The sequence below is a fragment of the Metasolibacillus sp. genome (assembly GCF_025291715.1).
GTDB classification, from domain to species: domain Bacteria; phylum Bacillota; class Bacilli; order Bacillales_A; family Planococcaceae; genus Metasolibacillus; species Metasolibacillus louembei.
Genome location: NZ_JAMBIZ010000004.1, coordinates 1 through 202,016 on the forward strand (window position 1 = coordinate 1; position 202,016 = coordinate 202,016).

Below are 202,016 nucleotides of genomic sequence, written 5' to 3' on the forward strand. Positions count from 1 at the left end.
CCTGCGTTATTTGCGGCTTCTCGAATTTATTTGCGCTTTTCCTGATTTATTTGCGGCTTCTCGAATTTATTTGCGCTTTTCCCAATTTATTTGCGGCTTCTCAAATTTTATTTGCGTTTTCCCTAATTCAGTCACAAATCTTCCTAAAAAAAATACTAGTTGCTTCATTCAAAAAGAAGCAACTAGTTAAAATTTTTAACGTACCTCTACCCAGCCGCTTTTAATGGCTGTCACAACTGCTTGTGTACGGTCGTTCACATTCATTTTTTGCAGAATGCTTGATACGTGGTTTTTTACTGTTTTCTCAGAAATATAAAGCGTTTCGCCGATTGTGCGGTTGCTTTGCCCATCCGTTAAAAGCTGTAATACTTCACATTCACGTTTTGTTAGTAAATGGAATGGACGACGAATTTCTGTTTGGTGGAAGTTACCGTTGTTTTCATGCTCAGATAAACGGCGGAATTCTGCAACTAAATTTTTCGTTACCTTCGGGTGTAAGTATGAACCACCGTTTGCTACTACCTTAATTGCCTCCACAATTTCATCTGCATCCATTTCTTTCAGCATATAGCCTAGCGCACCTGATTTTAAGGCATGCGTTACATATGATTCGTCATCATGAATCGATAGCATAATCACTTTTGCCTCTGGGAATTCCTCAAGTAGCTCGCTTGTCGCCTCTACGCCATTTTTTCCTGGCATATTAATATCCATTAATACAACATCTGGTGCACTTGTGCGGTATAAGTTTACTGCATCTGCGCCATCGTCACCTTCAGCAATTACATCAAAGGTATCCTCAAAATCTAAAATTCGCTTTACACCTTCACGGAAAAGTTGATGGTCATCTATAATTACAATCTTCGTCATAAATATGTCCCCCTAATTCATCGCCTATATACTATATTTCATTAGTCGGAAAAGGTATCTTAAATGTTACAAGTGTGCCTTTTCCCATTTCACTGCGAATATTCATTTCTCCATTTAAAATATCAATACGTTCCTTCATGCCGATAATACCGAATGATTGCTCCTTTATCAGCTCTTGGTCAAAACCTACACCATTATCTTTGACGCTAACGTTGATAGAACGTTTCAGCCATTCTAGCTTTACAGATATTTCTGTACAGCGTCCATGCTTAACTGCATTCGTCGTACATTCTTGTATTAAACGGAATATTGCTACTTCATAATTTGAATCCAATCTTTTTTCTTGATTAAAATTTTGAAAATGAATATAAACACCTTCATTATACTCCATAACCGTTGATAAATACTTTTTCAACGTTGGCACAATACCTAAATCATCCAATGCCATTGGACGTAAATCGTAAATAATACGACGTACCTCTGATAATGCCTCACGCACATTTAATTTTAAATGTGCTATTTCTTGTATAGCAGCGTCCATACCTTTTTCTCGATAAATTCGCTCGATTAAATCGGAGCGCATTAATACATTTGCCATCATTTGTGCAGGACCGTCATGAATTTCACGCGATAAACGCTTGCGCTCCTCTTCCTGTGCCGCTATGATTTTAATGCCAAAATCCTGCTTAATTTTGGCTTGCTCTAGCGCCTGCCCCACATCCTTTAAATCAGATGTCAAATAATTGACTACAACATTTACTTGATTGACAATTTGATCAGCTCGTTTTATCGTATCATAGAGTATTTTCATTCGTCGCTCTAAATCGTCACGGCGTTCACGCAATTGTTTTTCTTTTTCTTGAACGAGCAAATATTTAATTTGGAGGTTATTTGCTGTTTCATATGCTTCACGCACTTGCTCTTCAGTAAACGTATTGAACGACTTACTCACTACGACAAGACGCTGTTTTGCTTGTTGCGTAGCTTTTTCCAAATAATCTGCTTCATCGATTATAATTGCTATTTCTTCTCGAATAGCAGCTAACTCTTTTTGCATTTCTTCGAAGTTACGTTGACTTTGTTCACTTATAATAAATATATCGTTTTTAGAGCTCATAATTGTTTCAAGCATGCGATTAAAAATAACATCGAGTGAGGCGATATCAAATTTCTCATTTAAAAACACAAAATCTCCCCATTCTCACTAGACATCTATATGTACTGACTCAAACTTTACATATAGTCAATGAACATTGTCAAACAATAACGCTTTACTCGGTTAAATTAGAAATTTCCGCCTTTACATGTAAATAATACTTACATAGTAGCTTTCCGCACTAACTACTATGAAAATTATTTTATACTTAAAGGCATTTTATAGGAAGAGTTAAAAAAATAAATCTTACTTTTTATTTATCGTACTGTTTTATATTTTATTTAAATGCTTACTCAAAAATTTATTATTTTCTAGCACTACAAGGAGGAAAAGGAATGCGCAAAGATTATACAACTGTAAAAGGCTATGGAGAAAGAGAAATCGTCATTTCAAAGTCGCGCTTTATCGCTTATGTTGAGCGCGCTGAAACTGAGCAAGAGGCAATCGATTTTATTGATAAAATAAAAAAAATGCACCCTTCTGCTACGCATAATTGCTCTTGTTATTTAATCGGGGAGCACGATAATATTCAAAAAGCGAATGATGATGGGGAACCAAGTGGTACAGCAGGCGTTCCTATGTTAGAAGTATTAAAAAAACAAGGCTTAAAAGATACGGTTGTTGTTGTCACACGTTATTTCGGTGGAATTAAGCTTGGCGGTGGCGGATTAATTCGCGCCTACGGAAAAGCTACAACAGAAGGCATTGATGCTGCACAAGTTGTAGAACGCAAATTACACCATTTAATGCGAGTGTCAATTGACTATACATGGCTAGGTAAAGTAGAGAATGAAGTACGCAACTCACATTATACGTTACAGGAAATCCAATATGCAGATGCCGTTGAAGTATTTGTCCATGTTTTAAAGGATGAGGAAGCTACGTTTATCGAGTGGATAACTGAATTAACAAATGGGCAAGCAACGATCGATTGTATTGATAAGGGATTTATCGAATTTATCCAGGCTTAAACTTTTCCGTTTACTGTTATCTCGTAACATAGTATAATTAATAGTATTGTAAATTCACATATCAATTACGCTTTACTGTAATTGTATCTAGATTTCGCTTCACTGATACTCGTCGAACGAAGTATTTATCTACTAAAAGATAAGCATTTTCTACTGTATCAAAATAGGCAAATGATATATTCCTAATTAGAGGAGAATGATGATGAAACGCTCAAATAAAAAAGAGAAAAAGTCTTCCAAGCTTTCTCTCGCACTTAAAATAACTTTAATTTTAGCCGCCTCTCTCTTAATCTGTGTAACAACATATGGTATGTACTTAACAAAAAAAGTAGAGCATGCTGCTGACCAAGCATATGAGCCAATTGAAAAACGTGGCGAAACTTCGACAAAGCGACCTACAGAAGTGAAGGTTGAGCCGATACAAGATAATGTATCCGTCTTATTTATCGGAATTGACGATAGCGACAAGCGTGGACAAGGTGCAGAAGGCTCGCGTTCAGATGCGCTATTACTCGCTACATTAAATAGAACGACAAAAACAGTAAAGCTTTTAAGCATCCCTCGTGATTCTTATGTTTATATCCCTCATGTTGGCTATAAAGATAAAATTACACATGCGCATGCATTTGGTGGCACACTTGCAACAATTGAAACAGTAGAAGAATTATTTGATATCCCTGTTGATTATTATGTTCGCATGAACTTTAACGCATTTATCGATGTTGTGGATGCACTTGGTGGTATCGAGGCAGAGGTCCCATACGCAATGCTTGAAAAAGATGAATTTGATCGCAATACAGTTAATTTACAGCCTGGTTTACAGCATTTAAATGGGCGCGAAGCTTTAGCTTTAGCTCGTACACGTAAGCTTGATAGCGATATGGAACGAGGCAAACGCCAGCAAGAAATTTTAAAGGCAATTGCACAGCAAGCTGCTTCTGTATCCTCAATTACAAAATATGATGAGCTGATTGATGCTGTTGGCGCAAACATGAAAACAAATATGACATTTAAAGAAATGAAGGGCTTCTTTAGCTACTTAACACAAGGTGTCCCTCGCATCGACTCAATCACTGTAGAAGGCTATGATGATATGTCGACAGGTATTTATTACTATCAATTAGATGAACAATCTTTAAGCGAAACACAAGAGATTTTAAAAAGCCATCTTGGTTTAACTGAAGCAGGAATTAATGCTTCAAATGGCTCATCATTAGCTGGTAGCGGCTCAGAGCAAACGCACTCAGAAACGACAACAACGTCAGGTCAACAATAAAACACAAGGCTGTAAAGCACATTAACGTGCCTTACAGCCTTTTTTATGCCTCTGTCCAGAAGATTGGCTGAATATCTTCATCTAGGAAGGCGAGAGTTTTTGATACAAAAAGAGTTACTATAAATCGGCTAACATTTCAGCAAAATATAAAAGGTGTCCAAAAAGCGGTTTAATACACCGCTTTTCGGACACCTTTTTAAATTATTTATTAAAAATACGTACTAAATTCAACAATGGTTTGTAGTTCTTCCCTGCTAATCCGATAATTTCGACAAACAGCTCAATTGCCACTAAAATAACGGTTACTAATAAAATAGCTCCCCATACTGTGGACATTGAGAAAATAACTGCTGCTAAGCCGAACATGCTTGCAATACCGTAAATAATTAATACTGTTTGGCGATGCGAGAAGCCCATATCGATTAAGCGATGGTGTAAATGTGATTTGTCTGGATCAGACCATTTTTTCTTCATACGCGCGCGACGTACGATGGCGAAAAATGTATCAGAAATCGGTACACCTAACATAATAACAGGAATAATAAATGAAATTACTGTTACGTTTTTAAACCCTAATAGTGAGAAAACAGCAATCATAAAGCCTAAAAATAATGCGCCTGTGTCACCCATAAAAATTTTCGCTGGGTGGAAATTGTAAAATAAAAAACCAATTGTGCTTGCTGCTAAAATAGCTGCCATCACAAGTACAAACATATTTCCCATATTGAAGGCCATTCCTGCAAGCGTAATTAACGCAATTGTTGAAACACCTGCCGCTAAGCCATCAAGTCCATCAATTAAGTTAATGGCATTCGTAATACCCACAATCCAAATAATTGTAAGAGGAATACTTAAAAAGCCAAAATCTAAAATACCACCGAATGGTAAATTGATGAAATCAATATCAATACCGCCAACAAATACGATAACTGCTGCTGCTGCAATTTGCCCAAGCATTTTAGCTTTGGCAGAGATTTGATACATATCGTCTACAACACCTGTTGCAACAATAATAACTGCCCCTAAAATGATCGCTAGCGTATACTCACTTTCTGGTCTCAGCACAGCTACGCCGATTAAAAAAGCACCAAAAATGGCTAGTCCACCTAATCGTGGCATAATTTTCGCATGCACTTTACGGTAGTTTGGTGCATCGACAGCACCAATTCGAAAGGCTAAACGCTTCACAAGTGGAGTTAGTACAATAGCCGCAATAAATGCGACAATTAAAGACACGTAAATCATGTCTCTCCTCCTTAAATTTAATCGTCATCATTTGTTCAATTGCTCAGTTAATTTTAACTGAAACACGATAAACCACGATAATTATAACACGTTTAACAGACAAAATATAGCTTTTCTCTCTCAAATTACTGTATATTATCTGCAATTTGGTGAAAACTATACCTTTTCCTTCGCTTCGTAGTGATTGTTCATACAGCCATAAGTAGTAAAATAGCTGAATTTCTGATAGAATAGTCTAGTGTCTACTAGCTATTTTAAGGAGACAACTTTAAAGGAGCGTAATAAAATGTTCTCAATTTTTAAACGAACGAAAGAGCAAACAAGTGCTCGCGAATTAAAAAGATACTATAAAATTGTAGATCAAATTAATGCACTTGAAGCAACATATGCTGCAATGTCAAATGAAGAACTACAAAGTATGACTTTCAAATTTAAAGAACGCTTAGAAAATGGCGAAGAAATTACAGCAATTATCCCTGACGCATTTGCTGTTGTTCGTGAAGCGTCTAAACGTATTTTAAATATGCGCCACTTCGATGTGCAATTAATCGGTGGCTTAGTATTAACTGAAGGTAATATCGCAGAAATGCCTACAGGTGAAGGGAAAACGTTAGTTGCCTCTCTTCCTTCTTATGTAAGGGCACTAGAAGGAAAAGGTGTGCATGTTATTACAGTCAACGATTATTTAGCAAAGCGCGACTTTGAATTAATCGGACAAATTCACCGCTTCCTTGGTCTAACAGTTGGCTTAAATGTACCGATGATGGAGCAAGGTGCAAAGCAGGATGCCTACAATGCTGATATCACATACGGTGTTGGTACAGAGTTTGGCTTCGACTATTTACGTGATAATATGGCACATTCGATTGCCGCTAAAGTGCAACGTCCATATCATTTCGCAATTATCGATGAAGTGGACTCCGTATTAATTGATGAGGCAAAAACACCTTTAATTATTGCGGGTAAAATGTCTGCAAACGAAGAATTGCACCGTATCGCTGCGATGCTAGCAAAACGCTTTGTGAAAGATGAGGACTATGATTTCGATGATGAGACAAAGGCGACATCTTTAACAGAGCAAGGAATCGAAAAGGTCGAGGCAGCATTCGCTATCGACAACCTTTATGATTTAGAGCATCAAACACTTTACCACTATGTGATTCAAGCAGTGCGTGCACATGTGATGTTTGAGCGCGATGTTGATTACATCGTACGCGACAACAAAATTGAGCTTGTTGACATGTTTACTGGCCGCATTATGGAAGGTCGCACATTATCTGATGGTTTGCATCAAGCAATTGAGGCAAAAGAAGGCGTAGAAGTCACAGAAGAAAATAAAGCGCAGGCACAAATTACCATTCAAAACTATTTCCGTATGTATCCGAAGTTGTCAGGAATGACGGGTACAGCAAAAACACAGGAAAAAGAAATTTTAGAAGTATATGATATGCGTGTCATTCAAATTCCGACAAATCGACCACGTAAACGAGTTGACCAAACGGATATTGTCTTTGAAACAGCTGATGCAAAATATGAATACGTTGCACAGGAAACGCTGCGCCGTCATGAAAAAGGACAGCCTGTTTTAATCGGTACAACTTCTATTTTACAATCTGAAAAAGTATCTCAGTACTTAAAGAAATATAGCCTACCACATCAAGTGTTAAATGCCAAAACAGTGGAACAAGAGGTAGAGCTTATTTCACAGGCTGGTCAAAAAGGACGCATTACCGTTGCAACAAATATGGCGGGGCGCGGAACTGACATCGTTTTAGGTGAAGGTGTCGAGGAGCTTGGCGGACTCTGTGTGATTGGTACAGAAAAGCATGAAAGCCGCCGTGTCGATAATCAATTGCGCGGACGCTCTGGTCGTCAAGGTGACCCAGGTGAGAGCCAATTTATTTTATCTATTGAAGATGATATGTTTAAACGTTTCGCTAAAGAAGACGTGGAAAAATTCCGCAAAAAAATGGTAACAAACGAAATTCAACGTATCGAAAATAAAGACATAATTGAGTTAATCAATCGTACACAGCGCATCGTAGAAGGTGCTCATTTCTCCATGCGTGAATATAACTTAAAGCTGGATGATGTCATCAACGACCAGCGTAAAATTATTTATGATTTACGCAATCGTGTGTTAGCTGGTGAGGATTTACTGTCGATGATTACACGTATGATGTATGAAACAGTCGACTTTGCCGTTCGTGATAATGCGCCAGAGGAAGTTGATCCAATCGAATGGGACTTCGATAAAATGGAGCAAACAGTCAATTCTCTATTATTAACACCTGCTACACTTGACCGTACAGAAACAAAAGTAACAAAAATTTTAGATTCATTAAATACAAATGTATTTGAATTACGTGACTTTATTGAAAGCTTCCAAAGCAATGAGCAAGTGATGAACGTTATACCACAAGTCGTTTTAAGCTATATTGATGCAACATGGGTAAAACATTTAGAGCAAATGACACATTTAAAAGAAGGTATTGGCTTACGTCACTATCAACAGGAAGACCCGATGCGTATTTATCAACGTGAAGGCTTAGAGCTATTCGGTAAAAATTATCAAGAATTGCGTCGCAGTATTGTAGAAGAGCTTGTAGCATTTATGAAAAACATTTCAGCAATTGAAGAGCAGGAGGAACTATAAAATGGGCTTATTCGATTTTTTTAAAAAAGGCGATAAAGTAGGCGCAGACAGCGCTGTTGATTCAAAAGAATTGTTAACAGATACGAAGCAAACTGGCGAGGACCGAGATGTTGTGACAAAATTATCATTTCATCCACAATGGAATGTACCGTTAGAGCAACAATATATTTTTAATTTCTTAGCAAATGAATTGCAGCCATTAAAGCCAAATCAATTATCACTATCAGCGATCAACATTGAAGAAAATCCACGCAATGGTGCATGGAATGTCAAAGTATTTTTCCGTTCTTCATTACCAGAGCCAATAGAGCTTGGTGAAATCGAATTGCTTATTTTAGATAAAGATGACAAGCGTCTTGCGTCTCAAACATTCCATTTCCAAGACTTAGGTGTGATACCAGCTGAGAGTGCTCGCCCATGGGTATTTGAATTTGATAAATCGTCAATTGAAGCTGGCGTTGAAGAAGTACCAAAAGAGGATGGCTGGAAAATCGCCTTCAATTTAATTTCTTTACGTGGTCATCAGCTTGATTTAGATGAAACGTGGAAGCAGCAATTGCCTCAGGATCAGCAAGAGGCTTTAGAAAAAATTGTGAAAGACTTACCGAAGCTTGGCAAAACAGAAGTCAACTTCACAGGCTTACAGGCGAAGCTACAAAATGATAAAAGCTTACATGTATCTATCTTTATTCGTAACGGAAACGACAAAGCGATTAATTTAGAACAACTACCACTTGAAATTATTGATGCACGTGGCAAGCAAGTAGCGAAGGGATCATTCAAGCTAGAGCCTGTATTAACAGTACAACCTAATACAACAAAGCCATGGACATTCATTTTCCCTGCCCAGCTAGTAGATGTTAAAGGCATCGACCTCTCTCGCTGGACAGCGCGTGTACCACAGGAGTAATTGTAAAATGAATTGCCCCCTGTCAAGTAGACATTGTAAATAATAAAACTAATTAAGCGACTTGAGCATTATTATAGCTTAAGCCGCTTAATTAGTTTGTGATAATTTCCTTGCTGTAAGTTACATCAAGTGCTGGCTCTGCCACGTAAGCCTAGCGTACCTACTACTCTATGTAAAGTCACAACACCAAGTTTGATTGCAATACATCTTTGGAAATATCACCTCTTTTAAAAAAGGCATATGAACTGAAAAATTCATATGGTGGATGATTTAAGAAAAAATGGATATGACGAAAATAAAAAGAAGGATTAGAAGAGTCTAGTTTAATTACATGTAAAAAGGCTATTGAAACATTTAAGAACTGGTACTGAATAAGCACCTACTGTAGTAGGAAATACATTTGGTTCTTCATCAGGTGGTAAAGAAACTTAGAAAAAATAATAACAGTAATCGCATTTTGATAAACTTAGAGTACAAAGCGAAAACGTTTCTCGTGGTTTGTATCGACGATAATTAAGATACATGAGTTTCCGCTTTTCTTCTATAGTGAAATATAAAATTATTAAATAAATAGAAAGTCAACTACGAGTAATGGTGAAGAACCGACTTTTTGTAAATGTAGAAGTTTTTTAGTACCTTTTATGACGGATATATTGAAAAGCCTTTGCAACTTGTTAAAGTTACTATCCATATTTAGCAGGTGGGGCTTTCTTAAATTTTTTCAGTAAATTCATGCGTGTTTTTCTCTAGTAATTCAGCCGCTTGTGAAATAAATTGAAAATCACAAACATTTTTCTCAATTTGCTTTGTACTGTCTTTTACTCTTTCAGAGATTGTATCAATGTTAGCTGAGACGGAATTGATTTTATCAATAATGCGGTCAACATTCTCCTTTACTTCACCAATGGATTGCGAAACCTTTGTTGATAAATTGCGTACTTCCTGCGCAACCACATTAAAGCCCTTGCCATGTTCACCAGCGCGTGCGGCTTCAATTGCGGCGTTTAACGCTAATAAATTTGTTTGTGCAGCAATATCTCGAATTGTTTTGACAACATTCGTAATTAATTCTGTTTCTCGCTGCAATGCTTGCAAACTTTGTTGATTCAATGCTGATTCCTCTACAATGCGCTCAATATTATGTAGCAATATAACACTATCATTAAGACCGACTTTAGATTTGTCGTTTAACGCCTCAGACATTTCTTTTAATTGGTATGCTAGCGCATTAATAGTCGCCACTCTTTCAGTAATATTTAAAGCAATTTTACTAATACCTATCACCTCTCGTGTGTGTTCAGAGAAAATCGGCATATAAATCGCTTCTAGCCATACTTCGTCTCCAGAAGCATGGCGTCTTACAATTTTATCTTTATAAGAGTTACCTTGCTCAAGTTTATGCCAAAATTCTTTATATGCAATGCTTTGTGCAAATTCAGGAAAACAAAGTTTGCTATGATTAACACCAATTAATTCTTCAGCTTTGTAGCCTAGCGTATTAGCAAATTGCTCATTGACATATTCGATATCACGTTGTAAGTTAAAACGAATAATAGGTAGATTTTTTTCTAATGACTTGACAACATGTTTGTCTGTTACTAATTCACTTTTCATATTTATCATATAGAGTCCTCCATAATATTTACTCTTTAATGAGCTGGTTCTAAACAAAAATAAAAACTTGATTGTAAAACTAGCCCACCCAACACAACCAACGGGATGAACTAAAGCAAAAAGTCATCATAGGAACCCATCCGCATGGAGTGAAATGAGCCTATCATGTACTGATTACCGTGAATTACCTATAATTTAGTATAATAAATAAGTTTTCATATTACTATATATTTTTTATGTTTGTTTAGTAACTAAAATTTCATAAAAATCCTTTATCCGCTTCTTTTATTTGATGTTACAGGCGCTACAATGAATAATACAAATCGTCTAATAAATAAGGGCCATAATATTCAAACAAAATAGCATTGTATATTTTTAGCATACGCCACATACATTGGATAATGTGTTGTTCAGTAAAGAAAATTAAAAAAAGATTGATACGTGAGACATTTCTCACGTATCAATCTTTGTTAACTGTGTATTTTAGTATGTATAGAGTACGTATTATTCAAATGAAACATTTGCAACACGTTTAGCACCTACATAACGGCTTCCCCAATACCATTTATCGTTAATATCTGTAACACTTACACCGATATTTGTTTGAGAGTGGATGAACTTGCCGCCACCTAAGTAGATACCTACGTGAGAAATACCGCTTCCTGAAGTATTAAAGAATACTAAATCACCTGGGATTAAGTCATTTTGGCTAACTGCTGTCCCTACACCATACATAGATGATGAAGTGCGAGGTAATGATACACCAAGATCGCTAAATACAGTACGAACATAACCAGAGCAGTCAAATCCTCTTGTTGAAGTACCACCGTATGAATAAGGTACACCTAAATATTTTTGAGCTGTTGATTTAAAATTACTTGAAGTAAAGTCTGCAGCCGCTGCTTTCTCTTCTCCGATTGGTGATAAGAAAATAGCTAATGCCGCTAAAAATGTTAATAATGTATTACGTAAAATTTTGTTATAACTCATTAATGATAATCCTCCACACAGGCAATAATTTTCTGTTAATTTAACTGTTATTAGAGTATCATGAGTTACCACGCTGTAACATTACAGTTCTGTAACAATACAGTTACACTTACAAAACACTGTATTAAATAACGACTTTCACTTATACCCTATTATATCAACGTTTAAACATCTTTTTCATCAGCATTTCGCATTTTAATGTATCACGTTCGAGACATTTCACTCTATTACTCTTACACTTTTGTAACATTTGTAATATAAACTAGTCAAAATGAACTCATTTGCCATGTTATTTAAATGGTATTTTTAGGGTAATGAGTCTTTTCATCTATGTCTATATAAAAATAACTGTTCGAAATTTTGGCTTTTCGAACAGCTATCACCTTACTATTCAATTCCATTAAAACGCTTATACCCAACGAGGCGTTCCGCCCAATAGCTATGTGTTACTTTCGATATTTCCACACCTGTTGTACCAGCGTGAATAAATTGATCCTCTCCTATATAAATACCCATATGCGAAATATTAGGTATGTACGTATTTTTGAAAAATACCACATCTCCTGGCATCGGCTGCTCTACAGCTGTCGTATCTTGCAAGTAGTAATCAAGGCTACTCTTACGTGAAATATTTAAGCCTGCATTGCTGTAAACATATTTCACAAAGCCACTGCAATCAAAGCCTTCTATCGTATTACCCGCAAATACATAAGGTGTGCCAATTAATTCATGTGCAAGCGCTATTACTTGATTATAAACAGCTTGTCCATCTGCTTTTGGCGAAGTAGTAATTACTGGCGCTTCCACAGTTACTTCCTGTGGCTTCGATGGAGAAACTTTATTTATTTGTAGCTTCTGATTAATATAAATGACATCTGATTGTAGCTTATTTAATTCTTTTAGCTGCGCTACTGTCATATTATTTTTTTGTGCGATTGATGCCAATGTATCGCCCTTTTTCACTGTATGCGTTGCCATTTTTTCGACGACAGCTACTTTATTTGCTTTCACTGCTCCGTCTGTGACAACTAGCTTTTGATTGATAAAGATAGCATCTGCCTTTAAATTGTTCCATTGCTTTAATTGCTCCACTGTTACTTCATGTTCCTTTGCAATTTTTGTCAATGTATCGCCCTTTTGTACGGTATAAGATGCTGCCTCTGCTGCTGGCACTACAAGTGCTGACAATATGAGTGCACTTGCCACCGCAGCCTGCCATTTACTTGCCATTATCAAAACCCCGTCCCTTCTCTATTACTCTAGTTATTTTTATTGTAACGAATCTATGAAGTAATTCACAATAGCCTATTTTCCTCTATCGATAAACTTTTATCATATTGTGATGAATTTTTCTCCGTCAAAAGACATGCTAATTATGAAAGTACTGTAATAACATTTCCAATCCTTAAAAAAAAGTGTATGCTAAGAGTAATATACGTTAAGCACTAGTTTAAGGAGAGAATTACCATGAAGTTTTTTCGTGAAAACCTCGTTGTAGGTTTCATGCTATTCGCATTATTTTTAGGGGCAGGAAATATTATTTTCCCTCCATTATTAGGACAGCAAGCTGGAGAGCACATTATCATCGCCATGATTGGCTTCTTAATAACAGGCGTTGGATTGCCACTTATCGGTGTTATCACCGTGGCAAAAAGCGGAGGAGATTTGTATGAGCTATCGAGTAAAGTAAACCCGCTTTTCGGGCTTATTTTCACATCCATTATTTATTTATCAATTGGGCCATTTTTTGCGATTCCTCGAACAGCAGCTGTCTCCTATGAAATCGGCATTAAAGCACCGTTTCTATCACAGCAAATGGCAGGAAACCCACTTGCTCTATTCATCACAACATTAATATTTTTCGCAATCACGTTATATTTAGCATTCAATCCAACAAAAATAGTAGATCGTATCGGGAAAATTTTAACACCCGCTCTACTTTTGATTATTTTAGCACTTGCTTTAAAAAGTGTGATTACGCCGCTTGGCCCGATTGGGGAAGCACAAGGACACTATCAAACTTCACCGTTTTTTGAAAGCTTTATCCAAGGCTACTTAACAATGGATGTCCTTGCTGCTCTTGTATTCGGCATCGTTATTGTCCAAGCATTAAATGGTCGCGGTTTAACGGATAGAGCGGCACAAATTAAAATCGTTATATTCTCTGGCATCGTCGCAGCGCTTGGCTTAGCATTTGTTTACATCTCACTTGCTTATATTGGTGTGACAAGTACAAGTGTCATCGGCTTCCACAAAGATGGTGGTGTCATCATTGCTGAAGCAACGAAGGCCCTTTTTGGCAAGGCAGGTAGTGTCATTTTAGCTGCAACAATCATTTTAGCTTGCTTAACAACAGCTGTCGGGCTGCTATCAGCGAACGCGTCATTTTTCAACAAGCTATTCCCACGTGTTTCCTATCAAGTTTTTTTAATTGTATTTACATTACTTGGCTTAGGAATTGCTAATTTTGGCTTAGAATCAATTATTTCATACTCATTACCAGTTTTACTTGCTATTTATCCAATTGCCATCGTGCTGATGCTATTAGCGTTATTCGCAAATCGCTTTGAGCATAGCTCACTCGTTTACGGATTGCCTTTAGTTGTAACAGCTGCCATTAGTATTTATGATGGTTTAAAGACGATGGGCATTCAAATAAATATGTATGAGAGTATAATAAGTAAGCTTCCATTGTATGAGCAAAGCATCGGTTGGATTATTCCCGCCTGCATCGCAACATTGCTTGGCTTAATGATTTACAGTGTTCAAAAGAAATATCGCAATGCTTAATCTACTTATAAGGGTGTGAAGCACATGAAAAATTTATTAAAGGCAATGCTTTTTAGCTTCTTTTTATTACTACCAATCACAGCAAATGCAAATACGTTAGATGAAGTGAAGCACATTATTAACAAAGAATATGTTGGCAATATCAATGGAAATTTAAACAAAGCGACATCAATTGAAGAAGTAATGGATATGCTTGATGCATATTCAACTTTCTTCACTGCAAAAGAATTCGAACAATATATTAATTCCATTGAAATGACTTCTGTTGGTATCGGTGTTGTTGTGGAAAAGCATGATAAAGGTATTTTAATTCAAGAAGTGATCAAGGGAGGTAGCGCATATAAAGCTGGTGTGAAAAGTGGGCAAATTATCGTAAGCATCAATGGGCAGTCTACTGTTTCCATGTCGGTTCAAGAAGCGACATCTCTGATTATGGGTGAACAAAATACATCCGTACGCCTTGGTATACTGAGTAATGGGCAAACAAAAAATATAACGCTTGTGCGTCAGCCATTTAGTATACCGAATATAACAACAAAGCTGCTTTATGGAAATGTAGGCTTTATTCATTTAAGCTCTTTTTCAGAGGATGCAGCACAGCTTGTCAAAAAAGCATTTAATGAGCTAAAATCACAGGGCGCAACGACATTTATTATAGATGTCCAAGATAATGGCGGTGGCTACGTAACAGCTGCCGAGGAATTAATCGGCATGTTCCCAAAGTCGCCCTATGCTTATAAGCTCCAAACGACAGCTGGCACAATGACGTATAATTCCATTTATCAGCCAATCAAATTTCCAAAGGATACGCGTGTACTTGTCAATCGCTTTAGCGCAAGTGCCTCTGAAATGCTCGCTGCAGCATTAGTGGATCAAAAGTCCGCTGTTGTCTATGGTGAAAAAACATATGGTAAAGGCACAATGCAAGGATTTTTCGAGCTTTCCGATGGCAGCTACTTAAAGCTAACAATTGGGAAGTTTTCTGGTCCAACTGGCAGTAAAATTAATGAAGTAGGTGTAAGTCCACATATTGCAACGACTACACCCATTATGACAGCACATTTCGACGCACTTGTTAATAACAAATTCAAAAACTATGAGGCTTTAAAGGCTACAAAAGTAAAGGAAGGCAACTCCTTCACTTTAACTTACAGCAAGGCTGTGACAACAAACAAAGTGGAGCTTATTGCGCTTGGCGACAACACTGTGCCAATTAAAGTAACACAAAAAAACAAGCAGCTCATTATCACACCTACAAAGCCACTTGTTAAAAATACGCAATATATGCTCCTTATCCCGCCAACAGCTAAGGCAAAAGGGCAGTATATGCATATTACAGTCAATTAAAGAGGGCAGTAGAGAAAATCGGTGTTTTCTCTACTGCCTTTCGGATTTATTTGCGAGTTCTCTGATATATTTGTGTTTTTTCCATTTTATTCATAAATCTGTTTAAAAAATACTGATTGTCACATAAATAAGACAATCAGTTAAATTTGATAGCTATGAGATACTTTCTTCAGCTATTTTTTTACTTTTTTAATACTTTCTTTTTCACTTTAACAATCATTTGTTGTAGCTCTGAGAAACGCAAGGCTATTAATAATAACGCATAACCTAACATTGTGACAATAAATGTCACAATCGCATGTGCCCAAATAAAATCAATTTGGATATATGCTGTCACAAGCCATGTAATCGCAATATAGCCAACTGTTAAGCAAACCATTTTCATAAATTGTAGTAGATTGCCGTCCACAAGCTTCAGCTTATATTTCCACTGTAGCCATGCAACAAGCAATATGAAGTTTACTGCCGCACTAACAACTGTTCCCCATGCAATTGCATCTGCCCCATATTCCCCAATCATTAGCTGAATCACTGCAATATTTACACCAAACACGGTAATAAAGCTAAAAATAACAGGTGTCATGGAATTGCCTTTAGCATAGTAGAAGCGTGTCACATACATATTCGCTGCAAGGAAAAACATTGTTATACTAAAAATTACAAGCAGCTGTGATGTAATTGCTGTCGATGCCGCATCCCATTTGTCACCACGCTCAAAGACAATACGCACAATCGGCTCCGCTTGGAAATAAAAATAAACGGAAATCGGCATGACTAATATGTAAAGCAGGCGCAATCCACGTAAATATAGTCCTTTAACAGCCGCCATATCTCCCTCGCCCTCTTTTTTACTAAGCAATGGGAAAATAACCGTCGTTACAGCTGTCATTAAAATTGCCTGTGGAAACTGTGACATTTTTGTCGCATAGTTCACCGCAGATACTGCACTTACATCTAACATATTCGTAAAGAAGCGCTGAATTAAAATATACATTTGTGCCGTTGCGCCACCAAGCATAATCGGTAAGGCAACCTTCCAAAGCTCCTTCTGGTCTTCTGTATTAGGCAGCATTGGTCTGAATGACATATGCTCCGCTTTACGTACACCAAACACGAGGAAAAAGAACATACAGGCAGCTCCAAGCAATGCCCCCACACCATACCCAATTGGTCCGATAATAAATGATAGCCCAACTGAAATAATTAAAAAGGATAAATTGTAAATGAGCACAGAAAAGCTCGACAAATGGAACTTGCCTTGCACATTTAAAACACCACTTAGCCATGTCGACAATACAAGCATAATTGTTGATGGCATCATCCAATAATAAAGCGACTTCAAGCGCTCATATTCCTCACCTGCTGACACTTGGAAATACCGTTGTAAAATTGGTTCCGTAAAGACGATAAATAATAATGAAATAATCGCAATCGACACGAAAATGGTTGTAAATGTTCGTCTAATATATTCCGTCCGCGCTGCTGTTGTTTTATGATAAATCGAAATAAAGGCGGTCGTAAACGCTCCACCAATAACTAAATATAAAAAGTTTGGGATTGTGTAGGCATTAATAATGCTTGCAGCAAGCTCTGTCGTTCCATACTGCGTACCGATAATGACCTCACGCAAAAAACCAAACAGCCGAGCAAGTATATTAACAACCGCTACTGCTCCGACAATTTTTAAAATGCGGTTCACCCTTCATCAATCCTTATCTTTGGCATGTTTTTTAAATTTATTCCACGTTTTTGTGGGTTTATTCCACGTTTTTTATGATTTATTCCACGTTTTCAGGATTTTATTCCACGTTTTTCGAAGTTTATTCCACGTTCGCGTAAATTTCCTTTAATCGCTTCACAATATTTTGTGCATCATGCGTTATTAGTAGTTCCCGCACTTTTTGCTCGTTAATATCTAAGCCATTTAACGCTTGCTCCATCGCCTGCTGTAATGCAGCAGCATCTTTCGGTGGCACAAGCACACCCGCACCATCTGCTAGCATATACTTCAAGCCACCGACGCTTGATGCAATGACAGGTGTGCCACAGCTCATCGCCTCCAATGCAACTAGTCCCAGCCCTTCAATATAGGATGGCAGCACAAATACATCTGCAGCTTGGAAATAACGTGCTAGCTCCGCTTGTGGCATCGGCTCCATAAAATGAATATGCTCGCTCTTTACTAAGGCTTTCATCTTTGCCGTAAAGCTTGCATCCTTTGTCGAGCCAATGCAATAAAGCGTAGCTGTGCCCTCTTCCAACTGCTGAAACGCTGTAATCAGCTCTGACACTCCTTTTTCTTCAATAATATTGCCAACAAATAAGAAGTTTGTACGCTCACAATCCATACCAAGCTCTTGTTGCATTTGCTGCTTGTCCCCAAGCTTAAATATATTGCGGTCAATGCCCATGCTCATAACAGAAAGGCGTGTAGGCTCAATGCCATAATCTTGCTGTATTGTTTGTGCTAGCTCCTCACCTACTGCAATAACATGGTCTGCATGCTGCAATATTTTTGTCGTATAGCCTTGAATGCGGGCGCTTTTCTTCGCCATTTTATTAATATCGCCACCGTGTGCTGTCACAACATAGGGCACATTATAGCGTTTTTTTAAATAATAGCTAAACATGCCGCTTGGAAAAACGTAATGTGCATGCGTTAGGCTAATATCACGTTTATTTTTACGAAATGTAGCTAGCACATTCAACGCCCATTTCGCATATTTTTTCAGCACATTTTTTTTACCTGTTGCAGGGTTGTCATTTACTGCAAGCAATGTTTCAATGCCAGCCTCATTTAATTGCTGCACTTGATTTTTGACGAAAACACCATAAGCTAAATGCTCCTTTGTTGGGTACATATTGCTAATGATTAACGCTTTTTTCATCGCTTTGCACCTGCCTGTAAAAGCTTCAGACCAAGAGCAGATTTTTCCTTGAAGGCATCATTTGTTGCCTTTGCTAGCGCCTGTGCGCCTGACCAATCTTCCTGCAATTGATTGAATAATGTGCTGAAATAATCATCGCGCTCATGCAATGTATCAATTGCTAATGAATAATCGCCCAGCCCTGCCATTTGTAAAAAGTCATTGACCTTGACATGGTATGATACGCCAATAATCGGTGTTTTCGTATCCGTTGCTAAAATAAGTGAGTGAAGGCGTGTCCCAATTAACACATCAAATGAAGCTGTTAGCTCTAAAATACGCTGCGGCGGACAGTTTTCGTCAATGATTACAGTACGCTCACCATGCTTCATTAGCTTTTGAATATCCTTCGTTACATCGGCATCCTGTGGATATTTCGTTGCGAAAAATGTAATTTCAGCATTCTGCTCTTTAATGACACGGTCTAAGTTTTTTGCCATACCTGCAATGTAATGATGGTATTTTTCCTCATCCCCTGTTGGCCAGTATGATGCATTATAATATGGAACAGCTGTCACACCAATTTTTTTAGGCGCCTCACTATAATGTTCACGCTCTACCTCTAGGCTAAAAGCAGGGTCTCCAATAATATGAACATCGCTCTTTACACCGATAGATGCCAGCAATGATTTTGACTGTGGGTCACGCACTGAAATATTTTGTGCATGCTTTGCCATATAACGAATAAACCATTTACCAAGCCCTGTATTCAACGGTCCTGCACCACAGCCATAAACAACATATGGCACGCCTGCATTTTTAGCCATCATCGCATAAGAGCCATAAAGAGGTGCCTCACGTTTATATAAATCCATTAAAATACCGCCACCACCAATGACAACAAAATCCAATGTTTTGACGATTTTCGAGTTTTCGCGATATGTTTTAAAAAACGTTTTTGGTGCGTTACCATTTTTATGATAAAGCGGATAGCTTTGCACATTGTAGCGTTGTGCTGTTTGCTTTGGATTATTACTAAATACAACAATATTTTCAGTGGCTATTTGAAAGGCTTTTTCAAGCTGGCGAATAATGCTTAATAAAATCGCCTCATCCCCATTATTATCATTTCCGTAGTTACCGACAATTCCTATTTTCACGTGTACATTCATCCTTTTTATTTCAATCTATCTACATATCATGACGCTTTTTTCTTCAATTTGTTCTATCGTTTAGTATAGCATAAATGTCGTTTTGAATTGTGTGGAAATTGTGTGTGTGCCTGGCACCTAAAAAAGTGTTGGGAAAACTTTCATTTTCCCAACACTTTTTTATTTGTTCAATGTAAATCGTTGAATCGCCTCGCGCAGTTCCTTCGTTGTTCTTTCTACATCCATAACTACTTGAGAAACATTAAATAGCTCATTTTGCTGTGATTGTGCGGTTGCACTTACCTCTTCAGCAGATGCTGCTGTTTGCTCAGAAATAGCTGAAATGCTTTGAATCGCCATTGTTGCTTGGTTTTTATGCTCTAGCATATTTTCAAGCTGCTCCTTTAATTTAGCGATAGCAGTCGTAATTGCTAGTGTGAGCTCGCTATTATTTTTAAATGCTTGCTCTGTGCTTTGAACAGATTCATTTTGCATTTCTAACAATTGTGCATTGGAATCAATCACTTCAACAGTTTGTCTTGAGTTTTCTAGAATGCCTGCAACTGTTTGACGAATAATTTCCGTTTCCTTCTTTGATTGCTCTGCTAGATTGCGTACTTCCTCAGCTACGACAGCAAAGCCTTTGCCGTGCTCCCCTGCCCGTGCAGCCTCAATGCTGGCATTCAATGCAAGTAAGTTCGTTTGCTCTGTAATGCCTTGAATCGATGCGATAATATTATTAATATTTGAAATGTCAGCTGCTAAAGCATGCATTTGCTGCTGAATACGCTTGTTCATTTCATTCGTTTTTGTATTATGCTCACGTAAGCTCACTACTTCATTCATACCATTTGAAATAGTCTCTTGCGTTTGCTGTGACAGCTCGTCCATATTATTAGAAATACCTGATAGCGAATCAATTTCATCTGATAAATCCATCATACGATAGTTCGTTTCTTCTGTATCCTCGGATTGCTTCGATGTCCCTTGAGCAATTTCATCAATTGCTGTTGCTACCTCAACACTAGAGGCAGTAATTTCATTAAATGAATTCATCACATGCTCAGTTGCATTATTTAATGTCTGTGTTGAATTTTGCACCGTTTGAATAATTCCACTTGTTTGCTCAATCATATTGTTATAAGCCATCGTCACGGTACCAATTTCATCGTATTTAATATATTTCGGATCGATTGTTTGTGTTAAATCACCAGATGCAGCCGCCTCAATAGATGCTCGTAAATACTTCAATGGACGAAGCTGCTTATAAATATACCAAATGCTAATTAGTGCCATGACCATAATAATCACGATAGCAGAAATAATTGCTATCATTAATATTTGGTTATACTGTTCTAAAACTACAGACTCTGGCAATATTAATTGCACAGCCCATTTTTCATCAATGCCTTCTAATACCATCGGCTTATAAATTGTATAAGCATCATCCTCAAAGTATTCAGAGTATGTGTATAGACTCGCAGTATCACCATTTACAATTTGTTGCTTAATCGTATCCCATACGACATTGCTATACTCCTCGATATTGCCGCCACTGTCTCCAAAGCTATTTGTCACAAGCTCACCAGCATCTGAAATAATTGCTGCATAGCCACCTTTTGGCGTCTCCGCTACAATTAATTCATTTAAATATTCGATTGAAATATCAGCAGTTAATGCGCCGAATACATTGCCTCTTGCATCAATTAAAGGTACAGCAATCGTTGTCATAGCTATCGTTTGCCCGTTCACCTCATATGGATAGGGCTCAACTAATGTCATGCGCTTTTGCTCTTTTGGTATCCAATACCATGCAGAGGCTACTTTATCATCTAAATCGTTTAGCATTGTCGTTGTAATAGATTGACCTTCGTTTGCTAAATACGGGATAAAGCGCCCTTGTGAATCAACATAGCGCTGCTCTACCGATGAATCTACTTCAAACGCCCCACGCTCCAGCACAGCTCCAGCACCTATAATATCCACGTTATTTTGTAAATTAGAAGTAACCATCTCTAACACATCATCTGTGTAAAGGTCATTATTATTTTTTAAGTTTTCTATCATTGACTTTGTTGTTGCTAACACTGTATTGGTCTTTTTAAAACGTTCACCCATTTTTAACGTAGCTTGCTCTGCTGTAATTAATGTTAAATTTTCAGCATCGCTCGCATTTTGACCTTTAATAATTATTCCTGTGATTAATAAATAAGTAATAAACAATAAAATAAATACACCTATAATTAAAGAAGATAACTTTAATGGAATACTTTGCTTTCTTTTCATTATGTCCCTCCCTAGATTCATTATAAAAATATATATTGCTTTGACTATGTGCTCCTTTCAGTTTATAAAATCTGTGAGATATCCCGCAGAAGCTTAACTTGAATCAGCGGGAAGTTTGGCCCTCCCTATTAATTAAAGTAGTCTTTTGAACACCTATCAGCCCACCTTATCAAAGTGAGGGACTTCCTCTGAATCAAATTAAAATATACTACTACTATACTAAACATAGTAAGGTAAATTAATGGCTTTTTCAATTGGCTATCAATTATTTTTATATTGCATGTTTCAATTAAGCAAGAAAGGCTACCCGCAAAGCAGCAATAGCCTACTTTGCGAGTAACCTTCAATTTTTTATTTTGTTATTGTTCGATATAGGAACAAGCTAAAATGAACGCGTGACACTTCCACACCTGGCTTAAATGTATTATCCTCATAGCCTGTTGTAATCTTATTCGATGCCAATGTATGCACATAGTCATAAGACCAATGCTGCGGATTTACATCTTTGAATTTTGTTGTCGTTGTCCCTTTTAAATTATAAGCAACAACTAAAATTTTAGCCATTTGCGCACGTGTTAGCTTGGCATTTGGATCGAATGTAGTTTGACCCGTTCCATTCATTATACCGGCATTGACAATTGCTGCAATTTCCTTATAGTAAGGGTGGCTTGTCGCTACATCTTTAAAGCCGGGATTTGATACCGACTTCGTATCTAAGCCTAATGCACGTGTCAATAACACAGCAGCATGTGCACGTGTTAATGCTTGCTCTGGCTTAAATGAGCCATCACCATAGCCGTTAATTAAGCCGTTTTCCACTAAATATTGAATCTCTTTTTTATAGTTATGCTTCACACTAATATCTGTGAACGGTGCTTCTTCATAGTTTGATGAATAAATCGCTTGTAGCTTATCAAAGTATATTGTACCTGCTTTTTGCTTCGCTACAGTTGGCTGTGCAATATAAATCGATTCTAATGAAATTGGCTTCGGTACATCTTTCGGGATGCTTGCCTCAACATATTTCCAGCCTGTCCATGTTTGGCCATTTTCCTCTGTGAAGTCAATTGTATGCTTACCGCCTGCGATGTCACGAATTTGACCGCGTAGCCATGTGCCATTGCCATCACCATATACCCAGACACCAAGCTTAATTGGCTCTGCTGGTAATTGAATTAATGAATTTAAACGTAAATAAGCTGCTGCTGTTCCTTCTTGGTTACCAGTCATATCGTACGTTAATTTCATTGAATAGCTGCCTTGCTTACCGATTGTTTTTGCGTTTTCTAACGTCGCCTTCGCTGTTGTTAACGCTGTTTCTACACGCCATTCACCAGACTTCTCAAAGTTTGAAATCGCAAATACTTGTTGGTTAAATGATTGTTTTACATCAATTTCTTGCGTCACTGTTTTTGTGCCAAGCTTCGCATTAATCGCTACTTTGCCAAGCTTACCATTCGATTGGAATAAGCCTGTTGGTGAAATTGTACCATACGCACTATCAACAGACCACTCGATTTGCGATGGAGAATAAATTAAATTCTCATTGTTTTGTCCTGTTGCTGTCGCCTTTAATTGCAAGGATGCGCCAGGATCAATCGTTGTTGCAGGCGCAGAGATTTTTAAGCTTGTTGGTGCATCTAAAACATTAAATGTCATTGTTTGTGTTGCGCCACCATTTGTTACTGTTACACGCTCACTGCCTGCACTCACACCTGTAAAGCTAAGACCATTTACTGAAACATGACCATTTTGTGCTGTCACCGTAAAATTGCTTGCATTCACTGGTAGTGGATTGTAGTGCTCATCTAACACATATTCAGGTGTTAGCTTAACGCTTGCCCCTACTAATAAAGAGCCTACTTGGTCACGTGTTACCTTCATCGTTGCAGCAGTACCAGTTGTGCCAGTGCTAACTGCCTGTAAAATGCCTGATACGCGACGCTGTGAGCCGCCAGATGGAGCGTTTGCTAATACAACTGTGTTGCTACCATATTTACGAATACCCATCGCTGTCGAACCACCACCATCAAGATTAATGGCACGGTCCACCCCTAGCTGTACTAAATAATTGGCAAACTGCGTTAGCGTCATCCCTTTACTAGAGCCTTGGCGCCCATCTACTGTAATTAAATGAACGGTCTTTTTATCTTTACTAATCGCAACCGCTGTACGTGGTGCTATTTCTTTTGCACGCGAGCTATTCGCATCCATCGTTAAATTGACTTTGCCATCCATAACAAGTAATGGACCACTTGCCATCATAAATTGGGCATCCATCCAACGATCATCAATCGTGAAGGATACAGAAATATCATCGCCCACTTTAATGTCTCGGAATTTATCGCCCCATTTTGAACCGTTAAATGATAAAACAAAGCCGTTACGTGGAATTTTGGCCTTCTTTTCATCGCCATAGCCACGAATTGCAGTTACTTTTCCTGTCATTGTTTGACCAAAGCGAGTAGCACCAATTGTATTGCCTGTTTCCACGATAAACTCCATACCTTTACTACCATTTGGCGTTTGTGAGCTATGATGCTGTGGTGTATAAACGACCGCTTGATCTGTACCACGATTAACGTTTAAGCCGCTTACTTTAATATTTTCACCTTTATAGTTTACAACGATATTGCTATTGTAATAAGCAATTTCGCCATTGCCATCTGCTGTAATACCGAATGCAATTGGCTGATTTACATAATTTGAGCTTGATGAAGAAATAACACTCGGTGTAATAATCGCATTATTTTGCGATAATAAATAAAGAGGGTACCCGTCTCCCATATTGAAGAAGTTTGAGTTAATCGCACCAACTACGCGATTTCCTTCCTTAGAATTACGATTTGCTTGATCTGTTGTCGTCATTACCGAGTTAATCGGTGATGGTAAACCGACCGTTAATTTTGTATACGGATTTGATAAATCAACTTGCAAATGATTTACTTTTGACTGCGTATATGTATAATTCGAATATTTCACTCCTTGTGACACAGGATAAGAATCATTTGTCGTTTGGAATGCGTATCCGCTCGTTGCTCCCCCTAATACAATTGAAAACATCAACATTGCACTTAGTAGCCCTAAATATATGCGTTTCATTTTTCTGCTTCAATGAAAATCGAAGCACGTCACTTCCTCTCTTTTTATAAGTTTTCTACTCTATTACATTAACAAATTTTTCAATAATATTCTATTACAAACATATGACAGTATGATGACCAACGTTTTGCTTGCATAAAATAAAAGTAGCTGTCCTCAAAGTGATACACTAGGTCACTTTAAGAACAGCCCCTATTGTTATTCTCCGTCCTCGTTTAACTCAAGCATTGGATATAAATGACGGTTGCTTGCGAAAATGGCAAAGATCATAAAGAAGAACATCGTATACACTTTCAGCTCCCAAATATTATAGAAGAAGCCACAAACACCTGTTGCAAACCATAGCGCAAACATATACTGTCCGAATGCAGCGCTACGCTCCTTCCAGAACATCCAAACCATTAGCAATAGAAAACCTGCAAATAATAGCACACCAACTGCTCCTGTTTCAGCAATGACTTGAATGTATTGATTATCTGAATAGAAGTTTTTACCACCATAAATATCTGAACGAATATTATATTTCTCATATATTGGTGAATCATAGCTTAATGTTGCGGAACCACCGAACGTACCGAAGCCTGCTCCAGCAATTGGATAGTCCTTCAACACTTCAAAGCCTTTTTTAATATAGAACACACGACCACTTTCGTTCATTAATGCTAAGTTATCTTCATTAATTGTTTCAGCAAAGCGGTTGCTAATCCCACCGCCGATATCATCGGGAGCAACACTATTCTCTACACCAATGCTTTGTAAATATTGCACACCGAAGTTTGTCGGTAAATAAATAACTATAATTGCTAACACAGTTGTGATGACAATGTTTTTCAGCATTTTCCAATTGCGTGCAAGCAGCATAAAGAATATAACAAATGTAATAGAAGCAATCCATGCACCACGCGATAATGTCAGTAATAACATACCCGTAAATGCTACCTGCGATAGGAAGAATACATATTTATATTGTCCATCCTTGTAGACAAAGCGTAAAAAGACAGTCGCACAAATCGCAAAGAACATGACTAATGCCAGCGAGTTTGGATTATTTAATAAACCATAAATACGCACAAAATTTGTCGATGACAATACTTTTTGTGTCCACACTTCAGGCATCCATAGCATACGCATTGATAGCTTTTCCACAATTCCTTGGACAAATAGAATAATTCCTGAGAACAAAGTAATCCATGCTAATTTTACAAAGAAGTTGGCTGGTAATTTACTGCGGCTCAATACATAATACAGTAAATACATAATTAAAAATGTGCGCACTTGGAATACGATAGCACCTAAGCTAACACCATTAATATAGCCAATGATGGCACCTAAAATTAAAAATAGGAAAAATGCTATTTCAAACTTCTTAAAATAGAAAAATGCTTTGAAGTTTTTAATATTCACTAGTAGCAATCGAGCAAGTACAACAAATGTAATTAAATCTCCAATTAATTTCATTCCTGGGTTCAATTCAATAAAGAATGACCTAAAAATAACATATGGGATTAAAATAACTAAGCTTTGAAATGGCTTGAAGAAAGCAAATAACGCAAAAAATACTGCTGTACTAATTAATGCAATTTTGGAAGGGATAATCGTCGCTGCAATTAACACGGCAATTGCCAACGCTATTTCAAGCCACTCCTGCTTCCCAATCTTCACTGATACATCTTTCATTATAGATATGAACCCTCTCTTTCATTTTCTTTCCTGATTAATAAAACGTGCCTTCTATGTATATAGTTGCAATAACTAGCGATTATAATATAAGACGTTTTTAAGTATAATATGGTTACATGTCTATTACAACTGCTGATAGTGTTTTTTGAGGGAATTATCCATTACGTCTGGGCGTTTGGACTAACATGATGTTGGTCACTCATTCGTTGCCACAAGGATGTGGCGTATTTAGACTGAATCAGGGAAGACAAAATATAGCATTCCTCTCACCATCTATAGATGTGGAATTTTCTGCTGGATCAAGATAAAAGGACTATCTGAAAAGTATAAACTTCCTCAGACAGCCCTCATTTTTATAAATGCTCTATTTTTTTAACGTCTACCTTTACTTCAAGCGTATGTGCACCACCTTGATAAACACCTTCAACAGGGCTAACATCACGGTAATCGCGACCAACTGAAAGAATGACATGATTATCCAAGACCTCTACATTATTTGTTGGATCTAACCCAATCCAGCCAATGCCAGGCACCATAATCTCTACCCATGCATGTGTTGCTGTATCACCAATCAGATCGTCCCCTTCTCCTACATATAAATAGCCGCTAATATAGCGTGCAGGAATGCCACATTGACGTAAAAAGCCTAGCATAATATGTGTATAATCCTGACAAACACCTGCCTTTAGCTCAAATGCCTCTTTTGCTGTTGTGCTCACAATTGTTGCTGCTGGATCATAGCGAATAACGCTATGCAAATAGGTCATAACATGGCAGGCAAGCTCTAATGGATTGTCATTTTTGCCATCAATCGCTAACATAATTTCCTGTACTTGTGCAGGTGTTAATGTCGTGAGCTCTGCTGTTGTTAAAAAAGGCAAATAGTGATTTCTGAAAAGCTGTGAAGTAAAAATGTTGCGCATTTCATTTGAATAGTTAATTTGGTAAATATAAGGCGCTTTTTGCACACTCACTGTAGAAGTAGCTGTAATAATAAGCTCCTTATGCGGTCCGGCAATATAAAAGCTGCCAACATTATTTTGCCAAATATCAATATATTCCTTTATCATCGATTGTGGTGCCATATTTAAATCGTATGATAAAACGCGTTGACATTCACCAGATCTCGGCTTTAAACGGATTGTATTTAGCGATTGCTCAACTTCACTATCATAGCGAAAAATATTTGTGTGTGTAATCTGGTATTTCATTGGTTTGCTCCCTTTTGCATCGCTCGCTCGTTGACCTCTTATTTGGAAGAACTTCTACTAAGGCAAGTTAAACAACTAAAATAGGTGGTGTTAAATAATAAGCCTGCGCCATGATTGGACCAAAGTTCGTACAGCTTTGGCGAATATTGTTTACCCACTGCTTCTTCTCTTCAATTGTGAGCGTTGTCGCATCTACATTTGTTAAAGCAATTAGCTCGTCTAACGTACGATACATATTTTCTACATTGTGATTTGTTAATCCTTGCTCTATATCATACACTGTATGTTTAATTTTATGTAGTCCATATGCAACAGAGCGTGAGCATTTCGCATCGCTAATTAAAAAATTCAGAATGCTATCTATCGTTAAAACACTCGAACGATATGCATATTCATCTACTGTATTCGTATAACGAAGGCTTAGACGTAGAGCACGGTCCGCCTCTAAATGATCCGCAATTTCTAATAAACGATGTAAAATTAGCGCTGTTTTTTCTGAGCGCTCTAGCCATTTACCGTTTTTCAAAAATTGATAACCGACATCTCGTGTCATTAAGGAATCAATCGCTCCTGTTGACGTTAACGCAGTTTTGCGAATATGTGTTAAAAAATCTGTTGTATTTAATACAGAAATTTCATTTGAATATGCGCCATCTTGAATATCTAAATATAGGCTATTCCATTCCTCCCATAGCTCGTTCGGAATGCGATCACGCGTATGCCGTGCATTTGTCCGTATACTGTTAACCGTTGACATAAGCGAGTTTAAGTTGTTAGCATCATATACTAAATAACGCACCATTTCCTCCAATACACCAACCTTATAATGTGCCTCATATTCCTCAATATATCCACAAATCGTTAATACGGCTCGCCACTCTTTTTCATATGCTGCATCTTTATGACTGAGCTCAAGCATTTGCTCCAGTTGTGAAAATAAAATATGCGCATTTGTTTGCGTACGCTCTGCATAACGCCCAATCCAGTATAATGAATCTGCTACACGACTAAGCATGTGCATTCCCTCCCTTTACAATCCATGTGTCCTTACCACCGCCACCTTGCGAGGAATTGACAACTAACGAGCCCTCCTTCAAGGCAACACGTGATAAGCCACCAGGTAATACATATGTTTCATCACCGCTCATCACAAAAACACGTAAGTCAACATGACATGGATAAAAGCGGCCTTCTTGAAATGCTGGTGCACGTGATAGCTTAATCGTTGGCTGTGCAATATATTGATGCGGTGCTTCGAGAATTTTTTCACGGAAAACCTGGCGTTCCTCCTCTGTAGCATGCGGTCCAATTAGCATATCGTAACCACCAGATGCTCCTACATTTTTTACTACGAGCTCATCCAAACGCTCTAGTACCCACGCTCTTGTCTCTTCCTCCTCTAATAAATACGTATGCACATTATTAATGATTGGCTCCTCCTGTAAATAAAAGCGAATCATCTCTGGCACGTATTGATACATCGCCTTATCATCTGCCACACCATTGCCTCCAGCATTTAAAATGGCGACATTGCCTTTTTTATAAGCATCTAAAAGATTCGCAACACCAAGCATTGAATCCTCTCTAAAATGCACAGGGTCCAAGAAATCATCATCGATACGACGATAAATAATATCTACACGTTTTAAGCCTAAAATCGTTTTTAAATAGACGATATCGTCCTTCACCACAAGGTCGCGTCCCTCAACCAGCGGAATATTTAAGCTTTTCGCTAAAAAGACATGGTCATAATAAGCTGAATTGTAAATACCCGCTGTCAAGAGCACTGCATGCACCTCTTCATCTATAGGTAAATTTGCTGGGCGATGTGCTAACAAAGCCTTTCGCATATAAACGAGCTGCCCCTCTAGCTGCTCAATTGAATAATCACCGAAAAATTCAGGATAAATATTGCGCATCACATAGCGGTTTTGGTAAACATAGCTCATGCCAGAAGGGTTGCGTAAATTATCTTCCAATACGCAATAATTGCCATGCTCATCACGAATCAAATCAATGCCCGCAAGAAAAATATGGTTTTGTAATGGCACTGTCGTACCGATTACTTGTTTATAGTAATATGGATTATTGTCAATTAATGCTTTCGGTACAATGCCTGCCTCCACAATTTTCTGTTCATGATAAACATCATGCAAAAAAAGATTCAGTGCCTTCACCCGTTGTTTCATACCTCGTTCAATCATCTTCCATGTTTTCTCTGGGATGATAATTGGTACAAAATCAAAGGGCATCGTACGCTCTGTACCCCCTTCTGCTCCATAAACTGTAAAGGTGATCCCTTTTCTTAAAAAGCTAGATTGTGCAGCTTGGTGCTTATCTTGAAGCTGTTGCATAGAAAACGCTTGAATTGCTCATAAAATGTTTGATAGTGCGCTTTTGGCTTACTACCCTCTAGCATTTCATCGTAAAACATACTAGAATCATATAATTTCACCATTCAGATCGCCTCCTAATTAAATCAATAAAGTATAGATATATTCGACATTTTCTTAAAAAAAACCTCCTAAATACCTAAATTTTCAGACTATTATTTTTGAGGTTACAATATCATTACAAACCTAGTATCTTCTATTCATCTCTTAAAAATACTGTTAAACTATTATAGATTGAAAGGAGGATCTTTTTATGATCAAAAAAATAACAACCTTTGTCATCACCATAATTTTAATGCTTACGGTGGTCATGCCATCTTCATCTTATGCGAACGATATTCAAGGACATCAGATGGTAAATGAGCTGACACATTGGGCAAATTTAGGTGTCATTCTGCCTGATAGCAAAGGTAACTATCAGCCTAATCGCGCTGTAACACGCGGCGAATTTGCTGCCTATATTACACGTGCTTTTAACTTACCTGCATCGGACAAGTATCAATTTTCAGATTTAAAAGTCGGTGATCCTTTAACATTTGAAATTCAAGCAGCTGCGGGCTCAGGTATTTTAGGGGGCTATCCTGACGGAACATTCCGACCGAATGAAAAAATTACGCGCCAGCATATGGCGGCCATGCTTTATAAGGCTTTACGTTATTTAAATGTTCCAGCACAATCTGCGCCATTAACATTTGCGGATAATAAAAAGATTAGTAAACAATTCCATGAAGCTGTCTCTACGTCTGTTTATTACAATATTATTCGTGGCTCTCATGAGAAAAAAGGCGTGTTCTTTAACCCACAAGGCTCTGCAACAATCGCACATGCTGCGGCATTTTTATATCGTACAAACGTTGTCGCACAGCAATATGCGCAACAAGAGCCAGAAAACAATACACCACAGCCTACGCCACCACCTGTGGAAACGAACAACAACTATTATGTAGGTACAGTTTCTGGTATAACGGTAACAAAGCAGCCAACTGTTTATACTACATATGAACAAGCAGAAGCCGCTTACCAATCAACGAGCGGTGTTAATGTACTGTTCCAAGGTAATAAAATCATTAAAATGAACTCAGGTATCGCCTCAGCTGCTGATGTTGCAGCAAATACAGTAACGATTTATGGCAATCAGGATTTCACTAATGCCTTAACATATGTTGTTGAAGGCTCTGAGCTAAAATATTACGGTAGCAATAATAAGTATGCAATTGTACAAGCTGGTGATACAAAAGGCTATGCAAAAATGAATGAAATTACGCTAACACCTACTTCCCTTATTAAAGGGCGCGACTATTACTATGTTGCAAACGGCATGCTTTCTCATAAGCTCTATAATCATATTACACAAGCTTTCATTGGTGAATATGTAATGGGCGAGGCACCAAGCTTTATGGCAGCAGGCGTTCATTATTATGGAACAGATGGTGTACATTTCTACAATGCGAATAATCAGCTTGTAGGCAAGCATTATCAATATTTCCAATTTGCCTCATTACGCCAACCGACGAATTATACGGCAGAAGAGCTTGATTATATCATTCAAAAAATTCTTGAGGAACGTCGCCCAGTAGCATCACGCTATGCTAATATTTTAACGGAATCTCGTTTACTCGGATTAGGTCAATTTTTAAAAACAGTAGAACAAGAGCATCATGTCAATGCATTGTTTATTTTAGCAACAGCTATCCATGAAAGTGATTATGGTATAAGTACTAATGCGCTTCAAAAAAATAATATTTTCGGCATCCGCGTTTTCGATGCTAATGAAGCTGCTGGTTCAACTTATGCATCTGCCAATGACAGCATTCTTGCTTTCGTTAATCAATATGTCAATAAAAACTATGCCCCTCAAGCAGGTGGCTATGCAAAAGGCGCTGTACCTGGCAATAAAACGACAGGGATGAACGTCCATTACGCATCAGATCCATACTGGGGCAGCAAAATTGCAGGCCATATGTATCGTCTAGACAACCGCTTCGGTCGCAAAGACTTTAAGCAAGGTCGCCTAGCTATGGTGCTAAATAATGGCGAGTCAGTAAACGCACGTATGGAACCGTCCACTTCCTCACCAATCGCTTTCATCTACAAAGCGAAAACAACAGGTGAAACAGGCTTATTCGGTTACCCTGTAGCAATTGTAGAAGAAACAATGGGTAGCGATGGCTACATCTGGTACAAAGTGTACTCAGATAACAACCCACCCGCTGACTTTGCTTGGATTCGCTCAGACTTAGTAAAGCCATTACAATAAGTTAAAAACAGGCTATCGAGTAAAGATATTATCTTTCCCGACAGCCTGTTTTTTGATTTATTTGTGGGGGGCTATTGGCGGATTTCTTTGATTTATTGGCGCTTTTTCAATTTTATTTGCGACTTCTCTGATTTATTTGCGGATTTCTCGTTTTATTTGCGACTTCTCTGATTTATTTGCGAGTTGCCCAGTTTATTTGCGACTTCTCTGATTTATTTGCGGGTTTCTCATTTTTATTTGCGACTTCTCTGATTTATTTGCGAGTTGCCCAGTTTATTTGCGACTTCTCTGATTTATTTGCGGGTTTCTCATTTTATTTGCGACTTCTCGGATATATTTGCGCTTTTCTCATTTTATTTGCGGCTTCTTGGATATATTTGCGCTTTTCTCATTTTATTTGCGACTTCTCAGATATATTTGCGCTTTTCCCATTTTATTTGCGACTTCTCGGATATATTTGCGTTTTTCCCATTTTATTTGCGACTTCTCAGATATATTTGCGCTTTTCCCATTTTATTTGCGACTTCTCGGATATATTTGCGCTTTTCCCATTTTATTTGCGACTTCGCCAGATATATTTTCGACTTGCTCAATTTATTGGCGTTGCGCCTTCTCAAAAAAAGAAAAGACTACTAGAAATCTAGTAGCCTCTCCATTTATTTACTATAGTACTCTACAATTCCATCGTAGATTGCTTGAGCGAAAATTTCTGCGTATTTGTCGCTTGTTAGCTTATTGCGGTCTTCTTCATTTGATAGGAAGCCTAGCTCTACTAATATAGCAGGCACAACAAGACCTTTTACTACATAGTAATCGACGCGTTTTACACCACGATTATTCATGTTTGCTTGCTTAACAATTTGACTATTGATTGCTGTCGCTAAAGCGAAGTCTTCTTTTTCATTATCATTAGATGTTACACTGTAGTATGTTTCTGTGCCTTTAGCAGATGAACCAGCAGAGTTTACATGAATGCTGACGAAGATTTCTCCATAGTTATTTTTCGTGAAATCTACACGATCCTGTAATGATGGGTACGTATCGCCTGTGCGTGTCATTTTTACGATAGCACCACTTGCCTCAAGCTTTTTCTTCACTAAGTTTGATACTTTCAATGTGATTTCTTTTTCTTGCGCTGCTTTACCGTGTGTTGTGCCAGGATCTTTACCACCATGCCCTGGATCAATCACGATAATGCGATCAGCTATTTTGGAGCCTGTTTGATTAATAAGACGTAAGTAAGTTTTATGCACATAGCCTGTTACACCATTATGTGTAACATTTGCCCAGTTGCCTGAGATGGAATGCACTTCTACAAGCGTCCCACGATTCATTTTCCCTAATGAAGCAGAAGAGCCTGATGCCGATTGACGAATATGCAAGCCATCCACTGTTACGCTACCAATCGTTTTCGTATTCAATGTTGGTGGCGTCTCGGGTTGTATAGGCTGTTCTGGTTCCGGCTCCGGTTCTACAACTACTGGTGGTTGTTCTTCTCCCGAACCATTATCAGAGCCTTCTTGCCCACCGTTGTTATCCTTTGGTGGCTCCACAACAATATCCTTTGTTTGTGAAATACGGACATAGCCTGGAATACCATTTTGCTCTGTTAAATACCAGTTGCCTGTCGTTCCATATACTTTAATTGTTGCGTCATCTGTGAATTTTGCCATTGATTGACTATTCACATCACGCGTTTTATAAAGAGCGACTTCCCCAACTGCCTTCACTTCTTTGTTTACTTTACTTAATGCTTGACCATCTGCTGCTATAAGCTGCGCATAATCTTTATAAACATAAGCATAGCGCCCCTCATAGGCAATTTTTAGCCATCCATTTGCACTCACTTCATACAAATAAAGCGTTGTACCTGTGTTTACTTTACCTAAAACATTTGAATTGTTTGCTGAGCTAGCAGAAGAACGTATATTTAAATTATCTGTCGTTGCACGTACTTGTCCAATTGCATCTTCAGCACTTGGCATCGTAACTCCTTTGACAGGTAAATCTAAACGATATTTTTCGTTTTTAGCACGAGCAATAAATGAGGCGAACTGTGAACGCTTCACAACCTCTGTTGCATTATACTTTGTACCTGTTGTATCACCTTTTGTGATTCCACTATAATAAATCGCTGCAATATATTTATAATAAGCATGTGTTGGCTTAATATCTGTAAATGGCACTGTTAGCTTGCCAAATTCCTCTGCATCTAATTTGAAAGCACTAACAAGTACTTTACTCATTTCATCACGTGTTAGTGGTACATTTGGGCCAAACTTCCCTTGAGAGTATGCTGAGAAGTAGCCTAATTCGATGGCACGCTCAACGTAGCCAGATAGCTCCGTTCCTACTTGAACGTCAGAAAAAGATGATTTTTGAACAACTAGCGGCTTATTTCCTGTAGCCTCTACCACCATTTTCGCAACTTGTCCACGCGTTACTGGTGCGTTTGGCTTAAAGATAGTTTTGCCATTCTCCGTGTATCCTTTAATTACCCCTAAATCTACTAAGTAATTAATTTCTTCATACGATCCATGTGAAGTAGAAACATCGGCGAATCGCGCATTGGCATATACATTATGTATATTAAACATTGACATTATAACGACAATTAACATCAGGCTGACTTTTTTGAAAGACAATGCCTCTTTTCCTCCCTTCTACTTTACCAATTTTAATTGTAACAAAAATTTTCCTTTTGCGAAATCTAGTTTTCGACTTTCTTCCATCTTTTTTGTGAAAACCTCGTATCGCTATCTCATTTGACTTAGGAACATCGCAAAAAGTTACAAACTTTATTAGGGCTCCTTCTAAATCATGAAAAAATGAGCCGTCTAACAAATTATCGAAGACGGCCCAGTGTATCCTATTTTATTGCTGCTGTGCTCTGTTAATAAATGCCTCAAGATGTGTTAATGTAACATAATCATTTACAGCAAATGTGCCGTCACCTTTACCAACAGTAATACCTGTTGAAGCCAATGTTGCGATATACTCACTTGACCAGTGTGATGCAGGTACGTCTTTAAAGTTTGGTGCATCGCCTTCTTGCTGTAAATCAAATGCAACAACTAAAATTTTAGCTAGCTGTGCACGAGTGATAGGTGATGCAGGATTAAATTTTCCATGTTCATCTCCAGAGAAAACGCCAATTTTATTCAATGCTGTCGCAGCACCAGCATATTTTGCTGATGGCTTCACATCTGCAAATGGTGAGCTTGTATCAGATGTATCAAGATTTAATGCCTTTGCTAATTGAATGGCTACTTCACCGCGTGAAGCATATACTGAAAAATCAATTTGTGCATTTTTTACTTCTGCTTTTGCTAGTTCAGCAGTTGAAAAGCTTTTGACACGCTTTGCACCGATATAACGACTTGCCCAGTATGATGCATGGATGCTTGTCACGCTCACACCTTGATTCGTTTGTGAATGGATGAATTTTTGATCACCGATGTAAATCCCTACATGTGATACACCTGCGCCAGATGTATTGAAAAATAATAAATCGCCTGCTTGTAAATTACTTTTGGCAACTGCTTGACCTTGGCCATATTGTGCACCAGATGTACGCGGTAGTGAAATACCTAAATCACTAAATACTTGGCGTGTAAAGCCTGAGCAATCGAAGCCGCGTGTTGTTGTACCTCCGTATATGTATGGTGTTCCGATATATTTATAAGCCGATGACGTTAACTGATCTACTGATGCTGCTTCTGCCTCATGTGAATTTGCTCCTGCAAAAATCATAAATGCAGCAAATACAGGTAATAAAACTCGTTTCTTCAAAATGTTTTGTTCTCCTCTCAAATTTCCCTTGGCTGTAAGCCCAATTAAAAGACTACCATAGAAAAGCCCGCTATAACTTTTCACTTGTGTAACAGTTTAGAAAATAGCAAAAAAGCGCGAAATGACAGCGTTGAAGCTGTATTTCTGCGCTTTTTATCTAATTTTATCGTAATATACGTGGCGACTCCGTAACTACATTGTAATATTACACACCACTTTTTTACATACCCGCTTTTTATAAAAGCAAAACATTTTATTTACTGGAAAAAAGCTGTACCCAATAATATTGTCCATCTTTTGTACATTTAATGCCAATTCCAATATGTGTATAGCTCGCTTTTAAAATGTTTTCACGATGCTTAGTAGAGACCATCCATGCATCTGTCACTGCTTGTGCGCTATTAAAGTTTCGAGCAATATTTTCACCAAAGCTTGTATATGCATAATCAAATAACTCTGCCATATCCCATGGTGCGCCATAACGTGGCGATTGATGCTCAAAATAATTGTGTTGAATCATATCTTGTGCTTTAATAACTGCTAATTGTGTTAATTGCGGATCATATGTTAAAGGCTTCAAGCCATGTTGTTGACGTTGCTGATTTGTCATCGCAATCGCTTCTTTGGCAAAATCACCTTTATCACTTATTGTCTGTATATAGCCTTTGCCAAGATAATCATAGACGACTTCATGACGTGCTACCTTCTGTTGAAAGGCCATTCCCCTTGCTATAAATGCTGCTAAATGAGCACGTGTTACATAGGCTGTTGGCTCAAATTTACTTGCCGTTTTTCCTGTAACAATTTCAATATCTGCTAATGATTCAATATAGTTTTTTGCCCAATAGTTTTTAGGCAAATCTTTAAATGCTGCTTTATTGTACGCATCTGTTGTAATATGAAAGGCAAGCGCAATCATTTTGGCAAGATGTGCTCGCTGAAGTGGCTCATCTGGCTGAAAAAGCTCATTGTTTTGAATAATTCCTAGTTGTGCAAGCTTGCGAATTTCTGCATAGTGCGTATGTGTTGGTGGTACATCAGTTGCTTGTAAAAGAAAATCTTTGGCAGGCGCACCACCTATTGCCCGCGCAATAACTACAGCAGCTTCTTCCCTCGTAACTAACTCGTTTGGTCGAAATGTATTATCTTCAAAGCCTTCCATATATCCCGCATCTACTAATTGCATAATGGCAGGTGTCGCCCAATAAGCATTTGGTAAATCTTTAAAATGCACAGCTGCGTATGCAGGTGTTTGCCAAATACATGCAAGTGCTAACATCACGACAATCAATTTTTCTTTCATTAATGACACCCCAATACTAGGAATGAAGCCGTCTGCAAAGACAATTTCGTATAAAGGCTGTCTGAAAAGATATTACCTTTTCAAGACAGCCTCATTCCATTTTATAAACCTAATTCTAATTCATAACGTGTTAAAAATGTATAGTTTGTTACTAACATTTTTTCCTCTGGTGCTAATTTATCATAAGCCTTGCGTGCCGATTTCACTTTCGACTCGAAGCTGCGTACCGTTGGATCAATTTGATCAATCGTATTCATTACTTTTTGTGCATTTTTAATGCTTTTCTCAGCATTTTTTAAAATATCATAGTTATGCACTTGTTTTTTCAATGCAGAAGGTAACGCTTTATATAAATCTAGCGCTTTTTCAACATCTGCAAAATATGTGCTGGAGCTTGAAGATAGTCCTGCGATTGTATTAATAACGTTTTCTACACCTTCGACATTTGTAATTGCTTCTTGTAGTTTGTAGTAATTCGTTACACGCATTTTCTCTTCTGCCGATAGTTTACCATATGCTGTTTGGGCTGCTTGTAAATTCCCAAAATAATATTTATCCGATGGATTTAGCTTTTGAATTAATTCATATACATGAATAATGCTCGCTAAATCTGTGTAATCAGACATATTGGCAACGAATGACTGCTGCTCGCTATTCAATTTTGCTAACGCTTTTTGAATGCTTGTTACTTGCTTTGCCATATCATTGCGTGGGTTCGATAAGCCATCGATTAATTGCATGACAACCTCAACCGGCTTAATATATTTTTCTTCTTCTTTTAAATCATTAATTAAAGTAACACCCTTTTTATTTGCAGAGCTTAATGCATTATAGGCTTCTCGTGCTGCTTTGACATTGGCAACATATTCTTTCGGATTGCTGCCTTTAATTGCACGAATCATCTCATCAACGCGCGCACCACCTTGCACATTCAGCTCCTGCTCTAATAAACGGGCATAATTCGAAATTTGTGCTTGCTGACCAGCTGATAATGCATTGTAAGCAGCACGTGTTTTCGTTACATCCTCAACAAATGTTTTGCTTGATTCTTTAATAAGTGAAATTTGCTCCATCACTTTGAAGATTGGTGCTAATTCTGTCACTAAGCGTTGCTCATTTGTCACAAGTGCACGATCTGCAAAGCTTAATTTCTCATGTGCTTTCAAGGCAGATTTATACTGTGAAATAAATTTTGTTGCATTTGATGGATCAAGTGCTGCAATATCTTCCGTTAGCTTTAATACAGGCTTAACCGCTTTTTCACGCGTTGTTAAGTCTTTAATATTGCTTACCATGCGCTGTTCATCTTTTGATAGTCCATCATACGCTTGACGCGCATCGATTAGCTTTTGGATATAATCTGTCGCTGTTGGTATTGCGGCACGAATTAACGCCTCTACATCTTCAACAGATGCCTTCATTGCGTCACCATCTGTTAGTAAGCTAGCATTCACAACTTTCTTTTGATTATCCTCAGATAGTTCTGCATATTTCTTTTTTGCCTCGTCTAGCTTTGCTAAATAATCCTTGCTTGATGTTTTTAATTCAGCTATCAGTCCGATTACTCGTGCTGCTTCAATAACAGGCGACAAATCACTACTATAATTAGTTACATATTTTTGTTGAGCTTCCGTTAATTTATCATAAGCCTTTTTTGCCGCATCTACTTTTTTCGCATAGTTTTTCGCATCGGCTAGTGTAGCTTGCGGTAAATTAGTGATCAGTTTAATGACTTTGCTTGCTTTTTTATAATCTTTCTCAATTGCTTGGAAATCTTTATAGTTTGTTACAAGATTTTTTTGTTTTACTTTTTTATAAAGATTCTTAATCTCAGTAATGGTTTCGCCAACTTTAGTTTTATCTGTCAGTGCTTGTAGTTTTGCAATTTCCTCAACAACTTGCTTCGCAGCATCTAGATTATCTTTTGCTGTTTCCAGTTTGGAGTAATATTTATCTTTTAGCATATCAAGCATTGGCTTATAGGCATCGGCAGTAAATTGAGCTTCAAGATTTTCATAATCCGTTTTCAGCTTCGCTACCTGCTCCTCATAAGTGGACTCCTTAGGCTTTAATGCATTCACACCTAGCATAAAGTCAGCAACAGGCTTGAGCGCTGTTAGCTCATCCTGATTATATACATAACTCTTGTTATCGCCTAAGCTGTCATAAGATTTTTGAACAGCTTGTATACGGCTTAATAAAGACGTCTTATTGTAATAAGATGTTAACGCTTCAATATCCTTTGTCACTTTTAATACAGCAGTATATTGCTTTTCTAAAGCAACTAATGCGCTGTAATTATGAACTAGTTTTTTCGCATTAGCTGATGTAGCTAGCTTGTCATCATAAAGCTTTCTTGCCTCATTTAATTTCGATAATAAAATGGCTGGATCTGCACCTGTTAAACCTTCAATTGCTGCTACGATACCTTTAGCTCGTGAAATATCATCCTCAGCTGTTTGTAATCTTGTATTAGCTGCATTTAATGTATTTGTTAACAATGTTTGCAGCTCATTTGATAATGAGCTACTATCAATGCTTCTAGCTGCAGTATAGGCTGCTCTTGCTTCTGTTACCATTGTTTCATATTGCGTAACTTCCTCTTTTGTTGATTTAGGCAACTTCAATGTAACAACTTTTTCGATAACATCTTTAAATTGCTCAAGCTGTGTTAATGTGGCAATATTCGTTACATGCTTCTGACCTTCATCACTTAGTTTCTCGTACGAGGCGTGCGCTGCATTTAATCTCGATAAAAAAGTTGAATCTAAAGATGGCTTCAATCCATCAATCATTTTCATTACAGCTGCTGCACTTTTATTATTCTGTTGGAAGCTTTGTAAATCATCATAAATATCAGTCGGCACTAGCTTTCTCTGTGTTGTTGATAGGTTATTGTAGCTTTCAGTTGCTTTTTGTAATGTTGTTGCGTCATCAATAGTCAGTTCGCTAATTAACTGGATTACATCATCTGCTGCCTTTACATCATTAATAGCATCTACAAGCTTGTGATGATTAAAAACGCGAGGGGTATATGCTGAATCGATGTCTGCATAATCATCCTCAAGCTTTTTTAATGTCGTTACACCATTTTCCTCTTTGCGATAATTTTCCACTTTTAAGCTATCGATTGCTTCAACTAAATGATAGACCTTTTCTAATTGTGCAATAATGGCTGGATTGCCCTCAAGTAAATGCTCAAATTCTGTGCTAATGATCTTTAGAGCATTTTCTAAATCCTTCATTTTTGAGCGAAGCGAGCTAACAGAAGTGTAGTTTGTAGTTAAAATAGTTGTATAAAGCTGGTCCGCTTTTCCTACAGCTATCATTACATCCTCAGCCTTTTTAAACACTTCATATGCTGTTAAGTCAGTTTCTACTGGATATGCAGCAACAATTTTTTGCTGATTAGCATTTAAAGCTTTATAGGCAGTTTGAGCTTCCCCAATAACCGTTTTATACGTATCTTTCGTAAGGCTTTGAAGATTTGATATATGTGTCTCAATAAATTCTTTTGGTCGAATTATCTCTTGTTCTAACGTTTCTAATGTTTTGTAGTTAGTTACTGTTTTATTCACTACGACAATGTTTTCAGACTCGTTATTATGAATATATTGTAGTTGCCCTTTAATCTCCTCATTTGGATTCACATTTAAAGCGTCTCTAAATTCTTCTTGTATCGTAGCTAAATCTTCTATTACCTCATCATAATCTGCTCTTACATTTGGTACAGAGGCAAGTAAAGTAGGCGATGTTACAGTTAGTTGATTAATCGCTGCTTTGATGCCATTTAATTTTTGAACTAACGCCGCATGTGCCTCAATATAATCAAGCTTTGCTTCAAGTAAATCTAAGTCAGCATCCCCTATAATCGCTTTTTGTTCCTCTGTAAAATTATCAAATGCTACTCTCGCCTGATTCACAGCATTGATAATGGACTCTTCGTGTAGTGGTTTAAATGGTGTTAATAATATATCTCGCTCCGATACATTCGCTACCACATTAAATGGCTGAATGATAGGTGCTTGCTCGTTTGCATTAGCTAATGTGGCAGGGGCAAGTAACAGACTCGCTAGTATTCCTACACGCACTTTATTGTTCATTTAGTTCATCCTTTCGTGCATAAGTCGACTTACGCTATTTATCGGCAAAATGTACAGTTTTTGAAGCAAAAAATGGGGATTTTACCGTTGCTTGATAGTTATTCTACGTTTTCGAGGATTTATTCCATTTTTTTTGGATTTTATTCCACGTTTTCATAGATTTATTCCACGTTTTCTGGAGTTTATTCTACGTTCCAAAGAAAAAGCTTTCAGGTATACACCCGAAAGCTTCTATTTTATAATGCGTCTGTGTGCAATGGACCTTCTGGTAAATAGTGCAGCATGCCAATTGCTTCAAGACCGTTTTTAATTTTCATTGTGTAGCCTAGCTGATTAGCTGATAAATACCCCGCTTTTGAGGCAATCATTTCCTCAAGAACAGGCAATTTTGACGTATCGATATCTTTCCATAGACGATATGATTGGATTAAATCCTCTAATGTCAAATGCTGATAGTCTGTACCTGCAAATTGCCCCTCTTTATTTACACGATACCAAATATCACCGTTCGGACGAATCCATTTATTTTTCTCGATTGCTAATGCCGTTTGAATTGCTGTTGCTGTTTCAAGGTATTTAGCATCACCAAATTCATTATAAGCCATCAATAAAATGTTCATACCACCAAGCAAATGGTTCATCGACGTATGTGTTGTAACATTTTGCTTAAGTGGGAAGTAGTCTGGAATGTAATAGGCATCTTTAGTGACGCGAATAACATTATTATTTGTTCTTTGTGAAACGATTAAATCTGCATAGTTTTTTAATGGTGTACGATAGTTTGGAATTTCAAATTCCGCACCTGAATTGTAGTAGAACAATGCGATTTGCTCATTAAAGCGCGTATCAATAAATGGTGCATGAATACCATATAGCCCTTTTAAATACGTACTCGTTACTTCCGTTTCCCAATATGTCTTATTGCCTTTAAATTTTTGTAGGCTGACAAAGGAATTTTTCACTAAGTTAGCAAAATAACGGTCACCTTGCTCTTTAAATAGCACAAGTGCGCGATCTTCCTTTACTAACAGTAAATTGCGTCCAAAGCCTTGATAGTTTTTCGGCATTGGCTCTGTCGTTGTAGCCATTTTGTTAAATGGACCTTCCGCAGTATACCAATTGTTACGCTTTTTATAGTTCGCAGCCGTTTCCACCATCCAGCTATTCATATTCTCATCGTTGTTAAATAAACGTTCATTTGAATCCATATACCATGTATCTACAATATCCTGACCAGTTGACGCTAGTGTGTAAAATGACAATAAATCTGTTCCTAACCATGTGTATGACAACGCTTCGTACTCTGCACGTAAATCACGCATATAGCTCGTACCGCCATTATCATATTTTTGCGTTAGCTGCTTAGAACGATAGGCTTGTCCTACCATGCGATCACCAGCAAGCTTTTCATTCGACATAAAACGCATTAGCCCTGTCGGATAGCTTGATGAATCGTAGCCAAACACATCATTGACATTTTTAGAAATTGGGAAACGATCATAGCGGTAAAGGCGGAAATTCGTCACATTCGCTTGCTTTTGGAATAAATCCACACTTACCTTAGCATCGCTTGTGTTTGTTAATGTAGAAAAGACAAACTCATCACCATTTGTTAGGCGACGCACTGTCACTTTTAGTGTCGCATGTGAGCCAATTTTATATGTGTAAATTGTATCTGTTGCTACACCGAAATTTTCTGTTTTCGTTCCTGCTAATTTAATCGATGACTCTGAGCGCACAAATAGCGGCGTATCGCCTTGTGTGACTTGCACAAAATTCGCCTCTTTGCGGAACAATGTAAATTTCGACTGCTGTGCTGTCTCAATCGTGTAGTCTTTTGGTGTAATTTCATTATTCATGACAAGTGCACGATGAATCATCACCGCAAATGTCACACGGTTAACAACCGCATGTGGATCATAGCTTCCATCCTCACGCCCTGTGGTAATGCCATGCTGCGCTAGAATTTTCACATTTTCGCGATGCTCTGGGCTAATTTTATCCCAATCCTTAAATGTAATCGCTTCACCTGTGTCCTTTAAATGAAAGGCATTTACTAAGGCTGAAGCCATCATTTCACGTGTCAATGGGTCAGCAACACCAAAAGTGCCATCTTTCTTCCCTTTAAAAATCCCTGCTTTATATGTAGAAAATACACCAGCTGCAAAGCTCGATTTTTGACTTACATCTTTAAAAATCGGCTGATACGGTGCCTCTGGTAACTGTAGCGCGCCTTTCAAAAGACTTGTCGATTGCCCAACTGAAATCGTTAAGGCTGGACGAAACTCACCATCTGGATAACCGTTAATTGCGCCAATTTCCACGAGCTGCATTACTTCATTTTTCGCCCAAAAGCTGTTTGGGATATCCGCTAACTTTTGAGAAACTGTCACATACGCTGTTTCTGGTGTCGTTATCTCCTGTTTGACAGGTACTACTTCTTCAGATGGCTTTTTCTCAGTTTGTTCCGCTGTGTCCACCTGCTTTTCTTGCGTTACTTGTTCAGCTGTTGGTACTTGTTCTTCTACTGTTCCTACAACTGGTTCATTACTTTCCTGCTTCTCTGCTGCATAAATTGCTGCTGGCATCAGCGATGAGCTAACAAGCAATAGCACAAGTAATGCTGTTAGTAATTTCTTCATGTTGCGATAACTCCTTCTCTGACATGCTTAACTTATTTTTCACTTCAACTTTTTTATTATACATGAATTGCATCATGAAAATTAGAAAAGATGGTGCAGCAAGCTACACCATCTTTTATTTTATATGAAAATCTGCTGAGTTTTTATTACAGTTTGGTTACTTTCTAGTAATAGTAGTTTACAAGGCTAGTGTTTTATTGTAGTACTCCATATGTGTAGCTTTGTGAGCCATTAAAACTAAATTTTGTTGTATTAAAATTAAAAGCATTACCTGCTGCATCTGTAATTATGACATTTTGCTTTAATGCAATTGTCACTACGTCATTTTGCTGAATATCATTTTTGAGGCTAATATTCACAACTCGGTTGTCACCACTATAAGAAACTTGTTGTACTATATCTACATTATTAACCATAACAGAGAATGGGTTAGGAATTGTTGTTTGTATTGGTTCAGAAACTGTGAAAGAAATTGTTTTCCCTACTTTTAGCCCATTTGCAATATCCTCAGTCGATACCGCAACATTATTCCCAACTACATAGGGCTTATTGTTTTCACGTAATCTTAATGGTGCTGAATAAGCATCTACCATCACATTGCGTCCAGCTGCATATACATTATTAATTGTCACCGTTGTAAAGAATTCGTTTAACTGCGTTGTGTCATTTACTGATAAGCGCAAGTCAACTTGACGATTTGCAATACCACCTTGAGTCGGTAAAGCACTAATAACTTGTGTACCATCTACAATATAGTTTTGATTATTTGTTGCAGATGCAAAATCGATTGGGTGTGAGTAAGTCACACGAATATTTTGATATCTGTTATTCTCATTTGAAGGAACCGATTCCACACGTTCTACAATTACTCTATCCGCAATACTACCTAAATCGCCAGAGCGATCAAATTGAATTTGCTGTGGAGTTGTTGCTACTGGTAGGTTATATTCACTTACGACACCTGATAAATGTATCTGTCCTGCATATTTAGCACCCACAAAATCATAACCAACACCTAATAAATCACGCAATTTTACACGTAACGCTTTATCGTTTGTTGCTACTTTTTTCGGAATTGCTGAAACATTCAATTGCCCTTGTTGATTGTTAGCTTGTGCATACCAACCATTAAATGCAATATTAGCGTTTGGTAATACGTTGATATTGCGATCAAATAAAATTTCTAAATACTCTTCATTATTGTCTTTCACAACCGTTGTTGATACATAGCTTGGTACTGTCGTATCTCGGACAAAGTTATAGTACATGTAGAATGTATTAGACTCACCTGATAAGTCTGTAATATAACGACCAGAAGCATTCGCTACTGTTGCATAACCATTTAACTCTTGTGCTGTTTCAATAATATAAGCAGCTGGATTTTTCTTATCTTTTTCTACTCCAATTACACCTAAAGTTTGTGAGTTTTGGACTACACTAATGTCTGTACGTGTTAAATCACGAATTTCCTCAGAGAAAATTAGTTTAAATTTGCGTGCACCTACTTGTTCAATATTTAATAATGTTGGTGCTACACCATCACGCACACCAATTGTAGCTGTCGTTTTAACAGTATTTGCTGGTGCTACATTATTTGAAATATCTACCAATGCACCAAATGTAATATTCACAGAAGTACCTGGAGATAAAGCAACGCCATTTACTGTTGCTTTAGTAAAGTCATATGTAACCTCTGTTGCATTTCGCTCTAAAGTGCCTGTTACATTGGAAATAACTGAGCCGTTTGCTAATGTAAATTGCGTTGTACCTGTTGTATTTGTCACTGGTTCAGTAAACTTCACCTTCACGCGTGTTGCTCCAGCGTTTTCAGCAGAAGCGATTGCTGGTGCTACTTTGTCAGCTGTAAATGTTGGTACTTCATCATATTTAATAAGTGTTAAGCCTTTTTCTGTTTTCACGCCATCCACAACAACATTGTAGCGACCTTCAGTTAACGGTTTTACACCTTTAATTGTAACAGTTAAAGATTTTTTATCCGCGCTTAGCTCACCTTTTAATAAATCAATTTTACCTGGTGTTGCAATGCCTGCTACTTTTACAATTTTGTTGATATCTGCTTCATTTAGTATGTTTGCAAGTGCTACTGGTTGGTTGAAGTCAATTTTAATTTGCCCACCATTTGGATTTGTAACTGCTGTTACTTTTAAATCTGGTACTTCATATTTTACTTTTGCAGCATATTCTACTTCATCGATTTTGAATTTTACATCTGTCTCCACATTTTCAACAAGTGGCGTTGGTAATGTTACTGTATATGTTTTGTCATCAGATAATGTAACAGAAAGCTTATCAGCTGCTGTTACCTCGATTTTTTTCACTGTTAGTACAGGCTTTGTTTCAATTTGCAGCATATGGTATAGGAAGTAAGCGAATTGACCGCGCTTCGTCATATCTTTCGGGTTAAAGGAAGCACCTTTTACCATATCATAGTAATCTAATACAGCAATATTTGTTTGATGCTCTACTGTCGTTCTATTTAAATCTGAAATTGTGCTTGTGAAGCCTTGTTCCTTCACATGTGCTGCGTAATCAAAGTCATTGATTACATTGAATGCACGCACAAGCACTGTCGCCATTTGGTCGCGACGCATTTCATCACGGTGCATCAGCTGACCAGCGCTACCTTGGAATACCCCTACATCTTTAACAAGCGCAGCATATTGTAATAGCTCGTCCTGAGACTTTGCTGTTAAATCTGTAAAGCGCATTTTTGTTTTATAATCAGCTGGAACTTCATGACCTAACGACACTAAATATTTCCCTAAAAGCTTTACAACATCTGAGCGTGTTAATGAATTATTTGGAAGGAATGTGCCATCTGGATATCCATTAATAACGCCCGCATCGACTAATGCTAAAATTTCATTTTGATACATATGACCATTTAAATCTTTAAAGGATGCTGCACTCGCAACAGGAACAATTGCAGAAGCTACTACCGCTACTGCTGCCGTAGAGGCTAACATTTTTTTATATGATTTTTTCATTTACTATTCTTCCTCCTCTAATGCTAAAATCACTATCTACTACTATTTTAACATTTTTTTTGCTGTTTTGGTGCCTAGCTTAGTTTTTACATAAATTTAGACGTAGGTTTTTGGAAGAAGTTACAGTAATTAATTGATTTATTTGTGAGTTTCTCATTTTATTTGTGGCTTTTCAGAGGTTATTTGCGAGTTTCCCATTTTATTTGCGACTTCTCGGATTTATTTGCGAGTTTCCCATTTTATTTGCGGCTTCTCGGATTTATTTGCGAGTTTCCCATTTTATTTGCGACTTCTCGGATTTATTTGCGAGTTTCCCATTTTATTTGCGATTTCTCGGATTTATTTGCGGGTTTCCCATTTTATTTGCGACTTCTCGGATTTATTTGCGACTTCTCGGATTTATTTGCGAGTTTCCCATTTTATTTGCGAGTTTCTCATTTTATTTGCGGCTTCTCGGATTTATTTGCGAGTTTCCCATTTTATTTGCGACTTCTCGGATTTATTTGCGGGTTTCTCATTTTATTTGCGATTTCTCGGATTTATTTGCGAGTTTCCCATTTTATTTGCGACTTCTCAGATTTATTTGCGAGTTTCCCATTTTATTTGCGACTTCTTGGATTTATTTGCGAGTTTCCCATTTTATTTGTGACTTCTCAGATTTATTTGCGAGTTTCCCATTTTATTTGCGACCTCTCGGATTTATTTGCGAGTTTTCCGTTTTATTTGCGGCTTCTCAGATTTATTTGCGAGTTCCTTTTAAAAGAAATAAAATATTTTCTACCTTTTTTATCTCCCTTGTGTGAAAGGTTTAATTTTTTTAATAGGCGATTTGCTGCATAGATGGAGTTCACCCTCATAAACTTACGAAATTGTATATTTGTAATCCATTCATTAATTAACAGACTATAGTCTTCGATTGCTCGCTGTAGCATTGTGCCATCATCTTTTATTTGACATTTAGGGCATATGAATCGACCGTATTGAAATAGCATTTGTGTAGTGTAATCACATTGTTTGCAAAGCACACCTGTACGAACTTTGTCTTTATCAATATTTAATTTAGGGTTAGAAATTGTATGCATTTGAAGTAATTCATTTTGAAGTCGTTGAAGTTGCTCTGTTGATAATCGTGCCTTATGCATTGTAAGAAGCTTGCGAATATAAAACTCTAAACCACTGCAATGGATAATCGGCTCATTTTGAGGTATTTGACCAATAATTGTTTTGGGATGTGCTAGCACTATTACATAAATGACAGGTAAATCGGGGAATAATTGTCGTAGAAAACGTTGATGACGACGTACTTGGTCGAGTGGATTTCTGAAGCCTTGAACATTTCCATTTTCAAGAGTTCGAGTGAACTGGTGACATCTCTCATCAAAATCAATGCGTCCTGCAATGTTTTTTATTTCTACTATAAGAATAAATTTTTCGCAAACAAACAACGTATCTATTTGATGTGTATCTGTACTAAAGTCGTGGAGTAAATAAAATTCCTCATCTAACTGCATGTCTTGCCAGCTACGATCTACATATTGTTCTCCTGCCAACCCTTGTTGTATCCTTACCAATTCATCTTTCATTTCAGGAAATCCTCGGCGAATAGCCGCTTGTAATAAATATTCCTTTATAGGTCTTTCACGTGGTAAAATAACCATTTAATCCCTCCTTCTTTTTAAAAATATTCTACTTCACCTATAATAAACAGTAAATAAAAAATTCACTCACTCTAGATTGCCAGCAAACTAATCTCGTAACAACAAGTTATTATATGTCGGCATTTAATTTTAGTTTTCTATGTTCTAATATTTTTTTGAACCCTTTAGTTCAGAAAATCTAAAAAAATGATACTTATAGCTGTTACTTAAAAAATAATAGACAAAGTCGAAAAATCGACTTTGTCTATAGGCAGTTCTCTTAACCTATTGAGCCTCAATCACTTCCAAGAAATTAATAACCATTTTTGCCGTATGTGCGCGTGTCGCAGGGGCAGATGGTTTAAATTTGCCGTTGTCTCCTGTTGCAATGCTTAACTCCTCAAGCATCGCAATCGCCGACACGGTTTCTGCATTATACTTACCTAAATCAGTAAATGATGGCTTACCTTTTGCTACATATTTTTCTCCTGTCGCATACTCATATGCACGGTAGAGCATTAACGCTAGCTGTGCACGTGTCACTTCGCCAGATGGATTATATTTACCATCAACGCCTTTTGCAATACCTGCCTCGAAAACTGCTGCGATTTCAGCTTGTGTTGCTGGTGCATATTTACCGATATCACTAAATGGTGCTTTGCCACCTGCTGTTAAGCCAAGTGCTCGTGTTAAAATGGAAGCAAACTGTGCGCGTGTAACATTCGCATCTGGCTTCACTTCACCTTTTTCATTGCCTTTCAACAAACCTTTTGCAATCATTTTGTGGATATAGCTTGCTGCCCAATGATCCGCTGGCAGGTCGATTGGCATGAATGGTGTTTGTGGTTCTGCCGGCTCTGTTGTTTCTGGTTTTTCAGGCTCAGGCTTTTCTTCTGGCTTTGTCTCAGGAGTTGTTGCACCACCGCCACCGCCACCAGAGCTTCCGCCTCCACCTGGATTTGGATTACCTGGATTCGGATTTGGTTTAGACTCTGAAGTTACCGTTACTGGAATAACGACATTGTTATTTCCATAGTTCACAGTAATTGTTGTTGTACCAGCAGCCTTTGCTGATACTAAGCCTTCCGTTACCTCAACAATTCCTTCATCTGCAATCGTATATGTCGCTTGCTTCGTTACATCAGCAACTGTATTTGATGTAAACGTTGTTGGACGTGTTGGACCATCAGCCATGGCTGATACATGGTTTGATCCATACGGATTATCAAGCGTCACCGGAGCAATAAAGGATAATTTATTTGGAGCCGCTTCCGTTACATCTACCTCGTTCGAAATATCCCATTCACTTTGTAATTCATTTGCTGCTAATTTACCCATTACACTTTGTGATGTAATGATTGAAACTGGGTCGCCATAAACTGTCTGCTCACTTATATTGCCAGCAGCATCTAAAATAACCATCGTAACAGAATCTGTAGCTTCATTTAATGATGCTTCCACATCAAATGCAAATGTGCCATCCTGCTGTAAAGTAACAAGATCATCTTCAATAATTTCTCCGTTACGTGTTACTGCATACAATGTTGCTAATTTACTGTTGACATCATAATTTAAACCATACGATGCCAATAGCGCTTTGTAATCAATATATTTGTCTACTACTTTACCTTCTACAGCAATATTTGCAGTATCTCCAGATGTAATTGTTGCCGTATCACCCGACGTTACTGAAGTAGGTGTAATGCTTACATCTTGCAGCGTTGCTTTTGTTGATTTCATAAATACAGGCCCAACATAATCAGAAATAACACCTGTCTTTGCTTCAGCTGTAAAATCAATTGTATAAACACCATCAGGAATTGCTACCATGCCACTACCCCCCCATGGTGTGTAGCTTCCATTCACAGCCAAACGCCATGAGCCTGCACCTAAAGTTGTACCCGCATGTAAATAGCCAATGTAGCCATCACCATATTGACCTCCTTCTGGGTTTTGTAAATCCCAAAGCTCAATATAGTTTGCTCCTACATCGCCTGTTAATGTAAATGTTAACTCAGCGCTATCTTTAATACCATCTCCGTTAAATGACAAGTCTGTCTCGGAAATTGCCATATTTTCAATTGAAGTTGGTGCTTCCCCACCAAAATCTGCTGCAAAAGGTAATGAAATCATCGTATGCTTGTCAGGTGTTGTCGTTGTTGTTTCAACGGCATTTAGTTGAACCGATTCGCCTACCTTCATATTTAATTCAGCTGGATTCACTGATAACGCCGTTTCTGTCGTTACAGATTGCGTCGGTATAAGATGAATATAGCCGAAAATTTCATCGCCTAATTTTGCTGCTGTATTTTGCGATGCTGTTAATGTCACAGTTAAGTGCTCCTCACCATTTAAAGTAAATGATGACTTATCAACTGTTACTTGTGCATCGCCAAAGTTTTTTAACATATCAACAGCTACCGTATAGTTACTACCTGTACCATTGATATTTTTCACAACAATTTCTTTTGTTACTTGAATATTTTGCGCTTTAATTGGTTGTGGACCAAATGTCACAGCACCTTTTTCATGCTCAACAATTTCACCACTTGCATCACGCTTTGCCGAATCCTGTACATAGGCAAGCGCACTTGGGAATGCTGCCTCATACGCATTGACACGTCCAGCACCTTGATCAAATACATCGTACTTCGCTGTATTTAAAACATCGGCTGTATTCGCTAATGCAACCTTCACATCAAATGGCGTCCAGCTTGGATTTGCTTGTTTAATTAATGCCGCAATTCCTGCAATATGTGGTGTTGCCATTGACGTACCTGTTTTACGATCATATGCCTTTGTTGGATCAATCGCATTTCCTTCAGCAGTGCCAGTTTCATAAGTTGGTACTGTTGACATAATGTTTGTTCCTGGTGCTACGACATCCGGCTTAATATCAAAGTTTGGTGTCGATGGACCACGAGAGCTTGAATCGTTAATCTCATCGCCAATTGATGTCATTTGTCCATATTCATTAAAGCTAATTGTGCCAACAGATGTAGCTAGTGCATTGCGAATAGCTTGTCCATCCGTTACAGACATATCAAATGTCGGAATAAAATCAAAGGAATCGCCTAAAAACGTTTCAGATGGACCTGGTGCATTTGTACCTCCTGAGAAGTTGTGAATAATAGCACCGACTGCACCTGCATTTTTCGCATGCTCGATTTTTTCTACAAAGGCGATATCACCACGCGAAATAAGTGCGATTTTGCCATTCACATTAATGTTTGTATAATCCGTTGCCGCTCCTATTCCTGGTACAGCAACTAATTCAAACTCACCACTTAATTGCTGTGTTAAATTCCCACCAAACGTTGTCGCCATTAAATTCAATTGCTGCGACCACTCAAAATTACTAGCTGATATCGTAGCAACTGCATGATAAGCTGTTTCAGGGTTCGTTGAGTTCCCAACCGCAATACCTAATGGCGCTGTTGAAGGTGTACCCAATGTTCCACGGTTTGGGCCAGAATTTCCTGTAGCAATTACTGGAATAACCCCTGCCAATGCTGCATTGTTAATCGCAAATGAGCTCGCATCATTTTCAGAATTTGAGCCACCACCTAAAGATAGGTTAATAACATCTATTTCTTGCTCAACAGCGTATTCAATTGCTGCGATAATACCCGATGTTGCACCGCTTCCATATGCCCCCAATACACGGTAAGCATATAAATCTACTTTTGGCGCAATCCCTTTAATACCATATGGATTTGCCCCGATTGCAGCAATCGTACCTGCTACATGTGTGCCGTGCGAAGTAGCGTAAGAGCTACCACGTGCATTGACAAGTGGCTGATTGGAAGGACGCTCTGCTGGTTTTGTTTCCGTTGCATCATTATCTGCACGCGGTGATTTGTACATGTTTGAATCGTGTACAATAAAGTTTTTCCCGCCTTTATAAATGCCTGCAAACTCGGGATGTGTTGTATCAATCCCTGTATCTAAAACAGCCATTTTAATGCCTTGACCTTCTAAGCCCTTTGCCCATAGCTGTTCAATACCTAAAAACGAATTACTTGTGTTCATATATGCATCCACTTGATTCGTAGCTGAAGCTTCTTCATTCGCATATACTTCAGCATCCGGCTCAATAAGTGTAACGCCCTCGATTTCTAGCAATTTTTCTAAATCATCCGCTTTGATTTGTGCTGCAAAGCCATTTAATACAGTATTAAATGTATAGCCTTGCTTAAAGGAGATTTGTTCTCCTGTCATTTCTTTTAGCACTTCTGCTTGCTGTGCTTGTACAGCCTGTTTAATTATTTTTGCGTCTGTTGCGCTAAAGCTTTTTCCTTCTAAATCTCTAATCCCTTTTTCTAGTGCAACAGGCTTCTCAGATAGATGTACGATAACGGCAACTGGGCTGCTACCAGATACATCCTGTAAAGCTGGATGCAGCACTGCTGGTCCATTAGCTATGTTTAGTTGTTCGACTATTGCTGCTTTTGTTAGTAGCGTGGCTTCATCATTTGCTGGTTTTGATAAACTAAATTCGCTATCCGCCGATACTTGCAATGGCGAAAGCATGCTGAGGATCATCATCAATGCTACAAAAATAGCAAAAAGTCTAGTAATCCCTTTGTTTCTCAAAAACAATTCCTCCCTCAAATAATTTAATAGGCACCTCATACTACATAAAGCGAACTAATATTTATTAGCTCTCACCCTATCCCAGAGAAACGCTTGTCTACTTCGATAGGATACTTTAACAATATATGCGTGAAAATATCATTCTATGTAAATAATATTGTAAACAAGTTTAAAATATAGCAGAAAAAGAAAAACGTATAGAATCAAGCTTAAATTCTTGATTTCATACGTTTTATCTATTATTAACGGCTTTCAATAACCTCTAAGAAATTGATAACCATTTTTGCTGTATGTGCACGCGTTGCTGGTGCTGTTGGTTTAAATTTACCATTATCACCTGTCGCAATACCTAATTCTTGAATCATTGCAATCGCTGCACGTGTTTCTTCATTATATTGACCTAAATCGCTGAATGTTGCATCACCTTTTGGTGTATATTTTTCACCTGTTACATGCTCATATGCACGATATAGCATCAATGCAAATTGGGCACGTGTTGTTTCACCTGATGGGTTAAATTGACCGTCTACACCTTTTGCAATACCTGCCTCAAAGATTGCTGCAATTTCAGCCTGTGTTGCTGGCGCATATTTACTTACATCACTAAATGGTGCTTGACCATCTGCCTTTAAGCTTAATGCTCTTGCCAAAATGGATGCAAACTGGGCACGTGTTACATTAGCATCTGGCTTCACTTCACCTTTTTCATTTCCTTTTAGCAAGCCTTTTTCAATCATTTTTTCAATATAGCCTGCTGCCCAATGATTAGCTGGTACGTCGGTTGGCGTAAATGGTGCTGGTTTTTCTTGCTCCTCAGGCTGTGGAGTTTCAGGCTTCTCTGTTTCTGGTTTTTCTTCAGGCTTTGTTTCAGGTGCTGTTGTTCCACCGCCTGCGTTACCGCCACCAGAGTTATTGCCACCACCATTACCTGGGTTGCTACCTCCGTTGCCTGGATTGTTACCTCCATCTGGATTTGGCTCTGTATTAGCAGCCTTTACATCAATTTGCGCTAAAATTGGATCATGGTCACTCGCACGACCTGCCATATCTGTGAAATCTGCATTAATATGAATCGCATCAATTTCTGTAGCTTTCGCTAAATTATTTGATACTAAAATATGGTCAAGCACCTGTGAATTACCTTGGAACACATAAGAATAACGATCTTCCTCTGGTAAATGGTTAATCATATTTGTCATATGACGATTTTCTAAAATTTTCACAGAATCTGCGAATTGGAAATCATTAAAATCTCCTACTGCCACAATATTCGCTTTCGGGTTTTTCGTTTTCACATCATTGATAAAGCCCTCTACAATTGTTGCAATATTTTTACGCTGTACTTCACTTTTGTTCACTACCGGCTGTTTAGAGCCATATAGTGCGTCGTCACCATTTTTTGAATTCCAGTGGTTGACAATAATAATAACTTGCTCACCATTAAAATTAAATTGTGCTGCTAACGGTTTACGGCTGCTTTTGAAAGCATCGTTTTGTGGATCAATACGTCCTGGGTTAACAGTTAAATTGCCATTTTCATAGCCAACTGCTGTTGTTGCATCACCAGCTGTAATATCTGATAGCTGTACTCGCTCTGGATTATAAAGTACACCAACGCGAATATTTGCGCCTGGCGCACCACCATCAGTGTTGTTGATAGGGTCGATATTGGCATATTTATACTCTACGCCACCAGCTTTTACAATTTCATTAATTAAACGCTCGTAGCTTTCGTTTGCTGCCGCATTACCGTTATTTATATCGCCATCATTATCTTGTACTTCTGTTACCCCTACAATATCAGGGCTGTTTAAATCCTTCACGAAGGCACGTGCTAATTTTTGTGCTTTGTCATCAGATGTTTTGCTCTTATTATTTGAGAAGTTTTCAAGATTGTATGAGCCAACTGTTAATTTAGTTGGATCTTTGACAATATGTGTTTTCTCAAGCTCCACTGAGCCTTTGACAAAAGCAGCTTTCATATCAGTAAGCGGTGCATAAATTTTATAGTTTTGATAAGAGTAGCCGACAACCCCTACAATATCTCCTACAAATTTATCGCCTGTTGCTACCGCAAACTTGCGTGCATCACCATTTGGCTCTAAGCGAAATTGAATAATGTCTGGATTTTTATTATCTTTTTGTAAAAGCACACCACCATTTTTTGTATTCGTCGCTTTGCTTTCCAATACGGTTGTCAAGTCACCATTCGCCTGTGGTCCAACAGCTTTCACGTTTGATACTTGTACACGCATGCCTTCTAAGCTTTCCCAGAAATCAATTGCATCCGTTTCTGGATTGAATACTGTTAAGTTGTCGCTATCAATAGCACCTGTTGGTAGATTATTTTCATCGATGATAATTGGTGTTGGTAATGGTACATTTTTTTCTACTACAGTAACCTTGCCCCCTTGATCATCGCGCACACTAATTTGCGTTGTTAATAAGTCTGTTGTTTGACGCTCTGTATAGCCTTCAATTGCATATTCAGATACTTTCCCTGTTACAGAAACTAAATCCCCTACTTCAATTGGCCAATTTGTTTTACCAGCATATAGAACAATACCTTCAGATGTATATGGATTATTATCGATTTCTGCATCTGGTGTTTGGATTGTATAATACTTCGCTCCTGAAACTTCATAACTTGATGTTATAATGCCTTTTACACCTTCTACCATCTGATTATTAAACTTAGTTGTGTGAGCTGCACCTTGAATATCGTGAATGCGTAAAGCCTCAACGATTTTGTAATCTATTGTAATAACATCGCTGTACTCTGGTGATGATATATCGCCTCGCTTTACAACAGCTTTTAATGTTGTATCTTCTGTAATATTAATTGGACTTGCATACGTTGCGCCACCTATTTTAGGATCTACATCATCCAATGTATATAAAATTTCTGCATTTGCAGTTGTTGCTGTTAACTTAACTGTTGTTCCTCCAATAAATGTCCCACCTGCTGGAGTTGCGACTGGTGGTAATAAAACTGTAGGATCTACTGTAACATCCGCAACAGAACGAGGGATAATTTGATAGTCATTATTATATTGCTGAACGATCCCTACAATTGATGCATAATTAACATTCTCTAATAAACTTAATGAATTATTTTCATCACGCACAATAAAAGTATTACTGCCATCTGTTGCGGTGTAGTTACCATTTGCGCCACCACTCAACTTGATGTTTTGTACTTCAACTAGTTGCGACTCATAATCTTCACCTACTTCATTAGCTGCAATCACTTTCGGTAACAGGTCAATTTGCGCTGTATCTTTAGAAACTACTGAGGCTGAATCTAATTGACGTAATCCTAGATAAGTATTTAATTTCCCTGTGATTGTGACCAATTCACCCTCTTGCACATTAAGTGAAGTAGGTCGAACAGAAATGCCCGCTGTCTCATCTTGCATAACGATTGTATTTTTTAATTTTGCTGTTACTCTACCTTGAACCGTTACTATTGCTCCATCTGGTGATGTAAGTGCATTATTAATTGGGACAATTGTTGGTGTATCTGGTGGTGTAACTGTGGCACCAGTGAATGCGATAGCAGTTAATGATTTTATGCCTGCATGTGAACCAAAATACTTCTCTAAGCTACCTGTTAGTACAATTTCCTTACCTAATGCTGACGGATTTTGTAATATACTAAATGTTGGGCGATCACCTGTCGCTAATTGAATATACAGCATTTTTTGGGTATCTGTTTCATTTGGATCTGCTGCAATCGCAACATTTGTATCTTTTACATTTGGACCTGTTGTAATAACGTCCGTTTCCGAATTAACATAACCTACAATATAGCCACGGACAGTTGTATTACTAATTTTCTTCGTCGAATCATAGTTAGCAAGTACCTCTGTAACTGTCAACACCTGTTGTGTATCCGCTTTCACATTTACCGGCATTGCTGGTGCTACTGCACTAATCACAAGCGCTGAAGCTGCTAACATAGTAACTGACTTGCGTAGTTTTCCTCTTTTCATTCCCTTTGTTCTCCTTTTTCTCCCAAATAGTATTCCCTCTTAAAGGAAGGATGTCATACCTCATTTATTGTAGCAAATTTGCTATCTATTAAGATATAAGTTTTTGTAAATTTTGTTTAAAGGCAAAATTAATCATGAGACTTCAAAAAGATTTTCTATTACCTATTTTTAAAGAAAATTAAAACGCACAGACTTAAGTGAAAAATACTTAGTTCTGTGCGCCTTATTTATTTCAGTAACAATTAACGATTTTCAATAACCTCTAAGAAGTTGATCACCATTTTTGATGCATGTGCGCGAGTTGCTGGGTTTGTTGGGTTAAATTTGCCGTTGTCTCCTGATGCAATACCTAACTCTTGAACCATCGCAATTGCTGCTCGCGTTTCTGCATTATAGTTGCCTAAATCCTTAAACGTTGCGTCACCTTTTGGTGCATATTTTTCACCTGTCGCAACTTCATATGCACGGTATAACATTAATGCAAGCTGCGCACGTGAAATTTCGTTAGATGGCATATACTTACCATCAGTTCCTTTCGCAATACCCGCTTCGAAAATAGCTGCAATTTCAGCTTGTGTTTCTGATGCGTATTTGCTTACATCGCTAAATGGTGCATTGCTATTCGCCGTTAGACCTAGTGCTCGCGCTAAAATGGATGCAAACTGTGCACGTGTTACATTGGCATTTGGCTTTACTTCACCTTTTTCATTTCCTTTTAATAGACCTTTTTCAATCATTTTGCCAATATAGCTTGCTGCCCAGTGATTAGCTGGTAAGTCTGTTGGTACGAATGGAGCTGGCTTCTCTTGCTCGTCTGGCTTTGTTGTTTCTTCCTTAGGCTTTTCACCTTCTGGCTTTTCTTCTGGTTGAGCCTCAGGTGCTGTTGCTCCACCTCCGCCACCAGTGCCACCTGATCCGCCACCAGTGCCACCTGATCCACCACCAGAATTGTTAGCAAGTACTGTTACAGGAATCTCAATCGTATTTACGCCGTACTTAACTGTAATTGTTGTTGTGCCTGACGCCTTAGCTTTTACTAAACCTTTTGATACCTCAACAACATTGTTATTTGCAACTGTATATGTTGCTTTTGCAGTTACATCTAGAACTTTATCTGATGCAAATGTTTTCGGTCGAGCTGGACCATCTAATTTGTTAGAGTCATGCATTATTTTATTTTGCATATAAGAGTTTCCTGCACTCATTGATGCTAATAATTTTGGTGCATCTGAATTTATTACATTTTTTTGTTTTTGTGAAACAAATTGTGTTTGCAATAAAGCTTTCAATTGTTCTGTCATACCAATTGGCTTACTAGCAAGCCCATCATACTCCTCCAAAGTAAAGTTTCCTGCAGCATCCATTGCTACAAAAACTAAATCCTCTGTTGTTGCGTTAAATTCATCTACATTGAACACAAAAGTACCATCTGCATTTAATATCATTGGAACAAGGTCTTCAAATTCTATATTTGCACCTTTAGGTACTACTGCATAGAATGCCGCTAATTTATCATCTAATTTAATACCTAAGTCAAAAGAATTAGCCAGTGCAATTTGAGCAATATAATCATCAATGACTTTTCCTTCAACTGTTAGACTTGCGCTATCACCTGTTACAACAACACCGCCTGTATCGCCAGAAGTTACATTCACATCAAATTGTGTTTCTGTGGACTTAATAAAGATAGGTCCTACATCCTTGAATACCTCACCTGTCGCTGATAATCCCGTAAAGTCAATTGTGTAGACTCCATCTGGAATTTGTTCTTCTACTCCATTACCTGTGTGTGGATAATAACCGCCTGTAATTGGTAATCTCCATGCGCCTGCTGGAATGGCACCTCCATCTAAGTAACCAATGTAGCCATCTTCATAAAGACCACCATCTGGATTACTTAAATCCCATAGCTCAATAATACTATTTTGGACATCTCCAGTTAGCTTAAAGAATAATCCAGCATATGGGTCATTATTTTTAATGCCTTCTGCCAAGGATAAATCTTCAATAAGTACTTCTCCTGCTGTATCAGCTAGTAATAGGTATTCAAGTGCCACTGGTGCAACGCCACCTAAATCAGCTGAGAATGGTAATGAGATAACTGAATATGTTCCAGCTGGTACAGTTGTTTTCTCTACAACATTTAATTGAACAGAGCTACCTGCTGTCATGTTTAGAGAAGTTTGATCAACCGTTAATGATACTCCATCTGGGCCAATTGTAGTTGGCGTAATATGAATATAACCAAATAACTCATCACCGAACTTAGCAGCTACATTTTGAGAAGCAGTAAGTTTAACAGTTATGCGCTCTTCTCCATTTAAAGTAAATGATGTTTTATCAACAGTTACTTGAGCATCACCAAGACTTTTCAATGTATCAACAGTTACTAAGTAACTACCGCCTATACCGTTTATATCTTTCACAACAATTTCTTTTGTTACTTCAATATTTTGGTCTTTAATTGGCTGTGGACCGAATGTTACTGAGCCTTTTTCATGTGCTACGATTGCGCCACTAGCATCACGTTTCGCCGTATCTTGTACATACGCAAGTAAGCTTGGGAATGCTGCCTCATATGCATTAACACGTCCAGCACCTTGATCATATACATCATAGTTATCTGTATTTAAAACTGTTGCTGTATTAGCTAATGCAACTTTCACATCAAATGGCGTCCAATTTGGATTAGCTTGTTTAATTAATGCTGCAATTCCAGCAACATGAGGTGTCGCCATTGATGTTCCTGTTTTACGATCATATGCCTTGCTAGTTTCAACTGGTACTCTTTGTTCAACACTCGTTTTATATGTTGGAATTGTTGACATAATATTTGTACCAGGTGCCACTATATCAGGCTTAATATCATAGTTTGGTACAGACGGACCACGTGAGCTTGACTCGTTCATTTCGTCTCCAATAGATGTCATTGAACCATGAATATCAAAGCTTACTGTTCCATCAGTTGTAACTAATGCCTCACGAATAGCTAGTCCATCTGTAACAGACATATCGTATGTTGGAATAAAATCAAAAGAATCTCCTAAAAATGTTCCTGAAGGTCCTGGTGCATTTGTTCCTCCTACAAAATTGTGGATAATAGCACCGACTGCACCATTCTGTTTCGCATATGCCATCTTATCTACAAATGCAATATCCCCACGTGAGATAAGCGCAATTTTACCATCTACATCAACATCTGCTGTATAATCCTCTGCTTTCCCTAGCCCTGGTACTGCAACTAATTCAAATTCCCCTGCTAGTTGTGTTGATAAATTTTTACCAAATGTTGTTGCCATTAAATTTAATTGATTAGACCATTCAAAGTCACCTGCTTTTACAGACACTGTTGAATAATATGCTGCTTCTGGATTTGTTGAGTTACCTACAGCAATACCTAATGGCGCTGTTGAAGGTGTACCCATTGTTCCACGATTTGGACCCGAGTTCCCTGTTGCAACAACTGGGATAACACCGGCTAATGCTGCGTTATTAATTGCAAATGAGCTTGCATCATTTTCAGAGTTAGAGCCACCACCTAATGAAAGGTTAATAACATCCATCTGTTGCTCCACAGCATATTCAATTGCTTTAATAATATCAGTTGTTGAACCACTTCCATATGCGCCTAATACACGATAAGAGTATAAGTCCACTTTTGGCGCAATTCCTTTAATACCATATGGATTATTTCCAAGTGCTGCAATTGTCCCAGCGACATGGGTACCATGAGAAGTCGAGTATTCACTTCCCTTAGCATTTACAAGCGGTTGGTTCGCTGGCTTCTCTATAGGCTTTGTTTCCGTTGCATCATTCTCAGCGCGTTGGAAATTATAAAGTTTTGGATCATGTGTAACAAAGTTTCTTTCACCTACAACATTTAAATCTGGGTGAGTTTTATCAATCCCTGTATCTAATACCGCAACTTTAATTCCTTGCCCTTCAAATCCTTTATTCCAAAGCTTTTCAATACCTAAAAATGAATTGCTTGTATTCATATATGCGTCAAACTGTTGCTCATCTGGTTGAAGTTTAGATGCTATCATATCTTCTTCGAACGCGTACATTTCAGCATCAGGTTCGATTAATGTAATGCCATCAATCTCTAGTAGCTTCTCTAAATCATCAGCCTTTACTTCTGCCGCAAAGCCATTTAATACAGTATTATATGTATAGCCTTGCTCAAATGAAATATTTTCTTCAATCATTTCTTCAGCAACTTGCTCTTGCTGTGAAATAACACGTTGTTCTACTTTTTTCGCCTCATTAGCTGTAAAAGATTTCCCAGCTAATTCTTTAATTCCTTTTTCAAGTGCTACAGGTTTTTCTGATAAATGTACAATAACCTTTACACTTTGATTACCAGACACTCCTTGTAAGTCTGGATGTAGTCTAGCTGCACCATTTAATACTTCCAATTGCTCAGCAATCGCTGATTTCGCTTGTAATGTAGCTGCATCAAATGGTGATTTTAGCTTGCTAAAATCACTGTTCGCCGATGCTTGCATTGGCGAAAGCATGCTGAGAATCATAATGAATGCTATAAAAATAGCAAAAAATCGATTACTCCCCTTGTTTCCCAAAACTATTCCTCCCCTTAATAAGTTACTATCATTCCCATATTGCAAACTACTAGGTTCCTCTTAGTAAAAAGGAACCTAGTAGTTTATATTTCGTCTTAAATTGACAAAATACTTTTACAATATATTAATAAAGATACAATTCTACGAAATAAACGTCAACTAGATTTCTGATAAAATAGATTTTTTAATCAATTCAAACTATTCTTATTTGTTATATGGTAGTTCTAAAGAACTAAAACACCTTTTGATTACCTAAAAAAATAACAACCTTTCTTTGCTATTAATCTCACAAAGAAAGGCTGTTATTTATGTAAGCGTCAAATAATGCCCACCTAGTTTTTCAGGTGGGCATTAGTGTATTCTTTATTTAAGTTTAGCAGGGAGCCGACATTCATTTGGAATGTTTTTTGACCACGGAAGAAACTGATCAAGTGCTTCCTGATCCTCTAAATCTATTTGCGGTATATGTTCAAAGAGATACGTTAAATAACTTAATGGATTTAATTGATTCTCTTTGGCCGTTTCGACAATGCTGTAAATGATAGCACTGGCAGTTGCACCTTTCATCGATTGGGAAAATAGCCATGCTTTTCTTCCCATAACGAATGGTTTAATCGAACGTTCAGCTCGATTATTATCGAGTTCTAGTCGCCCGTCTTTCATAAAGACTATGAGTTTTGACCATTGGTTTAAACTATAATTAATGGCATCACCTAATTTACTTTTAGGTGGAACTTGAGGGCGTTTGGATTGTAGCCATGCCAAATAAGCGTCTAACACAGGTTGACTACGTTTTTGACGTTCTTCTTTTCGTTGTTCAGGGCTACAATTTTCAAATTCTTCTTCTATCTGTTTTTCAATTTTAAATAATTGCGTACAGAATTGAAGACCTTCAGCTGCGAGGCTCGTAGATTTATCTACACTTGCAGGCAAAGATTTGAGCGTTTCGTCGTATTTACGGCGTGCATGCGCCCAACAGCCAACTAACTCCACACCCTTCATATCGTGGTAGCCCGCATAACCATCGACATGAAGATAGCCCGCAAATCCTTTTAGAAATGCTTTCGGGTGTTTACTATGGCGAGAAGTTTGATAGTCATATAAGACAATCGGTGAAACATCCCGACTCGATCGATACAACCACATATAGGATTTGGAAGTTGCTGCTTTATCAGTTTCTGCTAAAACTTGAACGGTTGTTTCATCTGCGTGCAGACGGTCAAGATGAAGCAGTAACTCATGCAAGCGATTGTATAACGGTGAGAGCCATTTTGTTGCACCATATATTACCCAATTGGCAAGCGTTTGGCGTGATAGAAAGACACCCAGTCGTTCAAATTGTTTTTCAATTCGGTACAACGGCATTCCTTCTACGTATTTTTGATTCATGATATACGCCATTGAAGAAGGTGAAGCAAGACTTTTTGGAAAGACTGCCGCAGGCATTTTGGCAGTGACAATCGGTGTTTCAATTCCTTCACGTTCACATTGACGACAACTGTAAATATGTTGAACATGCTCCACGACTTTCACTTGAGCTGGGATAATTTTTAATTCTCGTCTTGTTTCCGTACTCATTTCATGCACAGTTTCACCGCAACACAAACAGACCTGCTCTTCTTCGGATAAACGATAATGGATCATTTCCGTAGGCAAGTTTTCAAGTTTCATATCTCGTTGTCCTACATACTTTTTTCGATTATAAGTAATCGTTTCAAGTGTAGGTTCTTCCATTTTTACATCCGCTGTGATTTCAGCTTCATTAAAAAGAGGAAGTTCAATTTGATCCGAATTTGTTTTTTCACTCGAAGCCCCAAATCTCTTTTGTTGGCTTAGTCGGAATTGCTCTTCCAACCATTTGATTTTTGCCTCTAGGACTTCTTTTTGTTTTTCTAAATCCGCATTTTTCGATGCGAGTTCTTCAATTGTATCTTGTAGTTCATTCGTAGTTTTTCTCATATAAATAGAATACCATATAGAGAGATGTCGTGAATGATCAATTCTCTCTATATGATAAATTTTGCACTCATTTTTGGATGGGCTTGTTTTGGTTCAAGTGGAAGTCCATCCAGCAACCAGTTGAATTGGCGAGGACTGATCGATAGCGGCTTAGTAGTTTGTTCATCTGGCCATTGAAAAACGCCTTTTTCCAGTCGGCGATAATATAACCAAAACCCATTATGATCCCAATGAAGGATCTTTAGTTTATCTCGTTTGCGATTACAGAACACAAATAGATTGGAAGAGAAAGGATCCAGTTGGAAACTCATTTGAACAATCGCTGCCAAACCATCAATCGACTTTCTAAGATCTGTTGCACCGTCGCTAAATAGACTCGTTGAATGGGTGTTTTACTTAACATGGGATTGAAGAACCTGAAGTACTTCATTTAAAAGTGAATGGCTGAAGCCTTCTTTAATTTCGATTGAAACATCGCCTACCTTAACTGTTAAAGTAGCTGTTTCTTCAATCGAGTTGGATGAATCAATGGCAACCCATTGTGTAAGAGGATAAGCGACGTGAGTCGGCTCAGTTTCCAATCTTTTCATCCAGCTATACATACTTTGAACACCTACTTGATTTTGTTTACACCAAGCTTTGACACTTAGCACTCCACTGGATCTGTAGGCATCGATGCGATCTTGCCACATTTGTTTACGTTCATCTACTGACATAAAAAACCCCCTAACAATTGATGTTAAGGTGATTATCACAAAACACGGTAATTATTAGAAGGTGTGGAGTATTTGACGCTTACTTATTTATATGATTACGATGCTTTCGGCAATGCTTTTTCTGTTTGCCAAATCAATTGTACCCATTGTGGGTTGTCAATGAATGGGTTGCGGTTGCCTTGAATTTCATAGATTTTTTCGTTGCGTGCACGCTCGATTTCATCTACTGGATCTTGTAAATGCCATTGCAATAATACAGACAGCTTACCATGATATGGTGCTGTGCCATTGTTCAATTTTTCATTTAGCTCAAGGTCAACACGATCGCCTTGCTCATAGCGAGTTGCCATGTAAAATAGCATACGGGCTACGTCGCCTTTGACGCGATTTGGTGGCTCAAATGATGTGCTCGTTTTAAAACAGCCATCACAGCCTTTCACACCGCTTCCACCATTATCGAAATCTAAATTGCCACGTGAGCTGTTCACTTGCATATCCGTAGCACATAAATGGTGAATATCCTGTTTCTAGCCCTAGAGATGTACCAAAATCACATCGCTTGGGTTATTTGGGTCTTCATCTATTTGCTTTAATGCATCCCATACTTGATCATATGTTAGCTTTTTATGATTTGAAATAATCGTATCTCTATTATGGAATAGAAGAATTAGAAAAACATACATAATCCTTCTAAACTCCACTAAAGAAAAATATGTCCTCTCTGTTTAAGCATACTTTTTCATATACTTCTATTACAGTGAATGCTTTATTAAACACAATTAAGTACAATATCAATCACTTTTTGTTGTTCATCTACTGTCATTTTACTATCTGATGGTAGGCAAATTCCATTAGCAAACAATTCCTCACTTACAATTTGCCCTTCGCCATGAGCATAGAATTTGCATTCTGAAAATAATGGTTGCATATGTAGAGGCTTCCATACTGGACGTGCTTCAATATTTGCTTCATTTAATAAATCAATTAATTTGTAAGGTGTTACTTTAATCTTTTTAGGGTCTAACGTCATCGTAGATAGCCATCTATTTGAAAATGTCCCCTCTAGTTCTGGCATCATCATAATACCATCTATGTTTGCCAAGGCTGTTTCATAACGTTTGAATATTTCTCGCTTTTTCGAAATACGCTCATCAAGCACTTCAAGTTGACCACGCCCGATACCCGCAACAACATTGCTCATTCTATAGTTATAACCAACCACACTATGCTGATAATGTTTGGCAGCATCTCGTGCCTGTGTTGCTAGGAAACGGGAGCGAGCTATTAATTGTTCATCATTTGATACGAGCATACCTCCACCAGATGTTGTAATTATTTTATTACCATTAAATGAATAGATACCTATCACACCGAAAGTACCGCTATGCTTTCCTTTATATAAAGAGCCTAGCGATTCCGCTGCATCCTCAATAATCGGCACATTATATTCGTTGCATAATGCCATTAACTCATCCATCCGAGCACTTTGACCATATAAATTGACAACAATAACTGCTTTAGGTAGCAAGCCATTTGCTTTTGCTTCACTTAATGCACGTTCTAATGCCTTTGGAGACATATTCCAAGTCGATTCTTCAGAATCAATAAAAACTGGTGTTGCTCCTAAATAGAGAATTGGGTTAGCACTCGCAATAAATGTTAAAGTCGAACAAAATACTGTGTCTCCGGCACGTACTCCTAATAAATCTAATGCAAGGTGGATAGCACCTGTACCTGAGCTTGTTGCTGATGCAGCTTTCACTTTTACATAAGAAGCTAACTCATGCTCAAAGCCATCTACATTCGCTCCAAGTGGTGCAATCCAGTTCGTATCAAATGCTTCTTGAATATACTTCTGCTCAGTTCCTCCCATGTGAGGAGAGGACAACAATATGCGTTTAGTCATTCAAACTCCTTCTTTCTTTAATTATCTTGGCAGGCACCCCTACAGCTGTTACGTTATCTGGAATATCATTGATAACAGCGCTTCCTGCTCCAATCATAGACCATTTTCCAATTTGCATCGTTGGATTAACAGATGATCGAGCTCCTATTTGTGTACCTTCTTGCACCAAAACTCCACCAGTTAAAACTGCACCTGGAGAAATATGCGCAAAATTTTGTATTGTACAGTCGTGTTCGATAACACAACCAGTATTTAAAATTACGTGATTTTCAATTACACTATCAGCATTTATGACTACATTAGGCATAATTACAGTACCATAACCAATTTTTGCAGTTGGACTAATTATAGCACTTGGATGAATAACCGTACCATAATATTCAATTGATAGTTGTAATCTATCCACTATTTTCTGACGGATAGCGTTATGACCAATTGAAATAATTACTTTTATATCTTCAGCTAGCAAACCTTTAATCATAGAAATAGGACCTTTCTTATAAGGACCTTCTTGGAAACTAGACAAATATTTATCATCTAACTTTGCAATAAGATGGTGACCACCTGCTTGAATGCAATCCGCTATCACCTTTCCATGACCACTATCACCAATCAAAACAAAGTTCATATATTATATGTCTCCTATCTTCTATTTAGAGCCTTTAAATTTCTCAATTGTCGCTTGACCTTCTTGAGAAATACCTTCGCTTATAAATACTTTTTTCACTGTTAGAAACAATATTTTTATATCTAACCAAAATGATTGATTTTCTACATACCATACGTCATACTCAAATTTCTGCTCCCACGAAATTGCATTACGCCCATTCACCTGAGCCCAACCAGTAATACCTGGACGTACCTTATGACGTTGTGCTTGGCGTTCATTGTATAAAGGTAAATATTCTACTAATAATGGACGTGGACCAACAAAGCTCATATCTCCCTTTAATACATTCCATAGCTGCGGTAGTTCATCTAAACTCAATTTTCTAAGTAACTTTCCAAACGGCGTTAAACGCTCTGCATCTGGTAGTAGTTCACCATTTACATCTCGTTTGTCAGTCATTGTACGAAATTTATAGACATTAAATATTTTATTATTTAGGCCTGGGCGAGGTTGTTTAAAAATAGCTGGAGAGCCTAATTTAAAACGTACAATAAGCCACGTAACAAGTATTACTAAGCTTAAAACAATAAGTAAATTAAAACTCACAAAAAAATCAAAACATCTTTTAATCATTTTCCAATCCTTTTTTCATTAAAATCAGTGGATTCTAATTCCTTCAAAAAATTTTGTGTTAACATTTTCCACGAAAATTTTTCAAAAGCTTTTATTTTTATTTTTTCTCGCTCTTCAGTATTGATATTTATAACTAATTCTCTTAAATTATCAATATCTGATGATTTATAAATCCCACCTGTACTTTCTACTTCACCTAAACTTTCTAAATCAGTGTAGGTAATAATAGGTAACCCTACAGAGAGATAATCATAAATCTTGTTCATACTCATCCCCCATTTGTATAAAGGTGAGTTTTTAATTGAAAGTAAGCCACAATGGGCTTGTTTCAAAATATATAAAACATCATTTTTAGGCACCGGGTCAAAAAATGTTATATTTTCAATATTTTTATCACGAATATCTTGTATTAGTTGCTCTTTTAAAGGACCATCACCAAAAAACAAAAAATGATAGTCCTTATCATATTTCATTTTTTCTGCCAATAAAACTAGTTTGTCAACATCGTTTGCAATCCCCATACTTCCCACATAAACACATAATTTTTTATTTAAATATTGGCTAAGTAATTCATTTAATTTTTCATTATAACCTTCGTTATCCACTCGTCTGCTGTCAAAGCCATTTGGTAAATAAATTATTTTATCCTTTTTCACATCAAATTGCTCAGCATATCTATATGCATTTTCAAAAAGGAATATAATTTTATCTGATTCCCTATAAAGCTTCTTTTCTATTGCTAGTAATATTCTAAATAAAATATTTTTCTTCGTCATTTTTCCAAAATCAACAAATGTTTGTGGCCATAAATCTCTTTCCTCAAAATAAAAGGGGATTGAATTCATTTTTGCAACTCTTAACCCTACTAAAGGAGTAAGCGGGTGCACACTAGAACCAATTATTAAATCTGGCTTTTCTGTTATCAATCTATGCTTTAAACAACTATTTAATTTAAATGAAAATGCAAGCATGTTTATAATGCGTTTTATCGAATTAAAATAGGCAGGTGTCTTAATCCAAACAAAATTAACCCCTTGTTCATTCACTACTTTAAAGTAACTATTCGTCTCATAGTTAATAGTTTCAGTTCTAGAAAAATGATTAAAAGAAGAAGCAAAGATAGTTACCTCATGTCCTTTATTAACAAGTTCTTTTGCAAAATCAAAGTGTCTAGTTCCTCCTGCAAAATTTGGAGATATTGCATAGTGATTCAAAATCCATATTTTCATTTTTAAAGTTCCTTTATTGATTCTTTAATAATTGACTCTCATCAACTGGCTTATACTTTTTCGCTGGGCTTCCCATTACTAAATTTTCACGTTCAACATCTTTCGATACCAAGCTCCCAGCTGCTACAGCGCCTTCCTCATTAATGATTTTACCTGGTAAAATTGTCGAATTGGCGCCAATTCTTCCACCTTTTTTTACAGTCACACCTTTAAATTTATCAAATCTTTCTTTATCACGAGCCATATAATTATCATTTGTAGTTACAACACAAGGCGCAATAAATACATAATCCTCTAATTCGGAATATGCAGTAATATAGCAGTTTGTTTCAAGCTTACAAAAACTCCCTACAGCACAATCGTTTTCAACAGCTACCCCACGCCCAATGATTGTTTTCTCTCCAATTGTTACACGTTCTCGAATCGTAGCTAAATCTGCCACGAAAACATCATCAGCAATCTTAGCATTGGCATAAATAATCGCTGACGTACTAATCGTTACACCACTTCCAATTTCCGTAGGTGGTAATTTTTCCACTTCTGGCAATATGGATGCCTTAGCACGAGTTGGCTGTTTACCAACTACTGCGTTATCCTGAATAATTACATTATTCCCAATGATCGTCCCTTCGTAAATCACCACATTATTTCCAATTACTACATTTTCTCCAAACGAAACATTATTACCAATAATCACATTACTACCTTTTTGTAACATTAAAAAAGCCCCTTCTCTCATCTATTTTATAAATTTATTTTTACTAGTGTTTAAGGCCATCGAGTCATCTTAGTTATGTTAGCTCTCTATATAAATCTATTAGTTTTTTTTCTTCAATGCTCCAATTGCAGATATTTTCAACTAACCACATTCCATTCTCCCCCATTTTCTTGGCTTCTTCAGGATTATTTAAAATGTAGTTGATTTTCTCTGCCATCTCATTAATATTTTCAGGATTTACGCAAATTCCAAATTTATATTTATCATTTAATTTTTTAGCAAAAGTAGTATCTGAAATAATTACTGGTTTCCCTAACGCCATATATTCATAAACTTTGGTTGGTAATGTATCAATTTGAGAATACTGCCCTTTATGAAGTAGCGTTGAAATTCCTATTTTACTATTTTTTATTGTTTTAATTACCTCTTCTTTAGATACTACACCTTTATATTCAACTGATTCAAATTCTTTTAAAGCTTTTAGCTCACTATAGTATTCATCTGAATTAAATGGTCCACATAAAATTAGCTTAGCATTTACTTTGTCAGCTGTTTTAACAAGATGAGTAATTCCCCTCATATGGTTTAATGCACCAACATAGACAATCCAATCTTCATTATTATCTAATATATCATCTTTACTTAAAAAATCATTGTCTGGAAGGTTCTCTAAAAAAATTGTTTTCTTTGTCCGATCTTTAAAATAGTCTTTCCCATTAACTGTACACACAGCTATTACTGCATCTATTCTTTTACATATAAATGTCTCATACTTCATATAAAGCTTAGCAATTATCTTTCTCAAGCGCACTGGTAGGTATGCTTTACTCTCTATTTGTAGACCATAAAATTCATGGCTATCAAAAATAACCCTTTTACCCCTTTTCACCAATTTCATTGCAAAACGTAGTAACTCTGGGTCATGTATCTGATAAACATCAGCATCAATTTTTAAAGCTTCTTTATATAATTTTTTACTTGTAAATATCATTCGATGCAATCTACTTTTTGCTGGGGAAACCCCAATATATGTTACCCCATTTTTTTCACAGCTTTCTCCAACACTGACTATAAAAGGTGTCATTTCCGCTCTCACAGCACTATTACTTTCCCTTAATAGACGTGGAATAGCATCTTGTCTAGTGCTAGTTATGTGACATATTTTCATTATTTACTCACCTAAAATCTTCCTAAATTTCCTTGCTATATCTTTATATTTGATTAAAGCTGACATTTTATATTCGCTATGACTTCGCCCTTTTTCATTCATTATCCTCTCAAACTCATCTCTATCCATCCCAACTTTATTTAAAATCAATTCTATATCCTTCTCCATTTGCCCTTCTTCAAATAGTGGCTTCTCCAATTCCTTTAATGCTTCTTCTCTAGTCATTTGATTCGACACAATCAAACTAGAATAATGTGAACTTCTTTTATCAACATTAAATTTCTTAGGAAGATAGTAAACTTGTACAAATTTTGTAAAAATTGATTCATAATGCTTACCACCATAATAATTAAAGCCAACATTTTCACTTAACTCTTGAATAGCTTGTTCTCGATTATATTCTATATAATCTAATGGTCTCAAAGTTTTAATTCCACTGATATATCTTTGGCCAATATATCGTTCAAATAATGTTATTAACGGGAGTGAAGTTAATGGTATTTCTCCGAATATTTTATGAATATCTTGTATGTGTACGTTATCAGCAGCAATATGGGCATTTCCACGCTGTAAAATTGATTCTAATGCAAAATTAGCTCCTGATAAAAAATATTTTATATTATATTTTTTGGCATATATATTTAAATACGCTTGCAATACATTATCTTGCGGAAGGGCTAATGATGGTACTCCTGCTCGTAAAAAGGATTTAAGAATATTCATATATTGTTTTTCATTAGGCTTTTCAATAATTAAATCTATATTATTATACTTATTGCATAGCTTCTCTATATTTTGAGAAGCTACTTCTGTATTAAAGCCATCATCAATATGGATTGCTAAAATTCTTAATCCCCATTGTTCCGCTCCTAAATATGCTAAGTATGCAGAATCCAGCCCTCCAGATATCCCCATTAAACAATCGTACTTCTTTCCTTTTCCTTCTGATTTTAGTAGATTAATCATTTCTTTCAATTTTTTATTACCTAGATCATTTGGAAAGTATACTTGCTCCTTTCTGCTTAATGCATAATTACAATAATTGCATGTACCATCCTTTTCGAATATTATTGTCTCATCCGATGTATTGTCCATTACACATCGTGTACATATCTGCTTTTTCATATTTTCTCTCCTAATTAATAAATTTCTTTGTTAGCTACTTATTTTATTTTTGACGCTAATAATGCCAATAGTTCTTTATAGCCATTATAATAAGATTCTGGATCAGCTATATAAATATTTCTATCTCTGGTAGTATTGGGTCCTATATAGAGTTTAACCGCTTGATCAGACAAAGGGAAACTATGATACATATTTGCATAGACCTTTTTCACTCTGTCTGAACCCAAAAACGTCCACCATCCTATGGCAAATGTGCCTGACAATTCATATGGGCCGTGCCCATCTCCTTTACTTGTAGAGTAATTCCATCTAAATAAACCATTGGTGCCATCCATATAATTTGTTAACTTATAAAATGGTTCACTCTTAGTAGGGACTACTAATACTTTCTCAAATAATTGTTTCTCTATACCCTTATTTATTTTAGAAAACATTTTTTTTTCTTTTGTATTTTCTAAGAAGGCATCTTCTAAGCTTTTAATCCATAAAGGAAAACGATGAAAATGTGAAGAATCCATTGCAGTGTCTGTTATTGGCTTTTCTTTTTTCACATTCTCTTTATCTAGATATCCTGCATAAGAATAATCCGGATGATCATCCCACACTCCAATTTGAAATAACCATCTATTGCTTTTATCAAAATGGCCTTCTGACTTAAATGTTTTGTAAGCTATATTCACAATATCCAATAACATTTTATCTTTACGATTTAATTGGTATAAATCTGCAGCTATCGCCATTGTAAAAAGTTCCTCATCAATTATAGCTCGATAATAACTATAATCAACTTCCTTATTTTTCAATTTCCATAGGACTCTTTCTCGCATTCCTTCTTTGAAATATGGTGAATCCCATTGCCAAGCAGGGATTTCATTCCAAATTCTATCGATTTCCTTTAATAAATATTGTGTCAATTCCTTGTTAACACGATTTACTTCATTATTTGAATTGATATTTTCAGATAATACTAAGTACCTACTTAATAAATAATAATAATGAAGTATCGATAATCTTTGTGAATCATCAGATATATCTATTTCATTTATTCCTTCGTTCAAAAATGCCTCAAAATGCTTTTGAAACACTGCAATCAATTCTTTATTTTCTGTTTGAAATGCATAATGCATTGGTACCATTAAAAAATGCCCTGCATCATATCTGTCTCTTTCATTCCAAAGGTTAGAATTTATATATTTTTTAACAGTTCGATTCCATAGTTCATCTTCACTATACTTAACATATTCACTTTTATATTCCGTCAAATCTTTTTTCTTATCGCTATTAGCTTCAACACAGCCTGAGATAAATATTACAAAAAAAGCAGCTAATAATATACTAATCTTTAATTTCATCTGACAATATCCTCTTTACTAATCTATTTTATTAATACTACTTAATTTTATCATAATTTTATTTGACATCTAGTTTATTATTAAGTATTAATGCTTTTTAAACATTTACAGTTTCTTCAAATTGTTAATTACATCAAAGCCATTTCAAAAAATACGTATATTGTATTTAAGTATAATATAATTCTTCATAATAAAATATTTTGATAAATACAAAAAGAACATACAGTACAAACAACTTTTATGTATGTTCTTTTTATAATTATTATCTCTGATAATATTCTATTAACTTTCCTAGAATGTAATCCTGTTGCTCTTTTTTTAATTCTGGGAACATTGGTAAGGAAAGGACTTCTCTTGCTGCTTTTTCAGTAATAGGTAAATCCCCTTCTACATAACCTAACTTTTCAAAAACTGGTTGTAAGTGTAACGGAACTGGATAATATACCATTGTTGATATTCCTTGCTCTTTTAAAAATTCCTGTAGTTCATCTCTATTCTCTACTTGAATTGTATACTGATGATACACATGATAATAACCATCAAGCTCTACAGGAGTTTTAATAACGTCCCCTAATTTTTCATTTATATTTACTGTATAATAAGCCGCATGATTTCTTCTTTGTTCAGTCCAATTACCTAAATTCGGTAATTTAACATTTAATACTGCAGCCTGCAACTCATCAAGTCGACTATTATACCCCATAATTTTATGATAATATTTTGGCTTGCTTCCATGTACACGTATTACTCGTGCATTCTCTGCTATTTGATCATCACTAGTTACAAGCATACCACCATCACCATAAGCACCTAAGTTTTTTGTAGGGAAAAAGCTGTATGTTGCAGCACTACTCAATTCGCCAACTGATTTGCCATTTTGTTTAGCGCCAATAGCTTGCGCAGCATCCTCGATTAAAACCAAATTATGTTTCTTTGCAATTTCACTAAGCTTTACAATATCCGCCATATGACCATATAAGTTAACAGCAATAATAGCCTTAGTCTTTTCAGTAATGGCCTCTTCTACTTTTGATGGATCGATATTATATGTTAAGGGATCAATATCGACAAATACTGGTGTAGCAGATGCACGTATAATTGAACCACCTGTAGCAAAAAAAGTAAATGCTGTCGTAATTACTTCATCACCACTTCCTATTCCCGCAGCTTGTAATGCGATATGAATAGCATCTGATCCATTAGCTACTCCCACTCCATGTTTAGTATTACTTAATTTTGCTATATCTTCTTCTATTTTTTTCACATTATTCCCCAAAATAAATTGTGAGGATGACATTACTTTATCTAACTCAGTTAATATATCTTCTTTAATAGCTTGATATTGTTCAGATAAATCTAACATAGGAATTTTCATAAATTGGTTTCATTCACTTTCTATTTTTATTTTAAATATTTTCATTTTCACTATAACATGTTTACTACTAATTCGAACCATGTACTGTCAACTTATTTTTCCGATATATCCCATTTACTATCCAAAGTAATAATATGCAGAATAAAATTCCATGGGTTAGTAATGAAGTAAAAAATGCTGAGTTAATTAAGCTCATTCCCGGAATAACTAAAATAGACATGGTTAAGAATAAGGGTATTTTATTTGACACACTATCAATAATTAAAAGTATTACTGCTAGTAAAATACTAAATATAAAAATACCGCTAAAACCGAAATTTACATAAGCGTCTCCCCAATACCCCACATTGGGAGCAAAATCTCGTTTAAAAAACTCCAAAGCCATATATGTTACTGGCGAAGTATTATAATAACTTGGAATAACATTTTCTAATATAGAATGTTCTAAATAAAATTTCCTTTTGAATTCAAAGAAATCGTAATATTGGTAATGTAACTGAGCTGGTACAAAGAACAATCTTCTAATAAAAATTGATGGCACTAGCATAAGATTATTTGAGATAGTAAATAAAACTAAGCTAACACTTACTAATAAAGTAGCCCCTGTTGACATAATTAATAAAAAATAATCTTTCCATTTCGTTTTTTGAAAAAAATAAAACATGAGTATTACAACAGGTGCAAAAAGATGGCTCTTAAAGTTAGTCATGGAAAATAAAAAAATCTGCATAGCTAGCGCTATTGTCGCTAGGAAATATTTCCTGTTATAAAGAGCTAAGGTTAATAGGAGCAAATTCACTACATGTGCCTGCCATGGTAGAAGATATCCTAAAATTCTCCCTTCATTTGAAGAGTAAGCCTCCCTTGTTTCATAAACATCCAATAAATTTAGATTTATTCGGCTTAATCCTCCAGTTAAAATAAGCAATCCATATACAATACCTGTTATCCCGATAAACAAAAATATTAGAAATACCTTAGATTCTTTTTTAGTCAGAGAGTAAATCTTTATTCTCGGAATAATGATAAGAATACAATTTATTATGAAATAGGATAAGAAAATTGCAATTGCAAACTTAGTAGGCTGATTCTGTAGCCAATACAATGACATGATAGGTATAAATAAAAAAATCAATAATATATACACAATGATTTGACTAGCTCTCTGTTGCTTAGCAATATAGAATATGATTAAAAAAGCAATTACTAAAGTTAAAAGGTTAGATAAAATAAACTTTCCAAAGGAATACTCTATGAAGAAATTTTCCTCTGCAAATATTGGACTAACAAAAATAATGTATCCTATTTCTAAAATTCCTTTAAAGACCATGAGCATAAAAATATTAATTAAATCTTTTTTTTTCATTCCTTCTCCTCAAAATTAATAAGATAAAATCTTTAAAACTATTAATTTATATTCATTTTGATAAATATTGTTTTTCCCAAACTGCTAAATTATATAATTTCCATACTTCTTTATCAGATATATTATTTAACTCCGGAAGTACAGTATAGATTTCTTTCAATAAAGAGGATTCATTTATATATTTATTCATTACTTCCATATGCTCTTTTAGCCAAATATCTGTAGGTGCTTCAAATCCCTTTTTATCTCTTCTCCAGCTTATTGTTTTTGGTACCATTGATTCTAGGTATTTCCTCAAACAGAATTTTGTATAGCCATTATTGATTTTATCCTTTAAAGGTAGCTTTAGAGCAGTCTCAATTACTTCATGGTCTACAAATGGTACTCGGGCCTCAATAGATGCAAGCATAGAATTTCTATCTTCATTTTTCAATAAAGTTGGTAAATTTGTTTTTGTTAATTCTAAAATTTGCAATTCCTCTAAACTTTTATTTTCATACCCTAATTTTTTGAAATTCGCAATAGCTAAATCGATATACACTTCTTTCATATTTGTATGCCTTTGTTTTAAATGATTTACTCTCAACTTAAAGTTATTAAAGTATACATACTGTTTAAATAAATCGATATATCCTAATTTTGAATTTTTAACTATTTTAGGAAATTCCGTAAAGAAATCTTTGATTTTTCTTTTTCTTATTAGGTCAGATAACATCCACGAATAATATCTCTCGTACCCTAATAAAGTCTCATCGCCACCTTGACCATCCATTAATACTTTAATTCCCTGCTTTTTTGCTTCTTGCATAACAGCGTATTGCATAAATATTGATGGGCCCCCAACAGGTTCTTCTTGATAATAAAGACATTCTTCGATATTTGTTTTAAAATATTCATAATTTGGTTCTACTACACACCAATCAATTTTTAAATGCTCTGCAACAATTTTGGCAAATTTCGATTCATCTGTTTCTTTAGAAATGGACTTAGCTGTAATTGATTTAATTTTATCTTTTTTTAGTAGAGAAGAAACCTTAGCAGTGACTGTAGACGAATCTACTCCACCAGATAAACATGTTCCTACTTGTACATCACTTTGAACATGGATTTCAAAAGATGTATCTAATACATTATTAAAATCGTTTGTTGTACTTTCACGTTTATTTTTTATACTTTCAGCCAAGTCATAATATCTATTAACCTCAAACTCTCCACTTGAAATATCAAATTTAAAAGAGGTACCTCCCTCTAGTTGATATATATCTTGGAAAAAAGTTTGATTATCAAAGTTCATTAGATTTGTCAATAGATAAGTTGATACAACATTCATATTGGCCTTAACATTTTCGTCTAATCCCAATAAAGGTTTTATTTCAGAGGCAAAAGAAAAGTAATCATCAGTCTTTTTAAAATATAATGGTTTTATCCCCATACGATCACGAGAACCGAAAAGTATATTGTTCTTTTTGTCATATATTACAAAAGCCCACATTCCTCTTAAAAAAGTTTGACACTTTTCTCCCCATTGTTCATATGCATGGAGGATAACTTCCGTATCTCCTTGAGTTTTAAATACATGACCTTCTTCTTGTAATTTTTCCCTTATTTCCTTGTAATTGTATATTTCGCCATTAAATACTATTGTATAATGTTCGTATTCCATTGGCTGATTACTTGAAGAATTCAAATCTATTATTGATAACCTTGCATGACCTAAATAGACATTGTTTTGTATACTAATACTTAAATTATCTGGTCCCCTATGTTGAATCTTATTTAGCATATCTAGTAAATCACTTTTTTTTAGATGGTCATTTTGATTGATAAAACCTACTATTCCACACATTTTATACTCCTTTTTTACCTCTATTTAATGCAACAAAAATCATTATTAAATACAAAATATAAATAAGCACTTCACTAATTGCGAAAGCTTTTAAATATAACATCATTCCTTGTGGTAAATATACTAAAGCCACGATTACACTTACAATCATATAAATAAATTGCCAAAGTCCACCCAATAGTATATTTTCAGGCTTTAAAAATACTACACTTAATGGGGAAATAACGAATCTTATTAAAAATGGAAAAATTAATATTTCTGAGTACTCTCCAACAACTCTCCATTCTTCTCCAAAAATAAATGCAAATAACGGTTCTCCCCCAAAAATAAAAATAGGAGCTATTACTATACTTATTAATACTAAGCCTCCCAAAATTATTAGGGTTAATTTCACATTTTTCTTATAATCATTTTCCTCAGTTATTTGTTTTAAATATACTTGAGAAACTGATGTAGAAATAAAAGTTAAAGGAAGAAAAATAGTTCTTCTTGCTAATTCATAGAAGCCAATTAAACTTGAATCTTGATATTTATTCATCATCAATATAGGAGATTCAGTTGCTATTTTATCCATTACTGCCGTATTAGCTGAGACTAATGGATATCTCTTGTACTTTTTTAAAATAAAAAAATAGTTCAATTTGTCCGGAGTTTTTCCTTCCTTCCTAAATATACCTTTACGTAATCTATATATAGGAAACAATATGCTGAAAACTACCCCTGCTATTAAGCCCAATACACCTGTTTTAAAAATACCTAAAATAATTTGTATAAAAGTCATACTAATATTTTTATCCACTTTACTTTTAGATATTAAGTGGTACTGACTTTCGTCATTGGCTATGTAAGTTGCAAGCTGCATTGTCCCAAAAAGTATAAAAAATAAAGGTCCAAAGAATAGAATAAAGTTATAATTTATTCCACTAAACATTTCTTTGAAAAAACTTGAAAATACTATCAATATCAAGGAAATCATTATTGTAAGTATTGTAGTAACTGCTAAACTAATATTCTTCAAGGGAGTTTTTTCATTCTCATGTGCTGACAGAATGGCTACATCTAGTCTCAAATTGGCAAAAACCGTTAAAATAGAGGTAATAGAAATAAACACTGCAAGCATACCAAATTCCTTAGGAGAATATAATCTAGTTAGAATTGGCGATAGCAAAATTGGTATCAACTGTGCCACTACTGTCCCAGTCATTAATATTGATATATTCTTTACTATTTTACTTATATTCATAATTATAATTTGAAGTAAGTTTCACTTTTATAAGGCATGTTATTAATATTTCTTGTATCAAGAACAGCCTTCGAAACTCCTAGAATCTTCTCATAATCAAACACACTATGATTTGTGGCTATTAATACTAACTCTGCATCCTCTAATAGTTGGTCTGATATTTCAATTGTTTTGATTTCTTTGTTCGCCAATTTAAATTGTGGAATATGTGGATCTACTACCTTCCACTCAGCCCCAAATTGTGAAAGCTTCTTTAAAATTGGAATTACTGGAGATTCACGATAATCATCAATATCTTTCTTGTAAGCAACCCCCATTACAACAACTTTTGAGCCTTTTAATGACTTACCTTGCTCATTTAAGATTTCCATACAACGTTGAACAACAAAGTCTGGCATACTATCATTAATCTCACCAGCTGTTTCTATTAATTTTGTATGATAGTTATATTCACGAGCCTTCCATGTTAAATACCACGGATCGATTGGAATACAGTGCCCTCCTAATCCAGGTCCCGGATAAAATGGCATAAACCCATATGGCTTTGAAGCTGCTGCATCTATTACCTCCCACACATCAATCCCCATTTTATTACATAAGATAGCCATTTCATTTGCTAGTGCAATATTAATATTTCTGAAAGTATTTTCAAGTAATTTTTCCATTTCAGCTACTGCTGGACTAGAAACCTCATGTACGTCACCATCTAACACGGTTCTATACATTGTCGCTGCTATTTTTGTACAGCTTTCTGTAACGCCACCGACTACCTTAGGTGTATTTTTTGTATTGAAATGTTTATTACCTGGATCCACACGCTCTGGAGAATATGCTAAAAATACATCTCTACCTACTTCAAATCCTTTTTCTTCCAATATTGGCTTGATTAGTTCTTCTGTAGTCCCTGGGTAAGTAGTACTCTCTAACACAATCAATGTACCACTTGTCATATGGTTAGCAACTGCTTGTGCTGAGCTTTTTACATAATCCATATTAGGCTGCTTATAAATATCTAAAGGTGTAGGAACACAAATTGCTACAGCATCCACTTCTTTAATAAATGAGTAATCTGCAGTTGCTGTAAGCTGACCAGATTTTACAAGTTGCTCTAAATCAGCAGGAATTACATCTCCAATATAGTTCTCGCCAGCATTCACTTTATCGACTTTATCTTTTTGTACATCAAAGCCAATTACTTTAAAGCCTGCTTTTGCTTTTTCTACCGCTAGTGGCAAACCAACATACCCTAAACCAACAACACCAATCGTAGCAATTTTATTTTCAAGCTTGCTTTGTAATTCTAATGCTCGTTGCTCCATTTTTTTCATTCCTTTTATTATAAAGTTAGTAATTTTTTTTCTTTTGCAGACTTATAGAAATTTAATACGACAGATAAAGCTGTTTTTCCATCTTCCCCTGTCACGATAGGTTGTCTATCTTGTTTTATTGCTTCCATTATATCTGAAAGTATAATTTGATGTCCTGGTGTTCCCCAAGGGTTTTTCTCAATTGACTCTTTAATTTCTAGTGCTTCAGCATCCGACATACCTTCTATTAGTATATCTTTAAAATATAAAGCATTTGTTCCGCCAATTTTCACTGTACCTTTTTCTCCAAAAATCGTTATCGATTCTTCATAATTTCTTGGGTATACTGTTGTAGATGCTTGAACCGTAGCAATTATGCCTGTTTCAAAGCGAATAACACCTGTTGAAACATCTTCTGCCTCAATATCTCTAAATCTAGTAGCATCCATACTCATTACCTCTACAGGCTTACCTAAATACCAAAGTAGCAAATCTAAATTATGAATAGCTTGATTCATTAAAACTCCACCATCAAAAGCCTTGGTACCTCTCCAAGGAGCTTGGTCATAATAATGCTGACCACGATTCCAGTTAACGATACATAAAGCATGACTAATTTTCCCTAGTTTCCCACTCTGTATAATTTCTTTTAACTTCAATGCCACTGGACGGAAACGATTCGGATGCACAACTGCTAGCTTTACATTATTTTCAGCAGCAGCATTAATTATTCTATCCGTTTCTTCCATTGTCATAGCAATTGGTTTTTCTACAATAATATGCTTCTTATATTTTGCAGCTAGCTCGGCTAGAATAGCATGACTACCGCTAGGTGTACATATATTAATAATATCAATATTAGGATTTTGAAGCATTGTTTCAAAGTCTGTATATGGTTCAGCCCCGTGCTCTTCTACATATGGTTGCATAAGCTCTGATACCTTATCACACACAGCCCAAAGTTTTGCTCCTTTTATATTCTTTATAGCTTCTGCATGCTTTTTGGCTATGAAGCCACACCCTACAATTGCAAAATTCATTGTCAAACCTTCTTTATTATTTATTAGTTTCAATTTTATTATTCGCTACGCTAATAAGCAATGATTTCATGTCTTCATTACTTAACTTTGTTACCGAGTCAAGTACCTCGTTTAACTCTATGTCGGTTAACGGTAGTGCTCTCCCAATATGGATTCCTGGGAAAACATGTTCTTGCTGAATTTCCTCTTCATTTAGTAACTCTTCATACATTTTTTCTCCTGGACGTAGCCCTGAGAACTCAATTGGAATTTCCTGCTCTGTAAAGCCAGACAGTTGTATTAAATTACGGGCTAAATCAACAATTTTCACAGGCTCTCCCATATCTAAAACAAAAATTTCCCCCTTTCCTCCAAGCGTCCCTGCTTGAAGTACTAACTTTGATGCTTCAGGAATTGTCATGAAATAACGGGTCATTTCTGGGTGTGTTACTGTCACCGGTCCACCTGCCTCAATCTGCTTTTTGAATAACGGGATGACTGAACCTCTTGAGCCTAATACATTACCAAACCGCACAGCTGCATATTTTGTCTCACTCGTTTTCGCTAAATTTTGTACAATCATTTCTGCGACACGCTTCGTAGCCCCCATTACGTTTGGAGGGTTGACTGCTTTGTCTGTAGAAATCATTACAAAATTCTTTACCTTGTAACAATCTGCGGCCTCTGCAATATTTTTTGTTCCAAATATATTGTTTTTAACTGCTTCTCGCGGATTGTATTCCATTAGTGGTACATGTTTATGTGCTGCTGCATGATAAATGACATCTGGCTTGTATTGCTCAACTACTTCAAAAATTCGTTTTCGATCTTGTACATCTGCTATAATAGGGACTAATCGCGTTTCTTGAGAGGTTCTAAGCTGTAATTCCATATGAATCGTATAAATTGAATTTTCACCATGTCCTAATAAAATCAGTTGCTTAGGTTGGAAATTCATCACTTGACGACAAATTTCAGATCCTATCGATCCACCAGCCCCAGTCACTAAAATGACTTTATCCGTTAATTTTTTCGAGATAGCAACCATATCAAGTTTCACTTCATCGCGACCTAATAAATCCTCTGTATGAACTTCCTTCATTTCATTCACAGATACTTTACCTGTCATAACATCTTCTATACTAGGCATTATTTTTACCGGTAAATTTGTTTCTATGCAGTCTTCATAGATGCTTTTGATTCCGACCTTACCTAAAGAAGGAATAGCTATAATAATCTCATCTATTCCATACTCGTTCACAAGTGAAGGAATATCTTTTGTAGTACCTAAAACTGTTACATTCATAATTTTCAATTGTTGTTTTGTTAAATCATCATCTACAAAAACAACGGGGACTCTATCTGGATTTGGAGCATGAATTAAATTACGTGCAAGCATAAAACCACCTTGCCCTGCACCAACAATTAACACTCTTTTTAAATTTGCTGTATTACGAAAAGATTCATAATCATTTAATACACGCAATACAAAACGTGAACCGCCAATCATAATAACATGTAGCATCCATGTAACTGCCATAATCCTAACGTAAACATCATCTTTAATTATATATTGAATGAAACTAGCCGTTGCGACTGAAATCGTAACGGCGTAGCCAATTGTTAATAATTCTCGTACTGATGCCACGCTCCACATACGGTTGTACAAATGAAAGAAGTATGCTGCAATATGATGACTAATTAATAGTGTAATTGCACTTAATATAATCATTTTATCAGAATACACTTTTAGAGTAGGGTGTAGTAACCAATAACTCATAAATATTGCTGATAGTACGATACATGAATCAATTATAAAAAACAGCATATAACGCATTCGATAATTCACATTAAGCAAACCTTTCTAATTTCAATTTACAGGAGCACTATTTTTCCAGTAAGCACGGAGAAATACTATTCCCAAACCTAGCATTAGACCAATAACTAACCCTAGTACTAAATTCAGCACTTTACTTGGTGCTAACGGATCATCAGCTAATGTTGGCTCAGTGATTACACGAATAAACGAATCAGATTTAAAGTTATTTAAGTTTGTTTTAATTGATTGATAATTGATTAGCACGTTTTTGTATTCATCTGATTTTGCTCGAATCTCGGTCTGAAGCTGTAATAATTGATTTTGTAACTCTCCATTAATATCAGATAAAGCCGATTTTTGTTGTTCTGAAGCATTTAAAATTATACCATTATTTGTATCTACTACAGTTTGCAAAATTAGAACCTCTGGCAAATTGTTATTACTAATTATAGCATTATATGATTTCACTACTTCTTCTAATTCGACTGATAAGTTACTCATTTCGTTTGTATATAAAGCTTCTACATCCTTCAATGATTTTTGGATAGCTTCGTTCATTAAGTTTTTTGTCGCTTCTATTAATACTTGTAGTTCTAATTGCGCCGATTGTGCATTATTGCTTGTGTACCTTAACTCAACATTATTATTTAGTGAATCCATTTCAACTTTTGTAACTAAATTCTCTAATAAAAATTCATTTTTTATATTAGCATCTGCAAATGCCTGCTGCATAAGTGATTTATTTTGAATGCGTTCCGCATAAATATTTGGCTTAAATTCAGCCGCAATATAATTGGCCATTGCTCCAGTGTCCTGTATACCACTCACTACTTGAATCATAGCCTTAGATTCATATTTTTCTTCTAATACAAACCAACTTAGAATTCCTGCAAATAGTATACATATAATTGTGCTTACTGCTATGATTGCTTTACCTTTCCAAATGATGTTAAATAACTGCCGTAATTCAATTGTTTCTTCCATTTTTTATCTCCTTATGAGTAAATGTCAATGCCATCATTATTCCTGCTAGAACCCACATAGGTGCTGAGATACTCGGAAGGCTATCATTAAATATTGCCTGAATTAAATAAGCTAGCCAAGCAATCCCTATTATCCACACAGCCTCGTTATTCACTTGAGTTATTGCCTTTAATGAGCGTATAAAAGAAATCCCTATAACCATAATCATAGCTATAAAACCAATCCAACCCGTACCATAAAGCATACCTATGTACATATTATGAGGTTTATCTACAATTACTGTTTCTGTGAGAATACCTGCACGTGCATCAATATTATTGTGTGGGAAATTATACAATAATGTATCCAGTCCATATCCTAAAAAGGGCCTTTCAGATATTAAATTAAAAGTTTTTTCCCATATATAAATCCGTCCAGACCCCTTTGATATGGTACCATGCTTTAGCAATGTTGGAATTTCAAAGTCATCAGAGGCGTATGCTCTATTCTCCCAATCAAAGTGGTAGCTACCACTTTCTTTTGATACTTCCTTTGGTGTTTCAATATATGGGTTTGAATCTATAATAAAACCAATTGATTCAGTCCAAATTCCAGCTTCTTTACTTGCTAAAATATGAAATATAGGAATGGTTGCTACTATAAATATAGCAATTATAGTAAGACTCTTAACTCTATTTACATTTTTTAAAGCTACAAATAATATCATTGGTAATAAAACAATAAATGTTAAAAAACCTGTTGTAGATAGTGACATGAATAAAACTGTTATAGACATAATGGCGAATATTAAATAACTATATGCATTTTTCTTCGTTTTCCCCAAGATAGCAGCCATTAAATACATCACTGTCATTATAGCAAACATGCCACTCATATAATTCCATTGGTTAAGTGTACCTAATAACTGAGATCCTTCGCCTATGCTAGCCCCTTCAGGTAATGTTGATGATACAAAACTCTTCACCCAATTGTTTTGTAATAAATCCTTCCCATAAAAATTCATTGTAATTATAAAAAGATTAATAACAACAAAAGGCATTAGTGTATATAGAATGTATTTCATTACATGTTTAGGATATTCAATATTCATTGCAATAAACATTAAGGCAATATAACATAACCAACTAATTGCACCATCTGAGCGATTGTACAGGCCACTTAAAGTAACTGATATATTAGGGGAGGCAATTGTCGCTATAACAACCATAATTGCTAAAACTGCTAAAGCATAATTTAAAGTTGTTTTACGAATAGTTCCTCCCATCAAAAAGACTTTTGCTAACAATAATGCTCCTGCAATAAATGTCACTATTAATACAAAGAATGCTTTAAAATAAGTAAAAAGTTCTCCTTTTGTTCCAGACATTAAAACATCTTGATTAGAAATTAGTGGACTAGTTACTTGCTCAACATGAGCAAACACAATAAGAGGCATTACACCTATTAATAGCAATAGTAATCTAAAAATCCATCTATCTACATTCACTCTTGACTGAGCATTCTCTTTTTCGTCACTCATCCTATCTGATTTGTGAAGTTCTTCATAAAACGAAGTCATATATAGCTACCTTCCTTATTTCATATTCTCAATCTCTGTTAACATTTCCTGCACTTGCTCTTGGTACTGCGGATAGTCTTCAGGCATCCAATTCCATTCTTTACAACGTTCTAACACAATTTTCGCATCATCGAATCTTTTAGCAGAAAACAATACTTCTCCAAATTGTAACATGAACATCGGTGCTTCTACATTATGTGGATTAATATCAAGTGCTTTTTGCATATAGACAGCAGCTGATGGGTACTCTCCTACACTTGCTGCAATCAATCCTGCTAAATAATTAACTTGTTCAGAATCTGCTTTTTCTACAACTAAATCAGCAATTAATTTCTGTGCTTCAGCATAATTTCCTGATTGATATTGCTGAACTGCCTGTTGATATATAAATTCTTCAGTTTCAAAAGTAGCATCTTGTTTATTTGCAAGTATATTTGCAGCAATTATGCCAACAAAAATAAAAGCAATAATTCCAAGTAATATGTATTTTCTAGTTTTATTTTTAAAGTGCATTTTCTCAATCCTTTTATATCACATTTTAAATAACATTCTTATTATACACTATTTCTTGACTGTTTTCCTTATTATATGTAAAAGCCACTATAACAATATTGTTACGATTAAATAACAAATTCCTTAATTAGATAATTTATAATTTGCTAGTTCTATATTAGGACTTACATGGCATTATATAACGCTTTCATTTTATATAAAAGAAAAACCAAGGGAATATTATCCCCTTGGTTTTTAAATTACAATTTACACTGCAGGTTGTAAAACAAGTTTACCGCCAGTATATTGGAAAGTATAGCCTTTACCTTTGTAGTAAACAGTGAATGTACCATTTTCTGATACTTTCGGTGTATTGAAGTACACAACTAACTGCTTATCATTTGAAGTAGTTCCAACAGTCGCATTAAGCGGAGCTGAAACATAAAGGTCATTACGGTTTACAGTTTCAGTAAATGTTAATGTTACTGAAGCAATATCTGCTGTAGCTGTATCAGCAACTTTAGAAGCAATTGTTACATCAAATGCTGAAGTAGTAGCACCAGAGATGAATTCAACTGATTTAGTAATAGATGTTAAACCAGATAAACCATTGCTAGTAGCTGTAGCAGTTACAGATACTTCAGAAGCTTTAGCAGCTGTTACAAGAAGAGAAGCATCTTTGCTACCTGCTGGTAACGTAACTTTAACTGTACGGTACTCATATGGAGCTAATTCTGTTGCTTCACCAGCAATTGTCACTGGTTGAGAACCAGCACGAACAGTGAATGTTACTTCTGTTGCAGCAGTGTATGAGCGTGCTTTACCATTTTGGTCAGATAATTGGTAAGTGAATTTAGCTGTTTTGCCTTCACCGATTTTGCTAGTTGCTTTATTATCAGCATCTGCATTATCTGAAATGTTTAACACGCTTGTGTAATCACTTGCGTATACAGTACGGAAGTATGTGATTTCACCTGATTTTTTAATACGATTGTCAGTTAAAGAGTTACCAATGAATGCAACTGGAGTAACGAACTCGTCTTTTGCACCAGTAACAGTGAATTTAGCCTTACCATCTTTATCAGTAGTTACTGTAACAAATGCACCATCACCAGTAACTTTTGTTGAAGTTTTACCTTCGATTACATATACATCATTAACTGGGTTAGCTGTACCAGTAGCTTTACTGAAGCCAATTTTCACTTCTGCGTTAGATAAAGCTTTACCAGCTTTGTCTTTAAGAGTTACTACATAGTCACGACCACCTGTTTCAGTCGTACCAGCATAATCAGCTGCTTCTTGTTTACCTTCAGCTGCAATTGTTAAATCATATAACGCTTCAGCAGTAAATTTAGAAGTTGTACCTTTTGCTTGTAATGCAGTAGCGCTATAAGAAGCTGCTTCAACTGGTTGAGTTGTAGAAGAACCAGCATCATATACAACTGGTGTTACAGTAGCGTTTTTACCAGTAATTGTTAGGTTCGCTTTACCATTTGCATCTAAACGAATTAAAGCAACTTGGCTACCACCTGTAGTATATTCATAAACTTTACCGCTAAATGATGTTGTATAAGCACCATTACCAGCGTATCCACCTAAACCTAATACTTGTGCATCTTGAGCTTTATCAGGAGATACATTTAAGTTTTCTTGGAAAGTTACAAATAGGTATCTATTTTTAGCACCTGAAATTTGGTAAACTTTTTGTTCGCCATCAGCTAATTCAACTTTTTCTGTCACATCTTTAATTTCAAGAGATTGACCCCAGTGAATTGCACCAGATGAACGAACTCCTGTTTTAGCACTTGCATAAGCAACTACAGTATCAGTGAATGATTGGTTTTTGTTGTCATAACGAGTGTAAGTATAAGTTGCTACACCTTCAGCATTCGTTAAAACTTCTTCTTTAATTTGCTCTTGTAATAATTGGTCAACTCCAGCAGGGTTGATAGCAAGTGTTACAGGAATGTTTGCTGCAGATTCGCCAGCTTTTGTAGTTACTTTAACTTGTACAGTAACGTTTTCGCCAAATTTACCTTGGATAGAACGTTCTACTACTTCTACCTTCTCAGGTACTACTTCAGAAGCTTCGTTCGTTGGAACTTTGCTGAAGTCAGTGCTTACAGTTTTGTATAAGAATGAAGCGAATTGACCACGAGTAGTGTTACCTTTTGGGTTGAATTCAGATACTGCTGGGTTAGTGATGTCATAAAAATCTAATACAGAGATAGCTGAACGAGCTTCTGCTTTAGCTGCGTTAAGATCTTTAACATCACCTTTGAAATCTTCGCCAGCTACGAATTCTTCTAAGCTAACATCTTCTAAAGTGTTGATCATACGTACTAAAGTGATTGCCATGTTTTCACGAGTGATTAGGTCAGATGGTAATAAGTTACCGTTAGAACCTACGAATACGCCTGCTTCTTTAACTACAGAAGCGTATTTTAATAATTCTTCGTTAGAAGTAGTTTTTAAATCTGCGAAAGCTGGGCTAGTTTTCCAGTTTGAAGCTGGCTCATAGCCTTCAGTTTCTAAGTATTTACCTAATAATTTAACTACGTCAGAACGAGTTAAAGCTTTGTTAGGCTTGAAAGTACCGTCTGGGTATCCAGAGATAACTTTAGCATCAACTAATGCGTTGATTGCTTCTTCGTGTGTGTTACCTGAGATGTCGCTTAAGTTTGCTGCTGAAGCAACTGGTACGATTGCTGATGCTACTAAAGTAGCTGTCGCAGCTGTTGCTACGAATTTTTTGTATTTCTTTGGTTGGTTAGCCATTGAAAAATTTCCTCCTCATATTTCAAATAATCTCTTAGTCTCTCACTACAAAAATAGTGTAGATAAACTAACTACACATAAATTCTAGTAGTATACAATTACAATGTCAATCCTTTTTTTAAACAAAAACATTATTGACATGTTTTGCTACATTTAAAAAATATAACAAACCTGTACTTGGAGTGACTTCGAATTTCTTATATTATGACATAAAACTACTTGATAAAACAACATTTTATTCTAAATTATATAAAGTACGTTATAAAAATATAGTAGAAAATCGTTTTTTATAGTATTTTTATGATTAATATTTCACTTTTCTATAGTTTATATCATATAAATACAACGAATAAATAATGTAGTAATTTTGAACTTTTACATTTTTTCTATTTTTAACGTACAGTGGCATTATATTTTTAGTGTTGTTGGATTATGCATTTATTTTTTATTTAATTTATAGACAAAGAAGAAGGTTTAAGCATTTGCTGCTTAAACCTTCTTCTTGGGCTACCAACCGTTTTTTTCCTTGCAGGGAAAATTTTAAACTCTTTATCATAAGAGGAAATCTTACTATGGATACAGTGTAACACTAACATTACAATTTAACAATCTATTATTACAAAGATTACACAATATTTTTTTCGACAGTGTTTATTTTTTCTTTCTATCCCTTGCTACTTCAAGCAAAAACAGCGGTAGCGAAATTTGTCGTTTTATGCGATGAGGTTCTTTCATTAGACGATAAAACCACTCCATCCCCACTTTTTGGAACGCTTCTGGGGCACGTTTTACATTTCCTGCAAGTACATCGAAGGAGCCGCCTACCCCTTGATAAATTGTTGGATGAAGCTGATCACGATTCGCATTAATCCAATTTTCCTGCTTTGGTGAGCCCATTGCGACGAATAACAAATCAGGCTTTGCTTCATTGATTTTTGCTACTACCTTGTCATTATCCTTTTCATAGCCGTCCTGTGTTCCTGCAATAAGGATGTTTGGGTATAGTTCTTGAAGCTTTTCAGCAGCTTTGTCTGCAACACCTGGCTTACCACCATATAAGAAAATGGGCTTGCTGCGCTTTGCTGCTTCTTCGCATAGGCGCATCATCATATCGACGCCTGTTACGCGTGATGTAATTTGCCCTTTTTGAATTTTTGAGGCTAGAATGACGCCGATGCCATCCGGGATTTGGAATTCTGCATTGTTCAGTAATGTCTTTAATGCAGGGTCTTCCTTAGCCTTAATAATTTTCTCTGGATTAATCGCTACGATTAATGATTTTTTCTTGTGCTCGATTTGTTCAAATACGATAGGTAACAGCTCATCATAGCCTTCTGTATTGACTTGAATGCCAAGTACGGTTTCTTTCATTTCACATTGTCCTTTCCTGTGTGCCTTCCCTCTATAATAGTACATGTTGTATGTGAATGGTAGTTGTTGATGATATGCATGGAAAAAGGAGAGATTCTTTCTCATCTCTCCTCCTATAGCTAGATACTAAAAATTATTTATTTCGCTTGTAGGTATCGCTCTACATCCGCCAGATTAGTAAAATCAAAACTATTTCTAATTAATAATTGTAAACTTTCAGCATTCAATTGACGAATACGTTCCTCTAGCTCCGTTGGGATTGCCACAAAACGGTCTTTCAGCAACTGTAACATGGTTTCCAAAAGAGCGTTTGTTGCTCCTTCTTGTATTCCTTCTTGTATTCCTTCTTGTATTCCTTCTCGTTTCCCTTCCTCCCTCGCTTCTTGTTCACGCAGCTTTGCTTCTTCTACTACCGCTTCTTCATCTAAAATACGTTTTAGGCGTCCTTCATAGGCATGGTATTGCGCCTCTGTTAAACTAAGCTCTCTCCACTGGGTTAATGCATCAAATAATTGTTCATCCTTCATTGCAATCGCCTCCAGCTCTTTGTAAATATCCTCGTAGATTTCCTTCTCTTTTCGATGATTGACAATGCCTAATAAAAGTAACCATCTCGCAAGTATATCGTTCCAAGGATTTAACTTTTGTTCTTTCCAATCTCTCAATAACTTTGGAATTTCGATAAAATGAAATTCCATCACATCTGTTAACAATGTTTTTTCGATATCTTCATATAAATGATACGTTGTATGGAATTGTTCAGTTTTACCAAATAAATCAAAATTCATAATATTAATGGCAATAACAGGCGTTAGGCGTTTGTATGTCATTCTTTTTTGTAATGGCTGTGTGTATATCTTCGACCAATAATAAATGGAACGCTTGACCATATCATATTGATTGGTAAATTGAATTTCAACGTTAATCCATTCATTCGTTTTCGTTTTTACTAATAAATCAAGTCGTGACTGCTTATCTTCCTCATACTCCCTCCAATTTCCATATTGTGAAAGGAAATGTCTGTTAGGATATCTCGTCCCGTCCGCTTTAAAATTGCATTCAAAAAGACAACAGTGATTTCTTTGTTTTTTTCATTTCCAAACAATTGCTTAAACGCATAGTCTACCTTCAAATCCATCAATTTTGCCAACGGAAGTTTCAAAAGTGCTCGTTTATTCACTGTTTACCTCCTATATTTTTTCATCATTATATCATAAAAAATGTTATGGAAGCAGGCTTGCACCAGCATTCCATAACACTTTTTGCACTCTTTAGTTTTTTGCATCTCCAAGTAAATGGAATTGATAGCCTGCTTGCTCCCAGCTTGCGCGGTCTAAACAATTCTTCGTATCGAATACGATTTTATTGCGTGACACAAATGCTTGTGGGTCTAATGCTTTGAATTCTTTATGGTCTGTTAAGCATAATAAAATATCTGCAACCGCAACCACTTCATCAAAATTTTGCGTTTGTGTCGCATGCTTGTTTTCTTTAATATGTGGATCGAATGATATAACGTTTAAGCCAAGCTTTTGTAATTCATCAATAACGATTGTTGATGGGCTTTCGCGCATATCATCTACGTTTCCTTTAAATGCTAAGCCTAGTACGCCGACAGTAGCGCCTGCAATTTTATTTTGATTTAAAATTGTTTGTGTTTTTTGCGCAGTGTAGCTTGGCATGCTGTCATTCGTATTGCGTGCTAAGTGGATGATTTCTGCCTGCCCACCACCGATTTCTACTAAAAACCATGGGTCTACTGCGATACAATGACCACCAACACCTGGTCCTGGGAAGTGGACGTTTACACGTGGGTGATAGTTCGCAAATTGAATTGCTTCCCAAATGTTCACATCTAGCTTGTCCGCCATTTTTGCTAGCTCGTTGGCAAATGCGATATTCACATCGCGGTAGGTATTTTCCATAACTTTCACAAGCTCTGCTGTTGTCGCATCTGTTAAATGGATTGTGCCTTCAACAAATGTTTCATATAATTCCTTCGTTAGCTCTGCCGATTTTTCGTTGATTCCACCAACGATGCGGTCGTTTTTCACGAGCTCTTCAAAAATACGCCCTGGAATAACGCGTTCTGGTGAGTGTGCAACATAAATTTGTGTGCCGATTTCTAGCCCTGATTTCACTAGCTCTGGTAACATAATGTGCTCTACTGTTTTAGGTGGCACTGTTGATTCTAAAATAACTAAATTTCCTTCTTTAATATACGGTACGATTGAAGTTGTTGCTTGACGTACATATTCTAAGTTAGCTGTATTATCCGGGTTAATTGGCGATGGTACAGCAACGATGAAAACATCTGCCTCTTGTGGCGTTGTCGATGCTGTTAAAAACCCTTCGTCTACCGCTTTATTTAGGCGTTCTTGTAGACCATCCTCTTCAATATGTAGTTTCTTTTCCTGAATGCTTTTAACAGCAGCAGGATTTAAATCTACTCCGTGTACCTTTACACCATGATTTGCAAACATTACGGCTGTTGGTAAACCGATATATCCTAAGCCAACAACACAAATTGATTTTGTCATGCTCGTTACTTCCTTTCATTTATCAAGAGCGAATGTATATTATAATAAACGCTTTTCTGGCAAAATGGTTCGAAAACCTACTGTTTAACAGTATACAACTTTTTCGTACATCATGTGAAATAATATTTATGGAAAAATGACAAAAAAGAAAAAGCTCAGTCTGAAAAGACATTTTGAGACCGAGCCTTTGCGACGAGGACGGTGATTGTCACCGCAGGAGCACACTTTTTAGCGAATATTCGATACAAAAGCAAAGGCTGTTTGAAAAGATGACATCTTTTCAAACAGCCTTCTCCTACTATCTACGTCCAGCATCTAGCAATGTTAGTACAGAATAAGCTTGCTGCATATGCAAGCGCATAATATACTGACTTGCTTGGAGCAAAATATTAGCCTTTACAAAGTTCATCATTTCCTTGGCAATGTCGGCATCACGAATACGTGACTCAGCAGCCGTTAAGTTTTCTGCCGTATTCATCACATTATTGTAGGCATGCTCCATACGGTTTTGGTAAGCGCCCAGACGTGAGCGCTCTTTTGATACCTTATTTAGCGCATCATCGAGCTCTCCAATTGCTTTATCTGCATTTTCACGTGTTAAAATGTCTGAGTTATCAAGACCAAGACTTGTCGAATTCATCCCACCAATATATAAATCAATGGTTTGCCCTGCATTGGCACCCGCCTGTATTTTTATTGGTGTATTTTCGTGGTCGCCGTTTAACAGCTTTTTCGTATTGAATTCCGTTTGTTGTGCAGAACGAGTAATTTCTTCCTTAAGCTGCTGGTACTCCTGATTAATAAGTTCTCTATCTTTATCTGTCAAAGTATCACTTGCTGCTTGCACAGCTAACTCGCGCATTCTTTGAATCATCGCATGTGTTTCATTCAATGCTCCTTCTGCTGTTTGCACAAGTCCAATACCATCTTGAATGTTTTTCCCTGCCATATTTAAGCCGCGAATTTGGGCACGCATTTTTTCAGAAATGGCTAGCCCTGCTGGGTCATCCGCTGCGCTATTAATCCGATAACCTGATGAAATGCGTAGTAAAGCTTTATTCGATGCCGCATAATGGCGATTCATATTGTTGAGTATAGAATAACCGAGCGAACTCCATTGACCTAGCATCATTTGTGCGTATCCCTCCCTCACCTCATTTTTTATTTATATCGGCGCTTTTAGTGGGAAGTTTATCCTATTTTATTTGAATTACAGTATATCAGAGATCATAATAAAGTGAACCTTCAATCAGTGGGGGGTTTCCTCATCCCCCACTGATTGAAGGTTCACCAATCGGGTTTTTACAGGCTGTTTGATCCCCCACTTCAACACCTTGATTTTATCTGTTGTTTTGAAGGGGGTCTCACAGCCTGTTAATACGGGATAAAAATACCTTTCAAACTTTCCCGAAAGGTGTTACAGCATATCACGTTGCTCTAAATGCCAAACTAAATTGTAAAACATGGCTTCATTGCGCTCTGTTAAGGCATAGTCGATTAGACGCTCAACATTTTTTCCTTCTAGCTCACGAATTATGGAAGAAGTCTCTGGCTCTGCTTCAAATGTATCTCCTACCGTTGTATTCGCTAATTTTTCCTCAATGATTGGCAATAAATAATCATAGACATTTGAAATTAGCAGGAGCTGGTAGAGAGGGATTCGTATAAATCGACTACCGTTTTGGAATACGAATACATCTGATACATTTTCAATTTTATACGTTTTTAAATTAACAACCATTTCCTTTCCATCTAAAGGAATAAAATGAAACAGCTCATCCTCCTTTATAATTGAAAGATGCTGATAAGCAAAAACAAGGCATAGCTTTGCCCCAGCCATTTTCGTATACAATGGCTTCATAAACTGGATGCGAATCACCTTCACCCTCCTCAAACCTTTTCGCTTTTATTACAGTTTATTTTCTCCATTAGACAGCGATTTCAAACATTATTTATTGGATGTTTTGAAATCGGATATTTTAGGTTATTGATGTTGCTTGCGTAGCTGTTCAACTTTTTCAAAGGATAAGCCTGTCACTTTTGTGATGAATTCATCACTTACACCTTCTTTTATCATATTAATAGCTGTCTGTTCTAATCCTTCCTTAACTCCTGCTGCATGCGCGTCTTTTTTGGCTGCTGCTGCATCTAAAATTGGCTTCTCCTGTGATATTTGAACAATGCTTTCTGCCACAATCGGATCTATTCCTTTCCAGTCATCAGAATTTTGTTGTGCATTTTTATTGCTCATTGCTACCTTCCTCCATTCATTAAAGGTGCCTATTGCGTAACTGTTGAACCTTTTCTAAAGATAAGCCTGTCACTTTTGTAATAAATTCATCACTTGCGCCTTCTTTTATCATGTTGACGGCTGTTTGTTCTAATCCCTGTTCTATTCCTTCTTTAACTCCTGCTGCATGTGCGTCTTTTTTACCAGCTTCTTCATCCAAAATATATTTCAAACGAGATTCATAGGCGATGCGAGATTCAGGGGTTTGGCTTAACTCCTCCCATGCTCCAAAAGCTTGGCGTAAGTTTTCATCTTTCATAGCTAGCTCCTCCAATTCTTTATATATTTGATCATAAATTTATTTAATGGCAAGCGGCGTAACAGTTTTTTGTTCATTTATATTCTCCCTTCTATTTTATCACAATTACACTTATGCATTCGGCTTACGTTTACTGCGGTTTCGGGGTATAATGGAAGGAACGACTTTTTTAGGGGAGAGACTATTATGGCTTTATCAATATCTGATGTAGCACGTCGCTATTCGGCGTTTATTCGTCAGCAACTTGAAGAAATGGAGCGCTTGTTGCAGCCATCATCCATAGAGGATGAGGAGCTTGTGCGTCGTGCTGTATTTTCTGTGCGAAATAAATCTGTGCTGTTTGAACGCTTTCTTCCACAAAAGGATGTGCTATTTACTGTTGTTCAAGATGTGCGTCCTGCTGAAGTAACTGTAGATTTTGGACAACAGCTTATTATATGTACATGTCCCCAGCAAAATTGCTGCCGTCATAAGCTCGGCGTTATTTTAGGACTTTATCAATATTTAGGTTCTGTGCAGGAATGGACGAGCAAGTGGCGTGCACAAAAAAATGTTCATTTAAAATCTTTAGCGACAGAGCGAAGTCCCGAGAGCTGGCAGCGCATGGTTGACGAAGTGATGCAGCACTCACTGCATGGCGCAAAGGCAATCGAAAGCTATTCTATTGCTGCCTTATTAACAACTACACATACAAAGCTGCAACGCTATACACCACTTGAACGTGAATGGCAGCCACTATTTAAATTATTTATGGAGCTCTCTGTATTGAATAAGCTTTGGATTCATTTAAATCACACTAATTCACCTATCGATAATTATTATTTTGAGGCAGCAATGAATCATCGTTTAGACATCGTGCATACAATTGTTTCTGAGCTAGGCTCAAAATCGCGCTTATTTGCAACAGATCCATTTTACGATGCGATACAGGATCTTGTACGTGAGCTTCTTTTTGAGCGTAGTGGAAGACCACAAATACGCTTTCAATTTTATTTAACGATTTGGACAGAAGTCTTTACTGAAAAAGCTCGCTATGAAAAAGAGTTATTTCTATTAGAGAAGTTGCATACAACAAGTGATTTCCCAATGACTGTTAACAGAACTCTTTTCTACGTTTTATTAAAAGATTGTGAAAAGCTTGATGAGCAACTATCTTATTTAGAGCAATCACAGCTCGCATTTTATTTGCCGATTGCTAAATTAGCATTGAAGCATTATATGGAAGGTCTCCAATTATTATTAAAGGTCATCCTACCATTTTTAGAAAACTTTATTCATACGACTCTTGCGCCACAGCAGCGCCCATTATTTATTAAAGACATTAATGCACTTTATTCCGCTATTGAGCTATCTGAGCAAGAAGCAGTAATACTTTATCAAGCTTTCGGTCGCTATGGCATTCAGCCTTATGCTGATTTTTTATTGCAGAAGGCACGTTATGAGGAGTGGGTAGCTCTTCAACAGTTATATCCTTCTTCTATTAGCCATTTGGAAGCGCGCGGTTTGAAAACTGTTATTCAAGAGGCACCTGCAGCTGTCTTACCGCTTTATCATTATTATGCGTTAGAGGAGCTGCGCCAAAAATCACGCATGAATTATAAGCAGGCGATTCGCATTTGGAAATCAATGAAAAGCGCTGCAAAAAAAGCTGGCAAAATGACCTATTGGACAAATTACATGCAAACGATGCAACAAAAATATAAACGATTGCGCGCATTGCAAGAAGAACTGGATAAAAGCAATCTCATTTAAGGAGTTTTTATATGACTGACATACTGATATCACCTTTTGTAAAGTCACTGCGCTTAAAAATTACAGCTCTTCAAAATGGCTTTTACTCCATCACGGCATTACATGAGGATGGTTTAATCGTGCCTCCAGAGAGTTGGATAACACAGCTTTTTTATAAATATGAAGCAAATTTTTATGGGCTTACTGTGCCTTTAGATGAACGTGACATTACCTTATCTGCCGCTGAACTGTTAGATGTGCTCTCACCTGCTTTTAAACATCCTTTATTGCATATCATTGGCGCAGATGCTAGCTCAAATACTTTGCTGGAAAAATTCCAACAGCTTGTTCCCCAGTGGACGAATAGTACGCTTTGGCAAAGCGCTTCCTTTCATGAGCAAATACTACAATTTGCTCATGATGAAGAGTGTATTTTAGCTACTGCTGCTACACAAAAGCTTGTAAGCAATGGCGTACAGCTTGATCAATTAGAGGAGCTTGTACCTTTTTTCATTAATGGCGGTTGGCCATTGCAAACTGAGCACAATGCTGATGGCTTAAAGGTAGCACTACGCTTAAGTGAACCCGATGAAACAAGCCAACAGTGGCTTTTAGAAACGATTTTAATTACCTCAACAGAAAGGCATTGGACACCCGCTATACGCAAACGTGAACTGGCAATTGAAGAAGCATTGCCTGATAAGTGGAAAGCTGCCGCTGCTGATATCGCTGCTATCCAACAACAAATGGCATCATTACTAACTGTAGATGATATAAATGGTGAAAGCTTTATTTATCATCCGCTCACAGATGAACAAGTAAAGGGCTTTTTGCGTAATGATATTGCCGTTTTACAGGCGCTCAGCTACGAAATTGTTTTACCTGCTTGGTTAAAGGAGCTGAAGCAATCGAAAATGCGAGTGCAAGTAAGTGCAGGTCAAGCATCTACTCGCTCTGTAGCAAGTCTTGATGATGTGTTAACATTCAAATGGCAATTTTCAATGAATGGTGAAAATATTTCTGCTGAACAGTTCCAAAAGCTTGTCGATGAAAAGCGCGAATTTATGCGAATTGGTACGGAATGGTTCCGCATTGATGCAGCTTGGATGCAAGAAATGCGTGAGCTTATGGATAAGGCGACTAATGAGCAATGGACAGTTAAAGAGTTGTTATTTAGAGAGCTACCAGAAACGTTAACTGCACCTGCTGAGGAATTGGATGAAGACGATGCAGAACGTGATGACCCTATACTAGCGTTCCAAATCCAACAATCTTTGCAAAACTATTTACAGCAGCTACAGGAGAAACAAGGCTTACCTACTATTCCTGTACCTAGCCAGCTAGAAGCTGAGCTGCGACCATATCAGCAGCAAGGTTTTGAGTGGCTCGTCTTTATGCGTGAGCAAAAATTCGGGGCTTGCTTGGCAGACGATATGGGTCTTGGAAAAACGATTCAAACGATTAGCTATCTTTTATATACGGTAAATACACTTGATGTCACAGAGCCTGCGATTATTATTTGCCCGACCTCGGTTTTAGGCAACTGGCAAAAAGAGCTTACACGCTTTGCACCTTCCTTAAATGTTTATACACATTATGGAGCAAATCGCTTAAAGGATGAGATGCTGCGTGATGAAATCCAGCGTGAGAAGCCTCATATTATCGTATCAACATATGGCACAGTTTCGCAGGATGTGGAATTTTTACAGTATTTCAATTGGTCAAGCATTATTTTAGATGAGGCACAAAATATTAAAAACATGCAAACCATCCAATCACGTGCAATTCGTAAGTTGCGTGGTGAGCATCATATCGCATTAACAGGTACACCTGTGGAAAACCGCTTGTCAGAGCTTTGGGCAATTTTTGATTTTATTCATAAAGGTTATCTCGGTAGCTTTAGCAAGTTTCAAGAGCAGTTTATTTTACCGATTGAACGCGATGATTCCGAGCAGCATAAGGAGCAGCTGCGTGCAAAAATTCAGCCATTTTTACTCCGTCGGACAAAGCGCGATTCAGACTTAATGCTCAATTTACCTGAAAAACAAGAAATGCCAGAATTTTGCCCATTAACTGCTGAGCAAGCTGCCTTATATGAAAGCTATATTGAGGATACCGCAGCACAGCTTGAGCAGTTAACAGGCTTTGAAAAAAGAGGCCGCATTTTAAAAATGCTTAATAAATTAAAGCAGCTATGTAATCACCCTGCGCTTTATTTAAAGGAGCCTTTTGATGATGCGGAGACGATGTTAAGCCGTTCTGTGAAGCTAAGACGTATTGTCGATTTAACGGCTGAAATCGTTCATAATGGAGAGCAATGTTTAATTTTCACGCAATATATTGGCATGGGCAATATTTTACAGCATTGCTTTGCTGAGCTGTACGATATTGATGTACCGTTTTTAACAGGTAGCATGCCAAAGCAACAGCGCGATCGCTTAGTGGAGGCATTTCAAGCTGGGGCATTTCCAATTTTTATTTTGTCCTTAAAAGCTGGGGGAACAGGGTTAAATTTAACAGCTGCAAACCATGTATTGCATGCGGATCGCTGGTGGAATCCTGCAGTGGAAAACCAAGCAACAGATCGCGCATATCGAATCGGACAAACACAATTTGTACAGGTCCATAAATTTATGACAATTGGTACAATTGAAGAAAAAATTGATAAAATGCTCACGATAAAATCAGCTTTGTCAGAGGAGCTTATCCAATCAAGTAAATGGATTACTGAGCTGCAAGATGATGAGCTACGCGAGCTTTTTGCGCTTGATTTAGTAAAATAAAACGAAAGCGTCCTATCTTTGCGCCAAAAGATAGGACGCTTTTAGGTTCTCTGTTATTCAGTTGTATTTTTTAATTGTGCTCCTGCGGTTACTCGTCGCAGAAAAGATTATTATGCGATTAAGAGGTAGGTTTTTGCACTCCTTTCTAATTGTTTTAAGATAGAGGTTAGTTAGTTTTGTGGAAGTTCTTTTTACAGATCAGTTGGCAGTGTATCTTCGGGTAAAACAAAGTGTTCCATGACGTGCTGCATTTCATCGCTGGACTCCTCAGGTGGATTGTTTGCAGGCACGCTCTGTTTCAGTGCATAAAATCGGACGCTTTCTGCTAAAACATCCATCGCAAAAACACGGTTATTTTCTTTGTTCACATAGGAGCGTGTATGTAAGCGCCCGTTTATCCCAATTAAAGAACCTTTCCCGCAATATTTCGCAATATGTTCTGCTAGCCTTCCCCATGCGACACACAAAACATAATCTGCATCTACACTGCCCTCGCTATTGCGGTAATTGCGATTAATGGCTAATACGAAGCTCGTTTGTACTTTCGTATCAGATAATTGCCTTAGCTGTGGATTTTTTGTTAAACGTCCAACAAGTCCGATTTGATTCATTTATTCACCTCCTTCGTTAGCACTACTATACATGATGATGATTTCATTTGGCAAAATCTGAAAAATCATATTTGCTAACATTTTAGGGGGTTAAACTTTAAATTTCGACATTGCAAAAATTTATTTTGACCTATTTTAGCTTGCTAATACATTGCTCTGACAAGCGATAGCCGCAATATATCGAAAAATTAAGTTTCGCATTTTTTGTATGCTATACTAAAAGTAGATTCATTTCCAGAACAAATATTGAGGCTTTAACTATTATGAAGGGAGGCTGCTCGTTTGAAGACATTTAAACTAATGGCATTTCATTTATTAAATGAAGAGGCTATTCAGCCCATTCACATTATTGATGGTTTAACAATTAACTTAGAGGATAGCCATCAAACTTGGGTGCTTGAGCTGTTTATTCCAAATGAGTACTATTCAATTTTTAAAACGTTAGAGGACAATCAAACTGTATTTGACGCACATGCTGTTATTTCCTTTCCAGATAATGAACCCGCACCATTTTCTTTAATAGTTAGTGCCATTACTGAAATCGGTGATCGCTTATCCGTATTATTAAAAGGCTCGATTAAAGCTCGACGCCAAAAATATGCAGAGCAATTATTGCAGCAGCTATTAGAGGAAGGTTTATCGAATGATGAACTATTGCAGCGTTTCCAGCATGATATGAAGGAGCGCCCAAAGTTAAATAAACAGCAATAGTCACAATTGACACTTTGATTAATGGAAAGAGTTGTCTGAAAGGCGTGTAGCTAATGCACATTTTTCAGGCAACGATATGCTTTTAGACGAAATAATTTTTTGTTCTAGAAATCGGGGCATTTGTTTGTGATTTTTTTGGTTTATTTGCGACTTCTCGGATTTATTTGCGACTTCTCGGATTTATTTGCGACTTCTCAGGTTTATTTGCGACTTCTCGGATTTATTTGCGACTTCTCGCATTTATTTGCGACTTCTCAAACTTATTTGCGATTTCTCGAATTTATTTGCGGCTTCTCAAACTTATTTGCGGCTTCTCGGATTTATTTGCGATTTCTCGAATTTATTTGCGACTTCTCAAATTTATTTGCGACTTCTCAGGTTTATTTGCGACTTCTCAGGTTTATTTGCGATTTCTCGAATTTATTTGCGACTTCTCAGGTTTATTTGCGACTTCTCGCATTTATTTGCGACTTCTCGCATTTATTTGCGACTTCTCAGGTTTATTTGCGACTTTACCCGCTTTATTAACTTAATAATACCCATTAGAAAAAACCAAAAGCGCTGTGAAGCACTTTTGGTTTTTCTTTAGCGGTTATCTACATTGTTGCGATCACGCATGTCTGCTGGGTCCTCGATAATGTCTTCTTCGTTGACACGACGTTCAATTACACGGCCATCGTTATCGACACCATCGTTAGGGGCAACGCGATCCACCTCGGCACCATTTCGTTCATCACGTAGGGCTGGAGGCACTGTGCTGTTAGGGGCACTATTGATTTCGTTATTGTAGCGTGGTGTATAGTTATCATCGATAACATCATCCACCCCTCGACGAATTTCCTTTGCTGGTGTGTCGTCATTCATCGCATTACGGTCCCCCGCGTTACAGCCAGCTAAAAATGATGTAGCAAGTAATGCTGCTGCTAAAAAGCCTTTCCACATAAAAAATTCCCTCCTTTCCATGGACTCAATATGATCAATACTTGATCATTCATTAGAGTGCCCTGGAACGAAGGGAACTATCCGAACATTTTATAGATCTATTTCAATTTTTCTTTTAACAATTGCTCAACATATGCGGCTTCTGCCTTACAGCCATATTTGTAATTTGTGCCTAATTTTTTTTGCAGTTTTTCAATGGAGTCAATTTGCTTCTTTGTCGGCGCTTCATCTAAAATTTTCGCCATCACTTCATCCACTTTTTTTGCTATTTCATTATGAAATTCTTCACTCACTAATACTTCGTGAGGTACTTTATCAAACCAAGCTGCATTTTCTGTGAAGTATTGCTGCCAGCTTGCCATAAAGTCTTCCATTGAAAATTTATCTTCATCCCAACCAATGCTCGCTAAATAAAGCTCAAATGATGTGGAAATTGATCGTGTAATACTTATCTTTACACCTGAAGACAGTTCTTTATACATAAAAATTTAAACCTCCTACGTTTAAAAAGCCAACCCCTCAAAACTCAACTTATATATCTTATAATTTTTTCTTCGTAAATGCAAATAGTACTAAAATATGTGAAAAAATTGTCTATACAACCATTGTTACTTATCCAACATCATTATTTCGGTTGCTCTGGACCAATTGCAAATAAAATATCCGTTTCACATACTAGCTCGCCATCAACAGTTGCAATAGCATGCCCTTTACCCATTTGGCCACGCAGTTTGACAAACTCCACTTCCATTTTCAATTGGTCACCTGGCACCACTTGACGTTTGAAGCGACAATTATCAATGCCTGTTAAAAAGACAATGCGGCCTTTAAAATCATCTGAGCTTAGCAGCGCTACGCCACCTACTTGTGCGAGAGCCTCAACAATAAGAACGCCTGGCATTACTGGATAGCCCGGAAAATGACCATTAAAGAAATCTTCATTAATCGTTACATTTTTAATGCCTACTGCGCGCTTGCCTACTTCAATTTCTAAAACGCGATCAACTAATAAAAATGGGTAACGATGTGGTAAAATCGCTTGAATTTGTTCTGCATTTAACATAAAAATTCCTCCACTCATGTTCACTATTATGTATATTGTGCTCATTTAGTGAGATGGAGCTGCCTTTTAAGACAACTCCAAACTAGAGCATTTATTCTTTTCCTTCAATAATATCAAATATATGTTGCCAAGTGCTCCATTTTAATGCATCGCTCGGTTCTCCGCTTCCAAGAAAGCCGTAGCCAAACATCACACCACCTGCTGCTGCACCAAGCAATAAAGCTAAAACAAGTACAATTCGCAACCAAATAGGGATTAAGCGTATTTGTACCCAGCGCGCTCTTCTCGCTCTTTCACTTGGCTCTGTTTCCTCGTTACGTCTGCTTCTCTTTTTAGGAGCTACATCTTGTTCATTGAATTCGTTCGTCATTTCTTATACTCCTCATGCTTATCGAATACCATTAATGAGCCCCAGCATTTGATCTGCAAGTGTTACTGCACGTGAATTAAATTGATATGAGCGCTGTGTCGCAATTAAATCTGTCATTTCTTTTGACATGTCTACATTCGACATTTCTAATTTTTGATTGCTCAAGCCAATGTCTCCACGATTTACTCCTTGTAAATCAGTCAAAATATCCGCTTCTGTATAACCGAGCCCTGCTAAATCTGTAGGTAGACCAATATATGTGCCACTTACATGCTCCATCACCTGAGGCTTTTGTAATTCTGATACAGCTAAATCTACTGCTATTACATCACCATCTGGATATTCTATATTCAAACGACCATTTGGTGATAGCGTAAAGCCTGTTGCGAAATCAGGGAAATAAATCGCCTCACCGTCACTATCTGCTACAGGATGTCCATCGCCATTGACAAGCATCATTTGTCCATTGCCCATCGGTGATACGTAAAAATCACCTTGACGTGTATATACTGTACGCTGCCCGTCACCATCAGGCATTAAAATGTTAAAATATTGGTTTTCCTTCGTAAACGCAAAATCAAGGTCGCGGTCTGTTTGCTGCAATGAGCCTTGCTTTTGATTTGCTTGAATTAATGATACATGTGCCCCAACACCATATCGAATGCCTACAGGTGATTGGCGCAATGTTTTATCTAATTTATCGTTATTATACTGCTGGTAAAGTAGCTCTGAAAATTGCGCATCCTTTGTTTTATAGCCATGCGTATTACTGTTTGCAAGGTTATCGCTAATTGTATCTAGCTTTGTTTGTAGCTGTGTTAATGTATTTGTTGCTGTCACCATTGTACGTAGCATACAATCACCCCTCCGTTACACTTTTCCAATTTCATTTACTGCTTTTTCCATACTGCGATCATATGCCTGTAAAACCTTTTGGTTTGCCTCGAACGCACGATATGCTGTTAATAAATCTGTCATTGAACGTGCTGAATCGACGTTAGATGCTTCTAAATTTTTGTGACTTGTTGTAAAAGTAACGCCTGCTTGTCCGTATGCTGACGGTAATATACCTTCATCAAGCATGCGATATAAGCCGTTATCCTGCTTCATTAAAACATCTGGATTTGCTGAGAATGCCACACCAATTGTTGCAACCTGTGCACCATTTTCATCTATAATTGCACCATTGCTTGTAATCGTTATATTATCATTTGCTAGCTGAATAGGTTGACCTGCTTCAGATAATACATAAAGACCTTGCCCATTCACTAGATTACCTTGTCCATCTAAAGTGAAGTTCCCGTTACGTGTGTAAGCTTCTCCGCCTTCTGGATGCTGTAATCGGAAATAAATTGCTCCTTGATTGCCAGATGCTTCATCGATTGGCAACGTAACATCTACTAATGCTACATCTGTTGGCATACCTGTTTGCAATAATGAGCCTTGTGCATTGTTCGCAATTGTTTCTTGTAAGTATACTCCTGTTGTCAGTGCACCGATTGGCTTCAGCTGCTTTAAAGCTAACCCTTTTTCCGTTGGTATGTTTGTTGCGCCTTTTGCTGAAAGCAACATATCTGGAAATGAGCGAATTGTTGATTGATCTGCTTTGAAGCCTGGCGTATTTGCATTTGCCATATTGTTTGTCAATATTTCTGTGCGGCGTTGCTGTGCAAGCATGCCTGAAGCTACTGTGTAAAAACCTTTAAACATAAAGCATACCTCATTTGCTAGTTATTTTCATTGCGTAAAACATGCTCCCTCTCACTTGCGAAGGTTGAATTAGTCTGCTGAAGTTCCTGCCGAGCGGTCAATATTATTTAACATAATACCTGTACCGATTGCTACACAATCCATCGGGTTTTCCGCTATAAATACAGGTACTTTTAATTCTTCAATTAACAATTGGTCAATTCCATGTAAAAGCGCGCCTCCGCCCGTTAAAATAACACCGCGATCAATAATATCTGCTGAGAGCTCTGGTGGCGTTTTTTCTAATACATTTTTCGCTGATTGTACAATCATTGATACAGATTCATGCAGCGCTCTTTCTATTTCAGACGAATGAATTGTAATTGTTTGCGGTAAACCTGTTACCATATCGCGTCCGCGAATTTCCATTGATTCGTTGCGATTGTTCGGAAATACTGTGCCGATTGTCATTTTGACAGCCTCTGCTGTACGTTCTCCAATTAATAGCTTGTATTCCTTTTTTATGTATTGCAAAATATCATTATCAAATACATCGCCTGCTACTTTAATCGATTCGCTTGTTACGATATCTCCCATTGATAATACAGCAATATCTGTCGTACCACCACCGATGTCAACGACCATGTTGCCGCTTGGTTGGAAAATGTCCATACCTGCGCCGATTGCTGCCACTTTTGGCTCTTCTTCTAAATATACTTTTTTGCCACCTGATTTTTCAGCTGCCTCACGAATTGCTTTTTGCTCTACACTTGTAATATTTGTAGGACAGCAAATTAAAATACGTGGCTTCGATAAAAACCCTCGTACATTTAATTTATTAATGAAATGTCGTAGCATTGCCTCTGTCACGTCAAAATCTGCAATTACCCCGTCCTTTAAAGGTCGAATTGCTACAATATTACCTGGCGTTCGTCCAACCATTTGTCTCGCCTCTTCACCGACTGCTAAAACTTTTCCCGTTTTTTTATCCATCGCTACAACAGAAGGCTCATTTAACACAATTCCTTTGCCTTTTACATGGATTAAAACATTTGCCGTCCCTAAATCAATCCCAATATCCTTTGAAAACATTCCTGTAGTTTCTCCTTCCACCACTTCAAGTCTTGACGTACATTTTTAGTTTAAAAGGCTGTGAATATCCGCTTTTTCACAAGTCCTTATTATACATTTAGTTATCTAGATTATTTTATCACAATGAACAATGAATTACACCCTCTTTTATAGTAAGATATTCCCTAAATATGTAATATCAATTACACCTTGGCTAACTCTCATCCAGATTTTTTTGAGCCCGCTTTTAGTAGAAGTTAACCTAAAAATCCGTTGATTCAAGAGAAATAGAGAAAAGCACCTAGATGTACATTCGTATCATCTAGGTGCTTTGTTCGTGTTGCTTCGATTGCCATTTTTTCTTTGTTGCCTCTCCGCCTCGCAAATGCCGGACGGATTTATGATAGGCTAAAACTTTCTTGACTTCCTGTGCAAGTGGCTCATTGATTAGAATAAGCCTTTCTGTTAAATCTTTGTGCACAGTACTTTTAGAATAGCCTGTCATTTTAGCTAAAGTGCGGACTGTTTCTTTAGTTTCGATAAGCAACTCCCCTAGCTGAACACAACGACGCCGAATATGTTCGTGCACGTTCCCTTCCTTTCTACTTAGGATGTAAGAATGTGCCGTAGCTTAGTAGTATGTTTCTTCACCTTATGAGTCGTCCGCACCTATTTAGAACTTAGAATGCAAGCAATTTTCTTGGATTTATTGCTTCACCATTTTCCAACACTTCAAAATGCAAATGAATTCCCGCTGTCGGGTTCCAATCATTTTCAGTTGTTGTCGCTAACGGTTGCCCTTGAACAACCTCATCGCCCTCTTTAACAACGATGTCTGTAACAGAGCTATAGCGCGTTTCTAAGCCGTTTGCATGCTCCACTGTAATCATATTACCTGTGAACGCATCCATTTTGACCTTTGTTACGACACCGCTCATGGCAGCAAGCACTTCAAATGGCTCACTGTTAATAGCAAGCGACATACCAGACGATGTCGAAAATGTTTGCTTAAAGACAAGCAGTGCATTTTCACGCGTTTTTGCATCTGCAGAGAAATCATAGAAATCTTGTAAAATTGTCAATTCCTCTAAGTATGCTTCATCGAATGGATATTTCAAATTTTCTTGCGTTGCATTTGTTTCAATAATCGGTTGTTGCTGCTCTGGAATTTCTTCCTTTGCCACTGTTTCTGTTAGAAGATTCTCTTCCTTTTTCGTAACTAGCACATTGTAACTAAACATAAGTGCAATTATCGCGAGTGCAATACCCGCATAAATAGCTGGCCAAAACCATGGCTTTTGTTGTAAATTTTTCGGAGAAGGTTTTAAATTTTTTTCCTCTCGCATGTTCATCACCTCTGAAGCTAGTGTGAACAATCTACACAATTTTTAAACACGCTTGCTTATTTTTTTGTACAAACATTGCCAATTGTCGTTTGTGGGTAGTAGTGCGTAAGTATTTGTTGTGCTGTAGCATCATTGTTAGCTAATTCATTTGCACCGTATTGACTCATTCCAACTCCGTGCCCATAGCCTTTCGTTGCAATGACAATGTCATTACCTTCCTCCATCATCATAAAATCGGTTGAACGCAATTGTAAAAGCTCTCTAAATTCACGTCCACTAAAATTTTTTTTACCTTTTACTGTTTGCACACGACCTGAGCTATTTCGCTCAAGCTGTAAATTTAAAAAATCCTCCTGTGTCCAATTTGTTTGCAGCTTGGCATTTAATTCATTTACCGTCAATTTAACTGTTTCGCTGTTTTCTTCAGGTGATGCTACAGATTGTAAATAAGGTATATCCTGTCCACCATAATTTTCTGCTGATTCTGTTACTCCATTTGATGAGGCATGAAACATTGCTGAAATTGGTTCTTCTTTATATAGTATAATTTGTCCTGTTGTCGTTTTTACAGCCTCTGTTATTTTACTTTCATACTGCGCAAAGGCAGTTAACCACTTTTGCTGCCGCGCTTTTTCATCGATAAATACTTGATGTGCTGTTGTTGGCTTAATTGCTTTTTTTCCGTAGTCTGTATTGCGTATTACATATGTGCGTGCGGCAATTGCTTGTGCTTGTAATGCAGCTGGATGAAAGCTAGCGGGCATTTCCGCAGCAACAACACCAATTAAATAGTGCTCTAGCGGTATGCTCTTAGCTACACCTTCAATGGTAATTAAAATTTCGCATGGCTCCGCTACTGGCTTTGGCTTTTTGTAATAAAGAAGCGGCACAGTAAACAACATACATATCACAATAATGATGAGTAGTAGGTTTTTTTTCATACGCCATCTTATGTAGCTGTTGACAATTTTATTTGCAAAAATAAAGGAGCAGTCTGAAAAGATATACTCTTTTCGGACAGCCCCTCTTTCTATTATTATGCAGTTACTTGTTCAGCATTATCTTCTTTGGCAATCTTTACTTCGCCCTCAGTTACACGTTCGATGTTTGCACCTAATGCTGCTAATTTTTCGTGGAATTTTACGTAGCCACGATCTAAATGGTGTAGCGCTGTTACGCGTGTAACACCTTCAGATACTAAGCCTGCTAAAATAAGCGATGCTGCCGCACGTAAATCTGTTGCAGCTACCTCCGCACCTTGTAATGCATTATTGCCTTCAATAAAGACAGAACGCCCCTCAATTTTAGCAATTGCATTCATTCGACGGAATTCCTCAACATGCATGAAGCGATTTTCAAATACCGTTTCAGTAATAATGCTTGTTCCTTCAGCAGATAACATCAATGCCATCATTTGTGACTGCATATCTGTTGGGAAGCCTGGATGTGGCATTGTTTTAATGTCTACAGCCTTTAATCCACCTGTCGCACGTACACGTAGCCCATTATCCTGCTCTGTAATTTCTACGCCCATTTCACGCATTTTGGCAATCAGCGCTGTCATATGCTCTGGAATGGCATTTTCAATCACAACATCGCCACGTGTAATTGCTGCCGCAACCATAAATGTGCCTGCTTCAATGCGATCTGGAATAACATAATGTGTAATACCTTTTAGCTTTTCTACACCTTCAATGCGAATTGTTGCTGTGCCAGCACCTGTTACACGACCGCCCATTGCATTAATAAAGTTCGCTAAATCGACAATTTCCGGCTCCTTTGCCGCATTTTCGATAATTGTCGTACCTTCTGCTAATGCTGCTGCTGTCATAATATTTTCTGTCGCACCAACGCTTGGGAAATCTAAATAAATTTCAGCACCTTTTAATTTTTCAGCACGTGCCTCTACATAGCCATGTCCAAAAGAAATTTCAGCACCCATCGCTTCAAAGCCTTTTAAATGAAGTTCAATCGGACGAGAGCCAATTGCACAACCACCTGGTAAGGCAACACGCGCAAAGCGATTGCGTGCCAGCAACGATCCCATCACTAAAATCGATGCACGCATTTTACTAACAAATTCAAATTGCGCTTCACTTGATAAATCCTGAGACGCATCAATAACAATTTCATTCCCGTCTACATAATATTGTACATCTGCATTTAAGCTTTTTAATACTTCACCAATTGTATATACATCAGCTAATGCTGGAACATCTTTAATAACATTTTTTCCTTCAGAAGCTAATAAAGCTGCTGCTAAAATAGGTAATACAGCGTTCTTTGCGCCTTCAACTCTCACGTTACCTCGTAAAGTCTGACCACCCATAACGATAATTTTCTCCACAATTCGTCCCTCCGAATCTCATTCTCGTAAACTTGCTATTTTATTTAAAAGTTCATTGATATTTTTTATCCAAACACTGCTAATAATACAGCTATAACCCAACTTTATCAAGCATCTAATTCACTATTTTGTGTCGAATTTTGGCTTTATTTTTCATACTATATATTACGCACGGTATGTATAGTTGGTGAATCTGATGTTGAATACTTTTCATGCGAGGTCAAGTTGGGCATGTTCTGTATTTTCCATGACATTTCGACACAATATAACGATTGTATACACTGTTCTTTTATACACCAAAATTCGATATGTTAAACATTTTTAGTCGATTACCCAGGAAATATATACTTTGTAGCGAAAAGCAAATGATTGTTGTCCCCTACAACCTATATAATGCATTTTATTGGAAAATATAAACTAAGCTTCTTGACCACTGCGAAAAGTTAATAAAAAAGTTAGAAACTGTCGAACCAATGACGATGCTAAATAAAATGTAAATGAGCTGAATTTGAAATGTTTTGCCTTTTTTAAACAATTGCTCAAAACGAAATGCTTGTAATGCATAGAATGCCACAGCAATGAAGAAAATATGCGAGGCAAGACCGAAAAGTGCCTGTTGACCTATTTCCGTATAAAAGTTCATTTTTACGTACACTCCTTATATGAAAAAAGTTGTTTTTTTGAAGGTAAACTTTTTGTTTATTGGCAGTTTTGCTCACTTTATTAGCGTTTTCATTTAAAAGAGCTGTTTGAAAAGCTAAGCTTTCCAAACAGCCCCATTTGAATTAGATGTTACCCTCATGAACGTTGATACGATTCAACGCACGTTTTAGCGCTAACTCAGCACGTTTGAAATCAATGTCATCTTTTTTGCCTTCTAAACGACCTTCTGCTCGTTTTAATGCTTCTTTAGCACGAGCAACATCAATTGAAGCTGCATCTTCTGCTGAAGGAGCTAAAATTGATACTTTTTCAGGGCGAATTTCGATGAAGCCGCCGCTAACAGCTACATAATCAGTTGAACCATCTTCTTTTTTTAGCTTTACAGCACCAATTGTAAGAGGCGCAACCATAGGAATATGGCCTGGAAGTACACCCATTTCCCCTGAAACTGTTTTAGCGACTACCATTGTTACTTCAGAATCGTATACTGGGCCGTCGGGAGTGACAATACTGACTGTTACTGTCTTCATATTATTTTCCTCCTCGCCGTTAGAATTAAACCTCTACGCCCATGCCTTTTGCTTTTTCTACTACTTCATCAATGCTGCCAACTAAACGGAAAGCATCCTCTGGTAAGTGATCCCATTTACCTTCAAGAATTTCCTTGAATGAGCGAACAGTTTCTTTAACAGGCACGTAAGAACCTTTTTGACCAGTGAATTGCTCCGCTACGTGGAAGTTTTGAGATAAGAAGAATTGAATGCGACGAGCGCGTTCTACTGTTTGCTTATCTTCATCAGATAACTCATCCATACCTAAGATGGCGATGATATCTTGTAACTCACGGTAACGTTGAATTGTACGTTGTACGCCAGTAGCAATTCCATAGTGCTCTTCTCCTACGATTTCTGGTGATAATGCACGAGAAGTTGATGCTAATGGGTCAACCGCTGGATAAATACCCATTTCAGATAATTTACGCTCTAAGTTTGTTGTTGCATCTAAGTGAGCGAAAGTTGTTGCTGGAGCTGGGTCAGTATAGTCATCGGCTGGTACGTAAATCGCTTGAATCGATGTTACAGAACCTTTTGTAGTCGATGTAATACGCTCTTGTAATTTACCCATTTCAGTAGCAAGTGTTGGTTGGTAACCTACCGCAGAAGGCATACGACCTAATAGGGCAGAAACCTCAGAACCTGCTTGTGTGAAACGGAAGATATTGTCGATGAATAAAAGTACGTCTTGACCTTGCTCATCACGGAAATATTCAGCCATTGTTAAACCAGTTAAAGCTACACGCATACGTGCACCAGGTGGCTCGTTCATTTGACCGAATACCATCGCTGTTTGATTAATAACGCCAGAGTCTGTCATTTCGTGGAATAAGTCGTTACCTTCACGTGTACGCTCACCTACACCTGCGAATACAGAAATACCGCTATGTTCTTGTGCGATGTTGTTGATTAGTTCTTGGATTAATACAGTTTTACCTACGCCGGCACCACCGAATAGACCGATTTTACCACCTTTAATATATGGTGCTAATAAGTCTACTACTTTGATACCTGTTTCTAGGATTTCAACTGAAGTAGATAATTCATCGAATTTTGGTGCTTCGCGGTGAATTGAGTCACGACGAGCTGATTCTGGAATTTCTTCACCTAAGTCGATTACTTCACCAAGTACGTTGAATACACGTCCTAGTGTTACTTCACCAACTGGTACTGAGATAGCTTTTCCTGAGTCAGTTACTTCTGCTCCGCGTTGTAAACCGTCAGTAGATGACATCGCAATTGTACGAACAACATCGTCACCTAAGTGGATTGCAACTTCAAGAGCTAAAGTAGTTGGCTCTTCATTTGGACGTTCAATCTTAACAGTTAAGTTGTTATAGATTGCTGGTAAATGGCCGTTTTCGAATTTAACGTCTACTACCGGACCCATTACTTGTAGAACTTGTCCTTTGTTCATGTTGTGTACCCTCCTATCGTATTCTTATACGAAGTCAGTGAAAGTGCAGCCTATTCTAGGGCTGCAGCTCCACCAACGATTTCTGTAATTTCTTGTGTAATAGCTGCTTGACGCGCACGGTTGTATTGCAAAGATAAGTTGTCGATTAAATCAGAAGCATTATCTGTTGCATTACGCATTGCCGTCATACGTGAAGCATGTTCACTTGCTTTTCCGTCTAATAAAGCACCATAAATTAAGCTTTCTGCATATTGTGGAAGTAATACTTCTAGAATTGCTTCACCAGATGGTTCGAATTCATATGCAGCGCTTGTTGTTGTAGTAGTAGCAATATCAGTTAACGGAAGAACCTTTTTCTCCGTTACTACTTGAGAAATAGCACTTTCGAAGTGGTTATAGTACATATAAAGTTCATCATATGCGCCATCAATGAACATACCAACAGCATTACGAGCGATTTCTTTAATATCAGCAAATGTCGGTTGGTCTGGAAGAGCCACAACACTACTAATAACATTGTGATTACGTTTAATAAAGTAATCACGTGCAACACGACCTAATGCAAAAACAACGTATTCATCTTTAGATTGATGACGCTCGTTAATTGTGCGTTGAACTTGACGTAAAATGCTTGAGTTATAAGCACCTGCCAAACCACGGTCAGAACCAATTACTAAGTAAGCTGTTTTCTTAACAGGACGAGCAGTTAACATCGGATGTCCACTGTCTTTTGTACCTGCTGCGATAGCGCCTACTACATCTTGAATCTTTTCCATATAAGGAACGTATGCTTTAGCGTTTTGCTCTGCACGGCGTAGTTTCGAAGAAGAAACCATTTGCATCGCCTTTGTTATTTTCTGTGTGCTCTTTGTAGAGTTAATACGACCTTTAATTTCGCGTAAGTTTACCACTGGTATTTCACCACCCTCTGTTATTTAATCACAATCCATTATTCTCACAGCATCCGCAAGCAGCTAGCTTGCGGATTTGCAAAGAACGATTTAACTAAGATTATTCTGATTTAGCAAAAGTCTTTTTGAAAGCATTGATTGCTTCAGCAAGATCTGCATCAGCTGGAATATCTTTTGTTGTACGGATATGATCTAATACGCTTGTGTGGTTTGTATCTAACCAGCTTAAGAACTCACCCTCGAAACGAGTGATATCAGCTACTGGAATATCATCTAAGAAGCCACGAGTTAATGCATATAAAATGACAACTTGTTTTTCAACTTTTAACGGTTTGTTTAAGTCTTGTTTTAATACTTCAACAGTACGTTTACCGCGCTCTAATTTAGCTAAAGTTGCTTTATCTAAGTCAGAACCGAACTGAGCGAAAGATTCTAACTCACGGAAAGCAGCTAAGTCAAGACGTAATGTACCAGCTACTTTTTTCATCGCTTTAATTTGTGCTGAACCACCTACACGTGATACAGATAAACCGGCGTTGATTGCTGGACGTACACCTGAGTTGAATAAGTCAGATTGTAAGAAAATTTGACCATCAGTAATCGAAATTACGTTTGTAGGAATGTAAGCTGAGATATCCCCTGCTTGTGTTTCTACGAATGGTAATGCAGTGATTGAACCATTTTGGTAAGTTTCGTTTAATTTTGCAGCACGCTCTAATAAACGGCTGTGTAAGTAGAACACGTCACCAGGGTAAGCTTCACGACCTGGAGGACGACGTAATAATAATGACAGCTCACGGTAAGCAGATGCTTGTTTTGATAGGTCATCATATACTACTAATACGTGTTTACCTTGTAACATGAATTCTTCTGCCATCGATACACCAGCAAATGGTGCTAAGTATAATAATGGTGATGGTTGAGAAGAAGAAGCTGTTACAACGATTGTGTAATCTAAAGCACCGTTTTTACGTAATGTTTCAACTACGCCACGTACTGTAGATTCTTTTTGACCGATTGCAACATAGATACAAATCATGTTTTCACCGTTTTGGTTTAAGATTGTATCGATTGCTACAGATGTTTTACCTGTTTGACGGTCACCGATGATTAACTCACGTTGACCACGGCCGATTGGTACTAATGCGTCAATCGCTTTAATACCAGTTTGTAATGGCTCATGTACTGATTTACGTGCCATTACACCGAAAGCTGGGCTTTCGATTGGACGAGTTTTTGTTGTGTTGATTGGACCTAAGCCATCCACTGGTTGACCTAATGGGTTTACAACACGACCAATTAGTTCTTCACCAACTGGAACGCTCATAATACGACCTGTACGACGAACTTCATCGCCTTCTTTAATGTCAAGGTACTCACCTAGAATAATAATACCAACGTTACCTTCTTCTAAGTTTTGAGCCATACCCATAACACCGTTAGAGAACTCTAAAAGCTCTCCAGCCATGACGTTGTCGAGGCCATGAGCAAGCGCGATACCGTCACCAACGCGGATAACTGTACCTACTTCGCTTACTTGTAATTCAGATTGATAATTTTCAATCTGTTGTTTAATCAGACTGCTGATTTCTTCAGCTTTGATGCCCATGTATGTTCACCTCTCACATTTCTTAAAGTTAAACAACTAATGTACGCTTTAAACCTTCTAGTTTAGAAGCAATTGTGCTGTCATAAATATAGTTGCCAATTTGTACACGAATACCACCAAGAATTGATGGCTCGATAATATTGTTAATTTCTAGCTTGCTTTTCCCTACTAGCTGTGCAAAGGCTACTGAAATCTCTGCACTTTCAGCCTCGGTTAAAGCGCGTGTTGAGTAAACTGTTGCTTTTGCGGCACCGCTCGCTGCAGTTGCAAGAGCTTGGAACTCTTCTGCTACAGCAACGACTTCGCTAATGCGTTGTTTATCAACTAATAATTGAACTGTGTTCACTACTGCTGAATTAGCATTTGCTAAAATTTCAGATAGCATTGCTTTTTTCTTTGCAGAAGAAATTTTAGGTGCTTTTAATAGCTCTAATAAAGCTGGTGTTGCTTCGATTGCGGCTGTTAATTCTTTTAAATCAGCACTTACTTCTACAAGATTTTGATTTTTGCTAGCTAATTGAAACAATGCTTCAGCGTAACGCTTCGCTACTTGACTCATTTCGCTTCGCCTGCCTTCGCAATCGTTTCTTTAATTAATGCGCTATTGTCCGCTTCAGAAATTTCTTTGCCAAGTACTTTAGATGCTGCAAGAACTGATAATGATACAACTTCTTCACGTACTGCTGCAATTGCTTTTTCTTTTTCGTTTTCAATTTCACGCACAGCTGCATCTTTTAAACGAGCTGCTTCTGCACGAGCTGCAGAAATAATTTCTTCACGCTGTGCATCGCCTTGTTTTTTAGCACCTTCTACGATCGCTTGTGCTTCTGTACGAGCTTCTTTTAGAAGGCTTTTTTGTTCTTCTAATAATTGGTGCGTTTCTTTGCGCGCTTTTTCAGCTGCATCGATTTCGCTTGCAACTAATTCTTCACGTTGTTGCATAATGCCCATTAATGGACCCCATGCGAACACTTTAAGAAGAATCATTAAAATAATGAACGTTAATAATGTTGCAATGATATCTCCACCATTAAAACCGCCACCTGCACCTAATACAAGATCATTTAATAACACGATTGGTTCACTCCCTTCAAGAGCTTGTTCAAAATCTATAACACATAAATCTTTAATTTCAAATTCATTGTTGCTTTCTTCACATAGTTGATATGTGAATTTCATGTATTACATAAAAGGAATGGCGAAGTAGTAAGTCTGGTGAACTTTTTCTTCGCCATTGACGTCGTAAGTAGTAATTATTGATTCATTACGATGAATGCTACTACTACACCGATGATTGGAAGGGCCTCAACTAATGCAACCCCGATGAACATTGTTGTTTGAAGAGCACCACGTAATTCTGGTTGACGAGCGATACCTTCTACTGTTTTTGATACGATAAGACCGTTACCGATACCTGCACCTAGTGCACCTAAACCGATTGCGATTGCTGCTGCTAATAAACCAATTGAACCTGTCATTGTTAAATTTCCTCCTTGGAATATGTGTTTTTTTATTGTGGTTCAAATACCGCAAAATTTGCGGAATTTATAATTAATGGTCGTGACTCACTTTGTGTGCCAAATAAACCATCGTTAACATTGTAAAAATGAAAGCTTGGATAAAGCCGATGAAGATCGAGAATCCTTGCCATGCGATAGCTGGAATAACCATTCCGAACCATCCTAAATAGCTTGCCCCTGCGACACCTGCGATTAAGCCAATTAAAATCTCACCTGCGAAAATGTTACCGTAAAGACGTAGACCAAGCGTTAACGTATTGGCAAACTCTTCAATAACTTTCAGCGGGAACATCCACCACATTGGCTTTAAGTACGTGTTCTTCGCATAACCGCCAGAACCGTGTGCTTTAATACCGTAGTAGTGCGCTAATAGCGTTACCATAACAGCTAATGTTAATGTTACTGTCGGGTCAGCTGTTGGCGATTTCCACCATAGGTAGTGATCATGGCTAATAGAGAATGGTAAACCTAGTAAGTTCGCTACAGCGATAAACATAATTAATGTAATCCCTAATACGTGGAACTGACCACCTGTTTTCCAGTCCATATTGCTTTTAATGATCCCTTTCACGAAGTCCATAATCCACTCCATGAAGTTTTGCATACCTGTTGGCTTAAGCTTTAGGTTGCGTGTGGAAATAAATGCGATTAAAAATACGATAACCGCCGTAACAATTAACATCAACACAGTTGATTTGTTAAAGATTAACGTGAAATCTCCAAATAGCTTTAGATGAAACTCTGGATTTTTATGATCCATTTTTGCATTCACCTCTCTTTCATTTTAGTGATGTTTGACAAGATGTACAATTCGCTCAACTACGAGAAAAATGTACGGAATCATTAGCCCAATAACGGTACTAACTAAATGAAATTTCTCTGGCAACGACATGGCGATTGCAACTGCGGCAACACCTGAGCCAAAGCGTAAGGCTGTACCTATTGATGATGCCTTTCTTCCTTCACTAATCGAACGGTCAAAGTTGTCCATTCGTCGAACTAAAATCCAAAAGTTGTATGTACCGAAGAATGCACCTAAACCGAGTCCTGCGAAGATGCTAGCATATGGCGTAAAAGCCCATCCTAGTACACAGAGGGCGAGCAAAAAAAATAACACTTTCTTTTGCTTAGCGAAAATGTAGTGCAAATCTTCCATTGGCAATAAGTCTCCTGAATTTTTTTCGAGTAAAGAATTGATGCTGACCAGTCAGTAAATTCAAAAACTATTGAATATACTGAAGTATGAGGTTAAATAAATATGTAGCAAGGTTTGTCTTGGAGTAAATTTCTACATACGAAAGCTTTAACCTTTATGGATGTGAATCCAGACGCATCAAACTGTTGTAAATTAACAATTGGAATCCAACTGTTAATTCAGTAGAAACTTGATATAATAAGTGATTCAAACTTTGAAACCCTTATCATTCTTACCCTTTGTTAGCATACAATAGGCGATATTTGATGTCAATTAGTAATGGTGAAAAACTTCACAATCCCTCTAATGTTGTCAAATTGTCGACAAATTTGTGAAGAGTGATTTTGTACGTGAAGTTTGTCCCATTTCCTTATATTGAAAAAGTTATTTTAGCATTACTGTTTCGCTAAAAACTCCACAAGTGCTTGCACAATTCGCTCCGATGCATGGCCATCACCATATGGATTAGATGCATGTGCCATCGCATGATAAGCTTCCTTGTCAACAAGCAATTCATTTGCTAAACGATAAATCATGTCTTCATCTGTACCAGCAAGCTTTAATGTACCTGCTGCAATCCCTTCAGGTCGCTCTGTTGTATCACGCAGCACAAGCACCGGTTTGCCTAATGAAGGTGCCTCCTCCTGCACACCACCAGAATCCGTCAAAATCATATATGAACGCGCTGCGATATTATGGAAATCAAATACTTCTAACGGTTCAATTAAATGAATGCGCTCATCATTACCTAGCACATCATTCGCAATTTCACGTACAACTGGATTCATATGAACAGGATAGACAACTTGAATATCGTTATGCTCCGCTAATAAACGTTTAATGGCACGGAACATATTGCGCATTGGCTCACCTAAATTTTCACGGCGATGCGCTGTTAATAAAATCATGCGATCTGCGCCAATTTTTTCGAGCACCGGGTGGCTATATGTTTCGCTAACAGTCGTTTTTAATGCATCAATCGCTGTATTACCTGTTACGAAAATAGCCTCAGCTGGCTTGTTTTCACGCAGTAAATTTTCCTCTGACTGCTTTGTTGGGGCAAAATGTAAATCTGCCATAACCCCCGTTAGCTGACGGTTCATTTCCTCAGGATATGGCGAATATTTTTGTCCTGTTCGAAGACCCGCCTCTACATGTCCAATCGCAATTTGATTGTAAAATGCAGCTAAGCTCCCGATAAACGTAGTCGCGGTATCACCATGCACCAACACGATATCAGGCTTTGCTTCTTTCATGACCGCGTCTAACCCTTGCAAAGCATTTGTCGCTACATCTACAAGCGTTTGGCGATCCTTCATAATGTTTAAATCGTAATCCGGCTTAATTTCAAATGTTTCCAACACTTGATCAAGCATTTGACGATGCTGTGCTGTCACGGTCACAATTGACTCAACTTGCTCATGCTTTTCTAGCTCTAATACAAGCGGTGCCATTTTAATTGCCTCCGGGCGCGTACCGAAAATCGTCATTACTTTAAATTTCGTCATTCCGAATTCTCCAGTCTATAAAAATTAATTTAGGGTGTCTCAAAATTTCTTTTCAGACAACCCCTTCAATTTTATTTTGTACCGAATAAACGGTCTCCCGCATCACCTAATCCAGGTACAATATAGCCATGATCATTTAATTTTTCATCCAATGCTGCAATATAAATATCTACATCGCCATGTACTTTTTGAATTGCCTCTACCCCTTCTGGAGCAGCAATTAAGCACATAAATTTAATATTTTTCGCACCGCGCTTTTTCAAAGAATTAATGGCTTCTACTGCAGAGCCACCAGTTGCTAGCATCGGGTCAACAATAATGAAATCACGCTCCTCAACATCTGCTGGTAGCTTCGCATAATATTCAATCGGCTTTAATGTTTCAGGGTCACGATATAGTCCAATATGCCCTACTTTTGCAGCTGGGATTAAATTTAAAACGCCATCTACCATGCCGATTCCTGCACGCAAAATTGGCACAATAGCTAGTTTTTTACCTGATAAAACTTTTGATTTTGCTGTTGTAACAGGTGTTTCTACTTCAATTTCTTCTAGTGGCATTTCACGCGTAATTTCAAATGCCATTAATGTCGCTACTTCGTCAACAAGCTCACGAAATTCCTTCGTTCCTGTGTTTTTGTCACGAATATACGTTAATTTGTGTTGAATTAATGGATGATCGAATACATATACTTTGCTCATGGCGGCTCTCTCCTAACTATTGTTTATCCTTCATTAGCTTATAATTAATGAAGTTTCACTTTTTCTAAATAAGTATAACAAAAAAAGCCTATGCTGTGTTGTAGAACATGATATCGGCGGGTTTGGATTGTTTATCGGCGATTTTTATAATATATCGGCGTTTCTTTTAAATATATCAGCGACTACCAAAAAGAGCAGCGACAATGATTGTCGTTGCTCTTCTTTCATTACGCATATAATGGGAATTTATCTGTTAACGCTTTTACACGCGCTTTAGCTTCCTCTTGTACAGCTGCATCTTCAACATTTTTTAAGACAGATGCAATGATTAGGCCTACTTCTTTCACGTCTTCCTCTTTGAAGCCACGTGATGTAACAGCAGGTGTACCGATACGAATACCTGATGTCACAAATGGTGATTCAGTGTCATAAGGAATTGTATTTTTATTTGTTGTGATACCAACTGCATCTAATGCATGCTCTGCTACTTTACCTGTTAAACCAAGAGATTTTACATTTAATAGTACGATATGGTTGTCCGTACCGTTAGAAACGATTTCTACACCTTCAGCGATTAATGTTTCTGCTAATACGCGTGCGTTTGCCTTCACTTGCTTTGCATATTCCTTGAATTCTGGTTGTAATGCTTCACCGAATGCTACTGCTTTCGCTGCGATAACATGCATTAATGGACCACCTTGAATTCCTGGGAATACCGACTTATTTAATTTTTGCTCCCACTCCTTTGAAGCTAAAATTAAACCACCGCGTGGACCACGTAATGTTTTGTGCGTTGTAGATGTTACGAAGTCAGCATATGGTACTGGTGATTGGTGCTCACCTGCTGCAACTAAGCCTGCAATATGCGCCATATCTACCATGAAGTATGCACCGATTTCGTCTGCAATTTCACGGAATTTTTTGAAGTCAATTTCGCGTGGATATGCAGATGCACCTGCAACGATTAATTTCGGTTTATGCTCTAAAGCCTTTTGACGAACATCTTCGTAATCGATTACGTGTGTATCTTTCGTTACACCGTACTCTACGAAATTATATAAAATACCAGAGAAGTTTACTGGTGAGCCATGCGTTAAGTGACCGCCATGTGAAAGATTCATACCAAGCACTGTATCGCCTGGCTCTAAAATTGTATGATACACAGCCATATTTGCTTGCGCACCAGAGTGTGGCTGTACGTTTGCGTATTCAGCACCGAATAGCTCTTTAATGCGATCGCGTGCGATATCTTCTACTACATCGACATGCTCACAGCCACCATAGTAGCGTTTGCCTGGGTAGCCTTCTGCATATTTATTCGTTAATACAGAGCCTTGAGCTTCCATTACAGCTTCTGATACGAAGTTTTCAGATGCGATTAGTTCGATGTTCGCTTGCTGACGCTTTTTCTCTGCTAAAATACCATCTAGTACTGCCTTGTCCTGTGCTGCTAACTTTTCAAATGCCATGTAAAATTCCTCCCAAAAGTAAATTATTCATATTGTGCACGCACGCCGCCAATTAGTTTCGGGCGTGTCGTTGCTACTGTTACGACTGCTTCACCTAGTGTTTTCACTGATGTGCGGATTGGAACTGCTACTGCTTTTAAGTGCATGCCTATTAATGTTTGGCCAATATCAATACCTGCATGTGCTTGTACATTTTCCACGACAACTGGCTTGTGCATTTGCGTGTAAGCGTAAGCTGACATCGAGCCACCTGCTGTTTTTACTGGAACAACGTGTACAGGCTCTAGCTGATATTTTTGTGCGGCTGCATATTCAAGTGTTAAAGCACGATTAATATGCTCACAGCCTTGGAAAGCTAAATATAATTGATGGCGTTCAGCAAACTTTTGTAGCTCGGCATAAATTGCTGTTGCTACATCCATCGCCCCTGCTGTTCCGATGGTCTCACCGATTACCTCAGATGTCGAGCAACCAACAACAAATAATTGCTCTGGCTGGAACACTACTTGCTGCTCTAAGTCACTTAACAATGTTGATAGCATTGTCTGTAAATTACTCACATTTGTCATTTATTACACTTCCAGCTCTGAAAGCTTTTCTACGCGGCGTGTATGGCGTCCACCTTCAAATTCAGTGCTTAGCCAAGTTGCTACGATTTCACGCGCTAAACCTGGTCCAATAACGCGTTCGCCCATTGCTAATACATTGGAATCATTATGACAGCGTGTCGCTTTTGCAGAAAATACGTCATGCACTAAAGCGCAACGAATTCCTTTTACTTTGTTTGCTGCGATTGACATGCCAATCCCTGTACCGCAAATTAAAATACCTCGTTCAAATTTTCCAGACGCAACACCTTCAGAAACAGGCTTTGCATAGTCTGGATAATCAACAGATTCATCAGATTGTGGACCGAAATCTTCATAGCTAATGCCTAAGTCATCTAACAGAGACATAATTTCACGGCGTAAATTATTACCGCCATGGTCAGAAGAAATTGCAATTTTCAACGAAGCTCCCTCTTTTCACGATATATTCACCAATAGTGTACCATTTATTCCAGCAGAAAAACATTCTTTTCAACTAGAATAATGAAAGTTTTTTAACAAAACACGAACATTGTATAATTATTATGCTTAAAAGTTCATTTTTTATTCTTTTTCTATACTGATTATCTTCTTGATATTCGTATTTAGAAAATTTACAGAAATTTCTTATGATTAAGCATATGCTTATAGTTATTAGAAATCTCTCTCAATTACGCCCTACAAAGAAAGGGCTCTTCTAAAAATAAATATTAAAAAGAAAACTCGAACAACTTAGTTAGGCTGTTTGAGTTTCCTCTCTGTAATGCTTTTTTATTGTGCGTTGTTTGAGCGATCAAATCGAGCAATTACTTTATATAATTCATTTGATTGTAGCTGAAGATTTTCACATAAGCTTTGCGTCTGTTCAATTTCCATTGCTTGCTCCTCTGTAATCACGCGAACTTCCTGTGCCCCAGCAGATGTTTCCTCTGCAATTGCGGCAACCTCTTGCGACTGCTGTGCCGTTAACTCAATGCTGCCTAGCTGCTGCTGTGTTAATGAAGAAATATCTACTACGGCATGTGCAACTTCCTCCACATTTTGTACCATACTATCAACTGTTGCTGTCGTTTCAGATACACGTGCTGATTCTTGTGTAGCGAATGCAACTTGCCCATTCATCTGCTTCACAACGAGCTCTACATTTTGCTGCATTGCTTGAATAATGCCTGTAATTCCTTGTACTGCCTTCGCACTTTCGTCTGCTAAAATACGAACTTCCTCTGCAACAACAGCAAAGCCTTTCCCATGCTCTCCAGCTCTCGCTGCTTCAATTGACGCATTTAATGCAAGTAAATTCGTTTGTGCTGCAATATCGCCAACTAGTCCGATTATTTGCTCAATTTGCTCCGCATTTTTTTCTAGCTCTTGAATATTACCTAGCGCTTCCTTATTTCCTTGTGCAATTTGTTGAATACTTGTTACAAGACTTTGAATGGCTCCTTTTGTTGCTTCTAAATTATTTAGCATTTGCTTGGAGCCATCTGCAGAATTTGTTGCATGTATATTCACATCAAGTGCCAATTGACGAACATCGACAAGTGCCTCTGCCATTTCCTGAACAGATACAGCTGAAGTTTGTGCCCCCTCTGAAATATGTCCCACTGTTTGTGTTACATCATTCGCTTTGCGTGAGGATGCAGTTGTCAGCTCAGATAGCTCGTTAATTGTGGAATTCGTAATATTGTAGTTATTTTCAATTCCATCTACCATGCCACGTAAATTAACTAGCATATGCTGAAACGCCTCTGCTACTGCACGAATCTCATCATTTGTCTTTGGCATTGTAACATCTTGCCCTATTTTCCCTTCAGCTACCCTTGATGCAGCCTGCTCCAATGATTGTAGCGGACGGACTAAAATAATGCTAAAAATTGCCGCTAAAATACAAGACCAAACGATCCCCGCTATGTATGTACTTATTTGGAAAATTTTACTGTTAATCGATTCGAAAAACATCGGATGGATAAACTCAATAAATACAAAACTAGTAGAATATGTAACAAAGGCCAAAATCCCTACAAATAACACTAACTTTTTGCGTAAATTAAAACGTTTTTCATTATTCACTATTTGTGCCCCCTTCTTGTTTTTGCACTAATTCTTCAATTAAATGCTGTAACTCATAAAATGTTTGCTTATACGTATGCAAGTCTCCGCCAAATGGGTCAGACACGTCTAGTGCTGTATATGGCGTAACATATTCCTTCAACGTATACGTTTTTTGTGCAGCAGCTTCAAAGCTATGAAGTAATAGCTCCTTATGCGCTGTGGTCATCGTTAAAATTACGTCTGCCCATTCAATATCCTCACTTGTTACTTGACGAGAAGTATGACTATGAGGAATATTTTCATCATTTAAAACGCGCTGTGCATTTACAGACATTTCGCCCCCTTCAAGCGCATAAATACCTGCTGAACGGACCGAAACGTTAGAGAGTTGCTTCGCCTTCAAAATTGCTTCCGCCATCGGACTTCTGCAAGTATTCCCTGTACAAACAAAATAAATATTCATCTTTCTCCCACTCTTCCAAAAATACTTAATTCAAAAGTATCACAACACTAATGATTAACAATAATATACCTGCTATCATTTTAAAAATTTGACTGTTGAAAATTGACGTCTTTGCAACAATTAGCGCTATATAGGATAGCAAAAAAGTACCAACTCCAGCACTCAATATAAATAAATACTTTTCTAAATTTAGCATACCAAAAGAAACGCTTGCTGAAAAGCTATCAATGCTCGCCATAATCGCTAAAATCGGCAAGGCAAGTTGCGGGACATGTTGATTTTTAGATGATAAAAGTAATTGAAGTGCTATGCAAAATAATAAAATTGCAGAAAGGTAGGATGCCCATTCTGCCATAAAAATACTAACCCAACTCCCTAATTTAAACCCTAAAAGCGGAAAAAGCATATGCCAAAAAGCCGTCCAAACAGATAGTAAAAAGCGTTGTGAAACAGCTGGCAATAAAATATACAATGCCACAACGTCTAGCGCTAAAATAATGCCGACAATTATTTCCTGCAACGCCATGCCTCCATCATTCATTAATCTTGAAAGCTACGCACGTTGCTTTCACTCTATTTGTATGTGGACAAATTGGTAGCAAGAACTTAATTAAAAGAAAAACCCAAGCCACCTCGATAGCTTGGGAATTGTCTTTAATTTTCAGAATTGTTTGTGTGCCAGGCACCGCCCGCTGCTTTTTCTAAGCGGTTCATGATCGCCACACCTACGCCAACATGTGCAGTTGTTGTTGCCAAAATAATCGTTGCATCCGTTTTATCACATGCACGTAATGCATCATAAAGCGCTACGCTCATTTCCTCAACGTTGCCGTCCTTACCGTATGTAAAGAAATAATTTGCCTTGCTCTCTGCAAAGCTTTCTGATGCTAGTAATGCAACACGATGGCCCTCTGCCTGTAGCTGCTCAATTGCTTGTTGTACTTTTTCAATTGTAGGCTCGATTAGTACAACAGGTGCTTCAGGTGCATAGTGTGTGTACTTCATACCAGGTGCTTTCGGTGCCTCTGTACTTCCCTGCTCATTGTTTGTCGGTTGAATAACTGTCCCGATTACTTTTTCTAGCATTTCCTTTGTAACTCCACCTGGACGTAGTATGACAGGTGGTGTGACAGTGACATCTAGCACTGTTGATTCTAAGCCAACGCCTGTTATTCCACCATCTAAAATACAGGCAATGCGATTTGTCATATCTTCTGCTACGTGCTCTGCCTTTGTGGGTGACGGTTTACCACTTCGATTCGCACTTGGTGCTGCTAACGGCTTTTTGATTTCTTGCAATAAACGTAATGCAACAGGATGGTTAGGTACGCGTAAACCAACTGTAGATAAGCCCGCTTGTACATTTGCGGCAAAAACATTTGGCTTCGCTTCTATAATAAGCGTAAGTGGACCTGGCCAAAATGCATCCATACATTTTTGTGCTACTTCAGATATAGCTGTTACATATTCCTTCGCTTGCTCCTTATTATGAAGATGGACTATTAACGGATTATCGGATGGGCGCCCTTTCGCAGTGAATATTTTTTGTACCGCTTCCTCATCTGTTGCAACAGCACCTAGCCCGTATACCGTTTCTGTTGGAAATGCTACAACTTCACCACTATTTAAAAAATCCACAGCTTGTGTATAAACGCTCGAACTATCCACATTTTTATCCACAATTAAATATTTCGTCTCCATACTGTCACCGCCTTTTATTTCGCTATTTTTATCATAGTTATACACATATTGTTGATAACTTATCGCTAATTGTGTATAAGTTATGCCGACCTGTGAGTAAATTTAGGATAATTTTCGTTTTAACCATTCATAAATGACAAATTTGCGCTTCTCTTCTTTTCGTTCCTCTGGTTTTTCACATGTTTTTGGAAAAGCTGAGCAAAACCAGTTATCTCCTCGTGCCTTCCCTATTGTTAACACAACAGATTGATAGAAATTTTGTGGATAAAAGCTAGCAAATTCATATTTAGGTGGAATTAAGTTATCCCCAATTGAGATATGCACATCGTATTGTGCATAGTTCTTCTCTAATACTTTCTGTAAATCTGCTACTATCAATTCTGTTTGCTGTGTCTCAGCCATTTGCTCAAAAATCGGCTGTACTGCTTGCACAATTTCTTGCTTCAATTGCTGATCCTCTTGTAAATTACTATTTGCCACAACTCTAAATAGCAATGGGCTCGCTTCTTTTTGCTCATGCCAGCCTTCACCAAAATCTACGAAATGCGGTACGGCTACAAATAGTATATAACTAATTAATGCATAGCAAACATAACGGAAAATCATAAAAACACGTGATGGCTTTCTAGCAATATTATAATCTTCTAACATATAAATCCCTCCTTGCCTGTTAGCATAGACAAGGAAAATTCATTTTATTCATCCATTACACAAAAAACCATTCGATCTTTTCCATTAATATCTTTAACGATTTCTACCATCGCCTGTGGAAAATATTGCTGGAAGAAGCTAGCTACTGCTTGTCCTTGTGTATAACCGATTTCCACACCAATTAAAGCTTTCGGGTTCATTAATTCTGGCAATTGCTCCGCTAGTTTACGATACAAAATAAGTCCATCCTCTTCCGCAAAAAGTGCTGTGTGGGGCTCATGCTCAAGCACAACGTCCGACATGTTCTCCGCTTCTTGAAAGGCGATATATGGCGGATTGCTTAATACGACATCCCATTTCTCACATGCGATTGGCTCAGTTAAATCCCCTAAGCGAAAATCAATTTCAGCATGTAATTGTGCTGCATTTTTCCTCGCTGTAGCTAGTGCCTCTGCTGAAATATCTGTTGCTGTTACAGCAAGCTTTGGACATTCAAGCTTCATCGTGACAGCGATGGCTCCGCTACCTGTGCCGATATCAGCTAGTTTAATAGATGCCTCTTTGCCAAACAGCTTATGAATATGCGCCATTGCACCGACAATTAATTCCTCTGTCTCTGGGCGTGGAATTAACACGGACTCATCCACTTGAAAGGTACGTCCATAAAATTCCTCGATACCTGTAATATATTGAATCGGCTTGCCTTCTACGTGCATTTGCAGCATTTCCTCAAATAGAGCTAGCTGCTCCTCCGTCATCTGCTCTTGCATTTGCAGCATTAGCCCCGAATAATTTGTTTGCAGTACATGCTGTAATAATAAGCGTGCTGCTGTTTCCTCTCGACCGTTAGCACTTAAAAAAGAAGAAGCCCGTTGCAGGACTTCAAATACTTTATTATGCATCTTCATTTAATCGAGCTAATTTTGATGCTTGCTCTTCTAAAATAAGCGCATCAATCACTTCATCTAATTTGCCTTCAATAATTTGGTCGAGTTTTTGAATCGTTAAGCCGATGCGGTGATCTGTTACACGATTTTGTGGATAGTTATACGTGCGAATTCGCTCTGAACGATCACCTGTACCTACAGCAGATTTACGAGTTGCATCTACTTCTGCCTGCGCTTCTTGCATATACATATCCGCTACACGTGCACGTAAAATTTTCATTGCCTTTTCACGGTTTTTAATTTGTGAACGCTCATCCTGCATCGATACAACAACACCTGTTGGAATATGTGTCATACGCACAGCAGACATCGTCGTATTAACGGACTGACCACCAGCACCAGACGATGCGAATGTATCAACACGAATATCTTTTTCATGAATTTCTACGTCTACTTCTTCTACCTCTGGTAAACACGCAACTGTTGCTGTTGATGTATGAATTCGTCCTTGTGATTCTGTGGCAGGAACACGTTGAACACGATGTGCACCATTTTCAAATTTAAATTTAGAATAGGCACCTTGACCGTTAATCATAAAGATAACCTCTTTATAACCACCCATCGCATTCGGTGTTGCTTCCATAATATCAATTTTCCAGCCTTGTGTTTCTGCATAGCGAGAATACATGCGGAATAAATCACCCGCAAAAATATTCGCTTCGTCTCCACCAGCGGCACCACGAATTTCCATAATAACGTTTTTAGAATCATTCGGATCTTTCGGAATTAATAAAATGCGAAGACGTTCTTCTAAATCAGGAATTTGATCGTTTAATTCATGGAATTCTTCCTTAACCATTTCTAGCATATCTGGGTCTTTTTCAATTTCTAACATTTCGCGTGCATCTGCAAGCTGCTCTTTGACAGCTTTATATTCACGATAAACATCGACCATTTCTTGAATGTCCGATTGTTCCTTTGAGTAATCACGTAGCTTTTTACTATCACTTACTACGTCTGGATCACTTAATAGTTCATTTAATCTTTCATAACGATCTTCAACTGCCTGTAGACGATCAAACATGATATTTTTCACCTCTGTAATTTTAGTCCTATTATTTATCCCGCATTAACGGACAGTAAGACGCCCACCTCAAAACTAGAGAAAAACAAAAAGGATAGGTGGGCGATAACTGTCCGTAAAAGCCCGATTGGTTCAACTAACAATCAGTGGGGGATGAGGAAAACCCACTGATTGAAGTTTCACTTTATCTTTACTAAGTATAAAGAAATTATGTGGCTCTTGCTACATTTTTAAAGTGGTGGGTTGCTATGGCATTTTCTGCATACTGGATAGTAGGAGTCATTGCCGCCAATTTGAATTTGGTCGCCTGTGTAAACAGGTTTGCCATTATCATCCACGCGCAAATTCATCGTCGCTTTTTTATGGCAGAACCAGCAAATTGTTTTCATTTCTTCAATTTTATCTGCATAAATCAGCATGTAACGGCTGCCTTCAAATAATTCGTTTTGAAAATCATTTTTTAAGCCAAAGCCCATAACAGGGATATTTAATTCATCAACAATTTGCGTTAACTGTAACACATGTTCCTTCGTTAAAAATTGCACTTCGTCGATTAATATACAATATGGCTTTACATCCTGTTTTTTTACGTGTTCATAAATGTTTGTGTCATTAAAAACAGCAATAGCAGGGCTTCGTAAACCGATACGGCTTGATACAACACCTACTTCGTCACGCGTATCAAGACCAGACGTAAAAATAAGCACCGGTTTATTTTGCTCCTCATAATTATGAGCCACTTTTAAAATCTCAATCGATTTTCCGCTGTTCATCGCACCATGTTTAAAAAATAATTGCGCCATTTTCTCCTCCACCTAATAATCATTTTATCTCTCAAAAAATGCCTGCCAGACAAAAACCTGGCAGGCATCTTCAAAATATTATTTGTTAAGACCGTATTTTTTGTTGAAACGATCAACACGTCCGTCAGCAGACGCGAATTTTTGACGACCTGTGTAGAATGGGTGACATTCGTTACAGAACTCGACAACGATTGATTCTTTTACAGAACCAGTTTGGAATGAGTTACCGCAAGAGCAAGTTACTGTTGCAGTTTTGTAATCTGGGTGAATTCCTTGTTTCATATTCGTTTTCTCCTCTCGCCCTGAACCATCTGGAACAGAGTATTATCGAACTGCACCTTACATAGCCCGAATATGTCGGCTACATATGTGCACGTTGCATACCTATGGATTATAGCATAGATTTTCGAGTAATTTCAAGTGAAAAATTTTAACTGCGCACCTCACGGTAGTCGTTATCCTCTAAACCAATACTTTTATTAAGCTCCTTAAAACGGATATTATGTGATGAAACATAGGCTGCTTTCGGCGCATCTGGCTCTATATATAGCTTCGCACTATTTAATGCTAAAATCGCATCAGCAAATGCGCCTGCTATATAGTGTACCTTGCTTGGATGACTAACAAAATCACCTGCTCCATATATGCCTTCAATATTTGTTGCGCGCTTCTCATCGACAATGGCATTGCTATCCTCAATATGTAAGCCCCATTTTTCAAGTGCTCCATAATCGCATTTCAAGCCATGGCTAACAACAACAGCATCGATCTCAAGTCGCTCAATTTCTCCTGTTTCCTTATGTGCAATCGAAACAGCTTGAATTAAATCGCCATCTCCATGAAGCTGCACAACTTCATATGGCGTTTTTACATTTGCTGTTTCACGCATCATCGCAACATTTCGTTCATGCCCACCGAACTCATCTCGTCGATGTACAACGGTCACACTTGAAGCAATCGGTGCTAATTCATTGGCCCAATCGACAGCCGAATTCCCTCCACCTGAAATGAGCACATGTTTATTTCGAAACACTTCAAGCTCCTGCACGGTATAATGTAAATTTGTTACCTCGTATTTATCTGCCCCTTCTATTTCAAGCTTTTGCAATGACAGTACACCATAGCCAACAGCTAAAATAACTGTCTTTGAGTAATGCTTTTCACCTGTGGCAGAAGTTAAAATAAATGTACCATCCGCTTGCCTTTGTAAATGTTCTACTTTTTGATTAAGCACAATCGTTGGGTTGAATGTTTTCGCCTGCTCAACTAATTGTTTAATTAACTGTCCACCTAAAATCGGTGGCATTCCACCAATATCCCAAATCATTTTTTCGGGGAAAATTAATACACGCCCACCTAATTGGTCACTGCACTCAATAATTTTTGTTTTTAAATCGCGCATTCCACTATAAAATGCGGTAAACAGCCCTGCTGGTCCACCGCCAACAATCGTTACATCATACATTTCTTGCGTCATATACTAAACTCCCCATTTCTTGTAGTTTTATTCCTTTAAACGAGCCAATAAATACAGAAAATATGGTGCACCTAAAACAGCGACAACAATGCCCGCTGGAATTTCAGATGGCTCTAAAATTGAACGACCAATCGTATCCGCAAGTAACACTAATAACCCACCTAAGAGTGCCGAAGCAGGCAGTAAAAATTGATGCTTTGCTCCAACAAGCTGACGCGCTAAATGCGGTGCAACTAACCCAACAAATCCGATACCCCCGCTTACTGAAACACTTGCACCCGCTAGTCCAACAGATGCTGCTAGTAGCCATCGACGCTCTTTTTCAATGGAAGCACCTAAACCTACTGCCGTTATTTCACCTAAATTTAAAATATTTAATACGTGAGATTTGGCATAGACAAATGGTAGTAAGACGATGAGCCAAGGCAGTAAAGATAGAACAAAGCGCCAATTTGAGCCCCAAATGCTCCCCGCCAGCCATGTTGCAACAAATTGATAATTTTCCGGCGTTAATCGCAGTGTTAAAACAATCATTGCTGAGCTAATTCCCGCTGCTACTGCAACCCCTGTTAAAATAAGGCGCATCGGTGTAATCCCCTCATGACGTTTATAGGACAACGTATAAATAATAATCGCTGTTAAGCCAGAGCCTATAAAAGCTAATACTGGTAGCAAGTATACTGGTGCAGCCTTTGTTGATGGAAAAAAGGAAATAAACAGCATAACTGCTAGTCCCGCCCCTGCATTAATCCCTAAAATACCCGGGTCTGCTAAGGCATTTCTTGAAATGCCTTGTAAAACAGCTCCTGAAACGGCTAAGCCCATTCCTACTAAAACTGCTATCACAATGCGCGGTAGTCTGAATTCAAATAAAATTAATTGCTGTTGAGCATCACCTTGCCCAAACAATGTGCGAATTACTTCCAGCGGTGTCAGCTTAATAACACCTGTGTTCATGCTAATGACAAAAGTAATTAAAATAAGTACAACTAAAGTTCCTAAAATGATAAAGTTTTTTCTTTTCATCTTTTGTTGGTTTGCTGTTAAGAAGCGATTATTCACAGCTCTTTTCCTCCTTTACGAGCTAAATATAGGAAGAATGGAACTCCGATAAAGGCAATCAACGCTCCAATTGGCGCTTCGTATGGAGGATTGATATTGCGTGCAATAAAGTCCGCTAACACGACAAGCAATGCGCCATACACTAAAGAACAGGAAATAATCCAGCGATAATCATGTCCAACTATGTATCTTGTTAAATGTGGTACAATCAACCCGACAAAGCCTACCGCTCCCACTACCGAAACAGCAGCTCCTGCTAAAATTAAAACAATAATCATTCCCCATATTTTAATGACACCTGTACGTTGCCCAAGCCCAATCGCTATCTCCTCACCTAAGCTAAGCAGTGTAATCGAACGCGATAGAATCAGTGCACCTATCATCGCAGCTAGCAGCCATGGAGATAAAATTTGCAGATGGCTCCATTTTGTACCTGAAACGCCGCCAGCATACCAAAATGCTAAATCTTGCCCTATTCGATAATGTAATGCGATGCCTTCTCCTAATGCACCTAAGAGTGCGCTAACTGCCGCTCCTGCTAACACTAAACGCATAGGCGTTAAGCCACCTTTAGATAGTGAACCAATGCCGTAGACAATGACCACGCCAAGTCCCGCTCCTGCAAAGGACCACATAATTAAGTACATATAAGATAGACCTGGGAAAAAGGCAAAGCAGACAGCTAACATAAATGCGGCTCCTGCATTTAAGCCTAGTAACCCCGAATCAGCTAAAGGATTGCGTGTCATTCCTTGCATAATAGCCCCTGCCACCGCAAAAGCGGACCCTACTAACGCTGCCCCTAGTACACGTGGCAAGCGAATTTCACGAATAATTTGATGCTCTGTTAATTCAGAGGAAAAATTAAAAACAGCCTGCCAAACCATACCTAATGAAATATCTGCGGCACCAAAAGATATAGATAAACCAATTGCAAACACTAAACCTATAATTCCTACAACGATTGCTACAATTGCACGAATTGGATAAGAACGTCTTTGTAGCTCCTGTAATTTTTCAAGCCTTTCGGCTGACGTAGCCATGTGCTTCCTCCTTAAAACAATCCATTGATTGTTCTCATTTCTACTGTTTTTTATACAATTGATAGGACAGACAAATTGGATTATGGCTATAAGGGCATACGGTCATTTCTGCATCAATTTGAAAAACCTTTTGTAGATTTTCCCTTGTCATCACTTCATTTGGGTGACCATTGACAATTAAATCACCGTCTCTCATTGCCACCATAAAATGAGAAAAGCGCGAGGCATGGTTTAAGTCATGTAAAACCATGACAATGGTACGCCCTTCCTCTTCATTAAGCTTTTGCAATAACAAAAGAATATCGAGCTGATGCGCTAAATCTAAATAGGTTGTTGGCTCATCTAACACAAGAATATCTGTCCCTTGTGCCAATGCCATTGCAATCCACACGCGCTGACGTTGCCCACCCGATAAAGCTTCAATCGGTCGATCACAAAATTCACGTAAACCTGTGACATCAATTGCCCAATGAATATATTCATAGTCTTCTTTCTGGAGTGTCCCGAAGCCTGTTTGATGCGGGAAGCGACCATAGGATACGAGTTCAAAAACTGTTAAGCCGTTTGGAGCTGTTGCGGTTTGAGGCAAAATAGCCATTCTTTTCGCAACCTCTTTCGTTTTTAATTGGTAGATGGCTTTGCCATCCAAATAAATTGCGCCATCCTGTGCTCTAAGTATGCGTGCTACAGCCTTCAGTAACGTTGACTTGCCACAGCCATTTGGACCGATAATTGTAGAAATTTTTCCTTTCGGTATTTTGACACTTAAATCATTTACAATGCGCGTTGAAGAGTAACCGACTGCAACATGCTCTATTTCAATGACTGTCATCGTTATTAACTCCTTTACTATTTGTTCTACATTGAAGGATTATCTGACAGGCGATTTAATACACCATTTGTCAGACAATCCTATGCTTTATAGCTGTAAACCAAATTGTGCCGTATACAAACCATAATAGACTTTTTGACTATTCATTAATTCCTCATGTGTGCCTTCTTCCACAATACCTTTTTTCGATACAACGACAATGCGGTCTGCATCTTTAATCGTAGCAAGTCGGTGTGCAATAACTAATGTTGTGCGCCCTACCGCTAGCTCATTTAATGCTTCCTGAATTGCTTTTTCTGTTTCTGTATCTAGGGCAGATGTTGCTTCATCTAAAATAAGAATTTTAGGGTTTTTCAAGAAAATACGCGCAATCGATAAGCGCTGCTTTTGACCACCAGAGAGCTTGACACCACGCTCCCCAATAAGCGTATCCATCCCTTCTGGCAGTGCACGAATAACTTCTTCAAGCTGTGCACGCTTTGCCGCATGCCATATGTCTTCCTCGCTTGCATTTAAATTTCCATAGGCAATATTTTCACGAATGGTACCATCAAATAAGAAAACATCCTGCTGTACAATGCCAATATGTGAACGTAAGGAATGCAGCTTAATATCACGAATATCGATACCATCGATTTTAATTGAGCCCTCATTCACCTCATAAAAACGTGGCAATAAGCTACAAATTGTCGACTTCCCTGCTCCTGATGGTCCAACAAGTGCAACTGTTTCACCAGGTCGAACCGTCAAATTAATATTCTGTAATGCTCGCTTATCCTCTGTATAGCCAAACGAAACATTATCAAAAATAACTTCACCTTCTACATGATTAACCTCTTTCGCATTTACACGATCTGCAATTTCAGGCTCTGTTTCAATAAAATCAATATAGCGTTTAAAGCCTGCCATCCCTTTTGGATAGCTTTCAATAAACATATTAATTTTATGAATGGGGTTTAATAGAATGCCTGACAGTAAAATAAATGCGACAAACTCACCGCTCGTTAAATGACCATTTAAAACGTAATATGCACCTAAAAACAGTGTGAACAGTGATAATACTTTTGTTAAAATACCTGAAATCGCCTCATTCCAAGCCATTACCTTATAAGAAAATAGCTTCGTCATGCGGAATCGCTCATTATTTACTTTAAAGCGTTGAATTTCATGTGCTTCATTTGTGAAAGCTTGTACGACACGAATACCGCTTACGTTATTCTCTACACGTGCATTAAAATCTGCGATATCCCCGAACATTCTGGTAAAGGCTTTTGACATTAGCTTTCCGAAAATAATTGTCAAAACTAAAATAATTGGTACAAGGACGAATATTAAAATCGTGAAGGTAGGATCAATATAAAACATGACACTAAATGCTCCAATAATCGTCATGACTGCAATGAACAAATCCTCTGGTCCATGATGTGCAAGCTCTCCAATATCCATTAAGTCATTTGTTAAGCGCGACACAAGATGCCCTGTTTTATTATTATCAAAATAGCGGAACGATAGCTTTTGTACATGGCTAAACGCTTCTTTACGCATATCTGTTTCAATATTAATTCCAAGCATATGTCCCCAATAAGAAACGATGAAATGGAAAATTGAATTTAAAATATATAAGCCAAATAACAATAGACTGACCATTAAAATCCATTTCAATTCACCATCAGGTAAAATATCATCAATGACCTTGTTTAAAACTAGTGGAAAAGCTAACTCAATAAGTGCAACTAAAATGGCACATGAAAAATCAAGTATAAATAGCCCTTTATAAGGCTTGTAGTAAGAGAAAAATCGCTTTAATAGCACCGATGCAACCTCCTTGTTGTAAAACACATTTTATTGATAATGATTATCGTTATCAACTATACTATATTTCTCTTATTTTATGCAATGTTATTTTCATCAAGCTAAAGGGCTGTCCTAATACAGAACAGCCCTACTACATTCACTTTATTGCGCTGATTTTGCTGCTTGCACAATCGTTTCTGCCATTTCCTCTGCTTGATGCAATGCAGAAAGCGGGTCAGAAGCAAAATAATATTCTGGCGCTAGATTAAGCGTTTTATTATTTTTCACTACATCTAAATTCGTCCAAGTTGCAGGGAAATTCTCCTCTGGATTGAAGAAATTAATGACAAAGACGTAATCTCCTACATAGTCACCCACTACCTCGTAGGAAATATCATAACGACCATTATTTGATTCCTTCGTATCAAATAACTCCTGTACTTTTTCCTGTGGCTTCATGCCCAATACTTGATACAATGCACGTCCACCCGATACGCTATTATTCGCTACAACTGTGGCATTTTTCTCAAATACATCAAAAATCGTAAATGTTGCATCTTTAGGAATAGCCGCATAAATTTTTTCACGAGCAGCTGCTATACGCTTTTCAAAGTCCTGCGCAAACTTTTCTGCTTCAGCTTGGCGACCTAAATATTCCCCCATTGCCTTCACTTCATCTACCGCCGATTGATGTGCTGATTCAGAAAAGACAATTGTCGGTGCAATTTTTTCAAACTTTTCTACATCCTCTGCATTCCATGTAATAATTAAATCTGGCTTTAGCTCTAATATTTTTTCTAATGAAGCACTGCCATCTGTCCCGATATTCGTAATTTCTCCCTCTTTATAATATTGCTTTAAAAAAGCGGCATAATCTAAATTCGCTACAACGGCACCAACTGGCACAACATCCAACGCAAGCATTTGCCCTAAATACCAATCTGTCACAACTCGCTCTGGCTTAATTGGTATTTCTACTTCACGCCCTGCATCATCTGTAATTACTCTTGTTGTCGCTTCTTCCTTCGCTGTATCTTCTGATTTTTCTGTTGCATCTGCTCCGCAGGCAGCTAACAGTAAAATTAAGCTGAATAAAAATGGTGTTGCTAATTTTTTTAACATGAACGTATTGCTCCCATTCTCAAATAATTTAGCTTGCATAAGCTGACTCTCATTATATTGAAAATGATTCTCATTATTAATAGACTTATCGGACATATTAACTGGATATTTCAGTCTGTATTCACTCGGTGTTATATGTAGCTGTTTTTTAAACATTCGGCTAAAGTAATATTCATCCTCATAGCCAATTGCCAATGAAATTTCTTTAATGCTTAAAGAGGTACCTTGCAAATACTTCTGTGCTAGCATCAAACGATATTGCTGTAAGTAATTTTGCGGTCCCTCTCCATAACGCTCTTTAAAAATACGCAGCAAATGACGCGTACTAATATTTAAAAAATCAGCTAGCTTTTGTACTGTTATTTGCTGATTTATATTTTTTTCTATATATATTTTAGCGCTCTCGGCTAAATCCACCTCATGCACTATAGCTTTTCCTGTTGCTAGCTCCTGAAAAATTTGCGCAACTAATTCATAAAAGCTTCCTTTGACAAATAAATGATTTGGAGAGGAGTCCTCCTGCCATTTGCTATACATATTTTGTACTAAAGATTCAATTGCCACTGGATTATTTGGTATACATGAAAAGGTTGTATGAAAAGGCCTACACTTTATATATAAATGCTGAAGTAAGGCATCCACATACATCACATCACCTTGATAATAAATCATATAATAGCTTACAGTGCTTGCTGCTTTATATTGCAGTTGCTCTGATTTCCCTATGTGGAATATACTAAAACGTGTTATATGATATGGAATTTGATTAATACAAAGCTCCATCTCCCCGTTTACAATAATAAGAAAAGCACTGTGTGGCATAACGCGCTTACTAGCTTTTACTGAATTGCTGACATACTCCATCTTCTTTATTTTTACATAGGCATTCTCCCATAACAGCATATGCGTTTTATAATCCATGACGTTGCCCCCTTGTATTGCTATCTAGCATTGAAATACTTCATTAATTTTTATACAATACGATTAATTGAGAATAATTTTCATTTAAATTCATTTTCCCAAATAAGAGGTGATTCTGCAATATGGCAACGCCAATATCATTAAAAGATGTTCGACAATATATGATTCAGCACCATCACCAGCCCTTATCCATTGAATATTTAGCGGAAATTGCTGGCTTAAGTGCTAGCTATTTTATTTAGCGGCTATGTGTTAACACATGAGCTAGGCTTTACTTTAAGCGATTTCGTGAAAAATGGAGCTTTCGAGGTTTCATTAGAAATTTTACCTGAGCTAGATGCTGACTATATTTTCTTAATTAACGATGGCAATTTAGGGGATGAATTTTTAAAAGAGCTCAAAGATAGCCCTATTTGGCAAAGTACAGCAGCATTCAAAAATGGACAAGTGTATGAAACTTCGGATGACCATTGGCTAAACGGCGGGCTTCATGCACATGAAAAGGTAATTGACGATGTATTGGAGTATTTAGTGCCATGACAAAACTGATGACAACAGCTTATATGTCCAATAATTACTTTGAATATGCGATGACCTCTGAGAAACAACTAGACTATCGGATTTTAATTGCTACTCCAACCGATGAGCCACCAGCAGAGGGCTACGCAGTTGTCTATGTACTAGATGGAGATGCACTTTTTGCGACGCTGGCAGAAGCCGTCAAATTGCAAACACGCAAGCCAAAGGGCTATGAGCCAATTATTGTTATTGGCATTAGCTACCCGTCCCGAGAGCCCTTTGATTTCGAACGTCGGTTTTATGATTTCACACCACAGGTTCATGAAAATCAGCTAGCCCCTCGCCCAGATGGTTCAGCATGGCCAGCAAATGGGCATGCTGACGATTTTCTGGATTTTCTTGAGCAGGAGCTAATGCCCTCTGTAGCAGAGGAATGGCCTATTAACCTGAACAAACAGGCGATTGCAGGTCATTCATTAGGCGGGCTATTTACACTTTATACTTTATACGCAAGACCACATTTATTTAGCCATATTGTCGCTGGTAGCCCTTCTGTTTGGTGGGGAGACAATGATTTATTGAACAAGCTAGCTTCCTTTGCCGAAACATCACAAGGCAGCCAGCCCATCCAGCTATTGCTTACAATCGGTGCTAATGAATTACCTGATATGCTGGAAGGCGCTAATCAAGTTGCTGAATATACGAAACAACTTACTAAACAAATCGACACACAGTATGTCATATTTTCTGAAGAAGACCATGTCAGCGTGCTGCCATGTATGCTTAGCAGAATTCCTCGATTTATACATGGCGAATAAAAAAACGGGGGCGTCCGATTGGGACGCCCCCTGTTATTTGATTATAGCAACCCTTTACCGTTCGTTGCTTTTTTCATATCTTGGTTGAGTTTCTCGAAAAATTCCTCATTGGATTCCGTTGTGCGGAGCTTGCGTAAAAATTTTTCAGCGAAGTCTGGTGCATCGCTAAATGTTTTGCGAATTGCCCATAATTTTTCAAGCTGCTCTTTCGGGATAAGCAATTCTTCCTTACGCGTACCTGAACGACGAATATCAAGTGCAGGGAAAATACGGCGCTCTGCTAAGCTACGATCTAAATGTAGCTCCAAGTTCCCTGTTCCTTTAAATTCCTCATAAATTACTTCATCCATACGGCTTCCTGTATCAACTAAGGCTGTCGCTAAAATGGTTAAGCTACCACCTTCTTCAATATTACGTGCCGAACCAAAAAAGCGCTTTGGACGGTGGAATGCCGCTGGGTCAATACCACCAGATAATGTACGGCCACTTGGTGGGATAACTAAGTTATAGGCACGTGCTAAACGAGTAATAGAATCCATTAAAATAATGACATCACGTTTATGCTCTACTAGGCGACGTGCGCGTTCCAATACGATTTCTGCTACTTTGACATGATTTTCAGGTACTTCATCAAATGTAGAAGAAACAACATCTGCTTTGACAGAGCGCTCAATATCCGTTACTTCCTCTGGACGCTCATCAATTAATAGAACGATAAGTTCTGCCTCTGGATAATTTGTTGTAATGGCATTGGCGATTTCTTTAAGTAAAGATGTTTTCCCTGCTTTTGGTGGTGCAACGATTAAACCACGTTGACCAAAGCCAACAGGTGCAATTAAATCCATGATACGTGTAGAGAGCTTTTTAGAAGTTGTTTCAAGCTTAATATGGCGATCTGGATAGAGCGGTGTTAATGCCGGGAAATGCACACGCTCCTTTGCCACTTCAGGGTCTTCCCCATTCACTGCGTCTACTTGCAATAAGCCATAATAGCGTTCATTTTCTTTTGGTGGACGCACCTTACCTGAAACTTTGTCTCCATTTCGTAAATCAAAGCGACGAATTTGAGAGGCAGAAATATAAATATCTTCTTTAGAAGGAGAGTAGTTGATTGGACGTAAAAATCCAAAGCCTTCCTGTGAAACGATTTCAAGTACGCCTTCCATAAAGAAGAAGCCTTCTTGTTCAGAGCGTGTTTTTAAAATCGCAAAAATTAATTCTTTTTTTGTTAATTTGCTATAATAAGAAATTTTGTAATCTCGCGCAAGAGCATAAAGCTCTTTTAAAGTCATATTTTCTAATTGCGCAATTGTAAGTGATGCCATATGATGACCCCAGTCTTTTTAAATTTTACTTATTGGAGAATCGTTGAAGCTAATCATCATTGATTAGTCGACTTTCTTAAGAAGAGTAGGGCCGATTCGCTTCAGCCCTACTTTATAGAAGCTTAATACGTTGGTTTTTTTTCGATGCTGTGACGACCTTCAATGAATCGTACAGTACCTGATTTTGCACGCATTACAACGGAATGTGTTAATGCATACGCACCTTTATATTGAACACCTCGTAAAAGCTCACAATCTGTTACAGCGGTTGCTGCAAAAATTGCATCATCACCTTTTACTAAGTCATCCATATATAATACTTTATTCACGTCAATCCCCATTTTATTACAACGTTCTAGCTGCTCCTCATCTTCAGGTACGAGCTTCGCTTGGAAGTCGCCACCTAGGCATTTTAAAGCAACCGCTGAAATAACACCCTCTGGTGCGCCACCGATACCGAACATTATATCGATACCTGTTTCATCAAACGCTGTATTAATTGCTGCACCGACATCTCCATCTTGAATGAATTTAATGCGTGCACCTGCTTCGCGAATTTCATCAACAATCGCTTGGTGACGTGGACGATCTAGCAATGTGGCTACAACGTCGGAAATATCTTTATTTTTTGCCTTGGCAACTTGTAGCAAGTTGTATGTGACAGAGGCATTAATATCAACTTTGCCTGCCGCTTCTGGACCGACAGCAATTTTATCCATATACATGTCTGGTGCATTTAATAAGTTGCCACGGTCTGCAATGGCTAATACAGTCATTGCACCATTAGCACCCTTTGCAACGATGTTTGTACCTTCTAATGGGTCTACAGCGATATCTACTTCTGGACCACCGTTACGCAAGCCTAGCTCTTCACCAATATAAAGCATCGGCGCTTCGTCCATCTCGCCTTCCCCGATTACAACAGTCGCATGCATCGGAATTGTGTCAAACATTGTACGCATCGCTGTTGTAGCTGCATCATCGGCAGCGACCTTTTCGCCTCGCCCCATCCATTTTGCAGATGCAATCGCTGCTGTTTCTGTTACTCGTACTACTTCCATTGATAAACTGCGTTCCATGTTTCCTTATCCTCCTGCTATCATACTTGCATATTTTTCTAAATCATTGATTGTTATTTGCTTGTATGTACAATGGTTTCACGGCGAATTTCCGCTCCAAGTGCACAAAGTTTTTCAATCAAGCCACCGTAGCCTCGCTCGATATGGTAAATGTCGTGAATTTCTGTTTCACCTTCTGCAATTAAGCCTGCTAATACTAATGCTGCACCTGCGCGCAAATCTGTCGCAGTTACCGTTGAGCCTTGCAGTTGTGTAGGCCCTTGAATAATTGCTGTGTTTCCTTCTACCTTTGCGTTGGCATTCATTCTACGTAGCTCATCAATATGCTTGAATCTTGCAGAGTATATTGTATCCGTTACTTTCGACGAGCCAACTGCTTGCGTTAGCAAAACTGATAGTGGCTGTTGAATGTCTGTAGCAATACCAGGATAAACAAGTGTTTTTATATCGACCGCTGTTAAATCTGTCGTTTGCTTCGGTATAAAAATACTTTCCTCCCCAGTCTCTATTTTAACGCCCATTTCTCGCAATTTCGCTACTAATGACTCTACATGGAGTGGAATCACATTGTCGATTGTGACACCATCGCCAATAGCAGAGGCCATAATCATAAATGTTGAGGCTTCAATACGATCAGGAATAATGGTGTGCTTCGTCCCGTGTAATTCCTCTACACCGTCAATACGAATAACGCTCGTACCAGCACCTTTAATTTTTGCCCCCATATTCGTCAATAATGTCGCAACATCGATAATTTCAGGTTCTTTTGCCGCATTTTCAATCACCGTGCGCCCTTTTGCACGCACAGCAGCAAGCATAATATTAATTGTTGCACCTACGCTTGCAACATCTAAATAAATTTTCGCACCGATTAGCTCATCCGCGCGTAAATAAATCGCGCCATGCTCATTCGTCACAGTCGCCCCCAATGCTTCAAAGCCTTTAATATGCTGGTCGATTGGACGCGGACCTAAAAAACAGCCTCCTGGTAAGCCGATAACAGCTTTTTTAAAGCGACCTAGCATTGCGCCCATCATGTAATAAGAGGCACGTAGCTTTTTGACATTGCCATTTGGCATAGGCATTGCCGTCATTTTACTTGGATCAATTGTCATTTGCCCGTCTTCAAATGACACTTCTCCACCAATTTCCTCTAGTAAAGCTTTTAATGTCCATGCGTCAGAAATCGCTGGGATTCCTTCAATTGTTACGGAAGAATTCGCTAGGATTGATGCTGGAATTAAAGCAACCGCACTATTTTTGGCTCCACTAACTTTCACTGTACCTTTTAAACGTCGTTGTCCTGTAATTTTATAAACATCCATAACGATTCTCCCTTAAAAAGAATGGCTCATTATTGTCCTTGGCGCTTTGACCAGTCCGCTAAAAAACCTTCGATTCCTTTTGCTGTTAATGGATGGTTAAATAATTGCTGTAATACGTTAAATGGTGTTGTTGAAATATGAGCACCAGCTAGAGCTGCGTCTGTAATATGTTGTGGGTGACGGATTGATGCAGCAATGATTTCTGTTTTAATATCGTGAATTGTGAAAATATCTGCAATTGTAGAAATTAACTCTACGCCATTATGGCCGATATCATCTAAACGTCCAAGGAATGGAGAAACGTAAGTAGCGCCTGCGCGAGCTGCCATTAAAGCTTGGTTCGCACTGAAAATTAATGTAACGTTTGTTTTAATCCCTTTTTCTGAGAAATGCTTACATGCTTTTAAGCCTTCTGGTGTCATAGGTAGCTTCACTGTAATATTCGGATGAATTGCAGCTAGCTCTTCCCCTTCTTTAATCATACCTTCAGCATCTAAAGAAATAACCTCACCTGAAACCGAGCCATCAACAAGTTGTGCAATTTCCTTTAAGCGATCATGGAAGTTTACACCTGGCTCTTTTGCTACAAGTGATGGATTCGTTGTTACGCCAGATAAAATCCCCCAAGAGTATGCTTCCTTAATTTCATCAAAGTTTGCTGTATCAATAAAAAATTTCATGCTAAAAAATCCTCCTAAAATTACGATTTCATATTAATTCAAAAATGAAGAGAAGGCCGTTGTGACACTTCTCCCTCACATACACTGACCTTCAATAATGGATGAAAGCTAACAATCAGTGGGAGGTGAATCCCCACCCACTGATTGAACTGTGATTTTATGCTTTTTGATTGCTACCAAATTCACGAATTTTCCCAATAACTGTTGCTTTAATCGCCTCACGTGCAGGTGCTAAATATTTACGTGGGTCATATACTTTCGTATCATTTGCTAGCACTTCACGAATTGCTTTTGTTGCCGAAATTTGGTTTTCTGTATTTACGTTAATTTTCGCTGTACCTAATGAGATAGAGCGTTGAATATCTTTTGTTGGGATACCTGTTCCACCATGTAATACTAATGGAAGGTCTGCTAATTTAGAAATTTCCTCCATTTCAGCAAATCCTAAGTTTGGCTCACCTTGGTATGGACCATGCACTGAACCTAATGCTGGCGCTAAGCAATCAATATTTGTTGCTTCTACAAGACGCTTACATTCTGCTGGATCTGCGTACATAATACCACCGATTACGCCATCCTCTTCTCCACCAACTGTACCAAGTTCTGCTTCTACAGACACACCATTTGCATGTGCGTATTCTACAACTTGCTTCGTAATGCTAACATTCTCGTCAAATGGGTGGTGAGAAGCATCAATCATAACAGAAGTAAAGCCTGCATCGATTGCTTCTTTACATTTTTCAAAGCTTGAGCCGTGGTCTAAGTGAATCGCTACAGGTACTGTAATTTTATATGATTCGATTAAACCTTTTACCATATGAACAACTGCAATGAAGCCACCCATATATTTACCAGCGCCTTCAGATACACCTAAAATAACTGGTGAATTTTCCTCTTGTGCTGCTTGTAAAATCGCTTGTGTGAACTCTAAGTTATTAATATTGAATTGCCCTACTGCGTAACCTTCTGCTTTTGCTTTAATTAACATCTCTTTCATTGAAACTAATGCCATGATTTAAATCCTCCTCGGACAGTTGTTGGTTATTGCTTATTTATGGCTCTGCTAGACATCTAGCAGGGAAAAGCCTTTAATTTCATTTTAGACAAGCTTTCACTTCGTCCAAATATTGCACGTCTCTATCATAACAAAAATGAAGGTGTCTGAAAAGTTATTTCAAACACCTTCGCTTTTACCACCACTTAGTATTTCATTCACTGCATCTCGCACTTCAAAAATATTAAACGGTTTTGTAAAATATTTTGTTGCACCTAGCGCAAATGCTTCATCAATGAGCGTTTGCTCGCCATATGCTGTCATCATCACAACATTTATTTCGTCGCTTAGTGTTCGTAGCTCACGCAATATTTCAATACCGTTCATCCCTGGAATTTTCATATCAAGCAAGATGCAATCAATTTTTTCATTTTTGAATATGTCTAATGCTTCCATGCCATTTGATGCTAAAAAGGTTTCATACCCTTCTTTTTTAAAAACCTCATTTAGCAATAATCGAATGCCATGTTGATCGTCTACTATTAATATGTTTGTCATTTCGGATATCTCCTATTTGTGTGCTTCAAGTGGGTAAAATTGTATGTAAATAAAAAACTCATCTAATCATAAGTGATAAAGGTTTTTTGGATGCTACTGGTCACCTTATCGTAATATTAATTTCACCTTCCACAGCAATTAATATATTTATAACACACTTCTTTATTTTTTATGAATGAGTAAACATTCAGTGCATACACTTGAACAGTTGCTAAATAAAGATGGATATGTCACCAGTAGCATTGAGTTATGAATCCATAGATTAATGGATGCTTGGTAAACCTGAGAGTTGCTCTGAGAAGAATTGTACTCCCTTACAGTGAAGATTAATTCTTCTCACATTTTATAGCCTTCAACTATCTTAGATTAAAAGCTTTTATATTTAGCACATCATCTAAGGTCTGCTCGGTAAATCTGGTAAGGATTCTGAGAAGACTTGTACTCCTACATTTAACGATATTTCACTAACAGGTGAGACTGTTTCCGCCTGTGCTTGATAACTTCCAACTGATAATAAAATCACGCAACCTACAAATAAATTAACTACAAACTTTTTCATAGCAGTACTCCTTTTAAGGTAGGCTTGGTAAATCTGGGAGTTTCCCTGAGAAGACTTGTGCTCCCACATTTAACGATATTTCACTAACAGGTGAGACTGTTTCTGCTGGTGCTTGATAAACACCAACTGATAAAAGAATGATACAGCATACAACTAAATTAGCCAAAAACTTTTTCATCGTAACACCCCCTTTTATTAGTAATTTATTACAAACCAAAAGATAAATCAATATTTTTTTAAAATTCATAATATATTTTATAGATCTTTTTGTAATTGCTCCTTTAATTGTTCTGTAATTCTAATATAATCAATTTTATTTTGAAGCTCAAAAAGACTTGTTGCTTGTCGAATATAAATTTCAGCATCAGTAAATGCTTTTTCTAAAATGGATAAACGGGCTGCTTGAAATAATAACTCGCCTAATCTATATAATGTTTCATTTTCTAAGCAAAGCTTAATCGCCTGTTTACAGCAAAGTAACGCATCTTTGATATCTTCTTTATATGCTAGCGTTCTTGATTTTCCATGTAGAATTTTAATTTTCAAACGATCATTTATATGATTTTGTGCAAAATTTGAAGTACAAAGTTCATAATAATGAAGCGATGTATCATATTCTTCCCTCTCAAAATAAACTACAGCTAGACTGCTCATAATTTCAATATCCAATGCTTCCTCTACTTTTCCCTCTGATGGTAAAAGAGATTTAAAAATTTGAATAGATTTGGTGCTATTTTTTTCTAGAAAATATGCACAAATCCCCTCATTCCACTTCAAAAATTTACGCTCTTTTGAGGAAAGCATGCTTTTATTGTGCAATTCATTCATAATAATATAAGAAACTGATTCATAATCTCGTTGATGTACTAATTTTCGCACAAGCTTTTCAACTTCTGAATTTGACTGAACTGGTGTAGAATGTACATCATGAAAGAAGTTTTCGATTGGTACGCCTAATTTTTCAGCAATTTGGTGCATCACAACGCTCGATGGCGAACTGCCACCCTTTTCAAAGTTGCTAATCATAGCTTGTGTGCATATTCCTTTTGCTAATTGAGCTTGTGTATAACCCATTTTCTTTCTATAATATTTAATGTTTTTTGCAATTGTTTGTAACATCTTATTCTCCTAACGTATACTTTTTCATTCAATATAATGAATATATTTATATTATATTTTATTTTAATATCAATGAGGTGTTTTTTATGTCAAAAATATTAACAACACAATTAACAGGTGTCCTGCAAAAGATTCAACAAAATGAAGAGGATGCGATTGAGGAAACTGCGCGTCTATTAGCACAGGCTGCTATTGGGCAAGGTACAGTGTATTTTGCATGCTTTGATGAAATGCAAGGCATTGCTCAAAATGCGCTGTTGTCAGCAGAGCCAATGGCAAAGGTAGCACTATGGACAGCAGATACACTTCTGACAGAAACGGATCGCGTCTGCATTTTTACACGTCATGCTAATAATTCAGATGCCCTTGAATTAGCACAACAGCTTTATGATGCATTTATTCCTTTTGCAGCAATTGCTTGCGAGCAAGCTAGCAATGACAACCAGCTGAGTGAGCTTGCTTACACCTATGTTTCTCTAAACTTACGCAATCCCATTTTGCCACATCCTACAAAGCTTGGTACCCGTATTGTGATGCCATCTTTATTAGCTGCTCTTTATGTCTATGAAGCAATTAAGCTGTCCTACGATGAAATGCTCGTTTTAGACGAGGATGACGATGAGGAAATTCAATCACCTTTTGGGTAATCAAAAACGGCAGTTTGGAGAGCTTACCAAACTGCCGTTTTCCTATTTATTTATTGAATGCGGCACCAACAAACTCACGGAATAATGGTTGTGGACGTTGTGGGCGTGAAATTAGCTCTGGGTGGAACTGTGCAGCTACGAAGAATTTCTTCTCTGGTAGCTCGATAACTTCCACTAGTTTATTGTCAGGTGAAACGCCTGAGAATACTAAGCCTTCTGCCTCCATTGCTTCACGGAACTCATTATTAAATTCATAGCGGTGGCGGTGACGCTCGTACACTAACTCTTCACCGCTGTATGCCGAACGTGCTACTGAGCCCTCTTTTAGCTTACATGGATATAAGCCTAAACGTAGTGTACCACCTAAATCTGTATCCTCTGATTGATCTGGTAAGAAGTCAATAATTGGATATTTTGTGCCATTATCTAATTCTGTTGAATGTGCGCCTTCTAGCCCCATCACATTGCGAGCAAATTCAATTGTCGCAAGCTGCATACCTAAGCAAATACCTAAGAATGGTACATTATTTTCACGCGCATAGCGAATTGCTTCAATTTTCCCTTCAATACCACGATCGCCAAAGCCACCTGGTACTAAAATGCCATCTGCTTGGTTTAATAGCTCTTCCACATTTTCAGCTGTTACATTTTCAGCGTTTACCCAATCAATTTCGATATCTGAATTGTAAACATAGCCTGCATGCTTCAATGCCTCTACAACAGAAATATAAGCGTCCTGTAGCTCTACATATTTCCCTACTAGAGCAATGCGTGTTTTGTTTTCTAAGTTTTTCACTTTATGGACAAGCTCTTTCCAATCTTCCATATCCGCTTTTGGTGCTTTAATGCCAAAATGATCTAAAACGATTTGGTCAAAGCCTTGTGCAAGCAAGTTTAGTGGCACTTCATATAAATGCTCTGCATCGCGTGATTCAATAATATCCGTTGAGCGAACATCACAGAATAGCGCAATTTTATCCTTCATTTCCTGTGGTACAGGCTGCTCTGTACGCAATACGATAATATTCGGTTGAATACCTAATGAACGCAATTCTTTTACAGAGTGTTGAGTTGGCTTTGTTTTCATTTCCCCAGCCGCTTTAATATAAGGCATTAATGTACAATGGATATACATCACATTTTCATGCCCTAAATCACGGCGCATTTGGCGAATCGCTTCTAAAAATGATAGTGATTCGAAATCTCCTACTGTACCGCCAATTTCAGTAATAACAACATCCGCAGACGTTTCACGACCAGCACGTTGAATGCGGTCTTTAATTTCATTTGTTACATGAGGAATTACTTGAACTGTTCCACCGTTATAATCGCCACGACGTTCTTTGTTTAAAACAGATTGATACACTTTACCTGAGGTAACTGTTGAGTGTTTGCCAAGGTTTATATCAATAAAGCGCTCATAGTGACCTAAGTCTAAATCTGCCTCTGCGCCATCATCTGTTACGAAAACCTCACCATGCTGGTATGGGCTCATCGTACCTGGATCGATATTTAAATATGGATCAAACTTTTGAATTGTTACTTCTAATCCACGGTTTTTTAATATGCGACCTAGTGATGCAGCAACAATCCCCTTACCTAGTGAAGATACAACGCCACCTGTTACGAAAATATACTTTGTCATCTTGTATTCCTCCTTCAAAATATAAAAAACTTGGTTCACACTACAAGTTTTGCTGGGTAAATCAACAACAAAAAACGCTCCACCTGCAGTATATTTTGCAGGGGGAGCGTGTTACGTATACGGTCAATCTCCTTTTTTAAGGAGCCCAATTAAAAGATTAAACGGAAGCGGAAAAGAAGTCAAGAGTTTTTGCTTATGTTCATTCAATTAATGTCGAAGGCGATATTACTCCTCGATTTCTTCCTCTTCTTCTTCTAGCTCTTCTTCTTCATCGATAAGGAATTCATCATCTTCCTCTATTAAATCCTCATCAATCTCTTCATCGATATCTTCAATTTCTTCTGTATCAAAGTCGATTAGCTCTTCTTCAATTTCTTCGTCATCTTCTACGAATTCCTCGAAGTCTTCTTCAAAGCCGATATCATCTTCATCAAGATCTTCTAGCTCTTCTTCATCTTCAACTAGTTTCGATTTTTTCTTGCGTACTTTAACTGTTGGTGCAGTTTCTTCTTCAATTGTTTCAATTTTATACCAAATGCGTAGACCCCAGCCATTTTCATGGTTCAATAGAAAGCGACCATCTATGTTCATATCTGTATAAAATTGTACTAAATAGCCTTGTAATGCTTCATCAGATAAGCCATTGAAAGATTGAATTTCTTTTAATAAGTCGGCGAATAAAAGCGGTGATTTTCTTTCCTCTAAAATTGCGTATGCTAAGTCGATTAACGACTCTTCTGCTAGTTGTTCCTTTGTCATTTCACGAAGGTTCAAAATTGCGCACGTCCTTTCTTTTTACGTGTAAAGTTAAATCATGATAACCATTATATACAAACATAGCCCTACTATGCTAGCATCATTTCCTGTTTTTTATTTTTGCAACCTCTTTTGCACCGATATAAAAGAGAAATGCTGATAGTAGAAGTAAAGGAATCGAAGCCATTTGTCTATTATACAGCATAAAAGTGGCGAATAAGCCTGTTAAAATAACCATCAATGTTAGAAAGCTTTTCATTTTGCCACCTCACCTTGTTGTATAATACGCACTATTAAGTATACTGCAATTTTTGCATTGGTATATATTATTTCGCTTGTATTTTGCAAAAATTTTTCACGAAAGAAACTGCTTGAAAAGTCTATATCTTTCCAAGCAGCCTATCTATCTTACATATTACGACGGTATTGCCCGCCTACTTCATATAATGCCTTGGTAATTTGCCCTAAGCTTGCTACCTTCACTGTTTCCATTAATTCTGCAAAAATATTGCCGCCTGTTACAGCTGCTTGCTTTAAGCGTTGAATTGCTGCCTCAGCTTGCGTTGCATGACGTGTTTGGAATGCTTGTAAGTTGGTAATTTGTAAATCCTTTTCTTCCTGCGTTGCACGCGCAATTTCCATACTGTCAATTTGCTCCGCTGATGGCGGATTTGGATTTAAATATGTGTTCACACCGATAATCGGTAGCTCACCTGAATGCTTCAAATGCTCATAATACATCGATTCCTCTTGAATTCTACCGCGCTGATATTGCGTTTCCATTGCACCTAGCACACCGCCACGGTCATTCATACGATCAAACTCCTCTAGAACAGCTTGCTCCACTAAGTCCGTTAATTCCTCAATAATAAAGGCACCTTGCAGCGGATTTTCATTTTTTGACAAGCCATGCTCCTTCGTAATAATCATTTGAATCGCCATCGCACGGCGCACAGATTCCTCTGTTGGCGTTGTAATTGCTTCGTCATAGGCATTTGTATGCAATGAATTACAATTATCCTGCAATGCCATTAAAGCCTGTAATGTTGTACGAATATCATTAAAATCAATTTCCTGTGCATGCAAGCTACGCCCAGATGTTTGAATATGATATTTCAGCTTTTGCGAGCGATCATTCGCACCGTATTTATCACGCATAACGATTGCCCAAATACGGCGTGCTACACGTCCGATTACCGTATATTCAGGGTCTAAGCCATTCGAGAAGAAGAAGCTTAAATTCGGCGCAAAATCATCGATATGCATACCACGGCTTAAATAATATTCCACATAGGTAAAGCCGTTTGCTAATGTAAAGGCAAGCTGCGAAATCGGGTTAGCTCCAGCCTCCGCAATATGATAGCCTGAAATGGATACAGAATAGTAGTTACGCACTTTATGGTCAATGAAATATTGTTGAATATCGCCCATCATGCGCAGCGCAAATTCCGTTGAGAAAATACATGTATTTTGCCCTTGGTCTTCTTTTAAAATATCTGCCTGCACTGTGCCACGTACAACTTGCAGCGTTTTTGCACGTACTTCGGTAAATTCCTCTACGCTTAATGTGCGCCCTAACTCCTCTTCACGAGCTTTTACTTGCTGGTCAATTGCTGTGTTCATAAACATTGCTAAAATGATTGGTGCTGGCCCGTTAATCGTCATCGATACAGAGGTAGAAGGTGCACATAAATCAAAGCCAGCATACAGCTTTTTCATATCGTCTAACGTACAAATACTGACACCCGACTCCCCAACTTTCCCATAAATATCTGGGCGAGTATGTGGGTCTTCTCCGTATAATGTCACTGAGTCAAACGCTGTAGATAAACGCTTTGCATCATCGTCCTTCGATAGGTAGTGGAAGCGTTTATTCGTGCGCTCTGGCGTTCCTTCACCCGCAAATTGGCGCTTCGGGTCCTCGCCTTCCCGTTTGAATGGGAATACCCCTGCTGTATATGGGAATTCCCCTGGTACATTTTCTGCATAAACCCAGCGTAAAATTTCACCGTAATCCACAAAGCGTGGCAATGCCACCTTCGGAATTTTTGTACCTGCTAACGATGTCGTACGCAAAATTGTGCGAATTTCCTTATCGCGCACTTTCGTCACAAGCTCCTCGCCCGCATACGCTTCTTTTAAGGCTGCCCAGTTAGCTAAAATGCGCTTTGATTCAGCTGATAACTCATTTTTAACGCTTTCTATTAGCGTATCAATCGAAGCAAGCAAGGCTTCCTCTGTTGCAGGCAATTGCTGCTTCGTGCCTTCAAGCTGATATAATTTGCGCGCGAAGTCGACTTGCTGCTGCGCCTTTTTATGATAGCCACGCACCGTATCTGTAATTTCACGTAAGTAATAGCGGCGGTCATTTGGAATAATAACATCCTGCTTTTGCGTTTTAATGGATTGCTCATACGATGTTGCCCAGTCTAGCTCAAACTTCTCGTTAATTGTTTTAACAAGAGCTGCAAATAAAGAGTTTGTCCCTTTATCATTGAATTGGCTCGCAATCGTGCCGTAAACAGGCATATCATCTAAATTGGCTGTCCACAATTCGCGTGAGCGCTGGTATTGCTTTTGCACTTGACGTAATGCATCCTCAGAGCCTTTACGCTCGAATTTATTAATCGCAATAATATCCGCATAATCAATCATATCAATTTTTTCTAGCTGCGTTGGTGCGCCGAATTCACTTGTCATTACATACATCGAGAAATCCGTATGCTTCGTAATTTCCGCATCCCCTTGACCGATACCGCTCGTCTCAACAACGATTAAGTCATAACCAGCCACCTTTACTACATCAAGCACATCACCAATCGACGCAGATAGCTCTGTATGCGAACCACGTGTTGCTAAGCTGCGCATATAGACGCGATTATTGAAAATGGCATTCATACGAATACGGTCACCTAATAATGCACCACCTGTTTTTTGCTTCGTTGGGTCAACTGAAATAATCGCAATTTTTTTGTCAGGAAACTCCTGTAAGAAACGGCGAATTAGCTCATCTGTTAAGGAAGATTTCCCGGCACCACCTGTTCCTGTAATACCAAGCACAGGTGTATGCTTCGATTTTGCCCGCGCTTCTTCTAACAAAGGTTGAACATCATCCCCACCAATTTCCGCTGCTGTAATTAAATTCGCCAAGATTTCAGGTGTATTTGTAGACAGCTGCTCTAGCTTTGCTAAAAAGTCGCCTTGTATTGTTGAAAAATCTGTTCCCTCAATTTGACGATTAATCATCCCCTGTAAACCGAGCTGTCGCCCATCTTCTGGTGAGAAAATACCTGCGATACCGTATTCATGTAGCTCTTTAATTTCACGTGGCAAAATAACACCACCACCACCGCCATAAATTTTAATATGGGGTGCACCTTTTTCACGTAAAAGATCATACATATATTTAAAATACTCCATATGACCGCCTTGATAGCTGGAAATGGCGATGCCTTGTGCATCCTCTTGAATTGCGGCATTGACAACCTCTTCAACGGAGCGATTATGCCCTAAATGAATAACCTCTACTCCGCTTGCTTGTAAAATGCGGCGCATAATATTAATCGATGCATCATGACCATCAAATAAGCTGGATGCTGTTACAAATCGGACATGGTGCTTTGGACGGTACACTTCTACTTTTTCCATTGCTTTTTCCCCCTTCAATTGCTCGTAAACATTACGCAAAGGGGCGTCTGAAAGGATATGCTCCTTCAAGACAGCCCCAATATCCCTTTACTCTTTACGTAAAATACCATTCAACAACGTATTCGTTTGGTATGCAATAAATTCATCTATCGTGCAATGCTTATGTAGCGCCCATCTTCGAAACGCCCAGCTTTGCCCTTGAATAACAATATGATTTGCTGCCAAAAATAGCTCTTGCTCAGACAGCTTCAAAATGCCTAGCTCTGTGCAATTTTTTAATAACTTTTCAAAGAGCGCAACCATTTCCAACTCTTTATTCAATACATAATGCAATGCTTCAGTCGATAGCGATTTTGATTCTTGATACATAATGGTAAATGCATCTGACATGCTATCGATGACGAAAAAGTATTGTTTAATTGCTTCCTTTAGCTCATCGACAGTGCCTGAATGCTGTGGAAAGCTGTCGAGACGTTGCCTTACTTCGTGATAGATGCTATCACATAGCAGGTACAGCACATCCTCCTTTGTACGCACATATTCATACAATGTGCCGATACTAAAGCCTGCCACCTTCGCTATTTCACGCGTTGTCGCTCGATGAAAGCCTTTTTCTTTAAACAGCACGATAGCTGCATTAATAATTTGCTGGCGGCGAAACTCAATAAGCTGTGCATCTTTTACAGTCGTTTCAACTTGCAGTTTTTCTTTGCTTTCTTTCATAGATTACTTCGTTAAATTACGCGAAATTACGAGGCGCTGAATTTCCTGTGTACCTTCGTAAATTTGTGTAATTTTTGCGTCGCGCATAAAGCGTTCTACAGGATAGTCTTTCGTGTAGCCATAGCCACCAAAAATTTGCACTGCTTCCGTTGTCACATTCATCGCTGTGTCGCCTGCCATTAATTTTGCCATTGCTGACGCTTGCCCATATGGCAAATCATTCGATTCTAACCATGCTGCTTGGTATGTTAATAAGCGCGATGCCTCTACCGCTGTTGCCATATCTGCTATTTTAAATGACACGCCTTGATTTGCCGCAATCGGCTTACCGAATTGCACGCGCTCCTTCGCATATTCCACCGCTGCATCTAATGCACCTTGTGCGATACCAACCGCTTGTGCTGCAATTCCATTACGTCCACCATCTAACGTTTTCATCGCAATCACAAAGCCTTGCCCAAGCTCGCCTAAAATATTTTCTTTTGGTACGCGGCAATTTTCGAAAATAATTTCTGTCGTTGGTGATGAACGAATACCTAGTTTTTTCTCTTTCTTCCCTACAGAGAAGCCTGGCATATCTGCTTCTACGATAAATGCTGTTGTACCATGCTTTGCTTCTGGATCTGTTACAGCAAAGACCACATAAATGTCAGCTACGCCACCATTTGTGATAAAAATTTTAGAACCATTTAACACATAGTCATCGCCATCTAATTTTGCATATGTCTTCATACCACCCGCATCAGAGCCTGAGCCTGGCTCTGTTAAGCCATACGCACCAATTTTCTTGCCTTCAGCCATTGGGCGAAGATATTTTTGCTTTTGCTCCTCTGAGCCGAACTTATAAATCGGCCAGCCTGCTAATGATGTATGTGCTGATAATGTTACCCCTGTTGATGCACATACGCGTGAAAGCTCCTCTACTGCGATACAGTACGCAAGATAGTCAAAGCCTGCACCACCATATTCTTCAGGCCATGGAATACCTGTTAAGCCTAGCTCCGCCATTTTATCGAAAATCTCACGGCTAAACTCTTCATTTTCATCGCGCTCTGCCGCTGTTGGTGCTACTTCATTAATCGCAAAATCGCGAATCATTTCACGTAATTGCTCATGCTCTTCTGATAGTTGAAAGTTCATTTCGTTAATCCCCTTACTTTAATAAATTTTTTCCGATAACGATACGTTGAATTTCACTCGTGCCTTCATAAATTTCCGTTACCTTTGCATCGCGGAAATAACGTTCCACAGGATAGTCCTCTGTGTAGCCATAGCCACCAAATACTTGTACCGCGTCAATTGCCACCTGCACTGCTGTTTTAGAGGCAAATAGCTTTGCCATTGAAGCTTCCTTACCACATGGTAAGCCTTTTGAGCGTAAATCTGCCGCACGATAAACGAGTAGCTTCGCCGCCTCTACTGCTGTTGCCATATCTGCAAGCTTGAAGCCAATACCTTGCTGTGCTGCAATCGGTTTGCCGAATTGCACACGCTCCTTCGCATAAGCCGCTGCTGCCTCTAGTGCTGCCTCTGCAATACCTAATGCTTGTGCTGCGATGCCAATACGTCCAACATCCAAGTTAGCCATCGCAATTTTAAAGCCTTCCCCTTCGTTGCCTAGCAGGTTTTCTGCTGGCACTAGCATATTATCAAATGTTAGCTGTACTGTACGTGAGCCATGCAAGCCCATTTTATGCTCATCTTTACCGATAATTAACCCCGGCGTATCCTTTTCTACGATAAATGCTGAAATGCCTCGTGAGCCTAATTCTGGATTTGTGCTTGCAAAAACGATGTAAACATCCGCTTCGCCACCGTTTGTAATAAACACTTTCGAGCCATTAATTTTATAATGGTCGCCCTCTTTTACAGCACGTGATTTTAACGAGCCTGCATCGCTACCTGAATTTGGCTCTGTTAAACAAAATGCCCCTAAATATTCGCCAGTCGCTAGCCTTGAAACATATTTCTCTTTTTGTGCTTCATTGCCGAAATAAAGAATTGGATTCGTACCGACAGATGTATGAACAGACAAGATGACACCAACAACCGCACTCACTTTAGACAATTCATTAATCGCTAAAATATACGATGTAAAGTCCATCTCTGAGCCACCATATTGCTCAGGTGTTGTAATGCCCATTAAGCCAAGCTCGCCCATTTTCTTTAAAATTTCGCGCGGAAACTCGCCCGCTTCCATGCGGTCAATAAATGGTGCAATCTCGCTCTCAGCAAAATCCTTGACCATATTGCGCATCATTTGCTGTTCTTCTGTAAAACGTAATTCCATCGTGTCTTCCTCCTAGTTATATACGTAAAAGCCTCGCCCTGATTTTTTACCTAACCAGCCTGCTGCCACGTATTTGCGTAACAGTGGGCAAGGGCGATATTTACTGTCACCAAAGCCTTCATGTAAAATTTCCATAATGTATAAGCATGTGTCTAAGCCGATAAAGTCTGCTAATGTTAATGGCCCCATCGGATGATTCATCCCCATTTTCATGACATCATCAATCGCTTCTTTTGAGGCTACACCTTCATATAGCGCATAAATCGCCTCATTAATCATTGGCATTAAAATACGATTCGAAATAAAGCCTGGGAAATCATTTACTTCAACAGGTGTTTTTGATAGCTTCAACGTCATTTCTTCCACCGCTTTATACACCTCATCCGCTGTCGCAAGCCCACGAATAATTTCAACAAGCTTCATCACAGGCACTGGATTCATAAAGTGCATGCCGATTACTTGCTCTGGTCGTGTTGTTACCGCCGCAATTTCGGTAATCGGTAAGCTCGATGTATTTGTTGCCAAAATAGCATGCTTCGGTGCAATCGTGTCGAGTTGTTTGAAAATCGATTGCTTCACTTCCATATTCTCCACAGCTGCTTCAATGACAATGTCTACATCCTTTGCGTCCTGCAAATCAAGCGACATCGTAATACGCTCTAAAATCGCTTGTTTTTCTTCCTCTGTTTTCCGTCCCTTTTCTACATCACGTGTTAAGTTTTTTGTAATAACCCCTATGCCGCGCTGAAAAAATTCCTCTTTCATATCGTTCAGTACAACTGTATAGCCTGCTTGTGCACAAACTTGCGCAATGCCTGAGCCCATTTGTCCTGCACCGATGACCATTACCTTTTGAATCATCCTTCTGCCCCCACTTCGATCATAATTGCATCCCCTTGGCCGCCACCTGAACAAATTGCAGCAATGCCAATACCGCCACCGCGACGACGTAATTCATATGCTAACGTTAAAATAATGCGTGCACCGCTTGCTCCAATTGGATGACCTAACGCAACCGCTCCACCATTAACGTTGACTTTGCTATCATCAAGTCCTGCAATTTTACTGCTCGCTAATGCAACTGCTGCGAATGCCTCATTGATTTCAAACAAATCAATATCCGCTAATGTTTTCCCTGTTTTTTCAAGCAGTTTTTGAATAACAAGACCCGGTGTTTGTGGGAAGTTTTGTGGCTCCACACCAACTTCCGCATGCCCGATAATCGTTGCAAGCGGCTTGCGATTTTCTTGCTTCGCTCGCTCTTCACTCATACAAACAAGTGCACATGCCCCATCATTCACGCCTGGCGCATTCCCTGCTGTAATTGTGCCATCCTTGCTAAATGCTGACTTTAACGTTGATAGCGCTTCCAAAGTTGTGCTAGCTCGTGGCGCTTCGTCTTTGTTAATCACAATCGGCTCACCTTTACGCTGCGGAATTTCAACTGCGATAATTTCCTCTGCTAGCTTACCTTCTTCCATTGCCTTCAATGCTAGCTGATGGCTACGTAACGCCCATTCATCCTGCTTTTCACGTGTCAAATCAAAGCTTTCAGCCGTTTGATTACCATATGTCCCCATATGTACACGCTGTGGATCAAAGGCACAAGACAAGCCGTCGTAAATCATGCCATCAACAAGCTGTGCATCGCCCATTCGTAAACCAAAGCGTCCCTTTGGTAAATAGTACGGTGCATTGGACATCGACTCCATACCACCTGCCACAATCACCTCTTCGTCCCCTAATCGAATTAGCTGATCAGCCAAAGTTACACTGCGCATACCTGATGCACATACTTTATTAATTGTTTCTGTTTTAACATTCCATGGAATACCAGCCTTCGTTGCAGCTTGACGTGAAGGAATTTGCCCTTGCCCTGCTTGTAGTACCGTTCCCATAATGACTTCCCCAACATTTGCTGGCTCGATATTTGCTCTTTCCAATGCCGCTTTAATTGCAGCGCCACCTAAATCGCTCGCCTGCAAGCTTGCTAAGCCTCCCCCAAACTTACCAAATGCCGTACGTGCACCATCTAAAATTACTGTTCTATTCAAAATAAACACCCCTTGTTTAGTTTTGACTGAACGCTCGCTCAGTTGTATTGTAAAAAAATATTGATTTGTACTATTAGTTCAAAGTTTACTAGAAAGCATGTTGATTTTCAATTATTGTTTTCTAAATTTTTGAGCGAGGTTCCTAGAATAAAGGTTACAATCCGCCCGTTAAAATAAGAAAACGCAAGAAATCTATTTTCAAAATGTTGATTTCTTGCGCTTCATTAATTTTTATTCTTTCTTTTCTGTTTGTTCAGTAACTGTGTCTTCTGTTGCAACCACTTGTTCAATGACTGTTTCCTCTGTTGCTTCTTCCTCAGGCACTTCAACTACTTTGTCGCCGAAGACAGCACGCTCTAAAATCTCTGCAATGTCAAATGTGCCAACTGTATCTTCAACTTCCTTCGCCTTTGTACCGTCTGATAGCATTGTTAAGCAGTAAGGACAGCCTGATGAAATAACGGATGCCTCTGTAGCCAATGCTTGCTCTGTACGTGCAACATTGATACGGTTACCGACATGCTCTTCCATCCACATTAGACCGCCACCAGCACCACAGCACATACCTGTTTCGCGGTTACGTTCCATTTCAACAAGCTTCACACCTGCGATGCCTTTTAAAATTTCACGTGGTGGGTCATAAACATCATTATAACGACCTAAGTAACAAGAATCATGGAAGACGATTGTTTCCTCAACACGGTGATTCATAATTAAGCGACCTTGCTGAACTAAATCATATAGCAGCTCAGTATGGTGCAATACTTCACCATTCCAGCCAAAATCCTTATATTCATTTTTAAAAATATTGTATGCGTGTGGGTCGATTGTGACAATTTTCTTCACATCGTTTTTCTCAAACTCATCAATATTAGCTGTTGCAAGCTCTTGGAATAAAAATTCATTTCCTAGACGACGTGGTGTGTCACCAGAATTCTTCTCTTTATTTCCTAAAATCGCAAACTTCACGCCTGCCTCATTCATTAAACGTGCAAATGCTAGTGCAATTTTTTGTGAACGATTGTCGAATGAGCCCATTGAGCCTACCCAGAATAAATATTCCATTTCCTCACCTGATTTTTTCAATTCCTTTACAGTTGGAATTGCAACCGATGAATCAAGCTCACGCCAGTTTTCTTTTTCTTTACGGTTTAAGCCCCATGGATTACCTTGACGTTCGATATTTGTCATCGCGCGCTGTGCATCTGGATTCACTTTTCCTTCTGTCATCGTTAAATAACGGCGTAAATCAATAATTTTATCAACATGCTCGTTCATTACCGGACATTGATCCTCACAGTTACGACAAGTTGTACAAGCCCAAATTTCTTCCTCTGTAATAACATCACCGATTAATGATGGGCTATAAATATCTTCAATTACAGCTCCCTCTGCACCAGCAGCCATCGCTAATTGATTCCCCTGTGTATTTTTAAACATTTGGTATGGCACCCAAGGCTTTTGCTTCGTAACAACCGCACCTGTAAATGTTAAATGATCACGCAATTTGACGATTAAGTCCATCGGCGACAGCATTTTCCCTGTACCTGTTGCTGGACACATATTCGTACAACGCCCACATTCTACACATGCATAAAGGTCGATTAATTGCTTCTGTGTAAAGTCTTGAATTTTCCCTACCCCAAGCGTTGGCATTTCATCTTCATCCTCTGCTTCCTCAAGTGCTGAGAAGTCGATTGGACGAAGTGTCCCCATGCGCTCTTGACGGTTTAAGAAAACATTGAAAATACTTGTAATCAAGTGGAAATGCTTTGATTGTGGTACATATACTAAGAACGTTAATAAAATTAATAAATGCACCCACCATGCTACATAAAAAATAGCTGCTGCAATTTTTGGTGACAAGAAGCCAAAAACAAAGGCGATGCTTGATGCTACTGGCTCTGCACCTGTTAAGCCATGCTCATGCCAAATTAAGCCCATTCCATTGGCAACGAGTGTCGAGATCATTAAGCCACCAATGAAAATTAATACAAGCCCGTTTTTTAAGCCACGCTTTAAGCGAACAAGCTTTTCAACATAGCGTCGATAAAATGCAATAACAACCGCTACTAAAATCGTTAATGCGACGATTTCTTGGAAAAATGTAAAGAACGGATAAAGCGGGCCAAATGGCAAATGTGAACCTGGCTTTAACCCTTTCCAAATTAAATCAATCGCACCAAGCTGAACGAGTAAAAAGCCATAGAAAAACATAACATGGACGATACCCATTTTTTTATCTTTTAACAGCTTGGATTGTCCAAACACTTTTTCAACAATGTCGCTAATTCGATCAGATAGCTTTTGGTTAAACTCTTCTTTCTTCCCTAGTCTGATGAATTCATAGCGCGTTTTTAATAAATACACAAATAGCCCTGCCCCATACAGCACTACTGCGATAAACGCGACCCAATTCACAATTAACAATGTGCTCATTGTTTCTCCCCCTCATGAATACCTATATTCGTAAACCCCTTTGTAAGCTTTCTCCCATTATAAAATGTAATTGTTTATATGTCACATTGTAAATTATGAATGAACATTCAGTCAACACAATTTCAGGTTTATTCCATGTTTTTTCGAGTTTATTCCATGTTTTTAGAGATTTATTCCACGTTTTCGGGGTTTTATTCCACGTTTACAACAAAAAAGGAAGCAAAAAGTCTGCTTCCTCCAAGTCTTTTATTTAAATACATCCGCACTACGCACATATTCGATATCTGCAACGTTTACTCTTGCATTCGCTACACGTGCTGCTGCAAATAAATAGTCTGATAGACGATTTAAATATTTTTGTACTACTGGTGAAACATCATCGTCCGCCTTCATTAAGGTAACCGTTTGACGCTCTGCTCGGCGAGCTACTGTACGTGCAATATGCAATGTCGCTGCCGCTGGTGTGCCACCAGGTAAAATAAAACGCTTCAATGGTGGCGCTTCGTCTGCTAATGCATCAATGCGTGCCTCCATCGCTTCAATTGGTGCTTCTGTTAACTTATAAACGCGCTCTTTCATAACATTCGCTAAATCGCCACCGCCATCAAACAGCTCATGTTGAATGCTTTCTAAATCCGCTAAAATATCTTGGAATAGCCCTTTATCTAGCTCTGTCATCGCTTTGCCGATTACTGAATTTAGCTCATCCATTGTGCCGTATGCTTCTACGCGCAAATCGTCCTTATCAACGCGACGTCCGATAATGCTCGTTTTCCCTGTATCACCTTTTTTTGTGTAAAGCTTCATTTCCCTCATCCTCTCTTTTTATATTCGGCAATTGCCTTTGCAGTTGCTTCAAAAACGCCTCGACCAATCCATTTGCCTACTGTAGTAATTGGACCAGCATAAGGCATTTCTTCCCCTATTTGTGTTGCCGCAATCAATAAACTATCCGTACTTGTACCTGTTGCAATCGTACCCGTCCTTGCATCGCGTACATTTTCCTCTGCAAGCGCCTTTGTTTTAGCCTCTGTTGCTGTAATCATCGCTTGATAAAAGGCTTCATCTGACAGCTTGCCATTAATAATAACCCATGTATTAATCGTGCCAATATGTGGTGATTGCTCTTCCTCATATGTGCGCGTGACATCAACAGCATGGTGAACACCAGCAGTTACTGCTACAATAACGAGCCCATCAGCGTATGATTCAATAATAGCATTTTGTGCTGCAATCGCTGTCATCATGATCACGGTATTTGTTGGTACAAAGCCACTTGCCGCTAAAAATGCTTGTGTTTCCTCTTTGACATTTTCAATTGGATAAGTAGGCTCCACCGTTCGATTAAGGAATGTTGTATACCAGCCCATTCCTGCATTATAAACAGCTGATGAAACTACCTTTAACGGTGCATCTGCTTGAAATTGTACGTAGTTATCTGTAAGCATAAAATGCTTTTTTGTAACAGGTGCAAATAAATTCTCACGGGTCATCCTTGGTAGCTGTGTTACTTGTGGCTTTGGTAACTGTGGATGAGCATATGTCGCTACCTTAGCTCCATAGACATCCGCGATTTGCGCTTCGAGCAGCACTTCATGCGGTTTACCGAAAGCCTTCACTTGCCCCTTTTCCATTAACAAAAGCTCATCGCAATATAAGGAGGCTAAGTTCATATCATGAAAAACAGAGACCACTGTTAATTCACATTCTAATGCTTCCTTACGAATCATATCTAGTATTTGCTGTTGGTGTGCAATATCTAGATGATTTGTCGGCTCATCTAATAGTAATAGTCCTGCACATTGTGCCAAAGCCTGTGCGATAAATGTACGCTGCTGCTCGCCACCCGATAAATACTCTAAATAAGCATGCTCATAGTGCTGGACACCTGTTTGCTGCATCGCCGTTTGTACAGCGTGTTCATCCTGCTCTGACCAGCTAGAAAAAAAGCTAGATTGATGTGGATAACGTCCAAGTGACACCGCATCACGCACAGAGTTTGAAAAAGCATTCGCATGTAGCTGTGGCAGCACTGCCATCTTTTTGGCTAGCTCCTTCGTGGAATATGTACCAATTTCCTTGTCATCAATTAACACACGACCACCTGTTGCAGGAAGAACACCACTAATAACTTTTAGTAATGTAGATTTCCCACTACCATTCGGCCCAAGAATGCCAACAATTTTCCCTTTTGGCACTGTAAATGACACATCCTGAATAACCGGTGTAGTGCCGTAGCCGCCAGAAATATGCTCCACTTTTAGCATTATGCTCCCCCTTTTCTACGTTGTTTGTAAAAAATATAAGCAAAAATGGGTGCACCGATAAATGCTGTGATGACACCTATTGGCAGCTCTGTTGGTGCAATAATTGTACGTGCAACTAAATCGCAAATAATGAGCAAACTAGCTCCATTAATAAATGATAAAATTAACAGTACTCGATGGTCTGCCCCAACAATCAATCTCACCATATGTGGTACGACAAGCCCGACGAAGCCGATTGTGCCTGAAACAGCAACAGCTGCACCTGCTAGGATAGAGCCACCTGCTAAAATTACATATTTACTGCGTTTCACATCGACACCTAAATGCTTGGCACGCTCTTCACCATAAATCATCGCATTTAGCTCACGACGATTCAGCCAAATCAATAGCACACCAATAAGGACAAATGGCAAAACCATTTGTACATATGGCCAACCACGCATCGATACACTGCCTAGCAACCAACCCATAATCATACGCAGCTGCTCTCCTGTTAAGGCAATCATTAATGAAATACAGGAGCCTAAAAAGGAGCTGAAAATAACGCCTGTTAAAATAAGCGTTTCCATTTTCATCGTTTTATCCACAAAGCGTGCAAAGGTCATGACAATAATCATTGTAATTGCCGCACCAATCATGCTAAAGATTGGCAATGTAAAAATCCCAAGCATTGGTAGCGAAATTGAAAAATAAATGGTAGCGACCGCACCAACTGATGCACCAGACGAAATACCGAGCGTATACGGATCTGCCAACGGATTTTTCAATAAACCTTGGAACGCCGCACCAGCAATAGCTAGAGATGCGCCAACAAGCGCCGCAAGCACGACACGAGGCATGCGGATATTCCATAAAATGCTGTACGCTGTAGGATCAGCCTCTTTATTCCATAAAGTAGATAGCGGTATGTTCACTGAACCTACCGCTATCCCTAACCATATACTAATCAGCAGTAATGCAATCGATATACTATATGCTATTACGCTTTTTTTATTTTGGCTCAGTGGAAACGCCCCCTTTGTTAATGAGCGCTACAAATTTTTATTTAAACAAATCTGGATAAATAGCTTTTGCAATTGACTCAACGCCATCTGCAATACGTGGACCTTGACGATTTGTTGTAGCATCATCGATTGCATAAACTGCACCATTTTTCACAGCGTCCATTTCAGCAAATGCTGGATTATTTAAAATTGTATTCACATCATCAGCATATGTTACAAGAATTGTGCTAGGGTTGCTTGCAACAAAATCCTCTGCACTGTACATTGGCCAGCCATCTGCTTCAACAGCATTTTTCACATTGATCGTCTGTAGCATTTCATTCATAAATGTATTTTGACCAACTGCATAAATATCAGGTGTTGCTCCAACGACAACAAAAGCTGATTTTTCTTCTTGTCCTTCTACTTTTGCTTGAAGCTCAGCTAATTTCGTTTGTATAGCCTCTTCAATCTTTTGTGCCTCTTCTACTTTGCCTGTTAGCTTGCCGATTTCCTGTATTGTTGTATAAGTCTCTTCAAATGTTGAAGCATTTTTCACAACGAACACTGTCACTCCAGCTGCCTCTAATTGCTCTACCGCTGCTTGCTCTGTATTCATGCCATGTGCAAAAACGATATCAGGCTGTAATGAAATAACTTTTTCAATATCTAATTCATAGCCGCCAACCTTTTCTTTGTCTGCTACTTCTGGTGGATAATCATCGTTATCTGTCACAGCAACTACTTCATTTCCTAAACCTAAAGCAAATAAAATCTCCGTATTTGATGGAATTAACGAGACGATTTTCTCAGGGGCCTTCTCTAATGTAATTTCTCTCCCTAAAGAATCGGCTACCGTTACAGGAAATGCCGCTACTTCCTCTTGGCTCTCTACCTTTGTCTCATCCTGTGTTTGTGGCTCCTTATCATCTTGTCCACATGCCGCAAGCAAGCCTGTTGCCAACAGCATTGCCATAAAAATTGACCAAAACTTCTTCATTTGAACTTCCTCCTAAAATATACTCTGAAGTATCATTGTCTCCAGTTCAAAACTTGTACTATTTACCAAAGGTTTATTTCAATTCAACATATAAAAAATGCAAATAAAAAATCCCTCGACATAGACGAGAGATAATAAATGGACGCTCAAAAAAGCGTTGCCATCCTATCCTCGTAGGCTGTCATTGGCGTTATACGAAGGCAGGTCTCCTGGCTTATGCATCAAACGTTTCTAGCGCCTTCCCAAAAAATCAGTGGCATATTGCTAGAAACTAGCATTTACAGTGGCGGGACCGCGTCAGATTTTCACTAACTTCCCTTTTACTCCTTGCTCGCTGCAAGGAACCTTACGTACTACATTATGAACTTATTGACAATGAAAAATCTCAATGTCTCCATTACAATTATAACGGAAATATTGAGATTGTGTATAGGTTAAATATGATAGTTATACTCAAGGCAAATTCTTTCTTCTCTATATTTGATTAATCGCTGTTTCTGCTAATTTTTTTATTGTCATATCGTCCATCGGTGGATTGTGCAAGCCTGCCCTTACATCGCGATAATAACGCTGAAGTGGATTATTGCGCTGTAAGCTTTTTGCACCAACTAATCGCATTGCCTTGTCAACAATTTGTAGTGCATTGTTTGTTACTACATGTTTAGCAATATTGAGCTCATGCTGTACAAGCTTTTTACGTGCTGGATCTGCATAAGCCTCGGCTGCGCCATATAATGTAAATCTTGCTGTCGCAAGGGCTAAATCCATTTCTCCAATGAGTGCTTGCACATTGGGCAAATCGCTTATAGGTCCTTTTAAGCTGTTTGGTTTATGTGTTGTAGCAAAGTGCACTGCGTAATCACGTGCAGCTTGTGCGATTCCTAAATATGTAGCAGGAACAAGCAAGCTCCATCCATTTACTCTAAAGCCTGTAGAATAGCTTGGAATTTCAACCAAATCAGATGGCTGAAGCTCAACATTTTGTAATACTAAATCATGGCTACCTGTACCACGCATCGCAATGACATCCCATGTTTCATCTATAGAAACACCCTTCACATCATGCGGAATAAGGAAAAAACCAATCTTCTCTTCATCTTCTATCCAAGCGGATGTTAAAAAATAATCAAGCTCTGGTGCCCCAGTTGTGTAATTTTTACGACCATTAATTAACCAGCCTGATGCTGTTTTTTTCGCCGTTGTTAGCGGCTTACCGCCGCGCGTTGGGCTACCCATTGCAAACTCACTCACTGCCCGATTAATAATTGCTCCCTTTGCTACTTCCTGTGCAAAGCTTTGTAGCTTCGCTGGCTCCCATCCCTCTTGCTCAAACAAATCGCCTACCGTTAATAAGGTCCACCCGATTGTTAGAGCTGTACTTGCATCATAGCTTGCCAGCGTTTCATGTAATAAAATGGCATCGTAAATATTGAAGCCTTCCCCACCTAACTGCTTTGGTAAAGTAATTTTCGTATAACCTATCTCCCTCAATGCATGAATATTTTCATGTGGAAAACTTGATAGCTCATCAATTTGCTGTGACCGACTTTTAAATGACTCCTCAAGCGTAGCGATTTTCTGTAACCACTCTCGCTGTGCTACTGTTTTAATGAAAAGCTGTTTATTCAAAATAGCGGCCCCCTCTGAATTTCCAATGATATTGAAATTGATTGTACGTTGTGTAGAAATGGAAGTCAATCTTTCATTCCTAGTTTTTTAATAGGCTTTATGCATTTTATTCAGCATCCCTAAAGTATGATACGGCTTTGAAGCATTAAAAAGCTGAGGATGCCTATGTTAGACATCCTCAGCTTTTATTTTCATTACATTCTTTCTGGTGCGCTTACGCCGATTAGCTTTAAAGCATTCGCTAATGTTGTACGTACAGCTGTAATTAATGCAAGACGTGCCTCCGTTAATTGCTTGTCCTCTACATTGATTACTTTTTCTGCATTGTAGAAACTATGGAATGCTGCTGCTAGCTCCTGAATGTAGTTTGCAATACGGTGCGGTGTACGATGCTGTGCTGCATCTGCTACAACCTGTGGGAATGCACCGATTTTTTTCAATACATCCACTTCTTTTTCAGCTGTTAATAGCTGTAGATTTTCCATGCTTGCGTGGAAGCCTTGCTCCTCTGCTTGACGGACGATTGAGCAAATACGTGCATGTGCATATTGCGCATAATACACTGGGTTTTCATTTGATTGCGATACCGCTAAATCAAGGTCAAAGTCCATATGTGAATCGCCTGCCGTTTTCACAAAGAAGTAACGCACTGCGTCTAAGCCAACTTCTTCTACAAGCTCACGCATTGTTACTGCATTACCTGTACGCTTTGACATTTTAAATTTCTCGCCATTTTTATAAAGCTGTACCATTTGAATGATTTCTACTTCTAATGTATCACGCGCATAGCCAAGTGCCTCAATTGCTGCCTTCATACGAGGAATATAGCCGTGGTGGTCAGCGCCCCAAATATTGATGAGCTTATCAAAGCCTCGTACAATTTTATCTTCGTGGTAGGCAATATCTGGTGTTAAATATGTGAATGAGCCATCGTTTTTGATTAATACGCGATCTTTGTCATCACCAAATGTTGTCGAGCGGAACCAAGTTGCTCCTTCTTCTTCAAAAACGTGACCATTCGCTCGTAATTTATCTAATGCCACTTCGATTTTACCGTTTTCATATAGCGATGTTTCTGAATACCATACATCAAACTCAACGCGGAAGTTTTTCAAATCGTTTTGTAATTTTTCAAGCTCTAGCTGTAAGCCATGCTGACGGAAAAATTTGAAGCGTTCTTCATCAGATTTTTCTAAAATACTAGCACCATATTCTTCAGCCAATTTACCTGCAATGGCAATAATATCAGGACCATGGTAGCCATCCTCAGGCATTTCTGCCTCCATACCTAATGCTTGCTTGTAACGAGCCTCTAATGAATAGGCTAAGTTATTAATTTGATTGCCCGCATCATTAATATAATATTCACGTGACACTGTATAGCCTGCGAAATCTAATACGTTACATAATGAATCGCCAACAGATGCCCCACGCGCATGTCCTAAATGCAAATCACCTGTTGGATTGGCTGATACGAACTCCACTTGCACTTTTTCACCCGCACCAGTCGTTGAGCGACCATATGCGTCTCCCTGTTCAAGCACTGTTTTGACAACACCTGTTAAAAGATCTTTGCGCACTGTAATATTAATGAAGCCTGGACCCGCAATATCGATTTTCTCAATATTGGCCGCAGCTAAATCAATGTTTTCAATAATTGCTTCTGCAATTGCGCGCGGTGGTTTTTTCGCAAGCTTCGTCAGCTGCATGGCAATATTTGTTGCAAAATCCCCATTAGCTTTATCCTTTGGTGTTTCTAAATGAATTTTTAATTCCGTGCCTTCTTCGATTAGCTGGGCTTTCGTCACCGCATGTGCTAATGCCTCTTTAATCGTTTGTTGTAATTGCTCAACCGCGTTCATTATTGTACCTCCGTATAATAAATTTCTAATTTATAATTGCCCGCCACTGCACCACTGACGATTAAATCATAATGTGCAATAAACTGACCTTGAATACATTCCTCATTTGGTTCAAATGCTAAAGCATATGTTTTTGTAACGAGCGGCAGTGTACCATAGATGCTTTCATAATGCCCATTTTCCTTTTGCTCCATATTAAGTGGCAAACGCATATTAACATCGCCTCCACGCAAAATAAAAGCCTGTCCATTTGCTAGCTTCACTGTTGTTCGAATATGTGCTTCTTCCTGTACTTCTTCATAGCGTAAATAGTAGCTTCCTGCCTTTTCCACATAGGAGCCTTGCAGCCACATTTCATACGTTTCGAGCTCCCCATCTGTTGGGATAATGGATGACACAAGCTTAATTTTTACTTTTGTTCCTACATCCTGCATGGGCGGTACACTCCTTTTTTATAAATGACTATAACCTTATTATTATAGGATGTTTTTTAGTGTTTAGGCAAGGAAATAACAAAAAGGGTGTTGAGAAAGATTGTACTCTCCCAACACCCTAAAGTTTATATTTTTTGTCCTATGTATTTCTCTAAATTGCGATATTTATTCAATAACCTTCCTATACCTACTAGTGCGCTAAACAACCCTCTTTGTACACGCAATGATTTGCCAGCTATCAATGTATTTTGCAATTTTAAAATTAAAGCTAGATGGAAAAGGCTTTTCGGTACACCTTGCTCATTCGTTAGCCCATCATCCATTAATCCATAATGAATGCGGACAGACTCCTCGAATTGCGATGGTGGTGTTAATTTTACTTGAAAGCGTACATCTTCATGGTGATTATTATTAAATGTATGCGCTATGCCTTTATCAGCAGTAATTGATTGCCCCTTTCCCAAAATATAATTTCGCTCCCCAACTGTAACAGTTAATATGCCTTCCAAAACGATAAACTTTTCCACAAACTCATCATGACAATGTAGCGGAGGTCCCTCTCCCAATGGAGGCAATGTCACCTCAATTAGTAAATGCTCTCCATTTGTAGCGGCGGCTGTCTCAATAAACGTAATTTGCTCACCTGTATACTTATGCTGTACTGTTGCTGCTAGCATTACTTCACCCTCCTCAACATTAGTGGGCTCATTATAAAATACGGAGGTTAAAATTTAGTTAAAAAAACGAGAATAGCTAAAATTTTTTATATTTTACCTAGCCTAATATAGTAGGTGAGGTGCACAAGATTATGCTTTAAATTGAAACCTTTACCAATCAACCCCGTCGAAATTACAGAATGTACAATTTATTTTTAAAAGGAGAAGTAGAGATGCTAAAAAAAGCTATAATTCCAGGAATTTTATTGCTTTCAGCTTTATTAGTTGGATGTAATAACAAGAACGAAGAGCAGGTTCAAGTAATAGAAAATGAACAAAATGTAGCAGAAAGTGAACATGGAGAATTATTATCAGAATTAAATAACGAAATAATAGCATCAATTATAGAAAAAACGAAAGTTGATCGGGAGTCTATAGCCATCATGCTAGGTCATGGCACTAGCCAAGGAAATATTGATGTATCCGTCGGTTTTCCAAAGGATGCAAAAGTTGATGATACGCTAATTCAACAAATAGTTGGAGATGCTATAAAAAAAGTTTCTGAAACAGAGAACGTAACAATTAGCGAAGAAAATATAGCAATAAAAATTGAGAGATATTAACGACAGGCAATCAACTTTAAAATGCACTGAAGCAAATAATAAAACAGGGCTGATTCTACATCTATTAGGAATCACGCCCTGTTTTTATTTTAGATCTTATTTCACCCAGCCTAATATGGTTAGATTGTAAGGTGAACATGATAGACTGATAAACCGTTGATATATCAGTAGTTTAAGAATTTCGCCCCACTTTGTATTGTGCAAATTACTGCATAGAATAGCCTTGTATTAGGGCTGAATAGGAGCTAATAAAAATAGGTGGACATGTGTGTAGGAATGGTTGAGTTTTAACAGATTGGGACTTATTGCTTCAATTTTATATATCACTATTGGTTATTCATTTGTTGTATTTCTTGTATAAATTCCGTAAACGGGCTACCACCCAACATCAAAATACTAAGTAATGAAAGGTCGAATAAACATCGTGTCAATTCGATTTTTTAATTAATAGTTAATAAATCCTGGATTTAACACTGTATTATTTCGTCATTTGATAAAGAATTTTAACAATTCTCATTAAATTTTCTGAATCTAAAACTTACTTCAACATAATACATAAAATCTATCTAACTCATTATTTTGCTACCTTTCACATACCATATCCAATTCTATCAAAAAAAATATATACCTCCTTATTTTTACAAAATACGACATTCGCATCGTGTTATCATACTAATTAAATACAACAAAGGAGGCTTTAACAATGAAATTAATTAAACTTCTTGTCTTTTCATTTATCTGTTTTGTAGTATTTTCTGGATTTTCAGTCCTTGCTTCAGCAGAATTATCAAACCCTAAATCTGAAGTAGATTTATCAAAATTTGAATTTAAAGAAGTCAAAATAGAAAATCTATCACCTGAATTTGGAGAATTTTCTCCGTCTGATGTTGAGGAGCTATTACCATCTAAAGAACAATTTTCACCATACTCTTCTGCATACTATCCTGGTACTTCAACATTAATACAATCAGGTGATATTCTATATTCTAATAAAAGCATAGCAACATTCTATGCAGGTCATATTGCTATAGTAGGCACAGACTTCCAAGTTAAACACACGCTACCGCTTACTCCAAGAGCATCCCAATCTGTACAATCGTATTTCAATCAATTTGACGATATTTATCTTATAAAACCTCTAAATGCAACTGCAGCCCAAAGATATCAAGCTGCTCAATGGGCTACAAATAATCTAAATAACATTAGCCACTATTCTTTTAATGGAAATTTAAGTGTTATTTCTGCAAATTACTGTTCAAAATTTGTTTGGCAAGCCTATCAATTCGGCGCATCAGTAGATATTTCAACTTTTAAACATATTGGTGGTGGTGGGTTAAACGCTCCTATTTTTGTACTCCCAGATTCAATTAAATCAGATAGTGATAACATTAGTATCAGGCTTCAATAAAATAGAAAACAGAGGCCCTTAATAATCTGACCCAAAAAAGTTAAACATATTTAGCTAATCAACTTCTAAGACCTGAGTTTGGTACTCCACCCAGCTTAGGTCTTTTAATTTTGCATTCATTCGTTTGTGATTGTAATATCAGCATATTTATCAGTACGATTCAAACGCTTTTCCCAATAATAATATGTACTACGTAGAATATCAGCGACTTTGATTAATTCCACCACTTCATAAATTTCCTTTAGTTCGTAAATTACTTGCGCTTTAATTTGGTTGGTAATTTTTCATGCATTTGAACTAAAATATTCAACCTTTTTAAGTATGCGTTCTCCATTTCTAATTATTTAATACGTGCTGTTAACGCCTCAACAGCCCCTTCAGTTGATATTGATTTCGTTGTTCTTTTTGTTTCTGTTTTCATAGATAAACGCCCCTTTTTCTTGGAAACAAGAGCATCCTAACCACCAACTTCAAATTTTAATTTCCAACTCTGAAGCAAACCAAGGATGAAATGTTAAAGTGAGCAACTGTATCAACTGAAGATAAACCTGTCTTGTTCATATAATTTAGTACATTCATTTTATAGTCAGCTGAGTAGTTTGTATAGAATTTTAAGAAAGTCGCTACACTATTTTTTGATAGCGGCGAACTCATTCCCTTACAACTCTACTCGTCACTTCGATACCTTCTGCAATTTCAATTATAGATTCATCTTCATTTAAGTATCGCTAGACTGCTTGAATACGTTGTTCAACCTTTACTTTTACGAGGTAGTTCATAATTCTCTAAGACTTTCTGTTTTTTAACCACTAAATTAGTTGCTTTATGAATTTATCAATCAGAACACCATACAATAACCATAAAGAAAAATGTATGAGAAAACCAGGAAATAACAACTTAAAATTTTCATGATCATATGTAATATTCCCCATATTCATAAGTATAAAAGAGAGTAAGGGGTCAACAGCAAGACCAACATCTTTAATAGGATTCACAATTAACTCAAATATATAATTAACTACTGCCAACACTGGTAACCAAAAAGCAAAACGTTTCAATAACAATAATTCCCCGCCACCTTTACAGTATCATTTTCTTCAAATAATTTAACAATTATATTGCTTATACTTTGTTAATTGACGTTTCAAAATAAGAAATTCAAATCATTTCTCCTTTACTAAAAAAATAATCCAGTTACTTCAATAATATCAGTATATTCTCAATTATCAATATATTAATGCGATAATTTAACTATTAATTTCTCTATGTGTATGTCCTTTATTTTGGTTTTGGATGGTTTACTACCGCCAAACCATTACAAAAGATTTTTTTGAGGGAAAATAAAATTACAGAAAATTAGGATTTAAAATCGGTGTTGAGTTATTTTAATGCGACACTAGTAATATTGAATAGCTAAAACATGCCTAATTTCATGACCTTTTAGCACTGTTAGATAACATAATAAAACACCCACAGTTTTATTGTGAGTGCCTTCATCATATATCTAACAATCTTCAAATGCTGCTACTTGTTAAGTTTCAACTTTACAGACTTGTGGTACATCACATAATAAAAAATCCCTTGAAAGATGCTCTAACGTATTTTTTTGTACAGCTCCTTCTGTAACATGTGATGCTCTTCAGTGGACATTTATACTTGCTTGTATTTCTTCTCGGTATATTCATATCGTCTTTCAAACAAGACTGCAAACTTTTTCGACTGTTTGTCATGAGCATTTGTGCATCTGTTTAGAGGAACCACTTATCCAAGAATCTTCTGGTACTCAGGTGTTTGGCGCTCATCTTATACTTCAATATTCGTGTTGTATATGTCTATATCAGATAGAAGAGTTTATTTTTGGAAAAAATCTATATGCTTGGTCTCAAAATGAATACCACGTGTTTGATGCTCATCATACTGCACACCAATGATTATTTCACAATTTAAATTATACTTCTGTTGATACGAAATAATTGTGTCTACATGTAGATATACTTTTTGGAATAGAGTTTCTATTTGTTCGTGAGTGTATTTAATTTCACTTTTATTTGAGTGTATATTGAACTTCCAAGTTGTAGATGGCTATATATCTGATATTGCTCTTCTTAGCCATGACTCTCTTTTTTTATAGGTTTCCGCTGATTTTATGGCTAATTTTTCTGCAAAAGCATCTATCGGAAATCTTCTTCAGAAATACGCAAAGTAATACTCGAATAATAATTACCCATTTTTTATCTCCTTCAGAAAAATAGATCTAGCTATTCTTTTTAGAAGCATTATAACAAAAACAATATATGTAAAATTAGTAAATTATATTTCTTGTTCTGCTGTTATTTCTGCAAAAATAGAAGCTTATGCTTAGTGAGAGTTTAAATACAAATGGCCTGTGAAATTTTACTGATCGTAAAATTTCACAGGCTTTTTAATTTAGGGGTGGGTTTTGTCCCAGCCTCTACTCAAGGGTTCGTTATTTCACCCAGCCTAAAATCATCTCACGAATTAGCTTAGCTGCTGTGTTCGCTGTCATTTCAGATACGTCGTAAATTGGTGCGACTTCTACTAAATCAAAGCCAACCACGTTTACATCGCTTCCTGCGATAGCATGGATAGAAGCAAGCAATTCTTTTGGTGTAATACCGCCGCAGTCCACTGTGCCTGTGCCTGGTGCATGTCCTGGGTCAAGGACATCGATGTCGATTGTCACGTAAACATTGCGACCAGTTAATGTTGGTAGGACTTCTTTTAATGGCTCTAGCACTTCAAATTTTGAAATGTGCATGCCATTTTCCTTTGCCCAAATAAACTCTTCTTTTAAACCAGAGCGAATGCCGAATGAGTACACATTATGTGGACCAATATGTTCAGCGATTTTGCGAATTGGCGTTGCATGTGAGTATGGCTCACCTTCGTAGTCTGTACGCAAATCTGTGTGTGCATCAAAATGGATAATCGCTAAATCATTATATTTTTCGTATACAGCTTCCATAACAGGTAGTGATACTAAGTGCTCACCGCCCATACCAATTGGCACTTTGCCATCTGCTAATAGCTTGCGTACAAAGTCTTTAATTTCCTCTAATGATTTTTTCGGATTACCAAATGGTAACGGAATATCGCCTGCATCAAAAAACTTCACTTCTTCTAGCTCACGGTCTAAATATGGGCTGTACTCCTCTAAACCGATGGATACTTCGCGAATGCGTGTTGGACCGAAGCGAGAGCCTGGACGATAGCTCACTGTCCAATCCATTGGCATACCATATAAAACGGCTTTTGACTCTTCGTAATTTGGATGGCTTTTAATAAATACATTGCCTGAATATGTTTCATCGAATCTCATGAATCGTTCACCTGCTTATGATTATTCGGTCATTAATGATCTAGTCTCATTAAAATTCCCATGTTTATTGTATTTTATTGTGACTATGACACGCAATATAATACGAAACCTTTTTTCGACATTTTTCGTATACATATACGCAAGCCAAAAGTTTTTTTGTTGCTTGTATGAAAAATAACTGTCTAGACACATACTATGCATAACACAAATTGTGTGAAAATTGTATGTGTGCCTGGCACCTAAACAACGAGGTGATTGTTAATGAAAAGAAAACATTATATTCGCCAACGAAAACGCAAACGCTTCAGCAAGCGACTTGCCTTATTAACAATTACTATGGTTAGTGCTGTTATTGTTGGGCTCATATCGCTTCGCATTTATGCGCAAATTGCTGGAGCACCGACATTGACTGTACCAAAAGCGACCATTTTTTTAGACCAGCATGACCATCAAATTGGCGACTACTTTCAATCAGAGCGCCGCTATTGGCTTGAGCTAGATAAAATGTCACCATACTTAACAGAGGCAACCGTTGCCATTGAGGATAAAGATTTTTACAAGCATGGTGGATTTGATTATTCACGTATTGCTGGGGCTCTATTAGCTGATATTAAAGCAGGTCGCAAAGTACAAGGAGCGAGTACGTTAACACAGCAATATGCTCGAAATTTATATTTATCGCATGAGAAAACATGGACACGTAAAATAAATGAAGCACTTTATGCGTATCGTTTGGAGATTTTCTACTCAAAGGATGAAATTTTAGAAGGCTATTTAAATACTGTTTATTACGGGCATGGCATGTACGGTGCTGAGGCTGCGAGTCGCTATTATTTTGGCAAATCGGCAAGTGAGCTGACTTTAGCTGAGGCTGCGATGCTTGCAGGCATTCCAAAAGGCCCAACATATTATTCACCGATTGCTAATATAGAAAAAGCAACGAATCGACAAAAGCTGATTTTAACGTTAATGGAGCAGCAAGGGAAAATTACGGCAGAGGAAAAGGCGCATGCCGAAAAGGAGCAGCTCGTTTATAAAAATAGTGAATGGGTTGCGAGCAAGTCGATTGCCCCTTATTTTTTAGATGTAGTATGGACAGAGGCGAGTGAAATATTAGAGTCTAAAAACATGAACATTAGCGAGGGCGGCTGGACGATTAAAACGACATTAAATCAGGCGCACCAAAAGGCAGCTGAAGCAGCGATTGAAAAAAATATGCCAAAGACTGATTTACAGGTTGGTCTTGTCAGCATGGATGTCAATACAGGCTTTGTCACAGCGCTTGTTGGTGGACGCGATTATAGTACAAGCTCCTTTAATCGCGTAACTCTTTCAGAAAGACAGCCTGGCTCATCAATTAAACCGATTTTATATGCTGCTGCATTAGAAAAAGGCTTCACACCGCTAACGTTTTTAAATGTAGGTGAAACAATTTTCACTTATGATAACGGACGTGCCACATATAAGCCACAAAATGTGAATGGTCAATTCGCATCACAGGAAATGTCGCTTGCACAGGCAATGGCGATTTCCGATAATATTTATGCAGTGAAGACGTTAGAGCAAGTTGGCTATAAAGCATTTCGTGAAATGCTACAGCGCTTTGATTTAAATTACACAGAAAAGGATAACCCTTCCATTGCGCTTGGCACAATTGAGACATCTTTATATGATTTAACAAATGCCTATAATACGATTGCTGCGGAAGGAGAAAAGCGCAGCGCAACAACGATTTTATCCATTACAAACGCCAATGGTGATGTTGTTTATCAGCATGCTAAGCCTGAAGAAAAGCGGGTATTATCCGCACAGGATGCTTATTTACTAACAGATATGATGACAGGTATATTTGACCCTGTTTATAGCGATTATTCACCTGCTACAGGAGTATCAATTCGTGGTCGCATGACACATACTTATGCTGCGAAATCTGGTACAACGATTAGCGATCAGTGGCTAATTGGCTATACACCAAGTATTACAACAGGGGTTTGGAACGGCTATGACCAAGGTAAAACGTTATCCGTTCAAGAAGACATGGCCGCTACAAAGCAAGTATGGATTGATTTCATGGAAACAGTGCATGATGGTAAAGCCAACGAGGAATTCCGTGTACCTGATGGCATTGAAGGTGTTGTCATTGATATCGAAACAGGCAAGCTTGCGATGGATGCCTGTCCAAAACAGCGACTTGTTCATGTGAAAGCAACTGATATACCAACTGAGAAATGCCGTACCTTTGAATTTTTCGAGCCAGATACTTGGGGCAACCTGCTGGACTTTGAGGTATTTAGCGATTTTTGGTGGAACTAAAAAAGCTCTTTCTTCCCCGGAATAACGGTTTCCGTGGGAAGAAAGAGCTTTCTTTCATGGTAAATGAAAGCATGAGAATCATGGGGCATTCGGCTTGGGTTGGTTCAAATGCCGCATAGCTCTCATAGCTTGCCTATTTACCATTCATTGTCCTAGCTCACTAACTGCAAGCCTTATATACAAGTGTACTTTTTTTCATGTGCACTTTCAACTACCTTATGTCGAATGAAGGAAATTGTCACATTTTGTTCATCTATTTTTCAACAATGAGGTCAAAAAAGATTGACGCATATTTTACAATCTCTTTAGAGTTCATAAATGTATTGGCGCTTTTCTTTATTATATCTGCGCTTATCCATAATATATCTGCGAATTCTTCACGGTTATCTGCGCTTTCCTCTCATATATCTGCGAATCTCCACAAGTTGGCGCTTTTTAAGCCAAATCATTTCGTAGCTTTTCCTCACTACGCTGCCATAGCTCGCTGTTATGCTGCTGTAGAAAGTCTGCTAGCACCTTTTTCGATACATCATCCATATGGTCTACAATAATTTGACGCTTCATGGATTTATCCATTTTGTTAACATGGTCAGCTAAAATTTTATAGCCGCGACGCTTTTCACGGTTCACGACCATTTCACATGCTGTCACACCTGCATAATATGGTCCATCCTCTTTATGATCAATTGTTACCCATACAAGCCAGTAGTTTTTCCCACCTGCTGAGTCCTCCCGATTGATTGTAAACTTAATGCCACGCTCCACAGCGCTTTTTGCATGCATTGCACCAATATCGACAATGGCTGTTTGCTCTTCCACATCTATAATAACAGGAGACACATTTTCCAATGTCAAAGAGCCGATACCGAATCCTTTATGTCCATCTGTTGGGTCATTTTTTATAATTGTAAAGCCCATTTTTTGCTTTGGTTTTTCTTCATTAAACATCTTCTATACCTCCAATTGTGCTATTATTAATAATATACACTAAACTACATAGAGGAGGACAATATTATGCCAATCATCACAATTAAAATGATTGAAGGTCGTACAGATGAACAAAAACGTGCACTTGTACAAGAAGTAACAGAGGCAGTTTCTAAAACAGTCAATGCACCAAAAGAAAATATTTCAATTATTATTGAAGAAATGTCTAAAAATCATTATGCTACTGCAGGCGTACTGCAAATGGATAAATAAAAACGAGGGTGCGCTGCTGAGACGCACCTTTTTCTATAAGGTCGGTGTTTTTAATGAAAAAACTGCGGGCTACTTTAAATTTAATTGCTATTATCGCCCTGTTTGCTATAGGGCTAACACTTATTTTCATTAAGCCCATCCAAGCATTGCTCGTGCAACATTTAAGCGAGGAGCTTGTGACTACCTCACCAGCAATACTCGAATTTAACGATGCATTAGAAGAAGCAGACTTCGATTTTGAAGAGGTACAATCACTATCGATATGGGAGGTATTGCAGGCACAAGCAAACCGCAAAGACTTGCCAGTAATCGGAAGTATTGGCATTCCAAGCGTTGACATGCAACTGCCCATTTTAAAGGGCGTTGGCAAAAATGCATTGGCAGTCGGTGCAGGCACAATGAAGCCTGAGCAAGTGATGGGGCAAGGTAACTATGCACTTGCCGCACACTATTTTGAAAATCGCGATATTTTATTTGGTCCTTTATATCACAGTGAAATTGGCGATGCCATTTATTTAACAGATGCTAACGCCATTTACGAATATCATATTACAAAAATTGAGGTCGTTGAGGCAACGGCAGTTCATGTTATCGAAGATGTGCCAAACGAAACCCTATTAACGTTAATTACATGCGCTGACGAAGGTTTGCGACGACTTCTCGTGCAAGCAAGCTTTGTCCAACAGTATGACATCGAATCACCGCCAAAGGCATTACAGCAAGCAAATTAAAAACCCTTCAAGCAAATGCTTGAAGGGCTTTTTGTGCTTACTTTTCAGTTGTTGTGAAGCGACGACGTAATAACACAAAGCCTAATGCTACTAGCACAATACCTGCAAAGATAGCAGCTGTTTGGTCTGCATCATTTGTTTGCGGTAATTTGTTTTGGTTATTATTCGCTGCCCCAAGCACATTTGCTGCTTGTTGCAATTCATGTAGAAGACTTCTCACTAAGTCCATATTTACAAGCTCATCAACATATGCCTGCTCCTCTGGAGATAGTGCTTCATATTGCTTAACGAACGCTTCTAGTTCTTGAATTGTTTGTTGAAGCTTCGCTGGATTTTTCGATAGCTCCTCAACAATTTGCGGAATGTTTGGCACTTCATAACGTACTGGATCCTCTGATCCTGGCGTTGGTGGTACCGGTACAATACCTGGGATTTCAGGTATTTTCTTAATTACTTCCTCAACTGCTGGAGGTGTTGTCGGTTTCTCCGGTGTTGTTGGTGGAGTTGTTGGCTCCTCCGGTACTGTCGGTTCCTCTGGTGTCAGTGGAGTTGTTGGCTCCTCTGGCACTGTTGGTTTTTCTGGTGTTGGTGGCGTTACTGGTACTTCTGGTGTTGGTGGTGTACCACCGCCACCTCCGCCTCCACCACCTGGTGGTGCTGGTACTGGCTTAGCTAATGCTGCACAATCTTGTACTGTAATCGCAAGTGGTGACTCTGTACCTACAACTACTACATAGTTACCTGGTTCTACAGTATAAGGAACAGTTGCTTTACCTTCTGCATCAGTTGTACCTGTTGCAATTGTATTGCCTGCTTTATCTTTAATAACGAACGCTACCTCTTTACGAGGGTTACCGTTCACATCTTGAATTGTTAGTGTGAATAATGGGCATGCGTTTTCTGGGACTTTTACTGCTGCTCCACATACTTCGTCTGTGTAGCTTACTGTAATATTTCCTAGCAATACACTAGCCTCATTATAAACAGCATATTCTTTACCTTGTTCTAATTTTGCTTTGTCTTCAACTGTAATTTGACCATTTGCATCAGTTGTACCTGTTACTACAGTTACACCTGCTTTGTCTTTAATTACAATTTTCACATTAGCACCAACAGGTTGGTTATCTTTATTATTTACTGTTAATGTGAATTGTGGACAAGAGTTTTTAATTGCAGTGCCTTTACAGTTATCTGTATAAGTTACCTTAACTTCGTCAATTCTCTCGCCTTTTGAGCCATTTGGATTTACTTCATAGACAACTACTTTTCCTGGTTGTTGAGTTGATGGTAATGTAATTTTGCCATCCCCATCTGTTGTATATTCTGTCTCAACACCATTTGCATCTTCTACAATTACTTTTGTATTTACTTTTGGTGTTGTACCGTCTGGGCCGATTACTGTGATTTCAAACTCTGTACACCCACGAGGTTTTGTCACTTCATCTTTACAATCTGCTGTAGTATAAGTGACTTCGAAATCCTCACCAAATGATACCGATTTTCCAGGTTCAATCTCATAGGATACGACCGTATAGTCACCTGGTGCAATTGTATATCTTTCACCATTTTGATTTGTTGCAAATGTAATTCTACCATCTGCTTCAACAGTCGCTTCAAATTGTACATGTGTATCTTTGTTTTCAATTACTACCTTAGTACCAGCTTTTAAAGGACCATCTTCGTTTTCAATAGTCAATGTGAATGCTGGACATGCTGGTATTGGTTGAACTGTATACTCACAATCTGTATCAACTGTGAATTCATCAAGAGGGGCAGTAACTCCATCTTCATAAACTACATAATCAGCTGGTGGAAGACCTGTAGCTGGAAGGTTATCAAATACTACCTCTCCATCTGCATTTGTTGTACCAGTGAATCGTGTATTAGAATCTTGTTTGTCAACAATCTCTATATCTACATTTTCACGTGGTTTACCATCTCTATCATTGATTGTTAATGTAAATGTTTCACATGCTCTTGCTACTGCCAATTCAGCCTCACATGGTGTAGAAGATGTATAATCAATTTCCACTGTACCTAAATATTGATTACCTTCGTACACTTTATAAGTACCGGCTGGCGTTGTAGATGGCAATGTAAATTTACCATCATTACCAGTTGTCTCCGTAGCAATTGTAGCATTATTTGAATCTTTTAAAATAACCGTTACGTTTGGACGTGGGTTATTATTGTCATCGTTGATTGTGATTGTTACTGACGGACAAGCATTTACTTGCTGTACTTCAACCTCACAATCAGCACCGTACTTCACAGTAATTTCAGCATTTTCTAAAACAATTGTATCTACACCATCTTTTACTTCAACAGTGTATAATCCCGCCTTTACAGCTGTTTCTGAACCACCCGTACCTGGGCGTTTTACTGTAAATTGCCCATTTGAATCTGTTGATCCTTGAGCTACCTCATCACCATTGCTATTGAATAATGTGATGTCTTTACCTGAGCCAATCGGATTACCATTTGCATCGTTCACTGTAATTGCGAATTTTGGACATGCGTTTGGATCAGTAACACTTTCAATATTTTCAACAACATACGCTTTACCATCTCTTGAAACATCCAAATCGGCGTTCAACGTGACAACAAATGGTACAACTACATCATAACCACTTGGCTGTGCTTCTCTTAATGTGTATTTACCATAGCGCACATCTTCAAAGACTAAAAGTCCATCAACATCTGTTACACCTTCATCAAGCTTAACTGTATTGTTCTTATTCCATAATTCAAACGTAACTCCTTCAAATTCCTCACGGACACCTGTTAAAGGATTCACTTTGAACTTTTTCAGCTGCAATGTACCTTTTAAAGGTGAAGCATCCGAATCTGACGAACTATATTGGAAGAATGCTGATTCATCATTTGAATCAGTTGTACCTGCTGCTGAAGCTCCTGCATAGCCAATAGACGCTTCGTTTGATACTGTTTCCCCAGCGTTACCATCCCCCATAAAGAATGTAGAATACGTAACAATATAGCCTTTACCATTTAATTCACCTAAATCAAGGCTAAAGCTACCATCTGGATTTAAAACAACATCATTTTCATCAATTACAATAGCACTACCTACATTCTGCGAAACACCTGCTTCATTTAGTTTAATTTCTTGCTTTCTAAATGAATTTGTTAATATCTTCTGATTAGCTGAAGGTTTATCTGTTAATGTTATATTTCCTAACTGCGAGTTAGAAGCATTCACCGTTACTGTCCAGTTGATAACATCTTGTGCTGGAACTGCATTTGCTGATTTTGTAATTAACTCATTTGCACGATTACTAATTGTTGCTGTCGCATTATATGTGTAGTCGCCATTATGTGGTGTATCTAGCACAGCCTCGTTTGTGTATTGACGCGCATCACCACTGCTTTGACCATAAATATCATCAGCATCTTTAGTTGTGTATTCGATTAAATATGCTTCATTATTTTCATCGTTATCTAAACTTGCAAATGTAATAACGAAGCCGGTTACTTTACCGTCTGTCACCGTTTCTGTAACTGACCATCTAGCAGCATCTAACTCGCCATCTTTTGTTCCTTCTTCTGTTGTTAAATTCAGTTTAAAAATCTTAATTTGGTCTTTTAATAGCTGACCATCCGGAACTGGAATATAGTGACCTGCACCAAGCGTATCTGCTAATGTAGCCCCTTCAATATCTTGCTTATTGATATTAACACCGATGCCCCAAGAGAATTCTTGTGTGTTATTATCTACACTTACTCGTTTATAGCCATTATTATTTGTTGGCGAATCTTGATTAGGTGTATAGTTGTCTGTTCTATTTAAAGCTTGATTACTAGTTGAAGTCACACCATCCCATGTCGCATCTGCTGTGTTGATATAAGCAGTTGCTACACCACCGTTTGGTTTAATATCATATTTCGTTTTGTATCGGATAGTAACTGTACTTCCAGCTGGAATACTTGATGTGAATTCTACTTTAAAACCTTCGTTGCCCACTGCTGGCGCGTTACCAGTTTTATCTGTAATAGTATAAGCGGTAGGAGCTATACCTGTAACATGATAAAATTCTGAGCCACTCCATTGTGTCAACGTATGCTTTAACGTGTCCCCAACTTTGTTATTTGTTGTGAACTCATCCTCAATAACAAAATTGCGCAGTTCTTTTTCGGCATTAATTGTTAATGTCCACTCAATTGTTTTATTTACATAGTCAATTGTGCTACGTGATTTGTTAAAGATTCCTGGTGTAAGACCAATAGTAGCTGTATCTGCCCCAGTATCTCCTCTTGTTACAGTATTTGTTACTGTACCTTGGTTCGCCTCTGTAACAAATTCACCTTCTAGCTCTGTATCATAAACAATTTTAAATGCCGATGTCACTTCACCATTTGGTCCTGTAGTATTGGATGGACGATCAAAGTTTAGAACAAAATTATAATTATTTTCTGTTAACGTATAATCTGTACCTTTAGTTAACAATGTAGAAGATTGTTCAGTTTGACCATCATTCGATAATGTCACACGGTATACACTAAAGCTTGTGTAGTCAATTTTATGCTTCCCAGTTGTTGGATGCTGACCTGTTAATGCATCTGTTAATGTTGCTTGATTTGCAGGAATTTTTTGCCCCAGCCAATTGTACTTAATTGTCCACGTTGATTTATATTTATCACCTGCTCTTGTTTTATCTAAGCTAGGTCCATATTGCACAGTTTGAGTGCCGCTTGCTGTCGTATTTGCTGGAATCCCTGTTCCTGTCAATGTAGCTACATTTGTATACTGCATGCTTGAATTTGTTGGATCAGCTGTTACGATGGTATTGTATGTCACTTTATATGCATAATTACCATCTGTTAAATTAATAGGAAATGCAGTTGCTGAATTATTTGTAGCATCAGGTATACCCGGGCTATTTGGATTAAATCCATTTAAGCCTACTTTATAGCGTTCAACAGTAATATTTCCTGTTAACGCATGTTTAGCATCTGGTACATCATTTAAACTTGCACCATTTAACTTTTGTCCACCTGTATTTATCCACACTGTCCATGGAATTGTTACTGTACCATTTGCAGCACGAGCGATAGTTCCGGCACTTTTTGTTAGTAGGTTACCGCTACCTGTTGGTGCAAATTCAAATGGTAAATTAACTGTTGCTCCACCTTCAATGGGAATAACAAGTGTTTGTTCAAGTTCTTCTTCACTAGCAAAATTACCAAATTTAGCTGTGAACTCAAAATTAATATCTCCCGCTTGCGCAACTTCAATTTCGCTATTTAGTGTTACCGTTACTGTTTTTGTCACACTATTATATGACGAGCTATAATTAGCGTATGGAGTATCTCTTGTAACATTGAAAGAACCTGATGTAAATTCTTCAATCATATTTGCAGGCAACTGGAATGTAAATGTTGAGCCTATTCCATAATCTTGCCCTGGAGTTACATGGAATTTATAAAGTAAATAAACTGTATCACCCTTTTTAGGCTTTGGACCAGAGTAGCTGCTTATATTACTTTCATCAATAAGCGCTCCATTTGCATTGAAAAGCTTCAAGCCTGTAAAAGACATTGCCACATCACCCTGCATGTTAGCTGGCGCTGCCAACGGACCAATATTTAATGGTGCTACTGTAGGCAACTGTACATCAGCCGTATCTCCACTTGTTGTAGCTGAATCGTCTTCCTCACTATCTATACCCTCTCCCGTATCTCCACCACTAGTAGTATCTTCTTGCTCAGTACCAGCATTATTTTCTTCTGCTGGAGGTAGTGAAGATAGGTCTTCTTCTGCAAACACCGACAACGGTCCAATGAATGTTTGGAACACTAATAGTATTGTCAGCATTGCAATATTAATCTTTTTCCTCATGTCTCTCTCCTTTTCTTAGGTTTCAGAGAGTGCCCTTGTTGTTTGCTGACGACATGTAGCCTGCTGTTAGGAAGGTTACTGCAAACAGTTGGCTAAGCTCTCTTGCCTAGTGTTAATTAGTCGTCATTTTTGAACACACTTTCAGTCTTCGAAGTGATGTGGAGACAAGATATTTATGTTGTCCGCTACCCCAATTGTGTGTATTCACTTTTTGTAACGAGCCGATAGAAATTTGTCTCACCTCCTTCAAAGCATCGACTCATGTAAGGGCTTATTGGAATTAGATCTTTAATTGGAAATTTTACTTTTACTTTACTAAAGGAGACTAAACAGATTCTATACAACCTTTCGTCATGCGCAGCTGACAGTTTTTGTGTAAACTTTGTATTCTTTTAGCAAATGAAACATAAAATTTATACATACTAAAGAATCACTCAATGATATTTAGTATGTCATTACTCATTGTTATTTTCAGATAAATAGTCCATAACACCTAAAATAGCCGTTAAAGGATAATTCATGTTGAATTATCTTTTAACGGCTTCAATTAATGACTGCGGGATACTCCTCTTTTATCCACCCAAAAAATGAAGGCAAAGCTCCTTCTCACTTTGCCTTCATTTTTAATTATGGAGTAACTCGTATAATTCTTGTTTCACTGCTTCATCTAAAGTTTCATCTATTAATATTTCCTCAGGATAGTACACTTTATGATCGGTTTTTAATCTGCCTGCAATGGCGTCAACGAGTGAGCTTTCTTGCGATAGCTCCCGTATTTCACCATTTGCCATTTGTAGCATAATTGGTAGTTTTCCTGTTGCTACACCTGGCTGATATAAATCATAAGGTAAGTCTGAGGTTGAATCGTGGACTAGATAGTAGGCTGGATCAATGCCTATTTGCTTAAATAATTGTTGTAAGCGTGCAAAGCGCTGTGGTTCTTTTTGTGGATCCATATTCATATAGCCAAATAATTTGCGATTAATAAAGCGACTGCTTAAATTACGTAAAATAGCATCTTCTTCCTGCATCCAAAATTGAATGTATGTCAGCATAATACTCTCATCTAATGCGATATAATCCTCTAATGTAATATTATTTTCGAAAAATGGCTTAAAATGGCTTGGTGCATGCTTAAATGAATAATTTTGCTCACTTAACGCTTTCACGCGCTTTAATATATGATTTAAAATAACTTCCGCACTGCGCGACACAGGGTGAAAATAGATTTGCAAATACATTTGATAGCGCGACATAATATAGTCCTCCACCGCATGCATCCCGCTTTCTTTAATGACTACTTGACCTTGTCGTGGTCGCATAACACGCAATATACGCTCCATGTCAAAATGACCGTAGCTAACACCTGTATAGTACGCATCACGCTGTAAATAATCCATGCGATCTGCGTCAATTTGGCTGGAAATCAAGCTTATAACGAGCTTATTTGGATATGTTTTTCCGATTACTTGTGCAACCTTTTCAGGAAAATCTTCTGCGACTCGGCGCAGCACAGCGTTAACCTCTGTGTCACCAAGTAAAATAGCACGTGTATATTCCTCATGATCTGTATCAAAAACGTTTTCAAAGGCGTGTGAAAATGGGCCATGCCCTAAATCATGGAGCAGTGCTGCACACAGCACAAGCAAGCGCTCTGAGGCATCCCATTCAGGTCTTCCTGCAAAAATATCATCCACGATACGCCGCACAATTTCATAGACGCCAAGCGAATGATTAAAGCGACTATGCTCTGCACCATGAAATACTAAATAAGTTGTACCGAGCTGACGAATACGTCGCAAACGCTGAAATTCTCTTGTTCCGACTAAATCCCAAATCACTTGGTCACGCACATGAACATAGCGATGTACAGGATCTTTGAATACTTTTTCCTCTATCAATTTTGCGGTTGCATAGCTCATTTCTCTTCCCCCTTTTCTTCGTTCAGTAAAAATTATACATTTATTTTAGCATTTTTCGAGATGAAAGTCCTCTGCTAGAGTAATGGAAATAGGTCATTTGGTTAAGTTGATTTTAAGCTTACTTATTTAAGATTCTTCTTATTTATTAACAAGCTGATTGCTTCAGGTTTTTAGCAAATATTTAAGGCTGTTGGAAGAAAGCTTTCTTCCAACAGCCTTTTCATAGCTTATTTTTTTAATTTTGCCAGCACTTTTTCCATTAACTCATCCTCTGTTAATGCAGCAACTGGTCTGCTATTTACAAAGGTAAATGTTTTTTTACGGCCAGGACCGCAGTATGAATGACAGCCAATTTCAATCGTTGCATCTGGATCAATTGCTTTTAATTTCGGAATTAACGTTTTTAAATTAACGGCCTGACATTCATCGCAAACTCGGAATTCGTTTGCCACTATCGTCAACACCTTTCTATTTTCGCTTTTAGTCTACTAGCTATTTTAGCTTATGACGACACTTTCATTCAAGTGGAATTGTATTTTCTCCAGCAAAGGTCTGAAAATTTATAGATACCTTGCATAAATCATTTCAATATTGGTCATGCTTAGTAATGAACAATCAAACTATCAACATGCTAGGAGGAAAATAAATAATGAAAGTAAGACAGGATGCTTGGTTAAAAGAAAATGATGAGCTGTTAGCAGAGGCGGTGCTACGACATGTAAAAGAAGGGAGCACACAATTAAATGCATTTGATGAAGTCGGTGATGCATTAAATCGTACTGCAGCTGCATGTGGTTTTCGTTGGAATGCAGTTGTTCGTAAAATGTACGAGGACCAGCTAGCAGAGGCCAAAAAGGAACGGAAAGAGAGATTACGAGCATTGGGCAACCCATCTCGTCGTCGTGTACAGCAAATCGTCGTAACAGCACAAGGACATGAGGCGAAATCTATTCCCTTATCAGCACTTTCTTTAGATGTCGTGATTGCCTATTTAATGCGTTTACAGCACAGCTCAGGCGATATTGAGAGCTCTAAATGGCGCTACTTAGCAAATACAGCGACGGAAAAAAATCACGAATTAGAGCAGGAGCTTGAGCAATTGCGCAAGGAAAATATCGCAATTCGCGAAGATTACGAGCAATTCGTGCAAATTATGAACCGTGCACGTCGCTTCGTTGCATTAGACGAGGAAGAGGAGCGTATTGCTCCAGTCTTTAAAATGGAACGCAATGGAAATCTTATTTCTGCTCCTATGGAAAACAATGAAATACAAATGTAATGGAGAGGAGCGAAATGGCTCCTCTCTTTCAGGTTTATTCCACGTTTTTTAAAGTTTATTCCACATTTTCATGAATTTATTCCACGTTCTCCATCTCACTTAGCAAGCATACTTTGGTTGCGCTGCAAAACACGCTGTAAATAATGCATGTATAATTCATTTTCAGATGCTTGCAGCGGCAAAAGCGTCCAGCCTTGTAGCATTTGCTGAATGCGTAAATTTAGCTCAACAACTGTTATATTTTCCCCTGTTAATTCTTGTAATGATGCCATAACACTGGGCTCAATGCGTGGGTACTGAAACTTTGTTTCCTCGTTTCGCAAGCTTTTTTCATAGAACTGCTTAATTAGCTCTGCGCGTTCGCTACCACTGCCTTCAACACATAAATAAATTTGCACAGCAACACCACCCTGCATGCGCCTTTGCGAAATGCCTGCAAACTTTTTACCAGCAATGCTTAAATCATATGAACCTGGGCAATAGGAGCCAACAATTTCATATGCTTCGATGCGTTCTGCTATTTCGGGAAGTAGCCATTTAATTAGTTCCACCATCATTTCAAATGCTGCATTAATTGATAGCGGCTGCTCCTTTTCGCTGACAACGAGCGATATATTAAGTACACCAGGATCTAATACGACAGCTAAGCCACCTGAATTGCGCACAATCGGTGTGTAGCCTTGTTGATTAAGAAACTTCATTCCATCTTCAATAAATGGTAGGCGATGGTCTTGGATGCCGAGCACAACAGATTCCTTATGTACCCATGTGCGGATCGTTGATGTAGACAGACGATGTCCAACTAAATGGCACAGTGTATCGTCCATAGCGAATGATGCTAATGGGGAACGTGTCTGCAAATTCGATTCATCTACCAGCCGCCATTCACTATTTTGTAAAAAATATTTCATGCTTAATCTCTCCAATATTACGAATTGAACTATTCTCTAGCATACACGAATAGGCGAATGCTGAAAAGTCATGACGAAATCGTGACAGCATGTGTAGGATAGAGAAAGTTGTGCTAAACTAATAGAGAATGATTTTCACTTAAAAGGAGTGTTTCATAAATGAACGAAGCAGCAATTACATTAGATGGTTGGTATGCGTTACATGATTTCCGTTCAATCGACTGGGCTTCTTGGAAGCTTGTTTCAGTAGAGGAGCGCACAGCGGCGGTAGAGGAATTTGTCGCTTACCTAGAAAAATTAAATGAAGCAGATATTGCGAAAACAGGCGCACATGCATTTTATGCAATCGTTGGGCAAAAGGCAGACTTCATGTTAATGACATTGCGCGAAACGATGGACGAATTACAGGAATTAGAGGCTGAATTTAATAAATTAGCAATTGCTGATTTTACAATTCCTAGCTATTCATATGTATCTGTTGTGGAATTATCAAACTATTTAGCAGGCGAATCAAACGAGGACCCTTACCAAAATCCACATGTGCGTGCACGCCTTTACCCTGAGCTACCACGTGCTCAATACGTGTGCTTCTATCCAATGGATAAACGTCGTCAAAATGATGACAACTGGTACATGCTATCAATGGACGAGCGCAAAAGCTTAATGCGTTCACACGGCATGATTGGTCGTGGCTATGCGGGCAAAGTAAAGCAAATTATTACAGGCTCTGTCGGCTTTGATGATCATGAGTGGGGCGTAACATTATTTGCAGATGATGTCCTACAATTTAAAAAGCTTGTATATGAAATGCGCTTTGACGAAGTATCAGCACGTTACGGCGAATTCGGCTCATTCTTTGTCGGCAACATTTTAGACAATGAAAAATTAGCGAAGTTTTTAACTGTATAAGTAAGATGGAAAGGCAAACGGTGGAAGTATCTCTGACCGCTTGCCTTTTTTCCTGTTTAAATTGTGTGAGAATTGTGTGTGTGCCTGACACTCCTATTCGGGTGCGCGCAAAATCACAATAACTAGCTGAATAAAAAAGCCGATACATACAATTAAAATAAACAAATACCAATGGAGCGGTTGTTCAAAGTAGGCAGCGATTAAAAAAGCGAGAACTGCGCTGAACAGGATGCTGAATAGTTGACCTATGTCGATCACCTCGTCTAATAGCATGCACACTTTTCTCTTTCATATACAGGCGATTCTACATATTTTTCACTAGTTGCTGCATACATTAGTTTCAAAAGGGGGTTTGTTGTATCGCTGTTGTTCCAACGACTACGGCACAAACAGCTTTGCTTGCTCGCTTAATGCGCGCAGAGGCTGAAGGAGATGGTGAATTAGGGATGCTGATGGTTGGCAATGTCGGTGTCAATCGAGTACTTGCAGATTGCCTTGATTTCCCTGATGTGCGAACGATAGAGGATATGGTTTTTCAACGACCTGGGGGGTTCGAGGCGACAACTAAAAGCTATTTTTATCAACGAGCAAGGCCACAGGATATTCGCTTAGCGGAACGTGTCATTAGAGGGGAGCGTTTCCATCCTGCATCGCGTGCATTATGGTTTTTCATGCCGAGTGGAGACTGCCCTGCGCAATGGTATGGTCAATGGAATACGGGACGCTTTAAATCACATTGCTTTTTTGCACCGACAGAAAGTGAATGTCAAACTATTTAAAATGAAAGGATGTTCTTTTGACTTATTATTGGACACCACCTATGCAACAAATGCCATCAGCAGCACCTAGACGAGAGGAATCTTATATTGAAAATATTTTAAGATTGAATCGTGGGAAGCCAGGTGTGTTCTACTTTTCATTTGATAATGCTGTAAATGGGCAAAACACAAAAGCGGTTCGCGGGGTTGTGGAGGCAGCAGGGCGCGATCATGCCATTATACGCGAGTTGAAAACAGACCACCGCTTCCTTTTCCCAATGATTTATTTTGATTATGCAGAATTTGATGAAGAATTAGCTTATTTTACGCAAACACCATGAAATGAAGCTTCATTTTTGTAAAAGAAAATAGCTATTGGAAAAGCAAGTATACTCTTGCTTTTTCCAATAGCTACCTTTATACACGGAATTTTTGTATTTCTAGTTGTAAACCTTGTGCATTTTCACTTAAGCTGACTGCAACTTCGCTGACCTGCTCCATCGTTGCAGATTGCTCCTCCATTGCAGCAGCAATCATTTCGATATCAGTAGCTGTTTCAGTCGTGCCTGATGCAATACCATTAACGGAGGCTGACACTTGCTCGGCACTTGCAGATAGCTGCTGTGACGTTGCAGAAATTTCCTCAATTTGTGTCGTCATCTCTTCAATAGCCCCTTCAATTGCTTGGAATGCCTCTCCAGCTTGTCCCATAATCCGTACGCCATCTTTTACTGAGATTAAAGAACTGTTAACCGCTTTTTCTACACTTTCCGTATCGACTTGAATTTCTGATGTTAATAAAACAATTTTATGTGCAGAGCTTTTCGATTGCTCTGCCAGCTTGCGCACCTCATCTGCTACGACAGCAAAGCCTTTGCCATGCTCCCCTGCGCGTGCTGCTTCAATTGCTGCATTTAATGCTAATAAATTAGTTTGCTCTGTAATCTCTGTGATTGCCTTTGTCATCTCACTAATTTCTTCCGTTTGCTGTGATAGCTTTTGAACAAGCTCATTTACTTGAACAGTGGAATGATTAATCGTTTCTATTTGCTCTCTTGCATGCTGAATAATTGTCTCTCCATTATTCGCTCTCTGGCGTGCAGTTTCTGAGCTTGAATGCAATGTTTGTGAAAACTCAGCAATCCTCTGTACCCCAACTGCCGTTTCCTCCATCGCATGTGCACTTTCATTTGCTGATAATGCTGCCTCCTGTGTATTTTCAGAAGTGTTTGCTACTCGACGAGTTACATCCACTGAAGTAGCCGTTACTTGCTCGGTGCTTGCTGATAATTCCTCTGCCGCTGCGCTTAATTGCTCTGTATTTGATTGCACATTGCTAATCAAACTTTTTAAGTTATCTTTCATCGTATTGAAGGCTATAGCGAGCTGACCGATTTCATCCTTACTCTCAACTGGTAAATTGGGCTCTGTTAAATCACCTGTTGCAATAGTATTTGTCGATTTCGCAATACGCACTAATGGTAACGTAATCGAACGTCGCGCATAAAAAATCGCCATAACACTAACGATAATAACAATGACTAATGCTGCAATCGAGATAATTTTTGACATGCTAATTGTTGCATCCGATGCCTTCATCGCTTCTTCTAACTGCTCCTCTTGGAACGTTAAAATTTCGCTAGAAAACGCTGTAATGTCTTTGTTTGCTTGCTGTAAATCGTTGATAACAAAATCTAACGCACGGTCTGTATCCCCTTTTCGAATAGCATCTAAATACTGCTCTGCTACTTGATTGAACATATCGACTGCCCCCGCTAAATCCGTATAATAACCACGCATTTGCTCCGTCATAATAAGCCCATCTAATCGCTTCATTTCTTCATTTAAAAGCGTATTAAATTGTACAAAATTATCGTCATTGGTCTGCGTATATTCAATAACAAGCGCTCTTGCAAACAAGCCTTGCGACGCTCCCGCCAGCTTGATTTGATCAACGGAACGCACTGTTGCTACGCGCACATCTAATGCTTCATCTACTTTTTGCTCAATGTTTCTTAAATTAAAAAAGCTAAGCGTTGTGGAAGCTATTAGTAATACGATAATTGCTAGAAATACTAAATTCAATTTTTTTCCTATACTCATAATCATTCCTCCATATATGTTTATTATAAAATGAATTTTTTTCCATTTATATTTAAAAAATAAAACGGCTTACGCCTTTAACACTTTAAATATACCACTGTTTTCCGAAAATTTTAATATATTAAAAGACAAAAACTGTTCAAAAAATGAATGTTTTTTGAACAGCTTGTTGTTTATGCTTTTTTTAAAGTTGTTACAATAATTAGCACCCATGATGTTAAAAATAAAACGCCACCAATCGGTGTAATTGCGCCTAAAATACCTATGCCTGTTACTGCTAAAATAAATAAACTACCAGAGAAAAAGACAATGCCTAAATTTAAGCAAATTGCAGCGATTTTTAATTGCCTTACTTCGCCAAATATTTTCGTGCTCATTAAAATACCAACTAAAATTAATGCGCTCGCATGAAACATTTGATACTGCACTGCTGTATCCCAAATGCCCGTACTATAATCATCTAAAATACCTTTTAAAGCATGCGCACCAAATGCGCCTAAGGCAACAGCTAAAAAGCCGTGAATTGCCCCCGAAATAATAGAACCTTTCATTGCTAAATCCTCCGTATATCAAAAATCGAAAAGCGAATCGCCATTTGCGCCATTTTCCTGTAATGGTGTTGCCTGTGCTGTTGTTTGCGGTGTCATAACTTGTGGTAATGCTGCTATTTGTGGCTTGCTCTGTGCTGTTAATACAACATCACATAGCGCACGTACCGCTGACAAGTGCTCACGCATTTCCTGCTCATGCACAGCATTTTTTGCTTGTAGTACATGCTGCTCTAGCTGCTTCAATAATACATCATATGAAATCATCATTTCCCCTCCTGCTTCGGTACGAATTTCAAACATTCCATGCCAGAGGATTGTCTCACAACAGCTGAAGGGATTTGCTTCGTTTTAAAGCCATATGCCGTACAAGCTCTCGGATTTGCAGGCTCCCACGTAACACGAAAATAACGACATTTAAAACAGTTAACTGCCATGATTTCCTCCTCTTATCAATTACGCCTTGCTAACTTGCTCTTAGTAGAAGTTAACCTAAAAGCGTCACATCCGCCAAGGCATTTTCTGCATCTGTCGCGTTGCTTACGATTCAAAAAGACATTTCCCCCTGCGATTACTCGTCGCAGAAAGGAGTTACTGAATCAAGATAAGCACCAATCAATTGGCTCTTTGCCCCAAGCCTCTAACTGAGCATTGACCTGAGAATATGGTTTGCTGCCAAAAAAGCCTCGATGTGCACTTAATGGACTTGGATGTGGGGCTTGTAAAATAACATGTGCTGTTCCACTTTTCTTAATAATTGGTACCTTTGATTGTGCAGGTCTTCCCCATAAAATAAAAATAATCGGCTCCTCGCGCGCTGCTAGCTTTTCAATGACAGCATCTGTAAACTGCTCCCAGCCCTTACCTTTATGGGAATGGGCTTGTCCTGCTCTTACTGTTAATACCGTATTCAATAATAGCACACCTTGCTGTGCCCATTTCATTAAATAACCGTGATTAGGAATCGGACAACCTAAATCCTCACGAAGCTCCTGTAGCATATTGCGCAAGCTCGGTGGTTGTGGGATACCAGGCTGCACCGAAAAGCTCATGCCATGCGCCTGATTTGGCCCATGATACGGGTCTTGTCCTAAAATAACAACTTTTACATCTTGATAGCTCGTCGCATGGAAGGCATTCATTACATCCTCCTGCTTCGGATAAATTGTCTCAATGCTATATTCTTTTGCAATAAATGAGCGTAGCTCGTTGAAATACGGCTTACTTAGCTCCTCGCCAATAACTTGCTGCCAATCGTTATTAAATGCTTGTTTTCCCATTAAACTCACCTCTTAATTCAATAGTATACTATAAGTTTACCTTTATTCAGCAACATTTTCCGCTGTCAAAACAACCATCTACTCTGACATTAAAGAAAAAATAATTTCTGACTATTTTTATAAAGTCACAACAATTGTATAGTTGTATGTAAATAATTCTAAAGGAGCTTTTCATTATGACATTAAAAAAAACATTAACAATTGCTGGCTCTGATACATCTGCTGGCGCTGGTATGCAAGCGGACTTAAAAGCATTTCAGGAGCATGGCACATACGGTATGGTCGCATTAACAGTTGTTGTAACAATGGACCCGAACGGCTGGCATCATCAAGTAACACCGCTCCCAACAGACTTATTGCAACAGCAAATTGATACAGCTTTATCGACAAAAGTAGATGCAATTAAAACAGGTATGCTATCAACAGAGGGAATTATTAAAATCGCAAGTGATGCGATTCAAAAATCTGGCACAGATATCGTTGTCATTGACCCTGTTATGGTATGTAAAGGCGATGACGAAGTATTAAATCCCGGCAATACAACAGCGATGATTGAATATTTACTGCCATATGCAACAGTTGTCACACCTAACCTTTTCGAGGCAGGACAGCTTGCTGGAACAGGTACACCAAAAACGATTGAGGAAATGAAAGCAGCAGCAGCAAAAATTCATGAGCTTGGTGCAAAAAATGTTGTGATTAAAGGTGGTAAGGCATTAGCTTCAGATAAAGCTGTGGATTTATTCTATGATAGCAATTCATACAAGCTGCTTGCCTCTGAAAAAGTAGAATCTACTCATAATCACGGAGCAGGCTGTACATTCGCAGCGAGCGTTTGTGCCAATTTAGCAAACGGCCTTTCCGTAGAAGAGTCTGTCATTGAGGCGAAGGAATTTGTTTCTGCTGCGATTGCACATGGCTGGGCATTAAATGAACACGTTGGACCTGTAATGCATGGGGCAAAATCACGCTTCGGTGCACCAGAAGTAACAATCACAGAAATTTAAAGAAAAGTATCAGGCTAACTAAGTCTGATACTTTTTTATTGGCGAATCCATTTATTTTTCAAGACGTCTTCTTTTCATTCTGAAAAAATTTCTACTATACTATCATATAGAGAGTTTAGAAAGGGGTTACGATAAATGAAAGAGGTACATATCGAAACACTTCAGGAATTGCTTAATTCTTTTGCTAATAAAGATGTTTTTATTCATTTAGAAACGACAAATGGCGCTTATGCAAGTCATTTTGATACGAAGGTTTTCAATGCTGGGGCCTTTATTCGTAATGCAAAAATTCGCTATGAGCTAGGAAAAGTAATTGATGATATGCCGCATCGCATCGGCTTAAAAATGGAGCATGGCTGGGTTTATGCGCAGGGCATTACCCACTATGAATTAGATGAACATGGTCGCTTATTAATGGCTGGTCTTGACTATACAGGCAAGCTAGCGATTGCTTTGGAAATTAGCGAAACACCATTTTCTTATTAAGGAGTGAAAGAAATGACATTACCTTCAGAGCGTCATGTATTAATTATTTTCCCACACCCTGATGACGAGGCATTTTCTGTTGCTGGGATTGCTAGACTATATCACCAAATGGGCGTACCTGTGACATATGCTTGTTTAACGCTTGGCGAAATGGGGCGCAATTTAGGTAATCCCCCGTTTGCAACACGCGAATCTCTGCCTGAAATTCGCCGCAAGGAGCTTATCGCTGCATGTGAGGCGATGGCGATTCCCGATTTACGTATGATGGGCTTACGCGATAAAACAATTGAATTTGAAGATGATGAAAAGATGGTACAGCTTGTCACAGCATTAATCGAAGAGCTGAATCCATCCGTAATCTATTCATTCTATCCTCACTACGCAGTACATCCTGACCATGAAGCAACAGCACGTGCTGTAAAAGAAGCTGTGCGCCGAATTGATAAGGATACACGTCCACGTTTACTTGGCTGCGCCTTTGCGAATAACACTTTAGCCGAACTAGGTGAACCACATGTCGTTGTCGACATTAAAAGCGTTGGTCACCATAAATTGAGAGCATTACAGGCACACGCATCACAAACAGGCTGGATGATGGCTGAAACGGCAAAGCGTGTAGATGATGGTGAAACACCTGCTGATAGCTGGCTAAGTATTGAAAAATTTTACGTTGTGCAACAGGATGATGAGCTTGGCGAGCCAATCCAACGTGTACACTATTAAATTATAGTGAAAAAGCAGTATGTAAATTTCTTCGTTTACATACTGCTTTTTTACGGATAAATGTATTTTTATAAATTATTTCAGCATAAAATTAAATTTAGTGTAGATTTTTTCGCTCACCGAACTTATAATTATACAGGAAATAAATGAGGAGTTTAATGAGATTTATGAAAAAGTATTCATTTTATATTTGGTTTTTATTTATTGCATTATCAAGCCTTGGAGTCTTTTTATTCATTTTGCCAATCGGCACAGAGAACGGTATTAAAGTACCAATTGCATTACTAGCTAGTGCCCTTGCTGGCGTTGTTGAACCATTTATTCAGTGGTTCACTCTGATTGTCTTTATTATCGCCGCGCTAGGTTCTTTAATTACAAAAGTATTTCCTAAGCGCGAGGGCTCATACACATTATGGGATTCCATTTTCCGTGTTAACTGGTTTTGGACTATTGTACGCGTATTAGCTGTTGTATTTGCAGCGATGTATATATTAGATTTCGGTCCATCGCCAATTAACAGTGACAATACAGCAGGGATTTTGCTTGACCCTGCCGGTGGTCTTGTTACGTATATGTTTTCAATTTTCTTCTTTGCGGGTCTGCTACTACCGTTATTAACAGATTTCGGTTTACTTGATTTCTTCGGTTCCATGATGGTCAAAATTATGCGTCCATTATTTAAAATTCCAGGACGTGCTGCGATTGACTGTCTTGCTTCCTTCGTTGGTGATGGTACGATTGGTGTTTTATTAACGAACCGTCAATACGAAGAAAACAATTATACAGCACGTGAAGCTGCAACAATTGCGACAACGTTTTCCGTTGTGTCCATTACATTTTGTATCGTTGTTGTTGAAACAATCCATATTGAGCAATACTTCTTACAGTTTTATGGGACGGTCATTTTAGCAACAATTATACTAGCCCTTATCATGCCACGTATCTATCCGTTAAGTAAAAAGTCAGATACTTTTTATAACGGGCAAGCTCCTACAGCAGAGCGTGAGAAAATAGCGGAAGGCTTTAACGTTTTTTCATTCGGCTTAAAAAACGCATTGGAAAAAGCAGAAGAAAACAAAAACCTCGGCAAAATCGTTTTCTCTGGCTCTAAAAATGTGCTAGAAATGTGGATTGCGATTACGCCAATCATTATGACATTTGCTACAATCGCTTTGATGTTAGCTGAGTTTACAAGCTTCTTCCGTATTTTGGGTATGCCATTTGAACCTATTTTAGCGCTACTGCAAATCCCTGAAGCTGGTGAAGCTGCTCAAACGATGATTGTCGGCTTTGCCGATATGCTATTGCCATCTGTTTTAGGTGCTGGCATTGAGTCAGATATGACACGCTTTTTCATCGCAACTGTTTCAGTAACGCAGCTCATTTATTTATCTGAGGTTGGTGGATTAATTTTAGGAACGAGACTTCCATTAAAGCTATGGGATTTGTTTATCATTTTCTTAATTCGCACAATCATTTCAATTCCAATTGTTGCTGCTGTTGCACATATGATTTTTTAAACCACATGAGCTTTCATGTGGTTTTTTTATGCATCCGCTTTCATTGTGAACATTTTGTAAACAGTTGAATTTACTAAATATTTTCAACATTTCGTCATTAAATTATGTTAGAATAAATAAACGTTTTATCTTAATGGAGGTTGCTATATATGGAAGAAGTTTCAAACTCAAAAACCGTTGCGGTTGAGAATATTTTAATTGCCCATCATTTCTTAAAGGATGTTGTTGCACATACACCTTTGCAAAAAAATGATTATTTATCGGAGAAATATGGGGCAAACATTTATTTAAAGCGCGAAGATTTACAGCATGTACGCTCATTCAAATTACGAGGTGCATACTATAAAATAAAAAAAATAGAAGAGCAAGCAAAAGAGGTAGGCGTTGTGTGCGCAAGCGCAGGTAACCATGCACAAGGTGTCGCTTATGCATGTGCCCATTTGCAAATTCAGGCAACTATTTTCATGCCTAAAACAACACCTAAGCAAAAAATTGGCCAGGTTCGCATGTTTGGTCGTGACTATGTCGAAATTGTACTGTCAGGTGATACATTCGATGATTCTGCCAGAAGTGCTCAAGCCTATTGTGAAGAGCATGGGAAAATTTTCATCCATCCGTTTGATGACTTTGATGTCATTGCTGGACAAGGCACTGTGGCAGTCGAAATTATGAACGATATTGAGGAGCCGATTGATTACATTTTCGGTAGCATCGGCGGTGGCGGCTTAATGTCTGGTGTTTCAACATATGTGAAAAACCTCTCCCCTACTAGCAAAATCATTGGTGTGGAGCCAGCAGGTGCTGGCAGTATGAAAGCTGCATTTGCCAATGACGCGCCAACCTCTCTATCTTCCATCGATAAATTTGTAGATGGTGCAGCTGTACAATGTGTTGGCTCTGAAACATATGAAACGTGCCGCAAATATTTAGACGATATCATTCTAGTACCAGAAGGCAAAGTATGTACGACGATTTTAGATTTGTACAATAAGCACGCAATCGTTGCTGAGCCAGCTGGTGCCCTTTCTGTTGCAGCGCTTGATTTTTATGCTGAAGAAATCAAAGGGAAATCAGTTGTCATCATTATTAGCGGAGGCAACAACGATATCGGACGCATGCAGGAAATTAAAGAGCGCTCACTTATTTATGAAGGCTTGCTCTACTATTTTATCGTCAGCTTCCCACAGCGCTCTGGTGCACTACGCCAATTTCTCACATCTGTGCTCGGACCAAATGATGATATTACAACATTCGAGTACACGAAGAAAAACAACAAGGAAAGTGGCCCCGCCCTCGTCGGCATCGAGGTCGCATATCGTGATGATTATCAAGGCATACTACAACGCATGCGAGAAAATGGCTTCGAATACAAGGAAATCAATAAAGACAGCACACTATTCGGGCTGTTAGTATAGTAGAAATCCCCCGCTGGTGAGGGCACTGAAAAACTTACGTTTTTTATATCGTATTGGTTTTCAAAATAAAAAGAAGGCACTTTCTGTTCGATTTTCGAACAGAAAGTGCCTTTTACTTTATCTATTTCTTACTCTTTTTCGTTCATGAGCTTTAATATTCTCTTGAGGTTCACGGCGAATATCGCTGTCGCCCCTTGAATCTCCATGCCAAATAGACCCGCAGATGAAGCTGTTTCATACCCGTGTCTATGTTTAAGTTCACTATTCTTCGCTTCAATTTTATAGCGAGACTTTGCCTTTTCTTTAAATTCCTCGGTCTCTTGGAATGCTTCCTGTTCTTTATGTTCCGTTGATTTAATCGTCGTAGAATACGTTTTACTTTTCGCTCCTTCTTTATAACAACCTTCACGGAATGGACAAACCTTGCATTTTTCAATATCAAAATAATAAGTTTGCCTTTGATTTTTCCCTACATTTTTCTTATTAGTCCGTGCTTTTCGAATGGCCAGATGACCAGCTTTACAAACATACATCCCTGCATCCTTATTAAACGCAAATTCTTCTTCTTTCGTTCGACCACCTTGGGTAATTTGAGGGTTTAATTTTGAGATCAACTCCAAGTTATTTTCTTTTGCATATCGGATATTATCTTTTTCAGAATAAGCAGTATCTCCAATGATGGTCTCAACTTCCATGCCTGTTTTTTGACTTTTCTTGATTAACTCTTGTAGGTATTTTCCGTCACTTTTTTCACCTGTTGTCACAATCGCTGCTGTAATAATTCGCTCATCACTCATCGCAATATGTGTTTTGTAGCCATAGAAGCTCCTCATCCTTTAAGCGGATTGTTCCTTGATGTTCAATAAGTAATAGCCTTTGCATATGCGCCT

At 38.0% G+C, this 202,016-nt stretch carries 160 protein-coding genes, 6 pseudogenes and 1 riboswitch; of the genes and pseudogenes, 28 read left to right on the plus strand and 138 right to left on the minus strand.

The annotated features are described in order from the left end of the window. Positions 1 to 190: hypothetical protein (locus M3Z76_RS04040; protein WP_295655765.1), on the plus strand; the 190-nt coding region annotated here is incomplete at its 5' end. A 5-nt stretch (positions 191 to 195) separates the two neighbouring features. Here M3Z76_RS04040 and M3Z76_RS04045 read toward each other — a convergent pair. Next, positions 196 to 870, minus strand: a complete 675-nt coding sequence (locus M3Z76_RS04045) for a response regulator transcription factor (protein WP_293926892.1) — start codon at positions 868 to 870, stop codon at positions 196 to 198. Between the two features lie 31 nt (positions 871 to 901). Next, entirely contained in the window at positions 902 to 2,056 is a 1,155-nt protein-coding gene (locus M3Z76_RS04050) for a sensor histidine kinase (protein ID WP_293926895.1), read from the minus strand. Positions 2,057 to 2,361: 305 nt separating this feature from the next. Here M3Z76_RS04050 and M3Z76_RS04055 point away from each other — a divergent pair, with 305 nt between their 5' ends. Further along, positions 2,362 to 2,997, plus strand: coding sequence for a YigZ family protein (locus M3Z76_RS04055; protein WP_293926897.1), 636 nt, complete (start codon positions 2,362 to 2,364; stop codon positions 2,995 to 2,997). Positions 2,998 to 3,196: 199 nt separating this feature from the next. Next, positions 3,197 to 4,273, plus strand: coding sequence for an LCP family protein (locus M3Z76_RS04060; RefSeq protein WP_293926954.1), 1,077 nt, complete (start codon positions 3,197 to 3,199; stop codon positions 4,271 to 4,273). 201 nt (positions 4,274 to 4,474) lie between these two features. Here M3Z76_RS04060 and M3Z76_RS04065 read toward each other — a convergent pair whose 3' ends face one another. Next, a complete protein-coding gene (locus M3Z76_RS04065) occupies positions 4,475 to 5,518 on the minus strand; it encodes a glycosyltransferase family 4 protein (RefSeq protein WP_293926900.1) in 1,044 nt (347 codons plus the stop codon). A 286-nt stretch (positions 5,519 to 5,804) separates the two neighbouring features. Between M3Z76_RS04065 and secA2 the strand changes: the two genes are divergently transcribed. After that, positions 5,805 to 8,174 carry an accessory Sec system translocase SecA2 gene (gene secA2, locus M3Z76_RS04070; RefSeq protein ID WP_293926903.1) on the plus strand — a complete coding sequence of 790 codons (2,370 nt, stop codon included), beginning with the start codon at positions 5,805 to 5,807 and terminating at the stop codon, positions 8,172 to 8,174. Between the two features lies 1 nt (position 8,175). Next, the gene (locus M3Z76_RS04075; RefSeq protein ID WP_293926906.1) at positions 8,176 to 9,084 is read left to right on the plus strand and encodes an accessory Sec system S-layer assembly protein; all 909 of its coding nucleotides are present in this window, start codon (positions 8,176 to 8,178) and stop codon (positions 9,082 to 9,084) included. 711 nt (positions 9,085 to 9,795) lie between these two features. Here M3Z76_RS04075 and M3Z76_RS04080 read toward each other — a convergent pair. The 3 genes from M3Z76_RS04080 to M3Z76_RS04090 form a co-directional block, all read right to left on the minus strand. Then, positions 9,796 to 10,707 carry a methyl-accepting chemotaxis protein gene (locus tag M3Z76_RS04080; protein ID WP_293926909.1) on the minus strand — a complete coding sequence of 304 codons (912 nt, stop codon included), beginning with the start codon at positions 10,705 to 10,707 and terminating at the stop codon, positions 9,796 to 9,798. Positions 10,708 to 11,202: 495 nt separating this feature from the next. Next, positions 11,203 to 11,688: a C40 family peptidase gene (locus M3Z76_RS04085; RefSeq protein ID WP_293926912.1), complete on the minus strand. Its 486-nt coding sequence runs from the start codon at positions 11,686 to 11,688 to the stop codon at positions 11,203 to 11,205. Between the two features lie 387 nt (positions 11,689 to 12,075). Further along, the gene (locus M3Z76_RS04090) at positions 12,076 to 12,918 is read right to left on the minus strand and encodes a C40 family peptidase (RefSeq protein ID WP_293926915.1); all 843 of its coding nucleotides are present in this window, start codon (positions 12,916 to 12,918) and stop codon (positions 12,076 to 12,078) included. Positions 12,919 to 13,155: 237 nt separating this feature from the next. Between M3Z76_RS04090 and brnQ the strand changes: the two genes are divergently transcribed. Next, positions 13,156 to 14,478: a branched-chain amino acid transport system II carrier protein gene (gene brnQ / locus M3Z76_RS04095; protein ID WP_293926918.1), complete on the plus strand. Its 1,323-nt coding sequence runs from the start codon at positions 13,156 to 13,158 to the stop codon at positions 14,476 to 14,478. A gap of 24 nt (positions 14,479 to 14,502) precedes the next feature. Further along, positions 14,503 to 15,825 (plus strand): S41 family peptidase, encoded by a 1,323-nt coding sequence (locus M3Z76_RS04100; protein WP_293926921.1) that lies wholly within the window; start codon positions 14,503 to 14,505, stop codon positions 15,823 to 15,825. Between the two features lie 181 nt (positions 15,826 to 16,006). Here the strand turns inward: M3Z76_RS04100 and murJ are convergent, their stop codons facing one another. The 9 genes and pseudogenes from murJ to M3Z76_RS04145 form a co-directional block, all read right to left on the minus strand. Beyond that, entirely contained in the window at positions 16,007 to 17,524 is a 1,518-nt protein-coding gene (gene murJ / locus M3Z76_RS04105; RefSeq protein ID WP_293926924.1) for a murein biosynthesis integral membrane protein MurJ, read from the minus strand. A 121-nt stretch (positions 17,525 to 17,645) separates the two neighbouring features. Then, on the minus strand, positions 17,646 to 18,713 hold the full coding sequence (locus tag M3Z76_RS04110) for a glycosyltransferase (RefSeq protein WP_293926927.1): 1,068 nt from the start codon (positions 18,711 to 18,713) through the stop codon (positions 17,646 to 17,648). Further along, complete coding sequence (locus tag M3Z76_RS04115; RefSeq protein WP_293926930.1) at positions 18,710 to 19,852, minus strand: polysaccharide pyruvyl transferase family protein; 1,143 nt, start codon at positions 19,850 to 19,852, stop codon at positions 18,710 to 18,712. Before M3Z76_RS04115 ends, M3Z76_RS04110 begins: the two co-directional genes overlap by 4 nt. Before the next feature lie 171 nt (positions 19,853 to 20,023). Continuing rightward, positions 20,024 to 22,129, minus strand: coding sequence for a methyl-accepting chemotaxis protein (locus tag M3Z76_RS04120; protein ID WP_293926933.1), 2,106 nt, complete (start codon positions 22,127 to 22,129; stop codon positions 20,024 to 20,026). A gap of 351 nt (positions 22,130 to 22,480) precedes the next feature. Continuing rightward, positions 22,481 to 25,231 carry an S-layer homology domain-containing protein gene (locus M3Z76_RS04125; protein ID WP_293926935.1) on the minus strand — a complete coding sequence of 917 codons (2,751 nt, stop codon included), beginning with the start codon at positions 25,229 to 25,231 and terminating at the stop codon, positions 22,481 to 22,483. Positions 25,232 to 25,429: 198 nt separating this feature from the next. Beyond that, a complete protein-coding gene (locus tag M3Z76_RS04130; protein WP_293926938.1) occupies positions 25,430 to 26,908 on the minus strand; it encodes an O-antigen ligase family protein in 1,479 nt (492 codons plus the stop codon). 356 nt (positions 26,909 to 27,264) lie between these two features. Continuing rightward, complete coding sequence (locus M3Z76_RS04135) at positions 27,265 to 28,122, minus strand: transglutaminase family protein (protein ID WP_293926940.1); 858 nt, start codon at positions 28,120 to 28,122, stop codon at positions 27,265 to 27,267. Between the two features lie 67 nt (positions 28,123 to 28,189). Continuing rightward, entirely contained in the window at positions 28,190 to 29,137 is a 948-nt protein-coding gene (locus M3Z76_RS04140) for an alpha-E domain-containing protein (RefSeq protein WP_293926943.1), read from the minus strand. Further along, a pseudogene (locus M3Z76_RS04145) lies at positions 29,130 to 30,580 on the minus strand (circularly permuted type 2 ATP-grasp protein). Before M3Z76_RS04145 ends, M3Z76_RS04140 begins: the two are co-directional and overlap by 8 nt. A 188-nt stretch (positions 30,581 to 30,768) precedes the next feature. On the opposite strand from M3Z76_RS04145, the gene M3Z76_RS04150 reads away from it, so the two are divergent. Next, positions 30,769 to 32,772 (plus strand): S-layer homology domain-containing protein, encoded by a 2,004-nt coding sequence (locus M3Z76_RS04150; RefSeq protein ID WP_293926946.1) that lies wholly within the window; start codon positions 30,769 to 30,771, stop codon positions 32,770 to 32,772. A gap of 656 nt (positions 32,773 to 33,428) precedes the next feature. Here the strand turns inward: M3Z76_RS04150 and M3Z76_RS04155 are convergent. The 41 genes and pseudogenes from M3Z76_RS04155 to M3Z76_RS04360 form a co-directional block, all read right to left on the minus strand. Continuing rightward, entirely contained in the window at positions 33,429 to 35,417 is a 1,989-nt protein-coding gene (locus tag M3Z76_RS04155; protein WP_293921613.1) for an N-acetylmuramoyl-L-alanine amidase, read from the minus strand. Between the two features lie 229 nt (positions 35,418 to 35,646). Beyond that, positions 35,647 to 36,564, minus strand: coding sequence for a C40 family peptidase (locus M3Z76_RS04160; RefSeq protein WP_293921611.1), 918 nt, complete (start codon positions 36,562 to 36,564; stop codon positions 35,647 to 35,649). 253 nt (positions 36,565 to 36,817) lie between these two features. After that, positions 36,818 to 37,867, minus strand: coding sequence for a CAP and S-layer homology domain-containing protein (locus M3Z76_RS04165; RefSeq protein WP_293921608.1), 1,050 nt, complete (start codon positions 37,865 to 37,867; stop codon positions 36,818 to 36,820). A gap of 101 nt (positions 37,868 to 37,968) precedes the next feature. Further along, complete coding sequence (locus M3Z76_RS04170) at positions 37,969 to 41,970, minus strand: hypothetical protein (RefSeq protein WP_293921606.1); 4,002 nt, start codon at positions 41,968 to 41,970, stop codon at positions 37,969 to 37,971. 236 nt (positions 41,971 to 42,206) lie between these two features. After that, the gene (locus M3Z76_RS04175; protein WP_293921604.1) at positions 42,207 to 44,612 is read right to left on the minus strand and encodes an S-layer homology domain-containing protein; all 2,406 of its coding nucleotides are present in this window, start codon (positions 44,610 to 44,612) and stop codon (positions 42,207 to 42,209) included. 194 nt (positions 44,613 to 44,806) lie between these two features. Next, positions 44,807 to 47,620, minus strand: coding sequence for an S-layer homology domain-containing protein (locus tag M3Z76_RS04180; RefSeq protein WP_293921602.1), 2,814 nt, complete (start codon positions 47,618 to 47,620; stop codon positions 44,807 to 44,809). Positions 47,621 to 48,339: 719 nt separating this feature from the next. Next, positions 48,340 to 49,278 (minus strand): nuclease-related domain-containing protein, encoded by a 939-nt coding sequence (locus M3Z76_RS04185; protein ID WP_293921600.1) that lies wholly within the window; start codon positions 49,276 to 49,278, stop codon positions 48,340 to 48,342. 264 nt (positions 49,279 to 49,542) lie between these two features. Then, positions 49,543 to 53,853, minus strand: a complete 4,311-nt coding sequence (locus M3Z76_RS04190) for a S8 family serine peptidase (RefSeq protein WP_293921598.1) — start codon at positions 53,851 to 53,853, stop codon at positions 49,543 to 49,545. Between the two features lie 242 nt (positions 53,854 to 54,095). Then, complete coding sequence (locus tag M3Z76_RS04195; protein ID WP_293921596.1) at positions 54,096 to 57,848, minus strand: S-layer homology domain-containing protein; 3,753 nt, start codon at positions 57,846 to 57,848, stop codon at positions 54,096 to 54,098. Positions 57,849 to 58,090: 242 nt separating this feature from the next. Then, a complete protein-coding gene (locus M3Z76_RS04200; protein ID WP_293921594.1) occupies positions 58,091 to 62,431 on the minus strand; it encodes a S8 family serine peptidase in 4,341 nt (1,446 codons plus the stop codon). Positions 62,432 to 62,794: 363 nt separating this feature from the next. Then, positions 62,795 to 64,390, minus strand: coding sequence for an IS66 family transposase (gene tnpC / locus M3Z76_RS04205; protein ID WP_293921591.1), 1,596 nt, complete (start codon positions 64,388 to 64,390; stop codon positions 62,795 to 62,797). A gap of 47 nt (positions 64,391 to 64,437) precedes the next feature. Continuing rightward, positions 64,438 to 64,743, minus strand: a pseudogene (tnpB, locus tag M3Z76_RS04210) (IS66 family insertion sequence element accessory protein TnpB); the annotation flags it as partial. Positions 64,744 to 64,782: 39 nt separating this feature from the next. Beyond that, positions 64,783 to 65,106, minus strand: a complete 324-nt coding sequence (gene tnpA, locus M3Z76_RS04215; RefSeq protein ID WP_293921589.1) for an IS66 family insertion sequence element accessory protein TnpA — start codon at positions 65,104 to 65,106, stop codon at positions 64,783 to 64,785. Between the two features lie 95 nt (positions 65,107 to 65,201). Then, a pseudogene (locus M3Z76_RS04220) lies at positions 65,202 to 65,747 on the minus strand (endonuclease I family protein); the annotation flags it as partial. Between the two features lie 128 nt (positions 65,748 to 65,875). Then, positions 65,876 to 67,012 carry an aminotransferase class I/II-fold pyridoxal phosphate-dependent enzyme gene (locus tag M3Z76_RS04225; protein WP_293921588.1) on the minus strand — a complete coding sequence of 379 codons (1,137 nt, stop codon included), beginning with the start codon at positions 67,010 to 67,012 and terminating at the stop codon, positions 65,876 to 65,878. Further along, a complete protein-coding gene (locus M3Z76_RS04230; protein ID WP_293921586.1) occupies positions 67,005 to 67,640 on the minus strand; it encodes an acetyltransferase in 636 nt (211 codons plus the stop codon). Before M3Z76_RS04230 ends, M3Z76_RS04225 begins: the two co-directional genes overlap by 8 nt. A gap of 21 nt (positions 67,641 to 67,661) precedes the next feature. Further along, positions 67,662 to 68,255: a sugar transferase gene (locus tag M3Z76_RS04235; RefSeq protein ID WP_293921584.1), complete on the minus strand. Its 594-nt coding sequence runs from the start codon at positions 68,253 to 68,255 to the stop codon at positions 67,662 to 67,664. Next, on the minus strand, positions 68,252 to 69,484 hold the full coding sequence (locus M3Z76_RS04240; RefSeq protein WP_293921582.1) for a glycosyltransferase family 4 protein: 1,233 nt from the start codon (positions 69,482 to 69,484) through the stop codon (positions 68,252 to 68,254). The genes M3Z76_RS04235 and M3Z76_RS04240 overlap by 4 nt, the downstream gene beginning before the upstream one ends. A gap of 13 nt (positions 69,485 to 69,497) precedes the next feature. Beyond that, the gene (locus tag M3Z76_RS04245; RefSeq protein ID WP_293921580.1) at positions 69,498 to 70,202 is read right to left on the minus strand and encodes an acyltransferase; all 705 of its coding nucleotides are present in this window, start codon (positions 70,200 to 70,202) and stop codon (positions 69,498 to 69,500) included. Positions 70,203 to 70,275: 73 nt separating this feature from the next. Further along, positions 70,276 to 71,370: a glycosyltransferase gene (locus M3Z76_RS04250; protein ID WP_293921578.1), complete on the minus strand. Its 1,095-nt coding sequence runs from the start codon at positions 71,368 to 71,370 to the stop codon at positions 70,276 to 70,278. A 3-nt stretch (positions 71,371 to 71,373) separates the two neighbouring features. Then, positions 71,374 to 72,495 carry an N-acetyl sugar amidotransferase gene (locus M3Z76_RS04255; protein WP_293921576.1) on the minus strand — a complete coding sequence of 374 codons (1,122 nt, stop codon included), beginning with the start codon at positions 72,493 to 72,495 and terminating at the stop codon, positions 71,374 to 71,376. Positions 72,496 to 72,533: 38 nt separating this feature from the next. Further along, a complete protein-coding gene (locus tag M3Z76_RS04260) occupies positions 72,534 to 73,847 on the minus strand; it encodes a hypothetical protein (RefSeq protein ID WP_293921574.1) in 1,314 nt (437 codons plus the stop codon). Positions 73,848 to 74,109: 262 nt separating this feature from the next. Next, positions 74,110 to 75,222, minus strand: coding sequence for a DegT/DnrJ/EryC1/StrS family aminotransferase (locus M3Z76_RS04265; RefSeq protein WP_293921572.1), 1,113 nt, complete (start codon positions 75,220 to 75,222; stop codon positions 74,110 to 74,112). A gap of 67 nt (positions 75,223 to 75,289) precedes the next feature. Then, complete coding sequence (locus M3Z76_RS04270; RefSeq protein ID WP_293921570.1) at positions 75,290 to 76,588, minus strand: oligosaccharide repeat unit polymerase; 1,299 nt, start codon at positions 76,586 to 76,588, stop codon at positions 75,290 to 75,292. A 52-nt stretch (positions 76,589 to 76,640) separates the two neighbouring features. Next, on the minus strand, positions 76,641 to 78,434 hold the full coding sequence (gene asnB, locus M3Z76_RS04275) for an asparagine synthase (glutamine-hydrolyzing) (protein ID WP_293921569.1): 1,794 nt from the start codon (positions 78,432 to 78,434) through the stop codon (positions 76,641 to 76,643). 1 nt (position 78,435) lies between these two features. After that, positions 78,436 to 79,677, minus strand: coding sequence for a lipopolysaccharide biosynthesis protein (locus M3Z76_RS04280; RefSeq protein WP_293921568.1), 1,242 nt, complete (start codon positions 79,675 to 79,677; stop codon positions 78,436 to 78,438). Positions 79,678 to 79,679: 2 nt separating this feature from the next. Next, positions 79,680 to 80,996, minus strand: coding sequence for a nucleotide sugar dehydrogenase (locus M3Z76_RS04285; protein ID WP_293921566.1), 1,317 nt, complete (start codon positions 80,994 to 80,996; stop codon positions 79,680 to 79,682). Positions 80,997 to 81,013: 17 nt separating this feature from the next. Beyond that, positions 81,014 to 82,024 carry a Gfo/Idh/MocA family protein gene (locus tag M3Z76_RS04290; protein ID WP_293921565.1) on the minus strand — a complete coding sequence of 337 codons (1,011 nt, stop codon included), beginning with the start codon at positions 82,022 to 82,024 and terminating at the stop codon, positions 81,014 to 81,016. Positions 82,025 to 82,040: 16 nt separating this feature from the next. Beyond that, positions 82,041 to 83,852 (minus strand): polysaccharide biosynthesis protein, encoded by a 1,812-nt coding sequence (locus tag M3Z76_RS04295; RefSeq protein WP_483310141.1) that lies wholly within the window; start codon positions 83,850 to 83,852, stop codon positions 82,041 to 82,043. Positions 83,853 to 83,873: 21 nt separating this feature from the next. Beyond that, on the minus strand, positions 83,874 to 84,806 hold the full coding sequence (locus M3Z76_RS04300) for a Wzz/FepE/Etk N-terminal domain-containing protein (RefSeq protein ID WP_293921561.1): 933 nt from the start codon (positions 84,804 to 84,806) through the stop codon (positions 83,874 to 83,876). Beyond that, positions 84,790 to 86,364: an O-antigen ligase family protein gene (locus M3Z76_RS04305; RefSeq protein WP_293921559.1), complete on the minus strand. Its 1,575-nt coding sequence runs from the start codon at positions 86,362 to 86,364 to the stop codon at positions 84,790 to 84,792. Before M3Z76_RS04305 ends, M3Z76_RS04300 begins: the two co-directional genes overlap by 17 nt. Before the next feature lie 15 nt (positions 86,365 to 86,379). Then, the gene (locus tag M3Z76_RS04310) at positions 86,380 to 86,877 is read right to left on the minus strand and encodes a tetratricopeptide repeat protein (RefSeq protein WP_293921557.1); all 498 of its coding nucleotides are present in this window, start codon (positions 86,875 to 86,877) and stop codon (positions 86,380 to 86,382) included. 246 nt (positions 86,878 to 87,123) lie between these two features. After that, positions 87,124 to 89,634, minus strand: coding sequence for an S-layer homology domain-containing protein (locus M3Z76_RS04315; RefSeq protein ID WP_293921555.1), 2,511 nt, complete (start codon positions 89,632 to 89,634; stop codon positions 87,124 to 87,126). Positions 89,635 to 90,285: 651 nt separating this feature from the next. Then, positions 90,286 to 91,005, minus strand: coding sequence for a WecB/TagA/CpsF family glycosyltransferase (locus tag M3Z76_RS04320; protein ID WP_293921554.1), 720 nt, complete (start codon positions 91,003 to 91,005; stop codon positions 90,286 to 90,288). Positions 91,006 to 91,142: 137 nt separating this feature from the next. After that, positions 91,143 to 91,400 carry a DUF4351 domain-containing protein gene (locus M3Z76_RS19820; RefSeq protein WP_483310143.1) on the minus strand — a complete coding sequence of 86 codons (258 nt, stop codon included), beginning with the start codon at positions 91,398 to 91,400 and terminating at the stop codon, positions 91,143 to 91,145. Further along, a pseudogene (locus M3Z76_RS04330) lies at positions 91,374 to 92,143 on the minus strand (Rpn family recombination-promoting nuclease/putative transposase); the annotation flags it as partial. The pseudogene M3Z76_RS04330 and the gene M3Z76_RS19820, both read right to left, overlap by 27 nt. A gap of 133 nt (positions 92,144 to 92,276) precedes the next feature. Beyond that, the gene (locus M3Z76_RS04340) at positions 92,277 to 93,545 is read right to left on the minus strand and encodes a nucleotide sugar dehydrogenase (protein WP_293921553.1); all 1,269 of its coding nucleotides are present in this window, start codon (positions 93,543 to 93,545) and stop codon (positions 92,277 to 92,279) included. 298 nt (positions 93,546 to 93,843) lie between these two features. After that, a complete protein-coding gene (locus M3Z76_RS04345) occupies positions 93,844 to 94,674 on the minus strand; it encodes a flagellin N-terminal helical domain-containing protein (RefSeq protein WP_293921626.1) in 831 nt (276 codons plus the stop codon). 288 nt (positions 94,675 to 94,962) lie between these two features. Beyond that, positions 94,963 to 95,424, minus strand: coding sequence for a transcriptional regulator (locus M3Z76_RS04350; protein ID WP_293921551.1), 462 nt, complete (start codon positions 95,422 to 95,424; stop codon positions 94,963 to 94,965). A gap of 105 nt (positions 95,425 to 95,529) precedes the next feature. After that, on the minus strand, positions 95,530 to 95,796 hold the full coding sequence (locus M3Z76_RS04355; RefSeq protein ID WP_293921549.1) for a hypothetical protein: 267 nt from the start codon (positions 95,794 to 95,796) through the stop codon (positions 95,530 to 95,532). A 19-nt stretch (positions 95,797 to 95,815) separates the two neighbouring features. Further along, positions 95,816 to 96,094 carry a hypothetical protein gene (locus M3Z76_RS04360; RefSeq protein WP_293921547.1) on the minus strand — a complete coding sequence of 93 codons (279 nt, stop codon included), beginning with the start codon at positions 96,092 to 96,094 and terminating at the stop codon, positions 95,816 to 95,818. A 186-nt stretch (positions 96,095 to 96,280) separates the two neighbouring features. Between M3Z76_RS04360 and M3Z76_RS04365 the strand changes: the two genes are divergently transcribed. Together M3Z76_RS04365 and M3Z76_RS04370 are read left to right on the plus strand one after the other, a co-directional pair. Then, positions 96,281 to 97,846: a hypothetical protein gene (locus M3Z76_RS04365; protein WP_293921545.1), complete on the plus strand. Its 1,566-nt coding sequence runs from the start codon at positions 96,281 to 96,283 to the stop codon at positions 97,844 to 97,846. A gap of 11 nt (positions 97,847 to 97,857) precedes the next feature. Next, a complete protein-coding gene (locus M3Z76_RS04370) occupies positions 97,858 to 100,608 on the plus strand; it encodes a DEAD/DEAH box helicase (RefSeq protein WP_293921544.1) in 2,751 nt (916 codons plus the stop codon). 191 nt (positions 100,609 to 100,799) lie between these two features. Here the strand turns inward: M3Z76_RS04370 and M3Z76_RS04375 are convergent, their stop codons facing one another. Continuing rightward, positions 100,800 to 101,219 carry a single-stranded DNA-binding protein gene (locus tag M3Z76_RS04375; protein WP_293921543.1) on the minus strand — a complete coding sequence of 140 codons (420 nt, stop codon included), beginning with the start codon at positions 101,217 to 101,219 and terminating at the stop codon, positions 100,800 to 100,802. Positions 101,220 to 101,501: 282 nt separating this feature from the next. Here M3Z76_RS04375 and M3Z76_RS04380 point away from each other — a divergent pair, with 282 nt between their 5' ends. Beyond that, positions 101,502 to 101,930, plus strand: coding sequence for a YwpF family protein (locus M3Z76_RS04380; protein WP_293921542.1), 429 nt, complete (start codon positions 101,502 to 101,504; stop codon positions 101,928 to 101,930). Between the two features lie 585 nt (positions 101,931 to 102,515). Here the strand turns inward: M3Z76_RS04380 and M3Z76_RS04385 are convergent. The 41 genes from M3Z76_RS04385 to M3Z76_RS04585 all read right to left on the minus strand — a co-directional run bounded on the left by M3Z76_RS04385 (position 102,516) and on the right by M3Z76_RS04585 (position 138,784). Then, entirely contained in the window at positions 102,516 to 102,872 is a 357-nt protein-coding gene (locus tag M3Z76_RS04385) for a hypothetical protein (protein WP_293921541.1), read from the minus strand. 98 nt (positions 102,873 to 102,970) lie between these two features. After that, a complete protein-coding gene (locus M3Z76_RS04390; RefSeq protein WP_293921540.1) occupies positions 102,971 to 103,354 on the minus strand; it encodes a hypothetical protein in 384 nt (127 codons plus the stop codon). Between the two features lie 143 nt (positions 103,355 to 103,497). Next, positions 103,498 to 103,935 carry a 3-hydroxyacyl-ACP dehydratase FabZ gene (gene fabZ / locus M3Z76_RS04395; RefSeq protein WP_293921539.1) on the minus strand — a complete coding sequence of 146 codons (438 nt, stop codon included), beginning with the start codon at positions 103,933 to 103,935 and terminating at the stop codon, positions 103,498 to 103,500. A 91-nt stretch (positions 103,936 to 104,026) separates the two neighbouring features. Continuing rightward, positions 104,027 to 104,305: a DNA-directed RNA polymerase subunit beta gene (locus M3Z76_RS04400; RefSeq protein ID WP_293921538.1), complete on the minus strand. Its 279-nt coding sequence runs from the start codon at positions 104,303 to 104,305 to the stop codon at positions 104,027 to 104,029. An 18-nt stretch (positions 104,306 to 104,323) separates the two neighbouring features. Then, a complete protein-coding gene (locus M3Z76_RS04405; RefSeq protein WP_293921537.1) occupies positions 104,324 to 105,160 on the minus strand; it encodes a flagellar hook-basal body protein in 837 nt (278 codons plus the stop codon). Positions 105,161 to 105,175: 15 nt separating this feature from the next. Next, positions 105,176 to 106,015 carry a flagellar hook-basal body protein gene (locus tag M3Z76_RS04410; protein ID WP_293921536.1) on the minus strand — a complete coding sequence of 280 codons (840 nt, stop codon included), beginning with the start codon at positions 106,013 to 106,015 and terminating at the stop codon, positions 105,176 to 105,178. 69 nt (positions 106,016 to 106,084) lie between these two features. After that, positions 106,085 to 107,086: a rod shape-determining protein gene (gene mreB / locus M3Z76_RS04415; protein ID WP_293921535.1), complete on the minus strand. Its 1,002-nt coding sequence runs from the start codon at positions 107,084 to 107,086 to the stop codon at positions 106,085 to 106,087. 301 nt (positions 107,087 to 107,387) lie between these two features. Next, positions 107,388 to 107,654 (minus strand): sporulation transcriptional regulator SpoIIID, encoded by a 267-nt coding sequence (locus M3Z76_RS04420; protein ID WP_293921534.1) that lies wholly within the window; start codon positions 107,652 to 107,654, stop codon positions 107,388 to 107,390. 91 nt (positions 107,655 to 107,745) lie between these two features. Next, positions 107,746 to 108,411, minus strand: coding sequence for a M23 family metallopeptidase (locus M3Z76_RS04425; RefSeq protein ID WP_293921533.1), 666 nt, complete (start codon positions 108,409 to 108,411; stop codon positions 107,746 to 107,748). Positions 108,412 to 108,467: 56 nt separating this feature from the next. Next, complete coding sequence (gene spoIID, locus M3Z76_RS04430) at positions 108,468 to 109,352, minus strand: stage II sporulation protein D (RefSeq protein WP_293921531.1); 885 nt, start codon at positions 109,350 to 109,352, stop codon at positions 108,468 to 108,470. Positions 109,353 to 109,447: 95 nt separating this feature from the next. After that, entirely contained in the window at positions 109,448 to 110,758 is a 1,311-nt protein-coding gene (gene murA / locus M3Z76_RS04435) for a UDP-N-acetylglucosamine 1-carboxyvinyltransferase (RefSeq protein ID WP_293921530.1), read from the minus strand. Between the two features lie 400 nt (positions 110,759 to 111,158). Further along, positions 111,159 to 111,401, minus strand: a complete 243-nt coding sequence (locus tag M3Z76_RS04440; RefSeq protein ID WP_293921529.1) for a DUF1146 family protein — start codon at positions 111,399 to 111,401, stop codon at positions 111,159 to 111,161. A gap of 142 nt (positions 111,402 to 111,543) precedes the next feature. Next, positions 111,544 to 111,951 (minus strand): F0F1 ATP synthase subunit epsilon, encoded by a 408-nt coding sequence (locus M3Z76_RS04445; protein WP_293921528.1) that lies wholly within the window; start codon positions 111,949 to 111,951, stop codon positions 111,544 to 111,546. A 25-nt stretch (positions 111,952 to 111,976) separates the two neighbouring features. Continuing rightward, positions 111,977 to 113,392: a F0F1 ATP synthase subunit beta gene (gene atpD, locus M3Z76_RS04450; RefSeq protein ID WP_293921527.1), complete on the minus strand. Its 1,416-nt coding sequence runs from the start codon at positions 113,390 to 113,392 to the stop codon at positions 111,977 to 111,979. A 50-nt stretch (positions 113,393 to 113,442) separates the two neighbouring features. Beyond that, positions 113,443 to 114,303 (minus strand): ATP synthase F1 subunit gamma, encoded by an 861-nt coding sequence (atpG, locus tag M3Z76_RS04455; RefSeq protein ID WP_293921526.1) that lies wholly within the window; start codon positions 114,301 to 114,303, stop codon positions 113,443 to 113,445. Positions 114,304 to 114,403: 100 nt separating this feature from the next. After that, on the minus strand, positions 114,404 to 115,912 hold the full coding sequence (gene atpA, locus M3Z76_RS04460) for a F0F1 ATP synthase subunit alpha (protein WP_293921525.1): 1,509 nt from the start codon (positions 115,910 to 115,912) through the stop codon (positions 114,404 to 114,406). Positions 115,913 to 115,940: 28 nt separating this feature from the next. Further along, on the minus strand, positions 115,941 to 116,471 hold the full coding sequence (locus M3Z76_RS04465) for a F0F1 ATP synthase subunit delta (RefSeq protein WP_293921524.1): 531 nt from the start codon (positions 116,469 to 116,471) through the stop codon (positions 115,941 to 115,943). Next, a complete protein-coding gene (gene atpF / locus M3Z76_RS04470) occupies positions 116,468 to 116,986 on the minus strand; it encodes a F0F1 ATP synthase subunit B (RefSeq protein ID WP_293921523.1) in 519 nt (172 codons plus the stop codon). The genes M3Z76_RS04465 and atpF overlap by 4 nt, the downstream gene beginning before the upstream one ends. A 179-nt stretch (positions 116,987 to 117,165) precedes the next feature. Next, complete coding sequence (gene atpE, locus M3Z76_RS04475) at positions 117,166 to 117,390, minus strand: F0F1 ATP synthase subunit C (RefSeq protein ID WP_042470896.1); 225 nt, start codon at positions 117,388 to 117,390, stop codon at positions 117,166 to 117,168. Positions 117,391 to 117,463: 73 nt separating this feature from the next. After that, on the minus strand, positions 117,464 to 118,192 hold the full coding sequence (atpB, locus tag M3Z76_RS04480) for a F0F1 ATP synthase subunit A (RefSeq protein WP_293921519.1): 729 nt from the start codon (positions 118,190 to 118,192) through the stop codon (positions 117,464 to 117,466). A gap of 24 nt (positions 118,193 to 118,216) precedes the next feature. Next, entirely contained in the window at positions 118,217 to 118,588 is a 372-nt protein-coding gene (locus M3Z76_RS04485; protein WP_293921518.1) for an ATP synthase subunit I, read from the minus strand. Between the two features lie 434 nt (positions 118,589 to 119,022). Beyond that, a complete protein-coding gene (gene wecB / locus M3Z76_RS04490) occupies positions 119,023 to 120,135 on the minus strand; it encodes a non-hydrolyzing UDP-N-acetylglucosamine 2-epimerase (protein WP_293921516.1) in 1,113 nt (370 codons plus the stop codon). A gap of 71 nt (positions 120,136 to 120,206) precedes the next feature. Beyond that, positions 120,207 to 120,836: a uracil phosphoribosyltransferase gene (gene upp / locus M3Z76_RS04495; RefSeq protein WP_293921514.1), complete on the minus strand. Its 630-nt coding sequence runs from the start codon at positions 120,834 to 120,836 to the stop codon at positions 120,207 to 120,209. Between the two features lie 227 nt (positions 120,837 to 121,063). Further along, positions 121,064 to 122,305 carry a serine hydroxymethyltransferase gene (gene glyA / locus M3Z76_RS04500; RefSeq protein ID WP_293921512.1) on the minus strand — a complete coding sequence of 414 codons (1,242 nt, stop codon included), beginning with the start codon at positions 122,303 to 122,305 and terminating at the stop codon, positions 121,064 to 121,066. A gap of 23 nt (positions 122,306 to 122,328) precedes the next feature. Further along, positions 122,329 to 122,874, minus strand: coding sequence for a TIGR01440 family protein (locus tag M3Z76_RS04505; RefSeq protein ID WP_293921510.1), 546 nt, complete (start codon positions 122,872 to 122,874; stop codon positions 122,329 to 122,331). Positions 122,875 to 122,877: 3 nt separating this feature from the next. After that, positions 122,878 to 123,315: a ribose 5-phosphate isomerase B gene (gene rpiB / locus M3Z76_RS04510; protein WP_293921508.1), complete on the minus strand. Its 438-nt coding sequence runs from the start codon at positions 123,313 to 123,315 to the stop codon at positions 122,878 to 122,880. A gap of 348 nt (positions 123,316 to 123,663) precedes the next feature. Further along, a complete protein-coding gene (locus tag M3Z76_RS04515) occupies positions 123,664 to 124,962 on the minus strand; it encodes a methyl-accepting chemotaxis protein (RefSeq protein ID WP_293921506.1) in 1,299 nt (432 codons plus the stop codon). Then, positions 124,955 to 125,407 carry a low molecular weight protein arginine phosphatase gene (locus M3Z76_RS04520; RefSeq protein ID WP_293921504.1) on the minus strand — a complete coding sequence of 151 codons (453 nt, stop codon included), beginning with the start codon at positions 125,405 to 125,407 and terminating at the stop codon, positions 124,955 to 124,957. The genes M3Z76_RS04515 and M3Z76_RS04520 overlap by 8 nt, the downstream gene beginning before the upstream one ends. Positions 125,408 to 125,432: 25 nt before the next feature. After that, positions 125,433 to 125,927, minus strand: coding sequence for a manganese efflux pump (locus tag M3Z76_RS04525; RefSeq protein ID WP_293921503.1), 495 nt, complete (start codon positions 125,925 to 125,927; stop codon positions 125,433 to 125,435). A gap of 134 nt (positions 125,928 to 126,061) precedes the next feature. Beyond that, entirely contained in the window at positions 126,062 to 127,108 is a 1,047-nt protein-coding gene (locus M3Z76_RS04530) for an L-threonylcarbamoyladenylate synthase (protein WP_293921502.1), read from the minus strand. Between the two features lie 102 nt (positions 127,109 to 127,210). Continuing rightward, on the minus strand, positions 127,211 to 127,759 hold the full coding sequence (locus tag M3Z76_RS04535) for a stage II sporulation protein R (protein WP_293921501.1): 549 nt from the start codon (positions 127,757 to 127,759) through the stop codon (positions 127,211 to 127,213). A gap of 44 nt (positions 127,760 to 127,803) precedes the next feature. After that, a complete protein-coding gene (gene prmC / locus M3Z76_RS04540) occupies positions 127,804 to 128,667 on the minus strand; it encodes a peptide chain release factor N(5)-glutamine methyltransferase (RefSeq protein ID WP_293921499.1) in 864 nt (287 codons plus the stop codon). Further along, positions 128,654 to 129,730 (minus strand): peptide chain release factor 1, encoded by a 1,077-nt coding sequence (prfA, locus tag M3Z76_RS04545; RefSeq protein WP_293921497.1) that lies wholly within the window; start codon positions 129,728 to 129,730, stop codon positions 128,654 to 128,656. Before prfA ends, prmC begins: the two co-directional genes overlap by 14 nt. A 230-nt stretch (positions 129,731 to 129,960) precedes the next feature. Then, on the minus strand, positions 129,961 to 130,533 hold the full coding sequence (locus M3Z76_RS04550; protein ID WP_293921495.1) for a thymidine kinase: 573 nt from the start codon (positions 130,531 to 130,533) through the stop codon (positions 129,961 to 129,963). Between the two features lie 78 nt (positions 130,534 to 130,611). Continuing rightward, a complete protein-coding gene (gene rpmE / locus M3Z76_RS04555; RefSeq protein ID WP_042470850.1) occupies positions 130,612 to 130,815 on the minus strand; it encodes a 50S ribosomal protein L31 in 204 nt (67 codons plus the stop codon). A 148-nt stretch (positions 130,816 to 130,963) separates the two neighbouring features. Continuing rightward, on the minus strand, positions 130,964 to 132,010 hold the full coding sequence (locus M3Z76_RS04560; RefSeq protein ID WP_293921492.1) for an NAD(P)/FAD-dependent oxidoreductase: 1,047 nt from the start codon (positions 132,008 to 132,010) through the stop codon (positions 130,964 to 130,966). A gap of 27 nt (positions 132,011 to 132,037) precedes the next feature. Continuing rightward, positions 132,038 to 133,072 (minus strand): FecCD family ABC transporter permease, encoded by a 1,035-nt coding sequence (locus tag M3Z76_RS04565; protein WP_293921491.1) that lies wholly within the window; start codon positions 133,070 to 133,072, stop codon positions 132,038 to 132,040. Next, the gene (locus M3Z76_RS04570; protein ID WP_293921490.1) at positions 133,069 to 134,115 is read right to left on the minus strand and encodes a FecCD family ABC transporter permease; all 1,047 of its coding nucleotides are present in this window, start codon (positions 134,113 to 134,115) and stop codon (positions 133,069 to 133,071) included. Before M3Z76_RS04570 ends, M3Z76_RS04565 begins: the two co-directional genes overlap by 4 nt. Before the next feature lie 40 nt (positions 134,116 to 134,155). Next, entirely contained in the window at positions 134,156 to 134,947 is a 792-nt protein-coding gene (locus M3Z76_RS04575; protein ID WP_293921488.1) for an ABC transporter ATP-binding protein, read from the minus strand. 87 nt (positions 134,948 to 135,034) lie between these two features. Further along, entirely contained in the window at positions 135,035 to 136,759 is a 1,725-nt protein-coding gene (locus tag M3Z76_RS04580; protein ID WP_293921486.1) for an ABC transporter ATP-binding protein, read from the minus strand. Between the two features lie 144 nt (positions 136,760 to 136,903). Further along, positions 136,904 to 138,784, minus strand: a complete 1,881-nt coding sequence (locus M3Z76_RS04585; protein WP_293921485.1) for a helix-turn-helix domain-containing protein — start codon at positions 138,782 to 138,784, stop codon at positions 136,904 to 136,906. Positions 138,785 to 139,021: 237 nt separating this feature from the next. Here M3Z76_RS04585 and M3Z76_RS04590 point away from each other — a divergent pair. Together M3Z76_RS04590 and M3Z76_RS04595 are read left to right on the plus strand one after the other, a co-directional pair. Next, positions 139,022 to 139,324, plus strand: a pseudogene (locus M3Z76_RS04590) (ABC transporter substrate-binding protein); the annotation flags it as partial. Then, complete coding sequence (locus tag M3Z76_RS04595; RefSeq protein WP_293921482.1) at positions 139,321 to 140,121, plus strand: alpha/beta hydrolase; 801 nt, start codon at positions 139,321 to 139,323, stop codon at positions 140,119 to 140,121. The pseudogene M3Z76_RS04590 and the gene M3Z76_RS04595, both read left to right, overlap by 4 nt. A 41-nt stretch (positions 140,122 to 140,162) precedes the next feature. Here M3Z76_RS04595 and rho read toward each other — a convergent pair whose 3' ends face one another. The 9 genes from rho to M3Z76_RS04640 all read right to left on the minus strand — a co-directional run bounded on the left by rho (position 140,163) and on the right by M3Z76_RS04640 (position 147,760). Then, positions 140,163 to 141,446: a transcription termination factor Rho gene (gene rho, locus M3Z76_RS04600; RefSeq protein WP_293921481.1), complete on the minus strand. Its 1,284-nt coding sequence runs from the start codon at positions 141,444 to 141,446 to the stop codon at positions 140,163 to 140,165. 122 nt (positions 141,447 to 141,568) lie between these two features. After that, the gene (glpX, locus tag M3Z76_RS04605; protein ID WP_293921479.1) at positions 141,569 to 142,525 is read right to left on the minus strand and encodes a class II fructose-bisphosphatase; all 957 of its coding nucleotides are present in this window, start codon (positions 142,523 to 142,525) and stop codon (positions 141,569 to 141,571) included. A gap of 53 nt (positions 142,526 to 142,578) precedes the next feature. Continuing rightward, entirely contained in the window at positions 142,579 to 143,850 is a 1,272-nt protein-coding gene (locus tag M3Z76_RS04610) for a UDP-N-acetylglucosamine 1-carboxyvinyltransferase (protein ID WP_293921477.1), read from the minus strand. A gap of 29 nt (positions 143,851 to 143,879) precedes the next feature. Continuing rightward, complete coding sequence (gene fsa, locus M3Z76_RS04615) at positions 143,880 to 144,530, minus strand: fructose-6-phosphate aldolase (protein ID WP_293921475.1); 651 nt, start codon at positions 144,528 to 144,530, stop codon at positions 143,880 to 143,882. A 157-nt stretch (positions 144,531 to 144,687) separates the two neighbouring features. Beyond that, the gene (locus M3Z76_RS04620; protein ID WP_293921473.1) at positions 144,688 to 145,542 is read right to left on the minus strand and encodes a class II fructose-bisphosphate aldolase; all 855 of its coding nucleotides are present in this window, start codon (positions 145,540 to 145,542) and stop codon (positions 144,688 to 144,690) included. 162 nt (positions 145,543 to 145,704) lie between these two features. Continuing rightward, positions 145,705 to 146,082, minus strand: coding sequence for a response regulator (locus M3Z76_RS04625; RefSeq protein WP_293921471.1), 378 nt, complete (start codon positions 146,080 to 146,082; stop codon positions 145,705 to 145,707). Between the two features lie 394 nt (positions 146,083 to 146,476). Beyond that, a complete protein-coding gene (locus M3Z76_RS04630; RefSeq protein ID WP_293921469.1) occupies positions 146,477 to 146,641 on the minus strand; it encodes a hypothetical protein in 165 nt (54 codons plus the stop codon). Positions 146,642 to 146,654: 13 nt separating this feature from the next. Continuing rightward, positions 146,655 to 146,819 (minus strand): hypothetical protein, encoded by a 165-nt coding sequence (locus M3Z76_RS04635; protein WP_293921467.1) that lies wholly within the window; start codon positions 146,817 to 146,819, stop codon positions 146,655 to 146,657. A 77-nt stretch (positions 146,820 to 146,896) separates the two neighbouring features. Then, entirely contained in the window at positions 146,897 to 147,760 is an 864-nt protein-coding gene (locus M3Z76_RS04640; RefSeq protein ID WP_293921465.1) for a helix-turn-helix domain-containing protein, read from the minus strand. Between the two features lie 86 nt (positions 147,761 to 147,846). On the opposite strand from M3Z76_RS04640, the gene M3Z76_RS04645 reads away from it, so the two are divergent. Beyond that, positions 147,847 to 148,407 carry a DUF2529 family protein gene (locus M3Z76_RS04645; protein WP_293921463.1) on the plus strand — a complete coding sequence of 187 codons (561 nt, stop codon included), beginning with the start codon at positions 147,847 to 147,849 and terminating at the stop codon, positions 148,405 to 148,407. Positions 148,408 to 148,453: 46 nt separating this feature from the next. Here the strand turns inward: M3Z76_RS04645 and M3Z76_RS04650 are convergent, their stop codons facing one another. The 18 genes from M3Z76_RS04650 to M3Z76_RS04735 form a co-directional block, all read right to left on the minus strand. Then, on the minus strand, positions 148,454 to 150,052 hold the full coding sequence (locus tag M3Z76_RS04650; protein WP_293921461.1) for a CTP synthase: 1,599 nt from the start codon (positions 150,050 to 150,052) through the stop codon (positions 148,454 to 148,456). 225 nt (positions 150,053 to 150,277) lie between these two features. After that, the gene (rpoE, locus tag M3Z76_RS04655) at positions 150,278 to 150,826 is read right to left on the minus strand and encodes a DNA-directed RNA polymerase subunit delta (RefSeq protein ID WP_293921459.1); all 549 of its coding nucleotides are present in this window, start codon (positions 150,824 to 150,826) and stop codon (positions 150,278 to 150,280) included. A gap of 82 nt (positions 150,827 to 150,908) precedes the next feature. Beyond that, positions 150,909 to 151,067: a hypothetical protein gene (locus tag M3Z76_RS04660; protein ID WP_293921457.1), complete on the minus strand. Its 159-nt coding sequence runs from the start codon at positions 151,065 to 151,067 to the stop codon at positions 150,909 to 150,911. Between the two features lie 149 nt (positions 151,068 to 151,216). After that, a complete protein-coding gene (gene icmF / locus M3Z76_RS04665; RefSeq protein ID WP_293921456.1) occupies positions 151,217 to 154,456 on the minus strand; it encodes a fused isobutyryl-CoA mutase/GTPase IcmF in 3,240 nt (1,079 codons plus the stop codon). A gap of 87 nt (positions 154,457 to 154,543) precedes the next feature. Next, entirely contained in the window at positions 154,544 to 155,179 is a 636-nt protein-coding gene (locus M3Z76_RS04670; protein ID WP_293921454.1) for a TetR/AcrR family transcriptional regulator, read from the minus strand. 3 nt (positions 155,180 to 155,182) lie between these two features. Continuing rightward, the gene (locus M3Z76_RS04675) at positions 155,183 to 156,319 is read right to left on the minus strand and encodes an acyl-CoA dehydrogenase (RefSeq protein ID WP_293921452.1); all 1,137 of its coding nucleotides are present in this window, start codon (positions 156,317 to 156,319) and stop codon (positions 155,183 to 155,185) included. Positions 156,320 to 156,332: 13 nt separating this feature from the next. Next, positions 156,333 to 157,469, minus strand: a complete 1,137-nt coding sequence (locus tag M3Z76_RS04680; protein WP_293921450.1) for an acyl-CoA dehydrogenase — start codon at positions 157,467 to 157,469, stop codon at positions 156,333 to 156,335. Positions 157,470 to 157,481: 12 nt separating this feature from the next. Then, a complete protein-coding gene (locus M3Z76_RS04685) occupies positions 157,482 to 158,330 on the minus strand; it encodes a 3-hydroxybutyryl-CoA dehydrogenase (protein ID WP_293921448.1) in 849 nt (282 codons plus the stop codon). Continuing rightward, positions 158,327 to 159,523, minus strand: a complete 1,197-nt coding sequence (locus M3Z76_RS04690) for an acetyl-CoA C-acetyltransferase (RefSeq protein WP_293921446.1) — start codon at positions 159,521 to 159,523, stop codon at positions 158,327 to 158,329. The genes M3Z76_RS04685 and M3Z76_RS04690 overlap by 4 nt, the downstream gene beginning before the upstream one ends. Before the next feature lie 231 nt (positions 159,524 to 159,754). Continuing rightward, the gene (locus tag M3Z76_RS04695) at positions 159,755 to 161,962 is read right to left on the minus strand and encodes a (Fe-S)-binding protein (protein WP_293921444.1); all 2,208 of its coding nucleotides are present in this window, start codon (positions 161,960 to 161,962) and stop codon (positions 159,755 to 159,757) included. 246 nt (positions 161,963 to 162,208) lie between these two features. Beyond that, entirely contained in the window at positions 162,209 to 162,769 is a 561-nt protein-coding gene (locus tag M3Z76_RS04700; protein ID WP_293921442.1) for a cob(I)yrinic acid a,c-diamide adenosyltransferase, read from the minus strand. A 5-nt stretch (positions 162,770 to 162,774) separates the two neighbouring features. Beyond that, positions 162,775 to 164,229: an adenosylcobinamide amidohydrolase gene (locus M3Z76_RS04705; protein ID WP_293921440.1), complete on the minus strand. Its 1,455-nt coding sequence runs from the start codon at positions 164,227 to 164,229 to the stop codon at positions 162,775 to 162,777. Continuing rightward, positions 164,229 to 165,209 (minus strand): FecCD family ABC transporter permease, encoded by a 981-nt coding sequence (locus M3Z76_RS04710; protein WP_406601092.1) that lies wholly within the window; start codon positions 165,207 to 165,209, stop codon positions 164,229 to 164,231. The genes M3Z76_RS04705 and M3Z76_RS04710 overlap by 1 nt, the downstream gene beginning before the upstream one ends. A gap of 61 nt (positions 165,210 to 165,270) precedes the next feature. After that, a complete protein-coding gene (locus tag M3Z76_RS04715; protein ID WP_293921438.1) occupies positions 165,271 to 166,212 on the minus strand; it encodes an ABC transporter substrate-binding protein in 942 nt (313 codons plus the stop codon). A gap of 182 nt (positions 166,213 to 166,394) precedes the next feature. Further along, positions 166,395 to 166,577, minus strand: a riboswitch (cobalamin riboswitch). Between the two features lie 109 nt (positions 166,578 to 166,686). After that, a complete protein-coding gene (locus M3Z76_RS04720) occupies positions 166,687 to 167,841 on the minus strand; it encodes an acyl-CoA dehydrogenase family protein (RefSeq protein ID WP_293921436.1) in 1,155 nt (384 codons plus the stop codon). 194 nt (positions 167,842 to 168,035) lie between these two features. Next, a complete protein-coding gene (argS, locus tag M3Z76_RS04725; protein ID WP_293921434.1) occupies positions 168,036 to 169,703 on the minus strand; it encodes an arginine--tRNA ligase in 1,668 nt (555 codons plus the stop codon). Continuing rightward, positions 169,703 to 170,137 (minus strand): YwiB family protein, encoded by a 435-nt coding sequence (locus M3Z76_RS04730; protein ID WP_293921432.1) that lies wholly within the window; start codon positions 170,135 to 170,137, stop codon positions 169,703 to 169,705. The genes argS and M3Z76_RS04730 overlap by 1 nt, the downstream gene beginning before the upstream one ends. Positions 170,138 to 170,262: 125 nt before the next feature. After that, positions 170,263 to 170,814 (minus strand): cupin domain-containing protein, encoded by a 552-nt coding sequence (locus M3Z76_RS04735; RefSeq protein WP_293921430.1) that lies wholly within the window; start codon positions 170,812 to 170,814, stop codon positions 170,263 to 170,265. Positions 170,815 to 171,026: 212 nt separating this feature from the next. Between M3Z76_RS04735 and M3Z76_RS04740 the strand changes: the two genes are divergently transcribed. Both M3Z76_RS04740 and M3Z76_RS04745 read left to right on the plus strand, forming a co-directional pair. Beyond that, on the plus strand, positions 171,027 to 171,416 hold the full coding sequence (locus tag M3Z76_RS04740) for a topoisomerase (RefSeq protein ID WP_293921428.1): 390 nt from the start codon (positions 171,027 to 171,029) through the stop codon (positions 171,414 to 171,416). Positions 171,417 to 172,119: 703 nt separating this feature from the next. Continuing rightward, the gene (locus M3Z76_RS04745) at positions 172,120 to 172,824 is read left to right on the plus strand and encodes a C40 family peptidase (RefSeq protein WP_293921425.1); all 705 of its coding nucleotides are present in this window, start codon (positions 172,120 to 172,122) and stop codon (positions 172,822 to 172,824) included. Positions 172,825 to 173,633: 809 nt separating this feature from the next. On the opposite strand, the gene M3Z76_RS04750 is transcribed toward M3Z76_RS04745, so the two are convergent. Together M3Z76_RS04750 and speB are read right to left on the minus strand one after the other, a co-directional pair. Further along, entirely contained in the window at positions 173,634 to 173,888 is a 255-nt protein-coding gene (locus tag M3Z76_RS04750; RefSeq protein WP_293921423.1) for a hypothetical protein, read from the minus strand. A 1,403-nt stretch (positions 173,889 to 175,291) separates the two neighbouring features. Then, the gene (gene speB, locus M3Z76_RS04755; protein WP_293921421.1) at positions 175,292 to 176,164 is read right to left on the minus strand and encodes an agmatinase; all 873 of its coding nucleotides are present in this window, start codon (positions 176,162 to 176,164) and stop codon (positions 175,292 to 175,294) included. Positions 176,165 to 176,425: 261 nt separating this feature from the next. Here speB and M3Z76_RS04760 point away from each other — a divergent pair, with 261 nt between their 5' ends. Then, positions 176,426 to 178,477 carry a transglycosylase domain-containing protein gene (locus M3Z76_RS04760; protein ID WP_293921418.1) on the plus strand — a complete coding sequence of 684 codons (2,052 nt, stop codon included), beginning with the start codon at positions 176,426 to 176,428 and terminating at the stop codon, positions 178,475 to 178,477. A 435-nt stretch (positions 178,478 to 178,912) separates the two neighbouring features. Here the strand turns inward: M3Z76_RS04760 and M3Z76_RS04765 are convergent, their stop codons facing one another. Beyond that, positions 178,913 to 179,425, minus strand: a complete 513-nt coding sequence (locus tag M3Z76_RS04765) for a YwhD family protein (protein WP_293921416.1) — start codon at positions 179,423 to 179,425, stop codon at positions 178,913 to 178,915. Between the two features lie 63 nt (positions 179,426 to 179,488). Between M3Z76_RS04765 and M3Z76_RS04770 the strand changes: the two genes are divergently transcribed. Together M3Z76_RS04770 and M3Z76_RS04775 are read left to right on the plus strand one after the other, a co-directional pair. After that, positions 179,489 to 179,677 (plus strand): 2-hydroxymuconate tautomerase, encoded by a 189-nt coding sequence (locus tag M3Z76_RS04770; protein WP_293921622.1) that lies wholly within the window; start codon positions 179,489 to 179,491, stop codon positions 179,675 to 179,677. A gap of 53 nt (positions 179,678 to 179,730) precedes the next feature. Further along, positions 179,731 to 180,408 (plus strand): class A sortase, encoded by a 678-nt coding sequence (locus tag M3Z76_RS04775; RefSeq protein ID WP_293921415.1) that lies wholly within the window; start codon positions 179,731 to 179,733, stop codon positions 180,406 to 180,408. Positions 180,409 to 180,445: 37 nt separating this feature from the next. Here M3Z76_RS04775 and M3Z76_RS04780 read toward each other — a convergent pair whose 3' ends face one another. The 3 genes from M3Z76_RS04780 to M3Z76_RS04790 form a co-directional block, all read right to left on the minus strand. Then, complete coding sequence (locus M3Z76_RS04780; protein ID WP_293921413.1) at positions 180,446 to 186,265, minus strand: collagen binding domain-containing protein; 5,820 nt, start codon at positions 186,263 to 186,265, stop codon at positions 180,446 to 180,448. A 623-nt stretch (positions 186,266 to 186,888) separates the two neighbouring features. Further along, positions 186,889 to 188,187 carry an HD domain-containing protein gene (locus tag M3Z76_RS04785; protein WP_293921410.1) on the minus strand — a complete coding sequence of 433 codons (1,299 nt, stop codon included), beginning with the start codon at positions 188,185 to 188,187 and terminating at the stop codon, positions 186,889 to 186,891. 227 nt (positions 188,188 to 188,414) lie between these two features. Beyond that, entirely contained in the window at positions 188,415 to 188,639 is a 225-nt protein-coding gene (locus tag M3Z76_RS04790; protein WP_293921409.1) for a YuzB family protein, read from the minus strand. 197 nt (positions 188,640 to 188,836) lie between these two features. Here M3Z76_RS04790 and M3Z76_RS04795 point away from each other — a divergent pair, with 197 nt between their 5' ends. Then, a complete protein-coding gene (locus M3Z76_RS04795) occupies positions 188,837 to 189,466 on the plus strand; it encodes an RsfA family transcriptional regulator (RefSeq protein WP_483310142.1) in 630 nt (209 codons plus the stop codon). Positions 189,467 to 189,561: 95 nt separating this feature from the next. On the opposite strand, the gene M3Z76_RS04800 is transcribed toward M3Z76_RS04795, so the two are convergent. Continuing rightward, positions 189,562 to 190,377: a lipoate--protein ligase family protein gene (locus M3Z76_RS04800; protein ID WP_293921407.1), complete on the minus strand. Its 816-nt coding sequence runs from the start codon at positions 190,375 to 190,377 to the stop codon at positions 189,562 to 189,564. 159 nt (positions 190,378 to 190,536) lie between these two features. Here M3Z76_RS04800 and hemQ point away from each other — a divergent pair, with 159 nt between their 5' ends. The 3 genes from hemQ (at position 190,537) to gerQ (ending at position 192,385) form a co-directional block, all read left to right on the plus strand. Next, a complete protein-coding gene (gene hemQ / locus M3Z76_RS04805; RefSeq protein ID WP_293921405.1) occupies positions 190,537 to 191,286 on the plus strand; it encodes a hydrogen peroxide-dependent heme synthase in 750 nt (249 codons plus the stop codon). A gap of 359 nt (positions 191,287 to 191,645) precedes the next feature. Next, positions 191,646 to 192,065 carry a cell wall hydrolase gene (locus tag M3Z76_RS04810; protein WP_293921617.1) on the plus strand — a complete coding sequence of 140 codons (420 nt, stop codon included), beginning with the start codon at positions 191,646 to 191,648 and terminating at the stop codon, positions 192,063 to 192,065. 41 nt (positions 192,066 to 192,106) lie between these two features. Then, positions 192,107 to 192,385, plus strand: a complete 279-nt coding sequence (gene gerQ / locus M3Z76_RS04815) for a spore coat protein GerQ (protein ID WP_319838334.1) — start codon at positions 192,107 to 192,109, stop codon at positions 192,383 to 192,385. 76 nt (positions 192,386 to 192,461) lie between these two features. Here the strand turns inward: gerQ and M3Z76_RS04820 are convergent, their stop codons facing one another. The 5 genes from M3Z76_RS04820 to M3Z76_RS04840 form a co-directional block, all read right to left on the minus strand. After that, positions 192,462 to 194,147, minus strand: coding sequence for a methyl-accepting chemotaxis protein (locus M3Z76_RS04820; protein WP_293921402.1), 1,686 nt, complete (start codon positions 194,145 to 194,147; stop codon positions 192,462 to 192,464). 173 nt (positions 194,148 to 194,320) lie between these two features. Further along, a complete protein-coding gene (locus tag M3Z76_RS04825; protein ID WP_293921400.1) occupies positions 194,321 to 194,698 on the minus strand; it encodes a DUF423 domain-containing protein in 378 nt (125 codons plus the stop codon). An 18-nt stretch (positions 194,699 to 194,716) separates the two neighbouring features. Next, positions 194,717 to 194,965 carry a YwdI family protein gene (locus M3Z76_RS04830; RefSeq protein ID WP_293921399.1) on the minus strand — a complete coding sequence of 83 codons (249 nt, stop codon included), beginning with the start codon at positions 194,963 to 194,965 and terminating at the stop codon, positions 194,717 to 194,719. Beyond that, positions 194,962 to 195,132, minus strand: coding sequence for a uracil-DNA glycosylase (locus M3Z76_RS04835; RefSeq protein WP_293921398.1), 171 nt, complete (start codon positions 195,130 to 195,132; stop codon positions 194,962 to 194,964). Before M3Z76_RS04835 ends, M3Z76_RS04830 begins: the two co-directional genes overlap by 4 nt. Before the next feature lie 162 nt (positions 195,133 to 195,294). Further along, entirely contained in the window at positions 195,295 to 195,975 is a 681-nt protein-coding gene (locus M3Z76_RS04840; RefSeq protein WP_293921397.1) for a uracil-DNA glycosylase, read from the minus strand. A 176-nt stretch (positions 195,976 to 196,151) separates the two neighbouring features. On the opposite strand from M3Z76_RS04840, the gene thiD reads away from it, so the two are divergent. From thiD to ilvA, 5 genes are all read left to right on the plus strand, one after another. Then, positions 196,152 to 196,982, plus strand: a complete 831-nt coding sequence (thiD, locus tag M3Z76_RS04845) for a bifunctional hydroxymethylpyrimidine kinase/phosphomethylpyrimidine kinase (RefSeq protein ID WP_293921396.1) — start codon at positions 196,152 to 196,154, stop codon at positions 196,980 to 196,982. A 135-nt stretch (positions 196,983 to 197,117) separates the two neighbouring features. Continuing rightward, positions 197,118 to 197,468, plus strand: a complete 351-nt coding sequence (locus M3Z76_RS04850) for a YojF family protein (RefSeq protein WP_293921395.1) — start codon at positions 197,118 to 197,120, stop codon at positions 197,466 to 197,468. Positions 197,469 to 197,480: 12 nt separating this feature from the next. Beyond that, complete coding sequence (gene bshB2, locus M3Z76_RS04855) at positions 197,481 to 198,191, plus strand: bacillithiol biosynthesis deacetylase BshB2 (RefSeq protein WP_293921394.1); 711 nt, start codon at positions 197,481 to 197,483, stop codon at positions 198,189 to 198,191. A gap of 167 nt (positions 198,192 to 198,358) precedes the next feature. After that, a complete protein-coding gene (locus M3Z76_RS04860) occupies positions 198,359 to 199,711 on the plus strand; it encodes a YjiH family protein (protein WP_293921392.1) in 1,353 nt (450 codons plus the stop codon). 149 nt (positions 199,712 to 199,860) lie between these two features. After that, positions 199,861 to 201,126 (plus strand): threonine ammonia-lyase IlvA, encoded by a 1,266-nt coding sequence (ilvA, locus tag M3Z76_RS04865; RefSeq protein WP_293921391.1) that lies wholly within the window; start codon positions 199,861 to 199,863, stop codon positions 201,124 to 201,126. Positions 201,127 to 201,254: 128 nt separating this feature from the next. On the opposite strand, the pseudogene M3Z76_RS04870 reads toward ilvA, so the two are convergent. Continuing rightward, a pseudogene (locus tag M3Z76_RS04870) lies at positions 201,255 to 201,953 on the minus strand (transposase); the annotation flags it as partial. Positions 201,954 to 202,016 lie beyond the last annotated feature (63 nt).

Excerpts from the sequence above, each read along its gene's own strand:
- M3Z76_RS04045 (WP_293926892.1), bottom strand. The coding sequence starts at position 870 with ATGACGAAGATTGTAATTATAGATGACCATCAACTTTTCCGTGAAGGT.
- M3Z76_RS04055 (WP_293926897.1), top strand. The coding sequence starts at position 2,362 with ATGCGCAAAGATTATACAACTGTAAAAGGCTATGGAGAAAGAGAAATC.
- M3Z76_RS04060 (WP_293926954.1), top strand. The coding sequence starts at position 3,197 with ATGATGAAACGCTCAAATAAAAAAGAGAAAAAGTCTTCCAAGCTTTCT.
- M3Z76_RS04065 (WP_293926900.1), bottom strand. The coding sequence starts at position 5,518 with ATGATTTACGTGTCTTTAATTGTCGCATTTATTGCGGCTATTGTACTA.
- secA2 (WP_293926903.1), top strand. The coding sequence starts at position 5,805 with ATGTTCTCAATTTTTAAACGAACGAAAGAGCAAACAAGTGCTCGCGAA.
- M3Z76_RS04075 (WP_293926906.1), top strand. The coding sequence starts at position 8,176 with ATGGGCTTATTCGATTTTTTTAAAAAAGGCGATAAAGTAGGCGCAGAC.
- M3Z76_RS04080 (WP_293926909.1), bottom strand. The coding sequence starts at position 10,707 with ATGATAAATATGAAAAGTGAATTAGTAACAGACAAACATGTTGTCAAG.
- M3Z76_RS04085 (WP_293926912.1), bottom strand. The coding sequence starts at position 11,688 with ATGAGTTATAACAAAATTTTACGTAATACATTATTAACATTTTTAGCG.
- M3Z76_RS04090 (WP_293926915.1), bottom strand. The coding sequence starts at position 12,918 with ATGGCAAGTAAATGGCAGGCTGCGGTGGCAAGTGCACTCATATTGTCA.
- brnQ (WP_293926918.1), top strand. The coding sequence starts at position 13,156 with ATGAAGTTTTTTCGTGAAAACCTCGTTGTAGGTTTCATGCTATTCGCA.
- M3Z76_RS04100 (WP_293926921.1), top strand. The coding sequence starts at position 14,503 with ATGAAAAATTTATTAAAGGCAATGCTTTTTAGCTTCTTTTTATTACTA.
- M3Z76_RS04110 (WP_293926927.1), bottom strand. The coding sequence starts at position 18,713 with ATGAAAAAAGCGTTAATCATTAGCAATATGTACCCAACAAAGGAGCAT.
- M3Z76_RS04120 (WP_293926933.1), bottom strand. The coding sequence starts at position 22,129 with ATGAAAAGAAAGCAAAGTATTCCATTAAAGTTATCTTCTTTAATTATA.
- M3Z76_RS04125 (WP_293926935.1), bottom strand. The coding sequence starts at position 25,231 with ATGAAACGCATATATTTAGGGCTACTAAGTGCAATGTTGATGTTTTCA.
- M3Z76_RS04130 (WP_293926938.1), bottom strand. The coding sequence starts at position 26,908 with ATGAAAGATGTATCAGTGAAGATTGGGAAGCAGGAGTGGCTTGAAATA.
- M3Z76_RS04135 (WP_293926940.1), bottom strand. The coding sequence starts at position 28,122 with ATGAAATACCAGATTACACACACAAATATTTTTCGCTATGATAGTGAA.
- M3Z76_RS04140 (WP_293926943.1), bottom strand. The coding sequence starts at position 29,137 with ATGCTTAGTCGTGTAGCAGATTCATTATACTGGATTGGGCGTTATGCA.
- M3Z76_RS04150 (WP_293926946.1), top strand. The coding sequence starts at position 30,769 with ATGATCAAAAAAATAACAACCTTTGTCATCACCATAATTTTAATGCTT.
- M3Z76_RS04165 (WP_293921608.1), bottom strand. The coding sequence starts at position 37,867 with ATGAAAGAAAAATTGATTGTCGTGATGTTAGCACTTGCATGTATTTGG.
- M3Z76_RS04170 (WP_293921606.1), bottom strand. The coding sequence starts at position 41,970 with ATGAACAATAAAGTGCGTGTAGGAATACTAGCGAGTCTGTTACTTGCC.
- M3Z76_RS04175 (WP_293921604.1), bottom strand. The coding sequence starts at position 44,612 with ATGAAGAAATTACTAACAGCATTACTTGTGCTATTGCTTGTTAGCTCA.
- M3Z76_RS04180 (WP_293921602.1), bottom strand. The coding sequence starts at position 47,620 with ATGAAAAAATCATATAAAAAAATGTTAGCCTCTACGGCAGCAGTAGCG.
- M3Z76_RS04185 (WP_293921600.1), bottom strand. The coding sequence starts at position 49,278 with ATGGTTATTTTACCACGTGAAAGACCTATAAAGGAATATTTATTACAA.
- M3Z76_RS04195 (WP_293921596.1), bottom strand. The coding sequence starts at position 57,848 with ATGAAAAGAGGAAAACTACGCAAGTCAGTTACTATGTTAGCAGCTTCA.
- tnpC (WP_293921591.1), bottom strand. The coding sequence starts at position 64,390 with ATGAGAAAAACTACGAATGAACTACAAGATACAATTGAAGAACTCGCA.
- tnpA (WP_293921589.1), bottom strand. The coding sequence starts at position 65,106 with ATGTCAGTAGATGAACGTAAACAAATGTGGCAAGATCGCATCGATGCC.
- M3Z76_RS04225 (WP_293921588.1), bottom strand. The coding sequence starts at position 67,012 with ATGACTAAACGCATATTGTTGTCCTCTCCTCACATGGGAGGAACTGAG.
- M3Z76_RS04230 (WP_293921586.1), bottom strand. The coding sequence starts at position 67,640 with ATGAACTTTGTTTTGATTGGTGATAGTGGTCATGGAAAGGTGATAGCG.
- M3Z76_RS04235 (WP_293921584.1), bottom strand. The coding sequence starts at position 68,255 with ATGATTAAAAGATGTTTTGATTTTTTTGTGAGTTTTAATTTACTTATT.
- M3Z76_RS04240 (WP_293921582.1), bottom strand. The coding sequence starts at position 69,484 with ATGAAAATATGGATTTTGAATCACTATGCAATATCTCCAAATTTTGCA.
- M3Z76_RS04245 (WP_293921580.1), bottom strand. The coding sequence starts at position 70,202 with ATGTTACAAAAAGGTAGTAATGTGATTATTGGTAATAATGTTTCGTTT.
- M3Z76_RS04250 (WP_293921578.1), bottom strand. The coding sequence starts at position 71,370 with ATGAAAATATGTCACATAACTAGCACTAGACAAGATGCTATTCCACGT.
- M3Z76_RS04255 (WP_293921576.1), bottom strand. The coding sequence starts at position 72,495 with ATGAAAAAGCAGATATGTACACGATGTGTAATGGACAATACATCGGAT.
- M3Z76_RS04260 (WP_293921574.1), bottom strand. The coding sequence starts at position 73,847 with ATGAAATTAAAGATTAGTATATTATTAGCTGCTTTTTTTGTAATATTT.
- M3Z76_RS04265 (WP_293921572.1), bottom strand. The coding sequence starts at position 75,222 with ATGAAAATTCCTATGTTAGATTTATCTGAACAATATCAAGCTATTAAA.
- M3Z76_RS04270 (WP_293921570.1), bottom strand. The coding sequence starts at position 76,588 with ATGAAAAAAAAAGATTTAATTAATATTTTTATGCTCATGGTCTTTAAA.
- asnB (WP_293921569.1), bottom strand. The coding sequence starts at position 78,434 with ATGTGTGGAATAGTAGGTTTTATCAATCAAAATGACCATCTAAAAAAA.
- M3Z76_RS04280 (WP_293921568.1), bottom strand. The coding sequence starts at position 79,677 with ATGAATATAAGTAAAATAGTAAAGAATATATCAATATTAATGACTGGG.
- M3Z76_RS04285 (WP_293921566.1), bottom strand. The coding sequence starts at position 80,996 with ATGGAGCAACGAGCATTAGAATTACAAAGCAAGCTTGAAAATAAAATT.
- M3Z76_RS04290 (WP_293921565.1), bottom strand. The coding sequence starts at position 82,024 with ATGAATTTTGCAATTGTAGGGTGTGGCTTCATAGCCAAAAAGCATGCA.
- M3Z76_RS04300 (WP_293921561.1), bottom strand. The coding sequence starts at position 84,806 with ATGGAAGAAACAATTGAATTACGGCAGTTATTTAACATCATTTGGAAA.
- M3Z76_RS04305 (WP_293921559.1), bottom strand. The coding sequence starts at position 86,364 with ATGACTTCGTTTTATGAAGAACTTCACAAATCAGATAGGATGAGTGAC.
- M3Z76_RS04310 (WP_293921557.1), bottom strand. The coding sequence starts at position 86,877 with ATGCACTTTAAAAATAAAACTAGAAAATACATATTACTTGGAATTATT.
- M3Z76_RS04315 (WP_293921555.1), bottom strand. The coding sequence starts at position 89,634 with ATGGCTAACCAACCAAAGAAATACAAAAAATTCGTAGCAACAGCTGCG.
- M3Z76_RS04320 (WP_293921554.1), bottom strand. The coding sequence starts at position 91,005 with ATGAAAGAAACCGTACTTGGCATTCAAGTCAATACAGAAGGCTATGAT.
- M3Z76_RS04340 (WP_293921553.1), bottom strand. The coding sequence starts at position 93,545 with ATGACAAAATCAATTTGTGTTGTTGGCTTAGGATATATCGGTTTACCA.
- M3Z76_RS04345 (WP_293921626.1), bottom strand. The coding sequence starts at position 94,674 with ATGCTAGGTCAATGGAGTTCGCTCGGTTATTCTATACTCAACAATATG.
- M3Z76_RS04355 (WP_293921549.1), bottom strand. The coding sequence starts at position 95,796 with ATGAGCAATAAAAATGCACAACAAAATTCTGATGACTGGAAAGGAATA.
- M3Z76_RS04360 (WP_293921547.1), bottom strand. The coding sequence starts at position 96,094 with ATGAAAGATGAAAACTTACGCCAAGCTTTTGGAGCATGGGAGGAGTTA.
- M3Z76_RS04365 (WP_293921545.1), top strand. The coding sequence starts at position 96,281 with ATGGCTTTATCAATATCTGATGTAGCACGTCGCTATTCGGCGTTTATT.
- M3Z76_RS04370 (WP_293921544.1), top strand. The coding sequence starts at position 97,858 with ATGACTGACATACTGATATCACCTTTTGTAAAGTCACTGCGCTTAAAA.
- M3Z76_RS04375 (WP_293921543.1), bottom strand. The coding sequence starts at position 101,219 with ATGAATCAAATCGGACTTGTTGGACGTTTAACAAAAAATCCACAGCTA.
- M3Z76_RS04385 (WP_293921541.1), bottom strand. The coding sequence starts at position 102,872 with ATGTGGAAAGGCTTTTTAGCAGCAGCATTACTTGCTACATCATTTTTA.
- M3Z76_RS04390 (WP_293921540.1), bottom strand. The coding sequence starts at position 103,354 with ATGTATAAAGAACTGTCTTCAGGTGTAAAGATAAGTATTACACGATCA.
- fabZ (WP_293921539.1), bottom strand. The coding sequence starts at position 103,935 with ATGTTAAATGCAGAACAAATTCAAGCGATTTTACCACATCGTTACCCA.
- M3Z76_RS04400 (WP_293921538.1), bottom strand. The coding sequence starts at position 104,305 with ATGACGAACGAATTCAATGAACAAGATGTAGCTCCTAAAAAGAGAAGC.
- M3Z76_RS04405 (WP_293921537.1), bottom strand. The coding sequence starts at position 105,160 with ATGCTACGTACAATGGTGACAGCAACAAATACATTAACACAGCTACAA.
- M3Z76_RS04410 (WP_293921536.1), bottom strand. The coding sequence starts at position 106,015 with ATGTTTAAAGGTTTTTACACAGTAGCTTCAGGCATGCTTGCACAGCAA.
- mreB (WP_293921535.1), bottom strand. The coding sequence starts at position 107,086 with ATGTTTTCAAAGGATATTGGGATTGATTTAGGGACGGCAAATGTTTTA.
- M3Z76_RS04425 (WP_293921533.1), bottom strand. The coding sequence starts at position 108,411 with ATGCGAGAGGAAAAAAATTTAAAACCTTCTCCGAAAAATTTACAACAA.
- spoIID (WP_293921531.1), bottom strand. The coding sequence starts at position 109,352 with ATGAAAAAAAACCTACTACTCATCATTATTGTGATATGTATGTTGTTT.
- M3Z76_RS04440 (WP_293921529.1), bottom strand. The coding sequence starts at position 111,401 with ATGAACTTTTATACGGAAATAGGTCAACAGGCACTTTTCGGTCTTGCC.
- M3Z76_RS04445 (WP_293921528.1), bottom strand. The coding sequence starts at position 111,951 with ATGAAGACAGTAACAGTCAGTATTGTCACTCCCGACGGCCCAGTATAC.
- atpD (WP_293921527.1), bottom strand. The coding sequence starts at position 113,392 with ATGAACAAAGGACAAGTTCTACAAGTAATGGGTCCGGTAGTAGACGTT.
- atpA (WP_293921525.1), bottom strand. The coding sequence starts at position 115,912 with ATGGGCATCAAAGCTGAAGAAATCAGCAGTCTGATTAAACAACAGATT.
- M3Z76_RS04465 (WP_293921524.1), bottom strand. The coding sequence starts at position 116,471 with ATGAGTCAAGTAGCGAAGCGTTACGCTGAAGCATTGTTTCAATTAGCT.
- atpE (WP_042470896.1), bottom strand. The coding sequence starts at position 117,390 with ATGACAGGTTCAATTGGTTTATTAGCAGCAGCAATCGCAATCGGTTTA.
- atpB (WP_293921519.1), bottom strand. The coding sequence starts at position 118,192 with ATGGATCATAAAAATCCAGAGTTTCATCTAAAGCTATTTGGAGATTTC.
- M3Z76_RS04485 (WP_293921518.1), bottom strand. The coding sequence starts at position 118,588 with ATGGAAGATTTGCACTACATTTTCGCTAAGCAAAAGAAAGTGTTATTT.
- wecB (WP_293921516.1), bottom strand. The coding sequence starts at position 120,135 with ATGACGAAATTTAAAGTAATGACGATTTTCGGTACGCGCCCGGAGGCA.
- upp (WP_293921514.1), bottom strand. The coding sequence starts at position 120,836 with ATGAGCAAAGTATATGTATTCGATCATCCATTAATTCAACACAAATTA.
- glyA (WP_293921512.1), bottom strand. The coding sequence starts at position 122,305 with ATGGCATTTGAAAAGTTAGCAGCACAGGACAAGGCAGTACTAGATGGT.
- M3Z76_RS04505 (WP_293921510.1), bottom strand. The coding sequence starts at position 122,874 with ATGACAAATGTGAGTAATTTACAGACAATGCTATCAACATTGTTAAGT.
- M3Z76_RS04520 (WP_293921504.1), bottom strand. The coding sequence starts at position 125,407 with ATGAATATTTATTTTGTTTGTACAGGGAATACTTGCAGAAGTCCGATG.
- M3Z76_RS04530 (WP_293921502.1), bottom strand. The coding sequence starts at position 127,108 with ATGGAGACGAAATATTTAATTGTGGATAAAAATGTGGATAGTTCGAGC.
- M3Z76_RS04535 (WP_293921501.1), bottom strand. The coding sequence starts at position 127,759 with ATGTTAGAAGATTATAATATTGCTAGAAAGCCATCACGTGTTTTTATG.
- prmC (WP_293921499.1), bottom strand. The coding sequence starts at position 128,667 with ATGAAGATGCATAATAAAGTATTTGAAGTCCTGCAACGGGCTTCTTCT.
- prfA (WP_293921497.1), bottom strand. The coding sequence starts at position 129,730 with ATGTTTGATCGTCTACAGGCAGTTGAAGATCGTTATGAAAGATTAAAT.
- M3Z76_RS04550 (WP_293921495.1), bottom strand. The coding sequence starts at position 130,533 with ATGGCGCAATTATTTTTTAAACATGGTGCGATGAACAGCGGAAAATCG.
- rpmE (WP_042470850.1), bottom strand. The coding sequence starts at position 130,815 with ATGAAACAAGGAATTCACCCAGATTACAAAACTGCAACAGTAACTTGC.
- M3Z76_RS04560 (WP_293921492.1), bottom strand. The coding sequence starts at position 132,010 with ATGACGCAAGAAATGTATGATGTAACGATTGTTGGCGGTGGACCAGCA.
- M3Z76_RS04570 (WP_293921490.1), bottom strand. The coding sequence starts at position 134,115 with ATGGCTACGTCAGCCGAAAGGCTTGAAAAATTACAGGAGCTACAAAGA.
- M3Z76_RS04575 (WP_293921488.1), bottom strand. The coding sequence starts at position 134,947 with ATGACAGTCATTGAAATAGAGCATGTTGCAGTCGGTTACTCTTCAACG.
- M3Z76_RS04585 (WP_293921485.1), bottom strand. The coding sequence starts at position 138,784 with ATGGATTATAAAACGCATATGCTGTTATGGGAGAATGCCTATGTAAAA.
- M3Z76_RS04595 (WP_293921482.1), top strand. The coding sequence starts at position 139,321 with ATGACAAAACTGATGACAACAGCTTATATGTCCAATAATTACTTTGAA.
- rho (WP_293921481.1), bottom strand. The coding sequence starts at position 141,446 with ATGGCATCACTTACAATTGCGCAATTAGAAAATATGACTTTAAAAGAG.
- glpX (WP_293921479.1), bottom strand. The coding sequence starts at position 142,525 with ATGGAACGCAGTTTATCAATGGAAGTAGTACGAGTAACAGAAACAGCA.
- M3Z76_RS04610 (WP_293921477.1), bottom strand. The coding sequence starts at position 143,850 with ATGGATGTTTATAAAATTACAGGACAACGACGTTTAAAAGGTACAGTG.
- fsa (WP_293921475.1), bottom strand. The coding sequence starts at position 144,530 with ATGAAATTTTTTATTGATACAGCAAACTTTGATGAAATTAAGGAAGCA.
- M3Z76_RS04620 (WP_293921473.1), bottom strand. The coding sequence starts at position 145,542 with ATGGCATTAGTTTCAATGAAAGAGATGTTAATTAAAGCAAAAGCAGAA.
- M3Z76_RS04625 (WP_293921471.1), bottom strand. The coding sequence starts at position 146,082 with ATGACAAACATATTAATAGTAGACGATCAACATGGCATTCGATTATTG.
- M3Z76_RS04630 (WP_293921469.1), bottom strand. The coding sequence starts at position 146,641 with ATGAAAAAGTTTGTAGTTAATTTATTTGTAGGTTGCGTGATTTTATTA.
- M3Z76_RS04635 (WP_293921467.1), bottom strand. The coding sequence starts at position 146,819 with ATGAAAAAGTTTTTGGCTAATTTAGTTGTATGCTGTATCATTCTTTTA.
- M3Z76_RS04640 (WP_293921465.1), bottom strand. The coding sequence starts at position 147,760 with ATGTTACAAACAATTGCAAAAAACATTAAATATTATAGAAAGAAAATG.
- M3Z76_RS04645 (WP_293921463.1), top strand. The coding sequence starts at position 147,847 with ATGTCAAAAATATTAACAACACAATTAACAGGTGTCCTGCAAAAGATT.
- M3Z76_RS04650 (WP_293921461.1), bottom strand. The coding sequence starts at position 150,052 with ATGACAAAGTATATTTTCGTAACAGGTGGCGTTGTATCTTCACTAGGT.
- M3Z76_RS04660 (WP_293921457.1), bottom strand. The coding sequence starts at position 151,067 with ATGAAAAGCTTTCTAACATTGATGGTTATTTTAACAGGCTTATTCGCC.
- icmF (WP_293921456.1), bottom strand. The coding sequence starts at position 154,456 with ATGGAAAAAGTAGAAGTGTACCGTCCAAAGCACCATGTCCGATTTGTA.
- M3Z76_RS04670 (WP_293921454.1), bottom strand. The coding sequence starts at position 155,179 with ATGAAAGAAAGCAAAGAAAAACTGCAAGTTGAAACGACTGTAAAAGAT.
- M3Z76_RS04675 (WP_293921452.1), bottom strand. The coding sequence starts at position 156,319 with ATGAACTTTCAACTATCAGAAGAGCATGAGCAATTACGTGAAATGATT.
- M3Z76_RS04680 (WP_293921450.1), bottom strand. The coding sequence starts at position 157,469 with ATGGAATTACGTTTTACAGAAGAACAGCAAATGATGCGCAATATGGTC.
- M3Z76_RS04685 (WP_293921448.1), bottom strand. The coding sequence starts at position 158,330 with ATGATTCAAAAGGTAATGGTCATCGGTGCAGGACAAATGGGCTCAGGC.
- M3Z76_RS04695 (WP_293921444.1), bottom strand. The coding sequence starts at position 161,962 with ATGAGCACATTGTTAATTGTGAATTGGGTCGCGTTTATCGCAGTAGTG.
- M3Z76_RS04700 (WP_293921442.1), bottom strand. The coding sequence starts at position 162,769 with ATGAAGCTTTACACAAAAAAAGGTGATACAGGGAAAACGAGCATTATC.
- M3Z76_RS04705 (WP_293921440.1), bottom strand. The coding sequence starts at position 164,229 with ATGCTAAAAGTGGAGCATATTTCTGGCGGCTACGGCACTACACCGGTT.
- M3Z76_RS04715 (WP_293921438.1), bottom strand. The coding sequence starts at position 166,212 with ATGAAGAAGTTTTGGTCAATTTTTATGGCAATGCTGTTGGCAACAGGC.
- argS (WP_293921434.1), bottom strand. The coding sequence starts at position 169,703 with ATGAACGCGGTTGAGCAATTACAACAAACGATTAAAGAGGCATTAGCA.
- M3Z76_RS04730 (WP_293921432.1), bottom strand. The coding sequence starts at position 170,137 with ATGCAGGATGTAGGAACAAAAGTAAAAATTAAGCTTGTGTCATCCATT.
- M3Z76_RS04735 (WP_293921430.1), bottom strand. The coding sequence starts at position 170,814 with ATGCTAGCAGCAACAGTACAGCATAAGTATACAGGTGAGCAAATTACG.
- M3Z76_RS04740 (WP_293921428.1), top strand. The coding sequence starts at position 171,027 with ATGCTAAAAAAAGCTATAATTCCAGGAATTTTATTGCTTTCAGCTTTA.
- M3Z76_RS04745 (WP_293921425.1), top strand. The coding sequence starts at position 172,120 with ATGAAATTAATTAAACTTCTTGTCTTTTCATTTATCTGTTTTGTAGTA.
- speB (WP_293921421.1), bottom strand. The coding sequence starts at position 176,164 with ATGAGATTCGATGAAACATATTCAGGCAATGTATTTATTAAAAGCCAT.
- M3Z76_RS04760 (WP_293921418.1), top strand. The coding sequence starts at position 176,426 with ATGAAAAGAAAACATTATATTCGCCAACGAAAACGCAAACGCTTCAGC.
- M3Z76_RS04765 (WP_293921416.1), bottom strand. The coding sequence starts at position 179,425 with ATGTTTAATGAAGAAAAACCAAAGCAAAAAATGGGCTTTACAATTATA.
- M3Z76_RS04775 (WP_293921415.1), top strand. The coding sequence starts at position 179,731 with ATGAAAAAACTGCGGGCTACTTTAAATTTAATTGCTATTATCGCCCTG.
- M3Z76_RS04780 (WP_293921413.1), bottom strand. The coding sequence starts at position 186,265 with ATGAGGAAAAAGATTAATATTGCAATGCTGACAATACTATTAGTGTTC.
- M3Z76_RS04785 (WP_293921410.1), bottom strand. The coding sequence starts at position 188,187 with ATGAGCTATGCAACCGCAAAATTGATAGAGGAAAAAGTATTCAAAGAT.
- M3Z76_RS04795 (WP_483310142.1), top strand. The coding sequence starts at position 188,837 with ATGAAAGTAAGACAGGATGCTTGGTTAAAAGAAAATGATGAGCTGTTA.
- M3Z76_RS04800 (WP_293921407.1), bottom strand. The coding sequence starts at position 190,377 with ATGAAATATTTTTTACAAAATAGTGAATGGCGGCTGGTAGATGAATCG.
- hemQ (WP_293921405.1), top strand. The coding sequence starts at position 190,537 with ATGAACGAAGCAGCAATTACATTAGATGGTTGGTATGCGTTACATGAT.
- gerQ (WP_319838334.1), top strand. The coding sequence starts at position 192,107 with ATGCAACAAATGCCATCAGCAGCACCTAGACGAGAGGAATCTTATATT.
- M3Z76_RS04820 (WP_293921402.1), bottom strand. The coding sequence starts at position 194,147 with ATGAGTATAGGAAAAAAATTGAATTTAGTATTTCTAGCAATTATCGTA.
- M3Z76_RS04825 (WP_293921400.1), bottom strand. The coding sequence starts at position 194,698 with ATGAAAGGTTCTATTATTTCGGGGGCAATTCACGGCTTTTTAGCTGTT.
- M3Z76_RS04830 (WP_293921399.1), bottom strand. The coding sequence starts at position 194,965 with ATGATGATTTCATATGATGTATTATTGAAGCAGCTAGAGCAGCATGTA.
- M3Z76_RS04835 (WP_293921398.1), bottom strand. The coding sequence starts at position 195,132 with ATGGCAGTTAACTGTTTTAAATGTCGTTATTTTCGTGTTACGTGGGAG.
- M3Z76_RS04840 (WP_293921397.1), bottom strand. The coding sequence starts at position 195,975 with ATGGGAAAACAAGCATTTAATAACGATTGGCAGCAAGTTATTGGCGAG.
- thiD (WP_293921396.1), top strand. The coding sequence starts at position 196,152 with ATGACATTAAAAAAAACATTAACAATTGCTGGCTCTGATACATCTGCT.
- M3Z76_RS04850 (WP_293921395.1), top strand. The coding sequence starts at position 197,118 with ATGAAAGAGGTACATATCGAAACACTTCAGGAATTGCTTAATTCTTTT.
- bshB2 (WP_293921394.1), top strand. The coding sequence starts at position 197,481 with ATGACATTACCTTCAGAGCGTCATGTATTAATTATTTTCCCACACCCT.
- M3Z76_RS04860 (WP_293921392.1), top strand. The coding sequence starts at position 198,359 with ATGAAAAAGTATTCATTTTATATTTGGTTTTTATTTATTGCATTATCA.
- ilvA (WP_293921391.1), top strand. The coding sequence starts at position 199,861 with ATGGAAGAAGTTTCAAACTCAAAAACCGTTGCGGTTGAGAATATTTTA.